Annotated in this window: 221 protein-coding genes, 5 tRNA genes and 3 pseudogenes (1 of these 229 cut by a window edge); 137 read left to right on the plus strand and 92 right to left on the minus strand. The window is 65.7% G+C overall.

The window, feature by feature from the left end:
• The 3 genes from AB0O71_RS00795 to AB0O71_RS00805 form a co-directional block, all read left to right on the plus strand.
• A protein-coding gene (locus AB0O71_RS00795; RefSeq protein ID WP_363740806.1) for a solute carrier family 23 protein crosses the window boundary here: on the plus strand, positions 1-1,241 show its 3' portion. It extends 100 nt beyond the left edge of the window; only the last 1,241 of its 1,341 coding nucleotides appear in the window; its start codon lies beyond the left edge, outside the window; it ends in the stop codon at positions 1,239-1,241.
• A gap of 198 nt (positions 1,242-1,439) precedes the next feature.
• Positions 1,440-5,153 (plus strand): AAA family ATPase, encoded by a 3,714-nt coding sequence (locus AB0O71_RS00800; RefSeq protein ID WP_363740808.1) that lies wholly within the window; start codon positions 1,440-1,442, stop codon positions 5,151-5,153.
• Between the two features lie 66 nt (positions 5,154-5,219).
• The gene (locus AB0O71_RS00805) at positions 5,220-5,567 is read left to right on the plus strand and encodes a hypothetical protein (protein WP_363742139.1); all 348 of its coding nucleotides are present in this window, start codon (positions 5,220-5,222) and stop codon (positions 5,565-5,567) included.
• Positions 5,568-5,581: 14 nt separating this feature from the next.
• Here the strand turns inward: AB0O71_RS00805 and AB0O71_RS00810 are convergent.
• Positions 5,582-5,728 (minus strand): annotated as a pseudogene (locus tag AB0O71_RS00810) (FmdB family zinc ribbon protein); the annotation flags it as partial.
• Positions 5,729-5,775: 47 nt separating this feature from the next.
• Positions 5,776-6,360 (minus strand): 5-formyltetrahydrofolate cyclo-ligase, encoded by a 585-nt coding sequence (locus AB0O71_RS00815; protein ID WP_363740811.1) that lies wholly within the window; start codon positions 6,358-6,360, stop codon positions 5,776-5,778.
• A gap of 75 nt (positions 6,361-6,435) precedes the next feature.
• Between AB0O71_RS00815 and galU the strand changes: the two genes are divergently transcribed.
• The 4 genes from galU (at position 6,436) to AB0O71_RS00835 (ending at position 9,484) form a co-directional block, all read left to right on the plus strand.
• Entirely contained in the window at positions 6,436-7,365 is a 930-nt protein-coding gene (galU, locus tag AB0O71_RS00820) for a UTP--glucose-1-phosphate uridylyltransferase GalU (protein ID WP_363740813.1), read from the plus strand.
• Between the two features lie 5 nt (positions 7,366-7,370).
• Positions 7,371-7,979 (plus strand): GNAT family protein, encoded by a 609-nt coding sequence (locus tag AB0O71_RS00825; RefSeq protein WP_363740815.1) that lies wholly within the window; start codon positions 7,371-7,373, stop codon positions 7,977-7,979.
• Between the two features lie 66 nt (positions 7,980-8,045).
• The gene (locus AB0O71_RS00830) at positions 8,046-9,095 is read left to right on the plus strand and encodes a large exoprotein (protein ID WP_363740817.1); all 1,050 of its coding nucleotides are present in this window, start codon (positions 8,046-8,048) and stop codon (positions 9,093-9,095) included.
• 29 nt (positions 9,096-9,124) lie between these two features.
• Positions 9,125-9,484: a hypothetical protein gene (locus tag AB0O71_RS00835; RefSeq protein ID WP_363740819.1), complete on the plus strand. Its 360-nt coding sequence runs from the start codon at positions 9,125-9,127 to the stop codon at positions 9,482-9,484.
• A 336-nt stretch (positions 9,485-9,820) separates the two neighbouring features.
• Here the strand turns inward: AB0O71_RS00835 and AB0O71_RS00840 are convergent, their stop codons facing one another.
• A complete protein-coding gene (locus AB0O71_RS00840) occupies positions 9,821-11,281 on the minus strand; it encodes a DUF6056 family protein (RefSeq protein WP_363740821.1) in 1,461 nt (486 codons plus the stop codon).
• 152 nt (positions 11,282-11,433) lie between these two features.
• On the opposite strand from AB0O71_RS00840, the gene AB0O71_RS00845 reads away from it, so the two are divergent.
• From AB0O71_RS00845 to AB0O71_RS00855, 3 genes are all read left to right on the plus strand, one after another.
• Complete coding sequence (locus AB0O71_RS00845; RefSeq protein WP_363740824.1) at positions 11,434-12,402, plus strand: glycosyltransferase family 2 protein; 969 nt, start codon at positions 11,434-11,436, stop codon at positions 12,400-12,402.
• Positions 12,399-12,800, plus strand: a complete 402-nt coding sequence (locus tag AB0O71_RS00850; RefSeq protein WP_363740826.1) for a GtrA family protein — start codon at positions 12,399-12,401, stop codon at positions 12,798-12,800. Before AB0O71_RS00845 ends, AB0O71_RS00850 begins: the two co-directional genes overlap by 4 nt.
• A gap of 105 nt (positions 12,801-12,905) precedes the next feature.
• A complete protein-coding gene (locus AB0O71_RS00855) occupies positions 12,906-13,193 on the plus strand; it encodes a hypothetical protein (protein WP_363740828.1) in 288 nt (95 codons plus the stop codon).
• A 23-nt stretch (positions 13,194-13,216) separates the two neighbouring features.
• Here AB0O71_RS00855 and AB0O71_RS00860 read toward each other — a convergent pair whose 3' ends face one another.
• From AB0O71_RS00860 to AB0O71_RS00985, 26 genes are all read right to left on the minus strand, one after another.
• Positions 13,217-13,774 carry a hypothetical protein gene (locus tag AB0O71_RS00860; RefSeq protein WP_363740830.1) on the minus strand — a complete coding sequence of 186 codons (558 nt, stop codon included), beginning with the start codon at positions 13,772-13,774 and terminating at the stop codon, positions 13,217-13,219.
• Positions 13,775-13,952: 178 nt separating this feature from the next.
• The gene (locus tag AB0O71_RS00865; protein ID WP_363740832.1) at positions 13,953-15,995 is read right to left on the minus strand and encodes an Ltp family lipoprotein; all 2,043 of its coding nucleotides are present in this window, start codon (positions 15,993-15,995) and stop codon (positions 13,953-13,955) included.
• A 382-nt stretch (positions 15,996-16,377) separates the two neighbouring features.
• Positions 16,378-16,683: a hypothetical protein gene (locus AB0O71_RS00870; protein ID WP_363740834.1), complete on the minus strand. Its 306-nt coding sequence runs from the start codon at positions 16,681-16,683 to the stop codon at positions 16,378-16,380.
• Entirely contained in the window at positions 16,680-17,078 is a 399-nt protein-coding gene (locus AB0O71_RS00875; RefSeq protein ID WP_363740836.1) for a hypothetical protein, read from the minus strand. The genes AB0O71_RS00870 and AB0O71_RS00875 overlap by 4 nt, the downstream gene beginning before the upstream one ends.
• Positions 17,075-17,542 (minus strand): hypothetical protein, encoded by a 468-nt coding sequence (locus AB0O71_RS00880; protein ID WP_363740838.1) that lies wholly within the window; start codon positions 17,540-17,542, stop codon positions 17,075-17,077. The genes AB0O71_RS00875 and AB0O71_RS00880 overlap by 4 nt, the downstream gene beginning before the upstream one ends.
• A gap of 5 nt (positions 17,543-17,547) precedes the next feature.
• Entirely contained in the window at positions 17,548-18,471 is a 924-nt protein-coding gene (locus AB0O71_RS00885; protein WP_363742111.1) for a M23 family metallopeptidase, read from the minus strand.
• A complete protein-coding gene (locus AB0O71_RS00890; protein WP_363740840.1) occupies positions 18,461-18,649 on the minus strand; it encodes a hypothetical protein in 189 nt (62 codons plus the stop codon). Before AB0O71_RS00890 ends, AB0O71_RS00885 begins: the two co-directional genes overlap by 11 nt.
• An 82-nt stretch (positions 18,650-18,731) precedes the next feature.
• Positions 18,732-20,867, minus strand: a complete 2,136-nt coding sequence (locus AB0O71_RS00895) for a sialate O-acetylesterase (protein ID WP_363740842.1) — start codon at positions 20,865-20,867, stop codon at positions 18,732-18,734.
• Between the two features lie 14 nt (positions 20,868-20,881).
• Positions 20,882-21,481 (minus strand): hypothetical protein, encoded by a 600-nt coding sequence (locus tag AB0O71_RS00900; protein ID WP_363740845.1) that lies wholly within the window; start codon positions 21,479-21,481, stop codon positions 20,882-20,884.
• Positions 21,475-22,599 (minus strand): hypothetical protein, encoded by a 1,125-nt coding sequence (locus AB0O71_RS00905; RefSeq protein ID WP_363740847.1) that lies wholly within the window; start codon positions 22,597-22,599, stop codon positions 21,475-21,477. Before AB0O71_RS00905 ends, AB0O71_RS00900 begins: the two co-directional genes overlap by 7 nt.
• A 12-nt stretch (positions 22,600-22,611) precedes the next feature.
• Positions 22,612-23,475: a hypothetical protein gene (locus AB0O71_RS00910; RefSeq protein WP_363740849.1), complete on the minus strand. Its 864-nt coding sequence runs from the start codon at positions 23,473-23,475 to the stop codon at positions 22,612-22,614.
• Positions 23,475-24,323 (minus strand): hypothetical protein, encoded by an 849-nt coding sequence (locus tag AB0O71_RS00915; protein WP_363740851.1) that lies wholly within the window; start codon positions 24,321-24,323, stop codon positions 23,475-23,477. The genes AB0O71_RS00910 and AB0O71_RS00915 overlap by 1 nt, the downstream gene beginning before the upstream one ends.
• Positions 24,316-27,618, minus strand: coding sequence for a tape measure protein (locus AB0O71_RS00920; protein ID WP_363740853.1), 3,303 nt, complete (start codon positions 27,616-27,618; stop codon positions 24,316-24,318). Before AB0O71_RS00920 ends, AB0O71_RS00915 begins: the two co-directional genes overlap by 8 nt.
• 59 nt (positions 27,619-27,677) lie before the next feature.
• Complete coding sequence (locus AB0O71_RS00925) at positions 27,678-27,971, minus strand: hypothetical protein (protein WP_363740855.1); 294 nt, start codon at positions 27,969-27,971, stop codon at positions 27,678-27,680.
• Between the two features lie 65 nt (positions 27,972-28,036).
• Complete coding sequence (locus AB0O71_RS00930) at positions 28,037-28,420, minus strand: hypothetical protein (RefSeq protein ID WP_363740858.1); 384 nt, start codon at positions 28,418-28,420, stop codon at positions 28,037-28,039.
• 81 nt (positions 28,421-28,501) lie between these two features.
• Positions 28,502-29,275 carry a hypothetical protein gene (locus AB0O71_RS00935; protein ID WP_363740860.1) on the minus strand — a complete coding sequence of 258 codons (774 nt, stop codon included), beginning with the start codon at positions 29,273-29,275 and terminating at the stop codon, positions 28,502-28,504.
• 66 nt (positions 29,276-29,341) lie between these two features.
• Positions 29,342-29,761 (minus strand): hypothetical protein, encoded by a 420-nt coding sequence (locus AB0O71_RS00940; RefSeq protein ID WP_363740862.1) that lies wholly within the window; start codon positions 29,759-29,761, stop codon positions 29,342-29,344.
• Positions 29,758-30,048 (minus strand): HK97 gp10 family phage protein, encoded by a 291-nt coding sequence (locus AB0O71_RS00945; protein WP_363740864.1) that lies wholly within the window; start codon positions 30,046-30,048, stop codon positions 29,758-29,760. The genes AB0O71_RS00940 and AB0O71_RS00945 overlap by 4 nt, the downstream gene beginning before the upstream one ends.
• A 16-nt stretch (positions 30,049-30,064) precedes the next feature.
• Positions 30,065-30,421 carry a hypothetical protein gene (locus AB0O71_RS00950; protein WP_363740866.1) on the minus strand — a complete coding sequence of 119 codons (357 nt, stop codon included), beginning with the start codon at positions 30,419-30,421 and terminating at the stop codon, positions 30,065-30,067.
• A gap of 3 nt (positions 30,422-30,424) precedes the next feature.
• Positions 30,425-30,790, minus strand: a complete 366-nt coding sequence (locus AB0O71_RS00955; RefSeq protein WP_363740868.1) for a hypothetical protein — start codon at positions 30,788-30,790, stop codon at positions 30,425-30,427.
• 14 nt (positions 30,791-30,804) lie between these two features.
• Positions 30,805-31,089, minus strand: coding sequence for a hypothetical protein (locus AB0O71_RS00960; RefSeq protein WP_363740870.1), 285 nt, complete (start codon positions 31,087-31,089; stop codon positions 30,805-30,807).
• Positions 31,089-32,003 (minus strand): hypothetical protein, encoded by a 915-nt coding sequence (locus AB0O71_RS00965; protein WP_363740872.1) that lies wholly within the window; start codon positions 32,001-32,003, stop codon positions 31,089-31,091. The genes AB0O71_RS00960 and AB0O71_RS00965 overlap by 1 nt, the downstream gene beginning before the upstream one ends.
• Positions 32,004-32,017: 14 nt before the next feature.
• Complete coding sequence (locus tag AB0O71_RS00970) at positions 32,018-32,368, minus strand: capsid cement protein (RefSeq protein WP_363740874.1); 351 nt, start codon at positions 32,366-32,368, stop codon at positions 32,018-32,020.
• A complete protein-coding gene (locus AB0O71_RS00975; RefSeq protein ID WP_363740876.1) occupies positions 32,365-33,654 on the minus strand; it encodes a head maturation protease, ClpP-related in 1,290 nt (429 codons plus the stop codon). The genes AB0O71_RS00970 and AB0O71_RS00975 overlap by 4 nt, the downstream gene beginning before the upstream one ends.
• Positions 33,651-35,084 (minus strand): DUF935 family protein, encoded by a 1,434-nt coding sequence (locus AB0O71_RS00980; RefSeq protein ID WP_363740878.1) that lies wholly within the window; start codon positions 35,082-35,084, stop codon positions 33,651-33,653. Before AB0O71_RS00980 ends, AB0O71_RS00975 begins: the two co-directional genes overlap by 4 nt.
• 18 nt (positions 35,085-35,102) lie before the next feature.
• Positions 35,103-36,692: a hypothetical protein gene (locus AB0O71_RS00985; RefSeq protein WP_363740880.1), complete on the minus strand. Its 1,590-nt coding sequence runs from the start codon at positions 36,690-36,692 to the stop codon at positions 35,103-35,105.
• A 498-nt stretch (positions 36,693-37,190) separates the two neighbouring features.
• Here AB0O71_RS00985 and AB0O71_RS00990 point away from each other — a divergent pair, with 498 nt between their 5' ends.
• Entirely contained in the window at positions 37,191-37,913 is a 723-nt protein-coding gene (locus AB0O71_RS00990) for a hypothetical protein (RefSeq protein ID WP_363740882.1), read from the plus strand.
• Here AB0O71_RS00990 and AB0O71_RS00995 read toward each other — a convergent pair.
• The 7 genes from AB0O71_RS00995 to AB0O71_RS01025 all read right to left on the minus strand — a co-directional run bounded on the left by AB0O71_RS00995 (position 37,910) and on the right by AB0O71_RS01025 (position 41,251).
• Positions 37,910-38,209, minus strand: coding sequence for an HNH endonuclease (locus AB0O71_RS00995; protein WP_363740885.1), 300 nt, complete (start codon positions 38,207-38,209; stop codon positions 37,910-37,912). The two genes, AB0O71_RS00990 and AB0O71_RS00995, sit on opposite strands and share 4 nt — an antisense overlap.
• A gap of 222 nt (positions 38,210-38,431) precedes the next feature.
• Positions 38,432-39,202, minus strand: coding sequence for a hypothetical protein (locus AB0O71_RS01000; RefSeq protein ID WP_363740889.1), 771 nt, complete (start codon positions 39,200-39,202; stop codon positions 38,432-38,434).
• Positions 39,195-39,398 (minus strand): hypothetical protein, encoded by a 204-nt coding sequence (locus tag AB0O71_RS01005; RefSeq protein WP_363740891.1) that lies wholly within the window; start codon positions 39,396-39,398, stop codon positions 39,195-39,197. The genes AB0O71_RS01000 and AB0O71_RS01005 overlap by 8 nt, the downstream gene beginning before the upstream one ends.
• On the minus strand, positions 39,398-40,027 hold the full coding sequence (gene orn, locus AB0O71_RS01010) for an oligoribonuclease (protein WP_363740894.1): 630 nt from the start codon (positions 40,025-40,027) through the stop codon (positions 39,398-39,400). The genes AB0O71_RS01005 and orn overlap by 1 nt, the downstream gene beginning before the upstream one ends.
• On the minus strand, positions 40,024-40,356 hold the full coding sequence (locus AB0O71_RS01015; RefSeq protein WP_363740896.1) for a hypothetical protein: 333 nt from the start codon (positions 40,354-40,356) through the stop codon (positions 40,024-40,026). Before AB0O71_RS01015 ends, orn begins: the two co-directional genes overlap by 4 nt.
• Positions 40,353-41,132 carry a hypothetical protein gene (locus AB0O71_RS01020; protein WP_363740899.1) on the minus strand — a complete coding sequence of 260 codons (780 nt, stop codon included), beginning with the start codon at positions 41,130-41,132 and terminating at the stop codon, positions 40,353-40,355. The genes AB0O71_RS01015 and AB0O71_RS01020 overlap by 4 nt, the downstream gene beginning before the upstream one ends.
• On the minus strand, positions 41,129-41,251 hold the full coding sequence (locus AB0O71_RS01025) for a hypothetical protein (RefSeq protein ID WP_363740902.1): 123 nt from the start codon (positions 41,249-41,251) through the stop codon (positions 41,129-41,131). The genes AB0O71_RS01020 and AB0O71_RS01025 overlap by 4 nt, the downstream gene beginning before the upstream one ends.
• 86 nt (positions 41,252-41,337) lie before the next feature.
• Between AB0O71_RS01025 and AB0O71_RS01030 the strand changes: the two genes are divergently transcribed.
• Positions 41,338-41,598 (plus strand): hypothetical protein, encoded by a 261-nt coding sequence (locus tag AB0O71_RS01030; RefSeq protein WP_339975542.1) that lies wholly within the window; start codon positions 41,338-41,340, stop codon positions 41,596-41,598.
• Positions 41,599-41,669: 71 nt separating this feature from the next.
• Here AB0O71_RS01030 and AB0O71_RS01035 read toward each other — a convergent pair whose 3' ends face one another.
• The 12 genes from AB0O71_RS01035 to AB0O71_RS01090 form a co-directional block, all read right to left on the minus strand.
• Positions 41,670-42,134 carry a hypothetical protein gene (locus tag AB0O71_RS01035; RefSeq protein WP_363740906.1) on the minus strand — a complete coding sequence of 155 codons (465 nt, stop codon included), beginning with the start codon at positions 42,132-42,134 and terminating at the stop codon, positions 41,670-41,672.
• Between the two features lie 191 nt (positions 42,135-42,325).
• A complete protein-coding gene (locus tag AB0O71_RS01040) occupies positions 42,326-42,640 on the minus strand; it encodes a hypothetical protein (protein ID WP_363740909.1) in 315 nt (104 codons plus the stop codon).
• A gap of 10 nt (positions 42,641-42,650) precedes the next feature.
• On the minus strand, positions 42,651-43,127 hold the full coding sequence (locus tag AB0O71_RS01045) for a hypothetical protein (RefSeq protein WP_363740912.1): 477 nt from the start codon (positions 43,125-43,127) through the stop codon (positions 42,651-42,653).
• Positions 43,109-43,324, minus strand: a complete 216-nt coding sequence (locus AB0O71_RS01050; protein ID WP_363740914.1) for a hypothetical protein — start codon at positions 43,322-43,324, stop codon at positions 43,109-43,111. The genes AB0O71_RS01045 and AB0O71_RS01050 overlap by 19 nt, the downstream gene beginning before the upstream one ends.
• Positions 43,321-43,542, minus strand: coding sequence for a hypothetical protein (locus AB0O71_RS01055; protein ID WP_363740917.1), 222 nt, complete (start codon positions 43,540-43,542; stop codon positions 43,321-43,323). The genes AB0O71_RS01050 and AB0O71_RS01055 overlap by 4 nt, the downstream gene beginning before the upstream one ends.
• Positions 43,539-43,886, minus strand: a complete 348-nt coding sequence (locus AB0O71_RS01060) for a hypothetical protein (RefSeq protein ID WP_363740920.1) — start codon at positions 43,884-43,886, stop codon at positions 43,539-43,541. Before AB0O71_RS01060 ends, AB0O71_RS01055 begins: the two co-directional genes overlap by 4 nt.
• 25 nt (positions 43,887-43,911) lie before the next feature.
• Entirely contained in the window at positions 43,912-44,715 is an 804-nt protein-coding gene (locus AB0O71_RS01065) for a hypothetical protein (RefSeq protein WP_363740922.1), read from the minus strand.
• Between the two features lie 368 nt (positions 44,716-45,083).
• On the minus strand, positions 45,084-45,305 hold the full coding sequence (locus AB0O71_RS01070) for a hypothetical protein (RefSeq protein ID WP_363740925.1): 222 nt from the start codon (positions 45,303-45,305) through the stop codon (positions 45,084-45,086).
• 6 nt (positions 45,306-45,311) lie between these two features.
• Entirely contained in the window at positions 45,312-45,557 is a 246-nt protein-coding gene (locus AB0O71_RS01075) for a hypothetical protein (protein WP_363740928.1), read from the minus strand.
• A gap of 77 nt (positions 45,558-45,634) precedes the next feature.
• Entirely contained in the window at positions 45,635-46,390 is a 756-nt protein-coding gene (locus tag AB0O71_RS01080) for a phage antirepressor KilAC domain-containing protein (RefSeq protein ID WP_363740931.1), read from the minus strand.
• Entirely contained in the window at positions 46,387-46,629 is a 243-nt protein-coding gene (locus tag AB0O71_RS01085; RefSeq protein ID WP_363740934.1) for a helix-turn-helix domain-containing protein, read from the minus strand. Before AB0O71_RS01085 ends, AB0O71_RS01080 begins: the two co-directional genes overlap by 4 nt.
• Positions 46,629-46,841: a helix-turn-helix transcriptional regulator gene (locus AB0O71_RS01090; protein WP_363740936.1), complete on the minus strand. Its 213-nt coding sequence runs from the start codon at positions 46,839-46,841 to the stop codon at positions 46,629-46,631. The genes AB0O71_RS01085 and AB0O71_RS01090 overlap by 1 nt, the downstream gene beginning before the upstream one ends.
• Positions 46,842-46,971: 130 nt before the next feature.
• Here AB0O71_RS01090 and AB0O71_RS01095 point away from each other — a divergent pair, with 130 nt between their 5' ends.
• From AB0O71_RS01095 to AB0O71_RS01105, 3 genes are all read left to right on the plus strand, one after another.
• Complete coding sequence (locus AB0O71_RS01095; RefSeq protein ID WP_363740938.1) at positions 46,972-47,433, plus strand: helix-turn-helix domain-containing protein; 462 nt, start codon at positions 46,972-46,974, stop codon at positions 47,431-47,433.
• An 11-nt stretch (positions 47,434-47,444) separates the two neighbouring features.
• Complete coding sequence (locus AB0O71_RS01100; RefSeq protein ID WP_363740940.1) at positions 47,445-47,891, plus strand: ImmA/IrrE family metallo-endopeptidase; 447 nt, start codon at positions 47,445-47,447, stop codon at positions 47,889-47,891.
• Between the two features lie 87 nt (positions 47,892-47,978).
• The gene (locus AB0O71_RS01105) at positions 47,979-49,181 is read left to right on the plus strand and encodes a tyrosine-type recombinase/integrase (protein WP_363740942.1); all 1,203 of its coding nucleotides are present in this window, start codon (positions 47,979-47,981) and stop codon (positions 49,179-49,181) included.
• A gap of 131 nt (positions 49,182-49,312) precedes the next feature.
• Here AB0O71_RS01105 and AB0O71_RS01110 read toward each other — a convergent pair.
• Positions 49,313-49,385: transfer RNA gene (locus AB0O71_RS01110), tRNA-Ala, on the minus strand.
• Between the two features lie 74 nt (positions 49,386-49,459).
• Here AB0O71_RS01110 and AB0O71_RS01115 point away from each other — a divergent pair.
• Both AB0O71_RS01115 and AB0O71_RS01120 read left to right on the plus strand, forming a co-directional pair.
• Entirely contained in the window at positions 49,460-50,086 is a 627-nt protein-coding gene (locus AB0O71_RS01115; protein WP_363740944.1) for a LysE family transporter, read from the plus strand.
• Positions 50,087-50,151: 65 nt separating this feature from the next.
• Positions 50,152-50,226: transfer RNA gene (locus AB0O71_RS01120), tRNA-Lys, on the plus strand.
• A gap of 91 nt (positions 50,227-50,317) precedes the next feature.
• Here the strand turns inward: AB0O71_RS01120 and AB0O71_RS01125 are convergent.
• Positions 50,318-50,503: a CsbD family protein gene (locus tag AB0O71_RS01125; protein ID WP_363740946.1), complete on the minus strand. Its 186-nt coding sequence runs from the start codon at positions 50,501-50,503 to the stop codon at positions 50,318-50,320.
• 245 nt (positions 50,504-50,748) lie between these two features.
• Between AB0O71_RS01125 and AB0O71_RS01130 the strand changes: the two genes are divergently transcribed.
• Positions 50,749-51,378, plus strand: a complete 630-nt coding sequence (locus AB0O71_RS01130; protein ID WP_363740948.1) for a hypothetical protein — start codon at positions 50,749-50,751, stop codon at positions 51,376-51,378.
• Positions 51,379-51,669: 291 nt separating this feature from the next.
• Positions 51,670-52,119, plus strand: coding sequence for an acyl-CoA thioesterase (locus AB0O71_RS01135; RefSeq protein ID WP_363740950.1), 450 nt, complete (start codon positions 51,670-51,672; stop codon positions 52,117-52,119).
• A gap of 92 nt (positions 52,120-52,211) precedes the next feature.
• Here the strand turns inward: AB0O71_RS01135 and pstB are convergent, their stop codons facing one another.
• The 8 genes from pstB to AB0O71_RS01175 all read right to left on the minus strand — a co-directional run bounded on the left by pstB (position 52,212) and on the right by AB0O71_RS01175 (position 61,146).
• On the minus strand, positions 52,212-52,991 hold the full coding sequence (gene pstB / locus AB0O71_RS01140) for a phosphate ABC transporter ATP-binding protein PstB (protein WP_363740952.1): 780 nt from the start codon (positions 52,989-52,991) through the stop codon (positions 52,212-52,214).
• A gap of 41 nt (positions 52,992-53,032) precedes the next feature.
• The gene (gene pstA, locus AB0O71_RS01145) at positions 53,033-54,154 is read right to left on the minus strand and encodes a phosphate ABC transporter permease PstA (protein ID WP_363740954.1); all 1,122 of its coding nucleotides are present in this window, start codon (positions 54,152-54,154) and stop codon (positions 53,033-53,035) included.
• On the minus strand, positions 54,154-55,092 hold the full coding sequence (pstC, locus tag AB0O71_RS01150) for a phosphate ABC transporter permease subunit PstC (protein WP_363740956.1): 939 nt from the start codon (positions 55,090-55,092) through the stop codon (positions 54,154-54,156). The genes pstA and pstC overlap by 1 nt, the downstream gene beginning before the upstream one ends.
• Before the next feature lie 100 nt (positions 55,093-55,192).
• Positions 55,193-56,293, minus strand: a complete 1,101-nt coding sequence (pstS, locus tag AB0O71_RS01155; protein WP_363740958.1) for a phosphate ABC transporter substrate-binding protein PstS — start codon at positions 56,291-56,293, stop codon at positions 55,193-55,195.
• 179 nt (positions 56,294-56,472) lie between these two features.
• Complete coding sequence (locus tag AB0O71_RS01160; protein ID WP_363740960.1) at positions 56,473-57,426, minus strand: NUDIX domain-containing protein; 954 nt, start codon at positions 57,424-57,426, stop codon at positions 56,473-56,475.
• Positions 57,423-59,552 carry an RNA degradosome polyphosphate kinase gene (locus tag AB0O71_RS01165; protein ID WP_363740963.1) on the minus strand — a complete coding sequence of 710 codons (2,130 nt, stop codon included), beginning with the start codon at positions 59,550-59,552 and terminating at the stop codon, positions 57,423-57,425. The genes AB0O71_RS01160 and AB0O71_RS01165 overlap by 4 nt, the downstream gene beginning before the upstream one ends.
• On the minus strand, positions 59,549-60,478 hold the full coding sequence (gene mshD / locus AB0O71_RS01170; RefSeq protein ID WP_363740965.1) for a mycothiol synthase: 930 nt from the start codon (positions 60,476-60,478) through the stop codon (positions 59,549-59,551). The genes AB0O71_RS01165 and mshD overlap by 4 nt, the downstream gene beginning before the upstream one ends.
• Complete coding sequence (locus AB0O71_RS01175; RefSeq protein WP_363740967.1) at positions 60,475-61,146, minus strand: winged-helix domain-containing protein; 672 nt, start codon at positions 61,144-61,146, stop codon at positions 60,475-60,477. Before AB0O71_RS01175 ends, mshD begins: the two co-directional genes overlap by 4 nt.
• Before the next feature lie 122 nt (positions 61,147-61,268).
• On the opposite strand from AB0O71_RS01175, the gene AB0O71_RS01180 reads away from it, so the two are divergent.
• The 3 genes from AB0O71_RS01180 to AB0O71_RS01190 all read left to right on the plus strand — a co-directional run bounded on the left by AB0O71_RS01180 (position 61,269) and on the right by AB0O71_RS01190 (position 63,677).
• Positions 61,269-61,565: a hypothetical protein gene (locus AB0O71_RS01180; protein ID WP_363740969.1), complete on the plus strand. Its 297-nt coding sequence runs from the start codon at positions 61,269-61,271 to the stop codon at positions 61,563-61,565.
• Between the two features lie 185 nt (positions 61,566-61,750).
• Positions 61,751-62,887, plus strand: coding sequence for a folate-binding protein (locus AB0O71_RS01185; RefSeq protein WP_363740971.1), 1,137 nt, complete (start codon positions 61,751-61,753; stop codon positions 62,885-62,887).
• A gap of 43 nt (positions 62,888-62,930) precedes the next feature.
• Positions 62,931-63,677, plus strand: coding sequence for a phosphoglyceromutase (locus AB0O71_RS01190; RefSeq protein WP_363740974.1), 747 nt, complete (start codon positions 62,931-62,933; stop codon positions 63,675-63,677).
• An 84-nt stretch (positions 63,678-63,761) separates the two neighbouring features.
• Here the strand turns inward: AB0O71_RS01190 and AB0O71_RS01195 are convergent, their stop codons facing one another.
• Positions 63,762-63,959, minus strand: a complete 198-nt coding sequence (locus tag AB0O71_RS01195; RefSeq protein WP_090146959.1) for a DUF3073 domain-containing protein — start codon at positions 63,957-63,959, stop codon at positions 63,762-63,764.
• A gap of 129 nt (positions 63,960-64,088) precedes the next feature.
• Between AB0O71_RS01195 and AB0O71_RS01200 the strand changes: the two genes are divergently transcribed.
• The gene (locus AB0O71_RS01200; RefSeq protein WP_363740977.1) at positions 64,089-64,718 is read left to right on the plus strand and encodes a hypothetical protein; all 630 of its coding nucleotides are present in this window, start codon (positions 64,089-64,091) and stop codon (positions 64,716-64,718) included.
• 37 nt (positions 64,719-64,755) lie between these two features.
• On the opposite strand, the gene AB0O71_RS01205 is transcribed toward AB0O71_RS01200, so the two are convergent.
• Positions 64,756-66,060 carry a DUF445 family protein gene (locus AB0O71_RS01205; RefSeq protein ID WP_363740979.1) on the minus strand — a complete coding sequence of 435 codons (1,305 nt, stop codon included), beginning with the start codon at positions 66,058-66,060 and terminating at the stop codon, positions 64,756-64,758.
• 82 nt (positions 66,061-66,142) lie between these two features.
• Between AB0O71_RS01205 and AB0O71_RS01210 the strand changes: the two genes are divergently transcribed.
• The 5 genes from AB0O71_RS01210 (at position 66,143) to AB0O71_RS01230 (ending at position 76,048) form a co-directional block, all read left to right on the plus strand.
• Positions 66,143-70,189 (plus strand): efflux RND transporter permease subunit, encoded by a 4,047-nt coding sequence (locus AB0O71_RS01210; RefSeq protein WP_363740981.1) that lies wholly within the window; start codon positions 66,143-66,145, stop codon positions 70,187-70,189.
• Positions 70,190-70,191: 2 nt separating this feature from the next.
• Positions 70,192-71,778 (plus strand): DEAD/DEAH box helicase, encoded by a 1,587-nt coding sequence (locus tag AB0O71_RS01215; protein WP_363740983.1) that lies wholly within the window; start codon positions 70,192-70,194, stop codon positions 71,776-71,778.
• A gap of 197 nt (positions 71,779-71,975) precedes the next feature.
• On the plus strand, positions 71,976-74,066 hold the full coding sequence (locus tag AB0O71_RS01220; RefSeq protein WP_363740985.1) for an acyl-CoA dehydrogenase: 2,091 nt from the start codon (positions 71,976-71,978) through the stop codon (positions 74,064-74,066).
• Between the two features lie 77 nt (positions 74,067-74,143).
• On the plus strand, positions 74,144-75,121 hold the full coding sequence (gene pip, locus AB0O71_RS01225) for a prolyl aminopeptidase (protein WP_363740987.1): 978 nt from the start codon (positions 74,144-74,146) through the stop codon (positions 75,119-75,121).
• A 9-nt stretch (positions 75,122-75,130) separates the two neighbouring features.
• Positions 75,131-76,048 (plus strand): glutaminase, encoded by a 918-nt coding sequence (locus AB0O71_RS01230; protein ID WP_363740989.1) that lies wholly within the window; start codon positions 75,131-75,133, stop codon positions 76,046-76,048.
• Here the strand turns inward: AB0O71_RS01230 and AB0O71_RS01235 are convergent.
• The 4 genes from AB0O71_RS01235 to AB0O71_RS01250 all read right to left on the minus strand — a co-directional run bounded on the left by AB0O71_RS01235 (position 76,045) and on the right by AB0O71_RS01250 (position 78,433).
• A complete protein-coding gene (locus tag AB0O71_RS01235; protein WP_363740991.1) occupies positions 76,045-76,692 on the minus strand; it encodes a hypothetical protein in 648 nt (215 codons plus the stop codon). The genes AB0O71_RS01230 and AB0O71_RS01235 overlap by 4 nt on opposite strands.
• 17 nt (positions 76,693-76,709) lie before the next feature.
• Positions 76,710-76,916 (minus strand): hypothetical protein, encoded by a 207-nt coding sequence (locus AB0O71_RS01240; protein ID WP_363740993.1) that lies wholly within the window; start codon positions 76,914-76,916, stop codon positions 76,710-76,712.
• Positions 76,917-77,192: 276 nt separating this feature from the next.
• Positions 77,193-77,681 carry a tyrosine-type recombinase/integrase gene (locus AB0O71_RS01245; RefSeq protein ID WP_363740995.1) on the minus strand — a complete coding sequence of 163 codons (489 nt, stop codon included), beginning with the start codon at positions 77,679-77,681 and terminating at the stop codon, positions 77,193-77,195.
• A gap of 116 nt (positions 77,682-77,797) precedes the next feature.
• Positions 77,798-78,433 carry a hypothetical protein gene (locus AB0O71_RS01250; protein WP_363740997.1) on the minus strand — a complete coding sequence of 212 codons (636 nt, stop codon included), beginning with the start codon at positions 78,431-78,433 and terminating at the stop codon, positions 77,798-77,800.
• A 144-nt stretch (positions 78,434-78,577) separates the two neighbouring features.
• Here AB0O71_RS01250 and AB0O71_RS01255 point away from each other — a divergent pair.
• The 6 genes and pseudogenes from AB0O71_RS01255 to AB0O71_RS01280 form a co-directional block, all read left to right on the plus strand.
• A pseudogene (locus tag AB0O71_RS01255) lies at positions 78,578-78,667 on the plus strand (DUF2510 domain-containing protein); the annotation flags it as partial.
• 39 nt (positions 78,668-78,706) lie between these two features.
• Complete coding sequence (locus tag AB0O71_RS01260; protein ID WP_363742142.1) at positions 78,707-79,459, plus strand: hypothetical protein; 753 nt, start codon at positions 78,707-78,709, stop codon at positions 79,457-79,459.
• 101 nt (positions 79,460-79,560) lie between these two features.
• Positions 79,561-79,998: a hypothetical protein gene (locus AB0O71_RS01265; RefSeq protein ID WP_363740999.1), complete on the plus strand. Its 438-nt coding sequence runs from the start codon at positions 79,561-79,563 to the stop codon at positions 79,996-79,998.
• Positions 79,999-80,113: 115 nt separating this feature from the next.
• Positions 80,114-80,362 (plus strand): hypothetical protein, encoded by a 249-nt coding sequence (locus AB0O71_RS01270; RefSeq protein WP_363741001.1) that lies wholly within the window; start codon positions 80,114-80,116, stop codon positions 80,360-80,362.
• A gap of 168 nt (positions 80,363-80,530) precedes the next feature.
• Positions 80,531-81,040 (plus strand): DUF1643 domain-containing protein, encoded by a 510-nt coding sequence (locus AB0O71_RS01275; RefSeq protein WP_363741003.1) that lies wholly within the window; start codon positions 80,531-80,533, stop codon positions 81,038-81,040.
• A gap of 271 nt (positions 81,041-81,311) precedes the next feature.
• Entirely contained in the window at positions 81,312-82,202 is an 891-nt protein-coding gene (locus tag AB0O71_RS01280; protein WP_363741005.1) for a neutral zinc metallopeptidase, read from the plus strand.
• An 11-nt stretch (positions 82,203-82,213) separates the two neighbouring features.
• Here AB0O71_RS01280 and AB0O71_RS01285 read toward each other — a convergent pair whose 3' ends face one another.
• Genes AB0O71_RS01285 through AB0O71_RS01295 form a run of 3 tightly spaced genes read right to left on the minus strand, consistent with a single transcriptional unit; the run spans position 82,214 to position 84,265 of the window.
• Positions 82,214-83,110, minus strand: coding sequence for a LysR substrate-binding domain-containing protein (locus AB0O71_RS01285; RefSeq protein WP_363741008.1), 897 nt, complete (start codon positions 83,108-83,110; stop codon positions 82,214-82,216).
• Positions 83,107-83,502: an MGMT family protein gene (locus tag AB0O71_RS01290; RefSeq protein ID WP_363741011.1), complete on the minus strand. Its 396-nt coding sequence runs from the start codon at positions 83,500-83,502 to the stop codon at positions 83,107-83,109. Before AB0O71_RS01290 ends, AB0O71_RS01285 begins: the two co-directional genes overlap by 4 nt.
• Before the next feature lie 43 nt (positions 83,503-83,545).
• On the minus strand, positions 83,546-84,265 hold the full coding sequence (locus AB0O71_RS01295; RefSeq protein WP_363741015.1) for a VIT1/CCC1 transporter family protein: 720 nt from the start codon (positions 84,263-84,265) through the stop codon (positions 83,546-83,548).
• Between the two features lie 204 nt (positions 84,266-84,469).
• Here AB0O71_RS01295 and AB0O71_RS01300 point away from each other — a divergent pair, with 204 nt between their 5' ends.
• The 4 genes and pseudogenes from AB0O71_RS01300 to AB0O71_RS01315 all read left to right on the plus strand — a co-directional run.
• The gene (locus tag AB0O71_RS01300; protein ID WP_090147460.1) at positions 84,470-84,955 is read left to right on the plus strand and encodes an SRPBCC family protein; all 486 of its coding nucleotides are present in this window, start codon (positions 84,470-84,472) and stop codon (positions 84,953-84,955) included.
• Positions 84,956-84,994: 39 nt separating this feature from the next.
• Positions 84,995-85,453, plus strand: coding sequence for an ASCH domain-containing protein (locus AB0O71_RS01305; protein WP_363741018.1), 459 nt, complete (start codon positions 84,995-84,997; stop codon positions 85,451-85,453).
• Between the two features lie 101 nt (positions 85,454-85,554).
• Positions 85,555-86,187 (plus strand): maleylpyruvate isomerase family mycothiol-dependent enzyme, encoded by a 633-nt coding sequence (locus AB0O71_RS01310; RefSeq protein ID WP_363741020.1) that lies wholly within the window; start codon positions 85,555-85,557, stop codon positions 86,185-86,187.
• Positions 86,188-86,259: 72 nt separating this feature from the next.
• Positions 86,260-86,496, plus strand: a pseudogene (locus AB0O71_RS01315) (GNAT family N-acetyltransferase); the annotation flags it as partial.
• A 24-nt stretch (positions 86,497-86,520) separates the two neighbouring features.
• Here the strand turns inward: AB0O71_RS01315 and AB0O71_RS01320 are convergent.
• The 3 genes from AB0O71_RS01320 to AB0O71_RS01330 all read right to left on the minus strand — a co-directional run bounded on the left by AB0O71_RS01320 (position 86,521) and on the right by AB0O71_RS01330 (position 88,957).
• On the minus strand, positions 86,521-86,907 hold the full coding sequence (locus tag AB0O71_RS01320) for a hypothetical protein (protein WP_363742145.1): 387 nt from the start codon (positions 86,905-86,907) through the stop codon (positions 86,521-86,523).
• A gap of 319 nt (positions 86,908-87,226) precedes the next feature.
• Complete coding sequence (locus AB0O71_RS01325; protein ID WP_363741022.1) at positions 87,227-87,808, minus strand: hypothetical protein; 582 nt, start codon at positions 87,806-87,808, stop codon at positions 87,227-87,229.
• Between the two features lie 99 nt (positions 87,809-87,907).
• Positions 87,908-88,957: an LLM class flavin-dependent oxidoreductase gene (locus tag AB0O71_RS01330; RefSeq protein WP_363741024.1), complete on the minus strand. Its 1,050-nt coding sequence runs from the start codon at positions 88,955-88,957 to the stop codon at positions 87,908-87,910.
• 198 nt (positions 88,958-89,155) lie between these two features.
• Between AB0O71_RS01330 and AB0O71_RS01335 the strand changes: the two genes are divergently transcribed.
• The 5 genes from AB0O71_RS01335 (at position 89,156) to AB0O71_RS01355 (ending at position 94,687) form a co-directional block, all read left to right on the plus strand.
• On the plus strand, positions 89,156-89,914 hold the full coding sequence (locus AB0O71_RS01335; RefSeq protein ID WP_363742113.1) for an ABC transporter ATP-binding protein: 759 nt from the start codon (positions 89,156-89,158) through the stop codon (positions 89,912-89,914).
• Positions 89,911-91,317: an ABC transporter permease gene (locus AB0O71_RS01340; protein ID WP_363741026.1), complete on the plus strand. Its 1,407-nt coding sequence runs from the start codon at positions 89,911-89,913 to the stop codon at positions 91,315-91,317. Before AB0O71_RS01335 ends, AB0O71_RS01340 begins: the two co-directional genes overlap by 4 nt.
• A 38-nt stretch (positions 91,318-91,355) precedes the next feature.
• A complete protein-coding gene (locus AB0O71_RS01345; protein WP_363741029.1) occupies positions 91,356-92,903 on the plus strand; it encodes a leucyl aminopeptidase in 1,548 nt (515 codons plus the stop codon).
• 5 nt (positions 92,904-92,908) lie between these two features.
• On the plus strand, positions 92,909-94,258 hold the full coding sequence (locus AB0O71_RS01350) for a M18 family aminopeptidase (RefSeq protein WP_363741031.1): 1,350 nt from the start codon (positions 92,909-92,911) through the stop codon (positions 94,256-94,258).
• Positions 94,259-94,399: 141 nt separating this feature from the next.
• Entirely contained in the window at positions 94,400-94,687 is a 288-nt protein-coding gene (locus AB0O71_RS01355) for a hypothetical protein (protein ID WP_090147002.1), read from the plus strand.
• 23 nt (positions 94,688-94,710) lie between these two features.
• Here AB0O71_RS01355 and AB0O71_RS01360 read toward each other — a convergent pair whose 3' ends face one another.
• Entirely contained in the window at positions 94,711-95,670 is a 960-nt protein-coding gene (locus AB0O71_RS01360; RefSeq protein WP_090147004.1) for an Lrp/AsnC family transcriptional regulator, read from the minus strand.
• A 257-nt stretch (positions 95,671-95,927) separates the two neighbouring features.
• Between AB0O71_RS01360 and AB0O71_RS01365 the strand changes: the two genes are divergently transcribed.
• The 8 genes from AB0O71_RS01365 (at position 95,928) to AB0O71_RS01400 (ending at position 103,784) form a co-directional block, all read left to right on the plus strand.
• Positions 95,928-97,289: an MFS transporter gene (locus tag AB0O71_RS01365; protein WP_363741034.1), complete on the plus strand. Its 1,362-nt coding sequence runs from the start codon at positions 95,928-95,930 to the stop codon at positions 97,287-97,289.
• A 27-nt stretch (positions 97,290-97,316) separates the two neighbouring features.
• Positions 97,317-98,993 carry an amidohydrolase gene (locus tag AB0O71_RS01370; RefSeq protein ID WP_363741036.1) on the plus strand — a complete coding sequence of 559 codons (1,677 nt, stop codon included), beginning with the start codon at positions 97,317-97,319 and terminating at the stop codon, positions 98,991-98,993.
• Positions 98,993-100,663 (plus strand): thiamine pyrophosphate-dependent enzyme, encoded by a 1,671-nt coding sequence (locus AB0O71_RS01375; RefSeq protein WP_363741038.1) that lies wholly within the window; start codon positions 98,993-98,995, stop codon positions 100,661-100,663. Before AB0O71_RS01370 ends, AB0O71_RS01375 begins: the two co-directional genes overlap by 1 nt.
• Positions 100,660-101,700: a C-terminal binding protein gene (locus AB0O71_RS01380; protein ID WP_363741040.1), complete on the plus strand. Its 1,041-nt coding sequence runs from the start codon at positions 100,660-100,662 to the stop codon at positions 101,698-101,700. Before AB0O71_RS01375 ends, AB0O71_RS01380 begins: the two co-directional genes overlap by 4 nt.
• A gap of 2 nt (positions 101,701-101,702) precedes the next feature.
• Positions 101,703-103,280: an amidohydrolase gene (locus AB0O71_RS01385; RefSeq protein ID WP_363741042.1), complete on the plus strand. Its 1,578-nt coding sequence runs from the start codon at positions 101,703-101,705 to the stop codon at positions 103,278-103,280.
• Between the two features lie 183 nt (positions 103,281-103,463).
• Positions 103,464-103,536 (plus strand) — tRNA-Glu (locus AB0O71_RS01390).
• A gap of 36 nt (positions 103,537-103,572) precedes the next feature.
• Positions 103,573-103,646: transfer RNA gene (locus AB0O71_RS01395), tRNA-Asp, on the plus strand.
• Positions 103,647-103,711: 65 nt separating this feature from the next.
• A tRNA-Phe gene (locus AB0O71_RS01400) sits at positions 103,712-103,784 on the plus strand.
• A gap of 79 nt (positions 103,785-103,863) precedes the next feature.
• On the opposite strand, the gene AB0O71_RS01405 is transcribed toward AB0O71_RS01400, so the two are convergent.
• Positions 103,864-105,735 (minus strand): glycerophosphodiester phosphodiesterase family protein, encoded by a 1,872-nt coding sequence (locus tag AB0O71_RS01405; RefSeq protein WP_339970876.1) that lies wholly within the window; start codon positions 105,733-105,735, stop codon positions 103,864-103,866.
• A 174-nt stretch (positions 105,736-105,909) separates the two neighbouring features.
• Between AB0O71_RS01405 and AB0O71_RS01410 the strand changes: the two genes are divergently transcribed.
• From AB0O71_RS01410 to AB0O71_RS01430, 5 genes are all read left to right on the plus strand, one after another.
• Positions 105,910-108,648: a putative Ig domain-containing protein gene (locus AB0O71_RS01410; RefSeq protein ID WP_336661327.1), complete on the plus strand. Its 2,739-nt coding sequence runs from the start codon at positions 105,910-105,912 to the stop codon at positions 108,646-108,648.
• Positions 108,649-108,761: 113 nt separating this feature from the next.
• Positions 108,762-109,607 (plus strand): hypothetical protein, encoded by an 846-nt coding sequence (locus tag AB0O71_RS01415; protein WP_339970880.1) that lies wholly within the window; start codon positions 108,762-108,764, stop codon positions 109,605-109,607.
• A gap of 249 nt (positions 109,608-109,856) precedes the next feature.
• Positions 109,857-111,203, plus strand: a complete 1,347-nt coding sequence (locus tag AB0O71_RS01420) for a deoxyribodipyrimidine photo-lyase (protein ID WP_363741046.1) — start codon at positions 109,857-109,859, stop codon at positions 111,201-111,203.
• 10 nt (positions 111,204-111,213) lie between these two features.
• Positions 111,214-111,630 carry a DUF1801 domain-containing protein gene (locus tag AB0O71_RS01425; protein ID WP_363741048.1) on the plus strand — a complete coding sequence of 139 codons (417 nt, stop codon included), beginning with the start codon at positions 111,214-111,216 and terminating at the stop codon, positions 111,628-111,630.
• A gap of 197 nt (positions 111,631-111,827) precedes the next feature.
• Positions 111,828-112,937 (plus strand): acyl-CoA desaturase, encoded by a 1,110-nt coding sequence (locus AB0O71_RS01430; RefSeq protein ID WP_363741050.1) that lies wholly within the window; start codon positions 111,828-111,830, stop codon positions 112,935-112,937.
• Positions 112,938-112,940: 3 nt separating this feature from the next.
• Here the strand turns inward: AB0O71_RS01430 and AB0O71_RS01435 are convergent, their stop codons facing one another.
• A complete protein-coding gene (locus tag AB0O71_RS01435; RefSeq protein ID WP_363741052.1) occupies positions 112,941-113,171 on the minus strand; it encodes a hypothetical protein in 231 nt (76 codons plus the stop codon).
• Positions 113,172-113,322: 151 nt separating this feature from the next.
• Here AB0O71_RS01435 and AB0O71_RS01440 point away from each other — a divergent pair, with 151 nt between their 5' ends.
• Positions 113,323-113,562, plus strand: a complete 240-nt coding sequence (locus AB0O71_RS01440) for a hypothetical protein (RefSeq protein ID WP_363741054.1) — start codon at positions 113,323-113,325, stop codon at positions 113,560-113,562.
• Between the two features lie 192 nt (positions 113,563-113,754).
• Positions 113,755-114,351: a class I SAM-dependent methyltransferase gene (locus tag AB0O71_RS01445; RefSeq protein ID WP_363742115.1), complete on the plus strand. Its 597-nt coding sequence runs from the start codon at positions 113,755-113,757 to the stop codon at positions 114,349-114,351.
• A gap of 25 nt (positions 114,352-114,376) precedes the next feature.
• Here the strand turns inward: AB0O71_RS01445 and AB0O71_RS01450 are convergent, their stop codons facing one another.
• Positions 114,377-114,550 (minus strand): hypothetical protein, encoded by a 174-nt coding sequence (locus AB0O71_RS01450; RefSeq protein ID WP_363741056.1) that lies wholly within the window; start codon positions 114,548-114,550, stop codon positions 114,377-114,379.
• A 56-nt stretch (positions 114,551-114,606) separates the two neighbouring features.
• A complete protein-coding gene (locus AB0O71_RS01455) occupies positions 114,607-115,548 on the minus strand; it encodes an AraC family transcriptional regulator (RefSeq protein WP_363741058.1) in 942 nt (313 codons plus the stop codon).
• A gap of 184 nt (positions 115,549-115,732) precedes the next feature.
• On the opposite strand from AB0O71_RS01455, the gene AB0O71_RS01460 reads away from it, so the two are divergent.
• The 6 genes from AB0O71_RS01460 to AB0O71_RS01485 all read left to right on the plus strand — a co-directional run bounded on the left by AB0O71_RS01460 (position 115,733) and on the right by AB0O71_RS01485 (position 122,258).
• The gene (locus AB0O71_RS01460) at positions 115,733-116,062 is read left to right on the plus strand and encodes a hypothetical protein (RefSeq protein WP_363741060.1); all 330 of its coding nucleotides are present in this window, start codon (positions 115,733-115,735) and stop codon (positions 116,060-116,062) included.
• Positions 116,063-116,174: 112 nt separating this feature from the next.
• The gene (locus AB0O71_RS01465; RefSeq protein ID WP_363741062.1) at positions 116,175-118,172 is read left to right on the plus strand and encodes a hypothetical protein; all 1,998 of its coding nucleotides are present in this window, start codon (positions 116,175-116,177) and stop codon (positions 118,170-118,172) included.
• Between the two features lie 107 nt (positions 118,173-118,279).
• A complete protein-coding gene (locus AB0O71_RS01470; RefSeq protein ID WP_363741064.1) occupies positions 118,280-119,410 on the plus strand; it encodes an MFS transporter in 1,131 nt (376 codons plus the stop codon).
• 170 nt (positions 119,411-119,580) lie between these two features.
• The gene (locus tag AB0O71_RS01475) at positions 119,581-121,185 is read left to right on the plus strand and encodes an ABC-F family ATP-binding cassette domain-containing protein (protein ID WP_363741066.1); all 1,605 of its coding nucleotides are present in this window, start codon (positions 119,581-119,583) and stop codon (positions 121,183-121,185) included.
• 98 nt (positions 121,186-121,283) lie between these two features.
• Positions 121,284-121,673 carry a DUF1304 domain-containing protein gene (locus AB0O71_RS01480; protein ID WP_363741068.1) on the plus strand — a complete coding sequence of 130 codons (390 nt, stop codon included), beginning with the start codon at positions 121,284-121,286 and terminating at the stop codon, positions 121,671-121,673.
• A gap of 111 nt (positions 121,674-121,784) precedes the next feature.
• Entirely contained in the window at positions 121,785-122,258 is a 474-nt protein-coding gene (locus AB0O71_RS01485) for a MarR family transcriptional regulator (RefSeq protein ID WP_363741070.1), read from the plus strand.
• On the opposite strand, the gene AB0O71_RS01490 is transcribed toward AB0O71_RS01485, so the two are convergent.
• Together AB0O71_RS01490 and AB0O71_RS01495 are read right to left on the minus strand one after the other, a co-directional pair.
• Positions 122,255-123,193, minus strand: coding sequence for a TIGR01777 family oxidoreductase (locus tag AB0O71_RS01490; protein ID WP_363741072.1), 939 nt, complete (start codon positions 123,191-123,193; stop codon positions 122,255-122,257). The two genes, AB0O71_RS01485 and AB0O71_RS01490, sit on opposite strands and share 4 nt — an antisense overlap.
• Entirely contained in the window at positions 123,193-125,439 is a 2,247-nt protein-coding gene (locus tag AB0O71_RS01495; protein ID WP_363741074.1) for an MMPL family transporter, read from the minus strand. Before AB0O71_RS01495 ends, AB0O71_RS01490 begins: the two co-directional genes overlap by 1 nt.
• A gap of 132 nt (positions 125,440-125,571) precedes the next feature.
• On the opposite strand from AB0O71_RS01495, the gene AB0O71_RS01500 reads away from it, so the two are divergent.
• On the plus strand, positions 125,572-127,137 hold the full coding sequence (locus tag AB0O71_RS01500) for a protein adenylyltransferase SelO family protein (protein ID WP_363741076.1): 1,566 nt from the start codon (positions 125,572-125,574) through the stop codon (positions 127,135-127,137).
• Positions 127,138-127,303: 166 nt separating this feature from the next.
• Here AB0O71_RS01500 and AB0O71_RS01505 read toward each other — a convergent pair whose 3' ends face one another.
• On the minus strand, positions 127,304-127,852 hold the full coding sequence (locus AB0O71_RS01505; protein WP_363741078.1) for a type 1 glutamine amidotransferase domain-containing protein: 549 nt from the start codon (positions 127,850-127,852) through the stop codon (positions 127,304-127,306).
• A 214-nt stretch (positions 127,853-128,066) separates the two neighbouring features.
• On the opposite strand from AB0O71_RS01505, the gene AB0O71_RS01510 reads away from it, so the two are divergent.
• The 4 genes from AB0O71_RS01510 to AB0O71_RS01525 all read left to right on the plus strand — a co-directional run bounded on the left by AB0O71_RS01510 (position 128,067) and on the right by AB0O71_RS01525 (position 133,765).
• Positions 128,067-128,717 carry an SDR family oxidoreductase gene (locus tag AB0O71_RS01510; RefSeq protein ID WP_363741080.1) on the plus strand — a complete coding sequence of 217 codons (651 nt, stop codon included), beginning with the start codon at positions 128,067-128,069 and terminating at the stop codon, positions 128,715-128,717.
• A 69-nt stretch (positions 128,718-128,786) separates the two neighbouring features.
• Entirely contained in the window at positions 128,787-129,209 is a 423-nt protein-coding gene (locus AB0O71_RS01515) for a Fur family transcriptional regulator (RefSeq protein ID WP_363741082.1), read from the plus strand.
• Positions 129,210-129,276: 67 nt separating this feature from the next.
• Positions 129,277-130,755 (plus strand): catalase, encoded by a 1,479-nt coding sequence (locus AB0O71_RS01520; protein WP_363741084.1) that lies wholly within the window; start codon positions 129,277-129,279, stop codon positions 130,753-130,755.
• Positions 130,756-131,179: 424 nt separating this feature from the next.
• The gene (locus AB0O71_RS01525) at positions 131,180-133,765 is read left to right on the plus strand and encodes a helix-turn-helix transcriptional regulator (RefSeq protein WP_363741086.1); all 2,586 of its coding nucleotides are present in this window, start codon (positions 131,180-131,182) and stop codon (positions 133,763-133,765) included.
• Between the two features lie 19 nt (positions 133,766-133,784).
• On the opposite strand, the gene AB0O71_RS01530 is transcribed toward AB0O71_RS01525, so the two are convergent.
• The gene (locus AB0O71_RS01530; RefSeq protein WP_363741088.1) at positions 133,785-134,138 is read right to left on the minus strand and encodes an ATP-dependent DNA ligase; all 354 of its coding nucleotides are present in this window, start codon (positions 134,136-134,138) and stop codon (positions 133,785-133,787) included.
• A gap of 202 nt (positions 134,139-134,340) precedes the next feature.
• Between AB0O71_RS01530 and AB0O71_RS01535 the strand changes: the two genes are divergently transcribed.
• Both AB0O71_RS01535 and AB0O71_RS01540 read left to right on the plus strand, forming a co-directional pair.
• Positions 134,341-134,826: a hypothetical protein gene (locus AB0O71_RS01535; RefSeq protein ID WP_363741090.1), complete on the plus strand. Its 486-nt coding sequence runs from the start codon at positions 134,341-134,343 to the stop codon at positions 134,824-134,826.
• Entirely contained in the window at positions 134,823-135,818 is a 996-nt protein-coding gene (locus AB0O71_RS01540) for a cation transporter (protein ID WP_363741092.1), read from the plus strand. The genes AB0O71_RS01535 and AB0O71_RS01540 overlap by 4 nt, the downstream gene beginning before the upstream one ends.
• Here AB0O71_RS01540 and AB0O71_RS01545 read toward each other — a convergent pair.
• The gene (locus AB0O71_RS01545; RefSeq protein ID WP_363741094.1) at positions 135,813-136,868 is read right to left on the minus strand and encodes an AI-2E family transporter; all 1,056 of its coding nucleotides are present in this window, start codon (positions 136,866-136,868) and stop codon (positions 135,813-135,815) included. The two genes, AB0O71_RS01540 and AB0O71_RS01545, sit on opposite strands and share 6 nt — an antisense overlap.
• Before the next feature lie 462 nt (positions 136,869-137,330).
• On the opposite strand from AB0O71_RS01545, the gene ectB reads away from it, so the two are divergent.
• From ectB to AB0O71_RS01575, 6 genes are all read left to right on the plus strand, one after another.
• A complete protein-coding gene (gene ectB, locus AB0O71_RS01550) occupies positions 137,331-138,596 on the plus strand; it encodes a diaminobutyrate--2-oxoglutarate transaminase (RefSeq protein ID WP_363741096.1) in 1,266 nt (421 codons plus the stop codon).
• Positions 138,597-138,753: 157 nt separating this feature from the next.
• Entirely contained in the window at positions 138,754-139,566 is an 813-nt protein-coding gene (locus AB0O71_RS01555) for an ATP-binding cassette domain-containing protein (RefSeq protein ID WP_363741098.1), read from the plus strand.
• Positions 139,563-140,258, plus strand: coding sequence for an ABC transporter permease subunit (locus AB0O71_RS01560; protein ID WP_363741100.1), 696 nt, complete (start codon positions 139,563-139,565; stop codon positions 140,256-140,258). The genes AB0O71_RS01555 and AB0O71_RS01560 overlap by 4 nt, the downstream gene beginning before the upstream one ends.
• On the plus strand, positions 140,255-140,932 hold the full coding sequence (locus tag AB0O71_RS01565; RefSeq protein ID WP_363741102.1) for an ABC transporter permease subunit: 678 nt from the start codon (positions 140,255-140,257) through the stop codon (positions 140,930-140,932). Before AB0O71_RS01560 ends, AB0O71_RS01565 begins: the two co-directional genes overlap by 4 nt.
• Positions 140,933-140,988: 56 nt before the next feature.
• Positions 140,989-141,936 carry an ABC transporter substrate-binding protein gene (locus AB0O71_RS01570; RefSeq protein ID WP_363741104.1) on the plus strand — a complete coding sequence of 316 codons (948 nt, stop codon included), beginning with the start codon at positions 140,989-140,991 and terminating at the stop codon, positions 141,934-141,936.
• A gap of 64 nt (positions 141,937-142,000) precedes the next feature.
• Positions 142,001-143,452 (plus strand): mycothione reductase, encoded by a 1,452-nt coding sequence (locus AB0O71_RS01575; RefSeq protein WP_363741106.1) that lies wholly within the window; start codon positions 142,001-142,003, stop codon positions 143,450-143,452.
• A gap of 25 nt (positions 143,453-143,477) precedes the next feature.
• Here AB0O71_RS01575 and AB0O71_RS01580 read toward each other — a convergent pair whose 3' ends face one another.
• Both AB0O71_RS01580 and AB0O71_RS01585 read right to left on the minus strand, forming a co-directional pair.
• Positions 143,478-143,912: an NUDIX domain-containing protein gene (locus AB0O71_RS01580; protein ID WP_363741108.1), complete on the minus strand. Its 435-nt coding sequence runs from the start codon at positions 143,910-143,912 to the stop codon at positions 143,478-143,480.
• Positions 143,909-144,727, minus strand: coding sequence for a M15 family metallopeptidase (locus AB0O71_RS01585; RefSeq protein ID WP_363741110.1), 819 nt, complete (start codon positions 144,725-144,727; stop codon positions 143,909-143,911). Before AB0O71_RS01585 ends, AB0O71_RS01580 begins: the two co-directional genes overlap by 4 nt.
• 65 nt (positions 144,728-144,792) lie before the next feature.
• Here AB0O71_RS01585 and AB0O71_RS01590 point away from each other — a divergent pair, with 65 nt between their 5' ends.
• Entirely contained in the window at positions 144,793-146,127 is a 1,335-nt protein-coding gene (locus AB0O71_RS01590; RefSeq protein WP_363741112.1) for a CapA family protein, read from the plus strand.
• A gap of 15 nt (positions 146,128-146,142) precedes the next feature.
• On the opposite strand, the gene AB0O71_RS01595 is transcribed toward AB0O71_RS01590, so the two are convergent.
• Complete coding sequence (locus AB0O71_RS01595; RefSeq protein WP_363741114.1) at positions 146,143-146,988, minus strand: nitrilase-related carbon-nitrogen hydrolase; 846 nt, start codon at positions 146,986-146,988, stop codon at positions 146,143-146,145.
• A gap of 115 nt (positions 146,989-147,103) precedes the next feature.
• Between AB0O71_RS01595 and AB0O71_RS01600 the strand changes: the two genes are divergently transcribed.
• Entirely contained in the window at positions 147,104-147,679 is a 576-nt protein-coding gene (locus AB0O71_RS01600; RefSeq protein WP_363741116.1) for an NUDIX hydrolase family protein, read from the plus strand.
• Positions 147,680-147,706: 27 nt separating this feature from the next.
• Here AB0O71_RS01600 and AB0O71_RS01605 read toward each other — a convergent pair whose 3' ends face one another.
• The 4 genes from AB0O71_RS01605 to AB0O71_RS01620 are packed head-to-tail and all read right to left on the minus strand — an operon-like array spanning position 147,707 to position 150,066.
• On the minus strand, positions 147,707-148,174 hold the full coding sequence (locus tag AB0O71_RS01605) for a SprT-like domain-containing protein (RefSeq protein WP_363741119.1): 468 nt from the start codon (positions 148,172-148,174) through the stop codon (positions 147,707-147,709).
• Between the two features lie 4 nt (positions 148,175-148,178).
• Positions 148,179-149,015: a fused MFS/spermidine synthase gene (locus tag AB0O71_RS01610; protein WP_363741121.1), complete on the minus strand. Its 837-nt coding sequence runs from the start codon at positions 149,013-149,015 to the stop codon at positions 148,179-148,181.
• Between the two features lie 17 nt (positions 149,016-149,032).
• Positions 149,033-149,320, minus strand: a complete 288-nt coding sequence (locus AB0O71_RS01615; RefSeq protein WP_363741123.1) for a glutaredoxin domain-containing protein — start codon at positions 149,318-149,320, stop codon at positions 149,033-149,035.
• A gap of 47 nt (positions 149,321-149,367) precedes the next feature.
• Positions 149,368-150,066: a phosphatase PAP2 family protein gene (locus AB0O71_RS01620; RefSeq protein ID WP_363741125.1), complete on the minus strand. Its 699-nt coding sequence runs from the start codon at positions 150,064-150,066 to the stop codon at positions 149,368-149,370.
• Positions 150,067-150,378: 312 nt separating this feature from the next.
• Between AB0O71_RS01620 and AB0O71_RS01625 the strand changes: the two genes are divergently transcribed.
• The 40 genes from AB0O71_RS01625 to rplQ all read left to right on the plus strand — a co-directional run bounded on the left by AB0O71_RS01625 (position 150,379) and on the right by rplQ (position 183,937).
• On the plus strand, positions 150,379-153,876 hold the full coding sequence (locus AB0O71_RS01625; protein ID WP_363741128.1) for a DNA-directed RNA polymerase subunit beta: 3,498 nt from the start codon (positions 150,379-150,381) through the stop codon (positions 153,874-153,876).
• Between the two features lie 45 nt (positions 153,877-153,921).
• Positions 153,922-157,815, plus strand: a complete 3,894-nt coding sequence (locus AB0O71_RS01630; protein ID WP_363741130.1) for a DNA-directed RNA polymerase subunit beta' — start codon at positions 153,922-153,924, stop codon at positions 157,813-157,815.
• 188 nt (positions 157,816-158,003) lie between these two features.
• Positions 158,004-159,044: a hypothetical protein gene (locus AB0O71_RS01635; protein ID WP_363741132.1), complete on the plus strand. Its 1,041-nt coding sequence runs from the start codon at positions 158,004-158,006 to the stop codon at positions 159,042-159,044.
• Positions 159,041-159,523, plus strand: coding sequence for a hypothetical protein (locus AB0O71_RS01640; RefSeq protein ID WP_363741134.1), 483 nt, complete (start codon positions 159,041-159,043; stop codon positions 159,521-159,523). Before AB0O71_RS01635 ends, AB0O71_RS01640 begins: the two co-directional genes overlap by 4 nt.
• A gap of 2 nt (positions 159,524-159,525) precedes the next feature.
• Complete coding sequence (locus AB0O71_RS01645) at positions 159,526-160,161, plus strand: spermidine/putrescine ABC transporter substrate-binding protein (RefSeq protein ID WP_363741136.1); 636 nt, start codon at positions 159,526-159,528, stop codon at positions 160,159-160,161.
• Between the two features lie 263 nt (positions 160,162-160,424).
• Positions 160,425-160,796, plus strand: a complete 372-nt coding sequence (gene rpsL / locus AB0O71_RS01650) for a 30S ribosomal protein S12 (protein ID WP_010156385.1) — start codon at positions 160,425-160,427, stop codon at positions 160,794-160,796.
• The gene (gene rpsG, locus AB0O71_RS01655; protein WP_010156386.1) at positions 160,796-161,266 is read left to right on the plus strand and encodes a 30S ribosomal protein S7; all 471 of its coding nucleotides are present in this window, start codon (positions 160,796-160,798) and stop codon (positions 161,264-161,266) included. The genes rpsL and rpsG overlap by 1 nt, the downstream gene beginning before the upstream one ends.
• A gap of 135 nt (positions 161,267-161,401) precedes the next feature.
• Positions 161,402-163,516: an elongation factor G gene (gene fusA, locus AB0O71_RS01660; RefSeq protein WP_363741140.1), complete on the plus strand. Its 2,115-nt coding sequence runs from the start codon at positions 161,402-161,404 to the stop codon at positions 163,514-163,516.
• A 162-nt stretch (positions 163,517-163,678) separates the two neighbouring features.
• Positions 163,679-164,872 carry an elongation factor Tu gene (gene tuf, locus AB0O71_RS01665; protein ID WP_363741142.1) on the plus strand — a complete coding sequence of 398 codons (1,194 nt, stop codon included), beginning with the start codon at positions 163,679-163,681 and terminating at the stop codon, positions 164,870-164,872.
• A 190-nt stretch (positions 164,873-165,062) separates the two neighbouring features.
• Positions 165,063-166,862, plus strand: coding sequence for a nucleoside-diphosphate sugar epimerase/dehydratase (locus AB0O71_RS01670; RefSeq protein WP_363741144.1), 1,800 nt, complete (start codon positions 165,063-165,065; stop codon positions 166,860-166,862).
• Positions 166,859-167,956, plus strand: a complete 1,098-nt coding sequence (locus AB0O71_RS01675) for a UDP-phosphate alpha-N-acetyl-D-fucosaminephosphotransferase (protein ID WP_363741146.1) — start codon at positions 166,859-166,861, stop codon at positions 167,954-167,956. Before AB0O71_RS01670 ends, AB0O71_RS01675 begins: the two co-directional genes overlap by 4 nt.
• Before the next feature lie 365 nt (positions 167,957-168,321).
• Positions 168,322-168,630 carry a 30S ribosomal protein S10 gene (gene rpsJ / locus AB0O71_RS01680; RefSeq protein WP_010156393.1) on the plus strand — a complete coding sequence of 103 codons (309 nt, stop codon included), beginning with the start codon at positions 168,322-168,324 and terminating at the stop codon, positions 168,628-168,630.
• A gap of 14 nt (positions 168,631-168,644) precedes the next feature.
• Entirely contained in the window at positions 168,645-169,298 is a 654-nt protein-coding gene (gene rplC / locus AB0O71_RS01685; protein ID WP_363741149.1) for a 50S ribosomal protein L3, read from the plus strand.
• Positions 169,299-169,301: 3 nt separating this feature from the next.
• The gene (gene rplD / locus AB0O71_RS01690; protein WP_010156395.1) at positions 169,302-169,955 is read left to right on the plus strand and encodes a 50S ribosomal protein L4; all 654 of its coding nucleotides are present in this window, start codon (positions 169,302-169,304) and stop codon (positions 169,953-169,955) included.
• Complete coding sequence (gene rplW, locus AB0O71_RS01695) at positions 169,952-170,251, plus strand: 50S ribosomal protein L23 (protein ID WP_010156396.1); 300 nt, start codon at positions 169,952-169,954, stop codon at positions 170,249-170,251. The genes rplD and rplW overlap by 4 nt, the downstream gene beginning before the upstream one ends.
• 22 nt (positions 170,252-170,273) lie before the next feature.
• Positions 170,274-171,110, plus strand: a complete 837-nt coding sequence (rplB, locus tag AB0O71_RS01700; RefSeq protein WP_090147110.1) for a 50S ribosomal protein L2 — start codon at positions 170,274-170,276, stop codon at positions 171,108-171,110.
• A 24-nt stretch (positions 171,111-171,134) separates the two neighbouring features.
• Positions 171,135-171,416, plus strand: a complete 282-nt coding sequence (rpsS, locus tag AB0O71_RS01705) for a 30S ribosomal protein S19 (RefSeq protein ID WP_010156398.1) — start codon at positions 171,135-171,137, stop codon at positions 171,414-171,416.
• Positions 171,417-171,441: 25 nt separating this feature from the next.
• Entirely contained in the window at positions 171,442-171,822 is a 381-nt protein-coding gene (rplV, locus tag AB0O71_RS01710; protein ID WP_363741155.1) for a 50S ribosomal protein L22, read from the plus strand.
• Positions 171,823-171,824: 2 nt separating this feature from the next.
• Complete coding sequence (rpsC, locus tag AB0O71_RS01715; protein WP_053352794.1) at positions 171,825-172,583, plus strand: 30S ribosomal protein S3; 759 nt, start codon at positions 171,825-171,827, stop codon at positions 172,581-172,583.
• A gap of 2 nt (positions 172,584-172,585) precedes the next feature.
• Complete coding sequence (gene rplP, locus AB0O71_RS01720) at positions 172,586-173,005, plus strand: 50S ribosomal protein L16 (protein WP_363741159.1); 420 nt, start codon at positions 172,586-172,588, stop codon at positions 173,003-173,005.
• Positions 173,005-173,310 carry a 50S ribosomal protein L29 gene (rpmC, locus tag AB0O71_RS01725; RefSeq protein WP_010156404.1) on the plus strand — a complete coding sequence of 102 codons (306 nt, stop codon included), beginning with the start codon at positions 173,005-173,007 and terminating at the stop codon, positions 173,308-173,310. The genes rplP and rpmC overlap by 1 nt, the downstream gene beginning before the upstream one ends.
• A gap of 2 nt (positions 173,311-173,312) precedes the next feature.
• On the plus strand, positions 173,313-173,585 hold the full coding sequence (gene rpsQ / locus AB0O71_RS01730) for a 30S ribosomal protein S17 (protein WP_010156405.1): 273 nt from the start codon (positions 173,313-173,315) through the stop codon (positions 173,583-173,585).
• Positions 173,586-173,617: 32 nt separating this feature from the next.
• The gene (gene rplN, locus AB0O71_RS01735; protein WP_058594067.1) at positions 173,618-173,986 is read left to right on the plus strand and encodes a 50S ribosomal protein L14; all 369 of its coding nucleotides are present in this window, start codon (positions 173,618-173,620) and stop codon (positions 173,984-173,986) included.
• A 4-nt stretch (positions 173,987-173,990) separates the two neighbouring features.
• On the plus strand, positions 173,991-174,356 hold the full coding sequence (gene rplX / locus AB0O71_RS01740; protein ID WP_363741162.1) for a 50S ribosomal protein L24: 366 nt from the start codon (positions 173,991-173,993) through the stop codon (positions 174,354-174,356).
• Positions 174,353-174,922 (plus strand): 50S ribosomal protein L5, encoded by a 570-nt coding sequence (gene rplE / locus AB0O71_RS01745; RefSeq protein ID WP_363741165.1) that lies wholly within the window; start codon positions 174,353-174,355, stop codon positions 174,920-174,922. The genes rplX and rplE overlap by 4 nt, the downstream gene beginning before the upstream one ends.
• 118 nt (positions 174,923-175,040) lie before the next feature.
• The gene (rpsH, locus tag AB0O71_RS01750) at positions 175,041-175,439 is read left to right on the plus strand and encodes a 30S ribosomal protein S8 (RefSeq protein ID WP_010156409.1); all 399 of its coding nucleotides are present in this window, start codon (positions 175,041-175,043) and stop codon (positions 175,437-175,439) included.
• Between the two features lie 6 nt (positions 175,440-175,445).
• Positions 175,446-175,982 carry a 50S ribosomal protein L6 gene (gene rplF, locus AB0O71_RS01755; RefSeq protein ID WP_363741167.1) on the plus strand — a complete coding sequence of 179 codons (537 nt, stop codon included), beginning with the start codon at positions 175,446-175,448 and terminating at the stop codon, positions 175,980-175,982.
• A 3-nt stretch (positions 175,983-175,985) separates the two neighbouring features.
• Positions 175,986-176,360 carry a 50S ribosomal protein L18 gene (gene rplR / locus AB0O71_RS01760; protein ID WP_363741170.1) on the plus strand — a complete coding sequence of 125 codons (375 nt, stop codon included), beginning with the start codon at positions 175,986-175,988 and terminating at the stop codon, positions 176,358-176,360.
• Between the two features lie 23 nt (positions 176,361-176,383).
• Entirely contained in the window at positions 176,384-177,067 is a 684-nt protein-coding gene (gene rpsE / locus AB0O71_RS01765; protein WP_363741172.1) for a 30S ribosomal protein S5, read from the plus strand.
• Complete coding sequence (rpmD, locus tag AB0O71_RS01770) at positions 177,067-177,255, plus strand: 50S ribosomal protein L30 (protein ID WP_010156415.1); 189 nt, start codon at positions 177,067-177,069, stop codon at positions 177,253-177,255. The genes rpsE and rpmD overlap by 1 nt, the downstream gene beginning before the upstream one ends.
• On the plus strand, positions 177,252-177,713 hold the full coding sequence (rplO, locus tag AB0O71_RS01775) for a 50S ribosomal protein L15 (RefSeq protein WP_363741175.1): 462 nt from the start codon (positions 177,252-177,254) through the stop codon (positions 177,711-177,713). Before rpmD ends, rplO begins: the two co-directional genes overlap by 4 nt.
• 212 nt (positions 177,714-177,925) lie before the next feature.
• Positions 177,926-179,251 carry a preprotein translocase subunit SecY gene (gene secY, locus AB0O71_RS01780; RefSeq protein WP_363741178.1) on the plus strand — a complete coding sequence of 442 codons (1,326 nt, stop codon included), beginning with the start codon at positions 177,926-177,928 and terminating at the stop codon, positions 179,249-179,251.
• Entirely contained in the window at positions 179,248-179,847 is a 600-nt protein-coding gene (locus AB0O71_RS01785; RefSeq protein WP_363741180.1) for an adenylate kinase, read from the plus strand. Before secY ends, AB0O71_RS01785 begins: the two co-directional genes overlap by 4 nt.
• 3 nt (positions 179,848-179,850) lie before the next feature.
• On the plus strand, positions 179,851-180,693 hold the full coding sequence (gene map, locus AB0O71_RS01790) for a type I methionyl aminopeptidase (RefSeq protein ID WP_363741183.1): 843 nt from the start codon (positions 179,851-179,853) through the stop codon (positions 180,691-180,693).
• Between the two features lie 181 nt (positions 180,694-180,874).
• Positions 180,875-181,096, plus strand: coding sequence for a translation initiation factor IF-1 (gene infA, locus AB0O71_RS01795; protein ID WP_010156420.1), 222 nt, complete (start codon positions 180,875-180,877; stop codon positions 181,094-181,096).
• A gap of 69 nt (positions 181,097-181,165) precedes the next feature.
• On the plus strand, positions 181,166-181,282 hold the full coding sequence (rpmJ, locus tag AB0O71_RS01800; protein WP_005050492.1) for a 50S ribosomal protein L36: 117 nt from the start codon (positions 181,166-181,168) through the stop codon (positions 181,280-181,282).
• 166 nt (positions 181,283-181,448) lie between these two features.
• Positions 181,449-181,817, plus strand: a complete 369-nt coding sequence (gene rpsM / locus AB0O71_RS01805) for a 30S ribosomal protein S13 (RefSeq protein ID WP_090147134.1) — start codon at positions 181,449-181,451, stop codon at positions 181,815-181,817.
• 47 nt (positions 181,818-181,864) lie between these two features.
• A complete protein-coding gene (rpsK, locus tag AB0O71_RS01810; RefSeq protein ID WP_010156423.1) occupies positions 181,865-182,263 on the plus strand; it encodes a 30S ribosomal protein S11 in 399 nt (132 codons plus the stop codon).
• 153 nt (positions 182,264-182,416) lie between these two features.
• Positions 182,417-183,403: a DNA-directed RNA polymerase subunit alpha gene (locus AB0O71_RS01815; RefSeq protein WP_363741187.1), complete on the plus strand. Its 987-nt coding sequence runs from the start codon at positions 182,417-182,419 to the stop codon at positions 183,401-183,403.
• A 45-nt stretch (positions 183,404-183,448) separates the two neighbouring features.
• Positions 183,449-183,937 (plus strand): 50S ribosomal protein L17, encoded by a 489-nt coding sequence (rplQ, locus tag AB0O71_RS01820; RefSeq protein ID WP_363741189.1) that lies wholly within the window; start codon positions 183,449-183,451, stop codon positions 183,935-183,937.
• Between the two features lie 148 nt (positions 183,938-184,085).
• Here rplQ and AB0O71_RS01825 read toward each other — a convergent pair whose 3' ends face one another.
• Positions 184,086-185,966 (minus strand): acyltransferase family protein, encoded by a 1,881-nt coding sequence (locus AB0O71_RS01825; protein ID WP_363741191.1) that lies wholly within the window; start codon positions 185,964-185,966, stop codon positions 184,086-184,088.
• Between the two features lie 96 nt (positions 185,967-186,062).
• Here AB0O71_RS01825 and AB0O71_RS01830 point away from each other — a divergent pair, with 96 nt between their 5' ends.
• The 4 genes from AB0O71_RS01830 to glmM all read left to right on the plus strand — a co-directional run bounded on the left by AB0O71_RS01830 (position 186,063) and on the right by glmM (position 189,432).
• Positions 186,063-186,959: a tRNA pseudouridine synthase A gene (locus AB0O71_RS01830; RefSeq protein ID WP_363741193.1), complete on the plus strand. Its 897-nt coding sequence runs from the start codon at positions 186,063-186,065 to the stop codon at positions 186,957-186,959.
• 146 nt (positions 186,960-187,105) lie between these two features.
• Entirely contained in the window at positions 187,106-187,552 is a 447-nt protein-coding gene (rplM, locus tag AB0O71_RS01835; RefSeq protein WP_010156429.1) for a 50S ribosomal protein L13, read from the plus strand.
• Positions 187,553-187,585: 33 nt separating this feature from the next.
• Positions 187,586-188,065: a 30S ribosomal protein S9 gene (rpsI, locus tag AB0O71_RS01840; protein ID WP_363741196.1), complete on the plus strand. Its 480-nt coding sequence runs from the start codon at positions 187,586-187,588 to the stop codon at positions 188,063-188,065.
• A gap of 17 nt (positions 188,066-188,082) precedes the next feature.
• Positions 188,083-189,432, plus strand: coding sequence for a phosphoglucosamine mutase (gene glmM / locus AB0O71_RS01845; RefSeq protein WP_363741198.1), 1,350 nt, complete (start codon positions 188,083-188,085; stop codon positions 189,430-189,432).
• Between the two features lie 100 nt (positions 189,433-189,532).
• Here the strand turns inward: glmM and AB0O71_RS01850 are convergent, their stop codons facing one another.
• Both AB0O71_RS01850 and coaA read right to left on the minus strand, forming a co-directional pair.
• A complete protein-coding gene (locus AB0O71_RS01850; RefSeq protein ID WP_363741201.1) occupies positions 189,533-190,816 on the minus strand; it encodes a hypothetical protein in 1,284 nt (427 codons plus the stop codon).
• Positions 190,817-190,896: 80 nt separating this feature from the next.
• Positions 190,897-191,889, minus strand: coding sequence for a type I pantothenate kinase (gene coaA, locus AB0O71_RS01855; RefSeq protein ID WP_363741204.1), 993 nt, complete (start codon positions 191,887-191,889; stop codon positions 190,897-190,899).
• 32 nt (positions 191,890-191,921) lie between these two features.
• Here coaA and glmS point away from each other — a divergent pair, with 32 nt between their 5' ends.
• The 7 genes from glmS (at position 191,922) to AB0O71_RS01890 (ending at position 197,656) form a co-directional block, all read left to right on the plus strand.
• Entirely contained in the window at positions 191,922-193,772 is a 1,851-nt protein-coding gene (gene glmS, locus AB0O71_RS01860) for a glutamine--fructose-6-phosphate transaminase (isomerizing) (RefSeq protein WP_363741207.1), read from the plus strand.
• A gap of 93 nt (positions 193,773-193,865) precedes the next feature.
• On the plus strand, positions 193,866-194,252 hold the full coding sequence (locus AB0O71_RS01865; protein WP_363741209.1) for a holo-ACP synthase: 387 nt from the start codon (positions 193,866-193,868) through the stop codon (positions 194,250-194,252).
• The gene (gene tsaE, locus AB0O71_RS01870) at positions 194,249-194,761 is read left to right on the plus strand and encodes a tRNA (adenosine(37)-N6)-threonylcarbamoyltransferase complex ATPase subunit type 1 TsaE (protein ID WP_363741211.1); all 513 of its coding nucleotides are present in this window, start codon (positions 194,249-194,251) and stop codon (positions 194,759-194,761) included. Before AB0O71_RS01865 ends, tsaE begins: the two co-directional genes overlap by 4 nt.
• Positions 194,758-195,402, plus strand: coding sequence for a tRNA (adenosine(37)-N6)-threonylcarbamoyltransferase complex dimerization subunit type 1 TsaB (gene tsaB, locus AB0O71_RS01875; protein ID WP_363741214.1), 645 nt, complete (start codon positions 194,758-194,760; stop codon positions 195,400-195,402). The genes tsaE and tsaB overlap by 4 nt, the downstream gene beginning before the upstream one ends.
• A complete protein-coding gene (gene rimI, locus AB0O71_RS01880) occupies positions 195,399-195,974 on the plus strand; it encodes a ribosomal protein S18-alanine N-acetyltransferase (RefSeq protein WP_363741217.1) in 576 nt (191 codons plus the stop codon). The genes tsaB and rimI overlap by 4 nt, the downstream gene beginning before the upstream one ends.
• On the plus strand, positions 195,971-197,053 hold the full coding sequence (gene tsaD, locus AB0O71_RS01885) for a tRNA (adenosine(37)-N6)-threonylcarbamoyltransferase complex transferase subunit TsaD (RefSeq protein ID WP_363741220.1): 1,083 nt from the start codon (positions 195,971-195,973) through the stop codon (positions 197,051-197,053). The genes rimI and tsaD overlap by 4 nt, the downstream gene beginning before the upstream one ends.
• A gap of 126 nt (positions 197,054-197,179) precedes the next feature.
• Positions 197,180-197,656, plus strand: a complete 477-nt coding sequence (locus AB0O71_RS01890; protein WP_363741223.1) for a hypothetical protein — start codon at positions 197,180-197,182, stop codon at positions 197,654-197,656.
• 68 nt (positions 197,657-197,724) lie between these two features.
• On the opposite strand, the gene AB0O71_RS01895 is transcribed toward AB0O71_RS01890, so the two are convergent.
• The gene (locus AB0O71_RS01895; RefSeq protein ID WP_363741226.1) at positions 197,725-198,966 is read right to left on the minus strand and encodes a class I SAM-dependent methyltransferase; all 1,242 of its coding nucleotides are present in this window, start codon (positions 198,964-198,966) and stop codon (positions 197,725-197,727) included.
• Positions 198,963-199,412, minus strand: coding sequence for a DUF4190 domain-containing protein (locus AB0O71_RS01900; RefSeq protein ID WP_363741228.1), 450 nt, complete (start codon positions 199,410-199,412; stop codon positions 198,963-198,965). The genes AB0O71_RS01895 and AB0O71_RS01900 overlap by 4 nt, the downstream gene beginning before the upstream one ends.
• Positions 199,413-199,648: 236 nt before the next feature.
• On the opposite strand from AB0O71_RS01900, the gene groES reads away from it, so the two are divergent.
• From groES to guaA, 7 genes are all read left to right on the plus strand, one after another.
• Positions 199,649-199,945, plus strand: coding sequence for a co-chaperone GroES (groES, locus tag AB0O71_RS01905; RefSeq protein WP_363741230.1), 297 nt, complete (start codon positions 199,649-199,651; stop codon positions 199,943-199,945).
• A gap of 87 nt (positions 199,946-200,032) precedes the next feature.
• Entirely contained in the window at positions 200,033-200,956 is a 924-nt protein-coding gene (gene rarD / locus AB0O71_RS01910) for an EamA family transporter RarD (RefSeq protein WP_363741232.1), read from the plus strand.
• A 75-nt stretch (positions 200,957-201,031) separates the two neighbouring features.
• Positions 201,032-202,534: an IMP dehydrogenase gene (gene guaB / locus AB0O71_RS01915; protein ID WP_363741236.1), complete on the plus strand. Its 1,503-nt coding sequence runs from the start codon at positions 201,032-201,034 to the stop codon at positions 202,532-202,534.
• 99 nt (positions 202,535-202,633) lie between these two features.
• A complete protein-coding gene (locus AB0O71_RS01920) occupies positions 202,634-203,755 on the plus strand; it encodes a GuaB3 family IMP dehydrogenase-related protein (protein WP_363741238.1) in 1,122 nt (373 codons plus the stop codon).
• 10 nt (positions 203,756-203,765) lie between these two features.
• Positions 203,766-204,614 (plus strand): SURF1 family cytochrome oxidase biogenesis protein, encoded by an 849-nt coding sequence (locus AB0O71_RS01925; RefSeq protein ID WP_363741240.1) that lies wholly within the window; start codon positions 203,766-203,768, stop codon positions 204,612-204,614.
• A gap of 55 nt (positions 204,615-204,669) precedes the next feature.
• Positions 204,670-205,179 carry a DUF3817 domain-containing protein gene (locus AB0O71_RS01930; RefSeq protein WP_363741242.1) on the plus strand — a complete coding sequence of 170 codons (510 nt, stop codon included), beginning with the start codon at positions 204,670-204,672 and terminating at the stop codon, positions 205,177-205,179.
• A gap of 8 nt (positions 205,180-205,187) precedes the next feature.
• Entirely contained in the window at positions 205,188-206,771 is a 1,584-nt protein-coding gene (gene guaA, locus AB0O71_RS01935; RefSeq protein WP_363742118.1) for a glutamine-hydrolyzing GMP synthase, read from the plus strand.
• The last annotated feature ends 1 nt before the right edge of the window (position 206,772 follow it).

Here is a 206,772-nt window from a genome sequence, read left to right on the forward strand (position 1 = left end):
TCGGCGCGCAGCACGTGGTCGCCATGTTCGGTGCGACGTTTCTCGTGCCGCTGCTCACCGGGTTCAGCCCCACCGCGACGCTGTTCTTCTCGGGGCTCGGCACGCTGCTCTTCCTGCTGATCACGGGCAACCGGCTGCCGAGCTATCTCGGCTCCTCCTTTGCCTTCATCGCGCCGATTCTCGCTGCGACAGCCGGCGGGGATCCCGAGAACCCCGACCTCGGCCGCGCCTCGTTCGGCATCCTGGCCATCGGCGTGCTCATGGCGATCGTCGGCCTGATCGTGCACCGCTTCGGCTCGGGGTGGATCAACGCCCTGATGCCGCCGGTCGTCATGGGCGCCATCGTCGCCCTCATCGGGTTCAATCTGGCGCCCGCTGTGAAGAACAACTGGAACGCGACCGAGCTCTCGGGGTGGGTCGCACTCATCACGATCACCGCCGTACTGCTCATCACCGTGCTGTTCCGCGGTCTGCTGGGGCGACTTTCGATCGTGCTCGGCATGGTGGTCGGCTACATCTCGGCGGCGTTCATGGGCGAGGTCGACTTCTCGAAGGTCGGCGACGCGCCGTGGCTCGGCCTGCCGTCATTCCACGCCGTGGGCAACCCGTTCGCCGACCCCACTCTGTGGGGACTCCTTCCCGCCTTCCTCCCGGTGGTGCTCGTGCTCATCGCTGAGAACGTTGGTCACGTGAAGAGCGTCGGGCTCATGGTGAAGCGAGACCTCGATCCGCTCACGGGACGCGCGCTGCTGGCCGATGGCGTCTCGACGATGCTGGCCGGATTCGGGGGAGGATCGGGCACGACCACCTACGGCGAGAACATCGGAGTCATGGCCGCCACGCGGGTCTACTCCACCGCCGCCTACTGGGTCGCCGGTCTGTTCGCCGTGCTGCTGAGCTTCTCGCCCAAGGTCGGCGAGATCATCTTCTCGGTTCCCTCGGGTGTGCTCGCCGGGGTGACCGTTGCGCTGTACGGTCTGATCGGCCTGATCGGCGTGAAGATCTGGATCGATAACGGTGTCGACTTCTCGAAGCCGATCAATCAGTTCTCGGCTGCGGTGCCGCTCATCGTGGGAATCGCGGATTTCACCGTGCAGATCGGGTCGGTGCTCTTCAACGGCATCGCGCTCGGCACGATCGCTGCCGTCGCCGTCTATCACCTGATGCGCGGACTCGCCAAGGTGCGCGGCGGTGAAGTGCAGGTGGCCGATCCGGTCGTCACCGGCGCCACGCGCGACTGAGGCGACGACGCGCCGCGAAACTCCGTCGAATCAGCGGGGATTCCCGAGAGTTCTGCGTAGGGTGGCGGTGTGTGGAGTGTAGATCGGTTACGGCGACCTGAAAAGGGGCGCGGCGCGGAAGGCGCTGAGTCCGCTTCCACGCGCGCGAATGGCGCGGACGCGGAAGCGGGGTCAGACGCCCCGAGCGTCGAACAGCCGGTGAACGAGGGGGCGCTCGCCAAAGCGCCCGCCCCGGCGCCGCGTGAGGAGCCCGACCTCGCAGCCGAACTGAGCGGGCCGGTGTCTCTCGTCGACGTGTACGCCGACGAGCACGCCGACTGGCGAAACGAACTCGCGAGCATCGGCGGCACGAACGCCCTGCTGCATTTCGACGACCGGCCGGCGAACCGCATCGAACTCTCGACAACGCACCCCGGCGGCCTGCCGCAGTTCATCACCGGCAATAAGATTCTCCTCTCCGCACTGATCCGCGACGACCTCGCTCTGCGCCACGCGCGCAAGGCCGCCGGTCGAGTCACCGATAAGGCGATCGAGATGCGCACGGTGCGCGGGCTCGAGACGGTCAACCTCGGTGTCGGCATTGCCAAGTGGGAGTTCGAGGGCGAGGAGTACTGCGCTCCGGTACTGCTGCGCCCGCTCGCGATCCGCCGCTACGGCCGCGACTTCGAACTCAAGCTGAAGCAGTTTCCCGTGGTCAACTCCGAGCTGATCCGGGCGATGCGCGAGCAGTTCGGCATCAGCGTCGACGCGCGTTCTCTCATCGAGCTCTCCCAGTCGGAGGGCGTGTTCAAGCCGCAGCCCGTCATCGATCGGTTGCGGCAGATGGCGGCCGGGGTGCCCGGCTTCGTCGTGCAACCGCGGCTGGTGGTCTCGTCGTTCCATAACGTCGCCCAGTCGATGGTGGCGGATGCGAAGGATCTCACGTCACCCGTGCTCGCCGCCGTCTGCGGCAACGAGCCGGCGAAGCGGCAACTCGCAGCGACCTACCGGCCGGTCTCGGCGACTCCGCCAGACGATCGATCGCCCGACACCGATCGCACGCTGTACGACGCCGACGCGGAGCAAGACGACGTGCTCGCCCAGATCGACGCCGGTCATTCGCTCGTGGTGCACACGCTTCCCGGCACCGGCGGCACGCAGACCGTCGTCAACGCGATCGGCAACCTCGTGCGCACCGGAAAGCGCGTGCTGGTCGTCTCCCCGCGTCGTGCCACGCTCGACGGCATCACGCACCGGCTCGCGCGCGTCGGTCTCGCCGGCCTCTCGGTGAGCCCCCGTCGCCTGCGGCGAAACCTCGTCGAGTCGATCAGCCGCAACGAGAACGCGCGCGGCGAACGACTGCGCGACGTCGATGAGGCGCTCGTGCGATTGCGCGGTGTGCTGCTCGACTACCAGACGGCGCTCTCGACCCCTGATGAGCGATACGGCGTCTCGCCGCTCGACGCGCTGCGCAAGCTCACCGCACTCTCGCTCGAAGAACGCCCGCCGAGCACCACGGTGCGTCTCGACGATCAGGCGCTCGGCCAGCTCACGCTCGATCGCACCTCGGTCGCCGAGGCGCTCACCGAGGTCGCGCGATTGGGGCAGTTCCAGTACGGCCCCGACGATTCACCGTGGTACGGGGTCAGCTTCAGCACGACCGAGGAGGCGCGCTCGGCGTACGGCACAGCCGTCGACCTCGCCGAGTCGCAGCTCCCGAGATTGATCTCGATGTCGAACGAGCTCGTGGGGCAGACGTCGATGCGCCCGTACGAGACGATCGCCGAGCTCGGCGTGTACCTCCGCCTGCTCATGGGCATTCGCGAGACGCTCGATCGATTCACGCCAGAGGTCTACGATCGATCGCTCACCGAGGTCATCGCGGCACACGCGCCACGGGGCGATGACGAGATGTCGACGGCGAACAAGCGGCGCCTGCGCAAGCTGGCGCGCGAGTACGTGCGGCCCGGCGTGCACATCTCCGACATGTACTCCCGCCTCGTGCAGATTCAGCAGCAGCGGGTGCTCTGGCAGCGGTACACCACGGTCGTGGGCGCTCGGCCCGAGGTGCCCCTCGGCATCTCCGACGTCGTGGTCGCCTTCCAGTCGGCCTATCAAGATCTCGACGCGCTCGATCGGGTGCTCGGCACGACTGCCGATGCGGACCGGTTGAAGACGCAGTCCCTCTCGCGGCTCGCGAGCCGCATCTCCGACCTCGCCCGGGAATCGGAGGTGCTGCAGAACATCCAGGAGCGCACCGCGATCGTGGAGCGCATGCGAGCGGCTCATCTCGAGCCCCTGCTCGACGACCTCTCGGCGCGTCACGTGCCGGCCGAGGACGTCGCGGCCGAGCTCGAACTCGCGTGGTGGCAGTCGGCGCTGGAGCGCATGCTGCAGAGCAACGAGGCGCTCTTGAGCGCGAACACGAGCGTGATCGAGCGACTCGAGGCAGACTTCCGTCTCGTCGACGATGCGCACGCCGGAGCGAACGGATCGTTGCTCGCGGCGTCGCTCTCTGACTCGTGGCGCATCGCCGTGCTGGATTTCAAGCAGGAGGCGCTCGCCATGCGCGAGGCGCTGCGCAGCGGCTACGTGTCTCCGCTGTCGCTCGCCCAGCGCGCGCCGAACCTGCTCGGGGTGCTCGCCCCGGTCTGGACGATGTCGCCCTACGAGGTCGCCATGCTCCCCGGTTCGATGCGCTTCGACGCGGTGCTGGTGGTCGACGCGGGTGCGACGACCCTCGCTGAGAACCTCGGTGCGATCCGTCGCGCAGATCAGGTGGTCGCGTTCGGCGACACGATGACGCAGACGCCCTCGCACTTCGATATCGCCGTTGGTGCTTCAGATGAGGATCGCGAGATCGTCGACGCCGACGCGCTGCACCGCAGCTCGGCGTTCGCGCAGCTCGGCGAAGTGCTGCCGACCTTGACGCTGACGCGCAGCTACCGTGCGGGCGGAGAAGATCTCACCAACCTGGTGAACACGCGGTTCTACGACGGCGCGATCCAGTCGCTGCCGTGGGCCGGAAGCTTCCTCAACCATTCCAGCCTCACTTACGAGTTCGTGCGCGGCGGCCAGGGTCTGCCCGATCAGCAGACAGGCGCGGTCGAGAGTACCGACGCCGAGGTCGAACGCGTCGTGCAACTCGTGCTGCAGCACGCGAGCGATCGTTCGGGCGAATCGCTCATGGTCATCACGGCGAGCGAGCGCCACGCCGTGCGGGTCTACCAGGCGGTGCTGCAGGCATTCTCGAAGTTCCCGCAGTACCGCGATTTCCTGCTCGGCGAGCGTGCAGAGCCCTTCGCCGTGCTCACGCTCGAGCAGGCCACGGCGCAGAGTCGTGACCGAGTCATCTTCTCCATCGGCTTCGGGCGCACCCCGCACGGGCGCGTGCTCTCGAACTTCGGCGGGCTCGGTCGCCCGGGCGGCGAGCGGCTGCTCGCGGTCGCGATGACCCGCGCGCGGCGCGCCATGACGATCGTCAGCTGCTTCAAGCCGGAAGACCTCGACCGCGCGCGCATCAAGCACGGCGTCATCGAGCTTGCCGAGCTGCTCGCCTTCGAGCACCCGGAGCCCGAAGCGCCGTCGCTGCCTGCCGAACGCGATCCGATGCTCGGCGAGCTCGCCGACCGTCTCGAAGCGCTCGGTCTGACGGTGGCGATGGACTATCGCGGGGCGATCCCGCTGGCCGCATCACTCGAGGATCGCGCGATCGCCATCGACCTCGACCTCGGCGTCGCCGGTGAGTATCGGGGCGACAGCCTGCGCGATACGCTGCGGCTGCGACCCGCCGTGCTTCGACGCCTGGGATGGCACTATCACCGCGTGCAGAGCTTCGATCTCTTCGCCGATCCTGATGAGGTGGCACTGCGCATCGCACGCATCGTGGGATACGACGCGGGAGAGGGCGCGACCGAACCGGGTCTCGCATGAGCCCGCAGGGCGAGGATCCGCCGCGCCGGCGTCGCTCCCGGCGCGTGAGCCGCCCGGCGCCGCCCGGTGTCGATCAGCACCCCTCGCAGCATCCGCTCGACGGACGCGCATCAGAGGACCGGCCGGAAGGCTGGGGGGAGCTGGGAGCATCGGGAGTGCGCGGGCCGGGAGCGCCGACGGCGCACGACGAATCGCTCACCCGAGATCGGCCGCCCCACTGGGGATAACCGGGTAGCTCAGCTCGAGGATGAGGAGCCAGCGGACGATGCGCTGGACGACGAGCCCGATCCCGAACCCGACTTCGACCCTGAACCCGACTGCGAACCAGAGTCAGACTTCGACCCTGACGACTTCGAAGCCGATCCGGCGCCGGATTCGGACGAGCTGCCGGAAGACCGGGAATCCGTGCGATAGAACCCGGAACCGTTGAAGGTCACGCCGAGCGAGCCGAACACCTTGCGCAGGGTGCCACCGCACTCGGGGCACTCGGTCAGCGACGCGTCGGAGAACGCCTGATAGATGTCGAAGGCGTGGCCGCATTCAGAGCAGCGGTAAGCGTACGTAGGCACAAGCACCAATGATACCCGTTCGAGCGCGGGCGAAGCACTGACGGCCTTCGCGCTCAGCGTTCGGTGAACCGGAGCGTGCGCGCCGCGGTGACCACGCCATCGACCGGCACATCGTGCGCGTCTGCGGGAAGCGAGGGGTATACGTCCTCGTCGTCGACCACGGCGTAGACTGGCGGTCGGTGCGAGAGCGAACCGAGCATCCGGTCGTAGTAGCCGAGCCCCCAGCCCAGGCGCATGCCCGTCGCATCGACCGCGCACGCCGGCACGAGCACGAGGTCCACGTCGGCTGCGGCTTCGGTTCCGAGCCTCGGCCCCTCGGGCTCCGCGATTCCGTGGCGGCCTTCGACCCGAATGCCGGTGTCGACCGCCCACTCGATGCGGTGGCCGGGGAGCGACACGGGAAGCAGTACGCGCACGCCCGATTCCCTGGCCCACTCGAGGAACCCACCGATATCGGGTTCGCTCCCGAGCGGAACATACGCGGTGACGGATTGCGCACCTGCCTCGGTGACGAGCTCGACGAGCCGTTTCGTGAGCCCCGCACGTCGTTGTTCACGATCCTCAGTCGGCACCAAAGCTCTCCGAGCCCGAACCGCCGATCTCACCGCGATCTTCTCCGAGCGCGCATCCTGAGACATAGCACCCAGCATAGGTCTGAGGCGAGCCCGCGGTCACGACTTTGCCGCCTTGGGCGCAAAGGATAGGGTGACGTTATGACTGAGACGCGTGCGACCCCAAGCCGTTCGGTGACGAAGGCCGTAGTGCCAGCCGCAGGACTCGGCACCCGCTTCCTCCCGGCCACGAAGGCCATGCCGAAAGAGATGCTTCCGATCGTCGATAAGCCGGCGATCCAATACGTGGTCGAAGAGGCCGCTTCGGCCGGCCTGGGCGACGTGCTGATCATCACGGGACGCAATAAGGACAACCTGCTCAACCACTTCGACAGTGTTCCCGAGCTCGAGTACTCGCTCGAGCGCAAGGGTGACGAGGGCAAGCTCGACAAGGTGCGGGAATCCAGCGAGGTCGCTGAGGTCCACTTCCTGCGCCAGGGGCAGCCCCTCGGCCTCGGGCACGCCGTCGGCCGGGCGCGCTGCCACGTCGGCGACGAGTCCTTCGCCGTGCTCCTCGGCGATGATCTCATCGATCCGCGCGACCCGTTGCTCGACCGCATGATCGCGGAGCACGACTCTCGCGGCGCCACCGTCATCGCACTGATGGAGGTGCCTCGCGAGTCAGTGCATCTGTATGGATGCGCCTCGGTCGAGGCCACCGACGATCCCGATGTCGTGCGCATCACCGGTCTGGTCGAGAAGCCCTCGGCCGAGGAGGCGCCGTCGAACCTGGCGATTATCGGCCGCTACGTGCTGCGCCCTGAAATCTTCGACGTCATCGACGAACTGCCGCCCGGGCGCGGCGGGGAGATCCAGCTCACCGACGCTCTGAACTACCTCGCCGAGGGCAAGGGCGATGGCCCCGTCTACGGCGTGATCTTCCGCGGTCGCCGCTACGACACGGGCGATCGCGCCGACTGGATCAAGGCGAATGTGCTGCTCGGCGTCGACCACGAAGAGCTGGGCGACGAGATCACCGATTGGGTCATCGAGTTCGCGGATCGCCTCCGCGCGCAGCGCTCCGAAAGCTGACCACGGTGCCGCTCGGCCGCGAGATCGAGGACCCGGGAGTACTCTCCTCGGGACGCGTGGCCGTGCGGATCATCCGCTGGTCCGATGCGGACGCGCTGCGGCGGTTGCTCACCGAGAACCGCTCGTGGCTCCAGCAGTGGGAGGCCACGCACCCCTCGGGTCGCAGCGTCGTCCCGGGTTCGGTCTCGATGCGGCCGATGGTGCGAACGCTGCGCAGACAGTTGCGCGCAGGAAGCGGCATGCCGTTCGTGATCCTCTACGACGGCAGCGTCGTCGGGCAGCTCAGCGTGTCGGAGATCAGCGGCGGCGCCCTGCAGTCGTCCCAGCTCGGGTACTGGGTCTCCCAGCACGTCGCCGGTCGCGGGATCACCACGACCGCGGTCGCGATCGTCATCGACCACCTGTTCGCGGCGCTCGGCCTGCATCGGGTGGAGGTCTGCATTCGGCCGGAGAACGCGGCCTCGTTGCGCGTCGTCGAGAAGCTCGGGCTGCGCCATGAGGGGCGCCGAGCGTCATACATTCACATCGATGGTGCTTGGCGGGATCACGAGGTGTTCGTCGCGCTGCGCGGCGATGCGAGCGCGGGCTACGCCGCGCGATTCGCCCGCGACTGAGCATTTGGAGCGCCAGCGCGGCGCGCCGGTGACCGGGCGTCGCGCGCACGCCGTACAGTGATCCCCATGACTGGCGGCGTACTGGGCGGAGGCGTGATCTTCGTGATCGCCGCTCTTCTCTGGGGTGCCGTTCTGGTTCCGAACTGGGCGAGGCGGCGCGAATTCCGCGCTGCCGAGAAGAACGCGCTTCGACTGCAGCGCACGCTTCGGTTGCTGGCTGAAACCTCAGAGGTGCCGCAGGAGGTGCGTCTCGAAGCCACGGCTCGAGAAGCGCTCGCGCACGAACGGATGCTGCGAACCGCGCAGAAACGTCAAGACGCAGAGCGACGAGCCGAGCTCGCAGAAGCGGAGGCAGAACAGGTGCGTGCAGAGATTCGAGCTCGACAGATGCAGCGCAAGCAGGCTGCCGCCGAACGCTCGGCCAAGCTGCGCAAACCGGTGGCGCGCCGTGTGCGCGCGACGGCCGCGCTCGGCGCGCTGCTCGGCCTCATCGGCCTCCTCGTCGGAGCGGGCTTCGCAATCGGAGGCAGCGGCGCATCACTGCTGATCGGCTCCGCTGCGCTGCTTGCCGCGTCGAGCGGAGCACTCGTGCTGCTCGCGCCCGGTCGCGCTCGAGTGCGCGCGGTTCCGGCCGAGCAGGTGACAACGGCGATCGCGACGGCGGTGGTGGAGTCGGCCCCGCAGATCGTCAACGCTCCCGCTACCGCATCCGAGGCGGCCGCTGCGGCAGCGCACGCAGAAGCCCAGCGTGCCGCGGCGGAGCGCATCGAGCTCGCCCGTGCCCGTGCGCGCGCCCGGGCAGAACGACCCGCGCCGCAGGAGAACCAGACGGACTCGATGCTCTTGCGAGAAGTGCGCAAGCAGCTGTCGCAAGCGGTCGAGACGGCCCCCGATCCTCGTGCCGCTGCGGCATCCGCCGCCGCTGAGGAGCAGGCGCGTCAGCAGGCCCAAGCCGCCGAGGACGCGCGCCTGCGGGAGCAGGCCAGGCAGCGCGAACTACGCGCTCAACAGCAGGAGGCGAGCGACCGGCTCCGCAACATGGGCGTGGTGGGCGATACCGCCACCGGCTTGCCCGACCTCGACGCCGTACTTCGCCGTCGCCGCAACGCCGGCTGAGACTGGTTCAGCGCGCTACCGTAGACGGCATGCATCTCGCGCGCTCGCTCTCGGCTCTTCTCGTCATGGCCGGCCTGATGGGTCTCGCCGGCTGCGCGCAGCCCGACGGCAGTGATCGCGATGGCGACGCGTGCGCCCACTTTTCCGCGGTCACCGATATGGCTGTCATCTTGAGCGAGAGGCCGCGCATCGGTGCGTGGAACGAACTGCGCGGTGACATCGGCGAGACCATCGGTATGTCGAGCGATGCGTTGCGCCCAGCCGTCGTTCGCGCGCAGGTGAGTTTTCCCGACACCCCGTCGTCAGCTGCGGACGAGTGGAATGCCGCAGTCCAGGGCGTTGCCGCCGTGTGCGCCCCGGTCAGCGAGGCCGCCTTCGCCGAACTCTGAGCGTTCTGGCGTGCAGTCGAAATATCTGGTGGATCTGAGGGGAATCGAACCCCTGACCTTCTCATTGCGAACGGGGTCGGGGGATTGCAACACCTTCACACACGATACGCCTGCCCCACGACACGACACTACAAATCGGTGTCGTGGGGCGGATGTCTCAATAGTTGAATGTTCGGCTGTGTCGCGCGTGGGGCAATTGCCTACGACCTCACGCGACTCATCCGTGCCCCATATTTGCCCCACGACCACGTTCCTAGGAAGGATGCTCTGCTTCCTAGTGTGATGCGACGACACGTCCTGATCTACCGAGACGTTGGGTATGGCCTCAGAAGGTGCCTACTCGAATGAAACGTTGACATCTCGCATCGGGACGCAAGCGCCATCGCGGCACTCGAGAGCCTGCAATGAATGGAGGAACTTCTTTCCACTGTTGCCGTTCTGGGCGAGCAACGGGAACGGGTATGCCTTCAGCGTGATCTCTTCCGCGCCGGACTGGTAAGCCGCCGTCGCCGTCGCTCGGTTCTGAAGATCCACGATCTTGTTCACTCCCAGAACACCTACGAGCGGAGCGGCGGCCATACACCAGCCGACCGTGACCGCGGTAATTCTTTGCGTTGTCCAACTGACGGTGTTCAGGCGCGAAGCGGAAACGATCGTAATAGCAACGATCATGAAGACCGCAGATGCATAAAAATTTCGGGCGCCGAATGGCGTGACAACTGCAAACGGGGCGATGATCGCGGCACTGGCAGCGAGCCATGGCGCGGCGGTTCGATGGACTGGGTCGTCACTTCTCAGCACCACTGTGCATGCAGAGACAATAAACGTGACGAAGAGCGCGAGGATTGCTGCGGCCACGAGCACCTCAGCCCGTCCCTCCAGCAGCCTGAATCGGACTTGCGACAGAAGGAATAGGGCCGCGGCCGATCCCCCCAATACCCCCAGCCAGAATGAGGCCCGGCTTGATCGCGCGAAGACAATAATCCCCGTAGCGACGGCCAAATAGAACACGGAAAGGTCGAGGGCCACATACTGCACTAGGCTCGGAAGGTTGTCGGCGATGCGCGAGATTAGAGAATTAACGAAGCCTTCGCCCACTGCAGGGACCTCCCTGTACGCATCGGTACCCGCTGCGATATTCCGATACGCAGGTGAAGCGAACATCAGCAATGTTCCTGCGATCGCGCCGATCGCCAACGCGATGTACGGCAGCGTGAGCATGCGTTTGGTGATCAGAACGACCAGGATCGCAAGAGACGTCAGGAGGAGACCAACTGTGACGGTCTCTACGAATAGACAAGCCGCGATTGCCAACAGGAACACGGCCAGCGAACTCCACCGTGAGCTGCTATCGCGAAGAATCACATATAGAGCCAGTACGAGAAGAACGGGCACGGTGTAGTTGTAGAAGCCGGCTGACCAGACAATCGCCTGCGACAATATTGCTACCGAGGGAACGAGCACCAGAAGGGTGAGCACCGCCAGCAGCGGCATTGCCTTGAGCTGCGCGATCCGGAAGATGCACCAGACGATTCCCACGATCACGAGGGAACGAGCAATCGCGTTGAGGACGAACGAGAACGAGGCGAGCAAATGCAACGAGTTCCCGAGTACGCGCCCGTTCGTCCCGACGTAAAAGAGATTCAGCCTCTCGATGAGTGAGGTGTGACCTGATTTGATCTGTTCGACGTAGGCAATCCGGCCCCAGTCGTCACCAGTGGGAATCGTCAGCAGGAAGAACGCGACCAAGCACAAGGTTAGTGCTCCGTATGTGAGCCATGACCGTCGATTGATCACGCATTCTCTTTTCTGTCACGGCAGCGTCGCTCGGATGATGGATGGTTGCCAAGGCGGAGGTCACAAACCACGGCTGAGCACTCTGGATATACTAGCGATATTGCAACGCGGGTCTCTTTGATGCCGCGCAAGGTTCTTGTGAGAGTCGAAGGTTGAGCACATCGTTGTCTGCGCCTCCATTGCTATCGATCGTGGTTCCGGTTTACAACGAAGCTGCGGGCGTGAATGACTTCCATTACGGGCATTTGCTTCCTGCGCTGATCGAACTCGGCGAAACCTTCGAGGTCATCTATGTGGATGATGGGAGTACGGACGCCACGCGGCTGCTTGTAGAGATGATCGCCGCAGCGGACGAACGAATCCGAGTTGCCGCGTTGGCGCGAAACTTTGGGAAAGAGATTGCTACGACTGCAGGCATTCACCAGGCGCGCGGACAAGCAACGCTCATTATGGACGGCGACGGGCAGCATCCGCCCTCGGAGGTGCACCGTTTCGTCGAGCAGTGGCGGTCTGGCGCCCAAGTAGTGGTCGGCGTGCGCACGGGGAATCAACGCGAAGGCGTAGTGAAAAAATGGGGTTCCCGGGCGTTCTATGCGTTGTTCAATGCGACATCAGGTGCTGAGATGATCCCGAGGTCCACCGATTTCCGACTCATCGACAGCGAAGTGAGAGAAGCGTTCAAGGCTTTCCCCGAGCGCCAGCGGATCACCCGCGCTCTCATCGACTGGCTGGGGTTCGACCGTGTCATTCTCGAGTTCGAATCGCCAGCGCGCATTGCGGGAGAAGCGACGTATTCGGTTCGCCAACTGGTGAAGCTTGCCGTCAACAGCTACGTATCCCTCTCGCTGAAACCTCTCTACTTCTTCGGCTGGGTCGGAGGCCTGATCACCGCTCTCTCGCTAATTGTCGGACTCGCGGTGACCGTGGAGCAGTTCCTTCTTGGGGACCCACTTCAGCTCAACTTCACTGGATCCGCGCTGCTGGGCATCTTCATTTCATTCCTGGTTGGGCTCGTCTTGATGTCGCAAGCCATGCTTGCCGTGTACGTCGCGCACGTGCATGAACAAACGCAAGGCCGACCGCTATTCGTCCTGAATCGGTCCCGCTCGGTTGGTCTGTGAAGCCCAGACTGCAGATCTTCGTCCGCTCGAGCCTGTTTCGCTACCTGTTGACTGGCGGGCTCGGGCTCCTTCTCGAACTCATCGTGATTGCCATTTGCGTAAGAGGGTGGGGGCTGAGTGCGATTGTGGGCGCCGGCATTAGTTTCTGGATTGGGATTGCTTTCTCCTTTGCTATGCAAAAGGTGTTCACTTTTCGGAATCTAGGGCGGTCGACAGGAGCGCTGACTAGACAAGGTCTCGGATACGCCGTCCTTGTCGCGGTCAACTTCGCGTTCACCGTCACTTTCGTCGGCATAATGGACCCGATCTGGCACGCTCCGGAACTCTGGCGAACGTTCGCACTCGTCATCACGACCGCCTGGAACTATCTCGCCTACAAGTTCATCATCTTTCGATGAAGCCGAGCCTCCCGCAGGACTGAAGTTTCCAGTACCCACAGGCACTCCAAAGCCGCGGGCGGAGAGTGCTCCCGAATGTCGTGAGTACCACGTACTCTGCTGCGCATGGGTAAACCTGCACCTATCCGCCTTGACGCGGACACGTGGGCGGTCATGCGCAACGCGACCGATCGCCCGACCGCGATCGTCACCCGCATCACCGACACGGGAGGCGAGGCGCGCTTCCTCGTACTGAAGTGGAATCTCGACCCGGCGAAACGACGCATGACGGGCATCTTCCCGACGCTCGAACAGGCGGACGCTTCGGTGCTGTACGACAACTCGGCGAAGATCGCAGCCGCTTCGAGGAAGACATCGGGGCCGCCGAACGGTGGCGGGCCGCTGCATATGTAGTCCCTCTGCGAAGGTGCCACCCGTCAGGGCTCGGCAAGGCCGTTCTCCGCCGCATTTTCGCGAGCGATTTTCGCCTGGATCGCGATCTGAGACGGTTCCCACTCCCCATATGCATGTTCGATCGACTTACGAGATACGAACTCCACAACAGGCCTGCACCTCAGAATGCCTTCCTTCTCCAGCATGCCCCGTGTTTCGATATCAAACTCCCAAGTTCTGCGTTGATACCGCTCGAGCGTGAAGGGAAAACTGGGCGCATTCCTTTCTTCGTCCCCTTCAAAGAGCGATTCCACTCCGCCTCCGCCTGGTCCTGCCGCGAAGCGGATCTGTAACCCGTTGCCTCGGTCGATCTCCCAATAGGCAGCCGTAACCTGAGTCGCTTGGTTGCCGCGGTTGACCACGTCGACGGTGAAGTTAGCCCGACCGCCTTTTGCGTCGTAGTAGTCGCGCGTCTTTATCATCTGTTCACCAGACACCGAGATGACAGGCCTGTCCCAGCGCCAGTTTCGCCACCCCGTCCACGCAGCAGTTAGTAGCGAAACAACGAGTGCAATCGTGGCGATCGTGTCAGGGTAGGCCATACCTCAACCTACTCGACCTCGCGCAAATCTCACGAGGGCTTCGCCTAGCTTTGTCCCGCGGCCGCACAGAACGACGAAAGCGCCCCCTCCCGGCCCGACAGGCTAGGAGGGGGCGAAATAGGGTGTTTTGGTCAAACCGCGGCGTGAGGCGACGCGTGACGTACCCGCTGAGCCAGCGTCAGTAGCCCACGGCCCTAACACCGTAAAGCGCCTGCGACCGCGTAAAGCCTTCAAAAAGTAACTGGTCAATCAGGCCTTGCCGGGAGAAGGATCCGTACCTCATGTATGACCGGGCTACCTCCGCCGCTTGCTTATTCCAGTTCGGTGAGATGTAATCCACCGCGAACGTCGCTTCAGTGGTCGAGTATCCCTCGAACTCCAACTGTCCGATCAGGCCAGTGCGCGAGAACGCCGAATATTTGAGGTAACTCTTCGCTGTGGCGACTGCGTTTTTCTGTCCCAAGGTGATCGTCACGTACCGTGGCGGCGACGTTTGACCGGTGCTCTTGTAGCCGGTTTTGGAACCGGTGACTCTTACCGACACGTTTTTTTCGGCGTCGGCAGCTCGCAACGTGTAAGTAGAGCTCTTCGCCCCGCTGATTGCTTTACCGTTCCGGTACCACTGATACGTAAATTTGGTACCAGCTGTCCATGAACCGGGCTGTACTCGTACCTTTGAACCAGCAGCCATCTTTCCGACAATCTGTGGTGTCTTTGATCGAAGTGTTGCCTTCGCTATTTTCGAGGTCGCGGACGACGTTTTCGAAGCGGAGTTGAACCCCGTTTTCGAACCCGTGACCTTCACGGAGATCCTTTTACTTACATCGGAGGGTTTCAGCTTGTAACTCGAGGACGTTGCTTTCGTGATCGGGCGCCCATTCTGAAGCCACTGGTACTTGAACTTCGTTCCGGAGGTCCACTTCCCTGTACTCGCGCGCAACTTGGCACCGTACTTCGCGGTCCCAGTAATTTTTGGGGTGGAAGTCGAAAGCGTCCAGTTTGTCTGAGTGGAAGACGTCTTTGAAGCGGAGTTGTAGCCAGCCTTCGTGCCGGTCACCTTGACTTTGATATGTCGCCCGACGTCGGCACTCTTCAACTTGTATGACGACGACTTAGCACCAGAGATCGCAGACCCATTCCGGTACCACTGGTACGAGAACGCGGTACCGGACGTCCACGTCCCCCGCGTAACCTTCAGGGTTGATCCAACTTTGACCTTGCCACTTACTTTCGGAGTGGCAGAGCTCAGCGTTGCCTTCGCCACCGTCCCGGTGTTTTCGGAAACCTCGCTAAGGTCCTCGAAGCCGTTGCGCTGCCCGGTGATGGAGACGGAAATCCGCTTACCTGCGTCTGCTGCCTGCAGCACATAGGTGGCCTGGGTGGCAGCCGGGATCGCGGACCCGTTGCGGTTCCACTGATACTTGAATGTCGTTCCGGCCGTCCACAACCCAGGTTCGGCCTTCAATTTCGCCCCGACGGTCTGCATACCGACAATGCTCGGAGCAGAGCTCTGCAACTTCGCCAGACCAACTACTACGGGCACTGAGGATCGTGAGGTGGGAGAGTAACCTGGCCGCGAACCGGTTACGGTGACGGAGATCTGTCGACCGATATCTTCCATCCGCAGCGCATACGATGAAGATGTTGCGTCCCAGATCGGAATTTGGTCTGCATACCACTGGAAAGTAAGTTCCGTTCCATCCGTCCAGGTTCCAGCGTTGACGGTCAGGGTCTGACCGAATGACGCGACGCCGAGAATTTGCGGAACCTCGCCCGCCAGTTCTCCCCGCTGGACAGGAGCTGTTGGCTGGGAAGTGCCCGACGTAGGCGCGTAGCCCTCTCTGTAGCCCGTTACTTGGAGACTCAGGGCCGTCGAGAGATCCTCATACGTCACTGTGTAAGTTGGCTCGACAGCGTCGGGAATAACGGACCCGTCACGCATCCACTGGTACGAAACGGTATCCGCTGCGGGAGTAAAGTTCTGAGCCTCAGCGCCTGAAACAGCGAGCACATCTCCGACAAGAGCAATTGACGAAATAGTCGGGGTCGGTGCTAGAGCACCTGAGAGCTCGTCTGCCGCAGACTCTTCGCTCGATGTTAAGGCGGATGCGGGAGCGGCCATTCCTCCGGACGCAACAAGGCTCGTGGCTACAAGCAGACCGATCGAACACGCCTTGGCTCGCCTCGAAAAATCGCGGGTTATTCGGGCGCTCTTCACCATTCGGTCCTCCTGCTTAACTCACCATGCGGGCCCGACGGGCATCGCGACGTAAATGACGCAGAGCTCGGAGCGCGTTCTTCTGCGGTGAAGAACAGACGAAAATCGTGCTGCGAACCGGCTCTCAGTCTGAGCTAACTATACATATACAGTGCGCTTCTGCAGCGCCGGCTCAACAGTTAAAAAGGCTGAACTCGTACTTCGCGTGAACGTTCGTTGTCTGGGGTTGTCTGAGCAAGTCCGATAGACGCGAGCAACACCCCGCTCCTAGCCGTGAGGCTCGGGAGCGGGGTGTTGAGTGTCGTCAACGATTCGTGGAAGCCTCATGCGCGCTGCCTCCGGCTTTTGGCGACCCCACTTCTCGGACGCGGGGCGGCGGCTACGCTTACCGTGACGCTTTCGCGTATCGCGGTTCGTAGTGAGGCCTCGCGGAGTTGCCCAGCATCCACTTCTCGATGCTGGGCCAGCGGTCGCCAAGCCACTGCGCGATCTTCTGATAGAGAAGGATCGCGAGCGCGGTGATCGCTGCCTGGATGAGGGCGAGCGCGCTGAGTCCGCCGTAGCCGGCTTCGGCGAACACGTCGTCAGCCCACATGATCGCGTCGGCGACCGCGGGCAGGAGCGCGATCAGGCGCACGATGAGCACGCCGACGAGGGCGGCGATGAAGGTTCGGATGGACTGGATCGTCACGGGTTATCTCCTTGGTTGTGCCGACGTTGCCGGAGCCACGTCGGGGGAATGGTGTCCTCGATGAGGGTGATGTCGGACGGATCGAGATCGGGGCCGTGATCGGTCGGCCATTGCTTCGCGATCGCGCGGAGGATGCGGGCGAACGCGGATGATTTCAGCCGATCCTTCTCCTCGAGCTCTTTCACAGACGTCTCGAGCACCTTGCCGCGCGATTCGAGCGACTCAATCCGTGACCATGCCGATTCGAGGCTCTCGCTGATCTTCTCGTCGATGCGGGCGTCGAGCGCGGTCTTCGCATCGGTCTTCGTCTTACCGCGGGTGCCGAGCACGGTCGCGATGGTTCCGAGGAACAGAAGCACGACGCCCGCGAGCCCGATGATTTCCTGGGGTGTCATGCGGGGCCTTCCTCGTTTCGCCGCTCCTTGATCTCCTCGCCGAGCAGCTGCAGCCGGAACATGGGAAGCGGGATCGCGAGCACGAGCACGAACGCGACGAACCCAGCTGCCGGGTCGGGGTTCGCCCTGAACACGGCGACCGTGAACGCGTATGCGCCGAGCAGTGACATGAGTGTCACTTTCCCCGCGATCTCCATCTTCCAAAGCCGCGGGAACGCTACACCAGCGAGACAGACGGTTGCGACGACGGCCAGCGTGACCCCCATCGCGTCGATGACTGGTTCGTCGAACAGCGAGTGCAGCAGTGGAGACCCGAAGGTCGCGGCCCACACCCCGGCACCCATAGCGACGATGTCGTACAGCGGTAGCCACACGCGTTTCAGGTTGCGGTACTTCCACTCGTCGGGCGGGATCGCGTCGGGGTGCCAGATCGACGCGCGCCAAAGGCGCTGCAGGATGGACATGGTCGTCACCGCTGCTTGAAGCCGCGGAACTTGTACAGCGTCACCGTCGCATCAGCTGTTGCCCGCACCCGAAGGTAGAGGCCCTGCCCGGCCTCGAGCTTCTCCGTGACGGGGATCAAGGCGCGCACGACACCTCGCTCGTTCGCGGGGAGCTCGACGCGGTCGATCACGGTCTCGGAGTTGTCCGAGTCGTACCGGCAGATGCTGACAGTGAGCACCGCGCCGGGTTTCGCGGTCGCCCGGATCGCGACGTTGCGGTGCGTCATCTCGCACGGGCCGGCAGCGAACTGGTTGCGCTTGCGCGTCACCTTCCCGTCCTTGCGCAGCAGTAGGTGGTGGCGGCCGTCGGCGGGGATCTTCTGCGGAAGCGCGGTGCTGGAACCGGAAACGGGGAGCATGGGAGACCTCTCAGGGATCAGTGGAACAGAATGCGCCGGGACGGGAGCAGGCGACGGGGTGCCCGCGAAGCCGACGAACGCAGCGATGGATGCCGGGTTCACGCGGCCCGCGAACCCGTTGAGAAAGTTCGGGGCCAGAGGCAGCGTTTCCGCGTGCAGGTGCGGGCCCGTGGATCCGGCACCGCTGCTGCTGGTGTCGCCGGAGAGCGCGACCTGTTGCCCTTTTCCGACCCACTGGCCGATGTTGACGACCGTGGCTGAGAGGTGCGCGTATCCGGTGTATCCCCACCAGTGTCGGAGCAGCACGCAGATGCCGGCGATGCCACCCATCCAAGGGTGGTTCTGTCCCCACCCCTCGAACACGACCTCGCCGTCGTACATCGCGTACACGGGGGTGCCCAGCCACACGCCGATGTCTTTCCCATTGTGGCCGAGCTGCCCGAACTGGGCGTAGTACCCGGGGGAGTTTCCGAACTCGCCCGTGACGACGAAGTCGCGCTCCGCGACCGGCCAGAGCGCCTCAGGCATCATCGTCACCGGTCGGTCCGGCAAGCGGATCGTCGTCGTCCTCGCCGGGCACGTAGTCCTCGGATTCGAAACCGTCGGTGTCGAAGACGTGGCCGGTCGGTTCCGCGTCGATGACGGCCTGCGGGAGGCCGAGCGGGTTCGCGGGATCCGGTTCGATGTTCTCGGGGTTGGTCGTAGCCATTGCTGAGTCCTTCCGTGACATGGGAAGGCCCCGCGAGGTGCGGGGCCAGGGCGAGCGAGTACGGAGCGTGCGGCGGTACTCGTTACGCGGGGCGGGCGTCCATCAACGCGAGGGTGATCCGGCTGAGCAGCGAGCCGGTCGCAGCGTCCGATGATTGCATCGAGACGCCGAACATCGTCCCGCCCTCGAAATCGGAAGGGATCGCGATCGGGAAGTTGCCGCCGAACGCGGTTGACCCTTGTGCGCCGTTGATCGTGTTGTCGCCGACGGAGATCGTCGTCTCTGCAGTGCTGCTCGCGATCGCGGACGTCCCGAGGTAGGTGGTGCTGCCCGCGGAGTAGCGGCCAAGCCGGAAGTTTGCACCGGTCACGTCGATGAACAGGTAGTCCTCGGGGTTCGCGAACACGAGGATGATGCGGTACGACTTCACCGATGCCGACCCCCACTGCGTCGTCACGGTGACCCGGCGGTTGTAGGTCGCATCCTGTAGGAGGAACACCCTGCCCGCGCCGGGGTTCGCTGGATCGAGGCGCGCGAATGTGCCGTCCGTGATGAACCTCCCGACGTTGCTCGAGCTGCCCTGAAACTCCCAGATGTTGCCGCGCTGATCCTTCGTGAGCGGTCCCGCCACGACGAACTGATCCCGCCCAAACTCCCCCATCGCAGGCGTCTGAAACTTCGGGCGAGGTTGCAGATTCACTCGGGCGCGCTGGTACGCGCTCCACATGGATGCGGCGAGCGCGCGTTGGCCGGTGGCGTTGTAGTGCGTGCCGTCGCCGGAGTCGTTGGCCGCGGTCCGGGGCATGTCCGCGAAGGCGACGAACTCGTCTTGGCGGGCGAGCATGACGTGGGCCTGGTTGACGAGGTATCGGGAGCCGGTGATGTTCTTCGGCTGCAGCTGCCCGATCACGACGGGCACCCGGCCACCTGCGATGGCTCGGAACCCTGCGACCAGTTCCCTGAACGCGTCTATGTACTGGGGCCAGGTGTTGTCTCCTTCGCCCTGATGCCAGAGGAGTACCTCGACTTGCACCTGGTGCTGCGGGTAGGCGCTCGTCACGGCGGTGATCGCTTGCTGGAGGTGGGTGCGCGCGTTCTGGAACAAGCTCCCGGAGATGGTCGCGTTCCATGACGGTGCGGTGGTGGTGACGAGCGGTGTTCCGCCCTGCGCAGCCGGTACCAGAACGATCACGTCGTCGTCGCCGGATCCGCCGAGCATGCGGAGTCCGAAGTCGTACAGTGGCCCGATCCCGCTCGGCTCGTCCTGGTGGTCGAGGATCGGGGAAGCTGCGCGTAGTGTGCGGGTCTTGTAGCCGAACTGCTTGAGGCGGTCGGGGACGGGCATGTAGAGGGTGTCGTTCTCAGCGATGCGTCCGCGGCCGCTCATGTTCGATTGTCCCCATCCGACGACGATGCGCGCTCGCTTCGCGGTCCGGCTCTGCGCGGCAGCGGTAGCGGCGGCGTCCGTGTACGACTTGTTGGCGATCTGCTCCGGGAGGGTCGGTGCTGCGATCTCTGCTCGGCCGAAGTCGTCGCGCTGCACGAGCGTCTGTGATGTTGGTACGGGAGTGCGCGGGATCATTACCTGCGTTCCGCTCCCGTCGACGGAGTAGACGGAGCTGACGGTCTCGTCTTTCGCGAGCATGCCGTCGATACGGGTGTTGAGCGCGGTCATGTCGATGGAGTCGGCGGCCTGCTGTGCGCGGTTCGCTTCGTTCGTTGCAGTCGCCGAAGATGCGGAGGCTGCGGCGCGTGCTGTGTTCGCTTCGGTGACGGCGGCGGTGACGCCGGCGAGCCCGCCAAGCGCGTCAGCGACGGCGGCTCCCTCAGCGATAGCCTCCACCGTCTCGTCACGCATCTGCTGAACGTTCGCGACCCAGAGCGGCGGGCCGAACACCGATGCTGGAACGTTGGGCGATTCGACGATGGGGAGGTCGCGGTACTCGACCGCGTCGGCGTCCGGCACGGAGGTCCACCACTCGAAGGTGCGACCGCCGAGTACTTCCCGGACGCGCACCGCGGTGCCTTCCGGGTTCGCGGGCAGTTCGAACGGCGTTCCCTGCAGGGTCTCCAATCGGCCTGCCCGTACCTGTGCCGTCGCGGTGGTCGACGTGACGAGCATCTCGCCGTCGTTGATTCGCTGCATCTGCGCGAACTCGATACGCCCCGATGCTTCCGCTGCGGCAGAGTCGCCGATTCTGCCTACGATCTGCACCATGGTGTGGTCCTCCTCTAGAGTCGCGGCCCGTAGGTGAGGGTCGCGACGATGTTTCGCATTTGCGCTGTCACCGTCTGCGAGACGAACGTGGTCGCGTAGAGACGGATCTGCATGTTGGCCTGGGCCGCGTTTGCGACTTTCAGCTGGATGGGTTCGTTGATCGCCGGGGACGCCCACCCGGGCGGTGCCGACGCGGGGTCGCCGACATAGAACGCGCCGGAGCGCCGCCAGGTGACGACGCCGTTCTGGACGATCTCGAGCCAGATCGTGATGTTTCCCGACGCCGAGACGCGCTCGAACTCCGCGGAGAGCCCGAGCGTCGCGATCCGGCCCCCACCGGCGGGGCCAGGGAACGCAAGATTGCGCGTTGCCGCGGGGTACTGGTTCGGGGTGTCTGTCGAGATGTCGATCGGGGCGGCCTGGAAGGTGTGCGTCTGCTGAGCCTGCAGCTCATCCACGACGGCCTGGATGCTCGAGACCTGCTCCTGGATCTTGAGCAGCGCTCGCTCTCGTTCCGTGCCGGTCGGGCGCTGGGCGTCTGCGATCGACTTCTTGATGTTGAGCAGCTCGCGTGGAAGGCGCTTGTCGGTCGGAGTGTAGAACGCTCTCACCATGACGCTTCACCCGCCACTGTCACGCCGAGCCAGTCATCGTCCGCGGACCCGGAAACGCCGATCACGCGGCGCGTGTAGGTGCCGTCCGGGATCCACCAGTGATCCTCGATGTCGATCGTGCACCAGTCACCCTTCCGTATCGCGACGGCGCGATCGGCGCGCACATCGAAGCTCCAATAGAGGATCGGAGTCTGCCCCTCGGCCAAACGTGCGTCGCGCCACCCGTTGAGCGTGGCCTGTTCGGAGACCGACGAGTGGGAGGTGTCCCATACCTCCATCAGCGGGAACCCCGCATTGATCAGCGTCGGGTCAGTGCGCTGGGAGACGAGAACGCGGTCCTCATCCTTCCCACCGGTGAACACCGCGGTAGAGGCGAGGAACTCGGACGACACCTTCTCACGTAGCCGGCGAATGTCGGGCGACTTGCCTCCCTGGGACCAGCTGTGCCAGAACGCCGACGTGATCTCCGGGGAGGCATCGGCGCCGGTTCGGAACGCCCAGCGCAGACGGTCGGACTCGTCGAGCGTGGGAACCCAGTCCCATTCGACACCGCCGAGCAGCTCGGAGAGGTCGCGCACAGCTTCCTGCACGGGCTTGCCGTCGACCGCGTACCATCCACGCTGACGAGTACCGCCGCGATCCGATTCCCACACGACGGGCAGCTCGCCACCGGGGTGGCGCATCGCCTGCTGATAGAGCCGCTTCATCATCGTCCCGTACTCGATACCCGACAGGCGGGTGTCGTAACGGGGGTCCGGGTATCCCTGCTGATCCACGAGCGAACCGTATGGATATGGCAGCACGTGGCGGCGCTCGAAGATCGCCTGCTCGGGCCCGCTGCCCGGCACCGTCACCGACGGCGAACCGTCGTCGTCTTCTCCGGCTTCGGGTATCCCGATGATGCCCGCGGCGAGGCAGCGCCCATCCTCATCGGAGACGGTCACTGTCATCTTCTTCGGCACGATCAGGCCGCGCAGCCCCTCGGCGGCACGGGTGAAGCCCGGAACCGTGACCGAGACGTCATCCGCCGCACAAACGGCGGTCGACCACGTCACAGCTGAGAACGAAAGCTCCCGGAGCGGCTCGCCGCTACGGGTCTCATGCAGAATCACTCGCACTGTGGCCTCCGCTCATTCGGGGATCGCAACCCAATCGACCAGCACGCTGGTACGGGCCACTGCTGACTGGAACTGCAGCGTGAAGCGGTTCGCTTCCACGCTCAGCACACGGACGGTCGGCTGCGGGGTCCATGCGACCGGCGCGTTCAGCGTCGGGATCACCCGAGGCGGGGACACGAACGACCCCGTGGGGAAGGAGACCGTGAGTTCTCGCGCAGAGTTGGCGGGAAGGTTGGCGAGAGTCGCGCGCCCGGATACGGGGTGTGCTGAGACCCACGCGCCGTTGCGGCGCTCGTATACGCGCTTATCTGCGAGGCAATACGCCGAAGCGCCATCGCCAGCGGACCACGCATTCATCTCGTTCCTCGTTCGAACGGTGAGCCGTCCACCCGCCGCTACAGTGAAGGGGAACGTGTTCGTGATCGTCGCACCGGCGGCCGACGCCGCCCCGGCCGGAACTCGGAACGTGGCCAACTCGACAGCACCTGCGGGAATCGACGGCTTCACTGGGGCTGTCGCTGCCGTTCCCTGCCGCACCGCGACGGCTTCAATTGGATCGCCGGCGTCGACGTTCGCGGGCAGCGAGTAGACGACATCGATGCGCGCATTCGCCGAAGGTGCGGGGGCGACTGTCACCTGCAGTGCCTCGTCTGTTCCGCCGATCAGCACCTTTCGCCCGTCCGCGCGAACCGCGACGAACGGTGCGACGTTCAGCGTCCACCCGGAGCCGGCGGTCACCAGCGTCTCGCGACAGGGCAGCACGCCGGGGCGCGGAACGCCCGCACCGTCGCGCACGATCAGTCCCGCGAGGGCCGCCCCGAGCTCCTCGTAGTGGAAATCGATGCCATTGCTCGGGAACCCTGGAAATTCGGTCATCACCAAGCTCCATTCCTGTACTCGGCCGTCATCAGCGGGTCGCCGATGCGGTCCTCCACTTCGAACCGAAATTCGTGCGTCGCACGCTTCGGAACCTCGAACCACTGGCGGATCACCAGCCAGCGGGTAACGTCTTGGCCTTCGAGTTCGACGCGCCGCCGCTCGCAGTCGAAGGCCAACTCCGAGCCCTCTGGGACGGTCCAGTCCAGGCGCAGCGTGCGATTCGCGGTGATATCGCGCACGGTCACAAGGTGCCCGCCGCCTGAGACGATGATGCGCGGGTAGATCGGGATCGTGCCGGCGTTGGGGAGCACGAGTCGGGCACCGCCCGAGGTGCGGCCGAAGTTCCATGGCATCGCCTGCGGCAGTTTCACGCCCCCTGTCGACGTTGGCAGCGTCACCGGGCCCACTGTCTGCACGGGGCCGTACCTGCATGGATCTGGCGCCAGCATGTCGACAGTGAACTTCGTCCATCGCCGGCCCCGGTCGGGCGCGATCGCGAGAGTGTCGATCTCCACCCAGCGCTCCCACACCGCACCGGAGTCGGTCGCAACGAGCATCCGGCCCGAGCCCTCGGCGAGCGCTTCCTCGAGGCGGTCCCGGATCTCATGCAGCTCGCGGTTGTTCGCTGCGTAGATGTGCCCGGTCAACGTGATCACTCGAGCCTCACGCAGCATGTGGGATCGCCGGAAGCGGCCATGACCGCCCGGGATCGATACGGACTCTCCGCGCGCGTCAGGGATGCCCCACCAGCCTTCAAGATCGGTCCAGATCAGTCCCTGGTCGGGTTCCCCGGCGCCAGCCATAGTGACGCCGAGGAGCTCTACCCAGAGTGTTTTCTCATCCAATGAACGCCTCCTCGATACTTCGGCCGGCCTGCTTCATCACGATGCGCGGGTCTCGGTCCGTCATGTTGAAGGTGTTGTTCTGCTGCACGGTCGTCGGCGCGAACGCACCACGCCCCGTAGCGGCCGAATCGGCAGCGTCTGAGGTGGCAGAGGCGCTGATGGTCGCGGTGACCGAAGTCATCGCTTCCTGCGCTCGCTGCGCGGCGTCCTGAGCCATGTCCACGAGGGAGTCTCCCAGATCGTCCGATTGCTGGTCGACGCCCTTCGCCGCGCCGCGCACGATGTCGCGGCCGGGCTGGATCATCTTTCGTGCAGGGGACTTGATTCCGAAGAACTCCTTGAACCCATCAAACGCGGCTCCGGCGAGGTCGACGATCGCGTCAACCAGCGCGCCGGCCATAGCGCCGAGGCCGTTGATGATTCCCATCACGATCTGCTTGCCGAGGTCGAGCCAGTCGACTCCGACGAGGCCGTCCCAAATTGCCGAGACGATCTGCGGCAGCATCTCGATGATCTGCGGAATTGCCCCAACGAGACCCTTGATCAGAGCAACGATCAACTCGATACCGGCCTTGATGAGCTCGGGCAACATCTTCAGCAGCCCGGTGACGAGCTGGATGATGAGGTCGATCGCTGCAGTGATGAGCTGCGGCAGAGCGTTGATGAGCCCCTGGATGAGGGACATCAGCAGTTGGATGCCCGCCTGGATCAGTTGCGGGAGGTTCTGCAGGATTGCGGTCAGTAACCCCATGACGAGGTCGAGCGCGGCCTGCAGCAACTGGGGCAGGGCGGTGATGATGCCCTGAATCAGGGCCATGAGCAGCTGGATGCCGCCCTCGATGATCATCGGAAGCGCTGCGATGATCGCCGTCAGCAGCCCGGACACGAGCTGCAGCGCTCCGTCGATGAACATCGGCAGCGCGGAGATGATTCCTTGCAGCAGGGCAGTCACCAGCTGGATCGCGCCCTGAATGATCATCGGCAGATTCGCGACGATCGCGGAGATAAGACCGCCGACCAGCGCGACCGCGCCCTCCACCAGGATGGGAAGCGCGGCGACGATGCCCTCGATGAGCGTCGTCAGTATGCTCGAAGCCGCCGACAACAGGAGCGGCAGCTGTGCGACGATCGAGCCCACGAGCTGTGGGACGACTGCCGCAATCTGCGAGACGATTCCCGGAAGCGCCGCGACGACCTGGTCGACGATGCCGGTGATTCCGGACACGAGCCCACTGAAGTCGCCACCGGAGAGCGCGAATCCCGCAAACGCGGCGGCGACAATCCCCAAGGGAGTGGCAAGCGCGGCGAGCGCGCCGCCCAGACCCGGCAGGAGCGCACCGAGCGGCCCGAGGCGCGCGAGCACCGATGCGAGCCCTCCTGCACCGAGCCCCGCGAATGCGCCGCCGACGATGCCGATTAGCCCGGACATATTCGAGAACATTGATTCGGCGTTGCTGCCGCCGGCGGCGAGGTTGTTCAGGAATTCGGTTACCCGCTGGATGCCGGGACCGAGCAACGTGTCGAGCTTCGTACCGATCCCCGCGGCGCGCTCCTCGAGTGGAGCCATGGCGGCTGTAACGGCTTGCAGCAGCGGGGCGATGCGGGCGAACAGACCGTACATCTCGCCGGTTTCCTGATTGATGCCGCCGAAGATTCCGGCCCCGGAGCGTCCGAGCGACGCGAGCATGTTCTTCCAGGCGCCCGGGACGGTCTTGCCGATCTCGACAGCGACGGTACCGGCGGCCGCTTCGGCAGCCTTCGAGAAAGTCTCGAAGTCGACCTTGCCCTCGGAGGCCATTTTGAAGACCTCGCCCGCGGTGACACCCATCTGGTCGGCGAGTGCCTGGTAGATCGGGATTCCCTTGTCCGCGAGCTGGCTGATGACGTCGTTTTGTACGCCGTTGGCCTGGGTCGCGGCCTTATTGAAGATCGAACCCATGTCCTGCATGGACATGCCCGCGGCGGATGCGTTGTTCGCGATCCGCTTCAGGTGTCCCTGCAGCGCTTCACCGGGTGCGATGCCGGCGGCGACTGCTGACGCCGCGACGGTCGCCGCCTCGCCGAGACCGAACGAGGTTCCTCGCACTGAGGCTGAGGCGTCGCCCATGATCTTCGCAACGGTCTGGCCGTCGTTGCCGAGACCGGTGAGCTTCGCGCGGGCCGTGTCGATCGATGTGAGTCGGGACAGGCCGGAGCCGAGCGCTACCGCGATTGCAGCGCCGCCAGCAGCGACGCCAGCCGTAGCGGTGTTCTGGATTCCAGCGGAGAGCGCACGCCCCGCCACCGCGCCGGCGTTCGACGCTGCCGAGACGACGGACTGCAGAGCGCCGCCAACCGACGAGCCCAATCGAGCGGCTCCGCTCGCGAACCCGGAAACCAAGCGGCTCGCGGCGGGGCCTGCGGCTTGCCCAATCTTCGAGAACAGGCCGGAGACCTGCGCCGTGACGGGGCGCAACCATGTCGAGACCTGAGATCCGAGTCGGACGAACGGCGAAGCGATAAGCGTGGCGGCAGAGGCGACATACTGCCCCATTGGCGCGAAGGCGCTGCGGACGTAGCCGCCGATCGCGGACAGCTTGGATCCGGCGGTGGTGACCGCACGGGCAAGCCCGCCGCCGATCATCGTCGCGAGTGAAGTGAACGCGCGGGAGACCGCGCTCGCCTGGCGGGAAGCCCACCGAATGAGTGTCGTGTTCCGCGCGAGGATCGTGAGTTCCTTCGTGACGCCGCCGAGGGAACCGGCGATGCCAGTGAATGCGGAGCGTCCAGCGCGCGCGTCGGCGTATCCCGCGCGGAAGTTCGCCGCCATGGCGCGCAGCCCGCCTGACGCGCGAACGGCGTTCGCGTTCACGGCTTCGGTTGCGCGCGCGACGTCCGCCTGCGCGGTGCGAAGTCGATTCGATGCCGAGGTGACCGCTTCTGATGCAGTCGCGTGAGCGCGGCGAGCGGAAGCGAGGCGCTCCTCCGCTGCGACGGCCTGCGCGGATCCGGCACCTGACTTCGCGATCGCTTCCTGCAATCGAACCTCGGCGACGCGGACGCGCCCCGCGTCGTCCTGCTGCTTCATGCGGACACGAGAGAGTGCAGCGGCAGCGGTGGACACGTTGCGGTTGAGCTTGCCGAGCTCGGCAGCGCCCAGGCTTCCCGCTGCGCTGCCGAAGGCGGACTTCATGTCGGCGCCGAGCGAGCGACCAGCGCTGCGCCCGGCACCCTTGAACCCGCCCTCGAAGGACTTCGCACCGGCGGCGCCCGCCTCCTTGGTGCCCTTCACGACGCGACCCTTGAACCCCGTCATTACGGGAAAGATACTGACGTGACCGGAGCCGACCTCAGAGGACATGGCACCCCCTCTGGTTAGGAAGCGAACACGATCCCGTCCTCGAGTTCAGCCGTGGCGGCGGCGATCTCTTCGGCGGTGGCGTCCGACTTCTTGCTGCGCGGATTGGTAAGCGCCCACGGCATGAGCCGTTTTGAAGCCTTCGGGTTGCTGATCTGCGCGACGAGGCCGATCAGTACAGGTGTAGAGGCCGGGTACGCCCAGCCTGCGAGCTCAGCACCGAGCGCCGTCGATGGATCACCGGCAGCCCTCTCGATGAGGCTCAATGCTTCTCCCCATGAGAGCGCGCCGCCCAGATCCGAGAGTCCCACGCCGCATGATTCGCGCAGTGTCCACGCGACTACGGCGCGGTGCTCTCGGATGAACCGGGCGACGCTCAGGATTCCGGGAGTGCCGCCTGAGCGATGCGCGAGAACACGGTGAAGAACTTCTCCGCCATGACGATGGTCTCGGTCATGTCGTGCTTCGTGAACTCGGCGACCTCGTCCTCGGATGCGACGGTGCGGAGCAGGTTCTTCACCTGATCGACCGGGTTGGGGGTGTTCTTTGTCATCGCGTCGATGTCGTCGAGGCTGATCGAGAGCGGCAGCTTCACGATCACCCCGTCGGGAAAGCGGCCGATGAACGTGCCCTCGACGATGATGTACTTCACGTCTGGCGCGAGCGCGACGAGCGCTTTCTTCTCGGCGGCGTCGTCCCAGCTGTCGAAGTCGTACTCGACGACCTCGGTGGGCTTTGTGGTCTTGGTGGTGGTTGCCATGGTGGCGCTCCTCTACGGGTTACGGGTTCGGGTGTGAAGCTGGCCGGGGTGACCCGATAGCACCCCGGCCAGCGGTCTGGGTTAGGCCGCCTCGCCGGTGGCCCAGTCGGTGCCGTTCCAGTGCGCGCGCTGCCCGTTGCCGTACTCGATGTACTGGCCGGTCGTCCACACGGTCGTCTGGCCGATGTCGCCGAGTGCGCGCAGAGCGGCGATCGTACCGGGCACCTGAGCGCCCGCAGGGCTGAACGTGCCCGGTGTGCCAGCGGTAACACCGGAAGGCGCGACAGGGGCGCCGGGGACCGCCGGACCCCACTGCCAGAACGGCGACCCGTCGAACAGGTCGTGCTCCTGCCACGTGAAGGTCACGTTCGCGCCCTTCACCGAGCCGCGCTCGGCCTGGTCGGGTTCCACCGCTGTGACCGACGCGACGCCGATCTGACGCTCCTGCAGGCCGCCGCGGTAGCTGATCGACGAGAACAGGATGAAGCGATTGTCGGGGAGGTTGGATGACACCTTGTATACGCCGTGCTCGTCGGGCTCGACGCCCTCGATCAGGGTGATCACCGTCGGGTTGTTCTCGGCGAGTCCGATGGTGATGCCGCGGGTGCCGTCGCCGGACTTCTTGTATCCGATCTGGAAGAACTCGATCGCGTCACCGGTTTCGCGCGTCGGCGCGGGCCCTCCGTCCTGCTTGTACAGGCCGAGCTTCTTGAACGCGGCGGGGAGGTTGAGTGGCGAGGCACCGAGGTCAGCCTCGGCGATGACGTTTGCGGCGTCGAGGGGCGCGTATGCTGCGAGTCCCGTGATCGGAACGCCGACGGCTTCGAGGTCAAATCCCTGCTCATCAGCAGCCATGAGTTACTCCTTCAGAAATGCGGAAGCCTCGCGATCTGCGGGGCTTCGAATGGGTGTGGGGGTGGCTCACCAGGAGCCGGCCACGACGTACTGCGCCGTCAGGTAACGTCGCGCCACATCGAGGGTTTCCTGGACCGCGTACGGTCCGTTGCTGCCGCCCCATTCGACTGACACGATCGGAGAGCCGTCGACAAGCGGCAACGCGTCGTCGAGTAGGAGTCCGGCGAGCCACCTCGCAAGATCTGCTGCAGGTTGCGCGTTGCGCTTCGACCCCGCCAGCACGGTCGCACCGACCGATCGACCGAAGATGGTGTGGTCGAGGCGAGAGCCGGAGTCGTCGCGGATTATAATCAGAGGCCGTTCAAGTGGGATCTCGAGTTCAGCAGGTTCGACACGGTCGACGTCGACGTCGTGCCCGGCGGCGAGCGCGGCGGTGCGCACGTATTCGGTGAGCCAGAGTTCGAGGTCGGGGGGTTCGACTCTCACTGTCCGATGCCTTTCAGGCTGCGCGCGAGGTTCCCCGTCTTGGACTCGATAAGCATGGTCTTGGGATCGGAGCCAACGACGCGCGCCGAACGACGATACCGAGACTCTCTGTGCTCGATATGGAGGCCGTCGCGATATTCACCAGTGTCGACTGGGGCGTTCGCTTTCGCTTTCGTGAGTGCGCGCGCAGCGCTCTCGTCGACGATGCGTTCGACGCCGGGCTGACGGAGCACGGATTCGAAGAACGCTGGGTTCGGGGTGAATTCGGTGTCGCCGCTGCGTGCCATTGTGGCGTCCTTTCGGTTATCCCACGGAACGTGTCAGCGGGATTTCTCGTGGTGGTGTCCACCCGGTGAATGGGTTCGTGTCGGCGGCTGGTGGGATGCCGTCGATCGAGTAGGTGGGTCCGCTTGCGCCGTCGCGGATGCGGTCGCCTTTTTGCACGTCGACGTCGCCGTCGCAGAACAGTGACTTCGACTCCAGTGCCTGCTCGCGGTTCGCATCGCTGAGAGCCGACGACGATGTCTGAGCGATGAATGCCCGGGGGATTTCTAGCTCGTCGGGGTCGTCCCAGTCAGCTGAGATCTGCTTCTTCGAGTACGGGTCGAGGATGGGCTTTGCGCGGAGCCGGAATATGGTGCGGCCGTGTGGAAACTGCATCGGTCAGTACCTTTCCGGCCACATCTTCGCGAGTGCGCGATCAGCCGGGAAGCTCGCACGCGAAGTGCCCTGTGAGCGGAGGGCAGTAGCGCAGAGCGCGCGGAGGGCGCGGCGGGGTTGGCCCGCGAACGCGGATTCTGTGGTGCCGTAATCGACCGATGCTGACCCGATACGCTGCGACTTCACGAGCCGGTTACCCCGGCCCGCGATGTCCTTGTAGACGCGGCTCAGGATCGCGATCGCGTCCTTCGCCTCTTCACTGTCGTCAGTGAAGGAGGCGATGCAGGGGGCGATGTCCTTTGCGACGATGAGTACCTCGCGCGCGAGATCCTCATCGCTGCCGATCTGGTCGTGCGTGATCATCGTCATCGCCCCCTGCTTCGTTACTCGGTTCCCGCGATCAGACCGTTTGAGATCGCGTGGTCGATGCTGGACTGCGAGAACGCAGCGCCATCGACGTTCGCGCCGCGGTACAGGTACCGCTCGAAGCCGTCGTCGGTGCGGAGCACGACGGCGGCACCCGTCACCAGGTACAGGTCGCGCTCAGGCTCGATCTCAGAGTCGGATTCCACCGACGGCGCATCGGCGCCACCGAGCTGCTCGGCAGCCGCGGCATCCGCTGCGGCCTTCTCGCCAGCCGCCTTCTGTGCTGCGGTCGGGGCGGCCATCAGATGCCCGTCCCGGTCAGCTTCACACCCGCGAGCGGCTCGAGCACGACGGGCACCGTGACGCGGCGTCCGCGGAGCTTGTAGCCCTCAGCGTCGTCGTCGCGGATGTTCTTCGACTCGACGCCGACGCCGCCGGCAGAGACGTAGCCCGGGCCGCCGATTTTCTCGTCGGCCATGCCGCCGAGTTGATCACGATCAACGAGGAGCGGGTCGCTGCCCTGGAAGTGTGGCGTGGTCGCCCAGGTCAGGCCGAGCGCGTTGACGGGCAGATTCCCGGCGATCGCGGTCTCGCCCTGTTCACGCGGGAGCGCCTTGTCATCGATGAGCATGCCGATGATCGCGGCGTACTGATCGGCGCGGAGTGCTACCGTGTCGAGCTCCAAGCCGAGACCCGCTTCCGCGCGCTCAGCCTGGATGGTGAGGATCGACTTCACCGCCTTGCCGGCCGAGTCCCACGTTCCGGTCGCGAACGAGCTGGTGACCTTGGAAGCGATCACGGCCATCGCGACGCGGTCGACGTGGCGGACGATGGTGTTCGAAACTCGCATGAGCCCCTTGTTGACGTAGATCAGACCCTGGCGGGCGATCTTCTCGTCAGAGATCATCGTGTCGAGTCCCCACTTGACGGTGCGGGCCGATGCGACCTCGCCGTCTTCGAGGGTGACGAGCGGGAACTCGCCGAGCGGTGCGATGGCCTCCGGGTCATCCGACGCGAAGACCTCCTCACCGGTCTCGTAGAAGATTCCGCCGCCGGTGGCGTCCAGGCGCCCCTGCAGCAGGTAGTCGGCGATGAACCGCATCTGTGTGAGGTCCGCGATGCGCTTCGCGACTCGCTGCTTGTTGGCGAGCAGCATGTGCAGCTGCTCCGTAGTGAGCTTCCCCTCGGGGTGCTTCACCGGGTAGGTGTAACCCATGCTCTGGTGTCCTTTCAGACCTGGACGTCGATGACGTCGTCAGCGGCGGCCGCGGCTTCGAGTGCCGTGCCGATCTTGTTGGTGCCACCTGTAGTGGCCTTGCCGCCCGCACCGGCGGTCACGGTGGCACCAGCTGCGACAGCAGCTGTGACGGTGAGGCGCTGCACACCGCCGGCGTAGACGACGACGTCGTCCCCGATCGCCGCGTCGAAGCCGGCGACGCCGACGACCTTCGCGGAGTCGGCGCCAGCATGGGCGACGGTGCGGTTGCCCGTCACCTCGACGAGGCGACCGCCCGTGATCGCGGCGGAGGCCTTGAAGGTCACGGCCTGGCCGGGCTTGAACTTGGGCAGGTAGTCGCTCATCGCGTCTCCTCCTCGATGTCGTTCCAGCCCGCCGCGTCGGCGAGCTGGTCGGCGGCCGAGGTGAGCGTGTCGGAATGTCCGACCTCAGTCACCGGAACCGCCGTGTTCTTGGGCAGGGTGGCGAGGAACGCGGTCGTGCCGGCTTCGTCGGTGTCGAGGTTCGCGCGGATCGCGTCCTTCGAAGCGGAGGCGATGCGTCCATCGCGAAGCGCCGCTTCGACAATGCCGTCGCGTCGCGAGCGCTCCTGCTCGGCGCGGGCTTCCGCACCGGCCTGCGCGTTCTTCTGCAGATCGGCGAGCACGGATTCGTCGATCGCGGTGAAGCCTGCGGGCAGCGCGGCGGTGGGGGTGGGTTCGGGCTGCTCTGCGAGTGCCTCGTCGAGGGCTGCGAGCAGCGTCTCGTCGTTGGCGGAGGCATCGGTCACGCCGAGCCGCTCGCGAAGGCCAGCCGTCAGATCGTCGTAAGCCACGACGTTCTCCTTTCGGTTGGGGTCACCCGGCTCGGTCGAGCTCGGGAGCTTGGGGGATGTCGCGCCGGTTGCGACAGCGCCGCGGCGCGCGGCGAAGCGGATCACTCGCGCGGCGGCTATGTCTTCGGGCTCGGCCTCGTCGGGCACGAGCACGACGTCGTCGCCCTCGTCGCCGACGGTTTCCGTCTCGCCCGCGTCGGGGATTGTCGCGACACGGTCGGCGAGTCCCTCGGCGACGGCGTCTGCGGCGGTCAGCCAGGTTTCCGCCTCGAGGAGCGTCGCCCAGTCCTTCTCGCCGGCCTTCGCTGCGTAGATCTCCACGAGCGAGCGGTCGAGCCCTTCGAGCACGGCAGCTTCCTTGCGCATCTCCGCGGCGTTGCCCCAGACGATCGTGGAGGTGCAGTGGATCATCATCTGCGTGCCAGGCGACATCACGGTCTCGTCGGCGCCGGCGGCGATCACGGACGCGGCCGAAGCGGCGAGGCCGTCGACCACTGCGGTGACCTTCGCTCGGTGCGCTCCGAGCAGGTTCATGATCGAGATGCCCTCGAACACGTGCCCGCCGGGTGAGTTGATGCGAAGGATGATCTGGGTCACGGATTCCGGCAGCTGGTCGAGCACGCCGCCGACGTCCTTCGCGGAGATGCCCCAGTAGCCGCCCCAGGAGTCGATCGGGCCGTACAGGCGGATCGTTGCGACTTCCGGCTCGTCACCCTGGGGCGGCGGCGCGACGACGGCGTCGAAGAACTCGCGCTTCGTCTTCGGCACATCCCGACTTCCCCAGAATCGGTTCGGCCAGGTCTCGGTGCGTGTCATGCGGCCTCCTCGGGCTCTTGGTTCGGGATTCGGCTCACGTCGGGGCCGGCGCCGGACAGGTTCGCCCCGGAGAGCCTGATCAGCTCTCGTGCCTCGTCCTGGGTGAGGGGCACCTTGTCGGTTGCGAGATACACCTTCTGCGCAGTCTCGGCGGCGGCGCGCGCACGTTCGGCGACGTCGGCGGAACTCCCGCCCTCCGACTCGGTAGCGGGTGCCTTCACTGGGGCGCCGAAGCGTTCGCGAATCCATGCTTCGAGGCCAGCGTCGGGGGTGATCGCACCGGCATCGATGAGTGCACGAATCGCTTCGGCGGTGATCTGCTGTTGCTCGCCGATTGCGGCCGGCACGAGGCGCGGAGCGGGTTCGGTTTCGCCCCAGTTCATGTCGACGAGATCCTCGATGACGTGCTGGTTCATCACGTCGGCGATGTGCTGGGCGACGGCGTTGAGCGAGTCGGTGAAGAAGTTCGCGAACGTCGAGCCGAGCGCCCAGGAGCCGGTTTCGGTCCCGAGGTTCAGGAAGTGCGCGAGCACCGCGCGCGCGATCTGCTCGTCGTAGTAACGGATCGGCTTATCGGTGTCGGGCAACTTCCCGGTCACGCCCAAGAACTGCATCTGCGAACCGTGGCTCAGCGCAGCCCCTGCCGCCTCGCCGGCGCGGGCGTCCTTCGCGATCTCGAGCAGCCGCTCGAGCTCCGCTTCCTGCCAGGCGACTGGATCGTCGATGTCTTCCGGCGCTTCGCCGGCGGTGAGAACGGGGAGGCCGAGACCGTTACGTTCTGCGGTAAGCGCCTGAATGCGCAGCACGCGGTCTTTCAGGAGCCACATCTTGTAGGCAGACCGCAGCAGCGATTCGCCAAGCCAGTTCGCGCCCTCTCGCTCGTTCACGAACGCGACGAGCCGGTCGACCGGGATCGTGACGTTTCCGCTCCCAGCGCGGCCGTGCTGCTTGATCGAGACGAGGCCACCATCGGAGGCGACCTCGATTTCGGAGATCGTGCGCGGCGGCCGCCAGGCGAGCTTCGCGAGGTGAGTGCCGCTCGCACTCTGGTCGTAGACTTGCTCGAAGAAGCTGTGCCCGTAGACCAGCTCGAGCAGCGCGAGGCGCAGGAACTCCTTGAACGAGAAGCGGCCCTTCGTCCGCGTCGGTGACGTGGCGGGCGCCCCCTTGATCGGGAGGCCGAGATCCGCGGCGACGTGAGCGACGACCTCGGGCCGACAGCCGGTGCCGTCAACCACCCATCCCGTGCGCATGATCGGGAGGGTCACAGCGCGGAGCACCGACTTCACCTGCGGATCCTCGCGGCGCATTCGATCGAACACGTCGATCGAGAACGGGTGCTGCAGATCGGGGTTCGTCTCGTGTGTCTCAGCGGTGAGCTTCCCCCAGCCGAGGAGCCCGGTGTCGGCCTGGTATCCGGTTTCACCCAAAACAGACCTCCTTCTTCGTTAGAACCTCGCCGCAGAGAGGTTGAGTTCGTCGCGCGCGACATCGTCGCGTTTGAGCACCATCGCTTTCGGCGGCGGTGCAGCCTGCTTCTTCGGGGATGCTTCGGACTTGAGTACGCCCCACACGGCCCATGTGATCGACTGGGCTTGCGTGATCGGTTTCGACGGGTCCGACGGCTCCCAGGTAAAGCCGGCGCGGCCGATAGCTCGGGTCGTTGCGAACTCGAACGACTTCGTCACCTCGGGCTGATCGCGGTGCAGCACGAGCCCGTCGTTTGAGTGCTCGATGAATATCGAGTGCGCTGCAGCGATCTCGTCGAGGCTCATTGCGAGGTACTTCACTTTGAGCCGGTCGAGGTCCGCGAGAATCACGGCCGCGTTCTTCGGGTCGACCACGACAAGCGCGTCCCCGAGTTCGGCCTTGAGGCTCTTCACCTCTTCGGCAACCCAGCGCACTTTGGCGTCGGTCATGTGGTGCTCGACGATGATGTGGTCGTCGTCCGCACGGATCGCTTTCGAGATGCTCGCGGAGCCGCCGCCGCGGCCGAGCGCGATCGCGATCACCCCGCCGTCGCCGAGCACGGGGTAGTCGCCCTTCACCCGCTGCCACACCTCGAGGTCGAGATCTGACAGCTTTTTGACCTCGGCTTCGCGGTGTGCCGGCCAGATAGAGAGGCGTTGGCGCGCGAATGCTTCGGGGCTGGTCTGCCCCATGCGATCCCAGTCGTCTTGCACGGTCTTCCATGCGAGGCGAATGCCGAGGCCGGGGTTTCCTTCGCGCCAGACCTGGTGGGATCCGAGGTCGATCTTCGCGGCGGTGTCGGGGTCGTCGGAGCCGATCGGGGTGTGTTCGATCCACCCGGTGCGCTCGAAACCGCCTTTGCGCCCGCGGTCGCGAAGCCCCTCGAAGTATTCGCCGTCCTGATCCTCTTTCGGGACCGTGCCGGTGAAGAGCACCTGCTTGTTCGGGCTCGCGTCGGTCGCGGGCAGCAGCGCCTCGAGGATACTCAGCGGGGAGTGCTGCGCCTCGTCAACGATGAGCACGTCGAACGAGATCCCGACGCCAGCGGACCCGGTGCGGGTGAAGAACACGAGGCGGCTGCCGTTTTTCAGCTCGATCGACCAGTTGCCGTTGCCGGTCGAGATGCCCGTCACGCCCTGAGCCGTCTGTTTGCCACCGCCGACGAGCTCGGCGCGCAGAACCGGAGAGGCGAGGATGATGCGTCGTGCACGGCGGAATGCTTCGCGCGCGGTCGCACCCTCGTGAGCGGTGTGCCCGATGAGCTTTGGCGCGCCGTCTTCGCGAGGCCAGAGGAACAGGTGGGCGAGCTCGTAGGGCAGCAGGATGTTGCCCTTGCCCTGCTGACGGGACACGAGCACACCGAACTCGGTCGCGGCCCATTGACCGAACTCGTCAATCGACGCGATGGCCTCGAGTGCCCCTTCCTGCCAGAGATCGCAGGTGATGTTCGCGAGGTCGCAGATGTCGAGGACGTCATCGAGGAGCGTGTCGGCGCGACTAAGCGGTAGCGCCCTGACTCTGGGCTCTTGCAGCCCGAGCTGCTCTGGCTTCCGCGAGTTGGTCGGCAAGGGTCAACTCCTTCGGCTGCTCGGCCGGCCCCTGAGTTGCTTCGACTGCAGCGCGGAACTCGCGGGCGATTGGGGCGAGCTTCGTCGGTTCCGAGGATGCGATGTTCACGAACGCCGTGCGCAGCGTGTCGATGATCAGCTGCTGATCATCCGTTTCGCCGGCACCCGCAGGCGGAGGCGGCGTTGGCGGGCTGGCGATGGGGGACGTGTGCGGCGCCGAAGGTCGCTTCGCTCGCCCGGCCACGGCGTGCGCTTCACGGCAGGCTTCGTCGACGGTTTCGCGGTTTCTCAGGTGCCGGCGATAGGCGGCGTCTGTACCGCAGGGGGCTTTCTGGCGCGCCATTTCGCCCTCCCGTTCAATTCCCCCACGTTTTCCCAATTCACCCACGGAGAGAAGCGCCAAGACCGCGCGGGAGCGAGGCAGCAGGAGGGGATCGCCATATTTTTTCGATTCCTCAAACCGTTGACGAAGGGAATCCAGGGAGGCAGGATAGCTGAGTGGATGACAGTTTCTCGACGCTCTTCGGACTACTACTCGGCGTTCTAGGTGCTTTGATCAGCGCTATTGGCCTAGCTGTCACCGTAGCGATTGCCATGGTTCAGTCCCGCCAGTCGAGGAAGCTGCAATCTACCGTCGATACAACGCAGGCAATCGCGACGCGACAAGATAAACAATCGCATCAACTTGGCAAACTGTTGCAGCAGGTCCATGAGGTTGCCGAAGAGACGCGAGAGATTGTTCGTCGTGGGGAGCGAGCGGAAGCTGTAGCCGAAGCGGCGGAAATTGAAGCAGACTCTGACCCCAGTGACGCGTATCAGGGTGACCAGCCAGACATGGCCGAGGCCTTGATCGAACTCTTGAATCGCCATGAGAAAGCTCAACTTGATCCCACGCAAGTGACTTGGGAGCGAAAAACCTCCGAGACTGGCGATCAGCGAGGTAACCGTGGGTGGTTTGTTTCACCGATAAGTGAGGATCGGAACGATCGTTGGTTCGTCCATCGGGGTGTGAAAGAAAAGGTCCGTCCCGCGGTGCCAAAAGACTTCCTTGAGGCGTGGACAACTACTACAGGCCTCAGTCCGCGGAACATTCGACTCGACTATCGAACAACGGAGAACACGAACGCGGCCTGGTACGTGGAAACGTACGACGGCCGCACTTGGAAGCTGAGCAAGGGCGGTCGCGGAGCCCGCGACACTATTCACGTGACACAGCTCTAAGTAGCTCCCCAGATCTCGACAACCGCCGCGTCGCTCTTCTGCCGGTTGCACTTGCGGTGGAATGGGTGGAGGTCCTGCTTCACGAGATCCCCGCCGTTGGTTATTGCTACGGGATGGTCTGCCGTGAACGCCATGGGGTCTTGGTAGTGCAGCGTGGTATCGATAGGCTCGCCGCATCCGAAGTCACTGCCGTAACCGCAGGAGAGGTTGTCGCGAGCGGTGCGTCGCTTCAGCGCCGCTGCCTTCCGCTTGTACGCCCGATGGCCCTTGCCGTTCCGGATCTGCTGCGAGGACATCGGCACCTCCCGGAGACTCCGAAGCCCCGGGGCCATGCGGCCTCCGGGCTTCTGAGCGGTTCGCTCAGTAGTCAGCATGCGAGCTAGATGATGCTCAGTGCGATCTGATGAAACGATCGCCTGGAAACAAGAAACCGGCCCCATCGAGATGATGAGACCGGTTCTGTGGCACACTTATGCCGAGCACCCACAGGTTAACACACAAGCACCGACATTCGGTGCCTACGGCTCGCTGGGAGAATCAGTGAGATGCGGACGAGCGGTGCTCTCACCGAGACTCGCAGCGACGAACTGGAACAGGCCCGGCCCCCACGACCCACCGCACGCGAAACAACGGATCTCGCACGAGCACCTATCAGCATCTTGCACGAACACGAACACGCGATAGGGCACGTGCTCACCGCCCGAAGTACGAGCCGCCCACTCCACCCCGCACTGAATGCACGGCGCAGCAATCTCGCGCGTGCGCGGCGGATTGAAGAACTCCATCACCTGGCGCACCCACCGGCGCAGCAGCGCAACGAGCGTGAACTCCACCGGCTTCCGCTCCACCCACCAGTGCTCGTCGCGCTCGCCGCCGTGCTCGACGCGCTGCTCCGCTACGAGCACGGTTACCAGCTCATCTTGCTTCGCGACCGCGACGACCTGCGACAGAAGGCGCTCGGGTACGTCGACGGTCGGCACCTGACCCGGGAACGCCGAGGCCCACGCTTCTGCTATCTGCTGGTCGATCGTTTCGTACAGGTCGAGTGCCCCGTCGCTGATCGGGAGCCGGGCGCCGAAGCTCGCTGATCCACCCGTGCTTTCCATTCCTCCGAACACGGCGTCGCGGAGCTCGGGGAGGAGCGCCGGCATCAGGCGGGCGACGATGTGCCCGGTCTCGCTGTCGGGCGCGTGCAGCGTCCAAGGTTTCGTGAGGCGCTCGAAGCACTCGTGCACGTCGAGCGCCATGAGCGCGTCTTCGTTCGCCTCTGGTGTCTTGGTCTCAGTCACGTTTTCCTCCGGTGTCAGGGTGGGCGAGCTTGGCGAGCGCGCGGGCGGTTTCGTCTTCGATGTGGGCGGTGAGGCTCGCACCGCGCACGAGCCGTCGGCGTTTGCGCACGGTGCTCACGCGGTCGCGCTCCTGCTTTCGCTCTTCGGCGGCCTGGCGCTGCTGTGCGAGCTGCGCTGGGTTCGGGATCTCGGCCATCAGTTCGTTTCTTCCTCGGCGGCGAGCGCGTCGGTTGATGTGGTGGGGGTGAGGAGGCCGGCGTTGGTGTAGTGGCGGAGTTCGGTGATGGATTCGCGGATGTCGGGGAGTGCGCGGTGTTCGAGTCGTTTCTGTGGTGCGGTGGAGAACACGTCGGGTGCGAAGCGGCGTGCGAGTTCCTTCACTGTGGAGACGTCGATGCTGCGGTAGTGCAGGGCGTTGCGGTTCAGGTCGCTCATCCACACGTCGAGGAAGCCGCGATCGAAGGGGATGTTGCTGCCGGCGGCGACCGCGCCGAGCGCGCCGTGTCGGGTGAGGAACTCGATGATGCGCTGCTGCACCGCCGGGCCCGATGACTCCTCCGTCGCGAGAGCAAGATCACCGAGCAGACCCGAACCCGCATGCATGTTCGCGACGTACTCGTCCATGCGATCCAGAGTGCGAGCGAGATCGACGTGCAGCACCTCCGAGAACGACGCGACCTCGTTCAAGGCGCTGTCCGTCACGACGACCGCGATCTCGAGCATCCAATCGCTCCGGGCATACAGTCCCGTCGTCTCAGCGTCGATCCACGCGATCCGGTCCGCCGGTGGCTCCGGAAGCGGGGCGATGGTGGTGTTCGTGCTCATTCGTCAGAGACCTCTCGTTCGGCGGCGAGCGCCGCGGTGTTATTCGTGTAGATGATTCGGGGGACCAGGTAGCCGCGCGAGATCCGGAGCTCGACAGGGGCGTCCTCCGCGCCCTCCCAGAGCATCCACGGGTAGAAGTCCCGGATCCCGCGATCCAGAGCGACCGAGAACTCGCACTCGAGCAGATCCGGAGCGGAGTCGATGCACTCCTGCGAATGCAAGATGTAGACCGTGCCCGTCTCCGAGTCCGCGCGGCCGACATGCTCGACCGGGTGCCGGCTCGCGCCGACGATGTTCTCGATCTCATCGGCAGGGACGATCTCGCTCATCTCCCCTCACCTCGCAATTGCTCGTCAGGCCGGCTTGGGTCGTGCAGCACGATCGCGGGCAGCATCGTCTCATTGAACGCGATGACGTATGTGGAGTTCGTGCACCGCCACACGCGACCCTTCGACCATGTGTCGAGCTGCGCCGCGACACCGTCGGAGAACAGCACAACAGTTCCGAACGCGAGGCCCGCCTCCTGCTCAGGTGTCGTAATCAGCTTCTCGCGCTCGCCTGTTCCCGTTGCCGCCGGAATCTCCTCGAACGCGAGCACGTTGCGAGCGAGACCGTCCCGTAGCTTGTCCATCCACTCCTCGGACATGTGGCCGTACTTTCGTAGGTGCTTCCATCCGAAAGTGCGATCGATCACGTCCCGGGCCTGAGCAAGGCGGGCGTCACTCGGTCCCGCCTCGCCTGTTACCGTTGCCGCATGATCCTCACCCTTGGCCTCGCGCTCCTCGGCATGGTGGTGCTCATCCGCTGGATTGGCGGGCGACGACGCTGAGAGTGCGGCAACCAAGACTCTCTTGGCTTGGCCCCTCCAGTACGTCTTCTCGCTCTCTTCTTCCCGCTCCCAGGCATCCGGTACTAGGGCAGTAGCTTCATCGTAAATAACGCGTGCTGCGGCTTCGATCTGTTCCTCGGTTGCGCCGCCCTGCTCGGGTGTCTTCTGGTTCGTCATGGTCGTGTTCTCCTTCGGGAGGTCGAGTGATGTTCGGGGCAGCCCCATGCGGGCGAGAGCGTTGATGTCGGTGTCGGTGAGAGGCGGGTGGGTGGTCATCCGGCGACCTCCGCGAAGAGGCTGTCCCACTCGTCACTCTCGGCGGGCGGGGCGAGCGGCGCGGCGAGTATCGTGACACCCCACCCAACGCCGGCGAAGGCATCGAGCGCGGTCGTCATGCTGCACCGTCTGGCGATGGAATAGACAGCCCTGTGCCGCCCGTATTACGGTGGAATTCAACGGATGTCTTCAACGAGGGGAAACAATGATGTCGATCCGCAGGAAACTCACCGCCACCGGTGCCACTGCCGCGCTCGTGCTCGGCGGTGTGCTCGCCGCGAGCCCGGCTTACGCTGCTGGCCATAGCTGGAGCCCGATTTGGGGTTCCAAGGCGACTTGCCAAATCAAGACCGCTAAGAAGGTGGCGTCGATTAAGCGGCAGAAGCCGATTTCGGTCAAGGTGCGGTACCTCTGCAAGGAGGTTGACGGATATTACGGCACCTCCATCGACTGGCGCACACGGTAGAACCGTCTGCGGCTTGCGCCTCTCTCGTCCTTTGGGGCGGGGGAGGCGCTTTTTCGCGTCTGAGTAGGTGATCACGCTGCGCCCCCGTCGAGCATCAGTCGGCCGGGCATCTGCGTCGCGATCATCTCGGCGACCTGCTCGCCGGTCTCCTCGAACACCGTGCGGCCCGACGGGAGCACCGTGTGCGCGTAGAACTCCTGCTCGAACGTCGCGATGCCAGACTCGATCGCCTCGAGCTTCGCCTTCACGACGAGCGCGAGTGCCCGCCACTTCTGCCTGGTCGCCTGCTCGTACGCGGCCTCTCGGGCTGACGCGGTGCGCACGCCGCGGGAATGGTGCGTGAACTCGCGCGCCTCCGGGTCGAGCAGCGGGATCGTGAACCGCACCTGGCGGCCGTTCGCCTGAAATGCGATGCGAGCGGCGCCGGGTTCCGTCATGTAGGCGAAGTGCGTCGCGCCGTAGCGGGCGAGGATCTTCTCGATCTCCCCGCGGGAGCGGTCGCTCGTGACGTAGGTCTTCGATGCGTACGTGCTCATATCTCGGTCCTCCAAAACCGGCGGCGAGCGCGGCGGGTGTTGGTGGTGGGGGTGTTGGTCCAGGTGGTGCCGCATCCGCATTTGTGTGGGGTGGTGTGTGCGGTGTGGTGGGTGCAGGTGTGGACCATGGCGCGGTGTCCTTGGGCGGTGCAGCGTCCGGTTTTCACGGCGGGGCATTTGTAGGCCATGGGTTATTCGCCTTTCCCGCAGTGGCAGAGTGGGCCGCAGTCGGTGCCGTGGTGGTGGTGTTTCGGGCCGTCGCAGCTGCCGTTGTCGCACTCCTCGGGGGTGTCGCCGGCAGTCAGGTTTCGGTTCAGGGTGGTGAGGTTGATGAGGCCGTCGGTGAGGAGCGTCTCGGCTGTCTCTTTGGCGATGGGCCTCGGGCAGTCGGTGCGGACGACGAGGGTGTTCGCGAGCTCGTCGCGGAGTCGGAAGACGTGCGCCGGGGTGAACGTCTCCTCGACGGTGATCTCGGGGCCGGAGGCGAAGGGGCTGTCGGTGGTCATGGTGTGGCTCCTAGAGGCGGTGGAAGTCGGCGGCTCGACGAGAGTTCAGGCGGATCGACTCGAATGCGGCGAGCGCGGCGGTGATCTCGGTGTCGGCGTAGTCGGTGGGTGGTGAACAGAGTTCGAGTTGTGCGTCGTCGGTCTGCAGGTGCCAGTCGTAGTGGAGGCCGTAGGCGTCGATGCGGTAGATCGGGATCCTGGTGGGGTCGGCCCAGGAGTGGACGATGTAGCCGAGGATTGTCGCGAGGCCGACGTGCCCGTGCACCCAGCCGTGATCGCCGTCGGTTCCGGTGCCGGTGAGGAGTACGAGGTTCGCGGGTGAGTGCTTGCCGTTGCGGGAGCGGAGCTGTCGGTGGTGGTGGGAATACTGGCCGGCTGAGCCGGAGCGCTTCGGAACATCGGACAGGGCTGAGCGGTCACGGTCGCGGCCGGCGGCGGCGGCGTATCCATCGGCTTCGGACCATTCGGTCACTTCCGGAGCGGGCATGCGCGCTCCCATCCGTTCACCGCGACGAGCAGGTCGCGAAGCGGTACGAGCACGGTGTTCGCGATCGTCGTGCCGAGTTCCTCGATGCGGACTGCGGCACCCTCCACGTCGACCACTGACCAGCGCGAGCCGTCGAGCAGGGTGAACGTGTCTCCGTGGGTGGGATCTAGCGGGGTCGACCGTCCGAGGCGGCTCATGCTGCGGAGCTCGCTTCGATCGTGCGACCGAAGCGCTCAGCGAGATCGGTCCTGCCGTTCTCGTTGAGGCGCTTTTGCACCGATGCCGGGCGAAGCTTCATCTGCCGGGCGACGAGGTGCGGGTGCGTGCCGAACGACAGCAGCCATTCCAGCTCCGCGACGAACTCGTCGAACGGCAGAGCCCCCCGCGGTGCCCGCGGATTCCGTGCGGCGCTCACAGCTTCACCCCGAGTGCCCGGAACGCGCGGATCGCTCGACCGTTCGCGATGATGTCGCCCATCGTGATCGATGCTTCGATTTGGCCCGCCAGCGCATCGGAAGCGTCTGAATGTAGCACTGCTGTATCGCGCGCCCGGTCGCGCTCACCGGTCACCCGTTCGAGCTCGGCGGCGAGCGCTGCGGCTTCGGCGAGGTCGGGCCAGGTGGGGTGCGAGTAGCGGCGGTTGATGATCTCGTTGATGAGGCGGTTCTCGCTGATGTCGCGGTCGGCGGCTTCGGTGCGGAATGCGGCGATCGTGGTCTCGTCGAGGGAGAGGGTCAGGTTGAGGGTGTTCTTGCCCATGGTGTGGCTCCTGGGGTGGTGGTGGTCAGGTGTGGTCGATGAGGCCGTCTTCGGTGATGAACTCCTCCGGCTCGTCGATGTCGGGGGCGGGCAGTAGGGCCTGGGCTGCTGCCTCTTCGAGGGCTTGGATCTTCGCGTCGAGCTGCGCGATCACCGGGCCGCGGAGTGCGAGGGGGAGCCGGTCGGCCTGCACGCGGGCGACGCGGGCTTCCTTGTGTTCTTCCTGTCGGAGCCTCGCGGTGCCGCAGTTCCTGCAGTCGAGATCCTGGGGAGGTCCGCCGGGGTGCTCGGTGCAGAACCGGGAGGGAGTGATTCGAAGCTGCGGGATCTCGGTGGTTCCGGAGGAACCCTCCCGCTCGCCCGCGCCCGCGCTCGCCCCCGCCCGCTCGCCCGCGCCCGCCCGCACACCCCCTACTACTGGTTTCCGGAACGGCTCGTCCATTGGGATCTCGACGGGCACCGGTGGCGGGCTGTCGGCGGGCGGATCCCACTTCGGGAAGCCCTGCTTCTGCGGCTTCGGCCACGGGGCGAGCACCTGATACAGCTCCGTCCCTGACCCCTTCGGATCCGGGTAGAACCGCAACCATCCCGCGTCCGCGAGTTCGAGCAGCATCGTCTCGACTGCGTCGATCGTCGGCCAGCTCGCGCCCTCCTCGCCCGCTTGCCACGTCTCGCGCCGGATGCGGTGCAGGTCGACCCGTTCCGCGCCGCCGACGTCCGCGAGCATGCGCAGCGCCACCATGAGCAGGCGATGCGAGTCCGTCAGCTGCGCCCACGCGATGTTCGTGAAGTCGTCGCCAGGCACCTGCCTCGGCTGTCTGATGTACATACGGTGTGATTCCCTCGATGAAGATGTTTTGCGCGGCTCCCACGTGCTCGGGTGTGACGGTGAAGCACTCGGTGAAGCCGCCTCCCCGTTCCCAGAGCCCGTGCGCCTTCTGCTCGGCATCCGTGCGGTAGGCGCGGGCGAAGCGGCGCCGGGTGAGTTCGAGCACTTCCTGCTCGCACTCGCGCAGCACGCCCTCCTGGACGTAGAGCACGATCGCGCCGGTCTTCAGGTACTGACGGACGCGGTCGAAGCGGTGTGCGCGGCCGACTTTCAGCACCGACTGCTCGGGCCACCAGACGAGGTAGACCATCGCGTACGGGCTGATCCGGTCGCACGCCGCGCTTCCCGCGCACGGGCACTCCCACGGCTCACGCATCAGCGGAGCCCTCGGTCGATGAGCCGGAAGAGGTCGACGAAGGCGTGTCCGATTCGAACGACGAGCAGACGAGGATGACCGTGACGAGCAACCCGGGCGCGACCGACAGGGTCAAGAAGACGGGGGAGGTCGGTAAGAGGCTGGAAACTGCCATGAGTCCCGATAGCGCGAGGAGCGCGAGCAGGGTGCGCCAGGCGACGAGCGACCAGTCCATGCGCGGTCACTTCTCCGCTCCGCCGGTCAGCACCGGGTTCTTGCAGGTGCGGCGCTGTGCGTGCTTGGGGAAGCGGGCGCCGGGTGCGGAGTGCGCGTCGCAGATGACGGGTCCGGCGTTGCGGGGGTGCTTGCAGTCGGCGGTGATCTGGTGCGGTGCGGGGACGGTGCTACGGGGGGTGTGCTCGTCGGCTTCGCAGGTGACGATCTGCGGTGCGTTGTCCGGGCGGGAGACGGTGGGGCTGTTGAACATGGGCATTCCTTCCGGGAATTGGGTATGCAGTAGCTGAGCCAGGCGGGGTGGTGCTGGCTGAGAGAAGGGGTCGGGAGCTACGCGGTGAGCGCCTCGAGCGGTTCGGCGGCGCGGATCAGGTCGCGGAGCTTTCGCACCCCGTCGACGGTGATGCGGATCTGAGGGGCGTCGACGATCGTCTCGTCGGTGCCGGGGTGACGGTGGGACTGCGCCTTGTAGGCGAGGAGACCGGCGTCGACCTTCGACTGGTACGCCTGCCAGCGGCCACCGCGACGGAAGATCCATCCGAGATCCTCGAGCTTGTCGAAGAGTCGCTTCTGTCCGGTCTCGATGCCAGCGCGAGAGAGCATCTTCGCGGCGTCGGCGACCGAGTAGTCACCGGTGCCGGATGCGAGTTCGTCCCAAGCGTCGGCCTTCGGCTTCGCGACCTCGAGCGCGGCGAGCGCAGCTGATGCAGCTTCGAGGACGAGGCGCATGCCGCCGGGGGTCGTCGGGTCGAGACGTGCCGGTCCGAAGGATCCGGTGCGGCGGATCTGGGGGAGTACGGTGCCGGTGACCCAGTGGCGGAAGCGGACGGCTTCGGGCTTGTCGGAGCGGAAGACGACCTCGTACATGCCTGCTTCGCTGACGACGGTCGCTGACTGCTGCCCGCCAGGGGTATCCACCAGGTGGACACCCTTCATCTCGTCGGGGAGTCGGGCTGCGACGTTGCCGACGTTCGAGATCTCGACGGCGCGGCAGACGTCGGCGAGCACGAACCACGGTTCGCCGTCGCGGAGCACAACGCGGAGCGCGGCGGCGGATTCGAACTGGAAGACTTCGAGCGTGTTCATGCCGTCCTCCGACCGTTGGTGCGGAACTCGCGCAAGCTCACTGGTTCCGGGAGAGCCTGGTGCTTGCAAGGCTCGTTCGCGGCCCAACGCTTCACGCAACCGGGACGCATCTTCCACGTGCCGCCTTTCGCTCGCTGCCGACCGTGCAACTCACCTGAGCGGAGAGCCCGGCGCACAGTCTCCTGGCATGTGCCCCCCAATGCTGCGGCCTGCTCGACGTTGATTGGAGCAGAAGTCATCAGTCACCTGCTTTCCGCATCATCGACGATGCGATGAAGACGACGACCTTCGCTACGTAGTCATCGGTCGGATTGAACTGGTCTCGTTCGACTTTGGAGAGGTAGGCGACCGAAGTGTCGGCGCCCTCGGCAACCTGCTGAAGAGTCAGGCTGGCCTTCGTGCGAAGATGTCGAATCGCTTCGCCGCTGGAGGTTGCTGTTTGTGTTGCCATGCCAAAGAGTGTCGCACCGTCTTTTGCATTGCGCAACCCAGAATGACAAAGATGTAGTTCTTAAACCCGGCTGAATGACAAATACAATGCAAGTTATGCGGCTGAGTCATTGGCATGCTAGGCTCGCGTCATGTCAAAAAGAAGTACCGAGAACTTGTCAATGAGCGAGCGGGCCGAGCTTTCTAGCCAAGTCAAAGGCCTTCGTCAGCGACTGGGAATGACGCAGCAAGAGCTCGCTGATGCCGCGGGCGTAACGCGCCAGTCCATCGGGAATATCGAAACGACCGGCAAGGTACCCCAGTCGAAGACTTTGATTCCAGTTCTGGAGGTTCTCGGTATCAAACCGCGTGCCGCAAGCTTCACTGCCGAGACCTCGCGGTGGGTAGCGATTGTCGGCGGAATCATGGACAGTCTCCCGGATGACCGTAAGGCTGCGGCGGGGCAAGCGGCGGTGACGGCAGTGACGAACGAACTGGTTGCGGCGTCCAATGTCGGCGGCGAGCGCGAGCATGTTGAGTCCCGCCACCAAGCGGATTACGACCTGGTGTCTCACCCGTTCACCGAGGAGACAGGTGAGTTGATGGATGAATAGGAGGAAACACGATGCGACGACTCATTGATGAGTCACGCCGGATGGGCGTCACATGGGAGTTTACGAACGACCTCGACCCGAGACATCCAGGCAAGTACGCAGAGGAGGTGCGGCACATCTGGCTCCTCGACGGCATGACCTACACGAAGACCCTGTGTACCTTCGCGCACGAACTCGGCCACGCCGCGCTCGGGCACTGCCATTCAATGTTCGACCACATCGAAGCACGCCAGGAGCGCGCCGCCGACGAGTGGGCCGCGCACTTCCTCATTGACCCGGATGAGTATCGAATAGCCGAGGCGAAGTTCGGAACTCAGATGGACTGGATCGGTCAGGAGCTCGGCGTGCTGCAGCGCATCGCCGAGGCTTATGCGGCTTCACTCAACCGTCTCGGCGACATGATCTACGTCGGATCCCGCATGGGCGACGGCCAGTGGGCCGCGCGCATCACCGCGTAGCGCGCCGCCCTTCGACCCGCATTCTCACAGCTCCCCACGGCGGGCTGAGCTGCTGCATACCCAATACACGACAGGAAGGGGCACATCATGGGATGGGCCGAGAAACTAGCATCCGGACGTTATCGTGCCGGCTACCGCATTCCGGGAGGTGAGAAGCGCTACATCGAGAGTTCGTTCACGCACAAAGCTGCCGCCGAGCGTGCGGCGAGCGCGGCCGAGCAAGATGCCCGCGCTCTCGGGTGGCGCGATCCCCGCGCCGCCGAACGCAGCTGGGGAAACTGGTGCACCGAGTGGCTTCGCGGGCACTATGTCGAGCGGTCGACGCACTCTCGGACGATGAGCATGATCGAGAGTCGGATCATGCCGAAGTGGGGCGACACCCGCCTGATCGACATCAACCGGCACGAGATCCGCGCATGGGCGATCGAACTGCAGCAGGCTGGCCTCACCGCGACGAGCGCGAAACGGATCATCGCCGCATTCTCTCCATCACTCTCGGCTGCCGTCGACGTCGGGATCCTGAAGTCGAATCCCGCGATCGGCCTCCGTCTCAACATTCCGACGAACCTCTCGGAGCGCGTGCTCTCCGTGAAAGAACAGCGGCACCTGTTCGCGGGCTTCGCAGTCGAGGGTGCCAAGCCGAGCGCCGAAGCGGTGGCGCTCGCTGCCCGCGACCAAGCACTCGTCGCCGTACTCCTCGGTGCCGGGCCCCGGTGGGGAGAAGCCGTCGCGCTCATGCCCGAGCACGTGAACAGGAAGCAGCACACGATCCGATGGCGCCAGGCATGGGACGCGCACAATCGGATCCTCGCGCCCTACACGAAGGGGAAGAAACGGCGCACGACGCCGATCGCTCCGTGGCTGATGGAGATCATCGAACCCCTACTCGATGCCACCGAGCGCGGCCACTTCATCTTCACCGACGTCGGCGGAGCACCCCTCGACGCGTCGAACTGGCGCAAGCGGAACTGGGATCCCGCGGTGAAGCGATCACGGATCAACGACGGCGCAGGTGAGCGGGCCACCATCCACACCTTGCGGCACACCTACGCGACCGAGCAGCTCGAGGCCGGCCTCTCGCTCGCGGAGATAGCCGACCTGCTCGGGCACGCGTCGATCACCACGACCGAGCGCTACGCGCACCGGCGCTCTCGGGTTCGAGCCGAAGCTGCGACCGCCGTGAAAGACCCTCGGCTGAAGCCGTCGAAGCCGAAGAAGAAGCGCAAGAAGGATGCCGCCGAAGAGCCCGAGTTGCCCGCCAACGTGATCCAGTTCCCGAGCGCCGGTTGAGCTGGCTGCCCCAGATCTGCCCCACGTGACCCTCTCATTACCAACGATCGGTCGAACTTTCGTCGACCCCAAAAACGCAAAAAGCGGGGCCGACCGGCCATTTCTGACCAATCAACCCCGCCTTATTTCGGTGGATCTGAGGGGAATCGAACCCCTGACCTTCTCATTGCGAACGAGACGCGCTACCAACTGCGCCACAGACCCTGACAGCGATTGATTCTAGCAGGGGAGCGGGGCCTGGTGAAAATCGGCGGCTCGGGCGCCGCTACACTATGCTCGTGTCTCTTGCGATCTGGCTCTCACTGCTCGCAGCGACGGTAGTCATCTGCATCACCCCGGGAGCCGGAGCCATCAATACGATGTCGAACTCGCTCGCGGTCGGGTGGCGCCGGTCGATCTGGGGAGTGCTCGGCCAGGAGCTCGCGCTGCTCGTGCATATCGTCATCGTCGCTGCGGGCGTCGGCGTGCTCGTCGCCAACACGCCAGCGCTGTTCAACGCGATCCGCTACGCGGGTGCCGCGTATCTGATCTACCTCGGCCTGCGGCTCATCTTCACGAAGCCGCAGGCGCCCGCCGCAGACTCCGAGGGGGCTCAGCAGGCGAATACCCGCACGGCGATGCTGCGCCGCGGATTCTGGGTGAACCTGCTCAACCCGAAGGCGATCGTGTTCTTCCTGGCCTTCATCCCGCAGTTCATCAACGCCGACGCCGCGATCATGCCGCAGTACCTGATCCTCGTCGCGACGGCCGTGGGAGTCGATGTGATCGTGATGTGGGGATTCTTCGCCGTCGCGGCCAGGCCCTTCCGCCGGTACACGGCGACGGCCCGCGGGCAACGCGTGCTGAATACGGTGTTCGGCGCCTTGTTCGTCGGGGTCGCAGGGCTGCTGGTGTTCATTCACTGATGAGCTCCGCGCGTCTCGGGCTGGGATGATCCCGGCCCCTCCCATCCGCTAAGCTATTCGGGTTGGCCCCTATAGCTCAGCGGTAGAGCTACGGACTTTTAATCCGCAGGTCGTAGGTTCGATCCCTACTGGGGGCACCATTCAGGCGCACATCTCGTACCGCTTGCGCCGAGCGGACGCGAAGCGGCCCCGCACTCCCGAAGGTGTGCGGGGCCGCTTCGTCGATTTCGACTAGTTGTCGAAGACGTTCTTCGCAGAATCCTTGGCGTTCTCGCCGGCCTGCTTCAGATCGCCCTTGGCCTGATCGAGCTTGCCCTCGGCGACCATTTCGTCGTTGTCGGTCACACGGCCTGTGGCCTCCTTGGCGTTGCCCTTCAGCTTGTCTCCTGCTGCAGAAAGCTTGTCCGATGCACTCATGCAATCCTCCTTTGATGTTGGGGCGCATTCCCTACGATCGGGAACAGTACCTACGCTGCCAGCTGCGTCTCGTAGTGCCCAGGGGGTTGCGTTCTCGCCGCAAAGTATGAATCATCGTCAGGCTCAAGCGTACGCTTCGGCGCTGAGTAGCCGATGCGCCCAGACACGTGCGAGACGGCGTAGACTCGCGAGGTCCGCGATCCTCACGAGGGATTCCGACCACGAACGCACTGCGAAAGAGGCCGATGTCACGCGATCACCAGCGCCCCGTACTGCAGCCGGGTTTCACCTTCGACTGGATCATCGGATCCGACGAACCCGAGGCCGCCCGAAGGCTCGCCCAGGAGACATCCTGGGCGCTGCTCGATCGTGTGCGCAGCGTCGCCGACCCCGCCGTCGTCGAACGCGTCGTGGGTCTCGCTTCGGGGATCGGGCTCGATGACATCGCCGAGCTCTGGGCGGGGGAGAGTGCGCATTCGCTCGCGGGCGTGCTGTGGCGGCTGTACCTGCTGCGCCGCGTCGTCGACGCTGATCCCGAAGGATCAGCCGATCTGTTCCGCCGCGGCGCCGCGGCTACGGTGACGATCGACCCCATCGTCGCAGGAGCGGCGGAGCCCGTGACGCCCGACTCGATCGCGCACCTCTGCGACACGATTTTGCGCGGCGTTTTCGCCAGCGACCTGGGCGGTGCGCTCGAGCGTGCTGCGAGCTACTGCCGCATCATGTCGCTCGGTGCCGCCGACCTGGCCGATGCACGTGATGTGCACGACGACGCGCACGCGTCTGAGCTCACGACGCGGTCGCTGCGATACTCGACGTTCGCGAGCGACCTCCACGCCGGGGCGCGGCGCTGGCGCGACGGCACGCTCTCGTAACGGTAACGGTAACGGTAACGGTAACGGTAACGGTAACGGTGTCGGTGTCGGTGACGGAGGCGAGCAGCAGCGCGTTCGCCGAGCGCTGACGCCACGCCGTAGCGCCCGGCGCACGCTGCGCTAAACTTGTTCGTGCCGGGCCGCAGTAACCCCGGGCTCCAATTTTCGCCGCTTCGAGCGGCCTTCCGCCGAGAGGCGTTTCTGCGGCTCGGTCTTTTCATGCCCGGGCGAGGGCGGTCTGAAACACATGTGTTCTCCGGCGCGAAACACACGCGTTCTAAGCTCGGACGCATGAGATCTCAGTACGCGCACGCAGACGGCATCAACTTCTCCACGCGCAAGTGGGTGCGACCGGAAGACATGAACGCGAACGGGTCGCTCTTCGGCGGCAGCCTGCTGCGCTGGATCGACGAAGAGGCGGCGATCTACGCCATCATCCAGCTCGGCAACCCGCACGTCGTGACGAAGCTGATCTCGGAGATCAACTTCGAGGCATCGGCGCGCGAGGGCGACCTCATCGAGATGGGACTCGTCGCGACCGAATTCGGCAGGACCTCGCTCACCATGCGGGCCGTGGTGCGCAATATGATCACGCGCAAGACGATCCTGTCGATCGAACGCATCGTATTCGTCAACATCGGGCCCGACGGTGTGCCGGTGCCCCACGGGTATACGGAGATCACCTACGATCGCGACCGCATGCCCCACGCCGATGAGATGCCGAACCGCGACGAGGAATGACCGCGACGAGAACTGCCCCCGAGCGACAACGCAACAGCCCCGGTGCGCGCCGAACACTGGCGCGCACCGGGGCTGTTGCACCCGCGGCAGCTTTACCCGAAGCGGCCCGAGACGTAATCCTCGGTCGCCTGCACAGACGGCGTCGAGAAGATCGTCGAGGTGTCGTCGTACTCGATGAGCTTGCCGGGCTTGCCCGTGCCCGCGATGTTGAAGAACGCGGTGCGGTCGGAGACGCGCGAGGCCTGCTGCATGTTGTGGGTCACGATGACGATCGTGTACTCCTGCTTGAGCTGATCGATCAGATCCTCGATGGCGAGGGTCGAGATCGGGTCGAGCGCCGAGCAGGGCTCGTCCATGAGGAGCACCTCGGGTTCGACGGCGATGGCGCGTGCGATGCAGAGTCGCTGCTGCTGCCCGCCCGAGAGCCCTGAGCCCGGCTTGTCGAGGCGATCCTTCACCTCGTTCCAGAGGTTCGCGCCGACCAGCGACTTCTCGACGAGCGCGTCGGAGTCGCTCTTCGACATGCGGCGGTCGTTGAGGCGCACGCCGGCGAGCACGTTGTCGCGGATCGACATCGTGGGGAAGGGGTTGGGGCGCTGGAACACCATGCCCACCTGGCGACGCACGAGCACGGGATCGACGCCGGTGCCGTAGAGGTCTTCGCCGTCGAGCAGCACCTCGCCCTCGACGCGCGCTCCGGGGATGACCTCGTGCATGCGGTTCAAGGTGCGCAAGAAGGTCGACTTGCCGCAGCCCGACGGGCCGATGAACGCGGTGACGCTGCGGGGTTCGACATTGATCGAGACATCCTCGACTGCCAGGAACTTCGAGTAGTAGACGTTGAGGTCTTTGACCTCGATGCGCTTCGACATTGGGATTCTTTCGTTCGGGAGTCTGCGGGGAGAGGAGCGGCTCAGCGGCCGGTCTTGGGAGCGAACCAGCGGGCGATGAGACGGCCGAGCAGGTTGAGCGCCATGACGATGAGGATCAGCGCGAGCGCAGCCGCCCAGGCGCGATCGACGAATGCCTCGGCCGGGTTGCCCTGGTTCATGAACTGCGTGTAGACGTACACCGGCAGCGACTGCATGCGATCGGAGAAGAGATCGTAGTTCATCGATGCGGTGAAGCCGGCCGTGATGAGCAGCGGAGCCGTCTCGCCGATGACGCGGGCGATCGACAGCATGATGCCCGTGGTGATACCCGCGATGGAGGTGGGAAGCACGACCTTGGTGATGGTGCGCCACTTCGGCACGCCGAGGGCGTACGAGGCCTCGCGCAGCTCGTTGGGCACGAGGCGGAGCATCTCCTCGCTCGAGCGGACGACCACGGGGATCATCAGCACCGAGAGCGCTACGGCGCCGACGATACCCATGCGCACGCCCGGGCCGAGGAAGAGCGCGAAGACCGCGTAGGCGAAGAGGCCGGCGACGATGGAGGGGATACCGGTCATCACGTCGACGAGGAAGGTGATGGTCTTGGCGACGCGACCGCGACCGTACTCGACGAGGTAGATCGACGTCATGAGTCCGAGCGGAACGGAGATGATCGACGCCGCGAGCGTGATGAGCAGGGTGCCGATCATCGCGTGGAGGGCGCCGCCGCCCTCGCCGGTGACGTTGCGCATCGAGGAGTTGAAGAACTCGGCGTCGAAGCGCGCGATTCCGTTCGAGACGACCGTGATGGCGACGGAGATGAGCGGCACCATCGCGAGCAGGAACGCGCCGGTGACGATCGCCGTGATGAAGCGATCCATCGCTTGGCGCGTGCCCTCGACGGCGGCCGACATGATCGTGATGACGAGCAGGTAGGCGATGGCGCCGATGAGCACTGCGCCGACGAGTGAGAACTCACTGCCCGAAGACGCGGCCAGCAGGCCGAAGAGAGCGAACGCTGCTGCGAGACAGCCGACGAGCACGAACCACGGGGTCGAGCGCGACAGCCGGTTGCCGGCGAGCGAAGAACCCGCGCGGACGGGGCGGACGGTGATGGCCACGGAGGTGGTCCCCTCTTGTTTCGGTTCGGTCTGCTGGAGCATCAGTTCGCCGCCGAGAACTCGGCGCGACGGCTCACGATCCAGCGAGCGAGCGCGTTCACCAGGAAGGTGACGATGAACAGGATGAGGCCGGTGGCGATGAGCACGTTGATGTTCTCCCCGTAGGCCTCAGGGAAGGAGAGCGCGATGTTCGCTGCGATCGTCGAAGGATTCTCGGAGGTGAGCAACCTGAACGACACGAGGCCGGTCGCCGAGAGCACCATCGCGACGGCCATCGTCTCGCCGAGCGCGCGCCCGAGCCCGAGCATGGCGGCCGAGATGATGCCGGGTCGACCGAAGGGCAGCACGGCCATGCGGATCATCTCCCAGCGGGTCGCACCGAGCGCGAGGGCGGCTTCCTCGTGCAGCACGGGGGCCTGGAGGAAGATCTCACGGCAAATCGCCGTCATGATCGGCAGGATCATCACGGCGAGCACGAGGGCGGCGGTCAAGATGGTGCGGCCGGTGCCGCTGACGGTTCCGCTGAAGAGCGGGATCCAACTGAGATACGTGTTCAGCCACTCGAAGATGGGACGGGCGGCGGGCGCGAGCACCCCGATGCCCCAGAGGCCGAAGACCACGCTCGGCACGGCGGCGAGCAGGTCGACGACGTAGCCGAGCACCTGCGCGAGCTGGCGCGGCGCGTAGTGCGAGATGAAGAGGGCGATGCCGATCGCCAGCGGGAGTGCGATGAGCAGCGCGAGCGCTGCAGCCCAGACAGTGCCGAAGACGAGCGGGCCCACGTACGACCAGAAGTTGCTGGTGAGCAGCGACGCGCTCTCGTTCGTGGCGACGAATGCCGGGATGCTCTGCACGATGAGGAAGATCGCGACGGCAGCGAGTGTGACGAGGATCATGCTGCCCGCGAAGACCGCGGAGCGCGAGAAGACGCGGTCGCCGATGCTGAGCACCGGCTTGGCGGGGGCGGAAGTGACGGTCACTGAGTCTCCGAGGTCTGGGAGGGACGTACAGGGGAGATCGCCTGGAGGCAATCAGAGGTGGGTGGGACGCGGTGCAACCGCGCCCCACCCACCTCGGCGATCAGCTGATCGAGTCGATTGCGGTCTGCACCTGGCCGCGGAGATCCTCGGAGATCGGCGCGTTGCCAGCCGACTCCTGAGCGGCCGCCTGGCCCTCTTCGCTGACGATGTAGCTGAAGTACGACTTCACGAGCTCTGCGTTCGCCGCATCCTCGTACTCCGCGCAGCCGATGAGGTAGCTCACGAGCACGATGGGGTAGACGCCGTCTTCGGTCGAGGTGCGATCGAGGCTGATGGCGAGGTCGCCATCGGTGCGGCCCTCTTCGAGCGACGAAGCGTCGACGATAGCGGCAGCGGCCTCCGGGGAGTAGGGAACGTACTCCTCGCCGACCTTGATGTCGACGGTGCCCAGGTCGCCGGCCTGCGAAGCATCTGCATAACCGATCGTGCCGGTTCCGTTGGAGACTGCGCTGACGACGCCCGAGGTGCCCTGTGCGCCCTCGCCGCCGAACTCGGTCGGCCAGGTCTCGATCGAACCGACGGTCCAGTCGTCCGCTGCGGCCGCTGCGAGGTACTCGGTGAAGTTGCCCGTGGTGCCCGAATCGTCGGAGCGGTGCACGGCGGTGATATTGCCCTCGGGGAGCTCGACATCGGGGTTCTGGTCGGCGATCGCCGGGTCGTTCCAGGTCGTGATCGCGCCCGAGAAGATCTTCGCGACGGTCGGAGCGTCCAGCTTCAGGGAATCGACGCCTTCGACGTTGAAGATGATGGCGATCGGGGAGATGTACGCGGGAAACTCGACGATGTCGCTCGTGGCGCAGCCGTCGAAGGGGCCTGCTGCAATCTCTTCGGCCTTGAACGCGCGGTCGGAGCCGGCGAACGCGCTCGCGCCCTGCTGGAAGGTCTCGCGGCCAGCGCCCGAGCCGGAGGGCTCGTAGTTTACGGTGACATCGGGGTTCGCGGTCTGGAAGCCGGCAACCCAGACCTCCTGGGCGGAGCCCTGCGACGAAGCGCCGGCGCCGACGAGTTCGCCGGAGAGGCTCGAGCTGGCCGCGTCATCGCTTCCGGAGGCGCTGCCCCCTTCGTTTGCGGCGCAGGAGGTCAGCGTGAGTGCAGCAATACCACCGATAGCGGCGATCTTGGCGAATGCGGAAAGCTTCACTTGAGATTGATCCAATCTGGAAACGGATGTGAGGTGATGGCCTCTCGAACGACCACGACACCACGCTAAGCATTCTTCGTGACGCGAGGTCTGCCAGAGGGTGAACAACAGGTGAACTCACGCCGTCGGCAAACGCCGAAATCAGTGGCTTCGCCGTCTACGGCTCGTGATCGGAGTGGTCAATGCTTCAGCGGATACGTTTCGACGGAGAGGATTCCGGCGTCTGGATGCCGCCGCGACAGGTGGAAGACCGAAAAGCCCGCAGTCGGGAGCGTCGTCGCTTCGTCAAGATAGGCGCCGACGCGACTTCCCGTGGCCACCGCGAGTTCGCGCGCGAGATCGGGGAGCACGGGCCGATGACTGCAGAGCAGCGCATCTTTGCCGCGGGCGACGATGGCGGTCATGAGCGCTCGAAGGTTCCCGAGGTCTCCCGAGTCCCACGCGTCTTGACTGATCGCATCGGTGTGCCGCACCTGCTTGCGCCGCCGTGCTGCGTACGGGGCAACGGTCGCCTCGCAGCGCACCGCCGTTGAGGCGTAGATGTGGCGCGGCCCGAAGGCGTCGAGTATCGGCACGAGCGCCGAAGCCTGGGCCTCCCCGAACTCCGTCAGCGGGCGGAGGTGGTCCGGCTCGTCGCTCTGCGCCCGCGGGAGCGCTTTTCCGTGACGGAGCAGGGTGACCGAGAAACTGTCGAGCAGATCGCGCCCGGCCAGCTCCAAGAACACATCGTAGAGTTCGCGATCGGCAGCGTAGGTGAGCTGATCTCGCACCTCGTGGAGCGGAACCCACTCGATCGCGTCGACCTCGCCGTTCGGCAGAAAGGACGCTTCGAGCGCCCGACGGCGCGGCACTTGAGCTGCCCAATACTGCACCGTCTTGCGGCGGTTTCCGCTGAGGTCGTAGTGAATCGTGCCGAGATGCTGGTCGAGACGCACTCTGAGGCCGGTTTCCTCGCGGGTCTCTCGCACCGCGGCCTGTGGCAGGCTTTCACCGTCTTCGAGCTTGCCCTTCGGGAACGAGATGTCGCGACGCTTCGGTCGATGGATGACGAGCACGAGCACCTGCTCGCCTCCGTCGGGCCGCTCCTCGCGCGTCCAGCACACGGTTCCCGCAGCGAAAATCTCCTCAGTCACCGAGATCTCCGCGCACGGCGGGCCTCGGTGCGATCCTCCATCACGAGATCCTGCAGGTCGGGGAGCACATCGCCGGCCTCATTCACCACGCTCCGGTGCCAACTGCCGTCCGGCAGCATGCGCCACGATGAGACGTCGTCGCTGAAGGCGAAGTCGAAGAACCGCGAGATGCGTTCGAGGTGCTCGCGTTCATCGAGGCGCACGAGCACCTCGATGCGTCGATCGAGGTTGCGGTGCATGAGGTCGGCGCTTCCGATGAACACCTCGCGGTCGCCGCCGTTCTCGAAGGAGTAGATGCGCGAGTGCTCGAGGTAGCGTCCCAGTACCGATCGCACGCGAATGGTCTCGGAGAGGCCGGGCACCTCGGCGCGGATCGAGCAGATGCCGCGCATCCACACATCGATGGGCACACCGGCCTGGCTCGCCCGGTAGAGCGCGTCGATGATGGTCTCGTCGACCATGGAATTGCCCTTGAGCCTGATACCACTCGGTCGACCGGCGCGCGCATGCTCCGCTTCGCGTTCGATGCGTTCGAGGAGGCCGCTCCGCAACTGGAGCGGGGCGACGAGGAGCCGGTCGTAGTCGGTCTCGATGGCGTACCCCGACAGCACATTGAAGAGCTTGGTCACATCGCGCCCGACCTCGGGGGACGACGTGAACAGGCCGAAGTCTTCGTAGATGCGGCTGGTTTTCGGATTGTAGTTGCCGGTGCCGATGTGGCAGTAGTGCGCGAGCCGGCCGCCCTCCTCCCGGATCACGTGCACGAGCTTGCAGTGGGTCTTGAGCCCCACGAGCCCGTAGACGACGTGCACTCCGGCCTGTTCGAGCTTGCGCGCCCAGGTGATGTTGGCCTCTTCGTCGAACCGCGCCTTCACCTCGACGAGCGCGAGCACCTGCTTGCCCGCCTCTGCCGCTTTGATGAGGGACGCCACGATCGGGCTGTCGCCAGAAGTGCGATACAGCGTCTGCTTGATGGCGAGGACGTCGGGATCGGTCGCCGCCTGCTCGACGAACGCCTGCACGCTCGTCGCGAAGGACTCGTACGGGTGGTGCACGAGCACCTCCCGCCGCGCGATGGCGGCGAACGTATCGAGTTTGTCGCTCGGTGCCCCGACGCGGAACTGTGGGTGAGTCACCGGGATGTGCGGCTTGAACTTGAGGTCGGGGCGGGCCACGCGGGTAAGCGCGAACAGGCCGCTGAGGTCGAGCGGCGCGGGCAGCGTGTATACCTGCTGCTCATCGATGTCGAACTCCCGCACGAGCAGTTCGAGCGTCGCCTCATCCATGTCATCTGAGATCTCGAGTCGAATCGGCGGCCCGAATCGGCGTCGCAGCAGCTCCTTCTCGAGTGCCTGGATCAAGTTCTCGGTCTCGTCCTCCTCGATCTCCACATCCTCGTTGCGCGTGACGCGGAAGACGTGGTGGTCGATGACCTCCATACCGGGGAACAGCCCGCCGAGCTGATTCGCGATGAGCTCCTCGAGCGGAATGAACCGCACGTCGTCCACGCTCTCGCGGCCGTCGACGCGCACGTAGCGCGGGATCATCTGCGGCACCTTGAGGCGCGCGAACTCGATCTTGTCGGTGTTCGGGTTGCGTACGCGAATCGACACGTTCAGCGCCCGGCCCGAGATATACGGGAAGGGATGCGCCGGGTCGACGGCGAGCGGCATGAGCACCGGGTAGATGCGCTGCTCGTAGTAGTCGGTGAGGATCTCGCGATCCGCATCGTCGAGTTCATCCCACTCGACGATCTTGATGCCGGCTTCTGCGAGGGCGGGCTGCACCTGACCGCGGAAGCACTCGGCGTGCCGCAGCTGCAGCTCGTACGCCCGGCGGTTGATGTTCGCGAGCACGTCGGTCGGTGCGCGACCGACGTTGGTCGGCACGGCGAGCCCCGTGATGATGCGTCGTCGCAGTCCGGCGACCCGCACCATGAAGAACTCGTCGAGGTTCGCGGCGAAGATCGCGAGGAAACTGGCCCGCTCCAGCAACGGCGTCGACGGATCCTCCGCGAGTTCGAGCACCCGCTGGTTGAAGGCGAGCCAACTCAGCTCGCGGTCGATGTACCGGTCGGCTGGAAGTTCGACCTGCTCAGAGGAGAGGTCGCTCGGTTCGTCGTTCATGCGTCCATTGTGGCACCAGGTGACGCTGCCGGGGCCTTCCGCCACTGGCGGCTGCGTGAATCAACGGTGAACCCCGCGCGCTCGTACATGCGCACGGCACGCTCGTTGTCGCCGTCGACGTAGAGCGAGACCCGAGCCGGTTCATGCTGAGCCATGCGCGCAAGAGTCGCTTCGAGGAGCAGGGCTCCGAGGCCCCGCCCCGCGTACTCGGGCCGCACGCCGACGGCGTACAGCTCTGTCTCGACCTCCGGCTCGCGCAGCGTCTTCACCCACGTCGATCCCGCGACCTCGCCGGCCTGATCGATGAGCAGCAGGAGGTCGTCGGGGTCGAACCATTCCTCAGCGCGCATGAGCGCGAAGTCGGATTCGGTGAGCCGGCCCTGCTCGGGGTGGGTGGCGAATGCGGCTGCGTTCGCCCGCACCCACCGTTCCGCGTCATCGGTCCGTTCGGGATCGAAGGCGCGCAGTGCGAAGCCCGGGGGAGTATCGAGCGCGGAGGGTTCGATCTTGTGCTGCGGCAGCAGTGCAGGATCAAGGGTCATACGGAGGAGCGACCGCACCGGTGCGAAGCCGGCTCGGGTGAGCAGCGCTTCGGCCGCGGGGTTCGCGCCGTGAGCCCACGCCAGCGCTGCGCCGTCGACGCGTTCGAGCAACGCCGGGAGGACGGACGTGGCGATCCCCTCACCCCGGGCGTTCGGGAGCACGACGAGATCGACCTCTCCTTGGCCCGCGACACCGATCGCCACGGGATCCGGCTCTCCTTCGCGCCGGAAGAGCAGGAGCGTGCGCTCGCCCTGGGTCGCCGCGAGAAGCGCCTGATCGGAGACTGGCGAGGCGCCATCGTGCACCTCGGCCACGGCGATGACGTGACGGGCGAGCTCGAAGTCGGACGATCGGGTTGCGGCGTTCGACTCCAGATGCATCATTCCGTCTCTTCCTCCTCGATGCGGGCCCGCGCGAAGCCGTAGCCCACACCGCGCACGGTGCTGATCAGGCCCTCGTGTTCGCCCAGCTTGGCACGGAGACGCCTCACGTGCACGTCGACCGTGCGTGTTCCGCCGAAGTAGTCAGTGCCCCAAACCTCACTCAGCAGCTGCTCCCGCGTGAAGACGCGACCGGGGTTCCCGGCGAGGAAGTGGAGCAGCTCGAACTCCTTGTATGTGAGATCGAGCGGGCGCCCGAAGAGGCGGGCGGTGAAGTTGGACTCGTCGATGATCACGCCCGCGGCGTGCACGGCCGAGGGCTGCGCTGCAGCCTGCGGGCGTTCGAGCAACCGCAGTCGAAGCTCGATCTCGACGGGGCTCGCCGTCGGGAGCAGAAGCTCCTGCACGCCCCATTCCGGGGTCAGCGCCGTGAGCGCCACCTCGGGAAGAATGACGACGCGGGGCGTCTCGCTGCCTTCGACCATGCCGAGGCACGCGGCCCGAGCGCGGCGAGCATCGAGTGTTCCATCGATGAGCACCGCGTCGAAGCGATCGGCCATGGTTTCGGGAACGCGGAGCGAGAGTGGCGAGGTGCGAACGTCGTGGGGAAGCAGATCGAGCCCCGGGAGTGAGTCAGCCGGATCGCGGTCTGAGAGGCAGAGGAGTTGCATCGTCCCAATCCCTTCATCGTCTCGTGGCCTGCACCAAATAGTACTGTGCGGCCTGTTTCGCGGCCGTTTCGCGGGTGTTTCGAGCCAACTGGGAAATGCCCCGGGTGTGGGAGAATGGCGCAATGACCGAGACGCCCCCCGAAACCGCGGAGATGCCCGACGCGCACTCCTGGCACGTGCCGCGGCTGGTGCTCGCGTGGGTGGCCGCCGCGGCGATGGGAACGCTCGTCACGTTGCTCACCTCGCCGACGGATCGTTTCTCCTGGCTCGTGCTCGCAGTCGGGGTCGCCACGCTGATCACGTTCGCACTGCAGCTGGGAACAGCGCAGCGGGAGGGGTTCATCTCCCGTGTCTCGTTCAGCGTCGCGGGCTCGGTCGTCATCATCGCGATCATCGATGTCATCGGCCTGCTGCTGTAACGAGACGCGATACGAACGGCGATGTAGACTGTCGTCATGCTTCTTGCGCTCGAACTCTTCTACCTCGGACTCCTCGGTCTGGCCTCCCTCGCGATCGCGTGGGTCTCAGGCACTGTCATCTACAAGCTCTTCAAGGGTCAGCGCTGAGCGTTCTCGAGAACGCCGATGGCGAGCTCGGAATCGACATGAATCCCTTCTCCGAGTTGCCCGGCATCGTCCTGTCTGACGACGGCGTTGCGACGCACTACGGCGAGCCCCTGCTGGAGCAGCGCTCCCTTGAAGCGGGGGCGGCGATCGTCGACCTGTCGCATCACGGAGTGGTCGTGATCACTGGGCCGGATCGACTGAGCTGGTTGCACTCGATGACGAGTCAGCACCTGCTCGCGTTGCAGCCGGGTGAGAGCACGGAGACGCTGCTTCTCGACCCGAACGGGCGCATCGAACGCGCGGTGCGCGTCGCCGACGATGGAGAGCGCACCTGGTTGCTGGTCGACGCAGGCTCCGCGGCTCCACTCACTGCCTTCTTGACGCGGATGCGCTTCGCGCTGCGCGTCGAAGTCGAGGATCGCAGCGACAGCTACGCCGCAGTGCTCGCTTTCAGCGGTGTCGCCGGCGACGCCCTGCGAGCGCTCGATCCCGCAGTCGAATGGCGCGATCCCTGGTCTGCGGTGGCGCACGGCGGCGTGCAGTACGCCCGCACGGACACGGAGCACGCCGGCGCGCAGTGGTCGGCCACCCACTTCGTCTTCGCGCGCGAACGGATCTCCGCCGTGGTCGATCTCGTGCGCGCCGGGACCGTACGCGCAGCCGGAGTGCTCGCGCTCGACGCGCTCGAAGTACGCGCCTGGCGACCCTCGCAGGCCGGGGACGTCGACGAGCGCGCGATCCCGCACGAACTCGACTGGTTGCGCACCGCGGTCCACCTCGCCAAGGGGTGCTATCGCGGGCAGGAGACGGTTGCGAAGGTGCACAACCTCGGCCATCCGCCCCGTCGTCTCGCGCTGCTGCACCTCGACGGCACCGGCGGAGAACTTCCCGTCGCCGGTGCGCTGGTCTTCTCGGGAGCGGGGTCCGCAAGTGAACCAGGAGCCCGACCGGTCGGCCGCATCACTCGCGCGGCTCTGCACCACGAGTGGGGCGGGATCGCGCTCGCGCTGCTCAAGCGCTCCGTCGCTGAAGACGCCGAGCTCGAAGTGCGCGGCGGTGCCGAGGGCGACGACGCGCAGGCCGCACCGGGCGAGATCATCGCCGCCTCGCAAGAGGTGATCGTGCCGTCGAGCGCCGGGGCGGCTCGCGCGGTTCCGCGACTGAAGCGACTCTGAGCCGAGCAACGGGCTCGGCGGGACTCCCCATAGACTGGGAAGCATGACGAATACGTTGATCCTGCTCCGTCACGGGCAGAGCGAGTGGAACCAGAAGAACCTGTTCACCGGCTGGGTCGATGTGCGGCTCACCGATCAGGGACGCAGTGAAGCGACGCGCGGCGGCGAGCTGCTCGCCGAGGCCGGCCTGCTTCCCGATGTGCTCCACACCTCTGTGTTGAGCCGTGCGATCCAGACCGCGCACCTCGCGCTCGACAGCGCGGATCGGCTGTGGATCCCGGTGCGTCGTTCGTGGCGTCTCAACGAGCGTCACTATGGCGCCTTGCAGGGTCTCGACAAGGCGGAGACGCTCGAGAAGTACGGCGAGGAGCAGTTCATGGAGTGGCGGCGCTCCTTCGACACCCCGCCGCCCGTGCTCGACGACGCGAGCGAGTGGTCGCAGGCCGGCGATCCGCGGTACGCCGGCATCGATGGAGAGCAACCGCGCACCGAGTGCCTCGCCGATGTGATCGATCGCATGCTGCCCTACTGGGAGGGGAGCATTCTGCCCGACCTGAATGCGGGAAAGACCGTGCTCGTCACGGCGCACGGCAATTCGCTGCGCGCACTCGTGAAGCACCTGGACGGCATCTCGGATACGGACATCGCCGGGCTCAACATCCCGACTGGCATGCCGCTCGTCTATGAGATCGCCGCAGACGGAACTCCGACGGGCCCGGGTCGCTACCTCGATCCCGAGGCCGCGGCGGCGGGAGCTGCCGCCGTCGCCTCACAGGGCAAGGGCGCCTGACCGGCACCGAAGTGACGAGTAAGGGCCCCTCCAGCTGGAGGGGCCCTTACTCGTCACGCGGAAGCGCGCTGCGCGATCCGAGGATCAATCCTCGTCGTCGTCGTCCGCGTTGTACTTACTGGCATATTCCGCCCACGGGTCTTCCTCTCGCACTCGAGACGCCTCCGCGGCCTCGGCCGCTGAGAGTTCCTGTTGCAGCGCAGAGTAGTTCGTGTCGGGACTGAAATACTTCAGCTCCCTGGCGACCTTGGTGTGCTTTGCCTTCTGACGGCCGCGCCCCATGCGTGACCCCCTTACACAGTCGGGCCCCGCGAGATGTGATCCCCGAGGCAGATACCAGTTTATAGACGTATGGTGCAGATTCTAGCATGATGAACCTGCGCAACGAACGCAGGGCGTTAGCATGTGGACATGCCTTCGACGCGCGCACGCCCTTCCCGATTCGTGCTCGTCGCACTCCTCATCGTCGCTGCTCTGGTGCTCGTTGCCGCCGCGGCCGTGACGGTCCCGATCGTGCTGCACCGCAGCGCTGGCGGGTCGGGCCAAGAGATTCCGACGAGCATCGTGTCCGAGACCTCGGCGCTCGGCGCTGACGGTCGCACCAGAACCCTGCGAGCCGTCGACGCCGACGGGCCGGCGAAGCTCGATGCGATCAAGCCCGGAGACTCCCTTCGCATCGAGGGTTCCGGATTCGATGTCGGCATCGGCATATATGTTGCGGTGTGCGCGGTTCCGGCCTCTTCCGAGGTGAAGCCCGGCCCGTGCCTCGGCGGAATTCCCGAGGGCGCCGAGTCAGGCGCGGTCGACGACGCGCAGCTGACGAGCGCCTGGGTGACGAATGATTGGGCCTGGCGCAGTTTCGCGACGCACCAGTACTCGGATGCGTCGGAGGGGAGATTCGCGGTGACCCTCACCGTTCCCGAGCCGTCGAGTGACGGCCTCGACTGCCGGGAGGTGCAGTGCGCCGTCGCAACGCGAGCGGATCACACAGCCGGCGCCGACCGCGTGCAAGACATGCTCTTGCCCGTCGCCTACGGCTGACGACGCCGATCGCGCCGGTTGCGCCGATTGTGCCGGTTCAATGTGGGAGCCCGGCCACGGGCGCGATCACGAGCGTCGCGATGGCGTAGATCGCCAGACCCGCGAGCGAGCCGACCACGGTGCCGTTGATGCGGATGAACTGCAGATCCTTGCCCACCTGGAGCTCGATCTTCTCGGCCGCCTCCCGGGCGTCCCATCGTTGCACGGTCTCGGAGATGACGTTCGCGAGATCATGGCGATACGTGCGCACGAGGCGCTCGACCACCTCCATGACCCAGACGTCGATCTTGTACTGCAGCGTCGCGTCCTCCTGCAGTTTTCCGCCGAAGTCCTGCGCCGCCCGCACCATGCGGGTGCGCAGATCGCTCTCGGGGTTCTCGAGCATGTCGATGATCGCCGCTCGGGCCGCCTGCCAGGTGCTCTGCGCGAGCGCCCGGATGCGCGGGCTGTCGAAGACTCCGTGCTTGAACGCTTCGAGCTGCTCCTGCAGGCGCTCCTGCGTTTGCAGATCACCGGCGAGGTCGGAGAGCAGTTTGCCCATGGCGACGCGGAAGGGGTGATCGGGCTCGGCCGCGACGCTCTGCACGAAACGAACCGCCTCGGCATGCAAGCGGTGGTCGACGAACCGATCGACGATTCCCGGCATCCAGGAGGGGAGCCGCGACGATACGACGCGATCGAACGCGTCGGGGTGATCCACCAACCACCCCTCCAGGCGTTCGGCGGCGATGTCGAGCAACGCCTCATGGTGGCCGCCCGCGACGAACGATTCGGCGGCACGTCCCAGGAGCGGGCTCCAGTGCGGCTCGATCACGTGTCGTCGAACGAGCACTTCGACGAGCTCCTGAACATCGTCGTCGTCGAGTACGGCGAGCGTGCCGAGGCTCGCGCTTGCCGCCATGGCGCCGACCCGCTCCGCGTTGCGGCGATCCGAAAGCCATTCACCGGCCCGCCGTGCGCCGCTGATCTCGGAGAGCTTGTCGTGCACCACATCGTCCGCGAGAAAGTTCTCCTCCACGAAGGATCCCAGGCCTTCGCCGATGTCGTCCTTCTTCTGCGAGATGAGGTTGGTGTGGGGAATCTTGATGCCGAGCGGATGCCTGAACAGCGCGGTCACCGCGAACCAGTCGGCGAGAGCGCCGACCATGCCTCCCTCGCTCGCAGCGCGCACGAACCCCCATCCGGGGTAGCGCGACTGCAAGATGAAGGAGACGACGAAGAGCACGGCCATGGCGATGAGCAGGCCGATGGCGATCGCCTGCATGCGTCTGAGTTCGGAGAGTCGTTGGAAGTCGACGGGGGATACGGCACCGAGCGTTCGGCGGGTGCGGGGCTGCGGCATTCCAGTATTATCTCCCCTGCGGCGCGCGCGAGACCACAGGGGGCGGGCAAATCCGATCCTCCTGCATGGGATAATCGAGCCCATGCACCTCCTTACGGCGCTGAGCCTGAAGAACCGCGCGCTGATCGCGCTCGTCACGATCGTCGCGGCCGTGTTCGGGGTGATCGGAGTCGGCTCGCTGAAACAGGAGCTGATGCCGTCGGTGCAGTTCCCGACCATCGCGGTCGTGACGAGCTATCCCGGAGCATCGCCCGAGGTGGTGAACAACGACGTCTCGATGCCCATCGAGACCGCGCTCCGCGGGGTGCCGCAGCTCGAGACCTCATCGGCGACGTCGAGCACGGGCACATCGACCGTGCTCGCCGAATTCACGTACGGAGTCGATCTCGCCTCGACGGAGCAGAAGGTCGAGCGGGCGATCAGCCGCATCTCCCAGCTGCTGCCCGAAGCCGCGGACACGCAAGTGCTGTCGGGCACGATCGACGACTTCCCGGTGATTCAGATCGCGGTGACTCCGGCCGAGGGCGAAACGCTCGAATCGACCGCCGCTCTCGTCGATCGGGTCGCGATCCCCGATCTCTCAGACGTTGACGGGGTGCGCGATGCCCAGCTGAGCGGAGCACGGCCCGACCAGATCACGATCCAGCCGAACTTCGAGGCCCTCGCCGCGCAGGGGCTGAGTGCGCAGTCCATCACCGACACCCTGCAGCAGAGCGGGGTGCTGATCGCCGCGGGTTCGGTCACCGAAGGGGACCGCACCCTCGCCGTCCAGGCGGGAACCGAACTGCAATCCGCCGAGGAGATCGCAGCGCTCCCCATCCCCGTGAGCGCGGAGCAGCTCGCCGCGCAGCAGCAGGCACCTGACCTCCCCGGGCAGAACGAGTTCGAGGAGCCCTCTGCGGCTGCCCCGGTGACCATGGGCGCGGTCGCCGACGTTCGACTGGAGCCGGGCCCGGAGCAGAGCATTTCGCGCGTGGACGGTGCTCCGGCATTGACGATCGCCGTCACGAAGACGTCGGCGGCGAACACGGTCGACGTCTCGCACGCAGTGCAGGAGAAGCTCGACGAGCTCCAGGAACAGCTCGGTGGAGCGGAGCTGACCGTCATCTTCGACCAGGCCCCGTACGTCGAGGAGTCGATCGAGACGCTCACGACCGAGGGGCTTCTCGGGCTCGTATTCGCGGTGCTCGTGATCCTCGTCTTCCTGATGTCCATTCGTGCGACGCTCGTCACCGCGATCTCGATCCCGACCTCTGTGCTGCTCACGTTCGTCGGCTTGAACTTCGCGGACTATACGCTCAACCTGCTCACACTCGGCGCGCTGACGATCTCGATCGGCCGTGTCGTCGATGATTCGATCGTCGTGATCGAGAACATCAAGAGACACCTCACCGACAGCGGAGATCGTGCGGCCGTCATCATCCGGGCGGTACGAGAGGTCGCGGGCGCGATCACGGCATCCACGATCACGACCGTTGCCGTCTTCCTCCCGATGGCGTTCGTCGCGGGAATGGTGGGAGAGCTCTTCCGCCCGTTCGCATTCACGGTGACCATCGCTCTGGTCGCATCGCTCCTCGTATCGCTCACGATCGTGCCCGTGCTCGCGTACTGGTTCTTGCGCACGGGCCCATCCCGTCGACGACGCGGGTTCGTCACTGCCGGAAGCGGCGCCGAAGCAGCGCCTGAAAACTCGTCGAATCGCGATTCCGGCGAAGAGATCGACGCGCATCCGACCGCGCTGCAGCGCCGATACCGCCCCATCGTCGAGTGGACGCTGCGCCGTCCCGCGATCACGCTGCTCATCGCGGTCGTGGTCTTCGGCGGCACCATCGCAGCGAGCCCCTTCATGAAGACGAGCTTCCTCGGATCCGACGAGCAGAATTCGGTCGGACTCGTGCAGAATCTCGCAGCCGGTACCAGCCTCGACGCGCAGCTGACGCAGGCCGAGAGCGTGGAAGCCGCGCTGAACGATGTCGCTGCGATCGACAGCGTGCAGGTGACGATCGGCGGTTCCGGGGGCGCGGGAGCGCTCTTCGGGGGCGGCGGCGGCGACGGCACGGTGAACTACGCGATCACCACCGATCCCGATGCTGATCAGGCGCAGGTGCAAGACGACATTCGGGCCGCCGTCGATGAGCTCGACGATGCCGGCGAGTTCTCGCTCGGGCAGTCGGGCGGCGGAGTCACGTCGTCGAGCGCCATCGAGGTGAACGTGACGGCACCGGATCAGGGCACGCTCGCCCAGGCCAGCGAGGCCGTGGTGGCCGCCCTGCAAGAGGAGCCCAGCCTGCAGCAGGTGGAGAGCGATCTCGGGGAGTCGCGTGAATTCCTCCGCATCGCGGTGGATCGCACGCTCGCCGCCCAGGCCGGCCTTACCGAGGCGGGAGTCGCCGGCCAGGTGACTCAGCAGATGCAGCCCGCTCAGATCGGGCAGATCAGCATGGAGGCCGACACCGTCTCGGTCTACCTGCTCAATGCTGTGGCCCCAACCGACCAGGCCGGTGTCGCGGCCCTGACGATCCAGACCGCCGCCGGCCCGCAGCCGCTGAGCAGCCTGGCCGCGGTGGAGGTCGCCGACGGCCCGGTCACCGTGCGCACCGAGGATGGCGTGCGCTCGGTAACGGTGTCTGCATTGCCGAAGGGAGACGACCTCGGCACCGCGAGCACCGAGGTCACCGCCGCACTCGAGACGCTCGAGCTGCCCGCGGGAGCGAGCGCGAGCATCGGAGGCGTGCTGTCGCAGCAGGCCGACGCGTTCCAGCAGCTCGGGCTCGCACTGCTCGCGGCGATTCTCATCGTGTATGTGGTGATGGTGGCGACGTTCCGCAGCCTGCTGCAACCGCTCTTGCTGTTGATCTCGGTGCCGTTTGCGGCGACCGGAGCCATTCTGCTGCTCATCGTCACCGGCATCCCCTTGGGTGTGGCCTCGCTGATCGGCGTGCTCATGCTCATCGGCATCGTGGTGACCAACGCCATCGTGCTCATCGACCTGGTGAATCAGTATCGGATCCGTGGTGACGCGTTGCGCGACGCCGTGCTGCACGGATCGTTGCAGAGACTCCGTCCGATCGTGATGACCGCGCTGGCCACGATCCTCGCGCTGACGCCCATGGCGCTCGGTATCACCGGCAAGGGTGGCTTTATCTCGCAGCCGCTCGCGGTCGTGGTGATCGGTGGACTGCTGTCTTCGACGGTACTCACGCTCGTCGTGCTTCCCACGCTGTACTACCTGGTGGAGCGCCGCCGCGAGAGCGGACCGAAGCGCGGCGGCGCGCCGAGACGGCGTCGGAGCCCGAAGCTCAGTCCCGCGTCGGGAGCGGCCCTCGCTGGAGCTGGGGCTGGAATCGGCGCCGGCACCGGGGCGGCAATCGGAGCCGGGGCGACGGTCGCGGGAGGCGATGCAGAGCACGCCTCGCACGCTGCGCTCGGGGAATCCGACATTGCGCAGACCGAAGACGGTTCGGGTGATGTCCACGCACAGCATGCCGACCCCGTTTCCGTAGTGACGGCCCCGGTGCCCGCGGTGCGCGCCGCGCCGGAAGAGCTCGCGCAACCGGAGGAGCCCGCTGCGCCGGTTCGCTCCCCGATCGGGGAGCCCGTCGACGTCGCAGAGTCAGCGACTCCCGTGACGCTCGAGCCAGCGACGGTGAACGAGCCTATGGGTCCGTCGACGCAGCAGATGTCACTCGACCTCGATCATCTCGGCTTCACGGGCAATGACAACCCGCTGACCGACCTCGGTGAGACCGCATCGGCTGCGCACACTGCGGACGACGAGCGGGCCGATCCGGGTCCTTCCGTGAGCCCGCTGTTCGCCACGAGTGTGAGCGATGGCGCCACCAACGACGAGCCAGTGACAGCGTCCACGCAGATGTTCGAGCAACCCCAGGCGTTCGACACGCTCGAAGCATCAGAAGCGCCCGTTTCGCTCGAACCCCCGGTTGTCGACGATTCAGAGGCCGAGCCGAGTGAGCCGGCTCCGCCGATCACCGGCGAACTCGATTGGGAGCAGCTCATGTGGCAGGCCACTCAAGAGGTTGACGAGGCTGACGAGGCACTGGCCACGACACCCGACGAGAGCGACCGAACCGATACCCCGCCCAGGGGCGAATCAGGGGAGACCCGCTAGTCATGGCGCAGCGAAGACGCGGCGGCTTCAAGCCACCGGCCAATTACGACCCGAATCGCAAACCGAAGGGGGCCGGCGGCGCTCACGGGCGGCGCCGCGGTCAGGACGCCGCTCCGGAAGCGCGGGCGAAGCGCTCCGAGCAGAGCTCTGCAGATGGAGCGCGCTTGTACGCGTTCGGGCCCGACGGCGCTGAGACGACCGAGCCTCGAGCAGCCCGGAAGCAGCGGCCGTCTGAGCGTCGCCGCGATCCGCGTGACGCGCAACAGTCGTCGGCGCGGCGCACGCCTCCCGCTGCTGCTCCGTCGACGGGGGCCGCTTCATCGACACGGGCAACTCCTTCGCCGCAACGGCTCGAGGCGCGACGCACCACATCGGCTGACGTGGCTGGGCTTGCATTTGGGGACCTCGGGCTCGGAGGCAACCTCGTGCGGGTGCTGGGCGAATTGGGCGCTGACCGTCCGTTCCCGATTCAGGCTGCGACGATTCCCGACGCGATCGAGGGTCGCGACGTGCTCGGACGTGCGCGCACCGGCTCGGGCAAGACCATCGCGTTCGGCGCGGCCCTGGTTGAGCGCCTGCTGCGGCTGAAGGCCCAGGGCGCCTTCGCATCAGATCCGAAACCGGCGAAATCGCGGCAGCAGCGCGGAGTGCGCGACACGCGGAAATCGGCGCGAAAGCCGAAGGCGCTCATCCTCGCCCCGACGCGCGAGCTCGCGCTGCAGATCGATCGCACCGTGCAGCCGCTCGCCAGGTCGGTCGGCTTTTACACCGCCCAGTTCGTCGGCGGCGTGCCGGTCGATCCTCAGATCCACGCGCTGGAGCGGGGGGTCGATATCGTCATCGGAACACCGGGGCGCGTGCAAGATCTGGTCACGCGCCGGCGCCTCGACCTTCGCGAAGTGCTCGTGTCGGTGATCGATGAGGCCGACCACATGTGCGACCTCGGGTTCTTGGAGCCCGTGCAACAGGTGCTGCGGCACACCGCTCGTGGCGGCCAGCGCCTGCTGTTCTCGGCGACCCTCGATGCCTCGGTGTCTGCGCTGGTCGCAGAGTTTCTCGAGAAGCCTGCCGTGCACGAAGCGGAAGAAGCAGAGGCGATGCCCGTGGAGCACCGCGTGTTCGTGGTGAGGCGCGCGCAGAAAGACGAGGTGCTGACCGAACTGGCCTCAGCCCCCGGCCGCACCATGGTCTTCTGCCGCACGCGCGCGTATGCCGAGCAGACCGCGGAGATGCTCGCCGCGGCCGGCATCAGGGTGACCGCGCTTCACGGCAACCTGAGTCAGGCTCGACGCGAGCTCAATCTCGCGAAGTTCACGTCGGGAAAAGCGTCGGTGCTCGTCGCTACGGATGTCGCCGCGCGCGGCCTGCACATCGACGATGTCGACCTCGTGGTGCAGGCTGACCCGCCCGACGAATTCAAAACCTATTTGCATCGGGCGGGCCGAACGGGGCGCGCAGGCAAGGGCGGTCGGGTCGTGCTTATCGTCCCGCCGACGCGGCAGACGCGCACGCGCGAGATGCTCGATGAAGCGGATATTCGCGTGTCCTTCTTCGGAGAAATGGAGCCGGGGTCGGGGCGGCGTATCTGACGCGCGGTTGACGATATCGCCAGCTTGGATCGGCCGACTTTGGAGGTTGCGCACAAGAGGCACCTGCTCGGCCGCAGGATGAGTTTGTGGGTGCTCCGCGCATCGCTTGGCAGTGTCGGTGGTCGACTTTAGGCTGACAGCATCACCGGGGTGAGGCCGACAGGGCCGCCCCAGCCTGTCATTTTGAAGGAGTTCCGATGGCCGAACGCAGCTCGTCCTCCCAGCCCCGAATCGACACTGCGGTCGTGAGCGACGCGCTGCTCGGCAAATGGAAAGCCGAGCGTTTGGAGTCGCGCAGGCTCGCATCCGATCCGCGGCTCCACACGATCCCCGGGCAGTCCATGGACGACCACCGCCAGCGCGCGCTCGAACAGTTGAGCATCCTCGTTGAGGCGGGAGCGATCCAGCGCGCGTTTCCATCCTCCGTCGGGGGCAGCGACAACCACGGTGGCAATATCGCGGCGTTCCAAGAACTGGTGCTCGCCGACCCTTCCTTGCAGATCAAGAGCGGCGTGCAGTGGGGCCTCTTCGGTGCGGCGATTCTCCATCTCGGCACGGCGAAGCATCACGAGCAGTGGCTGCCCGATGTGATCAACCTGCAGACGCCGGGCGCTTTCGCAATGACCGAGATCGGGCACGGCTCCGATGTCGCGTCGATCGGCACCTCAGCGACCTACGATCCAGCAACCGAAGAGTTCGAGATCCACACCCCGTTCGCCGGGGCGTGGAAAGATTACCTCGGCAACGCCGCGCTGCACGGCCGAGCCGCAGTGGTCTTCGCGCAGCTCATCACTCGCGGGGTGAACCACGGAGTGCACGCATTCTATGTGCCGATCCGCACCGCTGACGGGGAGATGCTGCCCGGCGTCGGCAGCGAAGACGACGGGGTCAAGGGCGGCCTGAATGGCATCGACAACGGTCGTCTGCATTTCACTCATGTGCGCGTACCGCGTGAAAACCTGCTCAACCGTTACGGCGATGTCGCGCCCGATGGCACGTACTCATCGGAGATCGAGAGCCCGGGGCGTCGCTTTTTCACGATGATCGGCACGCTCGTGCAGGGCCGCGTCTCGCTCGACGGGTCGGCCGTGCGCGCCATGCAGGCGGCACTCGGCATCGCGATTCGCTACGGCAGCGAGCGCCGCCAGTTCCCGGGCGCTTCCGGCCGCGAGACCGTGCTGCTCGACTACGGTCTGCACCAGCGCCGCCTGATTCCACGCCTCGCCCAGACCTACGCCATGCAGTTCGCCGACGAACGCCTGTTGACCGTCTTCGACGAGGTTTTCTCGGGCGCGAAAGACACCGACGAGAACCGGGAAGATCTCGAGACCCTGGCCGCTGCCTTCAAACCGCTGTCTACCTGGGCCGCGCTCGACACGCTGCAAGAAGCTCGAGAGGCATGCGGCGGCGCCGGCTTCATCGCGAAGAACCGCATCGTCGGCCTGCGAGCCGACCTCGACATCTATGTCACGTTCGAGGGCGACAACAACGTGCTGCTGCAGCTCGTCGGCAAACGTCTGCTCACCGACTACGCCGCGCAGTTCAAGAATGCGGATCGAGCGACGCTCGCGCGCGCTGCTGCAAGTCAGATCGGGGATCGCGTCAGCCGGTTCGGGCTGAGGCGCGTCGGGCAGAGTATCGCCGATTTCGGTCAGGTCGCTCGCTCGGTCGAGAGCATGCGCGCGCCCGACGCGCAGCGAGAACTGCTCGCGGACCGCGTGCAGACGATGGTCGGGGAGATCGCGCTCGCACTGCGCGAAGCGACGAAGGGGATTCCGAAAGAAGAGACGCGAGCGCGTGCGATCGCCAACGAAAACGCGTTCAACGCGCAGCAGTACAAGCTCATCGAGGCCGCCCGCGCACATGGTGAGCTCCTGCAGTGGGAAGCATTCACCGATGCACTCGAGAAGATCTCAGACCAGGGGTCGCGGCAGGTGCTGACCTGGTTGAGAGACCTGTTCGGCCTCGGCATCATCGAGCGCAACGCGGCGTGGTACCTCACGGCTGGGCGCATGTCGCCGCATCGTGCGGAAGCGGTCACGGCATATGTTGACCGTCTGATCAATCGGCTTCGCCCCCACGCGCTCGATCTGATCGAACCATTCGGACTCACCCCGGAGCTGCTGCGCGCAGAGATCGCGACGGGAATCGAAGCGGAGCGGCAACAGGAAGCGCACGACTATGTGGAGGCGCAGCGGGCCGCAGGCACGTGGCCGGTCCATGAGAAGGAACTGCGTAGACAGCAGCAGGCGGCTGAACGTCAGAGTCGCCAGGCGAAGGCCAGCTGACCGCGGCGTCGCGGCCACGCAGTGCTACACAACCGGAAGCGAGTTCACGCACATCCGTTGCTCGTTAGTGTGGAGACATGACCGAAGCGACGCGTGACCTGTACCCGACCATCGAACCGTACGCTCACGGGATGCTCGACGTCGGCGACGGGCATTCGATCTACTGGGAGACGTGCGGCAACCCGGATGGCAAGCCTGTCGTATTTCTGCACGGCGGACCGGGAGGGGGATGCGCCCCGGATCACCGCCGATTCTTCGACCCCGAGCGCTACCGCATCGTGCTGTTCGACCAGCGCGGGTGCGGCCGGAGTGTGCCGCACGCGAGCGCGCCCGACGCCGACTTGTCGGCGAACACCACCTGGCATCTCGTCGCCGATATCGAGCGGCTTCGGGAGTCGCTCGGCGTTGATCGCTGGCAGGTCTTCGGCGGCTCATGGGGGTCGACGCTTGCGCTCGCGTATGCCCAGACGCACTCCGATCGCGTGACCGAGCTCGTGCTGCGCGGCATCTTCACGCTGCGCGCGAGCGAGATTCGTTGGTTTTACCAGGAGGGCGCCTCGCACCTCTTCCCCGACGTGTGGGAGGAGTACCTGTCGGTGATCCCCGAGGATGAGCGCAATGATCTCGTCGCGGCATACCATCGGCGATTGTTCGACGAGGATCCGGCGGTGCACGTGCCCGCCGGTGTCGCATGGACGGTGTGGGAGAACTCGACCATCCGGTTGATCCCCGATGTCGCGAGCATTGAGGAGGTACGCGCAGATCCCGCCAGCGCGGTCGCGTTCGCGCGGATCGAGAACCACTACTTCTCGAATGCGGGATGGTTGGACGAGGGCCAGCTGATCCGCGATGCCGCAGCGAAGCTCGCTCATATTCCGGGCGTGATCGTGCAGGGCCGCTATGACGCCTGCACGCCCCCCGAGACTGCGTGGGATCTGCATCGGGCATGGCCGGAGGCACATTTCGAGATGATTCCCGATGCGGGTCACGCCGCGAGCGAGCCGGGAATCGTCGACGCGCTCGTGCGGGCGACCGACCGTTATGCGAGCGCCTGAGTGTCGCTGATGGCCATCAATCTCCAGGAACTCGTCGATGATGTGCACGAGGCCGTTCGGCCGCTGATCGGCTCGGGGAGCGTCGCGGATTACATTCCGCGCCTCGCTGCTGTCAATCCCGATCACTTCGGCATCTCGGTAATGATGACCGACGGCACCCAGGTCTCATCGGGCGACGCCGATGTCGAGTTCTCTATCCAGAGCATCTCGAAGGTCTTCTCGCTTGCGCTGGTGATGGCGGGCGACGGCGACGAGATCTGGCAGCGCGTGGACCGCGAGCCCTCGGGGGCGGCGTTCAACTCTCTGGCGCAACTCGAGTACAAGCGCGGAATTCCGCGCAATCCGTTCATGAACGCCGGCGCCCTGGTCGTCGCCGATCATCTGCTCTCACTGACGCCGGAAGCTGGGGATCCCGTGTTGGATTTCGTGCGCACGGAATCGGGCAACTCTGAGATCTCTATCGATGCGCTCACGACGGCATCAGAACTCGCCCACGCCGATCGCAACTCCTCGATCTCCCACCTGCTGCGCAGCTTCGGCAATCTCATCAATGACGTGGATGCGGTGCTCGATCGGTACGTGCGCCAATGCTCGATCTCGATGAGCTGCATCGACCTCGCGGCGGCCGGAGCGTTTCTCGCTCGACGCGGTGAGAGCGCCGACGGCCGACACCTGCTCAGCGGCAATCAGACGAAGCGGGTGAACGCCGTCATGCTCACATCAGGCTTCTACGATGCGGCCGGCGAGTTCGCCTATCGCGTCGGCCTGCCGGGGAAGTCGGGCGTCGGTGGCGGCATCCTCGCCATCGTTCCCGACGTGTGCTCGATCTGCGTGTGGGGCCCCGGCCTCGACTCGTCGGGCAACTCGCTGATCGGCATGGCTGCGCTCGACGAGCTCACCTCCCGCACCGGCTGGTCGATCTTCTAAGTTGCGGCCTGAAGCGACCTGAGCGCGGGCGCTCCAACGCCGCCGTCACTGCTCTGGGCGATTGAAACGACTAGCAGGTCATCGGTGAAGCCGTACCAGAGGAATCTCTGAGTGAGACCTGGATTGTCTTCCCACACGAACGTGGGTGATCCCGAGACTTCGGTCTCTGCGAACTCAGAAGCGCGGAGTTCAGCAAGGAACGCATCTCGCGCATCAGCCGGCAGCTCAGCGACCATCACCGGATTCACGCCGTCCGACTGCGGGATGCCCCACAGGCAGAACGATGTCTGTTCGGCCTGTGCGAGTGCTTCCCGGGCCGATGGGCCCACTGAGGTGAGTAAGGTGTCGCGGAACGAAGGGGCATCTGGCATGAAGACGTAGCTCGACCCCAGAGTCTCATGCGCCACGTCGAGGGGGACCAGCTGCTCGCACGCCGGAATCTCTACGGGAGTCGGCTCGGGCTCCGGTTGCAAGTCTTCCGTGGGCTCGGGCTCCGTGCTCGGCTCGTGAGACGGTTCCGGCTCACGAGATGACGAGGGCGACGGAGTGCGCTCGTCTGACGCGCCGGTCTCAGGCGCGCAAGCCGCGAGACCCAGCATCAGCATCGTCGCGGCTGCGAGACTCATCGCCGGTGACACTCTCATGCTCTTCTCCCGTCGAACTACTCGCCGGTGAGGGCTCGGCGAAGTTCGCCGACGGTGACGATATCGTTCTCCAGCGCTCGCACGTCCGCTTCCGACACCGACGGGTCGTGCTTCGCGCGGTCGATGCGCCGAAAGCTCTCCTCGATTTCAGCGTCGAGCCCGGCGGTCACCGATTGCTGTATCGCCCGCGGGAGGCGTCGGAAGTGTGCATTGTCGTTGGACATGATTTCAAGGGTAGGGGGAGCATGCGTGCAAGTGCTCCCGATTGCTTCGTCGCGTTCGTTCGGGTAAGTGGAGGAAGCAGTGCGGGGCTCGCGGGTGGCTCGCGCGGCGCTCCCCCCCCCCTCGCAGGGGAGGGACGCAACCGCCCGATTCGTTACTAGGATCGGCTACATACGACGATCGGTACTTTTGCGCGATTCGCGTTCGGTAACAGTCCCTCGCATCTCCAGGAGCAGCCTTGACGTTCAACGACAACGTCGAGAATAGGCCGCGATCCCTTACGCTGAGGTGATCTCCAAGTCCGCGGTCCGCAAGGAGTCCGCAGCAGCAGCGAGAGCGGTCCGTGCGATTGCCCCGACGGCAGCGCGGGTCTTGTCTTCGGCTGTCGGCCAGAGGTGGCTGTACGTGTTCAGGGTCGTCGTCGCCTTCGCATGCCCGAGCGCTTGCTGCACGGTCACGACGTCGCAGCCGTTCGCAATGAGACCCGAGGCGTAGAAGTGTCGGAGGTCGTGCAGCCGCACGCCGTCGACACTGGCCGCGGTGCGTGTCTTGGCCCACCAGTAGCCGACCTGTCCGCGGGTGGGCGGCTCGTTGGGTTTGCCGGGGAAGAGGTATCCAGGTTCTCCGAACGTGCCGATTTCGCCGAGATGAGTATTCATCAGCTCTAGGAGCTCGTCGGCGGCGTACACAATTCGCTCCGAGCCGTACTTTGGTGCCGCGACCTCGTAGCTGCCTTTCACAGTGCCCGGGCGCATCTGTCGTGACACGTGATCTGTCGCCGCAAGAAGTCGATGACGAGTGCCCCTCTCTAGCTTGATCACGAACGTCGCCTTTAGACGTTTGTGAAACAGCCGGGGAGGGGCACTATTCGTGTTTCGGGAGGCTACTCTTCCTTCTGCGCGGCGAGCTGCTCGTTTCGCTCCAGCATCTCCGCATGGATCTCGTCGAGGGCAGCTTCATAACCGACGCAAGAGCCTGTCGTGTCGGCGTCCAGTCCTAACTGGTAGCGAATTTCCTGTGCCGCAGTCTCCTGTTCGGCAGTAGGTACTGGATAGTTCACGTAGTACGCCTCTTCGAAGGTAGCTGCATTCATAACGGACTGATCGGCCGCGACTTCAGCCATAGATGAAGAGCGGATATGAATCAGCTGTTCACTCACCGGATCAGGCCAGCGGAAGTAGGGATCATCGATAATTTCGATCTGCATTCGTTTAAGGCGCACGGACTCGGCGCCCGCGGCTTTGAGAGCGTCGGCTGAGGGCGCTCCGCCTGCAAGAAATTCATCCTCTCCCGCCTGCACCGCTGCTCTGAAGTTCCCGATATTGACGTTCCCTTGACAAACGAGTTGCAGGTAACGCTCGGCAGCTTCTCCTTTCGTGAGCTCAATAGGGCCGGGATCGATAGAGGGGACGGCTTCTGCTGGCGCTTCTGCTGTGTTTTGCACAGGTTCTTGGGGTTCGGCGGTGCAACCGGTGAGCGCAAGGAGGAGCACCGCAGCGCTGACGACAAGTTTCTTCACAAGAGAATCATCGCAGCACTTGAGAGAGCTAGACAGGTGATTCCAAGGGTGATAAACGAGGTGGATTGGTCGAGCCGTGAAAACCGTATGACAGTCTTATTTGGTTTGGTGCAGCTCCGCACTGTTCGTGAGATCGGGATTCAGATGTCAAACGCTCCTGCAGGTTGGTACGACGATGGGTCTGGTCGTCAGCGATGGTGGGACGGAACTGCTTGGACGGATGCTTACGCGGCACCGCAGGCGGCTCTTGGCGCTCCGGCCGCTCCGAGGACCGTGCCGGTCGCCAACTCTTTGAAGGGTCTTGGCATTGCCGCACTAGTTGCCGGAATAGTTGCATTCCTGCTGGGCCTGGTTCCAGTGTTGGGGATTCTGCTCGGACTCGGTGCCGCGGCTGTTGCCGGGTTTGCCCTACTGAAGCGTGCGCAAAAGGGATTAGCCGTGACTGGCCTTGTGCTTGCCGGGTTGGCGACAATCGCTTCAATCAGCACGACTTCTTCGCTCTTTACAGGCGTCAGGCCCGTCGCTTCGGAATCGGTGTCCGTCCCGGATAAGCCGGTGGAGACGCCTGCCGCGAAGCCGACGACTACACCTGAACCCAAGGAATCGCCGAGAGTTTCTGAGGAGCCAGAGGAAGCGGAGAAGCCCGAAAAAACTCAGACGCCGGAGCCCACGAAGGAGGCAGAGATCCAGCCTGGGCTTACCGACGACGAGAAGTCAGCAATGCTCGATGAAGACTTGAAATTCGCGCTGTTCGTGGAGAGCAGTTATCAGGAACTCTTGGCTGTCGATTCGTCACTGTGGGGCGGCTATCTCGTCGGCGTCCGCGTAGAAGGCTCCGATGCGTACTTCACGCTGCAAGTTGACCGGAGTACCCCTGAAGGTAAGGATCTGGGGCAACGAGCTGCGCAGGCGCTCTCGACACTCCTCACGCAGGAAACGGTCGACGAACTTGGTATCTCATGGGTAATCGTCGAGGACGGTGCTGGGGTCGTGATTGACCAGAAGATGTCGTCGCCACTGATATAAGTTTCGCCCCCTGTGGTGTCCTTCGGGATGCTGCAGGGGGTTTTCGGCATTGTCGAACCGGGAAACGTTAGACGACCTATGGCGTGTGCCAGACTTTCCAAATGAGCGATCTCATTACACTTCTTACGGTTGCTGTCACCGGGGTTGTCGGAATCGTCGTTGCGCTAATACGCGATCGGGCAAACAGGGACGCTAGGGCAAAGATCGCTGTGGATCTAGAGATACTCGACAAGCTGGAAGTGCAGAGTGAAAGTCGAGAAGAGCTTAAGAAGTCGATCGATCGTCGCGTGTTGGAACTCGCCGGTGCCGGTGGAAAGACGCGCGACTTCTTCGGGATTTCTCTCGCCACCCTGTTCATAGGTTTGGGGGTCGCGATGCTCTATCTCGTCCAGTCTCTCGGGAACGGATACTGGATTTTCCTTCACTTACTTACGGCACTCTTTTTCCTCTTTGGAGTTGTGGGCCTTGGGGAATCAGTGAAGAAGACGCATCGTGACGAACGGGGAAGGAAAGTCACATTGCCGCCTCGTGGCGCCTGACGTTGAATCCTGCCAACGGAATAACCACCGGGTTATCGCAGAACGGGCTCGCCGGCGCATCAAGTGGATCAGAGCATCATCGATCGTGCATGTGCCTGCTAGGTAGCCTACCCCTATGGGTTTCCTTCTTTCGCGCTACTTTCGGCCCCGAAAAACTGCCGTGTGGCTTGCGTTCCAAGACGACAACGAGGTCGAGGAACTCATCGGTGTGTTCCGCACCCAGGAGGAGGCGTCTAAGTTCGCGGACAAGGTCGAACACGAGTACGAGAACGGTGTGCTCTATCGTTCGTACCGTTTCGGGTGGACCGGAGCGACCTCTGGGCAGTCGCGCTACTGGACGTTCTCGAAACCCGACGAAGCCTGAGGGGTCGGAGCCGGAATAGCGTTACATACTCCGTTTCTGACCCAACTCAATTCAGCAGGGTTTGGCGAACCTCAAAGACCTCGTGAACCGCGGCCCGTTCGTAAACATTCACTTTCGTTCCGGACGCGTGCGAGGTGCAACAATAGGGTCGTACGAAAGAGGAGCTTTATGGATCAGGGTTGGTTCTGGGAGCGCTCCGCTGACGGTGCAGCTCGGTTCGTTCTCGGTACCGTCGGTCAAAGACCGCTCGTGTGTTTTGGAGTCAACCCGAGCACCGCTATCCCTGGTGCGCCGGACCGGACCGTCAGCAGGGTTCAGGGGTTCGCTTTTGACAACGGCTATGACAGCTGGATCATGCTGAATGTGTACCCCCAGATCGCTACTGACCCCAATGACATGCACGCTGAGCAAGATGTCGAACTCTCTGCTGAGAATGAACGCCACATTATGGCAGTCCTGCGCGTCCAGCCCCCGACGCTGCTTGCGGCATGGGGAGGTCTGATCACGAAACGGCCGTACCTCCGAGCTGCGTTGCGCGACATCCTGAAGATCGCTGATAGTGCAGGAGGCTCCTGGTTATCAATCGGGAAAAGAGAAGCTGGCCAGCACCCGTTGCACCCGTTGTACCAGAGAGCTGTCACGCCGCTCGAGCCGTACGACCCGGCGATGTACAGTTAACGCCTTCGCCTGGTCGGCGCACCAGGCGAAGCACGGAGTCCACCGGTAGGAGGCGCATCCTTGCTACTCCACGCGGTGGTTGGCAGGACGGTATGCGAGACATGTCGCGTTTGAAACGCGGGATGAAAGGGGGCATTTGAAACGCGACCCCCAGTCCGCAAGGAGTCCGCAAAAGTTCCAATTCCTCACTATCATCAGCTACTAAGCGCTACCGGAACTTCCGCGTATTATCAACGCTCACTATCAATCCCGAACATGCACAGGAGCAGCCTTGACGTTCAACGACAACGTGCGCATCGACAACAGCAAGGCGAGAAAGCGCAGCGGTGCGCGCACCGGCGGAATGGTTGCCGGTGGCGGCATCGGCATCGCGCTCCTGCTCGCCCTCGGTTCGCAGTTGCTCGGGTTCGATCTCACGCCGTTCGCCCCAGCGGTGCAGCAGGCGGTCGGCGCGGGCACGACGTCTGAGCAGTCGGAAGCTGTGCTCGACGCGTGCAAGAACGGCGCCGACGCGAACACCGATGACGAGTGCCGCATGAACGCGACGGCCGATTCCCTCGATCGGTACTGGGCGGGCGAGGTGGGCAACTACCGATCACCCGGGCCGCTCGTGCTCTTCGACGGGCAGACCCAATCCGACTGCGGCGCCGCCTCTGCCGCGACGGGACCCTTCTACTGCCCGGCCGACGAAACCATCTACATCGATGTCGCCTTTTTCGACACCCTCTCGACCGAGTACGGTGCCTCCGACGGGTCGCTCGCACAGATGTACGTGCTGGCGCATGAGTGGGGGCATCACATCTCGAACCTCATCGGTTCGCTGCAGGGCGCCGGGCGCGAGAGCGGACCGACGTCGGGTTCCGTGCGCCTCGAACTGCAGGCCGATTGCTTTGCGGGTGCTTGGGTGCAGAGTGCTTCGACGATCACCGATGACCAGGGCGTCACGTTTCTGAAGCCCGTGACCCAGCGGCAGATCGATGATGCGCTGAGCGCCGCCGCCGCGGTCGGAGACGACCACATCATGGAGTCAGCAGGGGTCGACGTGAACCCGGAGCGCTTCACCCACGGCACGTCGGAGCAACGGCAACGCTGGTTCATGACGGGGTACGAAGAGGGACCTACGGCCTGCGGCACATTCGATGTGAACGCCTCCGAGCTGTAACGAACTCCGGATCAGCGGCGCTTGCGGCGCTTGGCCTGCCGCGCTTCCGCCTTCTTGCGCTCCGCCTTATCCTTCGCGGCCTGCAATTGCGCGCCTCGAGAGTTCGGCTTGAGCTTGGGCGCCTGCTTCTTCGGCTGGGTGTGCACCCGGGGGGCTCGGGCCGTGCTCTTCGCCTCCTCTTGGGCGGATTCCCGAGAACTGTTGGCGGTGCGCCCGCGCAAGATGCCGGCGAGGTGCTGCACCGTCGCGTCATCCCGGTCCACGTTCCACACCGCCCAGACGACCGGGCCGTCGAGCGGGCTCTCCCCGGGCTCCGGGCGAATGGGCAGCACGGTGTGCTCGCGCTTATTGATGAGATGCCGTGCGAGCGGCACAGGCAGGAGTATCGCGCCAGCGCCGGTCGCAACGAGCGAGAGCGCAGCGCGGGGGCCCTTGGGCATCCACTCCGGATCCTCCCACGGCTGCGGCGCCGGCCACGCCGGGAAATGGTCGGGGTGATCGAGCAGCGTGACGAACGCGATCTCAGCAAGGCTCACCGACTCCTGCTGCGCGAGCTCGTGGTCCACCGGCACCACCAAAGCCATCGACTCGGCATAGAGTCTGATTGCGCGACGCGGGCTGTCAACGCCCTCGGAGTTCGCCGGCCTTCCGTTGGGCGCCGTCCGTTCGATGAGCACGTCGCAGTTGGCAGCGGCGGCGACCGTCTCGCCGTTGCGCGCTTCGAGCGGAGAACCGAACGCGACCTCCAAGGGCACGAGCTCCAGCTTGCGCCCGGGTGTCGCAGCCTTCCAACGCCGCGCCCACTTACTCGGGGCGATGCCACGGGCAAACCCGAGACGGATCGGGGCGGGTGCAGCGTCGCGCTCTGCAGGCAAAGCCGATTCAGGTGCGGTCGTCGTGTCGCTCACAGCGCCACCTCTCCGTAGATGTCATGCGTATAAGGGAGGCGAGCCGCAGACAATGCGATCCGGTATCCCGCTGCAAGGGCCGCACGGCGAGTGACCTCCGCGCTCGCCGCCGCTGCCGTTCCGGCCCGCGGAGCGCCGGTCACCCGTATGGGCGTGCCCTCGTCGACGTAATGGGGCAGCGCGAGCGTCGCGTGGCCCTGCGGTGGGTTGCCGCTGGCGGGCACGACCCGCCACCATGGCGATCCGTGACCGTAGAGTGCCATGACTCGGCCGACGGCGCGAGGCGCCTCAGAACCAATCGCGATCCCGACATCGCCGTAGGTCATAACGCGACCGGAGGGAATGCGCGCGACGACGTCGAGCACCGCTTCGACGAATTCGGCGCTGGGCATGCGATAAGCCTACGCGCTCGGTCTCGCGCGTAGTGTCGCCGCACTACGCGACCGAGACGCCGAGCAAAGATCCGATGGTGTAGGTGGCTGCGACGGCGATACCCCCGAACAGCAGCTGGCGAGCGGCGCCCATGAGCCAATTGCGCTTCGTGATCCGTGCAGCCAAACCGCCGGCGATGAGCAATCCGACGCCGCCGAAGGCGAGTCCGAACCCGAGGGTGCCGAAGCCGAAGATGAACGGGAGGATCGGGATCAACGCGCCGACTCCGAACGCTGCCAATGATGAGAACGCCGCGACCCACGGAGACGGTTGCTCCTCCGGGCTGACGCCGAGTTCTGAGAGCAGGTGGACCCGCACGGCCTGGTCGGCGTTCGCGTGGACTTGCTCGGCAGCGGTCTCCGCGATCCTCGGCTCGACCCCGAGGTTCTCGAGCAGCGCCGTGAGCTCCGCCATCTCGCCTTCGGGGTTGCGCAGGTGCGCTTCTCGTTCGATGCGCACTTCGGCATCGAGCTGCTCGTTGGCGGTGCGCACGGACGTGTACTCGCCGAGCGCCATTGAGATCGCCCCGGCGATGAGCCCCGAGATGCCGGTGATCGCGACGATTCCCGGAGCAGCGCCTGCTGCGGCAATACCCGCGATGAGTCCCAGATTCGACACCAGACCGTCCATGGCGCCGAAGACGCTCGCGCGCAGCCAGCCCGAGGTGATGTCGGCGTGGCGGTGGTCGTAATCGTGCGGGTTCGCGATGTTGTAACCGCTCATGTGTGCTCCCCAGTCGTGCGGTGCGCGTTGGCGCACGAGCAGCAACCGTAGCAAGTTTCGCGTGATCGGGAGAAGCCCGGATCAGACCTCGAAACGGGGTGTGTCGGGAGTTCGGCGGGGCGAACTTTCTCGGCGGGTGCCGCCGCGGCTTAGGCTGTGCATGCGGGATGCTCGATTTCGCGCACGATGAGCCTGGAGGCCGACATGACCGAAGCAAGCGGACGCGTCGTCGCAACCGAACGCGGACGAGACCTGATCCTGGTGCGTTCGCTGTCGCTCAGCGACACCGAGGCTTGGGCCCACCTCACCGAATCCGAGCTGACGGAGACCTGGTTCGGCCCGTGGGAGGGTGACCGGCGGGTCGGCGGCACGGTGCGCGTGCGCATGCGGTTCGAAGATCACGAGCCCGAGATCACGATGAAGGTGCTCGCGTGCGAGGCTCCGCGCTTTCTCGCGCTCCTGTCCGATGAGGAGGTCGGCGCGTGGCGGCTCGAGCTGCACCTCGAGGCCGACGGAGACGACTGCCTGCTGACTTTCGTGCACCACCTCACCCCCGACGACGAGGTCGGCGAGATCGGGCCCGGGTGGGAGTACTACCTCGACCTGCTCGTCGCGTCCACCGAGGGCACCGAGCGCCCGGGATTCGACCAGTACTACCCCGAACTACGGGAGGCCTACCTGGCGATGTGATTCGCGCGGGACCAGACAGATCGAGATAGATTGCACAGCATGAGTGTGGATGCTGCAGTCGTTCGGTTCTGGGAGGAATGCCGCGCCGAGGACCCCGCATTGCCGGAGGCGCTCCCTGAGGTCTGGGCGTTCGGCGCGACGCCGGTGCACGCCGATGCGCTTCTCGAGCTCGTGCTCGCCGGCACGAAGACGGGCACCGCGTCCTCGCTCTGGGACTATGAAGCGAGCGGCGATCCGGTGCCAGCGGTCGGCGACTTCAGCATCATTCTCGACGAGGCCGGTGCGCCGCGAGCGGTGCTCGAGACGACGCGGATCGAGATCGTGCCGTTCTGCGAAGTGACGGCCGAGCATGCCCACTCCGAAGGGGAGGGTGACCGTACGCTGGCGGACTGGCGCGACACCCACGAGCGTTACTGGCGCCGATACTCGGAGAACGAGCGCGGTTTCGCGCGCGATATGCCGGTGATCTGCGAGCGCTTCAGGCTCGTTTTTCCGTAGTGAGGTGGCGGAGGCGGTGCAGTGCGTTGCGCGCTGCGCCGTGCCAGAATATGCTGCGGCGATCCTTCGGGGCGCGGCCGAAGAACCTCTGAAAGGTGCACATGCAACGCGAAGCGTATGAGAACCTCGTGCGGGCCGAGCGGGCCGGGCTGGAGCAGGCGCTCTGCGGGCTCGCGGATGCCCAGTGGCAGGCGACTTCGCTCTGCGACGGGTGGACGGTCGAGGAGGTCGTCGCGCACCTCACCGCGGCAGCGAGCACGGGAACCGCAGCGTGGCTGCTGAGCATCGTGCGCGCCGGGTTCGACCCGGCGAAGCACAACGACCGCATGATCGAGCGCTACCGCGGGTCGGATGCGATGGGAACGCTCGCCCGTTTTCGTGCGGCCGTACCGAGCCGGATCACCCCGTCTCGCGACTACGCAGCGTTTCTGGGTGAGGTCGTCGTGCACGGCCAAGACATCGCGCAGCCGCTCGGGCTGGCGCTCGATCCCGATCCGCGCAGCGTGCTGGAGATCGCCCGCTTCTTCTCGACGCGGGATTTTGCGGTGAACAGCAAGAAGATGGTGCGCGGCCTGACGCTCGAAGCGAGCGACGCCGACTTCCGCTCGGGGGAGGGGCCGTCCGTGCACGGGCCGATCCTCTCGCTCGTCATGGTGATGGCGGGGCGGCGCGCGTTCCTTCCGCATCTGTCGGGTGACGGGGCCGGTGAGCTCGCGGGCCGCCTGAGTGTCTGAGGGCTTCCGCGCCTGAGCGATTTCGTGTAACACGGAGATGCTTTCGCGGTCGACGAACTGCGAGGTCCGGGTGTGCGCCTGTGGGTTGCGCTGTCGGGCCGGAGCATCATCGGCACGGTCGCGCTCGCCGCAGCGGCTCCTGGCGTCGAGGAGCTGAAGAGCATGCGCACTGATCCTGCTCGTAGGGGCGAGGGGATCGGCGCTCGACTGCTGGAGTTCGCACTACGTGAGGCGCGTTCTCGCGGCACAGGACGAGTGATGCTGGAGACCGGCAGCTCTGACTACTTCGCCGCGGCGCGGTCGCTCTACCGCTCCGCCGGTGGGAAAAGTCAGTTATTCGGGTACTACTTGGAAAAATTGGGCTTCGGTGAAGGTTACGGTAGCACGGTCTCCGACCATGTCGTCGCCAATGCGCGACTTATTAAACGTCGATTCCTTTACGCCGGCGACGCCGAGGATGCACTCCATGTCATCGAATGAGATACCGACAGTTCCCTCGGCAGACCGTTCCTTGCCGCTGATCATGAACTGTGCTGAATCTCCGTCGTCCAGCTCGATCAGTTTGTCTTCTGGCAGGTCGCACTCCTGAAGAATCGACTCGAGCACCGAAGGTGGAGTGGTTGGCTCGGGAACCGTGCTCTCATCCTCGCCTGCTGAAGCACACCCGACCAGAAGTAGTGGGGCAATCGTCAATAGTGAGAACGTAGCGAATTTCCTCATGGCAGGAGCATAGCCGTTTTAGTGACCGACTCCTCGAAGTCTCATCGCCCGAACTCGTCGAGCCGTGCTCATTTGACCGCCCTCCTACCGACGCCATGGTTGCGCACCGTCGGATTCCATAGCATTGCATGGTCGTGTCTTGAACGCTTCTGTGTCGTGGCTCCGCGGACCTACGGTCTGAACGGTTCGATACGGTCGTTTGGTCACTGGGTCTACATTCCGCCGGTAGGCAACTTTTTCCATACGCTAAGTGATTCTTGTAGTTCATCCATCGTGACGCTATGGCGCAGTGGGCAATGTCGAATTAGGGGAATGGGAATTACCTCTGAGGAAAGGTGTCGAGAGCCTGCTGTACCGCGTATCTAACCTGTCTAGTTGGACTGGGCAGCCCGACAAGTTGCGCCTCGAGCGCTGGTTCGAAATTGATGGCTTGATCTAGCCAATCCGAGATCTCCGCAAACTGCCCCTGAGTCATAGTGCGCATCATAGAAGGCGCATTCGCATCAATAAGTGTGAGGTTCGCGAGATTGAACTTAAACACGCACCGCCAGGCAAATAAGAGATTGTAGACGAAATCAAAGCTCTCGTCTCTCGCGGCGTGAGTGGAGTGGTATGTCTGCTCCTTAATGAGCCTCTCTTCCGCCTCGGACCAGCCCCAAAATGCCATGCCGCAGACGTGATTCGGCAGATGACCCTGTTTGTCGATTTGACGGCTATCTAACAGTCGAAGCGCGTTGTTGTTTGCATCGCGATACTGCTCAGCTTTCTCCGTGGTGAACGGCGTGGAGAAGGGTGGAGCGCTCTGCGAAGCTCGGGTGAGGGCGGTATTGAAACCTTCGTTCCAAGGAATTGGAAACGTTCGCCAGGAGGAGTCCTGGATCAAGAATGCTGGAGTCGTCATGCGTGAATGTTATATGAGCAGCTACGATTCGCTAGTTGGCAAACTTTTGGGCAGCGCAACGACATTGGCATACGAGCACTCGTTACGCGATCCCGCGACCTACAGGTCGTGGCCTCTTACGGCACCTTCCGCGTTCGACTTCCATCCCAGTGAAGGCGCGACGTATTTCGCAAATGATTCAAGTATTGATGTACAATAAGCAACCCCCAATTGGTTCGGAATCGTGAGCATGAGCGTGTCTGCCGACATGACGGCCTCGTCCGCCTTGAGCTGCTCGATGAGCCGGTCGGGGGCGTCGGCGTAGGTCTTGCCGAACGTCGAGCGGAACCCGTCGATGATGCCGACCTGGTCCATGTTCTCGCGGGAGCGCAGCCCGAAGTACGCTTCGTCCTCGGCCGACACGATCGGGAAGACGCTGCGACTGACCGAGACGCGCGGGCTGCCGGTGTGACCCGCTTCGCGGTACGCCTCCCGGTAGCGGTCGATCTGCTCCCGCTGCAAGACGTGGAACGGCTGACCGGTCGCTTCGGTGAGCAGGGTGGAGCTCATGAGGTTCACGCCCTGTCGGCCGACCTGCTCGGCGGAATCGCGCGATCCTGCGCCCCACCAGATGCGGTCGCGCAACCCGGGCGACCGGGGCTCGATGGCGAGCCGACCCGGGGGAGCCATCTGCGGATCGCTGTCGACGACGGGCTCGCCGTCGATCGCGCGCATGAACGTGTCGAACTTCTTGCGAGCGAGGTCGGCGCCGCGCGGGTCGTCGGATCCGCCGTACCCGAAGGCTTCGTAGCCGCGCAGGGCGGTCTCGGGGGATCCTCGGCTGATGCCGATTGCGATGCGCTGATCGGCGAGCAGGTCGAGCGCGGCGAGTTCTTCGGCCAGGTAGAGGGGGTTCTCGTAGCGCATGTCGATGACGCCGGTTCCGACCTCGATGCGCTTCGTGCGGGCCGCCATTGCGGTGAGGAGTGGGACGGGTGAGGCCGCTTGCCGCGCGAAGTGGTGCACGCGAACGTACGCGCCGTTCACACCGATTTCATCAGCGCCCTCGGCGAGTTCGACGGTCTGACGCAGCATGTCGCCCGCCGTGCGGACGCGTGAGCCGGGAACGGGGCCGTAATGCCCGAACGAGAGGAATCCGAATGCTTTCATGCTCGGTACAACCCCGGGCTCCCAACTATATTCCCACGCATGCAATTCTCGCTCGTGCGAGGCCTCGCTCTCGAATGCCCGCTGGCACCGACGGTGAACGGCACCGTAGACCCATCGATGTCGTACTTCGGCACGATCCGCACGACCGCGCCCCGCTCGTACCGTCGGAGTATGCAGACAAGACCTGGCGGAAGAGAGATGGTCGCGCTCGTCGCCGACCTGGGCAAGTACTACGGCGATGGCGAGCAGCGGGTGCACGCTCTTGACGACATCTCGATCGGCCTCGCCCGCGGGCAGTTTACGGCGATCATGGGCCCGTCGGGGTCGGGCAAGTCGACGCTCATGCACGTGATGGCAGGCCTCGACACCCCGACGAGCGGCCGGGTGTGGCTCGGCAGCGACGAGATCACGGGGCTGGGCGATGCCGCACTGACCCGGCTGCGACGGCGCAGGATCGGCTTCGTGTTCCAGTCCTTCAACCTCGTGCCCACCCTCGACGTTCGCGGCAACATCGTCCTGCCGTTCCAACTCGACGGAGTGAAGCCCGGGCGGGAAGAACTCGCCCGCATCGACGCGCTGCTCCACAGCCTCGGTCTTGCCGACCGCGTCACCCATCGACCGCACGAGCTCTCGGGCGGTCAGCAGCAGCGCGTCGCGATCGCTCGAGCCCTCGCCACGCAGCCCGACATCATCTTCGCCGATGAACCGACGGGCGCTCTCGACACGCGCACCGGGCGGGAAGTGCTCGGTCTGCTGCGATCGGCTGTCGAGCAGTCCGGGCAGAGCATCGCAATGGTGACGCACGATCCGATCGCGGCGAGCCACGCCGACCGCATTCTCTTCCTCGCCGACGGCCGCATCGTCGCCGACCGCGGGGCCATGTCGCCCGAGCAGATCTCCGAGACGATGCTGGGACTCGAACGGGGGGCCGCAGCCGGCCTCGGTGAACGCGCATGAGCACGGTCGGGGCTTCGACGGGACAGCTGCGCGAGCACGTCGCGACGATCGTGGTGGCGGCACTCAGCACGCTCTTCGCCGTCACCCTGATCCTCGGCACCGGCATCCTCACCGCGGCGCTCGACCCGGCACTGATCGCAGAATCGGGCACCTTCCGGCTCGTGCTGCTGATGGTGAGCGTCATCTTCATCATCATCGCGCTCTACGTGGGCGCCATCGTGACCGCGAACACCTTCGCCACGGTGATCGCGGGTCGCACGCGCATCATCGCGCTCCTCCGGCTCGTCGGCGCCACGGCTCGCTCGGTTCGCTCGCGCGTCGCAGCCGAAGGCCTCATCATGGGAGCTCTCGGGGCCGTCGTCGGCTGGGGGCTCGCGGAGGCGCTCGCATTCGGCGTCACGCGGCTCGGACCGGCGTGGGGGTGGCTGCCCGAGGGGCGTGAGTATCCGCTCTTCGATCCGCTCTCGTTCATCGCCGTCGCGGTCGTGGCGCTCACGACGTGGGCGGCGGCATGGGTCGGATCGCGTCGGGTCGCATCTGTCTCCCCGATCGCCGCGACGGGCGCGGTCGTGGAGCCCCGGCCCGAGGCGGCGCGTGGTCGCTCGGGGCGGTCGGTCTGGGCGGTCATCCTGATCGTCTCGGGCTGCACATTGCTCGCCCTCGGCCTGGTGCTCGGGTTCCTCACCCCGCTCGGACTCTTCGTGGCCTTCCTCGGCGGCCTGGCCTCGTTCACGGGGATCGCGCTCGGCGCACACCTGATCATGCCTCCTGTGCTGCGTCTGGCCGGTCGCATCGTGGGGCGGGGGCCGACCGGCGCGCTGGCCGCCGCGAATGCGGTGCGCTACCCCGAACGGAGCGCGCGCTCCACGATCGGGCTCGTGATCGGCGTCACGCTGGTCACGCTCTTCGCCGTGGCGCTCGACAGCTACCGCTCGATGACGCTGCTCGCGTTCGAGTCCGATCCCGCCATGGCCCGCGCACTGGATCAGACGCTCAGCATCACGACGGGCATCTTCACGGGTCTTGTCGGCTTCTCGGCCGTCATCGCAGCGGTCGGCCTCGTGAATACGCTCTCGTTGGGTGTGCTGCAGCGCACGCGGGAGCTCGGACTCCTGCGCACACTCGGATTCACGGGAGCGCAGGTACGGCGCATGATCATCGCGGAGAGCGCGCAGATGACGATCGCGGCGCTCGGGTTGGGCGTCGCGCTCGGCATCGGATACGGCTGGGTGGCCGCTCAATCCCTTCTCGGGTCACAGGTCGGGCTCGCCCCTCCCACTGTTCCGTGGCCGGTGCTGATCGGCGTCGTCGTCTTCGGCGCAGTGCTCGCGGTGGGCGCGGCCGCGCTGCCCGCGCGACGCGCGATCCGACTCTCGCCCGTCGCTGCGCTCGCAGCGGATTGACCGCAGCGATGTCTGCGGTCAGGACTAGTCTGGACACCATGAGCGTTGTGATTGACCCTGCATTCGATCCCGTCCCCACACTCGCCGCCCAGGCGTCGGTACGCGTCGTGGCAGGGGGTGAAGGAGACACGGCTGCCGCGGTCGCCCGCTTCGTCACGAGCGAGGGCGATCTGCCCGCCGACCTCTCCGATGTAAGCCGCGAAGGTCTCGCGGCCGCCGGGTTCACCGGCGCGAAGAACCAGACGCTCGTGCTTCCCGGCTCTCAGCTGAGGGTGCTCGTCGGCACCGGCGACGGCATTGCGAACGCCGCGCATCTGCGTGATGCCATTGCTGCTTTCACTCGCGCAGCGCGGGAAGTCGGCGACCTCGCTGTCGACCTCACCGAAGTGCTCGCCGGTGCGGCAGAACTCGCAGCCGCAGACGCGGCACTCGCCGTTACCGAGGGCGCGATTCTGGCCCGCTACCGCTACGACGCGCTCAAGGGCGAACCGAACACGGTCGCGCTCGCGTCGCTGACGATTGCCGTGGCCGAAGCCGACGCAGATGCCGCCCGCACGGGCGTTGATCGTGGCTTGATTCTCGCACGGTCGGCGAGCGTCGCCAGGGACCTCGCGAACACCCCGCCGCGTCACCTCAGCGCGGAGAAGTTCGCCGAGGTCATCGAGCGTCTCGCGCCCGAGTTCGGGCTCGAAACCGAGATCTTCGATCGCGCGCAGCTCATCGAGCTCGGCGCGGGCGGGCTGCTCGGCGTCAATGCCGGCAGCGTGGAAGAGCCCCGCATGATCAAGGTCTCCTATCGGCCGGTCGATCCGGAGGGCCACCTCGCGCTCATCGGCAAGGGCATCATGTACGACTCGGGCGGCATCAGCCTGAAGCCGTCGAATGCGATGCACGCCGCGATGAAGTTCGACATGATGGGTGCCGGATCGGTGTTCTCGTCGATGATCGCGTTGCGCGATCTCGGCGCGAAGACCGCGGTCACCGGCTGGCTCATGTGCACCGACAACATGCCGTCGGGCAGCGCGACGAAGCTCGGAGACGTACTCACGATTCGCGGTGGCAAGACGGTCGAGGTCAAGAACACCGACGCCGAAGGGCGACTGGTGATGGCCGACGGCCTGGTGCTCGCGACGGAGGATCGCACGATCGACGAGCGCCGCCCCGACGCGATCGTCGACATCGCCACGCTGACCGGGGCCGCCATGGCCGCGCTCGGCACGCGCACCGCGGCGATGCTGGCGAACGACGACGACGTGGCGGCGCAGCTGCAGGCCGCCGCCGACGCGACCGATGAGAACATCTGGCGTTTCCCGCTGGATCACCGGTACCGCGAGCAGCTCAAGTCGAATGTCGCCGACCTGTCGAACATCGGCGGGCAGTACGCCGGCGTCATTCTCGCAGGCCTCTTCTTGAACGAGTTCGTCGACGGCACGCCGTGGGGTCACCTCGACATTGCCGGAACGATGCAGTCCGAGAGCGACGACCTGTGGCGCTCCGTCGGGTCGACGGGCTTTGGGGCACGTCTGCTCGCCGAGTACGCCACCAACTTTGTGCCGTCGGCAGCAACTGAAGCAGAAGGAGACTGACCGTCGTGCCCCGTTCTCTGTTGCAGGATCGCGACGCGTATATCAGCGCGTTCGGTGATTTCGTATCGGCGTCGCCGAGCTCGTACCACGCTGCAGGCGCGCTCGGAGAGACGCTCTCGAAGGTGGGCTTCACAGAGCTCGACGAGACCGCCGCGTGGGCTCCGCTTGAGGCCGCCGGGCGCGGCTACGTGCGCAGGGATGGGGCCGTGATCGCCTGGCGTGCCGGAGCCGACGTCGACGCGACCAGCCCGATGCGGGTGCTCGGCGCCCACACCGACTCGCCGGGATTCGTCGTGAAGCCGCGGCCCGACTTCGAATCGGATGGGTGGGCGCAGGTCGGCGTCGAAATCTACGGCGGGCCGCTGCTCACCTCGTGGCTCGATCGAGATCTCGGGTTCGCCGGCCGCGTCGTCACGCGCGACGGGGCCGAGCATCTGGTCCGCACGGGAGCGGTGGCGCGCATTCCGCAACTCGCGATCCACCTCGACCGCGACGCCAATAAGAATCTGACGCTTGATCGGCAGCGGCACACGCAGCCCATCATCGGCTTGGCCGGTGAAGAGGTGTCGATACTCGCGCTGCTCGTGCGGGAGCTCGGCGGCGGGCGCACGGGATCGGGCCGCGGTCGCGCTGCAGCCCGATCGGCCGCGCGTGCCGCGCTGACGCCCGATGACCTCGCGGGCGTCGACGTTCGCCTGTACGACACGCACGGCCCCCAGCGCATCGGCGCGAATGCCGAACTGTTCGCATCGCCGAGACTCGACAACCTGAGCTCGACGTATGCGGGTCTGGCGGCGCTGCTCGAGACCGAGCCGCAACCCGGCACCATCTCCATGATCGCAGCCTTCGACCACGAGGAGCTGGGGTCGAACACGCGCTCAGGTGCTGCTGGTCCCTTCCTCTCCGATGTGCTTGATCGACTGCGCGGCGGATTGGGCGCGACTGGCGAGGATGCTGCGCGCGCCCTCGCTGGCTCATGGTGCCTGTCGGCGGACGCCGGCCACTCGGTCCACCCGAACTATCCCGAGAAGCATGACGCTCGGGTGCGGCCACTCGCGGGGCGGGGACCGATGCTCAAGATCAACGCCAACCAGCGCTACGCGAGCGACGCGCACGGCGCCGCGCTGTGGAGCCGGCTCGGAACGGCAGCGGAAGTGGAGACCCAGGAGTTCGTCTCGAACAACACCGTGCCCTGCGGCTCGACCATCGGCCCGATCACCGCCACCCGCCTCGGCATCCGCACCGTCGACGTCGGCGTGCCCCTGCTCTCGATGCACTCGGCACGTGAGCTCGCGCACGTCGACGACCTGCACGGGCTCGCGAAGATCACGGGCGCGTTCTTCGCGCACGCGTAGCCGAGCAGATGCAGCGCCGGGATCGGCCGCCCAGCGGCTCTGCGGGCGGCCGATCCCCCCGACGCACGAATCGGTCAACACATCCGCGCCTCATCGGCCGTTTCGGTGCCCGAGACACGCCTGATTCGCTAGGATCGTGCTATGAGTGAGATGGAGCAGGCGGATACCGGCAGCGTCGCCCTGTCGAAGAATAAGCTGATGCCCGTTGTGCAGCGCATCGGGTCGCGCAATATCGAAATCACCTACCTCGGCAAGAACTCCGAGGGGCTTCCCACCTGGATCATGTGGAACGCAGCCGAACCGCACCTGATCGGACTGCTCCGTCAGGGCCGGATGGGCTACCACTTCGAGCAGCGCACGAGCTCCGGAGTCATGCTGCACGAGAACATCTCGCTCAGCCGCGTGCAGCGCGCGCTCGGCGGCTACTGAGCCACGTCTGCCCGGTTCCGCGCTCACTCCCTGACGAGCACTCGGCCGAGCGTTCGCGCGTAGTCCTCTTTGACGATGTCGTAGTGCGTCCACGAGTCGAGCGCACTGACGCCCGGAAGTCCACGCATCGCGTCCATGGCGGGAAGCAGTTGCGAGGAAGACGCTGACACGAGCGTCGCGATGAAGTCGTAGCTTCCGTGGCAACGCACAGCGAAATCGATGTACGGCGATTCCATGACGAACTCCCTGATGGGGTCTGGAGGGCCGTCAATGGTGATGCCGACGCCTATTGCGAGACGGTTGCGCGAGAAGCTCCCGGACTTGATCGCGGCGATGCGGATGACGCCGGCGTCGATGAGCCGCTGCACGCGTGCCCGCGTCGACGAGGGGGAGAGGTGCACGGTGTCGGCGAGCGCTCGGTAGCTGGTGCGCCCGTCCTGCTGCAGCACGGCGATCAGCTCGTAGTCGATCCGATCGAGCACGATGTCGGTCTGCCCGTGCGAGACGAAGAATCCCTTGAGCACTTCGACGTACGTGGAGACCAGCACGCGCCGCACCGTGGGCAGGCGCCGCACATGATCGAGCACGTCGAGCAACTCGTGGCCGTCGCCGTGCCGGGACTCGAAAACGAGCGGCAGCGGGCCGCTCGTCATGGAGACGAAGACCGCGTCAGGGAGCTGGATGACTTCTTCCGCGATCGGGGCGATCGGGCCGTCGACCTCGACCTTGGCGTGCACGAGCACGTGGTGCCCCACGAACCCGGGGTCGAGTGCCGCGACGACGCGCAGGCCCCCGCCGTGCGTGAGCAAGTGCATGCGCTGGGCGACGAAGTCGCGGCTCGCGCCGAGCTGGATCGCAAGATCGTGAATGCTGGCGCGCCCGTCGGCCTGGAGGGCGCGGATGAGGGCGGCGTCGAACTCGTCGAGATCAGCCGCGCCTTGCGGCGTGCGCGGCGCGTTCGTGCGACGGGTGATCGGCTGCACGGCAACGTCTCCTCTGGGTGTGAGCGGGCGTCACTTCAGGGCTTCTCGAAATACGCGGATCTGAGTCGAGCGGCCCGCAAGAACGCGGCGATATTTGGTCTTCTGCAAGCGTAATCGGAATATCGAGGTTTCGCGGCTGCAAATCGGCGGTGAAACACCCGGCATCGACGAACGCTTTCCGTGCACGAGCGCGTCGGCTGGCCTACAGTCGTTCCAGTTGCGCGCATCGCGCTGTCCTCAAGCAAGGGAGCTTCCGTATGTCTACCGCCACCGCCCCGGTGAACACTCACCGTCGAGCGCTCAAGTCAGGATTCGCCGCAGCCGTCGGCACCACGATCGAATGGTACGACTTCTACGTCTACGCCACGGCTGCCGCGATCGTCTTCCCCGTCGTGTTCTTCCCGGAGCTCGATCGGGGTCTCGGCACGCTCGCCTCGTTCGGCACGTACGCGGTCGCGTACTTCGCCCGCCCGCTCGGCGGCATCATATTCGGCCACATCGGCGACAAGCTGGGCCGCAAACCGGCGCTGACCATCACGCTGCTGCTCATGGGCATCGCGACGACACTTGTCGGCGTGCTGCCCACGTACGACACGATCGGCATCTGGGGGCCGATCCTCCTCATCATCCTCCGCGTCGCTCAGGGCCTTGCGGTCGGCGGCGAATGGGGCGGTGCGAGCCTCATGGCGGTCGAGAGCGCACCCCCGAAGTTCAAGACCTTCTACGGCGGCTTCACGCAGATCGGCAACCCGCTCGGCGCGCTCATGTCGACCGGCGCATTCTGGATCCTCGCCCTCATGGGCGACGACGTGCTCCTCACCTGGGGCTGGCGCATCCCGTTCCTGTTCAGCATCGTGCTCATCGGCGTCGGCTTCTGGGTGCGCTACCGCGTCGAGGAGACGCCGGTCTTCGAGGCGAAGATCGAGGGTCACGAGCAGTCGACGCCGATTCTCTTCGCACTGAAGAACAACTGGTGGCCCATGCTGCTCGGCTTCGGCATCATCGCGATGGCTTCGGGCGGATACGTGCTGGCGACCACATTCGTGCAGAGCTACGCCACGAGCCCCGAGATCGGCCTGGACGCCGACATCATCCTCGGAGCGATGACCGTTGCCGCGTTCGTCGAGACGCTCGTCACGCTGCCGCTCGCCCTGCTCGGTGACAAGATCGGTGCGAAGACGATCATGATCCTCGGCTCCGGACTGTCGCTCGTCACGGTGATTCCGCTCGTGCTCTTCATCGACGCGCACAACGTCGCGATGATCTACCTCTTCGTCTCGGTGCTGCGACTCACGCTCAGCGGTGCGTGGGCGCCGCTCTCGACGTTGATGGCGCAGATGTTCCGGCCGCAGGCCCGCTACACGTCGATGTCGCTCTCCTACGGCATCGGCGCCGCAGTCTGGGGCGGTCTGTCGCCCGCGATCGCCACCGGCCTGCTCGTAGCGACTGGCAACTTCTGGTCGGTCATCGCGTTCTTCGGACTGCTTGCACTGCTCGCGATTCTCGGCACGGTGTTCGCGCCGCAGCACTCCGACACGGCTCCGGCGACGGGCTCGCTCAAGGCGCGCCTCGATACCACCGCCGTTTCCACTTCCGGCCGCTCAGCAGCCCGGAAATAACCACCACCTCACTCAAGGAGCAGCACCGTGCGACAGCTCGCCACCTACGACGCCCGCGACTCGATCCCCACGATCGTGACCGCGAAGCGCATCCTCACCGTCGACGCCGAAACCCCGGAGGCCGAGGCGTTCCTCAGCGCCGGCGGGCGAATTCTCGCCGTGGGGAGCGCAGCCGACGTCGAGGCGGCGGCTGTCGCCGCAGGGGTGACGCCCGAGCGGGCGGAGTACCCCGAGGCCACGATCGTTCCCGGATTCATCGATCCGCATGCGCACCCGCTCATGTACGGCCAGATGCTCACCTGGATCGACATCTCGCCGGCTCAGGCCGGATCGATCCCTGAGATCGTCGCCCGCATGCGCGAGGGCGCCGAGAAGCTGCCTGCCGGAACGCCCATCCGCGGCTACGGGTACGAGCAGCGCAATCTCGCGGAGCTCCGGCACCCGACTCGGCAGGAGCTCGACGAGATCGCGACGGATCGCGAGGTGTACATCATGAACGCCTCCGGTCACGGCGGCGTCGTGAACACGTTCACCTTCGAGAAGTTCGGCATCACACGCGATACTCCGAACCCCGAGGGCGGCGAGTTCTTCCGAGATGCCGATGGCGAGCTCACGGGCGAGCTGTCGGATGCCGCGTGCAACGTGCTGACCGGGCTGCACGGCGTGAAGATCGGGCATCACGGGCCGAACTTCCACCTGGGCGACGAGCCAGCGGAGCACCAGCGCCAGCTCGACCTGGTGCAGCGCGAGTTCTTGCGCGGGGGAGTGACGGCGATCGGCGATGCGCAGGTGTCGAAGCGCGAGTTCGCGGCGTACCTCGAAGCCGCGGATCGTGGTGCGCTCGACATGCGCGTCTCGATGTACTTCCTCTCGCACCTGCTCGATCAGGTGCTCGACCTCGGGGTCACCGGCCCGTTCGGCAACCCGTTCCTCTCGGCGACGGGCATCAAGCTCTACGCCGACGGAACCCTGGGCGGGTGGACGGCGTACTTCCCGGAAGGATACGTCGGTGATCCCTGCCGCACCGGTCAGCTCTACCACGAGCCGCGCGAGTACACGGAGCTCGTGAGCAAGGCGCACGCCGCCGGTCTGCAGACTGCGACGCACGCCCAGTCGCCCACCGCGATCAAGCTCGTCGTCGACGCGATCGAGCAAGCGCTCGGCGAGCGCCCCGACGCCGACGCGAGGCACCGCATCGAGCACTGCGGCCTGCCGACGCCGGAGGAGATCACCCGCATGGCCGAGCTCGGCATCCGCCCCGTCAACCAGACCCAGCACTACTACAACTGGGGCGAGGGCGTGGAACAGGCCATCGGCACGCCCGGCGAGCGCTTCAACCCGCTCGGCGAGTTCGTCGCCGCCGGTGTGCCCGTCACCATCTCTTCGGATGCGCCCGTCGCCGAGCCGCGTCCGCTCGAGGCGATCCAAGCCGCAGTGACGCGCATCACGCGTCGTGGCGCGCAGCTCGGACCGGATTCCCTGCGGATCAGCCCGGAGGCCGCCCTCCGCGGCCACACCCTCGAGGGGGCGATCACGCTCGGCCGCGAGAGTGAGCTCGGCTCGATCACCGTCGGCAAGCGCGCTGACTTCGTCGTACTCGGAGCCGATCCGCTCGAGGTCGCGGGGAGCGACATCGCGGCGATCCCGGTGCACGAGACCTGGGTCGACGGCAGCCGCCGCTTCGCGGCAGACGAGGCGCGCTGATGAGCGGCGTCACCACGACCGAGGCCCGCCGCACCACCGGCTGGGTGGTCATCGAAACTCTCCGCGGTTACGGCGTCGACACCGTCTTCGGCATTCCCGGCACGCACAACCTCGAGCTCTACCGGCCGCTCAGCGCGCTCGGGATCCGCCCGGTCACGACCCGCCATGAGCAGGGCGCGGGTTACGCGGCTGACGGCTGGTCGTTGCAGACCGGGTTGCCGGGTGTCGTCATCACGACGAGCGGCCCCGGGCTGCTCAACGCCCTCTCGGCCGCTGGCACCGCCTACTGCGAGTCGCGTCCGATGATCATCGTGTCGCCAGGGCCCGCGCGCGGCGCCGAGTTCGCCGATGTCGGCACGCTCCACGAGACGAAGGATCAGCTCTCCGCCGCCTCCGCCATCGTCGAGTGGGGCCGCCGCGTGCAGTCCGCGGATGAAGCCGTCGCGGCGGTGCACGACGCGTTCGAGCTCTTCGCCACGAAGCGACCTCGGCCGGTGTACATCGAGATCCCGCTCGACCTGCTCGAAGAGGTCGCCGATATCCCAGACGCAGCCCTCGCGCCGCGCACCTTCGCGCCCATGAACGCTCCCGATGCGGAGCGCGTCGCCGCTGCCGCGCGGCTGCTCGCCGAGGCAGGTGAGCCGGTGATTCTCTCGGGTGGCGGCTCCCGAGGGGCCTCCGAAGAGCTGCGCGCCCTCGCCGAGCGGCTGTCGGCGCCGGTCGTCACGACGTTGAACGCCAAGGGAGTGCTCGACGAGCACCATCCGCTCGCGATCGGGTCGAGTCTGCGGCTCGCTGCGGCCCGTTCGCGCGCGCAGCAGGCTGACGTGCTGCTCGTCGTCGGTTCGAAGCTCGGCGAGGCCGAGCTCTGGGTGGACCGCCTCGAAGCGCAGGGCGCCGTGATCCGCATCGACGTGCTGGATTCTCAGATCGAGAAGAACCAGAGCGCCGACGTCGGCATCGTCGCGGACGCATCGCAGGCGCTCGCCGCGATCCTCACCGCGCTCGAAGCCCATCCAGCCGATGCGGCTGCCGCGATCGCCCGCCGCGAGCGGGCCGAGGCGTCGGTCGCGGAAACGCGCGAGCTCGTGCGCGCCGAATCCGCCGACCTCTCGGCCGAGAACACGGGGCTTGCGGAGAGCATCGCCGAGGCACTGCCCGAGCGGGCGATCGTGGCCACCGACTCGTCGCAGATCGCCTACTGGGGGCTGCTGAACACGCTGCGCGTCTCCGAGCCGAACTCGACGCCGTACATGGCGACCTACGCGACGCTCGGGTACGGCCTGCCGGCCGCGCTCGGCGCGCGCATCGCTGCGCCGGAACGGCCGGCATTCGTGGTGACCGGTGATGGTGCGCTCATGTTCTCAATGCAGGAGTTCATCACCGTGATCGAGCAGCGCCTCGATGTCACGGTCATCGTCGTCGACAACGGCGGGTACGCGGAGATCAAGCAGAACGAAGCGGACGCTGGCATCGCCCCGGTCGGCGTCGATCTCGTCCAGCCCGACTGGGTGGCGGTGGCTGCGGCCTTCGGCGGCGCCGGGCGCCGTGCGACGAACGCCGCGGAGCTCGCGACGGCCGTCGACGCTGCGGTCGCGGGCGGCGGTCTGCAACTGATCCACATCGATCAGGCGACCTTCGCACTCGATGCGGAAAGGGTGCAGCGATGACGACGAACGCACGGAGCGCGCGACCCGTCGCCGTCTACACCGACGCCGACGACTCCGACATCACGCCGGGGGTGAAGCTGCTCGAAGCCGCGGGCTACACCGTCCGAGTGCTCGGCACCCGCGATGCCGCGGAGATCATCGCGGGGGCTCGCGACGCCGAGGTGCTCCTGCCCGGGTACGCGAGCGTCACGCGCGAGATCATCGAAGCGCTGCCGAACCTGCGGGTGATCGCACTCATGTCGATGGGCTTCGACTACGTCGACATCGACGCCGCGACGGAGCGAGGCGTGTGGGTGACGAACGTTCCCGGCGCCGCGACCGAGGAGGTGGCGACGCACGCGCTGGCGATCCTGCTCCACGCCGTCCGCCAACTGCCCTTCTACCTCGACTCCGCCACTCCGCGCGACTGGAACTCTCGCGCCGCGGTCGCGCCGGCACGTCTCAGCGAGACGACGCTGGGGCTCGTGGGGCTCGGAAAGATCGGCCGCGAACTCGCGAGGTTCGCGGGCCCGCTGTTCGGGCGCGTGCTGGGGTACGACCCGTTGCTCCCGGACACCGCCGAGGTGCGTGCCGATCTGGAGCGTCTCGGGGTCACGCGCACCGACCTCGACGAGGTGCGACGATCCTCGCACGTGCTCTCACTGCACCTGCCGCTCACACCTGAGACGGAGCGCATGGTCGACGCCGAGTTCATCGGCGAGATGCCGCAGGGCGCTGTACTGGTGAACGTGTCGCGAGGCGCACTCATCGACGAACCCGCGCTCGCCGCAGCGCTCGACGCCGGTCAGCTCTCGGCAGCGGCGCTCGACGTGCTCTCGGAAGAGCCGCCGAGCGATGGGCACCCGCTCGTCGGGCGCCGCGACGTCGTGCTCACGCCGCACATCGCCTACTTCTCGGCCCGCACTGAGATCGAGTATGTGCGCATCCAAGCGCAGAACGGGGCGTCGTTCGCCGAGAACGGCGTACCCGACTCACCCGTCAACCGGCCGGCTGAGCACGCAGTGCGCGCGCTCGCCGCAGCAGAAAGGACACCGTGATCGTGACCGAACTCACCGCAGCGGCCAAGCGCACCGCCCAGGCCTGGATCGATGAGCACCTGCAGCAGCTCACCGAGTGGCACACCCATATCTGGGAGCTCGCGGAGCCCGCATGGCGCGAGTACCGCTCGCAGCAGTGGTACGTCGAACGGCTCCGCGCCGAGGGCTTCGCCGTGGAAGACGGTTCGGCAGGCATGCCCACCGCATTCAGCGCCCGCTGGTCGAACGGAGACGGCCCGACGCTCCTCACCTACGCCGAGTACGACGCCGTGCCGGGCAACAGCCAGGCCGCTGCGACGACGGAGGCGCCGCGAGACGGCCTCTCGCGGTTCGCGCCAGGGCACACCGACCCGCACTCCGTTCTCGGCATCTCGACACTCGCCGGGGTGCTCGCCGCGCAGCACGCGATGCGTCAGCACGATATCGCCGGCACCCTGCACTACACGGGTGAGCCCGCGGAGAAGATGCACGGGTCGAAGGTCGTGCACGGATTGCGCGGGTACTACGACGACGCCGACGCGATCGTCTCATTCCACCCCTTCTACATGCTGCCGCTGTGCAACACGGCTCGCTGGGACACCCAGTGCGGCGCGTACTACAGCAAGGTGTACAGCTTCATCTGCGACCACCCCGAGCAGTGGCAGCTGTCGAGCGCCGATCCGAACTCGCCCATCCCGGCGTCGCACTCGGCCGCACGCGCCCCCGGCGCGAACCTGTCGCTCATGCAGATGTACTCTGCATCGCGGAGCATGCTCGACGCGATGCTGCCCGCGACGGGTGGATGGAGCTTCTCCGATGCGATCCTGACCGATGGCCAGGCCACCGCCGACAACCTGCCCCAGCGCGTCGCTCGCGTGCAGTTCTCGTGGCGCACGCCCGACATCGAGATGGCCGAGCACATTCTGCAGGTGCTCGACCGCAACGCTGCGGCAGCGGCCTCGATGGGGCACTGCGAACTCGAAGAGCGCTGGATCGCGCGCAGCCGCCCCGGCCGCACGAATCACGCGATGGCAACGGTGCTCTTCGACAACCTGTCAGAGGTGGGGGCGCCGAGCTACGGACCGGAAGCGGTCGCTGTGGCGCAGGAGGTGCAGCGTTCGCTCGGGCTGGAGCCGAGCGAACGGCCCTTCCTCGCCGAGACCGAGCAGCTCATCACGCCCCAGGAGGCGGAACGCGGGCTGCGCGAGCACATGCCAGCTTGGCAGCGCAACTGGACGAGCGACGACTACGTCGAGATGAGTCACTACGCGCCGCTCGTGCGCTTCTACGTGTCGCGCCCCGCGCTGCAACCCGTTCCGGGCGCCGGACCGTACCCTTCGTGGGTGATGAACGCACTCGGGGGGATCCCGGAGACGATCGCCCCCACGATCGTGACCGCCGGGAAGACCGTCGCCGGCACCTTCCTCGACTTGCTCACGAAGCCGGAGGTGCTCGCCGAGGCGCGACGGGAATTCGCGGAGCGCACGGCCGCCGATCCGGTGCCGCCGCTCCTGCCTGCGGACTTCGAGCCGCCGATCGACCTGCCCTGGCCCGACTACCGCACCGACCTGGCGGGGTCGCACGAGCACCGGCACTGGTAGGGGCGGTACGGGCGAGCGGTCAGTGAGGTGCATTATTCGCGCCTGAAGTGCACCTTACTGACCGCTCACGCGTTCTAGCTCCCGCCGCGACACGCCAGAGATACCGCGATCGCGGGCTCGATTTGCGCCGCAGTGGAGAACCCCCGTAAGATTTCATCTCGGTAGCAAGCGAGAAATCGCTTCGGCCCCATCGTTTAGCGGCCTAGGACACCGCCCTTTCACGGCGGCAGCACGGGTTCGAATCCCGTTGGGGTCACTCTTACCGAAATACAATTGAATAGCAACACATTATGGCCCTGTAGCGCAGTTGGTTAGCGCGCCGCCCTGTCACGGCGGAGGTCGCGGGTTCAAGTCCCGTCAGGGTCGCTGGATGAAGAGCCCTTCCTCGGAAGGGCTTCTTCGTCTCCGGCGGTCGCCTAAGGTGAGTGCCTGGCTCTGTAGCTCAGTTGGTAGAGCGTTCGACTGAAAATCGAGAGGTCACGGGATCGACGCCCGTCGGAGCCACTGAACCCTCGCGTGGCTTCTACACGCGGGGGTTCTTATTTTTCCGGCTGCGCGAAGAGCGTCGTCGACGCGCGCCGCTCTACACGATCGTCACGAAACGGCTGACCGCGTCGACCAGCATGCCGGCGAGACCGGCCTCCTGCTGCATTCCGGTGCGTAGGTCCATCACCCTGTCGGGGTGGTCGCTGATGATCCCGTCCACGCCGCGTCGCAGCAGTTCGCGCATGCCCGGCTCGTCGTTCACAGTCCACACCATGAAGGCGAGGCCGGCCTGGTCGGCAGAGTGCTGCAACTGCTCAGTGGCGCTCCATTCCTCGGGGACGATGAAGTCGGCAGGAGTTTCGGGCGCCGCGACGGCCGCGAAGGCCATCGTGTAGCCGACCGCGAGGTCGGGGCGCAGCCGCTTCAACCGGTCGACGCTCACCGGGTCGAGTGAGTGATAGATATTGCTCTCGAGTGCGTCGAGCTGCTCGAGCTCGTCGACGAGGCGCTCCACGTGATCGGGTGTTTCCGCTCCTCCGAGCTTGATCTCGATGAGGAGAGGCATGCCGAGCTGCTTCGCTAGGGTGACGTAGTCGGCGAAGGCCGGAATACGGTCTTCATGCCCGTGCGCGTCATGCACCGTGATGGCTGTGAGCTCGTCGAACGTGAGGTCTTTCACGGCGTCGGGCCGCCCGGCGAGGCGCCCGAGCGTTGCGTCGTGCATGGCGACGAATCGACCGTCCTTCGTCTGCATGACGTCCATCTCCACGAGGTCGGCGCCAGCGGCGTGCGCAGCCTCGAGGCCGCTGATCGTGTTCTCGACGCCGCCGTCTGAGAAGCCCCGGTGCGCCAGTGCGAGGGTGGCGGGGGCGTTCGAGAGCCGCTGCAGCGTATCGACCGCCGAGGTTCCGAACCCGATCGTCGCGAGGATCGCGAGTGCGATGACGGCGAGGGCGGGGCGACGCGATGTGCGGGGCGCGCCGTCCGGACGAAGCGGGGTGCTCGCTGCCGCCGCGGTCGGCAGTGCGAGGGCGTGCACGAGCGGAGGGAACTCCGGGGTGCTGGCCGCGACGGATCGCACCTTCGCGATGAGGATCCCGCCGACCGCTGCCGTCACCACGCCGTTGAGGAGGATGCCGAGCACCTGTGCGGCGCCCAGCGAGTAGGCCGCGATCACGTGCGAGGCGGCGGGAGCGATCGCATCCGAGAGGAGGATCGGCAGTACCGAGATGAGGGTGAGCGCGGTCGCACCGAAGCCTCCCAGCACGAGCACCGCGGTGATCGCGAGCACGAGCGGCAACCACGTGCGGAACCCTCGGGTCAGACGCCAGCTCCAGCGCGCGGCGCGGCGCCCCTGCGTCATCACGAAGATCGGCACGGTGAGAGCGAGACGAAGGTTGAGCCATGCGAGTACGAGAAGAAACACGGCGAGTGCGATGGCGCTCGATGTGCTCTTGAGCAGCTCGCCCGAGATGAACGACGGTATGGCGATGCCACGCGTGAGTGCGGAGGTGAACCCGAATCCGCTCAGCGGCAGCAGCAGGAAGAGATAGAGCACCAGCGAGAGCGAACCGGGGCGCAGCAGCTTGCGGGCGACACGACCCAGTTCACGGGCGAGATCGCGCAGGCCGATGCTCGGTCGTTGCAGCATCACCAGCAGCGCGGTGAACTGCAGCGAGATCAGCCAGAACGCGAGGGTGACGATCACGAGGATGAGTGCGAGCGTCAGCGTGAAGCCGCGCTGGGGGCCGAGCGCCCCGAGGTCGAGGCCGGTCATACCGCCCGCGCGCAGCGCCTCCCGGAAGAGCCATCCGAGCACGGGAAGGGCGACGCCCAGGATGATGAGCTGCGAGGCGAGAATCAGGCCGAGAAGTCGGGAGTTCCCCGCACGAACGAGCGCCCACGCCTCGCGAAGGAGGGCGGTGGTCGTTCGCCATACGCCCAATTTCGACGGAGTCTGAATCTGCATGTTGCCAGTGTAAGGAGGCATGGGCGGGTGGGATCGTACTTCAGAGGCCGGCGACTGGCGAGTCTTCGCCAGTCGCCGAGAACGGGCCCGACTGCTCTCTACGATCGTGAAGTTGGAACTCATGCCGAGAGTAGGAGAACTGTGAAAACGGTGCAGGGACGATTCAGCAGGAGCATGGCGCGTTGGATGGCCATTGCGGTGTGCGGGGTGCTCGTCGTATCGGCCGCCGCGACGGGGAGTGCAGATCCCGCGCAGGCGGCCGACGGGACGGGCGACGGGAAGAACGTCATGATCGCTGTCGCGCATGACGGGTTCTCGACGCACGGGGCGAGCGCGGTGCATATCGAGACCAGCACGAAGTACCCGGGTACCGTCCGCTTCGTCCGCGCCAGCGATGGGCTGTGTCTCGCCACGAAGGGCGGCACCGATAAGCACAAGTCGACCAAGGTGCAGTGGACGGGGTGCAACGGTCATTCGAGCAAGAACTGGGTGGTCGAGCCGATGCATGCGAGCACCAACGACGTTGCGCTGCACGATGCCGACGATGACACCGTCGCTGCGGTGAACATCGCGAAGGCCAGTGAGCAGCCTAGATTCATCGTTCGCAGCTACCGATACCCCTCACATTGTCTGTACAGCTCGAAAGCGGGGTTGAACGGGGGCGCCAGCGGCACCACTCCCGATTGCGACGCGACGAGCACGGCGCTCGGCTCGATGTCGGGCCTTCACCCCGCGTCGACCATGCACTTCGCGATCGTGAACGACAACAGCGCGAAAGACGAGTGGGAGTTTCTGCGCAGGAAGATGCATGTCGGAGCAATCGCCATGTACGAACGCGGAGCCCAGGGAATGTTCCGCGGCGAGAACCTCTGGGTCAAACCGATGAGCACCGATGGAGAGTATGTCGGACTCGAGCGCAAGGCCGCAGCGGGTGGTTTCTTTGCCCCGGGCGCCGTTGAGATCGATCCCGTGAAGGAGGGCGCAGTAGTCTCTCGAACCTCCTCCGTCGACGGCTGCTACGAGGGGAGCTGGTGGTGGGGAATCGACAATACGCGCGGGTTGACTCCGCTCGACCAGCAGGTGACGTCGGGACAGCAGAAGACCGACGAATTCGGCTGGTCCGCCGGCCTCGAGGTCGGCCATGAGGCTGAAGGATCGATCCTCTTCCTCAAGGGGAAGTTCTCCGTGAAAGTGAGTGGCAGCATCAATAAGAGCTGGAGCACCGCTCGGACCAACTCCCAAAGCATCAATATGTCAGTGCCGCCGGGCATGTGGGGTATGGCCGTCGCGACCACCCCCTCGGTGAGCACGCTGGGCAACTGGATGACCGGCACGGAGTTGGATCGGCCGTGGAAGTTCAACGGAATGTCGACCGTCGCCCTGAAGAACAACCGGGGCGAACCGAGTGGAACCGTGCTCGCGCACATCGACTCGCACGAACGGAAATCGTGTCGCGCGAGCGCAGAAACGTCGATGCCCGCCGGTGTGACCCCGACGATCGACCTGCCGGAGGGACGTCTCGCCCCGCACGTCGGAGACACCCTGACCGCCGTGGCGCCGTTCATCGATCCGCAGAGCGGCATTCCGCTCGACATCAAGTACCAGTGGTACGCCGACGACCGGCCGATCTCTGGTCAGACGCTCAGCACGCTGCAGGTGACAAGCGGCATGGTCGGGAAGAAGTTGCAGTTCCGCACCTACGAGAGCGGCGGAAGCATGCGCCTCGAGAGCCAGACGCTGGAATCGGAGCAGAGCGCGCCGGTCTTGACCGACGACCTCGCAGCTGCCGGCGAGACGCTCGAGCTCCCCGAAGCGATTCACGGCAGGAGTTACGAAGTCTCGCTTGCGAATGCCCTGGGCGTGAGCGGGCGCGTCGAGGTGAACCCGGCGTCGCTGCCCCGTGGTCTCACGTTTGATCCGGACACTGGAATCCTTGCGGGAGTGGCTGCGGAACCCGGCATCTTCACCTTCCCGCTCTCTGACGAGCACGGAGCCGCAGTTGGTCTGACGCTGCACGTCGACCCTGCGCCAACGCGCTTTTCGATGGACTTCGGTGCTACGGTCGAAACCGGAACTCCGCTCGAGATCCCCCTGGTCGATGAGCGAGGATCGGACGCCAGCTACCGTGTCGAGACGTTCGGAGCGGACGGCTCTGGAGTGGCTCTGCCCGATGGCGTTCGTATCGGACTCGATGGTTCGGGCGCTCCTCTCCTCACCGGTACGCCCGCGTCCGCGACCGTCGTCGTCGTTCGCATCACCGAGGTGAGCCCGCACCACGCTGCTGGCGACGCTCGAGTCACCTCGCATGACTTTAGGCTCCAGGTGGTTCCCGCGAGTTCATCTGGTCAGGGTGAGCCGGTCGCGCCCTCGACCGCGCCCGGCATCGTCATCGAGCGCATCCTGGAGAGTGATGAAGCGACCGAGATCCGCCCGGGCAGCCGCGTCTCGTGGCAGGCGACCGCCACCGACGCCGACGAGCTGAGCGCGAGCGTGCACCGAGTGGGGGATCCCACTGCGCTCCCGTGGGCCGACGCTGTCCGAACGCTCAGCTCGGAGATCGAGATCGATGCGGTGCCCGTCGAACCCGGGCACTACGTGCTGAACGTCGCAGCCGCGAATTCGGTGGGCAGTTCGACTGAGGAGGTGCGCTTTTCCGTGCTGGATGAGCCTGCTGATGGTTCGGGAGGCAGCGCCGATAGCGGCGCGGAGGACGCGCCGAGCGGTACGGGCGGAGTGGACTCCTCTCCAGCCGCTTCCCACGCGAATGATTCGAGCACGACGACACCGGAGTTGTCGCACACCGGCGGCGGCGGGGGAGGGATCCTCTTCGGTCTCGGTGGAGTGCTCGCCGCGGCAGGGATCCTCCTCCTTCACCGCAACCGCAGAGCAGCACGGGCGGTCGACGCGGAGTGAATGGAATATGGATGGGCGGGGCCAGCGCCTCGCCCATCCATGTTCGGCCTCTGTGCTATCTTCTGAACGTGGACTCTCTTGATGCGGAACGCATAGAACTCCACAAAGACTACGTGAGGGTATGCGAGGCGGGGTTGCGGCGTCGGCCCACCGATCCCGTTCTGCTCAGCAGCGTCGAGCGTCTCGTCGAAGCGCAACTCGCCTTCTACGAGGGTGATTACCTGACGTTGCAGCGGCCGGCTTACGGTGCCGAAGCGTTCCCCCCTGAGGAACTCAGCCTGCTCGAGAACTCTTACGTCGAATGGCTGCACGCTGAGCAGTTGAGTACCGGCGAACAGGTGCTCTACGGGCACAGCGGGTTCTGGCAGCACTGGTGGAACCTGCTGCACGAGCAGACTGAACACCCGCTCTGCATGGACGTCGTACTGCCCGACGTTCCAGAAGTGCACCGACGAAACTGGACTCTCGATGTTCGAGCGGACCTACTGCGCGGCGTCACGGAGGCAGGTGCATTGCGGCTTCGCGTGCTAATTCCGCCCGGCGAACCGGAAGGCGGGCTCGCCGAGCTTGCCGCGCTCATCGAACGAAGCGGTTTCGAAGTTCGGGTGCGATCCTCTCCGTTCCTCTTCGCCGTGTACCGGGGTACAGCCGCGGTGATCTCCGAACGCGAGAATCAGCACGATGAGGCTTACTTCTTGACGCGACGCCCGTCGATCGTGGCGCCACTCCAACAGGTGTTCGATGATCACTGGCGCTCGGCTATCCCGTGGACGTCGTACACGAGGGGCGCTTCCGACGTGCTTGAGCTCATGTCGCTCGGCTGGACGGATCTGAGAATCGCGGAGTCTCTCGGGCTCTCCATGCGCACTGTGAGCAGGCGAATCGCCGACGCGATGGCCGCGGCCGGAGTGTCGTCGCGCTTCGAACTCGGCGTCAGATACGCGCAGTCGCGCGGCTGAGGAGACTCGTGCGCGCCGGGGTGAATTGCGGTTCGGCGAACGCGGAAGTGTCGCCCCTCCCTGCACAATCAGAGGGAGGGACGACGTGTCGGTGACTCGCAAGTGCATGGGGTACACGGTTCAGCGGGAACGACAGACATGAGTGTGCACGCACTCCAGAAATACTGGAACCCCCTTGATTTTTCGGTGAAGCAGAAGCTTCAATGCAAGCGCGGGCGTGTGGTCGACGTGGAACCCTACGATGGGCACATGACCGCACTGATCTGGTTCCGCGATGATCTGCGACTTGCCGACCACGCAGCGTTGTCGGCGGGCGCCGCCGATCCGGACGGTGCGGTCGCGCTCTACGTCCTCGATGAGGAATCAGTGGAGACACGGGCCCTCGGCGGTGCCGCGAAGTGGTGGTTGCACGAGTCGCTCTCCCGACTCGCCGAGGCTCTGCAGGGGCACGGAGTGCCGCTCGTGCTGCGGCGCGGGGCTGCGGAGCAGGTGGTGCTCGACGTCGCGGCTGAAACGGGCGCCGATCACGTGTATTGGAATCGGCGCTACGGCGCCGAGCGGCACATTGATGCGCGCATCAAGGAGCAGCTGCGTGACAGCGGCATCGATGCGCATTCGTTCATCGGCGGGCTCCTGTTCGAGCCGTGGACGATCGAGACCCAGTCGGGCGGCCACTATCGCGTCTACTCGCCATTCTGGCGGGCATGCCTCGCGATGCCGGAGCCGGCGAAGCCCGTGCCGATCCCCGAAGAATTGCGTGGCGCTGGGATCACAGCGGCGAGTGACCGGCTCGACGACTGGCAGTTGCAGCCGACTCACCCAGATTGGGCGAAGGGGATCGCCGAGCGTTGGCAACCGGGTGAGCAGCAGGCGCTGCAGCAGCTCGATCGTTTCCTCTCCGGCCCGACGAACGAGTATGCGAAGCGACGCGACTTCCCGGCGGAGGACGTCTGCTCGGGGCTGTCCCCGTACCTGCGCTGGGGAGAGATCAGCCCGCGCACCGTCTGGCACCGCGCGCTCGCCTCGGGTGCCGACGTCGGTACGTTCCTCTCGGAGCTCGGGTGGCGGGAATTCGCCTGGCACACGACGTTCCACAACCCGCCGCTGCACCTGCACGAGCTCAACCCTCAGTTCGCCCACTTCCCGTGGAAGGAACCCGACGAAGAGCAGTTGAACGCGTGGCAGCAGGGCAAGACCGGTTACGGACTCGTCGACGCCGGAATGCGTGAACTCTGGCGCACCGGGTACATGCACAACCGGGTGCGCATGGTCACCGCGTCGTTCTTGACCAAGAATCTGCTCACGGACTGGAGGATCGGCGAGGCGTGGTTCTGGGACACGCTGGTCGATGCCGATACAGCGAGCAACCCGTTCAACTGGCAGTGGGTGGCCGGGTGCGGGGCCGACGCCGCACCCTATTTCCGCATCTTCAACCCGGCGACCCAGCAGAAGAAGTTCGATCCCGACGGACACTATGTCAACCTGTGGGCGAACGACAGTGTGCTGTTCCCCGAGATCGTCGACCTCCGTGCGACCCGAGCGCGTGCCCTCGCCGCATACGACCAAGCTCGTCACAGCGACGTGCAAGCCGACTGAAGGAGCTCCGATGGCCACTCGAACTCCCGCGATGTCTCCGTCCGAAGTGCCGGTCGGTTCGGTACTCGATCGCGTGACTGGCCCGCGCCGCGACGAGGCCGATCAACTGCTCGCCCTGCACCAGGAGGTGAGCGGTGAGTCGCCTGTTGTTTGGGCGAACCGCATCATCGGGTTCGGCGAGCAGCGTTACGAGTACGAGAGCGGGCACGCCGGCACGATGCCCGTGCTCGCGTTCGCATCGGGATCGACGAAACACACGCTGTATCTCGTGAGCGACTTCGCAGAGCGGTGGCCGGAAACCCTCGAGGCTCTCGGGCCCCATCGAGCGAGTAAGGCCTGCTTGTACGTCACGAGGCTGTCGAAGGTGAATCACGCGGCACTACGCGAGTTGCTCGAGTTGAGTCGTCGCGCGACGCTTGGCTCATAGTGCTCGGCGATTATCTTCGCAGCGATGCCGGATCGCAAGATGCTTCTGAGGGGCACCTGGGCGTGCGCTGTGCAGCTCGGGCGTATGCAGCGGATTGCATGCTCAACCCGCTAGCGTGAAGTCAGCGATCGGCAAAACGGCCTGTGGCAAAACAAGGGCCAGCATCTGAATGGCTCGGAACGGAACCGGTGCCGACGATGACGACAGCGAATACCCGTACCCTCGAAGGAATGGGTCGACTGCAGCCGACGCGGGCTCGCGCGACCGACTTCCCTCCGATCGCCAAGGCGTACACGCGGGTATCGCAGGTCGTTCGCGAATCGGGGCTGCTGCGCCGCGCGCACTGGTTCTACGCCTCCGTCGCGCTGGCCATCACCGTCGCCCTCGGCGGCGCGGTCACCGGGTTCATCCTGCTGGGCGACAGCTGGTTCCAGCTGCTCATCGCGGGCGCTCTCGGCATCATCTTCACGCAGATCGCGTTCCTCGCACACGAGGCTGCTCACCGCCAGATCCTGGCGTCGGGCCCCGCGAACGATCGGCTCGCACGTTGGCTCGCGGGAGCGATCGGCATGAGCTACTCCTGGTGGGACTCCAAGCACAGCAGGCACCACGCGAACCCGAACAAGGTGGGCAAGGATCCCGACATCGAGGTCGACACGATCTCGTTCATCGAAGAGGACGCGGTGCAGGCTCGCGGGTTCGTGCGGGCGATCACGAAGCGCCAAGGCTGGTTCTTCTTCCCGCTGTTGACGCTCGAGGGCCTCAACCTGCACTTCCACAGCTTCAAGTACCTGTTCAGCAAGGAGCCCGTCAACGGGCGCTGGACTGAGCTCGCGATCATCCTCGCTCGATTCGCCGTCGTGCTCGTTCCCGTATTCCTGCTGCTTCCGGTTGGCATGGCTTTCGCGTTCCTCGGAGTGCAGCTCGCGGTCTTCGGGGTGTACATGGGCGCATCGTTCGCTCCCAATCACAAGGGCATGCCCGTCATTGCGCACGATGCAAAGCTCGACTTCTTCTCCAAGCAGGTGCGCACCTCGCGCAACATCCGAGGCGGATGGTGGGCGACGTGGCTCATGGGTGGACTGAACTACCAGGTCGAGCATCACCTGTTCCCGAGCATGGCACGGCCACACCTCTCGAAGGCGCGCGCGATCGTGCGCGAGCACTGCCGAACCCTCAACGTGCCGTACACCGAGACGTCGCTGCTGCGCTCGTATGCGATCGTGGTCGATTACTTGAACCGCGTCGGCCTCGCCGCGCGCGACCCCTTCGACTGCCCCATCACGGCGCAGTACCGCAAGGCGTAGCGTCTAGCGGCCCTTCTGCTCCGAGTCGTAGTCGGTGTCACGCCGGCGACGGTGCGGAGTCGTCGTTGATTTGACGAACAACCTCACGAGTGCCCGCTTCTTCTCGAAGTAGGCGTGTCGGCTCAGCTCGCCCGCCTCGAACTGCGCCTCGAGCTCCTGAAGCGTCTCCTCGGCCGAAGTCGCGTCGAAGCGCGAGTACCCATTCGCGAGCGTGTGCTCTTCCCTGATTCCCATGCTGCCCCCTCTGCTGAGATGGATGCTACGGGACCTCTCCGACATTTTTGCCGGGAGCGGTACTACCACGAACCGCGCGAGCGGTGCACTGGGGTAGCCGCGGATGCTCGAACATGGCTAACGTGAGAACTACTTCGGGAAGGAGTAACTCATGAACGCATCTCACAACGAACCACATCCGTCGAACGAGCATGAGGCGTCGAACGGCGCAGGAACGGTCAACACTCCGCTCGACGGAGAGACCCTCGATCGTCCCGTGCTCGATGGCTCCACGGAAGACTACGGCCAGGAAGGCCGGGAGAAGAACCCGCGCTACGGTCAGGAAAACCCTGAGCTCATCCGTCGCCCGTCGACCGGCGAGGAGACCCCGACGCCCGACGAGGGAGCGTAGCCAAGCAGTTCGGCGGGCGCCGCGCAGTTGCTGGCGCCCGCCGTACGCAAGGCGACCGGCGTACTACGCAAAATTTCGGTCATGACTGGTAAACCGATCAGTACGGCGTCGACCGGTTGCGGTGCACCGGCAGACTCAACATTGCACAGGTGAACCGAAACCGTTGCCTGCGTGATGATCGGAGTCGTCTCGATGGTTGGATCCGTGAGTATACGAGGCGCTGAATTCTCTGAGCGCCGAGAAGCAACCATTTCGCGGGCATTCGGAAACGTTCTCGAGATCGGAGCGGGTAGGGGAGCGAACTTCGATCTTCTGCCAGCAATGGTCGATTGGCGCGGAACTGAGCCGGACCAACGCAACATTCGCCGACTCGAGCATCGTGCGCGGCGTGCGGGCCACTTTGCCCCAATACTGAACGCTCGCGCCGAGAACTTGCCCGTTCCCGATGCCAGTGTTGACACCGTGCTCGGCACGTTCGTTTTCTGCTCGGTCGACGACGTAGCTGCGGTACTGCACGAGGTGCAGAGAGTTCTGGCTCCGGGTGGCCGACTGCTGCTCATTGACTACGTTGGCGCACAGCCAGGGACGCGCGCGCGTACCGTGCAGCGCGCCCTCACGCCCTGGTCGGTGAAATTCATGAGGGGCTGTCGACTCGACCGAGACATTCGTGATGACCTCGCCTCTTCTGACTTCCCGCTCGTCTCGACGAACGAGTTGCAGGTGAGGTCCTGGCCGTTACCCGATATGCCAGTGCTGTTCTTCGAGGGTCACAAAACGACGCCCTCGTGAATCGCGCCTTCGACGGCGAGCGCGGTCAGAGCACTCGCTTGATGCTGTCTGCGGTGTAGTAGCGCACAGCTCCGGTCGTGTCTACGACGCCGTAGACGGTGGCGCCGTTCGTCATCTGACGCACATCGCACACCGTGCCGCGCGCGCCGGTGAGTGCAATGACGCTTTCATCGATCTGGAACTCTTCGTTGTCTGCCATGGTTCGACCATAGCCGGGCCGGGCCGACGCGCACAGGCCTTGCGCGGCGCCGAGCATTAGCGCCCACGCCGTTGACCCGGGTGCGAGCCGTACGTCGCTCGATACGTAGTCGAGAACCGCGACACGTTCGTGAATCCCCACTGGCGCGCAATACGAGCGACGTTCGCATCATCGCCGGCGGCGTTGAGATCGTGATGCGCCCCGGCCAACCGGGCGCGCCGCAGATACTCACTCGGCGTGAAGTCGAGCGACCGGCGGAACGCGTACTGCAGGCCTCGGGTTGAGATGTGTGTCGCAGCGGCGACGTCATCGACGGTGATGGGTTCGTGGGCATGCGCGTCAATGTATGCGAGAGCGCGCCGCACGGTGTTGGGTGCCGCAGAACGCTGCGGTGAGAGGTCCCGCGCATCGGAGAAACTCGTCGAGAAGGTGGTGAGCAGCGTCCAGAGCGCATGGCGCAGCAGGCCGGCTCCCACGACGCTGTCGGGATCGAGCGATGCATCCCCGGCGAGTACTGATGAGGCCAAGTAGGTGAACGTGCGTTCCCACTGTGCGGCTTCGCGTGGCCCGATCGCCTCAGGGGCGCGCAGCTGAATCGTGAGGGCATCGTCGCCCGAGATCTGGCGCGCGACCTGCTGAGCATACGTGCGGTCGAACACCATGGCGCGCACGACAGCCGTTTCCTCCCAGTGCGCGGTGACCGGAGTACCATGGGTCGCCCATGGGCTTCCCGCTGGCAAGGATCGGCGCCCCGCCGTGGTGCCCCCGCGGGGCGACTGCACGCTGCACGCGAAGAGCTGCGACTCGGGGGCGATCGACGACTCGATGTTCGCGGCGAGTTCGTATCGAATCAACGAGAAGCCCTCGACGGCAGCAGAGAACCACTCCAGCTTGCAATTCTCCTCATCCACGCTCAGCAAACGCGATGAGGGCGCGAACTCCTGCCAGGTTTTCGCAACCTGCTCCGAGTCCGTCGATCGAAATCGCCGCATCTCCATTGCTAATACCGTAGTCCACTTCCTCAAGCTGATTCGTCAGCCGACAAGGCGTCGGCGACCTACACGCTCGGCGCAGGGCGAGCGGCATTGTTCGACACGAAAACTCGTTTCGCGAAATGTATTCCTCAGCGTGGCGGAGGCCCGAGAACGAGAGCTGCCTGGAACCGACTGGCAGCATGATGGCATGGGGTTCATGATGCATGGTGGGAACGAGTACGAGTTCGAGGATCGCCTGCTGGCGCACTTGAAGACGGTGATCGGTCAGAAGCTGAAGAAGCAAGAGAGCTTCTTCTTGAGCTGGACGAAAACCCCCGAAGAAGGAAGCGGGCGGGTATCGGTGTGGGTGTCTCCGTACACCACGGTCGGTTTTCGGTTCTCGGGCAGTCGGCCGCCTGAATTGAACGTAGCCTGGGTCAAAGCCCTCTCGGCGCTGTCGCACACGCCCCGAGGGCTCGTGGTGATCTCCGAGGACGATGCGCTCACGTACGCGAAGAAGAATCCGGATCTCGTCTAGTTCGTCGAGGATCGCGTGCCGTACGAATCGTTCTCGAACGCTCGTTCAACGAGACGTGAACAGCTTGTGAGACAGCCGTTCTTCCCGGTCAGGCGTCAATACACTCGGTTCGGTGAGACGCTGTACGCCCACTGCTGAGTCCAACGCTCGATATGCCACGAGCGCGTTTGCAGCGCCTGGTCGAGCCCGAATCGACAGCGGGATCCCGCTCGACAACGAGATCCCGCGCGGCGACCGCAGCGGCTCGTATCGATTCTTCGAGATGCTGCCGGCGCTGCTGAGTTTCGGTGTTCCACTTCTCGCGATCCTCCTCTCGTTCATCGATCTGCGCATCGGGATGTTGTTCGTCGTCGCGTTCGTGGGCATGACACTCATTCGTGCGGTGCGCGGCGGGATCGATGCGTTTCGGGGCTACCGGCGCATGCGAAGTGCTGAGCGCATCGACTGGGCCGCGCTCGTCGCCGAAACCGATGCGGCGGTGCGCACGGCGCGAGCGTGCCCGGGTACCCCAGTCGAACTCTTGCACGGTCCGGCGACGCGTGACCTGCCCGAGCCGTTCGCCGCCGCTCATGCCGCGTTGCTCCTGAAGCTCTCCGTCGATGCCGCTGACGTGCCGCTCCCATCCCGACTCGTGCATGCGGTTATCGTCGCGGCCTACAACGAGCCCTTCGAAGTGATCGAACCGAGCATCCGCTCGCTCGCGGAGTCATCGGGAGCCGAGCGTCTCGTCGTCGTGTTCGCCTATGAAGAGCGGGGCGGTGCAGGGATCGAGGCGAGCGCAGACCGCCTGCGTGACCGATACGCCTCGAGATTCGCCGCCTTTCTCGCGGTTGAGCACCCGAGCGGTCTGGCCGATGAGATCGCAGGTAAAGGGGCGAACATCACCTTCGCCGCACGCAAGCTCCGAGACTGGCTGCGCGCCCGGCAGATTCCGGCCACCGATGTGATGGTGACGACGCTCGACTGCGACAACCGCGTGCCCCCCGACTATTTCGCCAACGTCACCTACGCGTTCGTGTCAGATGTCGACCGGGCGCAACGCTCGTACCAGCCGATCTCCACCTTCGTGAACAACCTGTGGCACGCTCCGGCTCCCACTCGCGTCGTCGCGGCGGGCAATACGCTCTGGAACCTGATCTCGACGGTGCGACCGCATTCGCTCCGCAACTTCGCCTCCCACTCGCAACCGATGAGCGCGTTGATCGCCATGGACTACTGGAGCAGGCGCACCATCGTCGAAGACGGGCATCAGTACTGGCGCAGCTACTTCCACTTCGATGGACGGTACGCGGTGACGCCGATCCATCTCCCCATCTCGCAGGATGCGGTGCTCGGCGAATCGTTCGGTCGGACCCTGCATGCGCAGTTCAAGCAGCTCTGCCGGTGGGCGTACGGAGCCTCTGATATCGCGTTCGTGGGTACTCGGCTCTTCTCGAAGGATCGCCGGGCGCCGCTCGCCGCGACGCTCTCACGCTTCGTCACGCTGCTCGACTCGCACGTCACCTTGGCGAGTGTCGCGCCGATGGTGGCATTCGGAGCATGGATCCCGATCCTGGTCGGAAGCCTGTCGGGCGGCGCGGGAACGCCCCTCGCAATACTGCTGCGCGAAGCGGGGAGCGCGAGCGCGAGCGCTGCAGAGTGGGCAACGCGTGCGCTGGGAATTCCCTTCGCTTCTGGCGCGGAAGCACTGCGGGCATCTGCGTTCTCCGATCCGAACATGCTGGGGCATCTCATCGCCACTCCGCCGTTCTCCATAGCTCAGCTCGCAGCAGAGCTTCCCGGAATGATCGGCAGTGTGCAGCGTGTTGCTCTCGTCGGCGTCGCTGTCACCATCGTGCTGACGCTGCTGCTCACGCCTGAACGCCCAGAAGGTGTCTCGCGGATGCGCAGCGTCGGCATGCTGGCGCAATGGATATTGCTGCCCGTCACCCTGCTCTGCTACAACACGATGAGTGCGATCGTGTCGCAGTACCGCCTGCTCATCGGAGCGTACCGAGAAGACTTCGATGTAACCGAGAAGCGCGCTCCGAACGACGCGGTTGCGTCCGGCGCGGGTGCATCCGATCACGGCGGGGGCGCTCGGCGCAAAGCGCACGCCGAAAGCCACTAGGCTCGTTCAGTTCGGAGAACTTCGGACTGAACGGGGGATGCGTGGGAGCGCAAGTTGCTGGTGCCGGTGAAACGATGCGCCGTCGATGGGGCTTTGCGCTCTCGATCGTGAGCATCACCGCGATGATGGCCGGAGCGAGCGCGCCGTCGCCGTTCTACCCCGTGCTCGCCGAAGTGATCGGCTTCTCGCCGCTGGTAACGACCCTGATCTTCACGGTGTATGCGCTCGCACTGCTGCTCACTCTGCTCACTGCAGGTTCGCTTTCCGATCATGTCGGTCGGCGCCCGGTCGCGAGTGCCGCACTGCTGATGCTCGCGCTGAGCGTCTTCGTGTTCTGGCATGCGGAAACGGTGCTGCTCCTGGTCATCGCGCGCGTGCTGCAGGGCATCGCGAGCGGTCTGCTGCTCTCGGCGATCTCCGCCGCGATCACCGATCTCGAAGCACCGTCTCGCCCGGGATCCGCTGCAGTGTGGAACGCAGTCGCGCCGATGATCGGTCTCGGCGTCGGCGCCCTGGCGGCGGGCATCGCGCTCGACACCACCGCGAACGCGATGACCGATGTCTTCGCCCCGCTCGCCGTGCTGTACGTCGTGCTGGCGATCCTGTTCTGGTTCGTTCCAGAAACGGCACCCCGTGCCCCGGGAGCGCTTCGTTCGCTCAGATTCCAGCTGACGCTGCCGGTCGAGATGCGCGCCGAGTTTCTGCGGGGCGCGCCGGCAATCTTCGCAGGCTGGGCGACGGGTGGGCTCTTCCTCTCGCTCGGCGCGAGCATCGTGCATCTCGAGCTCGGGGGCGAAGCGCACGTGTGGCAGGGGCTGTCGGTGGGGGTGCTTGCGGGGTCGGGCGCGATTGCGGCATTCGTGCTGCGCAGCCGATCACCCCGAGTCGTCGCGGTGTATGGAACGGCCGCCCTCTCGATCGGCACCGCATGCTCGCTGGGAGCGCTCGCCGCAGGCTCGCTTCCCGCCTACCTCGTCGCCGTCGCAGTGACGGGTTCCGGGTTCGGCACGGCCTTCTTCGGGGTGGTCAGCTCGCTCGCGCCGCATATCCCCGCGACGCAGCGGGCCGACGTCTTCGCGGTGATTTTTCTCGTGTCGTACCTCGCCTTCGGGGTGCCGACCGTCGTAGCCGGTTTGCTCGTGCAACTCATCGGTCTGACCCAGGTCACCTTCGGATACGGCGCTGTGGTGATCGTGTTCGCGGCGGCCGCGTGTGTGATGCGGCTGCGAAAGGGCTAGCCCGTTCGACGGGTTCGGGTACTCTGGGAAGCATGGATATCGAGGTCGACAGAACTTCATCCGCCGCCGCGCGACACTGCTGAGTGTCGTTCGGGTCAGGCGAGATCTCTCTGTTGCTTGCTCGTGCCTTCGGTGATTCGGGGCGCTGAGCCGACCCGAATCGAGTTCGCATGTCCGTTTCATCAGCGATTTCGCTGCACCATCTCTCGTACCATTGGCCCGATGGTACGCCCGCGCTCGCCGACTTCAACGCGACGTTTCCGGCCGGGCGCACGGGTCTCATCGGACGCAACGGCGCCGGCAAATCGACGCTCCTGCGGTTGATCGACGGCACACTCGAGCCGTCTGCTGGCCGCATCTCTGCCGTCGGAGACGTGGCCACCCTGCCGCAACTGCTGACGCTGCACAGCGCTACGACGGTCGCCGCTCTGCTCGGCATCGACCGCGCGCTCGCGGGCCTCCGCGCCATCGAAGCGGGCGATGTCGACGTGCGTCATTTCGATGCGGTGGGTGACGACTGGGACATCGAGTCACGAGCAGCAGAGGCGCTGGATCGCATCGGCTTCTCGGCGCACGACCTCGACCGCAGCGTGGCCACAGTGTCGGGCGGCGAGGCGATGCTCATCGCGATCACGGGTCTGCGTCTGCGCCGTGCGTCGATCACGCTGCTCGACGAACCGACGAACAACCTCGATCGCCCGACGAGAGCGCGGTTGAGCGACTTCGTGGACGACTGGCCCGGCACCGTGATCGTCGTCAGTCATGACACCGAGCTGCTCGAGCGCATGGAGCACACGGCAGAACTCCACGATGGAGGTGTGAGCCTGTTCGGCGGCCCGTACAGCGCCTGGGTCGAGCATCGAGAGCTGGAGCAGGCGGCGGCTGAGCAAGCCGCTCGTGCTGCACAGCAGGCGTTGAAAATCGAGAAGCGTCAGCGGGTCGAGGCCGAGACGAAACTCGCGCGTCGCGAACGCGCGGGGCGTAAGACGCAACTCGACGGCGGCATCCCCAAGATTCTCGCCGGACGCCGCGCGAGCAGCGCGCAGGTCGCTGCCGGCGCCATGCGCACCACGCTCGACGATCAGGTGCGCGCTGCGCAGGCCGCCGTCGACGATGCCGATGCGCGCGTGCGCCGCGACGCGCGCATCTCGGTCGACCTGCCCGACCCCGATGTGCCCCGCGGGCGACGTCTGGTCGAGTTCGACGGCATCGACCATCCGATCATCGTGCAGGGGCCAGAACGCGTCGCGCTGGTCGGGGCGAACGGCACGGGCAAGACCACGCTGCTCGAGCGGCTGGTGCGGGGGAGTGGGGGAGCGGAGGGCCCCACGGGTCGCCTGCTGACTGAGCGCTTCGGGTACCTTCCGCAGCGCTTGGATGGTCTCGATGAGGCCGCGAGCGCACTCGACAATGTGCAGGCGGTTGCTCCGCGCACACCTGCTGGTGATATTCGCAATGGCCTCGCGCGGCTCCTCTTGCGCGGTGCGAGCGCCGACCGACCGGTCCGTGCGCTCTCGGGCGGCGAGCGGTTCAGGGTGTCGCTCGCGCGACTTCTGCTCGCAGACCCGCCGGCACAGCTGCTGATACTCGACGAGCCGACGAACAACCTCGACCTCGCGAGTGTTGCCCAGCTCACCGACGCACTCAACGCGTATCGCGGGGCGATCCTCATCGTGAGTCACGACACTGCGTTTCTGGAGGGGATACGCATCGACACGATCATCGAGATCGGTGCCGACGGAGTGCTGCGGGAGCGCCGCGAGCTACCCGAGTGAGCGAAGCGAATCCGGCGCCGACTGGTGGTGGGGAGCGAAGACGCCGATAGTGTGACATGCGACGCACATGGTCTCGACACCCGGCGACAGGAGCCAGCATGATCGCAATCGGTTTGGTGCTCGCGGCCCTCGCCGCGCTGCTGCACGTCTACATCTTCTGGATGGAATCCATCACCTGGACGAGTGCGAAGACCCGGGCTACGTTCGGCCTGAGCCGAGAGCAGGCCGAGGCGACTCGGGAGATGGCGTTCAATCAAGGGTTCTACAATCTGTTCCTGGCGCTGGTCACCCTCATCGGCCTCGCGATCGCATTCCTGGCAAACGGCCCCATCGGATATGCGCTCGTGCTCGCGGGCGTTGGATCGATGCTCGCGGCGGCGGTCGTGCTTCTGGTGTCGTCGCCCGACAAACGCGGGGCAGCCGTGAAGCAGGGTACGCTCCCGCTGCTCGCGATCCTCGTGCTGGTCGCCGGCCTGATCGTCGGGTGAACACGCCGAATCGCGCCTGACCGGCACTTCTGCGCAGGTCAGGCGGTATCATTCCTCTGCGGCGGTGTCGTCGCACCCGGGCGACGGGACGATCAGGAGTGACGGCGAACGATGCATGGCGGCAGTGAGCTCGACGGCGAGCGCGACGCACACATGCTCGCGCTGATGCGCGCAGTACGCGGATTCGGCGATGCGCACGATCGCATGTCGGCCGGCATGAAGCAGGGCATGGAGATGAATGCCAGCGATCTCGCCGCGCTGCGTCTGCTCATTATTCGCGAGGAGGAAGGTCGCCCCGTGAGCCCGCGCGATCTTTCCGCGCACCTGCGCATATCCACAGCCTCGACGACGAAACTCCTGGATCGTCTGAGCGCTTCGGGGCATGTGCGACGCGCCCCGCATCCGAGCGACCGTCGGGCGCGGGTCATTGAACTCACCGACGCCGCTCGACAGGAGTTCTTCAAGCGCTTCGGGGCGCAGCTGTTCGCGATGCGCGACGAGATGGCGCAGTTCTCCACCGAGGAGCTCGCGGTCGCCGAGCGCGCATTCCGCGCGATGGGATCCGCGATCGATCTCGACGATTAGCGGTCGGTTGCGAGTGCCGCGTCGACGGCCTCCTCCACCGTGCGATGCGCAAACCGGAATCCGGAGCCGAGCAGCGCTTCTGGCGCGACCTCGGCGTCGGAGAGCAGAAGCGCGTCGGCGGCATCCCGACCGAGAGCGAGGCGCAGCGCCCAAGCGGGCGCCGGCAGGAGGAACGGGCGCCGCAGCGTTCGGGCGATCGCCCGCCCCGTGTCGTTGGCCGACGCAGGGGCGGGACCCGCGAGATTCACGGGGCCTGACACGTCGCTGTCGATCAGGTGCCGGATCGCGCGAACCTCATCGGCGAGCGAGATCCACGGCCAGCGCTGCGAGCCGCCGCCGAGGGGTCCGCTCAGGCCGAGACGCGTCAGCAGGAGCAGCGGCTTGAGCACTCCACCACGATCGATGAGCGGCGCCGTGCGCAGCAGCACGATGCGCGCATCGGCTCCCGCTTCGAGCGCGGCTTGCTCCCAAGCGACGCAGAGCTCGGCGAGAAAGGTGCTGCCGGGTCCGCTGTGCTCCGTGAGTCGCTCGCCGGGGCGATCGCCGTAGAACCCGACGGCCGAAGCGTTGAGCAGTGCGGGCGCGTCCGCGCCGAGTTCCCGAACCGCCGCCGCGATCGTGCGCGTCGGGGCGATGCGGGAATCGCGGAGCGTCTCGCGGTACGAGCGCGTCCACGGCAGCCTGCCGATGCTCGCCCCGTTGAGGCAGACGACGGCTCGTGCGCCCGCGATGACCGCGGGGTCGAGCGGTGCCTCGCCCGGGCGCCACTCGATCTCGTTGCTGCTGCGAGGCGCGCCCCGCACGAGACGGATGACATCGACGCCGTCTGCGCTCAATGAGCGGGCGAGTGCGTCTCCGATGAGCCCGGAGGCGCCACCGATCACCACGCGTCGCTGCGCGCCTGCGGTTTCCGGTGCGGTGTCAGAGGTCATCATCACTCACCATTCTCCATGCGCGACAGCTTCGACGGCCACCAAATGGCTTTTCCGATATCGGTGGAGAGCGCGGGAACGAGGAGCGACCGCACGATGAACGTGTCGAGCAGCACGCCGAAGGCGACGATGAAAGCGATTTGCACGAGGAACAGGATCGGGATCACCGAGAGCGCTGCGAACGTCGCGGCCAGCACCAGCCCGGCCGACGTGATCACCCCTCCCGTGATGGTGAGGCCTCGAAGGATTCCCTCCCGCGTTCCATGCCGACGGGACTCTTCGCGCACGCGCGTCATCAAGAAGATGTTGTAGTCGATGCCCAGTGCGACGAGGAAGACGAATCCGTAGAGCGGCACCGCGGGGTCGGCTCCGGGGAATCCGAGCACGTGGTTGAAGACGAGCGCCGCCACACCGAGGGCGGTGCCGAACGAGAGCACGGTCGTGAGGATGAGCAGCACCGGGGCGAGAATCGATCGGAGCAGCAGCATGAGGATCACGAGGATCACCACGAGCACCAGCGGGATGATGAGGTTGCGATCGTGGATCGACGCCTGATTCGTGTCGACGGCCGTCGCGGTCACGCCGCCGATGAGCGCCGACGTTGCTTCGAGCTCGGATCGCAGGCTGGTGATCGTCTCTGCCGCGGCTTCGGAATCGGCCGCGTCTGCGAGGGTCGCCTGCAGCAGCACTTTTCCTTCGCTCACCGTTGCTTCGGGTGCAGGCGTTCCGGGAGGGCCGAGCGCCTGAATACCGTCTTCGGTGACCGGCGTGGTGCCGCTCGGGGAGTCCGCTGCCGTCACTGCGACGCTGTCGACGCCGTTCTGCGCGAGCAGGGTGTCTGCGGTCTCCTGCAGGCGATCCTCGTCGACGAGCACGTAAGCCGGGCTGCCGGAGCCGCCGGGGAAGTGCTCGCCGAGGACGGCCTGGCCGTCGCGAGCCTCGGACTGCCCGACGACGAGGTCGGACTGCGGTATGCCGGTCGCCTGCAGCTGCGTTACTCCGACTGCGCCCAGTGCGAGCACCACCGTGGTGACGATCCAGATGGGGCGCGGGTGGCGACGGATCCACTCGGCGAGACGCCGCCACACTCCGTGCGCGGGCATGCCGTTCTCCGCCGCGACGACCTCCGGCTCGAACTTCGGGCGCCGCGGCCAGTACGCGGCCCGACCGAAGGCGAAGAGCAGCGCGGGGAGCAGCGTGAGCGCTGCGAGCATGGCGAACACGATGCCGATCGCGGCCACGGGCCCGAGCGTGCTGTTGGACTTCAGGTCGCTGAGCAGCAGGCACAGCAGCCCGACGATGACCGTTCCTCCCGACGCGAGGATCGGCTCGAACGAGCCCTTGATGGCCGCGAGGACGGCGGCTCCACGATCCTGCGCCACACGCAGCTCCTCGCGGAAGCGCGCGACGAGCAGCAACGAGTAGTCGGTTGCGGCGCCGATCACGAGGATGAACAGAATGCCCTGGGTCTGGCCGCTGAGCAGCAGCACCCCGGCATCGGCCAGATGCCAGATGACGAAGAGTGCGACGCAGAGCGCGAACAGGCTGGTGCTGAGCACGACGAGTGGGAGGAGGAGAGAGCGGTAGACGATCACGAGAATGACGAGCACGGCGAGGAGCGCCACGAGCAGGAGGATGCCGTCGATGCCGGCGAAGCCCGCTGCGAGATCTGCGGTGAAGCCGGCCGGGCCGGTGACATGCACGTCAACACCCGCAGGTGCGTGATCGCGGAGTGTCTCGCCGAGCTCGGCGACGACCTCCTTCACTTCGGCGTCCGCGTCGATTGGCACGAACAGCTGTACGGCCCGACCGTCTTCCGATGGAATCGCCGGTGAACTCTCATCGCCAATGCCGCTGAGCGACGCCGCTTCTCCGGCGGCTGTATCGATGGCGCTGAGCTGGTCGTCGGTGAGCTCGGTACCATCGCTCGAGGAGAAGACGACGATCGCCGGAATGGCGTCGTCGCCGAGGAAGTCTCCCTGCACGTCGCGTACCGCGGTGGCATCGGCGGAGGACGGGAGGTAGGTCGTCTGATCGTTCGAGGACACCTCGTCGACTTTGCCGAAGAGCGGCCCGCCGGCGCCGGCGCCGGCGAACCAGAGCACGATGAGCACGGCGGGCAGAAGGATTCGGAGCCACCGCCGTCTGGGGCGCGTCGAAACCGGCTGCGCTGCGTGACTCGGCGACGGGTGGGCGTGCGACGCGTGACTGGGCGACGCGTGACTGGGCGAGGCGCGGTGATCAGACATATTTCTACAATCTCCCAAAGAAAGTATCTAGATAAGCTAGTTAAACCCTAGCGGATCTGATGAGCGAGTGCCACGAGTCGACGCGCGTGTCCAGCCCGTTTGCTGCCCGCGCCCGATCCGTAGACTCGCCACATGCCAGAATCGACTCGAATCCCGGCCCCTCTCGCTTCCAGCAAGTCGACAGCTGCCGACCCCGTTCGCGACGCCGAAACGTCGTTCGAACTCCTGCCAGATGACGTCGGCTTCGTCCTCGAGCACGACTTCGCCTCGCGGCTCCCCGAACTTTCCACGCCCTGGCAGGCGTTCCGGCCCGAGTCGCCTCGCATCGTGGTGTGGAACGACGCGCTCGCAGAAGAGCTCGGCATCGACCCGCACCGCTTCACCGCGGCTTCTCGCGTCCGCTTTCTTCTCGGCAACGCGCTGCCCGAGGGAAGCGAGCCGGTCGCTCAGGCATACGCGGGGCATCAGTTCGGCGGATACTCGCCGAGATTGGGAGACGGCAGGGCGCTGCTGCTCGGTGAGGTTCGCGGTCCGTCCGGTCGGCTGCGCGATCTGCACCTGAAGGGGTCGGGGCGCACTCCGTTCGCTCGGGCCGACGGATTCGCCGCGCTGGGGCCGATGCTGCGTGAATACCTCATGGGTGAAGCGATGGCGGCGCTCGGAGTGCCGACCACCCGCGCGCTCGGCGTGGTCGCCACGGGAAGGAGCGTACCGCGCGACGGCGAGTTGCTCGCAGGAGCCGTGCTGACGCGTGTGGCGAGCAGTCACCTCAGAGTGGGTAGCTTCCAGTTCGCGCGAGCGCAGGGCGATCCGGAGCTGTTGGCCCGACTCGCCGATTTCGCGATCGATCGGCATGCTCCGGCGCTCGCCGGGACGCCGGATCGATACGTCGGCTTGTTGGATGCGGTGATCGCTCGGCAAGCCGAGCTCGTCTCGCACTGGGTGCTCGTCGGCTTCGTGCACGGGGTTATGAACACCGACAACATGACCATCTCGGGTGAAACGATCGACTACGGCCCTTGCGCCTTTATCGACGCCTTCGACCCGGCCGCCTCGTTCAGCTCCATCGATTACCAGCGCCGCTACGCCTACGGCAATCAGCCGTCGATCGCGCTCTGGAATCTCACGCGGTTTGCCGAGACGCTCCTTCCGCTCCTCCACACGGACGCAGAGGAGGCCAAAGCGGTCGCGGTCGCTTCACTCGATCGCTTCGGCGATCTGTACAACAGTGCCTGGATGGCGGGCATGCGCGCCAAGTTGGGGCTCGCGAGCGATGCCGGTCGTGCGGTCGTCGACGACGGCGCACTCGCCGAGTTGACCGCCGAGATGCTCACCGATCTGCAGCGGCACCAGATCGACTACACGAGCTTCTTCCGTGCACTCGCGAGAGCGGCGGACGGCGACACGGCCACGCTCGACGCGGTGCTGCCGCGAGGCGAAGGGTCGGGGGCCTGGGTGACCCCCTGGCTCGCTGCATCACCCGATGCGGACGCGATGGATCAGGTCAACCCGATCTACATTCCCCGCAATCATCTCGTCGAGGACGCGCTCGCATCTGCGGCTGCGGGCGACCTCGCGTCGTTCTCAACGCTGCTCGCGGTTCTGACCCACCCCTTCGAAGCGAAACGGGGGTTCGAGCGGTTCGAGCGCCCCGCACCCCAGGGCGGGCCGGCGCACGTGACATTCTGCGGCACCTGATCCAGGCAGTGCGGGAGCGCAGGCACGCAGGCACGCAGGCACGCAGAGAGCGGAGAGCAGAGAGCAGCGAGTAGCGAGCAGAGAGCAGCGGCGATGCCGCCCGCTACCGGCCCTCGATGAGGGTGAGGTCGCGGGCGGCATCGCCGATCAGTGCAGAGGCTGCGACTTACGCCGTCTGACCGGGATGCTTGCCCTCGCCGATCTCCTCGACGAGTTTCGCGTTGAACGCGGGCAGGTCGTCGGGGGTTCGACTCGTGACGAGTCCCTGATCCACCACGACCTCCTCATCGACCCACGTGGCGCCGGCGTTCTGCAGATCCGTGCGCAGGCTCGCGTACGAGGTGACCGTGCGGCCCTTGAGCACATCGGCGTCGGCGAGAATCCATCCCCCGTGGCAGATCGCGCCTACGGGCTTGTGCTGCGCGAAGAAGTCCTTGGTGAAGGCCACGGCGTCGGAATCAAGTCTGATCTGATCGCCGTTCACCACGCCGCCCGGCAGCACAAGCGCGTCGAAGTCACCGGCGCTCGCCTCTGCCGAGGTGAGGGTGACCTCTTGCTCGTGCCCGTTCTTGCCGGTGATCGTGCCGGTCTTCGTGGAGACGATCGTCGCCTCCGCGCCGTGCTCGGTTACCGCTGAGAGTGGCTCCGTGAGCTCTGAATCCTCGAAGCCGTTCGTGGCGAGAATTGCTACGCGCTTGCCGGTGAGATGTGACATGAATGTACCTCCTGGGTTCGGGAGTTCGTCGTCCGTCGAGACCCGGTTTCCGGGCCGACATCACGAGCCTGACGTATCGCCGCCCCGGCCGGCACCCCGTTGCACGCGGCGGAACTGGACGCTAGACGCGCGGAAAAGAGGCTGCTCACGGATGCCGTTCCGCCCGTTTCCGCTCCTGGAGAAACGGGGTGCGAGCGAGCGTAGTGTGGTGGACATGGCACGCATCATTATTTTCGGTGGACACGGCAAGATCGCTCTCCTCACGGAGCCGCTGCTCGCGGAGCGCGGAGACTCGGTGACGGCGGTGATTCGGAATCCCGACCAATCGCAAGACGTGCGCGAGGCAGGCGCTGAACCGCGGGTGGTAGATATCGAACAGCTCGACGTCGACGGGCTCGCCGCAGTGATCGAAGGTCACGATGCGGTCGTGTGGTCGGCCGGCGCCGGCGGAGGCGACGCCGAGCGGACGCTCGCTGTCGATCGTGATGCGGCGATCCGCACCATGGACGCAGCAGTTCGCGCCGGGGTGCAGCGCTATGTGATGGTGTCGTACTTCGGCTCCTCGCGCGATCATGGGGTTGATCCCGAGAACTCATTCTTCACGTACGCGGAAGCGAAGTCGCAGGCCGACGAGCACCTGCGGAAATCGGGGCTCGAGTGGACGGTGCTCGGTCCCAGCGGGCTCACCCTCGACGCGCCGACGGGGGCGATCGATGTCGACGCTGACGAGGGTGCGACGGTGTCGCGCGCAGACGTCGCCGCAACGATCGCCGCAGTACTCGCTGACGACAGCACTATTCGCCGTACCATCCAGTTCAATACGGGAGATACGCCCATCGCCGAGGCGGTGCGAGGCGACGCCTGACGGGGCGAGATGCTGTGACACGCCCTCCCATATTTGAATTACTCAAAATAACTCGGTAGGGTGCACAGTATGGAGACGGACACCGAGCAAGCACTGCGCGACGTCGGCCTGCGGGCAACCGCGGGCCGCGTCGCGGTGCTCGATGCACTCGCCTCCATGCCGCACTCGAACGCAGACCATGTGTTTCGAGTGGTTTCAAGCGCGCTGCCCACGACATCGATTCAGTCGGTGCACAACATTCTTGCCGATCTGACGATGGCGGGCCTGAGCCGCCGCGTCGAGCCGGCGGGGTCCGCATCGCTCTATGAGCGGCGAGTGAACGATAACCATCACCACGTCGTCTGCTCCCAGTGCGGGGCGATCGCCGATGTCGATTGTGTTGTCGGGCATACGCCGTGCCTCTCCCCGTCGGCAACGGGGGGCTTTACCGTCCAGACCGCCGAGGTCACCTTTTGGGGCGTGTGCCCCGATTGCACCAGCTCGGCCGCATAGTCGACCACGCACCGAGGCCGCGAGGCCGAGGCGGCATTCGCCGTGCGCACAACTCCCGAGGAGCAACATGAGTACACCTGATACCACCACACAGACCGGCACCCCCGTCGCCAGCGACGAGCACTCGCTCGCCGCGGGCCGCGACGGCGCGATCGCGTTGCACGATCGCTACCTCGTCGAGAAGCTCGCCCAGTTCAATCGCGAGCGCATCCCGGAGCGCATTGTGCACGCGAAGGGCGGCGGAGCCTTCGGCGAGTTCGTCGTCACGGGCGACGTCTCGGCGTACACGCGTGCCGCACTCTTCCAGCCCGGTGCCCGCACCGAGACGGTCCAGCGGTTCTCCTCGGTCGCCGGCGAGCAGGGGTCGCCCGACACCTGGCGCGATGTGCGCGGCTTCTCGGTGAAGTTCTACACCTCCGAGGGCAACTACGACATCGTGGGCAACAACACCCCGGTGTTCTTCATTCGCGATGGCATCAAGTTTCCCGATTTCATCCACTCGCAGAAGCGTCTCCCCGGCTCGGGTCTTCGCGATGCGGACATGCAGTGGGACTTCTGGACGCTCTCGCCCGAGTCGGCGCATCAGGTGACGTATCTCATGGGCGACCGCGGGTTGCCGCGCTCGTGGCGGCACATGCCGGGATTCGGCTCGCACACCTACCAGTGGATCAACGAGGCCGGCGAGCGTTTCTGGGTGAAATACCACTTCGACGCGCTGCAGGGCAACGTCGAGATGTCGAGCGAGGAGGCCGAGGCGATCGCGGGAGCAGACGCGGACTACTACCGCCGCGATCTCTTCGACGCCATCGAGCGCGGCGAGTACCCGGCATGGAAGGTGTCGGTTCAGGTGATGCCGTACGAGGATGCGAAGACGTACCGCTTCAATCCGTTCGATCTTACGAAGGTGTGGCCGCATGCTGACTACCCGTTGATCGAGGTCGGCGTGCACACGCTGAATCGCAATCCCGAGAACTTCTTCGCGCAGATCGAACAGGCGGCGTTCTCGCCGGCCAACACCGTGCCGGGCATCGACATCAGCCCCGACCGCATGCTTCAGGCCCGCGTCTTCTCGTACCCCGACGCCCAGCGATACCGCGTCGGCACGAACTACAACCAGATCCCGGTGAACGCTCCGGTCGCTCCGGTTTCCAACTACTCGCAGGACGGAGCTCAGCGCCACGGCTTCAATGCACCGAGTACGCCGGTGTACGCTCCGAACTCGAAGGGCGGCCCCGTTGCCGACCCGGCAGCGGCGGGCGCAGGATCCTGGGAATCGGACGGCGAGCTGGTGCGCACCGCAGCAACGTTGCACGCCGAGGATGACGACTTCGGTCAGGCGGGCACCCTCTACCGCAACGTCTTCGATGCCGCGGCCCGGGCGCGCTTCCTCACGACCATCACCGGAGCGGTGGGTGGCGTGCAGAGCGCCGAGATTCGCGAACGCGCGGTCTGGTACTGGACGCAGGTCGACGCCGAACTCGGCGCGGCGCTCCGTCGCAACTTGGAGGCCGGCGTCGAGGCTGTCGCAGCGACGGTCGACGCGTAACTGAGATCGAAAGGACTGGCGAGAAGAGTGTTCTCGCCAGTCCTTTCGCCTGTGCTCGTTCAGTGCTGAGTCTCTGCTCGGGCCGTTCGAGCACGGTTCGATACTGCATCTCAGCGCAACGCATACCTATCCCGGTACGCCACCTGCGTGAAAGGTGACGCACGACGCTTCAACGCCCGCGCATTCCGTGCTGGGTAGCGAACAGCCTCATAGGCTTCAACTTCGTCTCGGGAACCGGAGGGGGAGTCATGCGTGCCGTCAATGCGAAACCGTTCGCGCACTTCGTGGAGCCGACCAACTCGCTCGCTCATCGTGGAAGCGCTCACTCGAGCGCGCCGTGCTGCAGTTTGCCTTACGCGCCGACCAGCACGCGTGTTACCGTGAGCCTCGGACGGTGTGGTCGATGAGGAGAGGAGATCTCCCCGTGAAGGGTCGGGATCGCAGCCTTGCGAAGGCGCAAAGCCTCGTCGAGAGCGGCTTGAGCGTTGACGTCGTTGGAAGCCGCGGTAGCGGACGCACCGCCTTCATGCAGGCTCTCGCAGAGCGACTCGAAGAGAATAGCTGGACCGTGCGTCGGGTGCGCGGTGTCGCCTCGCTGAAGCAGAATCCGTTCGCCGCAATTGCTCTGTCGGGCATCGCGGAACTGACGCCGACCCGCCGCATCGACGCCGTCATCGAAGACGTCGGGCGCCAGCTGACGGAGCAGGTGACGAACGCGCGCTGCGCCTACTTCCTTGATGACTGGGACGACCTCGATGAAGTCTCCTGGGGCGTGATCGAATACGTTCGTCGCACGACCGGCGTGCCCATTGTGATCTCGCGCCTGCAGGGCCTCCGCGCCCGCCATACGCCGAGCGGCCTTCCATCGTCGACGCTTTCTCCCACCTACGTGATCGACATGCTTCCGCTGAGATTTGAAGATCTCGATGCGGTGATGAGCGAATACCTGGGCGCGAGCCTCGAGTCGGGCACCTCTCGACGCCTGTATACGAAGACCGGCGGCAACGTCGGTCTCGCGCTGTCGTTGATCGACGCGACCGTGCGTGAAGGGCGACTCGTGCAGATCGACGGGAACCTCTGGACCGCGACCGGCGAGTTGTGGAGCCCAGCACTTCGCGCGGTCATGGAGATGCACTTGGAAAGCTTGGACCCCGCATCTCGTGACGCTCTGGAGACCATTGCGATGGTGGGGCTCGTCGACGTGGAGACGGTGCGCACGCTCGTCGACTGGCCGACTCTCGAACTCCTCGAGGAGCGCGCCATGATCGCGTTCGCGCAGGGAACTCGCAGCAACTACGTCTCCGTCGTGCCGCCGCTATTCACCAGCTATTTCCGCCACGATCCCCTCTCCGCACGTCGCATCCGCTTGACGGAGAAGATCCTCTCCACGCTCGGGAGCGCTTCGTCGAATCTGGAGCTCGACCACATCTGGAACGACGCGAACTCGGGCGGTGAGAAGCAGGACGCACTCTTCGCTGGAATGCTGCGCGAATCTTTGAAGACCCGCCAGCTCGTTGCGGCCTACGAATGGGAGAAGAACCCGAATGTTCACACGGCGAACGCCTACGTCGACATACTGACGCAGGCCGGCGTCGCGGCCTCTGGCCCGAGCATCGAGCGGGTGTTTTCAGAAACCGATGGGAGAAGCGGCGACATCGCTTCGCGCGCGGAGTACTACGCGAAGCGGGCGGATTGGCTCGCCTACGGTCTCGGCCAGGTTGACGAGGCGGTGACGTTCCTGGAGAGCCATGCTCGCGAGCTGTCGAGTCACGGAAGAATGCTCGACGCCAGGCGCATCAGCATTCTCGCCGATTTCCGATCAGTTCCCGCAGGCTTCGAGATCGTGCTCGAAGTGACCGATGATTTGCCGGTTCCCGTGCAGACCGCGCTCCTCGAAGCGCAACTGCGCGTCCTGATCATCGCCGGGCGGCTCGTCGACGGAAATCGAGTGTACGAGGAGCTCCGGCGCCTCGATCCGCAGGGCGAACGCGCCTCAGCCCGGTCGGTGCAAGGAATCAGTCTGCTGGCCCAGGGCGCCTTCGAAGCGGGAAGCCGAGACCTCAACAACGGTCTTGACGAAGCGCGGGGAAATCTCGACATTCACGCATTCCGCGCCTTCGCCGGGGGCATGGCCTACGCGCACCTGCACAGCGGGGATATGCGGGCGCACGGTGAGCTTCTCGACGTCGCCCTGTCGACAGGCGAACTGGCGCCGGTGCCGCCCGGAAGTCGCACGTCCATACTCGTTTCCGCGTGCATCCTCGCTGCGGCGCGAGGGCAGGTGGCGCTGTGCAACAAGTACGCCGCGCTCCTCCGATCCGAGAACACCGCGGACCTCGCGCTGCCCGGTCAGAGTGCCGCTTGGGCTGAAGCGCAGGTCGAGATCCTCGAGGGCGAATCTGGCAACGCCGCGGATACCATCTGGGATGCGTCGGCAGAGCTGCGCGAGCGAGGCGCGGTGTTCGCCGCGCAGCTCGGCATGCTCGCCTCGCTGGAAATGAAGATGGATGAAGCCCGGCTCACGGAGACACTGGCACTGCTCGAGCAGCATCCGGATACCGTGGTGCTCGGCGCGCAGGGCAGATACCTTTCTGCTGCGGCTCGCGGAGACGCGAACGAGATGCTCGCAGCAGCCGACGTGCTCGCGAAGCATCATCGGATCGGCATGGCGGCCTCGGCCTACGGCCGTGCCGCCGACCTGTTCGCGGAGGATCAGAAGCTCGATCTACGCGACGAGGCGCTGCTCAGCGAACGCAAGCTGCGTACGCAGTACCCGGGACGCACCTTCAACACCACGCGTTTCGGCGGATTGGGAACCGCGCTGTCAAAGCGCGAGAAGGAAGTCGCGTCCCTCGCGGTGAACGGGCTCAGCAACCACGAAATCGCGACACGCCTCGTGGTCAGTGTGCGCACCGTCGACAGTCATATGTACCGGATCATGCGCAAACTCGGCGTGCCGAGCCGCGACGCTCTCGGAGCGAAACTCGGATCCGGCGACCTGCTCAACTGATCAACTGCCGCCCGAACGACTATCGGCGCGCGCGCAGATTTCCCGGGTACTGGTTTCCAGTGGCCTCGGCTTCTGCGAGCGAACCGTCTTCTTTGGTGACGATGAGCCCCGTCGTCGCGTTCGCGGATTCGCCCAGCTGCAGCAGCCAGTCCGTATTGATCTCGGGAACGCGACTGCCCAAGAACTTGAAGGTGATGGACGTCTCTGGGGCGATCCAGATGGCGCTGCGGCCATCGCCGGAGTTCGCGCTGTCCTTCCAAGACATCAGAAAGGACTCTTGACGCATGAGCTTCTGCACGATGGTGATCTGCAAGTGCGAGAGGAGTCGATCCTCGAAATGCGTGGTGAGCCCGTCGTAGCGTATCGATCCCATGTCAGCTCCTGATAACCCTCAGGTAGCCGGAGGGAGATCCCCTGACGAGAAACGCCTAAGTGATGAGAGTCAAGTCTACGGGCGCTCATCGCGGTACCCCTTGACACGTCGTCGTATCGCGCGCGGTGGGTATGCCTTTGCGCATGTCAGCCTCTCCGCGCAAGGATCTTCCCTCCGTCGGTCACTGTGCGATGATGCCGATATGCACGTGAAGATGGTGGATCGCGCCAGGCTGCTGAGAGCGGGGATAGTTGCAGCCCTGGTACTCGCGCTCACAGGCTGCGGCATCTCGATTCCGTCGGACCCTCAGGGCACTCTGGATCGCGCAACCGGGGAAGAGCTGCGGATCGGGCTCGCCATCGAGCCTGGGCTGAGCGAAGGCGGAGCACCGCCAACCGGACCACTTGTCGACCTCGCGAACGAGTATGCGACGTCGATCGATGCACGGCCGGAATGGGAGATCGGCGGCGAGGAGACCCTGATCGAGATGCTTGAACAGGAGCAGATCGACATCGCCTTCGGCAACTTTTCCGAAGATTCGCCGTGGTCGGATCGTGCGGCGCTCTCTCGGCCCTTCACCGCCGACGGCGGCGGCGCGGGCATGATCGTCGCGCTCATGCCGCTCGGTGAGAACGCACTGGTGTCGAGCTTCGAGCGGTTCGTCGACGATACCGGGAGGGCCCAGTGAGCGGAGCGAGAAACGGACTGGCGCGCGGGCTCCCCGACGAACAGGCGGGAGCGCTGCGAAAAGCGGTCAGATGGCAGATTTTCACGGTGTGCTACACCGCGATCACCATTACCGCTGTCGCGTTCGTGCTCGGGAATTCGCAAGCGATGAAGACTGCCTGGATCGAAGACATGCTCTCGCTCCTGCCGCAGCTGTCGTTCTTCGTCGCGTTGATCTTCATACACCGCCGCCCCACTCCGAAGTTGCCGTACGGTCAGCACCGTGCCATGAGCGTCGGGCACCTGGTCGCCGGAGTCGCACTTCTCGCCGTCGGTGGAAGCCTGGCCGCCGAAGCGATCATCGGATTGGTCAAAACCGAGCATCCCACCATCGGTACTGTGAACCTGTTCGGAAACACCATCTGGCTAGGGTGGTTGATGGTGCTCGTCATGGCGATCATCGTGATCGGGCCCGTGTTCCTCTACGGCCCGGCGAAGGCGAAACTCGCGCCGGTGCTGCACAACAAGCTGCTCTACGCGGATGCGGATATGGCAAAGGCGGATTGGCAGACGAATGTCGCGTCCATCGTCGGTGTGCTCGGTGTCGGGATCGGATGGTGGTGGCTCGACGGTGCTGCTGCCGTGTTCATCTCGCTGGGCATCATGAGGGACGGCTTTCGCAATACGCGAGCTGCGGTCTCAGATCTCATGGATCAGCGCGCGCGGACCTTCGACAATTCGAAGCGCCATCCGCTGGCTGACGATATCCACCGGTACCTCGCGGGCTTGACGTGGGTCAAGGAGGCCGGCATACGCATGCGGGATGAGGGGCAGGTGTTCCACATCGAGGTGTTCATCGTGCCTCGCGCAGACTCACTCACGGCGGAGCGGGCCGACGAGATCACCCGGGCGCTGCACGACCTGGATTGGAAGGTTCAAGATGTCGTCGTCGCTGTGACCACGGCACTTCCCGACCACTTGGATCTGCCGCACAGCCTCGGCGCGAGTTCATAACTGGGGCGACCTTCGCAGAACGGCCAGGCTTCGTCGGGCGAGTGACACGAGCGGTGGCCCGAGCACCATTCCGAGGATGCCCGCGATGGCGCCCCCGATGAGCGTTGAGAGCAGCACGGAGACGGGGTGCAGCTTGAGGGAATTCCCCAGCGCCCACGAGCTCACCACGCTCTGTATGGTGCCGTTGGAGACCATCAGGCTCGCGCCGACGATGAGCGCTGGAATGGCCCCGCCGGATCCGAAAGCGATCAGTACCGCGAACGCCCCGGTGATCCACGCTCCAACGTAAGGCACGAAGGAAAGCGTGAAATACAGGATCAGCATGGGCACGAGCAGTGGTACGCGAAGCAGGAGCAACGGCACGACGAAGATGGGTGCCGTAATGAGAGCTGTCACGGCGATGCCCGTGAAGTAGCCCCGCAGCGACTGCCGCGCCAGTCCGTCGATCTCCATGATGCGAGATTCGTCCCAAGACCCCGCTCGCGCGAGCCAAACGGGAAACAGCCGACCGTCACGCAGTGCGAAGTAGAGGAAGAACAGCGCGAGGAACGCGCTGAAGATGAAGGACGCAACTCCCCATACCGCGCTCGTGACGGCTCCGAGCAACCCGAAACCGAGCTGAGGTACGGCGTCGTTCGCGGCAGAGCGCAGGGGTTCCACCCATGACACATCAATGCCAGATGCGAGCAACGACTCCTTCAGGCGTCTCCAGCTCTCCCACAGCTGCTCCGATATCTGCGAGAGCTGTTGTGCGAACCCGATGACGATTACGGCGCACAGGCCCGCGGTGATCACAACGGCGATCACCAGTGCGATCGCGGCGGCGAGAGAGGCGGGCACATGGAATCGGCGGAGGGCCGTCACCAGGGGTTCGAGGACTGTGCTCAAGATCACTGCGATGAGGAGGGGGATCAGTATTCCACTCAGCGCGCTCGCACCGCTCGCAACGACCACGCCGAGAAGGATCGTTCCGAGAGCGGCCCAGCTGATCGCCCCCATGCGACGCACTCGAGCGGAGAGCGTGACCTCCGAAGAGTTGAACGAGTCCATTCTGCATAGTAACCCGGCCGTGGATACTTGCGCAGCAACCCTACGTAGGTGCTGTCGATCGGCATGCTCGATGCGGGTTTGACTCCGCCGGGTACTGCAAACCTGCGCGATCATTCGGGTTCTGCCGGGAGAACCATCTCGCGCGCCCGTCCGTCGGTGAGTATTGCAGGGCAGCACATGCCCGCAGGACCACCCACCCCCCCTAGCGACTGGGGGCATGCGGTTGCAGAGGTGCCCAGCACCTCGCTGGAGGATTGGCCGCTCGTGAATTTCGGTTCTCGCGCGTAGGCGAACGAGCGGCCGATCCTCCGCTCAACTCTCTGCTCGAGCCGCCCGTTTGGCACGTGCGTGGACGGAAACCGCTTATCCTCGGTAGGAGGAGATCGGCGCACCACCCCGCGTCGGATCGACGATCAGCGCGGCACCCCGCGCATCGCTAAGGCAGAAGAGAGAGCTGGATTCATGAGCGACCTTGCAGTGTTCGACCAGTACGAGTCCGAGGTGCGGGGGTACATTCGCTCGTTCCCCATCGTCTTCGAACGCGCGCAGGGCTCGGTGCTCACCGCCGAAGACGGTCGCGAGTACCTCGACTTCTTCAGCGGTGCAGGAGTCGTCAATTACGGCCACAACAACCCGGCATTCACGAAGGCACTCATCAGCTATCTGGAGAGCGGCGGCATCATCCACGGTCTCGACATGGCGACGGCTGCCAAGCGCGACTTCATCGAGACGTTCCAGCGTCTCGTGCTCGCGCCGCGCGGACTCCACTACAAGATCCAGTTCACCGGGCCCACCGGTGCGAATGCCGTGGAGTCGGCGCTGAAGCTCGCCCGCCAGGCCACGGGACGCCAGAACGTGGTCGCGTTCACGAATGGCTTTCACGGGCTGAGCCTGGGAGCGCTCGCCGCAACCGGCAATGAGAAGTACCGCGCAGCCGGTGGCGTGCCGCTCTCCGATGTCACACGTCTGCCCTATGACGGGTACCTCGGCGACGGAGTCGACACCCTCGACCTGTTCGAGCGCATGCTCGATGATCCTGGCTCGGGGCTCGACCTGCCCGCAGCGGTGATCGTCGAGACGATCCAGGGGGAGGGCGGCATCAACGTTGCGAGCCCCGAGTGGTTGCAGCGGCTGCGCGCGATGACAGAGGCACGAGGCATCCTCCTCATCGTCGACGATATCCAGTCGGGAGTGGGGCGCAGCGGCGCGTTCTTCAGCTTCGAGCAGTCTGGCATCGTTCCCGATCTCGTGACTGTCTCGAAATCGATTTCTGCCTCGGGTCTGCCGATGGCCATTCTGCTGATGCGACCTGAAATCGACGTTTGGCAGCCCGGAGCGCACACGGGCACCTTTCGCGGCAACAACCTCGCGTTCGTCTCGGCACGCGTCGCCCTCGAGACCTACTGGGCCGATGCCTCATTCACCACGATCATCGCCGAGCGCGAGGCGCAGGTGCGCACGGCGCTCGAGAGCATCGCGGAGGATTATCCCGAGGCCGGGTTCACGGTGCGCGGGCGAGGGCTGATGTACGGCCTCGCCTCCGCCTCGCGACCGACACTCGCCGGAGCCACTTCTCAGGAAGCCTTCACACGGGGCGTGGTCATTGAGACCTCAGGCGCACGGGACGAGGTGCTGAAGTTCTTGCCGGCGCTCACCATTTCGGCCGAAGAACTCGACCGCGGTGTCGCCATCGTGCGCGAGGCGCTCAGGGCGGCGCTTGCGGCCTAGCGGGGAGAACGGCGTCTCCCGGGTGCATCGCGCGCGACAGAGCTGAAGTGCCCGCATACCGAAGAGCACGATTCGGTTACAAGGGCTTGTCACGTAGAGACCCGGGAGGGCTAGGGTTGTTGTGCGCCGCCTTCGGCGCGACCACCGAGGGGGCGACGTGATCGAGTTCGAACGAGTTTCGAAGGTCTTCCCCGGTGGTGCAACGGCGGTGCACGAGTTTTCGGTCACGATCCCTTCGCATCGGGCCGTAGTGCTGGTCGGCTCATCCGGATCCGGCAAGACGACGCTCATGCGCATGGTCAACCGAATGGTCGAGCCGAGCTCGGGTCGGGTGCTCATCGATGGCGAGGACGTGCGCGACCGCGACGCCGTAGACCTGCGTCGCTCGATCGGATACGTGCTGCAGCAGGGCGGTTTATTGCCCCATCGCACCGTCGCCGACAATGTTGCGACGGTTCCGGTGCTCACCGGAACTTCGCGTCGTGAAGCGCGTCGGGCGGCGGGCGAACTCCTCGAACGCGTGGGTCTCGACCCCGAGCTGGGCGCACGGTACCCAGCCCAGCTGTCGGGTGGTCAGCAGCAGCGCGTGGGCGTCGCGCGTGCGCTGGCATCGGATCCGAACATCCTGCTCATGGACGAGCCGTTCGGAGCCGTCGACCCGATCGTGCGGCGCGAGCTGCAGCAGGAATTGCTGCGTCTGCAGGCCGAGCTCGGCAAGACCATCCTCTTCGTCACTCACGATGTCGATGAGGCCTTCCTGCTCGGTGACGAGGTGGTCGTGCTCGAAGCCGGCGGCAGGATCGCCCAGCGTGGCACTCCCACCGAAATTCTCGGCAGCCCCGCGAACGATTTCGTGCGCGACTTCGTAGGTGCCGACCGCGGTGAGCGACGTCTGCATGTCGTGGAAACCGACGGGCAGCGCCTCGCCGTCGATGCTGCCGGTCGTCCAGTCGGAGTGCTCGAGTCGTGAACTGGCCGATTGCGAACTGGGAGTTCGTGCTCGAACTCGCCGTCAAGCACCTGCTGCTCAGCGTTCCCGCGATCCTCATCAGCGTGATCGTTGCGGTGCCGATCGGACGACTCGCCTTTCGTCGACCTCGCATCGGGGGGCCGCTGCTGTCGGTGGCGTCTCTCGCGTACGCCATCCCGGCGCTTCCGCTGCTCATCATTCTCCCCGCGCTCATCGGCACCTCATTGCGGTCGTGGCAGACGATGGTCGCGGCGCTGAGCGTGTACGGGGTCGCGCTGCTCGTGCGCACCGCGTGCGACGCGTTCGCATCCGTCGACGGCCAGTTGCGCGACGCCGCTCTGGCGATCGGCTTCGCGCCGCGCGGGCTCTTCTGGCGAGTCGATCTGCCCCTCGCAGTGCCGGTGCTGATCTCCGGGATCCGCGTGGTGTCGGTCTCGACGATCAGCCTCGTGACGCTCGGCGCGCTCATCGGGGTGCCGAGCCTCGGTACGCTGCTGACCGACGGATTCCAACGAGGAATCTTTGCCGAGATCTGGACCGGCGTCATCGCGACCGTGCTGCTGGCTCTCGTGCTCGATGTCGCGGTGCTCGGGATCGGTCGGGCTCTGACTCCGTGGTCGCGCCGGGTGTCCCAGCGATCAACGCTGCGACATCGGACGTCGGCTCCCGCGGAAGCGGAGGAGCGCGCATGAATCTGTTCGCCGACGCCGTCGCCTGGCTCACCGACCCGGCCAACTGGAGCGTAAGCGGCGGAATTCCGACGCGCCTGTTGCAACATCTGGCCCTCGCGATCGGCTCGCTGCTGCTCGCCGGGATCATCGCACTTCCACTCGGCGCGATCATCGGACACACTCGCCGCGGTGCGGGAGCGGTCGGCGCGCTCGCGGGTGCAGCGCGCGCGCTGCCCACGCTCGGCGTGCTCACCCTGTTCGGTCTCGCACTCGGCATCGGCATCACGGCCCCCGTGCTCGCGCTGATCGTGCTCGCGATCCCATCGCTGCTGGCCGGTGCGTATGCGGGAGTCAGCGCTATCGAGCCGTCCATCCCGTCCGCGGCCAAGGCCGTGGGCTTCAGCCCGGCGCAGGTGCTGCTGCGCGTCGAGCTCCCGCTCGCGCTGCCCGTCATGATCGGCGGGGTGCGCGCTGCGACACTCCAGGTGGTGTCGACGGCGACCCTTGCCGCCTACACCTCCGACGTCGGACTCGGCCGCTACTTGTTCTCGGGCTTGAAATCGCGCGACTACGGGCTGATGCTCGCCGGTGCGCTGCTCGTCATCGCGCTGACGCTCGTACTCGAGATCCTGCTCGCACTGTTCCAGCGCACAGCGGCCCGTCGCATCGCCCGCATACCGGCCCGCGCCGGCTGACACGTTCGCAGCATCCACGTCATTGCACACACTCCCGACCGAGAGGAACTCCGATCATGCATCGTCGACCCGCACTTCGCTCCGCCCGCTGGGGCGCAGCATTCGCCGCAGGAGCCATCGCGCTCACCGCCGCACTCACCGGCTGCTCGAGCAGCGACCCGCTCGCCGAGGGTGGCGGCGACGGCGAAACGTCTGCCGCTGAGGGCGGCCCCATCGTCGTCGGCTCGCAGGACTACTACTCCAACGAGATCATCTCCGAGATCTACGCTCAGGCGCTCGAAGCCGATGGCTTCGAGGTCGACCGCCAGTTCCGCATCGGCCAGCGCGAGGTCTACCTGCCCGAGATCGAGAGTGGCAAGATCGACCTCTTCCCCGAGTACAGCGGCAACCTGCTGCAGTACTTCGATGCAGAGGCGCCCGAGCGCGTGTCTGAGGAGGTCTACGACGCACTGGTCGAAGCGATGCCCGAAGGACTGCGCGTGCTCGAGCAGTCGCCCGCGACCGACCAGGATACGTATGTCGTAACGCGCGACTTCGCCGATCAGTGGGATCTCGAGACCGTCGACGATCTGAAGAATGTTACCGATCCGCTCACCTTCGGCTCGAACTCCGAAGCTGAGACACGGCCCTATGGTCCCGCCGGTCTCGCCGAGACCTACGGCATCGAGGGCGTGCAGTTCACCCCGATCGAAGACAGCGGCGGGCCCCTTACGGTGAAGGCGCTCAAGGATGGCGCGATCCAGTTCGCGAACATCTACTCGGCCGACCCGTCGCTCGCCGCGAACGACCTCGTGACTCTCGAGGACACGAAGGGCATCTTCCTCGCGTCGCACGTCGTGCCGATCGCGAGCGAGAAGATCGACGATCAGGCCGAGAGCGTGATCAACGAGGTCAACGCGGCGCTCAGCCCGGACGATCTGGTCGAGCTCAACGGCCAGAGCGTCAACGATGAGCGGGCTGCGGCGGATATCGCGACGGAATGGCTCGACGGGCAGTCCTTCTAAGCCGGACAGCCGGACAGCCGGACACCCGGTCGGCAGGTGAGCCGGTCAGCCGTAGGATCTCCCTATGGAGAATCCTGCGGTTGACCTGGCGATCATCGGATCCGGATCGGGCAACTCGCTCGTCACCCCCTTCTGGGACGACCGCCGAGTCGTCATCGCCGAGGCCGGTGTATTCGGCGGCACCTGCCTGAACGTCGGCTGCATCCCGACGAAGATGTACGTGCGGCCAGCGGCGTTCGCTCGAGGGCCTGAAGAGGCGGCGCGCTTGGGCGTGATGCAGCGCACCGAGTCGGTCGACTGGCCGGGTATGCGCGATCGTATTTTCGGGCGGATCGATGCCATCTCGGCCGCGGGGGAGCGCTACCGGCGCGACGAGCTCGACAACGTCGAGCTGATCTCTCAGCGGGTGCGACTCACCGGCACCCACGGGTTCGCAGCAGCCGACGGAACGCGAGTCGAGGCGCGACAGCTCGTGATCGCTGCGGGATCGCGAGCCGTGATCCCCGATATCCCAGGCATCGATCTGCCGCAGGTGCACACATCCGACACGATCATGCGTCTTCCCGAGCTGCCGAAGCGCGTGCTCATCATCGGCGGCGGCTATATCGCGGCTGAATTCGCCAACATCTTCTCGGCCTTCGGTTCCTCGGTCGTGCAGGTGCATCGCGGTGCGCAGCTGCTGAAGCGCGCGGATGCCGAGATCGCTGCGCGCTTCACCGCGCAAGCGGCCCGGCAGTGGGATCTCAGACTCGAACGGAACGTCATCGCGATCCGCCCGGCCGACGACGGAGGTGTCGTCGCCGACATCGCGCCCGGCACCGCGGCTCGCGGCGACGGAATGACCAGCGCCGTCGAGCAGATCGCTGCCGACGTCGTGCTCGTGGCGACGGGCCGAACACCGAACTCCGATCGTGTCGGCGCGGCTGAAGCGGGCATCGACCTGCACGATGACGGCCGGATCGCCGTCGATGCGTATCAACGAGTGCTCTCGGGCGGCGCGCCGGTGCCGGGACTCTACGCACTGGGCGACATCAGTTCGGCGTCGCAGCTCAAGCACGTTGCGAATCATGAGGCCCGCGTCGTGGCACACAATCTCGAGCATCCCCACGACCTGCGCGAGGCGCATCACCAGGCGATTCCCGCTGCCGTCTTCACCGACCCCGAGGTGGCCCAAGTCGGTCTCACGGAAGCGGAAGCCGTCGCGGCATTCGGTGCGGAGCAGATCACCGCGAAACTGCAGGCCTATGGGGACACGGCGTACGGGTGGGCGCTTGAGGATCAATCCGGCGTGTTCAAAGTCGTCGCTGATCGACGCGATGGGCGCATTCTTGGTGCACACGTCATGGGATACCAGGCCTCCAACTTGATACAGGTCGTCATCTCGGCGATGAGCTTCGGCATCGACGCCCACTCCGCGGCCCGCGGGCAGTATTGGATTCACCCCGCACTCATGGAGGTCGCCGAGAATGCGCTGCTCGGGCTCGACGTGCCTGTGGGCGAACGCCCGGTGCTGTAGGCGAGACGCGCGGGCTGCTGTTCCGCTAACGCGCCTCGGTCGCCGGTTCGGCGAGCAATGCCGGGAAGATGTAGTCGGTGTTCAGGGGTGCCAGATCGGCGCGCGAATCGTGGGGATCCACCCATTCGAGCGCCGCGATTTCCGCCCTCGGTCGAGCGGTGGCTGCTTCGGGCACCCACGGGTGCTCGAAGACGGTCGCCTCCACGATGTGCCCGGGCTCGTTCGCGGCCGCGGCTCGGAACACGCCGAGCTGCCGCAGCCTGCCGCGCTCGAGCGAGATGCCGAGCTCCTCGCCGAACTCTCGCACGGCGGTATCGATGGGAGCTTCTCCGGGCTCATGCTTGCCGCCGGGCAGCATGAGCGCAGAGGTGCCGCGTTTGCGCACGTTCAGCACCCGCCCTGCGGCATCGCGCATCACCACCGCGCTCACGCGAATCGTGCGCGCATCGAAGCCGCTCACGATGCGTACCCCGGCGCGCTCGGAAGGCCGAAGAACTCCTCGAGCGTCGTGACACCGGTCTCGCGCATCTGCTCGGCGAGTTCGGGGCCGACGTACCGAAAATGCCACGGCTCTGGCATGAACCCCGTCACCTCCTGCTTGCCTTCGGGGTAGCGCACGATGAACCCGTGCTCGGCCGCGTGCTCGGCCAGCCAGATACCAGCGGGCGTATCACCGAAGCATGCGGAGAGATAGCAGTCCCCGTGGTCGTCGAAGTCGACGACGAGCCCGGTTTGGTGCTCGGAGTGCCCGGGTCGCGCGGAGTACGTGTCCGCCGCCGCTTGCCCGTCGCGCATCACGTACCCGTCGTACAGTGCGACCTGCGTGGCATAATCCCGGTACGCGCTGATGATGCGCACGTTCAGACCATCGGCTGCAGCCGCGGCGACGAAGGCCTCAACGGCGCGCGCGGCGGGGTGTCGCAACGGCTGGGCGAACTCGTTCTCCACTCCTGCGGGCATGACGAGGTCGTCCGGGGCGAAATCGTTGGGCTGCAGCCGCCGCAGCTTGTTCGTGACGACCCAGAGCGATGCGGGATCGTCGAGGGAATGAGCCGTCGCGTCGAAGTCGGAGTCGGCGGGTGTCTGCTCCGCGGGCTCCGCCTCGTGGGTCGCCTCGGCGCTCGATTCGGGTGACGCGGTCTCCGAATGCGAATCCGCCGTCGAATCCGCGCTGCCTGTCGTCGCGGCCGGCTCAGGAGCGCACCCCGTGAGCGCGATCGGGGCTGCTCCGATGCAGAGCAGCGCGAGAGCCGCGCTGAATCGTCTCGGTGCCATGAGATCATGCTATCGGGGCCGCGGTGCGGCGCGGAGGCGGCCTCGCGGGCGGCTACGCTGGTGCTATGCAGGACGGTAGCGAGACTCGGTCGGAGACCCCGGCGGGGTACACCCCCATCGCGGTGACGGGAAAGCGTCGTCTCTCCCGCCGCGCGCGTCTCGCCATCGTCTTCACCGCCTCGGCGGTCGCGGTGCTCGGGTTCGGCGGAGCGGCTGCCGCATGGGTGTGGGGCCCCGAACGTGAGGCTGATCCACCGGCTGCGGTCGAGGATCCCTCGCCGACGCCCGACCCCTCGCCGCCCGCCGAATCCGAGTCGAGCGCCGATCCGGATCCCGAGGTCGCCGCGGAGCCCGAAGACGGCCACGCGCGCGTCATTGCGATGGGCGACATGCTTCCCCATGATTCTGTGAACGGAAACGCGCTGCAGCCCGATGGAACCTACGAGTACGGTCAGTTCTTCGCCGGCATCGCTCCGCAGCTCGCCGCCGCCGACGTCACCTTCTGCAATCAAGAGGTGCCGAGCGCCGGTGTCGATTTCGGTATCAGCGGGTATCCGACCTTCAATGCTCCTGCGGAGTTCGCGGGGGGCCTGCACGCCGTTGCGGGGTGCGACCTCGTGAACCTCGCGACGAACCACAGCGCAGACCTCGGTCCCGCCGGCATCGCTGCCACTCGCAGCGTGTGGGACGGCCTGACCCCCTCCGCCGTCGACGGGGCGAACCGCACTGCCGAGGAGCAGCGCGCGGTTCCGGTCTTCGAGCAGAACGGGATGACGTTCGCGCTGGTCTCATTCGCCGAGTACTCGAACGCGCCCATCGATGGGGTATCGCTGAACATGATGAGCGATGACGCGCTCGTGACGGATCTGATGGCACAGGCGAGCGAGCTCGCGGATGTGGTGGTCGTATCTGCCCACTGGGGCACCGAGGATTCGCACGAGGTCAACGATCAGCAACGAGCATTCGCGCAGCGCGTCGCCGACCTCGGCGCCGACGTCATCGTCGGCACAGGCCCGCATGTGCTGCAACCGATGGCCTGGCTCGATCGAGTAGACGGCGGGCGCACCCTCGTGTGGTACTCCATCGGCAACATGCTGAACACTCAGCTCGAGCTGGACCAGCGCACTGGGGTGATCGCCGGGTTCGACGCCGTGCGCGATTCGGCCTCTGGAGCCGTGAAGGTCGAGAACCCGACGGCGGTACTCACCTACATGCACTACGACTGGACGGCGGAGCAGGAGGCCGCCGGCGATCTGCTGGCGCGAACGAACCTGTCGATCACTCCGCTCGCACAGGCCGACGAGCTGCTGGCGACCACGCGTTTCGGAGTGACGGCCGAGCAGCAGATTGCAGCGTCGGCGGCAATACTCGGACCGGATGTCGCCATTCTGCCCGAGTAGCAGCGCTCGGGCTGGTCAGAGGTTCCCGTCGGCGAGGGCCCGGTAGTCCTGCGGACTCAAACGGTCTCCGATGACGGGGAACTCCTCTCGTACGCTGTCGACCTGGGTCGGATCGATATCGACGATGAGCGTCTCTTCGCCGTCGCCGCACTCCGCGACGATGCGCCCCGACGGGTCCACGACCCGGCTGAACCCGCCGAGCTGCACGTCGGACTGACTGCCGCACGCGTTCGTTGCAATGATCCAGAGCTGATGCTCGACGGCGCGTGCCTGGGTGAGGAGGCGCCAGTGCTCCCGCCGTGCCGCCGGCCAGGCCGCCGGGACGATCGCGGCTTCTGCACCGCGCGCGCTGAGCTCTTGCCAGAGGCCGGGAAAGCGCAGGTCGTAGCAGGTCGTGCTCGCGGTGGCGCCCAGGGCTGCTGCCGTAACGCTCAACGACTGTCCCGGCGTGAGCAGTTGCGACTCCAGCGACTGGTAGCCGAATACGTGTATCTTGCGGTACGTCTGTGAGATTCGGCCCGATGCATCGACGAGCACGGCGGTGTTGTGCAGCTTGCCGTGCTCGCCCCGCTCGACGATGCTGCCGAGGTGCACCTCACTGCCCAGATCGCGGGCCACACGCTGCGCCATCTGCACGGTGGGTCCGTCGAGTGTCTCCGCGCGCTCCTCGTAGCGATCGAAGGCGAAGTACCCGGCGCTCCACAGTTCTGGGAGCGTGATGAGGTCGATGTTCTCGAGTTGGCGCAGCTGCGCTTCCACGCGTTCGATGCGCGTCGCCGGTGACTCGTCGTCCGGGCTCGCGATCTGGGCTACGGCAACGCGCCGGGGGCCGGAGATTTCGGGGTGCGGGTGCGTGTGCATGTTTCACAGCCTAGGCGAGGCGCGCCACGCACGACATGATCACCGGGCGTGGCAGGATGGGACTGCCCGGTCGTGCCGCGATCCGGGTCGCGACGACGACGGGACTGGTGAGGGTATGACGATCGATACGGCCGAACTCCCCGATCCCGATGGTCCGGAAGATCGCCCGACGCCTCCCGGGAACCCCGGTTGGCTGAGCGAAGACGAGCTGAGCTTCGTACGCGGGCGGATGCCGATCATGTATGTCGAGGCGGTGCCCGTGCGACTCGACGGACTCGGGCAGGTCGTCGAGGTCGGGCTGCTGCTGCGCAGCACCCCCGAGGGGGTGATGCGGCGCTCGCTCGTTTCGGGGCGCGTGCGCTACGGCGAGACGCTGCGCGAAGCGCTCTTCCGCCACCTCGAGAACGATCTCGGGCCGATGGCGTTCCCGCAGATGCCCGCGGCGCTCGTGCCAGCGCAGGTGGCCGAGTACTTCCCGATGCCGGGCATCTCGCCGTACGTCGACGATCGACAGCACGCCGTATCGCTGGTGTACGTCGTGCCGGTCACCGGCACCTGCAATCCCCGTCAAGATGCGCTCGAGGTGACGTGGATGGCGCCTGAGGAGGCGATCGCCCCCGCGACGCTTGACGAGTTCTCGAACGGTCGCGGAGCACTGCTGCGCCAGGCGCTTTCGTCGATCAGCTGCTGACCCGAGTGCGCCCCGCGCCCTGATTGCTCAGCGCCTGCGCCAGGCGATCAGGTGACCTGCCGAGAACGTTCGCGCGCACTTGCCGCAGGAATGCACCCGAGTCGGCTTGCGAAACCTGAAGTGCTCGTGGCCTGCTGAGCACGTTCCGACCCAGGGCGCGCGCTCGTGCGCGATCTCCCCGCGATGCGTCACGCCGCCGACATATCCGAGGTCGCGCGCGATCGCTCTCCATCCGGGCCCGTGGGCCGCCTCGGGCCCGGCGAGCGCGTGCGCGACCTCGTGCAGGAGTACCTGATGGATGTCGTCGTCGTCGAACTTCTCGGCGAGATATCGCGAGACGGTGATTCGTCGTTCGGTGTAATTGCAGAGCCCGGCACGGCGCTTGGCGTTGTCGAAGGCGAACGTCCACGGCTGTTCGGTGCGTTTCGGGGGTGCTGACAGGTGCATGGCGATGAGCGCCTCAGCCCAGACGCGCACGCGTGCGAGGTCGGCCACAGCTTCAGTCTCGACCGAAGAGCGTGCGCGCTGGCTCGGGGGAGTCGACAGCCGTCGCGTCGGTGATCGGGGAGGCGCTGCGCGCGAGCTCGTCGAATTCGCGCCCGACGAGCATGCGGGCGGGGTGCGGACCGCCCGCGAGCAGCCTGGGAAGCCAGTCGAGCGACTCGAGATCGGTATCGGAGGCGATGAACACGACATTGCCGAATCGGCGGCCCTTGAGCACCTGCGGCTCGGCGACCGCCGCCGTCGATGCGAACAGGCCCGTCAGCGTCGCCGCCTGGCCGCGCACGAACGGGAGCCCGGCCCCATCGGCCGCGTTCACCACGATGAGGCCGGTCGGGGCGAGGAACGGACGCAGGGATTCGTAGAACTCCGTGCTCGAGACGTGGGCGGGAGTGCGCGCGCCGGCGAAAATGTCGACCACGATGAGATCCATCGCGCCCAGCATCCCTTCTGGCAGTTTCCCCACGACCTCTCGCGCATCGCCGCGACGCACGCGGATACTCGCCCGCTTCGGTAGGGGTGCGGCCTCTCGCACGAGATCGACGAGGGCTCCTTCGAGCTCGATGACCTGCTGACGGCTTCCCGGTCGGGTCGCTTCGATGTATCGGGGAAGCGTGAAGGCGCCCCCGCCGAGATGCAGAGCGGAGATCGCCTGGCCGTTCGGTCGAAAGAGATCGATCACGTGCCCGATGCGGCGGATGTACTCGAAGAACAGCTCCGACGGGTCGCGAAGGTTCACATGCGACTGCGGGGTGCCGTCGACGAGCAGCTGCACCGCTCCCGGAACCCAGCGATCCTCCTCGATCTCCGCTCGAAGCCCGGACGTGAGAGTCACAGGTGCCGGAAGGGGGGTCACGAGCGGCCGAGTCCGAGCTCCGCGATCTTCCGCAGCATGTCGGCGTTCGAGGGCTCCACCTGATGGCTGCTATCGGGGTACAGGATCACGGGGATGCTGGTGCGGCCGCTGATATCGCGCGCCACCTCGGCGGCCGAGGCGTCCTCCACGAGATCGACATAGCGGTACGGTGCCGACGAGCGGTCGAAGATGAGCTTGGCGCGTCGGCAGTCTCCGCACCAGTCGGCGCCGAAGATGATGGTCTCGGCGGCGGATCGCGGGTGGTCGGTAGGCAGATCGCTCATGCCGATCAGCCTACGCCTCGCCGCCGACATCGGCCGCGTCGCAGAGTTCAGCGCCGTTGCGCCGGTGCCGCGGCCGGGTCGAACCAGAGGCGCCGGGCGAGGATCGCGATCGCCGTTCCCAGCAGTGCCCCGGCTACCGTGTCGGTGAGCCAATGGACGTGAAGCGCGGTGCGGCTCCACATCATCGCGATGATCCACAGCGCTGCTGCGGCGACGATCCAGGCGGTGAGCTGCGATCCGAGGCGCTCGGAGCCGATCGCGACGAGCATGATCGAGACGGCGATGGCGGCGGCGCCCATGGAGTGGCCGGAGGGGTAGGAGGCCCCGTGGCTCTCGAAGAGCTGCCCGGTCGGTCGGGTGCGCAGCACGAGCGCCTTGCAGATCTCAGACGCGGCTACGCCGAGCAGCGCGGCGGTGATGATGGCGGCGGCGTCTCGCGGGCGCCTGAGCGCGAAGCAGAGCGCGGCGAGGATCGCGGTGCACGCTGCTGCGCCCACGCCGTCGCCCGCCTGTGCGAGAAACACGGCGACCGCGTAGGCCGCCGACCCGCGTTCAACAGAGACCGCGTCGGCCCACCACGCATCGATGCCGAGCGCGCCCGTGTGGGTGAGGCGCAGGTACGCCCCGAATGCCGCGATCGCGAGCAGTGCGATGACCGAAGCGGTGACGGCCGCCCGCGGGGGAGTGCGCCTGAGCCCCGCGTCGGCCGGTGCGCGTCGGGGGTGTGGTCGTTCGGTCGGGGCCATTCCGTTACGCTACTCGAACGTTCCTGTGTCGACCGTCGGGAGCGCACCGTCTGCGTCGCTGCGGTGATCCCGGATTCGCGCCGAATCCGCGCCATCTGCCGATGCTCCGAACGTTCGGCATCTCCGTACTGGACACGGGGTAACGATGCTGTTACAGTTGACAGTTGCACTACGGACACCAGTGTGCCTGCATATATCGGTAGGCCCCGGGAGCTGGCGCGAAAGCGCAGATGAGCCTCGATGGCGTGATCCTGAAGCAATTCTCGCAAGACCAGGTCAACCGGCCCGACGGGGCCCACGGAGGTAGTTTCCTTGGCTGCTGCGCGCAACGCATCGTCCACCCAGAACCCGAAGAACGGCCGCGATCACCAGCGGCTCTCCTTCGCTAAGATTTCCGACACGCTGTCGGTGCCGAACCTGCTGGCACTGCAGCTCGAGAGCTTCGACTGGCTCGTCGGTAACGACACGTGGAAGTCGCGTGTCGTCGAGGCGCAAGCTCAGGGGCGCGATGACATCGCGCTGAAGAGCGGCCTCGAAGAGATCTTCGATGAGATCTCGCCGATCGAAGACAACGCCGGAACGATGCAGCTCTCGTTCGAGAACCCGATTCTCGATGAGCAGAAGTTCACCATCGAGGAGTGCAAGGAGCGCGGCAAGACTTACGCCGCGCCGCTGTACGTCGAGGCGGCGTTCTACAACACCGAGACTCAGGTGCTGAAGAGCCAGACGGTCTACATGGGCGATTTCCCCATCATGACCGGCAAGGGCACCTTCATCATCAACGGCACCGAGCGCGTCATCGTCTCGCAGCTCGTGCGCAGCCCCGGTGTCTACTTCGAGCGCGCCCAGGAGAAGACCAGCGATAAGGACGTCTTCACCGCACGCGTGATTCCGAGTCGTGGAGCATGGCTCGAGTTCGAGGTCGACAAGCGCGACCAGGTCGGCGTGCGCATCGACCGCAAGCGCAAGCAGTCGGTCACCGTCTTCTTGAAGGCGCTCGGTATGACCAGCGAGGAGATCCTCGAGGAGTTCGCCGGCTACGAGTCGATCGCGCTCACCCTGGAGAAGGACGCGATCGTCACCCAGGAAGAAGCGCTCAAGGACATCTACCGCAAGCAGCGTCCGGGCGAGCAGGTGGCCATCGAGGCAGCACGCGCCCTGCTCGACAACAGCTACTTCAACTCGAAGCGCTACGACCTCGCGAAGGTCGGTCGCTACAAGATCAACCGCAAGCTCGGCGTCGACGCTCCCATCACCGATTCGGTGCTGTCGCTCGAAGACATCGTCGCCACGATCAAGTACCTGGTGGGCCTGCACGCCGGCACCGAGAAGCTCCCCGGCACCCGCGAGGGCAAGCCGGTCGACCTGCGTCTCGAGACCGACGACATCGATCACTTCGGCAACCGCCGCATCCGCGCCGTCGGCGAGCTGATCCAGAACCAGGTGCGCACCGGTCTCAGCCGCATGGAGCGCGTCGTGCGCGAGCGCATGACGACGCAGGACATCGAGGCGATCACGCCGAACACCCTGATCAACACCCGGCCCGTGCTGGCCGCGATCAAGGAGTTCTTCGGAACGTCGCAGCTGTCGCAGTTCATGGATCAGAACAACCCGCTCGCTGGCCTGACGAACAAGCGCCGTCTCTCCGCGCTCGGCCCCGGCGGTCTCTCCCGCGACCGCGCCGGCGTCGAGGTGCGAGACGTGCACCCGTCGCACTACGGCCGCATGTGCCCGATCGAGACGCCGGAAGGCCCGAACATCGGCCTGATCGGCGCGCTCGCAACCTTCGCGCGCATTAACGCCTTTGGCTTCATCGAGACCCCCTACCGTCGCGTCGTCGACGGCAAGGTCACCGACCAGGTCGATTACCTCACCGCGCACGAAGAGGACGAGTACCTCATCGCGCAGGCCGGCGCTCCGCTCACGCAGGACGGCACGTTCGCCGAGAAGCAGGTGCTCGCGCGCCCCCGCGGCTCAGAGGTCATCATGGTCGACGCCGAGCGCGTCGGCTACATGGACGTCTCGCCCCGCCAGATGGTGTCGGTCGCCACGTCGCTGATCCCGTTCCTCGAGCACGACGATGCGAACCGCGCCCTGATGGGTGCGAACATGCAGCGTCAGGCCGTTCCGCTGGTGCGCAGCGAATCGCCCGTGGTCGGTACCGGTATGGAGGGCTACGCAGCCATCGACGCGGGTGACGTCATCACCGCGGCGAAGTCGGGCGTCGTCGACGAGGTCTCTGCGGACTTCGTCACCATCCAAGAGGATGAGGGCGGCACGAAGAGCTACTTCATGCGCAAGTTCGACCGCTCGAACCAGGGCACGAACTACAACCACCGCGTCATCGTCAAGGCCGGCGAGCGCATCGAGGCCGGCGAGGTCATCGCCGACGGCCCCGCGACGGAGAACGGCGAGCTCGCGCTCGGCAAGAACCTGCTCGTGGCGTTCATGTCGTGGGAGGGTCACAACTTCGAGGACGCGATCATCCTCAGCCAGAACCTGGTGAAGGACGACACGCTCTCCTCGATCCACATCGAGGAGTACGACGTCGATGCCCGCGACACCAAGCTCGGCAAGGAGGAGATCACCCGTGACCTCCCCAACGCCAGCATGGAGGCGCTGAAGGACCTCGACGAGCGCGGCATCATCCGCATCGGCGCCGAGGTCACGCCCGGCGACATCCTCGTCGGCAAGGTCACACCGAAGGGCGAGACCGAGCTCTCGGCCGAGGAGCGCCTGCTCCGTGCGATCTTCAACGAGAAGAGCCGTGAGGTGCGCGACACGTCGCTCAAGGTGCCGCACGGCGTCTCGGGCACCGTCACGTCGGTCAAGGTCTTCGATGCCGAGAACGACAACGACGACGAGCTCGGCTCGGGCGTCAACCAGCGCGTGGTCGTCTACATCGCGCAGAAGCGCAAGATCACCGAGGGCGACAAGCTCGCGGGCCGTCACGGCAACAAGGGCGTCATCTCGAAGATCCTCCCGATCGAAGACATGCCGTTCCTCGAGGACGGCACGCCGGTCGACGTGATCCTGAACCCCCTGGGCATCCCTGGCCGAATGAACTTCGGACAGGTGCTCGAAGTGCACCTCGGCTGGATCGCCAAGCAGGGCTGGAAGGTCGAAGGCACGCCCGAGTGGGCCGCCAAGCTCTCCCAGCAGGCGCTCGAGGCCGCACCGAACACCAAGGTCGCAACCCCGGTGTTCGACGGCGCATCCGAGGCCGAGATCGCCGGGCTGCTCGACTCAACGCTCGTCACTCGCGACGGGGATCGCCTCATCGATTCCTCGGGCAAGACGCGCCTGTTCGACGGTCGCTCCGGAGAACCGTACCCGTACCCGATCTCGGTCGGCTACATGTACATCCTGAAGCTGCACCACCTCGTGGACGACAAGATCCACGCGCGCTCGACCGGCCCCTACTCCATGATCACCCAGCAGCCCCTGGGCGGTAAGGCGCAGTTCGGCGGACAGCGCTTCGGTGAGATGGAAGTGTGGGCGCTCGAGGCCTACGGCGCCGCATACGCGCTGCAGGAGCTGCTCACGGTGAAGTCTGACGACATCCTGGGTCGCGTGAAGGTGTACGAGGCGATCGTGCGCGGGGAGAACATTCCCGAGCCCGGCGTACCCGAGTCCTTCCGAGTGCTCATGAAGGAGATGCAGTCGCTCTGCCTGAACGTCGAGGTGCTCAACGCTGAAGGCAATGCCGTCAACCTGCGCGACAACGACGACGAGGCGCACCGCACTGCGGAAGAGCTCGGCATCAATCTCTCCACCCGCTTCGAATCTTCGTCGATCGACGAGATCTAAGCCGGCGTAACCTTCACTTTTACTGAAATCCCCAAGGAGAACATTTTGCTCGAGGGTACGAGTTTCAACGAGCTGCAGATCCGTCTCGCCACGGCTGAAGACATCCGCAGCTGGTCGTTCGGCGAGGTCAAGAAGCCGGAGACCATCAACTACCGCACGCTGAAGCCCGAGAAGGATGGTCTGTTCGGCGAGCAGATCTTCGGGCCGAGCCGCGACTGGGAGTGCGCGTGCGGCAAGTACAAGCGCGTCCGCTACAAGGGCATCGTCTGCGAGCGCTGCGGCGTCGAGGTGACGAAGTCCAGCGTTCGTCGCGAGCGCATGGGCCACATCGAGCTCGCCGCGCCCGTGACGCACATCTGGTACTTCAAGGGTGTGCCGTCGCGTCTCGGCTACCTGCTCGACATGGCGCCGAAAGACCTCGAGAAGGTCATCTACTTCGCGGCGTACATGATCATCGACATCGATGAAGAGGGCCGTCACGAGGACCTGGGCGAACTGGAAGCCGAGCTGCGTCTCGAGCTGAAGGCGCTCGAGGATCAGCGCGACATCTCGATCGCGCAGCGCCAGCAGCAGGCGGAATCCGACCTCGCCGCGCTCGAAGCCGAAGGGGCGAAGGCCGATCAGCGCCGTCGCGCCGAGGCCTCGGCCGAGAAGGAAATGACTGCCATCCGCAAGGGCTTCGACGACGACATCGCTCGTCTGCAGCGCGTGTGGGAGGACTTCCGCAACCTCAAGGTCGGCGACCTCAAGCCCGAGGATGCGGTCTTCGCGGACCTGCAGGATCGCTACGGCGATTACTTCGAGGCCTACATGGGCGCCGAGGCGATCAAGAAGCGTCTCGAATCCTTCGACCTGGCCGCCGAATCGGAGACCCTGCACCTGCAGATCGCCGAGGGCAAGGGCCAGAAGAAAATCCGTGCGATCAAGCGCCTCAAGGTGGTGAGCTCCTTCCTGCAGACGGGTGCAAGCCCTGCCGCGATGGTGCTCGATGTCGTTCCCGTGATCCCGCCCGAGCTTCGCCCGATGGTGCAGCTCGACGGCGGCCGCTTCGCGACCTCCGACCTCAACGACCTCTACCGTCGCGTGATCAACCGCAACAACCGCCTGCGTCGCCTGCTCGATCTCGGCGCACCCGAGATCATCGTGAACAACGAGAAGCGCATGCTGCAGGAGGCCGTCGACGCACTGTTCGACAACGGCCGCCGCGGTCGCCCCGTCACGGGCACCGGCAACCGCGCCCTCAAGTCGTTGAGCGACATGCTCAAGGGCAAGCAGGGTCGCTTCCGTCAGAACCTGCTCGGCAAGCGCGTCGACTACTCGGGCCGTTCGGTCATCGTCGTCGGCCCGCAGCTCAAGCTGCACCAGTGCGGTCTGCCCAAGCAGATGGCACTCGAGCTGTTCAAGCCGTTCGTCATCAAGCGCCTCATGGATCTGTCGCACGCGCAGAACGTGAAGGCCGCGAAGCGCATGGTCGAGCGCGCGCGTTCCGAGGTCTGGGATGTGCTCGAGGAGATCATCCGCGAGCGCCCCGTGCTGCTCAACCGCGCGCCGACGCTCCACCGCCTGGGCATTCAGGCGTTCGAGCCGCAGCTCGTCGAGGGCAAGGCGATCCAGCTGCACCCGCTCGTGTGCGCCGCGTTCAACGCGGACTTCGACGGTGATCAGATGGCCGTGCACCTGCCGCTCTCGGTCGAGGCTCAGGCCGAGGCGCGCGTGCTCATGCTCGCGTCCAACAACATCCTGAAGCCGTCCGACGGCCGCCCGGTGACCCTGCCATCACAGGACATGATCATCGGCCTGCACCACCTGACGACGATCAAGCGCGATTCCATCGGAACGGGCCGTGCGTTCGGCTCGATCGCCGAGGCGATCCTGGCCATGGACGAGGGCACCCTCGACCTTGGCGCGCTCGTCAAGATCCGTCTCATCGGGTACACCGACGAGAACGGCGTGACGTCGGAGAAGCCGGTGCTCGTGGAGACCTCGCTCGGACGAGCGATCTTCAACGAAGCACTTCCGGTCGACTACGCGTACTTCGAGCGCGTCGCCGACAAGGGCACGCTCTCGAGCCTGGTCAACGATCTCGCCGAGCGCTACCCCAAGGTGGAGGTCGCGGCGACGCTCGACCGCATCAAGGACGCGGGCTTCCACTGGGCTTCGCGCTCCGGTGTGACCGTCTCGCTCTCCGACGTGGTGACGCCCTCCAACAAGGGTGAGATCATCGCCGAGCACGAGAAGCGCGCGGCGAAGGTCGAGCGCGACTATGAGCGCGGCATGATCCAGGACAGCGAGCGAAAGAAGGCGCTGACCGAGATCTGGACCGAGGCGACGGACGAGGTCGCTGCGGCGATGCGCGAGCAGTTCCCCGAGGACAACACCATCTACCGCATGGTGTCGTCGGGTGCTCGTGGCAACTGGCTGCAGATCCGCAACATCGCCGGCATGCGCGGTCTGGTGTCGAACCCGAAGGGTGAGATCATCCCGCGCCCGATCATCAACTCGTACCGCGAGGGCCTGTCGGTGGCGGAGTACTTCATCGCAACCCACGGTGCGCGCAAGGGTCTCGCCGATACGGCGCTCCGCACCGCCGACTCGGGATACCTGACCCGTCGTCTGGTGGATGTGTCTCAGGACGTCATCATTCGCGAAGAGGACTGCGGCACTCGTCGTGGACTCGACCTGCCGATCGCCGCCCCCGACGCCAACGGCGTACTCGTGGGCGACGAGAACGTCGAGAACTCGGTCTACGCTCGCACGCTCGCCGCTGACGCAGTGAACGGCGAGGGCGCAGTCGTGGCTCAGGCGGGCGAGGACGTGGGCGACGTGCTCATCGAGAAGCTCGTCGCGGGCGGCGTGACCGAGATCAAGGTGCGCTCCGTGCTCACCTGCGAGTCGGCAGTCGGCGTGTGCGCGACCTGCTACGGACGGTCGCTCGCGACCGGCCAGCGCGTCGACATCGGCGAGGCCGTCGGCATCATCGCGGCCCAGTCGATCGGCGAGCCCGGCACGCAGTTGACCATGCGTACCTTCCACACCGGTGGTTCGGCCTCGGCAGACGACATCACGCAGGGTCTGCCCCGCGTGCAGGAGCTCTTCGAGGCGCGTACCCCCAAGGGTGCGTCGCCGATCGCGGAGGCCGCGGGTCGCGTCGTCATCGACGACTCCGAGAAGAGCCGTCGCATCCTGCTCACGCCGGATGACGGCACCGAGGAGAAGGCGTACCCCGTGCTGAAGCGCGCCACGCTGCTGGTGGAAGACGGCGACCACGTCGAACTCGGCCAGCCCTTCCTCGCCGGAACGCTCGACCCGAAGGATATTCTGCAGGTCGGCTCCACTGAGGGCGGCAAGCACATCCCGGGCGAGCGCGCGGTGCAGAAGTACCTCGTCGAGGGCGTTCAGGGCGTGTACCGCTCGCAGGGCGTGCCGATCCACGATAAGCACATCGAGGTCATCGTGCGTCAGATGCTGCGCAAGGTCACCGTCGTCGATCACGGCGAGACCGAGCTGCTTCCGGGCGAGCTCGTCGACCGCGCGCGGTACCAGCGGATCAACCGCGAGGCACTGCTCGACACGAAGCGCGCTGCGACCGCCCGCCCCGAGGTCATGGGTATCACCAAGGCATCGCTGGCGACCGAGTCGTGGCTGTCGGCCGCCTCCTTCCAGGAGACGACCCGCGTGCTGACCCAGGCGGCGATGGAGGGATCGCGCGATCCGCTCATCGGCCTCAAGGAGAACGTGATCATCGGCAAGCTCATCCCGGCTGGTACGGGACTGGGTGTGTACCGCGACGTCGATGTGGCTGCGACCGAGGAGGCGAAGGCGGAGCGTTACCCGAACCGCCTCTTCGCGACCGAGGGCACCTTCGACGAGAACGACCTCTCGTTCGTCGACTTCGACAGCTTCACGGCTGACGAATTCAACCCGGGCAACTACAGCTAGTCTGCTGAGCCGGCGCAACGGGCGCTCGCACCTTCGGGTGCGGGCGCCCGTTTTTGTCTTCCCCGTCTTCTCGCATCACGGCGCGGGAAGCGTGCGTTCGCGGCCTGAGCTTGTACTGTTGCCGCACATGATCGTGTCCGGTGCGAATTCTGCGCCGGGCATTTCGATCCGCTACGAGAGGTGAAGCGATGAGCGACGAGCGCGAGGGATCCGCGTCGAGAGCGGCGGAAGCACCCGAGACCGCCGCCAACCCGGGGGCTCCGGTCGAGGAGACCGAGGCGAGCCGCACGGAGGTGCTCCGTGCCGTGCAGCGGTCGCGCGCCTCGGGCGTCGACGACGATGCGGTGACCGAGCTCGGGTCTCGGGACGCTGCGCGTGCCGGCGTGGCCAGCGACGATCCCGAGCTTCTGTCCACGACACCGGAAGACGCCGAGCGCGTTCGCCGCGAGGAGGCGTCGCTCGTCGATACCCAGTTGGATATGGAGCCGCCGACGGGGCGTACCCCTGCGCCCGCCACGCTGACGCGGGAGGAGACCGCGGCGCTGCCGGCGCTCGACGATCTGCCGACTGCGGCGGGCGAGACTTCGACCCCGGAGCGAGACGGAGAGATCCGCATCAGCTCAGATCACCCGATGGCGGGCCTCTACGTGCAGACGCCGATGCCGCCCGACATCAAGGGCAATCGCGGTGCCGGCGTACTCATCGCGATCGTGGCGACGATCGGATTCGCGGCGGTGCTCACCGGCGTGCTCGCGCTCTGGCTCTCGCCGATGTTCCCGCCGTCCACCTTCTTGACCGAGGGGCTCGTTCCCTGGTTGACCTCGTGGCCGATCATCGCTGCAGCCGTCGCGTTCTTCGTCGGCCTCGTCATTGTAGTGCTCATCGTCGGGCGCGCTGGCTGGTGGGCGTACGTGCTCGGCGGGTTCTTCGTCGCCGCGCTCGTGTGGATCTCCGTCACGCTCGGGCTCGCGTACTTCGGCACGCCGTTCGAGAGCCCGCGGGAGATGCTCGGGGGATCGCGGGGCTGGTCGGGCGACCTGCAGACGCTGGTCACGCGATTCGGGCTCACGGTTCCCGCGCTCGGAGCAGCGCTCGTCGCCCGCGAGGCGACCGTGTGGTTCGGAGCGTGGATCGGTGGCCGCGGTCGTCGCGTGAAGCTGCGCAATGCGCGCGAACTCGCGGAATACGAAGCCTCGCTCGCAGAGTCGAAGGCCGCCGCTCGGGCATGATTTCGGAGCCGCGTCGCGGAGTGACCCGCGGCTATGTCGCGAGTCTCATCGGAGCGGCGATCATCACGGCGGTCGCGTTGCTCGTCGCCGTGTGGGGCGGGCTCGCGCTGCTGCTCGATCGCGACCCGGTGGCCACCGAGGGCGTTGCATCCTGGATCGCACCACTGGTGGTCTTCGGCGGGCTCGCGCTGCTCGCCATGATGCTCTGGCGGCAGGCGATCACGCTGCTGCAGGGCAGGCGCGAACCGGCATGGTCATCGCTCGTCGCCGTGGCCGCCGGGATCTACTTATGGTGGGGGGCGTTGGGGATGCTCGCCGGAATGCCGGTCGAAGAGACCTGGCTCAGCCCCTTCGCTGCCGCGCTCTCAGTCATCTGGGTTGCCGCAGCGTTGGTGTTCTGGGCCGTGCTGGCGCGGCGGGTCTACACCGATCGCCCGACACCGCGGTGGCCATGGGAGCGCGACGAGGAGAGCGACTGATCGTGGCGGGCAGCATGGAGGATCGGGTCGACGCCGCGGTCGACTCCTGGTTGAGATGGGTGCCGCGGTGGACGCCGGGTACGCATCGGGGCCGCTCACGGGTGTGCCGTCGATGCACCGGATCGCCGATCCTGGCGGCAGCAGGCCTCTCGGCCGACGTGCCGCACCAGGTGGTGCACGCTCTCGTGTCGCGGCTGCAGCGCATCATCGACAAGCGGGTCGACGAGTTCACTGAGACGCGGCTACCGACGCTGCACGCCGAGCTGCAGGGGGCCGAACTCTGGGAAGCGGGCGGATACGATCCGGCGAGCGGGCTCGAGCCCGAGTTCGATGGCATCGACCCCGATCCCGAGCCCGGGGATGATGAGCAGCCGTTTCTCTTCACGCTTGCCGGGCTCGCCGAGGAGTCGCGGCCAGCGCCTCCGCTGCCGAGGCCGCCGCTCAGCGCAGAGGAGAAGCTCCGATTGCGGCGGGAGATCGAGCTCGCCGATGCTCAAGCCGAATCGGCCGGGCGCGAGGTGTGCTTCGCGCTCCTTGCACATCGCTCACGCATCGAAAGCGCCGTTCATCGTTTCGTCGAACCGCAGGTCCAGAGCATGCTCGACGATCTGAGTCGAAACCTCGAGCCGCCGCGCTGACGCGAGTCGCTCCGTCATTGCCAAAGCCGGTTTGTGCGCGTATAGTTATGTGCTGGTGTGTTCCACCGATTCAGTCGTGCCTGCACGGTGAAATCGGGGGACTGCGCCGCAGGGTCGGACGCTTCGAGAGAAGTGGGCCCCCACGGCATACCTGCACTCGGTTCCGCTCAGGCGGAACAGCAGGTCAGCGCTCGCGCAAGCGGTCGCACATGCTCATCCATTGAAGCATTCCTGTCACCGTGCAGGACAAATGAGGAGAACTATTGCCTACCATTCAGCAGTTGGTTCGCAAGGGCCGGTCGCCGAAGGTCACTAAGACCAAAGCGCCCGCTCTGAAGGCGAACCCGCAGCAGGCTGGCGTATGCACTCGTGTGTACACCACCACTCCGAAGAAGCCCAACTCGGCAATGCGCAAGGTTGCCCGTGTGAAGCTCCGCAACGGCACCGAGGTGACCGCCTACATTCCCGGCGAGGGCCACAACCTGCAGGAGCACTCGTTGGTGCTCGTGCGCGGCGGCCGCGTCAAGGATCTCCCCGGTGTTCGTTACAAGATCGTGCGCGGCGCGCTCGACACGCAGGCGGTCAAGGATCGCCAGCAGGCTCGTAGCCGCTACGGTGCAAAGAAGGTGAAGTAATGCCCCGTAAAGGTCCCGCTCCCAAGCGCCCTGTCGTCGCTGATCCCGTCTACGGCTCGCCCGTAGTCAGCCAGCTCGTCAACAAGATCCTCCTCGACGGCAAGAAGGGTCTCGCCGAGCGCATCGTCTACGGTGCACTCGAGACCGTTGCCGAGAAGTCCGGTCAAGACGCAGTGACGGTTCTCAAGAAGGCGCTCGACAACGTGCGCCCCACGCTCGAGGTCCGTTCGCGTCGTGTTGGCGGCAGCACCTACCAGGTGCCCGTCGAGGTCAAGCCTCACCGTGCGAACACGCTCGCACTCCGCTGGCTCACCAGCTACGCGAAGGCTCGTCGTGAGAACTCGATGACCGACCGCCTCACGAACGAGATTCTCGACGCTTCCAACGGCCTCGGCGCCGCGGTGAAGCGTCGTGAGGACACGCACAAGATGGCCGAGTCGAACCGCGCGTTCGCTCACTACCGCTGGTAGAACCCTGGCGGCGGGCCGGCGCGCATGCGCATCGGCCCGCCGCACTCGGGGCCTCGCCCCGCGACTTGGACGGCGCAGTTCGGCAGCCGAGTCGACATCTCCCGATACCTCACCCCCACCCCGGAGGAGAACCCTGTGGCACAAGACGTGCTCACCGACCTGAGTAAGGTCCGCAACATCGGCATCATGGCTCACATCGATGCCGGCAAGACCACCACCACCGAGCGCATCCTGTTCTACACGGGTGTGAACCACAAGCTGGGTGAGACGCACGACGGTGCTTCGACGACCGACTGGATGGAGCAGGAGAAGGAGCGCGGTATCACCATTACCAGCGCCGCCGTCACGTGCTTCTGGAACAAGAACCAGATCAACATCATCGATACGCCGGGCCACGTCGACTTCACCGTCGAGGTGGAGCGCTCGCTCCGCGTGCTCGACGGCGCCGTCGCAGTATTCGACGGCAAGGAGGGCGTTGAGCCCCAGTCCGAGACCGTCTGGCGCCAGGCGGACAAGTACGGCGTTCCCCGCATCTGCTTCGTCAACAAGATGGACAAGATGGGAGCCGACTTCTACTTCACCGTCGACACCATCGTCAGCCGCCTCGGTGCGAAGCCGCTCGTCATGCAGCTGCCCATCGGCGCCGAGTCCGACTTCATCGGCGTCGTCGATCTGCTCTCAATGAAGGCATTCGTCTGGGAGGGCGATTCGAAGGGCGACGTCTCGCTGGGCGCCGCCTACGAGACTCAGGAGATCCCCGCGGATCTGCAGGCCAAGGCCGTGGAATACCGCGCTCAGCTCGTCGAGGCAGTCGCAGAGGCCGACGACGCCCTGCTCGAGAAGTACTTCGCGGGCGAAGAGCTCAGCATCGACGAGATCAAGTCGGGTATCCGCAAGCTCGTCGTGAACAACGAGATCTACCCCGTGTACTGCGGCTCGGCGTTCAAGAACCGCGGCATCCAGCCGATGCTCGACGCGGTCGTCGACTTCCTTCCGAACCCGCTCGACGTGGGTGCGATCGAAGCGCACGATCCCCGCGACGAGTCGATTGTCATCGAGCGCAGGCCGTCCTCGGACGAGCCCTTCTCCGCGCTCGCCTTCAAGATCGCCGTGCACCCGTTCTTCGGTCGTCTGACCTACGTGCGCGTGTACTCGGGAAGCATCCCCTCCGGCACCCAGGTCGTCAACTCGACCAAGGGCAAGAAGGAGCGCATCGGCAAGATCTTCCAGATGCACGCCAACAAGGAGATCCCGGTTACCGATCTCAATGCCGGCAACATCTACGCTGTGATCGGTCTGAAGGACACGACCACGGGCGATACGCTGTCGGATTCGTCGAACCAGGTCGTCCTCGAGTCGATGACGTTCCCCGAGCCCGTCATCGAGGTTGCTATCGAGCCGAAGACGAAGAGCGACCAGGAGAAGCTCGGCGTCGCGATCCAGAAGCTCGCCGAAGAGGACCCCACGTTCCGCGTGAGCCTCAACGCCGAGACCGGCCAGACCGTGATCGCCGGCATGGGCGAGCTTCACCTCGACATCCTCGTGGATCGCATGAAGCGCGAGTTCAACGTCGAGGCGAACGTGGGCAAGCCCCAGGTCGCGTACCGCGAGACAATTCGTCGCGAGGTGCCGAAGTACGACTACACTCACAAGAAGCAGACCGGTGGTTCGGGTCAGTTCGCCAAGGTGCAGATCTCGCTCGCTCCGCTCGAGAACGAAGAAGACAAGGTGTACCTCTTCGAGGACAAGGTCACCGGTGGCCGTGTGCCGCGCGAGTACATCCCGTCCGTCGACGCGGGCATCCAGGATGCCATGCAGTACGGCATCCTTGCCGGATTCCCCGTCGTCAACGTTCGCGCGCAGCTGCTCGATGGCCAGTACCACGACGTCGACTCCTCGGAGATGGCGTTCAAGATCGCCGGTTCGATGGCGTTCAAGGAGGCCGCGCGTCTGGCTCAGCCCGTACTGCTGGAGCCGCTCATGGCGGTCGAGGTGCGTACTCCCGAGGAGTACATGGGCGACGTCATCGGCGACCTGAACTCGCGTCGTGGTCAGATCCAGTCGATGGAGGATGCGAGCGGCGTGAAGGTCGTTCGTGCCCTGGTTCCGCTTTCCGAGATGTTCGGGTACATCGGCGACCTCCGGTCCAAGACCAGTGGCCGCGCCGTGTTCTCGATGACCTTCGACTCGTACGCCGAGGTTCCGAAGGCCGTTTCTGAGGAGATCATCCAGAAGGCCAAGGGCGAGTAACTCCGCCCGCCGGTCGGCGGTGGTGCTGCGCATCTCCGCCGACCGAACCGCTCAGGTCGCGATCACAGCGCTGAGCTTGTAACATAGTGACACCAACCCCGTATTCGTGTCCTCCGAAACCGTCGGAGGAAAACGGTACTCGACGTCCTGAGGAGGACCATAGTGGCGAAGGCCAAGTTCGAGCGGACCAAGCCGCACGTAAACATCGGAACGATCGGTCACGTCGACCACGGTAAGACGACTCTTACCGCGGCGATCTCGAAGACCCTCGCCGACAAGTTCCCGTCAGACGTGAACGTGCAGCGCGACTTCGACACGATCGACTCGGCTCCCGAGGAGCGCCAGCGCGGCATCACCATCAACATCTCGCACGTTGAGTACGAGACCGACAAGCGTCACTACGCTCACGTCGATGCCCCCGGTCACGCTGACTACATCAAGAACATGATCACCGGCGCGGCGCAGATGGACGGCGCAATCCTCGTGGTTGCAGCGACCGACGGCATGATGGCGCAGACCAAGGAGCACATCCTGCTCGCCAAGCAGGTCGGCGTTCCTTACCTGATGGTCGCCCTCAACAAGAGCGACATGGTCGACGACGAGGAGATCCTCGAGCTCGTCGAGATGGAGGTCCGCGAGGAGCTCTCCAAGCAGGGTTACCCGGGAGACGACGTCCCCGTCGTCCGCGTGTCGGGCTACGAGGCGCTCCAGGGCACCGAGAAGTGGGTCGACGCGATCGTCGAGCTCATGGAAGCCGTAGATGCGAGCATCCCCGATCCCGTGCGTGACAAGGACAAGCCGTTCCTGATGCCCGTCGAGGACGTCTTCACGATCACCGGTCGTGGAACCGTCGTTACGGGTCGCGCCGAGCGCGGCACGCTGAAGATCAACTCCGAGGTCGAGATCGTGGGTCTGCGTCCGACGCAGAAGACCACCGTCACCGGCATCGAGATGTTCCACAAGCAGCTCGACGAGGCATGGGCCGGCGAGAACTGTGGCCTGCTGCTCCGCGGCACCAAGCGTGAGGACGTCGAGCGCGGCCAGGTCGTCGTGGCCCCGGGCTCGATCACCCCGCACACCAAGTTCGACGGCACCGCTTACATCCTGAAGAAGGATGAGGGCGGCCGCCACAACCCGTTCGAGACGAACTACCGTCCGCAGTTCTACTTCCGTACGACTGACGTGACCGGTGTCATCACCCTTCCCGAGGACAAGCCGATGGTTATGCCCGGCGACACCACGGACATGTCGGTCGAGCTGATCCAGCCGATCGCTATGGAAGAGGGCCTCGGCTTCGCAATCCGTGAGGGTGGCCGCACCGTCGGCGCCGGCACGGTGACCAAGGTCGTCGAGTAAGTCTCGTAGCACCACCCGTACTCATGGCCTGACGGCCGAGTACCAGAACCCCCGGGGATCCGTCCCCGGGGGTTCTGCCGTTTCCCGAGTGTCTGCGCGCGGCCTCCGCTTTCACGCAGACACGTCGCGGTATTCTCGAAGCTGATCCACGCCCGACGTCAACCGACTCGGCCGAACGAAGGGAGCCCACGTGCCGCAGTCCGCCGCGGGCCGCATCGCCCACTTCGCTCGGCAGTACGGCGTGCTCTTCTTCGCCGATGCAGCGGCTTGGGGCGTCGGAATCCTCGCAGCGCTGGTGCTGCGCTTCGACTTCAACCTGATGCGGATTCACTGGGGGTGGACCCTCGTCGTCATCGGTATCACAGCCGTGCTGCAGCTGATCGCCGGCTGGCTGTTCTCTCTCTACCGCAACCGCTACCAGGTCGGCAGCTTCGACGAGGTGCGGGTGCTGGTGCTCGACATCACCGCGGTGATGGTCGTCGCGTGGATGTTCGCGTACCTCGTCGGATACGGAAACGGCATCCCGCGCAGCACGCTGTTCATCGCGGCACCGATTACGTTCAGCCTCATGGGCGTTGCCCGATATGTGGTGCGCCTGTACCACGAGCGTCAGATGATGCCCGGGTCCGAGGCGGAGCGCACGCTGCTCTACGGGGCGGGGTATCTGGGCGTGCAGACCGCCAAGCGCCTGTTGACCGACGCGAAAGGGTCGGCACTTCCGGTGGGATTCATCGATGACGACCCCAAGAAGCGACGCCAGGAGGTGCGCGGTGTGCGGGTCCTGGGGGGCTTCGATGATCTGGGCGAAGTCGCTCGAATGACCCGAGCCACGAAACTGATTGTGTGCATCGGCGACGCCGACGCCGCCCTGATGCGCCAAGTGGACGAAGCAGCGAATCGGGCAGGCATGACCGCGATGGTGCTGCCGCCTCTCGACCAGATCCTGCGCAACAACTCCGTGATCTCTGATGTTCGTCAGCTCTCGATCGAGGATCTGATCGGTCGTCACCCGGTGCGACTCGAAACCGAATCGATCGCCTCGTACCTTCAGGATCGCCGAGTACTCGTCACCGGAGCGGGTGGGTCGATCGGATCTGAGCTCTGCCGGCAGCTCGCGCGATTCGCGCCGCGCGAACTCATCATGCTCGACCGCGACGAGACAGCGTTGCAGGAGACGCAGCTTTCGATCAGCGGTCACGGGTTGCTCGATACCAACGACGTTGTGCTCGCCGACATCCGCGACGCGGGAGCCCTCGAGCGTCTCTTCCGCGAGCGCCGACCCGAAGTGGTGTTTCACGCCGCGGCGCTGAAGCATCTGCCCATGCTCGAGCAGTATCCCGATGAGGCGTGGAAGACCAACGTGCTGGGAACGCTCAACGTGCTGCGCGCCGCTCAGGCGGCAGAAGTGGGAACCTTCGTCAACATCTCGACGGATAAGGCGGCGAACCCTACCAGCGTGCTCGGGCATTCGAAGCGCGTAGCCGAGAAGCTCACGGCGTGGATGGCCGAGCACACGGGCCAGCGCTATCTCTCGGTGCGATTCGGCAACGTGATCGGCAGCCGAGGATCGATGCTCCCGACCTTCCGCAAGCTCATCGATGCGGGTGGCCCCGTCACAGTCACACACCCGAACGTGACGCGTTTCTTCATGACCATTCCCGAGGCATGCCAGTTGGTGGTGCAGGCGGGCGGCATCGGGCGCCCTGGCGAAGTGCTGATCCTCGACATGGGTGAACCCGTGAGCATTCTCGACGTGGCGAAGCGCATGATCGCGCAGTCCGGCCGCGACGTCGACATCGTCTTCACCGGACTCCGGCACGGCGAGAAGCTGCACGAGGAGCTCGTCGGCGAGGGCGAAGGAGATGAGCGTCCCTACCATCCGAAGATCTCCCACGCTCGCGTCGATGCGATTTCGCCTGCGGTGCTCGATCACGAGGGATGGGTTGCGCGAATGGATCTCACAGCCGCTGCCGAGGAGCGAGTGCGGTGAGCGCGATCGCGATCGGCTGGCTCACAGGCGGCATCGCGCTCGTCGGGAGCGTTCTGCTTCCGTTCGCGGTGCGTCCGCTCCTGATTCGCCTGGGCATCATGGATGTGCCCAATGAGCGCTCGTCGCACGAGCGCCCCGTGCTGCGAGGTCTGGGACTGGCCGTGCTCATCGCGATGCTGTTGGCCGGGGGTATCGCGGTCGTCGCGCTCGCGGGTGGTTCGGAAGCGCCGCCGGGATGGCTGATGCTGCTCATCGTGGTGATCGGTTCGCTCTGCGCCGGCTTACTCGGGCTCGCGGAGGATCTCAAAGGGCTCAGCGTTGCGGTGCGGAGCGCGCTCCTGTTGGCGATTGCGCTCGGAGCTGCGGTGACATTGCTGCTGTCGGCACAGCCCGGTGTCTCGCTGGCGCCGGCGATCGGCGGGGGCAGCGCCTCGTTCGCGTTCATCGGGGGGAGCGCAGCGTTTCCGCTCTGGATCGCCGTGCCACTGGCGATCTACGCAGTGCTGTTCATCTCGAGTTACATCAACGTCGCCAACTTCATGGACGGGCTGAACGGCATCAGTGGGTTCCACGGCGTGATCGCCGGAGGTGCTTTCGCGGCCGCGGGCTGGTTCGTCGGACTGCCTTGGCTGCTGGTGGCCGGGCTCGTGCTCGCTGCGGGCTTTGCGGGCTTCCTGCCGTGGAACCTGACAAAGCCGGGCGCCTTTCTCGGCGATGTCGGAAGCTATCTGCTCGGCGGTGCAACCGCGATCACGAGCTTTGCCGCTCTGGTAGCGGGAGTGCCGCTGCTGGCCACGATCGGGCCGATGGTGATTTACTTCGGCGACGTCGCGGTGACGCTCGTGAAGCGCGTGAGGGCCGGGCGTCGCTGGGACGAACCGCACAAGGAGCACACGTACCAGCGCATCCAGCAACTCGGGTACACCCACGTGCAGGCGTCGGCGATCACCGCCGGCGCGACGCTCGCAACCTCGATCCTCGGCCTCGTGTCAATCTTCACTAGTACCGCGGGCGCCATCGCGCTCTTCGCCGCGGGCCTCGTCGTGCTGGTGCTCTATCTGCTGCTGCCCAGACTCCTTCCGTGCCGCGCCTGAGTATCGCGACACGCCCGGGTTGCACGGTGTCGATCCTCGTGCGAGAATAGACAGGTTCAGTACTCCGCGCTTCGGTGCGGATCACTGCCAGGCAGTGCATAACCGCCCCGCTCGCTCGGGGTTCTGGTTAGGCCGCGGGTAGCGAACGAGACCTGCACGCCATTGGGCGGCCAGACATGAGTCCGGCCGCTTTCGTGCGCGCGGGGCCGCCTCGCCCGTCCATACGGGCCGGTCGGTTTTGACAGGTGAACAGAGACCCAGCACGAAGCGCGTAAGCGCTGCAGCCAGGGCGCTGGTACGTAAGACGTCCAATGCCGCGATCCTTCGGGGGAGCGGTACGACGCAAGTAGAAAGTAGAGAGTCACATGGCGGGACAGAAGATCCGCATCCGACTGAAGTCGTATGACCACGAGGTTATCGACAGCTCCGCACGCAAGATTGTCGACACGGTGACCCGCGCGGGTGCGACCGTGATCGGCCCCGTGCCGCTCCCGACGGAGAAGAACGTGATCGCAGTGATCCGTTCGCCCCACAAGTACAAGGACAGCCGCGAGCACTTCGAGAAGCGCACGCACAAGCGTCTGATCGACATCGTCGATCCCACCCCGAAGGCTGTCGATTCGCTCATGCGTCTCGACCTGCCTGCCGACGTCAACATCGAGATCAAGCTCTAAGGGGGGATCCGGACATGTCAGTAGTACGTAACGTGAAGGGTCTTCTGGGCACCAAGCTCGGTATGACGCAGGTATGGGACGAGAACGGCAACGTCGTTCCCGTCACCGTCATCGAGGTGGCACCGAACGTCGTCACCCAGATCCGCACCGCAGAGGTCGACGGCTACAGCGCCGTGCAGATCGCCGCCGGTCAGATCGACCCCCGCAAGGTGAACAAGCCGACCGCAGGTCACTTCGAGAAGGCCGGCGTCACGCCGCGCCGTCACCTCACCGAGGTTCGCACCTCCGATGCGTCGGAGTACGCACTCGGCCAGGAGCTCACCGTTGATGGCACCTTCGAGGCCGGTCAGATGATCGACGTCGTCGGCACTTCCAAGGGCAAGGGCTTCGCCGGCGCCATGAAGCGTCACAACTTCAAGGGCGTTGGCGCGTCGCACGGCGCGCACCGCAACCACCGCAAGCCCGGCTCGATCGGTGGCGCAGCCACTCCCGGCCGCGTCTTCAAGGGTCAGCGGATGCCGGGTCGCATGGGTGGCGAGCGCGTCACTGTGCAGAACCTCACCGTTCAGGCGGTCGACGCCGAGAAGGGCCTCATCCTGGTCAAGGGTGCAGTTCCCGGAGCGCGCGGTCGTCTCGTATTCGTTCGCAACGCAGTGAAGGGGGCGTAGTTCATGGCTACCGCTACCAAGCTCGAGGTGTTCGACGCTCAGGGCAAGAAGGCCGGGTCGGTTGACCTTCCCGAGACCATCTTCGGTGTCGACCCCAACATCCCGCTGATCCACCAGGTGGTCACCGCTCAGCTCGCAGCTGCGCGTCAGGGTACGCACAAGACCAAGAACCGCGGCGAGGTCTCCGGTTCGGGTGTGAAGCCGTTCAAGCAGAAGGGCACCGGCCGCGCTCGTCAGGGTTCGGTTCGTGCTCCTGAGCACCGCGGCGGCGGCGTCGTGCACGGTCCCGTGCCGCGCGACTACGCTCAGCGCACTCCCAAGAAGATGATCGCTGCTGCGCTTCGCGGCCTGCTGTCGGATCGCGCCCGCGCGAACCGTCTGCACGTCGTCGAGACGTTCGGCATCGCCGACAAGCCCAGCACGAAGGCTGCTCGCGAGTTTCTCGCGTCGGTCGCGCCGGGTAAGCGCGTGCTCGTGGTCATCACCCGTGAAGATGAGTTGACGGCGCTCAGCGTTCGCAACCTGGCGCACGTTCACGTGCTGTTCCAGGATCAGCTCAACGCCTACGACGTGGTCGTCAGCGACGATCTCGTCTTCACCAAGGCCGCCTTCGACGCGTTCGTCGATGGCCGTGCCGCTCAGGAGGACACGAAGTGAGCTTGAACAAGTCCGCACACGACGTCATCATCCGCCCGATCGTCTCGGAGAAGAGCTACGGTCTCATCGACGCCAATGGCCAGTACACCTTCGAGGTGCAGCCGGAGTCGAACAAGACCGAGATCAAGCTCGCCGTCGAGGAGGTCTTCAATGTGAAGGTCGCCAAGGTCCGCACGCTGACCCGTAAGGGCAAGTCCCGCCGCACGAAGTTCGGTCTGGGCAAGCGCAAGGACACGAAGCGCGCCATTGTCACGCTGAAGTCGGGCTCCATCGACATCTTCACGGCTGCGCTGTAGAAGGGGCGAAGAGGAACACATCATGGCAATTCGCAAGTACAAGCCGACGACCCCGGGTCGTCGCGGCTCGAGCGTTGCTGATTTCGCTGAAATCACCCGCTCGACGCCTGAGAAGTCGCTGCTCCGTCCGCTCCCCAAGACCGGCGGTCGCAACAACCAGGGCCGGATCACCACCCGTCACATCGGTGGTGGCCACAAGCGCCAGTACCGCGTCATCGACTTCCGTCGTCATGACAAGGACGGCGTGGACGCCAAGGTCGCGCACATCGAGTACGACCCGAACCGCACCGCGCGCATTGCGCTGCTGCATTTCGTGGACGGCACGAAGCGCTACATCATCGCTCCGAACAAGCTGAAGCAGGGCGACGTCGTCGAGTCGGGTTCGGGTGCTGATATCAAGCCCGGCAACAACCTGCCGCTGCGCAACATCCCGACCGGTACGGTCATCCACGCGATCGAGCTGAAGCCTGGCGGGGGAGCGAAGCTCGCTCGTTCCGCAGGCGCTTCCGTTCGCCTTGTGGCGAAGGATGGCCCCTACGCTCAGCTGCGTCTGCCCTCGGGCGAGATCCGCAACGTCGACGCGCGCTGCCGCGCGACCGTCGGCGAGGTGGGCAACGCCGAGCAGTCGAACATCAACTGGGGCAAGGCCGGCCGTATGCGCTGGAAGGGCGTTCGCCCGACCGTGCGTGGTGTCGTCATGAACCCGGTGGATCACCCCCACGGTGGTGGCGAAGGCCGCACCTCGGGCGGTCGTCACCCGGTCAGCCCCTGGGGCCAGAAGGAAGGCCGTACGCGCCATCCGAACAAGGAAAGCGACAAGCTCATCGTGCGTCGCCGTAACGCTGGCAAGAAGCGTTAGTCGACAGGTAGGAGAGAGTAGAAGATGCCTCGTAGTCTCAAGAAGGGCCCCTTCGTCGACAACCACCTGTTGAACAAGGTGATTGTCCAGAACGAAGCTGGCTCCAAGAACGTGATCAAGACCTGGTCGCGCCGCTCGATGATCATCCCGGCGATGCTGGGACACACCATCGCGGTGCATGACGGTCGGAAGCACATCCCCGTGTTCGTAACGGAGACCATGGTCGGTCACAAGCTGGGCGAATTCGCGCCCACGCGTACCTTCCGCGGTCACGTGAAAGACGACAAGAAGGGCCGTCGCCGCTAAGCGGTGACGTGAAGGAGGAAGAGAAATGGTGGAGTCGACCGCACGTCTGCGTCACATCCGCATCACCCCCCAGAAGGCCCGTCGTGTCATTGACCTGGTCCGTGGGAAGAACGCTCAGGAGGCACTCGCCATCCTGAAGTTCGCCCCGCAGGCCGCAGCGGAGCCGATTTTCAAGCTCGTCGCCTCGGCGATCGCGAATGCGCGCGTCAAGGCCGACAAGGAAAACCTGCGTCTCAACGAAGACGAGCTCGTCGTAGCTCGTGCATTCGTGGACGAGGGCGCGACGCTCAAGCGTTTCCGTCCCCGTGCTCAGGGCCGCGCATTCCGTATCAACAAGCGCACCAGCCACATCACCATCGTGCTGCAGACGGCTGATGAGCTCGCCGCCGTGAAGAAGGGAGCCTAGGTATGGGCCAGAAGATTCATCCCTATGGCTTCCGCCTCGGGATCACCACCGATCACGTATCGCGCTGGTTCTCGGACTCGACCAAGGCCGGTCAGCGCTACGCTGACTACCTTGCCGAGGACATCAAGATCCGTCAGCACCTGACGAAGCAGCTCGATCGCGCGGGCGTGTCCCGCGTCGAGATCGAGCGCACCCGTGATCGTGTTCGCGTGGACATCCACTCGGCACGTCCCGGCATCGTCATCGGTCGCCGCGGCGCCGAGGCCGAGCGCATCCGCGCCGACCTCGAAAAGCTCACCGGCAAGCAGATTCAGCTGAACATCCTCGAGGTGAAGAACCCCGAGGCTGACGCTCAGCTCGTCGCGCAGGGCATCGCCGAGCAGCTCGCTGCTCGCGTGGCGTTCCGCCGTGCAATGCGCAAGGGTCTGCAGGGCGCTCAGCGCGCTGGCGCCAAGGGCATCCGCATCCAGGTCTCCGGCCGTCTCGGCGGCGCTGAGATGAGCCGTTCGGAGTTCTACCGCGAAGGCCGTGTGCCGCTGCACACGCTCCGCGCGAACATCGACTACGGCTTCTACGAGGCGAAGACCACCTTCGGTCGTATCGGCGTGAAGGTCTGGATCTACAAGGGTGACCTGACCAACAAGGAACTCGCTCGTGAGCAGGCGGCCCAGAAGCCGTCGCGCGACCGCGGCGACCGCCGCCGTGCGCCCCGTGGCGCACAGGCCGAGGCTGCACCCGCTGCAGCAGGAGCGGAGAAGTAAGCATGCTGATTCCCCGTCGAGTCAAGTACCGCAAGCAGCACCACCCGAGCCGCACCGGCCAGTCCAAGGGCGGTAACGAGATTGCCTTCGGCGACTTCGGTATCCAGGCACTGACCCCCGCATACGTGACGAACCGTCAGATCGAGTCCGCTCGTATCGCCATGACGCGTCACATCAAGCGTGGCGGCAAGGTGTGGATCAACATCTACCCCGATCGTCCCCTCACCAAGAAGCCTGCGGAAACCCGCATGGGTTCGGGTAAGGGCTCGCCCGAGTGGTGGGTTGCCAATGTCAAGCCGGGCCGCGTCCTCTTCGAGGTCGCCGGTGTCGATGAGGAGCTCGCACGCGAGGCGCTCACCCGCGCCATCCATAAGCTGCCCCTCAAGGCCCGCATTATCAAGCGCGAGGAGGGCGACGCGTAATGGCGATCGGTACCAAAGAACTGGCCATCACCGAGCTCGATAGCTTCGAGAACGAGCGGTTGGCCGAAGAGCTCAAGAAGGCGAAGGGCGAACTCTTCAACCTTCGTTTCCAGTCGGCCACCGGTCAGCTGGAAAGCCACGGCCGCGTTCGCCAGGTGAAGCGCGACATCGCTCGCATTTACACCGTGCTGCGCGAGCGTGAGCTCGGCATTCGTGCCACCCCTGCTGCTGCGCCCGCAAAGGCGAAGAAGAGCAGCAAGAAGACCGAGCAGGCGGATGCCGCCGCTGAGACGAAGGAGGCCTGAACATGGCTGAGGTCGAGAAGGAACAGCGCGGCTACCGTAAGGCTCGCCGCGGCTATGTCGTCAGCGACAAGATGGAGAAGACCATCGTTGTCGAGGTCGAGGATCGCGTGAAGCACCCGCTGTACGGCAAGGTGCTGCGTCGCTCGTCGAAGGTCAAGGCCCACGACGAGCAGAACACGGCCGGCATCGGCGATCTCGTGCTCATCCACGAGACCCGGCCGCTGAGCGCTTCGAAGCGCTGGCGTCTGGTCGAGGTCCTCGAGAAGGCGAAGTAAGCCCTCGGGCTTACTCAGTGAAGGAGTAACAAGTGATTCAGCAGGAATCCCGACTCAAGGTTGCCGACAACAGCGGCGCCAAGGAGTTGCTCACGATCCGTGTCCTCGGTGGCTCGAAGCGTCGTTACGCCGGTCTCGGCGACACGATCGTCGCGACCGTCAAGGACGCGATCCCCGGTGGCAACGTCAAGAAGGGCGATGTGGTCAAGGCCGTCATCGTCCGGACGCGCAAGTCGACTCGTCGTGGTGACGGCTCGTACATCGCGTTCGACGAGAACGCCGCCGTTATCCTCAAGGCCGACGGGGAGCCCCGCGGCACTCGCATCTTCGGGCCGGTCGGACGTGAACTCCGCGACAAGCGGTTCATGAAGATCGTCTCGCTCGCACCGGAGGTGATCTAGTCCTATGGGCGCAAAGATCAAGAAGGGTGACCTCGTCGAGGTCATCTCTGGCCCGTCGCAGGAACGCGGCGGATACAAGGGCAAGCAGGGTCGCGTCATCGAGATTCTCTCCGACAGCGATCGCATCGTGGTAGAGGGCGTCAACTACGTCACCAAGCACGTGCGCGTCGGCCAGTCGGATCGTGGCACCCGCGAGGGTGGCATCGAGACCGTCGAGGCCCCGATCCATGTGTCCAACGTCGCGGTCGTCGACCCCGAGACGAAGAAGCCGACCCGCGTCGGCTTCCGCGTCGAGGAAGTCGAGAAGGACGGCAAGAAGAAGACTGTTCGCGTGCGTTTCGCGAAGAAGTCCGGGAAGGATCTCGCATGACCGAGACTGCAGCGACCAACGCTCAGCCCCGCCTGAAGCAGAAGTACCGCTCCGAGATCGTTCCGCAGCTGCGCGAAGAGTTCGGCTACGCCAACATCATGCAGGTTCCCGGCGTCGTCAAGGTCGTCGTGAACACGGGTGTCGGCGAGGCTGCTCGCGACAGCAAGGTGATCGAGGGCGCGATCGCGGACCTCGTGAAGATCACCGGCCAGAAGCCGATGGTCACCAAGGCTCGCAAGTCCATCGCGCAGTTCAAACTGCGTGAGGGCCAGGCCATCGGTGCTCACGTCACGCTTCGTGGCGATCGCTCGTGGGAATTCCTCGACCGTCTCGTGAACCTGGCGCTGCCCCGTATCCGCGACTTCCGTGGCCTTTCGCCCCGTCAGTTCGATGGAAACGGCAACTACACCTTCGGTTTGACCGAGCAGAGTGTGTTCCACGAGATCGATCAGGATAAGATTGATCGCGTGCGTGGGTTCGACATCACCGTCGTGACCACCGCGAAGACCGATGATGAAGGCCGTGCGCTGCTTCGCGCGCTCGGATTCCCCTTCAAGTCGGAATAACTGAATAGTCCAAACGGCGAGGGTGCTCGGGATTTCCCGGGCACCCAATCCGTGTGTCACCCAGGTCGTGCGTCGGTGTACCGGCGTATGAAACCAGGCGAGAAAGAAAGAGTCACTCATGACGATGACTGATCCGGTAGCAGATATGCTGACCCGGCTGCGCAACGCAAACTCTGCGCATCATGACGACGTTTCGCTCCCCGGCTCGAAGCTGAAGGAGCGGATCGCTGAGATCCTCAAGCGCGAGGGCTACATTCAGGACTGGAAGGTCGAGGCGGCACGCGTCGGCACGACCATCACCATGTCGCTGAAGTACGGCCCGAACCGCGAGCGTTCGATCGAGGGCATCAAGCGGGTCTCCAAGCCCGGCCTTCGCGTGTACGCGGGCTCGACCGAGATCCCGAGCGTGCTCGGCGGACTCGGCATCGCGATCCTGTCCACCTCCTCGGGTCTGTTGACCGACCGCGAGGCCGAGCAGAAGGGCGTTGGCGGGGAAGTCCTCGCTTACGTGTGGTAACGCGTCATGTCACGTATTGGTAAGCTTCCCATCGCCGTTCCCGGCGGTGTAGATGTCAAGATCGATGGCCAGAAGGTCACGGTCAAGGGCGCGAAGGGCGAGCTGTCGCTCGTCATCGCAGATCCCATCCGCGTCGCTCTCGAGGACGGCCAGGTGCTCGTCACCCGCCCGAACGACGAGCGCGACTCCCGAGCGCTGCACGGCCTCAGCCGTACGCTCATCAACAACAACATCATCGGCGTCACCGAGGGCTACACCAAGCAGCTCGAGGTCGTCGGCACGGGCTACCGCGTGCAGCAGAAGGGCACCGGCCTCGAGCTCGCGCTCGGCTTCTCGCACCCGGTCAACGTGGACGCCCCCGAAGGCATCACGCTCGCGGTCGAGGGCAACACCAAGATCACCGTCAGCGGGATCTCGAAGCAGGCTGTCGGCGAGGCCGCAGCCAACATCCGCAAGCTGAAGAAGCCGGAGCCCTACAAGGGCAAGGGCATTCGCTACGCGGGCGAGGTTGTCCGTCGCAAGGCAGGAAAGGCTGGTAAGTAACCCATGGCCGCTTCAGTATCCCGGGCTAAGGGTCGGACGGCTGCGCGAGTTCGCCGCCACACCCGCCTGCGTAAGAAGATCGTCGGCACGGAGGTTCGCCCCCGTCTCGTCGTCAACCGTTCGGCGCGCCACGTCTTCGTGCAGGTCGTCGACGATTCGAAGGGTCTCACCCTCGCGTCGGCTTCGACCATGGAAGCAGATCTGCGTTCCTTCGACGGTGACAAAACCGCCAAGGCTCGCAAGGTCGGCGAACTCGTCGCCGAGCGCGCGAAGGGCGCCGGCATCGACGCGGTCGTATTCGACCGTGGCGGCAGCAAGTACGCCGGTCGCGTCGCAGCGATCGCCGATGGCGCTCGCGAAGGGGGGCTGACCCTGTGAGCAACGAAACGAAGGAGCAGCAAGTGTCTGCAGAGGCCCAGTCTGAGACGACGGCCGCGCAGGCCGCTCCGGCTCAGGATCACCGCAACGAGCCGCGTGAGCAGCGTCGTGGAAGCCGCGATCGCGGCACCCGCAACGAGCGCAGCGGCCGCGACCGCAACGAGAGCCAGTTCCTCGAGCGCGTCGTCACCATCAACCGCGTCTCGAAGGTCGTCAAGGGCGGCCGTCGCTTCAGCTTCACCGCGCTCGTCGTGGTGGGCGATGGCAACGGCACGGTCGGCGTCGGCTACGGCAAGGCGAAGGAGGTGCCTCTCGCCATTGCAAAGGGTGTCGAGGAGGCCAAGAAGAACTTCTTCCGCGTTCCCCGCGTCGGCAGCACCATCCCGCACCCTGTACAGGGTGAGGCCGCAGCCGGTGTCGTGCTTCTGCGTCCGGCCGCAGCAGGTACCGGTGTTATCGCCGGTGGCCCGGTGCGTGCCGTACTCGAGTGCGCCGGCATCCACGACGTGCTGAGCAAGTCGCTCGGTTCGTCGAACACCCTGAACATCGTGCATGCGACCGTTGAGGCTCTGCAGCAGCTCGAGGAGCCCCGCTCCGTCGCAGCCCGCCGCGGCCTCGACTTCGACCGCGTCGCTCCGGCTCGCATCGTGCGCGCTGAGGCGAAGGCCGCGGCCGACGCTGCCGCGAAGGCAAAGGCAGGTGCGTAATGGCGAAGAGCCTGAAGGTTACGCAGACGAAGTCCGTCATCAGTGAGAAGCAGAACCAGCGCGATACGCTGCGGAGCTTGGGCCTCAAGAAGATCGGTCAGTCGGTCGTTCGTGAGGACACCCAGGCCAATCGCGGCTACATTCGCGCGGTCGCTCACCTGGTAGTGGTTGAGGAGATCGACGCATGAGCGAGAACAACGAGGAGCGTGAGTCGGTGCTGAAGGCGCACCACCTCCGTCCGGCTCCCGGTGCCAAGAAGGCCAAGACCCGCGTGGGTCGTGGCGAGGCATCGAAGGGCAAGACCGCTGGCCGCGGCACCAAGGGCACCAAAGCCCGGTACCAGGTCAAGGTCGGCTTCGAGGGTGGGCAGATGCCGCTGCACATGCGCACCCCGAAGCTCCGCGGGTTCAAGAACCCGTTCCGCACCGAGTACCAGGTGGTGAACGTCGCAAAGCTCGCCGAGCTCTACCCGCAGGGTGGCGACGTCACCGTCGAGGATCTCGTGGCCAAGGGTGCCGTCCGCAAGAACCAGCCCGTCAAGGTGCTGGGCAACGGCGACCTGCAGGTCAAGCTCACCGTGCAGGTCGACAAGGTCTCCAGCTCAGCCGAGCAGAAGATCGTCGACGCAGGCGGAGCAGTGAAGTAACGATCCACGTGGATCGGTTGTACCCTCGGGTGTATCCCGAGTAGCGGGGGACCGGCGGGGCGACATTCATGTCGCTCCCGCCTACCCCCGCTGTTTTTGTTTCACCCGCCGTTCTCGGCGATGGCTCGGTCTAGCGGCACACGCCGTGTAGGCTGGAGCAATTGGTTCTCGTCGGTAGGCGAAGCCCCTTACGACGTTCCAGGAGGCAGATTTTGTTCAGCGCCATCGGACGGATCTTCCGGACACCCGATTTGCGGCGGAAGATTGTCTTCACGCTCGCGATCGTGTCGTTGTTCCGGCTCGGGTCATTCATTCCCGCACCGTTCGTAGATTTCAATAACGTTCAAGCGTGCCTGGTGGCGAACCAGAACCAGGGCAGCTCGGGCCTCTACGACATGATCAACCTGTTCAGCGGCGGTGCTCTGCTGCAGCTGTCGATCTTCGCTCTCGGCATCATGCCCTACATCACGGCGTCGATCATCACTCAGCTGCTCCGCGTCGTGATCCCGCACTTCGAGGCGCTCCATAAGGAAGGCCAGGCCGGCCAGGCGAAGCTGACGCAGTACACCCGCTACCTGACGATCGCCCTCGCAATCCTGCAGTCGACCACGCTTATCACGGTCGCGCGATCGGGCCAGCTTTTCGGCGCCGCAGCGAACCAGGCGTGCCAGAACCTCGTCTCGCAGGAATGGTGGGCAGTGCTCATCATGATCATCACCATGACCGCGGGCACGGGCCTCATCATGTGGTTCGGCGAGCTCATCACCGAGCGCGGCATCGGCAACGGCATGTCGCTCCTCATCTTCACCTCGATCGCAGCGACCTTCCCCGGCGCAATGTGGATCATCAAGGAGTCGCGAGGCTGGGAAGTCTTCTTCATAGTGCTCGGGGTCGGGCTCTTGGTGGTCGCGGCCGTCGTGTTCGTCGAACAATCGCAGCGACGCATTCCGGTGCAGTACGCGAAGCGCGTCGTCGGTCGTCGCACGTACGGCGGCAGCAGCACGTACATTCCGATCAAGGTGAACATGGCGGGCGTGATCCCGGTGATCTTCGCGTCTGCGATTCTCTACCTGCCGATGCTCATCACGCAGTTCAATCAGCCGCAGATCGGCGAGGATCCGAAACCGTGGGTGGTTTGGATCCAGAACAACCTCGTCTACGGCGATCAGCCGTTCTACATGCTCGTCTTCTTCCTGCTCGTCATCGGCTTTACCTTCTTCTACGTGCAGATCACGTTCAACCCCGAAGAAGTGTCCGACAACATGAAGCAGTACGGCGGGTTCATCCCGGGCATCCGCGCCGGTCGCCCGACCGCGGAGTACCTCAACTACGTGCTCACCCGCATCACCAGCGCAGGATCGCTCTACCTCGGGGTCATCGCACTGCTTCCGCTCGTCGCGCTCTCGTTCTTCGGGGCGAACCAGAACTTCCCGTTCGGCGGTGCGTCGATCCTCATCATCGTGGGTGTCGGGCTCGAGACCGTGAAGCAGATCGACGCGCAGCTGCAGCAGCGCCACTACGAAGGGCTCCTCAAGTGACCGCAGAGACGACCGCGCGCCTGCTCATCATCGGCCCTCCCGGCGCGGGCAAAGGTACTCAGGCCGGCCGCATCGTCGAACGGTACGGCGTTCCCGCCATCTCGACCGGTGACATCTTCCGGGCCAATATTCAGGGCGGTACGGAGCTCGGCAAGCAGGTGCAGGCGATCATCGAACAGGGTGAGCTGGTTCCCGACGAGCTGACGAACCAGATCGTCGCCGACCGACTGTCCCAGGACGACGCTGCCGCGGGCTTCCTGCTCGACGGGTACCCGCGCACGGTCGACCAGGTGCAGGCGCTCGACGGGATGCTCAGTGGCTCGTCGCTCGACGCGGTCGTGCTCCTCGAGGCCGACCCCGACGAGGTCGTTGCGCGGCTCCTCAAGCGTGCAGCGCTCGAGGGGCGCGCGGACGACACCGAGGCGGTCATTCGGCACCGTCAGGACGTCTACGCGGAGCAGACTGCACCACTCATCGAATTGTTCTCCCAGCGCGGCATCCTGGTCTCAGTGGATGGTCTCGGCTCGGTCGATGAAGTGTCGGAGCGCATCGCTGCCGGCCTGTCGGCTCAGCTGAGCGCTCGAGTCGGGCAGTAGCTCGTGGGGCGTCGAGGCCTGCTGCGACGTTCGATCTACAAGACGCCGGCGCAGCTGCGCCAGATGATCGAGCCGGGGCTCGCGACTGGTGCAGCGCTCGACGCCATGCGTACCGCCGTGACGGCCGGAATCACGCCGCTCGAACTCGACGCGATTGCGGAGCGCACGATCCGCGCGATGGGTGGCGCTCCGAACTTCATGTTGGAGCCCGGGTACCGGCACACAATCTGCGCGAACGTGAATGAGCACGTGGTCCACGCGATCCCGACTCACCGTCCGCTCGAACCCGGCGACATCGTCTCGCTCGATGCAGGCGCAGTGATCGACGGATGGCACGGCGACTCGGCCTTCACCGCAGTGCTGCCCGATCACGCCGACCCGGATCGCACGGCCGCCAATCAGCATCTCAGTGACGTGACCGAGCAGGCCATGTGGCGTGGAATCGCGCGCCTGGCATCGGCCTCGCATCTCAATGAGGTGGGGGAAGCCGTCGAGGCTTACGTTCGCGCTCACAGTGATTTCGGCGTGCTCGAGGATTACATCGGTCACGGCATCGGTCGAAGCATGCACGAGGATCCGCCGGTCTTCAACGTGCCGGTTCGCCGGCGCGGGCCCGAGGTGAAGCCGGGTCTGGTCGTCGCCATCGAGCCGATCGTCTCGGCGGGTGGCATCGACACGGTGGTCGAGGACGACGATTGGACGGTGACCATGGCGGACGGATCGATGAGCGCGCAATGGGAGCACACCGTCGCGGTGCACGACCGAGGCATCTGGGTGCTGACCGCTTCGGACGGGGGAGCCAGTGGTCTCGAGCCGCTCGGCGTTCGCCCGGTTCCGATCCCGTAGCGGCTTCTCCGCCGCCACGACACTCGACGAGCTTTACAAAAGACGACACGCCGAGTACTCTTGATCTTTGGTGCTTTGCGCCTGCTTTTGCGTTCGCGCCGACACCAGTCGGAGTGCGGCCGGAGACGCAGAAGCTGAGCATTCGCATGACCAGTACACCTACGCAAGCGATAGTGAGGCTATGGCGAAGAAAGACGGCGTCATCGAGATCGAGGGACACATTGTCGAGGCTCTGCCCAACGCGATGTTCCGCGTCGAGTTGACCAATGGACACAAAGTGCTCGCTCATATCTCAGGCAAAATGCGTCAGCACTACATCCGCATCCTCCCCGAGGATCGCGTGATCGTGGAGCTGACGCCCTACGATCTGACCCGCGGCCGCATCGTCTACCGCTACAAGTAGGTCGCTGGGAAGTAACGACTCGCGGCACTCCGCGGGTACGAGGACAGCGATACACACGAAGGAACCATCATGAAGGTCAATCCCAGCGTCAAGCCGATCTGCGATCACTGCAAGGTCATCCGTCGCCACGGGCGCGTCATGGTGATCTGCAAGAGCAACCCGCGTCACAAGCAGCGCCAGGGCTAAGGCCCAGCCGCTGACCGCCGCGGCAGGCTCAGCAGAACACGCAACTGAATATCTGATCCAGCGCATCGAAGAACCCGCTCAGCAGCATTCCGCGGGGGACACCTCGGGCCGGAGGCCCGAACCCCCGATGCGCACCACACCTCCACGATCCGCAAGGAGAGCCAACATGGCACGTCTCGCAGGAGTCGACATCCCACGCGATAAGCGCGTTGAGATTGCACTCACTTACATCTATGGCGTCGGGCGCACCAGCGCACTCAAGACCCTCGCCGACACCAGCATCGATGGCAACATCCGCGTCAAGGATCTGTCGGATGAGCAGCTCGTCGCGCTTCGCGACTACATCGAAGGCAACTTCAAGGTTGAGGGCGATCTCCGCCGCGAGGTCGCAGCCGACATCCGCCGCAAGGTGGAGACCGGCAGCTACCAGGGGCTTCGCCACCGTAAGGGCCTGCCTGTGCACGGTCAGCGCACCAAGACGAACGCTCGTACCCGCAAGGGCCCGAAGCGCACCGTCGCCGGCAAGAAGAAGTAACGCCGGTCCGTTAGACCCACACACAGAGCTTTTCAGGAGAATACTCAATGGCTGCACCAAAGACCGCGGCTCGCAAGCCGCGTCGCAAGGACAAGAAGAACGTCGCCGTGGGCCAGGCCCACATCAAGTCGACCTTCAACAACACGATCGTCTCGATCACCGACACCACCGGTGCTGTGATCAGCTGGGCCTCTTCAGGCGGCGTCGGCTTCAAGGGCTCGCGCAAGTCGACCCCGTTCGCCGCTCAGCTCGCCGCTGAGTCTGCTGCGCGCAAGGCGCAGGAGCACGGCATGAAGAAGGTCGACATCTTCGTCAAGGGACCGGGCTCGGGCCGCGAGACCGCGATCCGCTCGCTTCAGGCCGCAGGCCTCGAGGTGGGCTCGATCAACGACGTGACGCCGCAGACGCACAACGGCTGCCGTCCGCCGAAGCGCCGCCGCGTCTGATCGGAGAGTCGCGTCGGCGCGAGCCGGCGCGACTGCCGCCCGTGGGGCGGCGATCCGTCATTCCCAGCACCGGCTCCGACCGGTGCTTCAGCCCACTTCAATCCCGATACCGCATGAGTCATATAGCGGACTCCAGCGAAAGGATCACACACCGTGCTGATTGCACAGCGACCCACTCTGACTGAAGAATCGATCTCCGAGTTCCGTTCGCGTTTTGCCATCGAGCCGCTTGAGCCCGGCTTCGGCTACACGCTCGGCAACTCGCTGCGTCGTACCCTGCTGTCGTCCATACCCGGCGCCGCGGTTACCAGCGTGCGTTTCGAGGGCGTCGCCCACGAGTTCACGACCATTCAGGGCGTGACCGAGGACGTAACCGAGATCATCCTCAACATCAAGGATCTCGTCGTCTCGAGCGAGCATGACGAGCCGATCACCGCCTACCTGCGCAAGACGGGCGCTGGCGAGGTCACTGCAGCCGACATCTCCGCTCCGGCGGGCGTCGAGGTGCACAACCCCGAGCTCGTCATCGCAACGCTCGGCGACTCGGCCCAGTTCGAGCTCGAGCTCACGATCGAGCGCGGGCGCGGCTACGTCTCGGCCGCTCAGAACCGGAACGAAGATGCAGAGGTCGGCCGTATTCCGGTCGACTCGATCTACTCACCGGTGCTGAAGGTCACCTACCGCGTCGAAGCGACGCGTGCAGGGGAGCGCACCGACTTCGATCGTCTGGTCGTCGATGTCGAGTCGAAGCCGGCGATCTCGCCCCGCGACGCAATTGCGTCTGCAGGGTCGACGCTCGTCGAGCTCTTCGGTCTCGCACGCGAGCTGAACACCGCCGCCGAGGGCGTCGAGATCGGCCCCGCGCCGGTCGAGGTCGTCGCCGAGGGCGAGCTCTCGATCCCGATCGAGGATCTGGATCTCTCGGTGCGCAGCTACAACTGCCTCAAGCGCGAGGGCATTAACACGGTGAGCGAGCTGGTAGCGCTCTCCGAGGCGCAGCTAATGAACATTCGCAACTTCGGTCAGAAGTCCGTTTTCGAGGTGCGCGACAAGCTCACCGAGATGGGCCTCTCGCTCAAGGACGCGGTGCCCGGGTTCGACGGTGCGCAGTTCTACAGCTACGAAGACGACAACAACTAACGGTTCGGCACTGTCCGCCCGACCGCACACTTACTGGAGTAAATAATGCCCAAGCCCAACAAGGGCCCCCGCCTCGGAGGCGGCCCCGCACACGAGCGTCTGATGCTGAACCAGCTGGCCTCGCAGCTCTTCGAGCACAAGCGCATTCAGACGACGGAGACCAAGGCAAAGCGCCTGCAGCCCGTCGCCGAGCGCCTGGTCACCTTCGCGAAGCGGGGCGACCTGCACTCGCGTCGTCGCGTGATGCGTCAGATCCTCGACAAGTCCGTGGTGCACGAGCTCTTCACCGAGATCGCTCCGCTCGTCGAGAACCGCGATGGCGGCTACACGCGCATCGTCAAGACCGGTTTCCGCAAGGGCGACCGTGCGCCGCTCGCCGTGATCGAGCTCGTGCTCGAGCCCGTGTCGCCGAAGCCCAAGGCTGAGAAGCCCGCGGCACCGGCTGCGGCAGCAGCTGAGGAGCCGGCTGAGGAGACCGCAGCCGCTCCTGCCGAGGAGACCACCGAGGCACCCGCTGAGGAGAAGGCCGAGTAAGTACTCGTTCGATTCGCCGAGAGCCCCCGCTGCGCGCTGCGCAGCGGGGGCTCTCGGTTTCTCCGGTACAGTCGCCTGGTCTGGCGCGGTGCGGCTTCCGGGCACGCCTCGCAGCAGTGCCTCGTGCGATCAGCCCAGCCGCTATCGCTTACCGGCGGGGCACTGAAAAGCCGACTCCCTCGCCCGGCTGCTGCAGCTCATCGAGCGCTGCTTGCACGCACTCGGCGTAGAGCTCGCCACCACTTGGATTCGGATGGATGCCATCTCCCGCGAGTGCCGTATTCGGGGCGGCGGAGATGGTCCCCTCCCAGTCCGCGAGCACGACTCCGCGATGGGCGTCGGCGTAGGCTGCGAGCGTCTCGTTCACGCTGGGAACCCAGTCGCGATCGGCGTGCGCGTTGACGAGCACGAGCTGCCGATCCCCGGCAGAGGCGCGGAGCGCATCGAGTTCTTCGGCGCCGACGGGGCCATTGGTGCCGAGGCCGACGAGGAGCACCGGGCGCACACTGCCCCCGCCCGCCTGTTCCGAGGCGAGTTCCACCCCCACGCCCATCCCCCGGGAGACCGCGGCATCGATGGTGATGCCAGGAAATCGTTCTTCGAGCTCCGGCAGGCTCGCCAGCATCACCGAGTCGCCGATCGCGCTCATGTCGGGGCCCTCTGGGGAGAGGGAACCGGGCGCTCCGGCTTCACCGTCGGCGTGCTCCTCCACCCCGGCGTCAGGGTCAGCAGCAGTCTTGGATTCAGCAGCAGCGTCGAGCGCCGCCTTGCCCCGTTCAACCGCATCGGCCGCGGTGGTTTGCGTCGGTGCGGTTGCGACAGCGAAGACGGTGGCAGGGGCGGAGACTACCAGCACCGCCGCCATCACTGCGACGACTGCCCGACGCTGCGGCGTGGCTTTGGCCGGGCGCAGCAACATGGCGAGCGATCGCCTGAGGCCGAAGCGGCGCACGGGCTCCTCGACGTAGCGATACGAAACGGCAGCGATGCCGATCGTCGTCACCAGCGTGATGGCGCCCACTCCCTGCGGCAGCGCGGTGGCGAACAGGGCGGACGCGATGAGCAGCAGCGGCCAGTGCCAGAGGTAGATGCCGTACGAACGTTCGCCGATCCAGCGCAGTGGTCGCGCATCGAGTACCGCCCCGATCCAGGCTCCAGGTCGGGTGACCGACCACACGGTCACGAGGGCGGCGAGTGACGCGAGCTGAAAGCCCCAGGCAAAACTCTGCGGGCTGCCCTCCGGCAGCGTCGCGGCGAGCCATCCCAGCGTGCCGAGACCGGCCAGGGTGGTTGCACTGAGAGCGAGCTGCGCCATCGCACCCGGTCGTTCGTGCACCTGGGCCCGCGCACCCGGCCCCACGAGCAGGGCCAGTGCTGCGCCGAACGCGAGCCCGAACGTGTGCGTGTCGGAGCCGAAGTAGACGCGCGTCGGGTCAGTCCCGGCGGCGGCGAGCACCATCATGAGCAGTGCCGAAGCGGCGCCGAGCACCATGAACGGAAGCGCGCGGACCGCACGCCCGCGGATTCGGACCACCAGGAGCAAGATGAGGGGGAGCACGATGTAGTACTGCTCCTCGATGGCGAGCGACCAGGTGTTTCTGAAGAGCTCGGGCGCGTCCCGGGCGAAGTAGTCGGCACCGCCGACGATCGACGTCCAGTTGCTCACGAAGAGTGCGGCACCTGAGATCTGACGGCCGATTCCGACGAGCAGGTCGCGGTCGATGAGCAGTGCGAGCGCCGTCGAGACGACGAGCACGAGGCCGAGTGCCGGCAGTAGTCGACGGGCGCGCCGTCGCCAGAAATGCCCCAGACGAATTCGGCCCGTGCCTGCGTGCTCGCGCAGCAGCAGCGTCGTGATGAGAAAACCGCTGATGACGAAGAAGACGTCGACGCCGAGGAATCCCCCGGGAAGCGCGCCTGGGAAGAGGTGATAGCAGAGCACCAGGCCGACCGCGATCGCGCGAAGTCCATCGAGTCCCCCGAGCCGGTCGGCGCGAGGGTGGAGGCGGGTCGGTGATGTCTGTGTCATGGCGGCAAGTGCGGCACCGTCTTGCGGCGACGCCTCGGACATCCAGTGTACGTTGCGTGATCGGAAGCGAACCGAGCCGTCTGGCAGGATCGAAGCATGCACTCTGCTCCCGTACGCCTGCGGTTCGACCTCTCATACGACGGAACCGACTTCTCGGGCTGGGCAGCGCAGCCGGGGCTGCGCACCGTGCAGGGCAGCTTGGAAGCGGGAATTGCAACGCTGCTCAGGATCGCCGAGCCGGAATCGACCCGTCTCACGGTCGGCGGCCGCACTGACGCGGGGGTGCACGCCAGGGGCCAGGTCGCCCACCTCGATGTCGCCGAGGCTCGACTCGATCAGTGGGCGGGGCGACGTCGGCCCGATCAGCCGGTTCCGGGGGAAGCCGAACTCGCTCGGGTGCGGGCTCGCAAGCTGAACGGCGTCGTCGCCCGAGAAGCGCCGGACATCGTCGTTCATTCGGTGCGCAGAGTGCCGTCGACTTTCGACGCGCGCTTCTCGGCGCTGAGGCGTCGGTACGAGTACCGGCTCATCGGCGCCGGCATGCGCAAGGATCCTCTGGTGGCCAGGTACACGGCCGAGGTGCCGCGCCCGCTCGACTTCGACGCCATGCAGTCGGCGGCCGACGAACTGCTCGGCCTGAACGACTTCACCACGTTCTGCAAAGCACGCGACGGCGCCACCGCGGTGCGCGACCTATTGCGCTTCGAGTGGAGACGCACGGAGGACGGCGCCTACGCCGCCCGTATCGAAGCGGACGCCTTCTGTCATTCGATGGTGCGGGCGCTGATCGGGGCGGTCGTGGCCGTGGGCAGCGGGCGCATCGACCGCGACGAGCTCGTCGCGCTGCGCGATGCGCGCATGCGAACGAGCCGCTTCACCGTGATGCCGGCGCACGGACTCTCTCTGGAGGAGATCGCCTACCCTGACGACGACGAGCTCGACTCCCGCGCCGCGGCGACCCGTGCACGCCGGGCCCCGGTCGGCCGAAGCTGACGCAAGGGCGACAGTGTGCTAGTGTTGGTCCTTGGTGCGTAAGCACCCGATTTGTTGAGCCCTCCACCCGCGCGCGCACCCCTCGGGGACCACGCACCGGAGCGGGATCCACGAACTCCTCCAATTCGACAGAAAGCAGCACTCTAGTGACTCGCACGTATTCACCGAAGGCCGCCGAGCAGAAGCACGATTGGGTCGTCATCGACGCAGCCGACGTGGTGCTCGGCCGCCTCGCATCGCACGCGGCAGCCCTGCTCCGCGGCAAGCACAAGACCACCTTCGCTCCCCACATGGACATGGGCGACTACGTGGTGATCATCAACGCGGACAAGGTCGTTCTGACCGGAAACAAGGCGAAGAACAAGCGCGCCTACCGTCACTCGGGATACCCGGGCGGTCTCCGTTCGGTCAGCTACACCGAGCTGCTCGAGAAGAACCCCGAGCGCGCGGTCGAGAAGGCCATCCGCGGCATGCTCCCGAAGAACTCGCTCGGTGCAGATCTGTTCCGCAAGCTGAAGGTGTACGCAGGTGCCGAGCACCCGCACGCGGCTCAGCAGCCCACCCCCTACACCTTCGGCCAGGTCGCGCAGTAATCGCGCCCCGAGACCTCAGAGAGAGAATTCACAGTGACTGAAGAGCAGACCGTGGCCACCGAGAGCTACACCACCGAGACGCCGGCCGGCCAGGCCGACGTCGCGACCCCGCGTCCCGCACTCACCGTTCCCGGTGCAGCTGTAGGTCGCCGCAAGCAGGCCATCGCCCGCGTGCGCCTCATCCCCGGTTCGGGCACCTTCACGGTGAACGGACGCGAGTTCGCGGAGTACTTCCCGAACAAGCTGCACCAGCAGCTCATCACCGATCCGTTCACGGCGCTCGAGCTCAACGGCTCGTACGACATCATCGCTCGCATCGGCGGCGGCGGCCCCTCGGGTCAGGCCGGAGCGCTGCGCCTCGCGATCGCTCGTGCACTGAACGAGATCGACGAAGAGCACAACCGCGCCACGCTGAAGAAGGCCGGCTTCCTGAGCCGCGATGCGCGTATCAAGGAGCGCAAGAAAGCCGGTCTCAAGAAGGCCCGCAAGGCGCCGCAGTACTCGAAGCGCTAAATCGAGGCTTCCAACACATGGGACGCCTATTTGGCACCGATGGGGTTCGAGGGCTGGCTGGCGTCGATGTGACCGCCGAGCTGGCCCTCAGCCTTGCTCGCGCTGCGGCTCTCGTTCTCGGGCGTTCTGCCCGGGGCGAGAGCCGTCGTGCTGTTGCCGTCGTAGCGCGCGATCCGCGCGTCTCCGGCGAGTTCATCTCGGCGGCGGTCTCCGCCGGGCTCGCTTCCGCCGGCGTCGACGTTCTCGACGCCGGAGTGATTCCGACACCTGCAGCGGCGTACCTGGTGGCCGACACGGGCGCCGACTTCGGTGTCATGGTGTCGGCCTCGCACAATCCTGCCGCCGATAACGGCATCAAGTTCTTCGCCGAAGGCGGGCGCAAGCTCGCCGACGATGTCGAAGACGAGATCGAAGCGGCGATGGAGGGTCCGGTCGTGGCCGTCACCGGCCGCGAGGTCGGACGCATTCGTCGGTTCGCAGACGCCGAGGACCGCTATCTCGTGCACCTGCTCGGCACGCTCGAGGGCACACGCCTCGACGGTGTGCACGTGGTGCTCGACTGCGCGCACGGAGCCGCGGCGGGCATCTCACCGGATGTCTTCACTGACGCGGGTGCCCGGGTCACCGTGATCGGCAATGATCCCGACGGCTTCAACATCAATGAGGGCGTCGGGTCGACTCACCTCGAGCCCCTGGCCGCTGCCGTTATCGAGCACGGCGCGGACCTCGGGATCGCGCACGATGGGGACGCGGATCGCTGCCTCGCAGTGGACGCTGCCGGTAACGTCGTCGACGGCGACAAGATCATGGCGATCCTCGCGCTGTCGATGGCGCGTCGCGGAAAGCTCGTGCGCAACACGCTGGTCGCCACGGTGATGTCGAACCTCGGTCTGAAGCTCGCGATGGCAGACAACGGCATCGACGTGGTCGAGACGGGGGTCGGTGACCGGTACGTGCTCGAGGCGATCAACGCCGAGGGATATTCTCTCGGCGGGGAGCAGTCGGGTCACGTGATCATGAGCGATCACGCGACGACAGGTGACGGAATTCTCACCGGTCTGCATATCGCCGCTGAGATCGTGCGCAGCGGGCAGACGCTGACCGAGCTCGCCACGTGCATGACGGTCTATCCGCAGGTGCTCGTGAACGTGCGGGGCGTCGATCGGACCGGCGTCGACGGCGACGAGGTGCTGCAACAGGCGGTGCGTCAGGCCGAGATCGCCCTCGCGGGCAATGGACGAGTGCTGTTGCGTCCGTCGGGTACGGAGCCGGTCGTCCGAGTGATGGTCGAGGCGAAGCACGTTGACGATGCTCAGCGCCTCGCCGACGACCTCGCGGGCATCGTGCTCGAACGCCTCGCGGTGTAAGGCCAGTCGATACGCCGATGCCCGGTCCTTTCGGGGACTGGGCATCGGCGTTTCTGCTCAGCGCTGGCCTCGAGAGCCGGGAGCAGCGCGAATAACGGGCTCAGTACCAGTGCGGATCTCGCGCCTGCCAGGCGACCCAGGCTGCGCACGGGCTCCCGTAGGCCGCTTGAATGTATGAAAGACCCCAGTCCACCTGCGTGTTGCCGTTCGTCCGCCAATCGGGGCCTGCAGCGGCCATCTTCTCGGCAGGCAGTGACTGGGGGATGCCGTACGCGCCGCTGTAGGGGTTGAGTGCATCGGCACGCCAACCCGATTCCCCGTTCCAGAGCGAGACGAGGCAGGAGAACTGGTCGTCGCCCCAACCATGGGCGCCGAGGGACGAACGAGCGTAGGCTTTCGCACCAGCCGGGTCGATGCTGACGCCGCCGCCCGGGTCCCCGCCGCCGGGATTCTCGCCGCCGGAGTTGCCTCCACCTGGGTTCCCGCCCCCCGTGCCGGGATCAGCGCCCCCCGGTGTCTCCGACCCGCCCGCGGGGGTGTCCGCGGGGGAGCTCGCGTTGCGGTCACGCTCTTCCTGCTGCCGCGCCGCCTCCTCGCGCTGCCGCTCTTGCTCCGCGGCCTGTTCGGCCACCTGCAAGCCGATCTGATACTGGCGCTCTGCATCAGCGGTCGTTCCGCGCAGTGCAGCCAACTGGGCATACATCGTCTCGCTTCGCTCGCCCGCGCGTGCAACGGCGGCGTCCGAGTCGCGCTGCGCCCGCTCAGCGGCCGCAGCGGCCGCATCAGCATCGTCTGCGAGACGTTCCCGCTCTCGCTTCGCGTCTGCAGCCTGGTCGTGGAGCGAGCTCGCCGAATTGACCTCTGTCTTCGCGCGTTCGGCGATGCCGTTCCAGGTTCCCGACACCTGGGATGACATGCTGAACTTCGCCATGAACTCCTCTGGGTCGGACGCCGTTGCGAGCGCGCTTGCGCTCGCAAGTCCCGTCCCGTTGGTGTACATCCAGGAGACCATGCGCCCGAGGGCCTCATCATTGTCGCCGAACGACTGCTCGGCCTGCGCGATGCGAGATCGGAGCGCCTCTTCACGGGCGACCGCTGCCTCGAGCGCCTCCCGTGCCTCCCGCGCACGACTGTGGGCGGCCGCTGCGGCCGTCGTTGCAGTCGTCGCCTCATCACTCGATTGCTGCAATGCGCTCTGCAGGCGTTCGTATTCGGCTTGCGTCGCCGCTTCGGAATCCTGCGCCGCCCGCACTTCAGACCACGTGGGATAGCCGCCCTCGCTGCTCCCGCCATCGACGGCGATCGCCGGTATCGTTCCGGCGAGCACGAGCGAGGCGGCGAGCCCCGCAATCAGGGTGCTCCGAATACAACGATGGGGGCGCATAGCCTCCAGCGTAAGCGATGCTGCAGACACCGGAGCAGGAAGGTGCCCGGAGCCGGCGGGGCGGCCCGAAGCCGGCACCGCTACAACTTGCGCAGCAGCACCTTCTGCACGCGGTGGTCCGATTCCTTGCGCAGCACGAGGCTCGCCCGCGCGCGCGTCGGTCTGATGTTCTCCACGAGATTGGGCTCGTTGATGTTGTTCCAGAACTCATCGGCGATGGCGAGCGCCGCGTCGTCGTCGATCGTCGCGAAGCGACGGAAGTGCGAGGTCGGATCCGCGAACGCGCTCTCGCGCAATTGCAAGAACCGGTGCCGGTACCAGCGCTGAATGTCGGAAGACCGAGCATCCACGTACACCGAGAAGTCGAAGAGGTCGCTGACGGCGAGCGGATGATCCATCGAGGCGGGCTGCAGCACGTTCAGCCCCTCGACGATCAGGATGTCGGGACGACGGACGACGGTGTACTCGCCAGGCACGATGTCGTAAACGATGTGACTGTAGTGAGGAGCCCGCACCTCGTCGACGCCGGCCTTCACCTGGGAGACGAATCGGAGCAGGGCCCGACGATCGTAGGATTCGGGGAAGCCCTTGCGATGCGCGATGCCGCGGCGCTCGAGTTCGGCGGCTGGGTACAGAAATCCGTCGGTCGTGATGAGCTCGACCTGCGGCGTCTCCGGCCATCGCGCGAGCAGATCGCGCAGGATCCTCGCCACGGTCGACTTGCCCACCGCGACCGATCCGGCGATGCCGATGACGAACGGGCTCTGCCGCTCGCTGCCGCGCTGCAGGAAGCCGCGAGTGCGTTGGTGCATCTCTCGTGCGGCGATGGCGTATTGGTTGATGAGGCGGCTGAGTGGCCGGTAGACCTGGGACACCTCGGCGAGATCGAGCGGTTCGCCCAGACCGCGGAAGGCCGCGATCTCGCCCTCGGTGAGCGGCATCGGGGTCTCCCCGGCGAGCCGGGCCCACTCGTCGCGGCCGATCTCGGTGAACGGCGAAGTGAACTCGGGGCGGATGAGCGGGTGCGTGTCGGTGGAGACCGCGGCGCCGGCCGGGGAGGTGTTCTGGGTCATCGTGCATCAATGGTGCCACTAAACTAAGCACCATGTGTGGAATCGTTGGATATGTCGGCCCGAACGACACGGTCGAGGTACTGCTGAACGGACTTCGACGGTTGGAATACCGGGGGTATGACTCTGCGGGCGTCGCGGTGGTCGACGCGACGGGGGCGCTCTCGGTACGCAAGCGCTCGGGCAAGCTCTCCCGGCTCGAGGACCTGCTCGAAGCGAGTCCGCTGGATGCCGCGGGCACCGGTATCGGACATACGCGCTGGGCGACGCACGGCGGCCCGACCGACGTGAACGCGCACCCGCACCTCGGGGATGACGGCAAGCTGGCCGTCATTCACAACGGCATCGTCGAGAACTTCGCCGCGCTCCGTGCTGAGGTCGAAGCGGAGGGCATCGAACTGCTGAGTGAGACCGACACCGAGGTCGTCGCCGCGCTGCTCGGGATCGAGGTTGCGCGACAGGGAGATCTGGAGGCCGCATTCCGCACGGTGGTCGCGCGGTTGCACGGCACCTACACTCTGCTCGCGATGCATCGCGACGAGCCGGGCAAGGTCGTGGCGGCTCGCCACCACTCCCCGCTCGTGATCGGTCTCGGCGACGGCGAGAACTTCCTCGGGTCCGATGTCGCCGCCTTTGTCTCGTTCACGAAGCGCGCCGTCGCCGTGGAAGAGGACAGCATCGCGATCATCACGCCCGCTGAAGTACGGGTCACCGACTTCACGGGCAACACGGTCGAGTTCGAGGAGTTCGAGGTCGAGTGGGACGCGGACGCATCCGACAAGGGCGGCTGGTCGTCGTTCATGGCCAAGGAGATCAATGAGCAGGCTGACGCGGTCGGGAACACGCTGCGCGGGCGAGTCTCGGGGGCCGGCGTCGAGATTCCTGAGCTCACCGCGCTCGGCGATGATCGCCTGCGCGAGATCGATCGCATCATCATCATCGCTTGCGGCACCGCCTCCTACGCGGGACTCGTCGGCTCCTACGCCATCGAGCAGTGGGCGCGGGTTCCCGTCGAGGTGCAACTGAGTCACGAGTTCCGCTACCGCGATCCTGTGCTCTCCGACCGCACGCTGGTAATCTCGGTCAGCCAGTCGGGCGAGACGATGGATACGCTCATGGCCGTCAAGTACGCCATCGAGCGCGGCGTGACGACGATCTCGGTCTGCAACACCCAGAGCGCGACCATTCCGCGGGAGTCGGACGCCGCCGTCTACACGCACGCCGGCCCCGAGGTCGCGGTCGCGTCGACGAAGGCGTTCATCGCGCAGATCACCGCGATCTACCTGGTCGGCCTCCACCTCGCACGCGTACGAGGCACCTTCTCCGCAGAGGAGCAGGCGCGTGCGGTCGAGCAGTTCGAGGCGCTCCCGGCGAAGGTGGCGGAGGCGATTGAGACTCGCGACCAGATTGCGCAGCTCGCGCACTGGATGGCCGATACTCGCTCGGTGCTGTTCCTCGGACGCCACGTCGGATACCCGATCGCGCTCGAGGGTGCGCTGAAGCTCAAAGAGATCGCGTACATCCACGCCGAGGGCTTCGCCGCAGGCGAGCTCAAGCACGGACCGATCGCCCTGATCGACCACGGTCAGCCGGTGTTCGTGCTCGTGCCGAGCCCGCGCACCTCGCCGATCATGCATTCGAAGGTCGTCTCAAACATCCAGGAGATCCGAGCTCGCGGCGCCCGCGTCATCGCGGTGGTGGAGAAGGGCGACACTGCGGTGCTGCCCTACGCCGACGACGTCGTGCGCCTGCCGCTCGCCGACACGCTCTTCGAGCCGCTGCTGCAGGTGATTCCGCTGCAGTGGTTCGCCCTCGAGCTGTCGACCGCGAAGGGTCTCGATGTCGATCAGCCGCGCAACCTCGCGAAGTCGGTTACGGTCGAGTAAGGATGCGGTCGCGTAAGAACTCGATCGAGTAAGAACACGGTCGAGTAAGCAGGGTGCGTCGGGGCAGCAGCGCTGCGGCGCGTGAGGAGCGTGATGATTCTCGGAATCGGCGTCGACACGGTCGATATCGCTCGCTTCGAGCGCACCCTCGCCCGCACACCGCGCTTGCGCGAGCGACTCTTCACGGAGGCGGAGCGCTACCTGCCGGTGCATTCGGTCGCGGCGCGTTTCGCCGCGAAGGAGGCTCTGATCAAGGCGCTGGGCGGTTCTGACGGGCTGAACTGGCACGATATGGAAATCGTGCGCGACACTGACAGGCCCCCGGCCTTCGTGCGAACGGACCGGCTGCTCGCCGCGCTCGCTCTGGCGGGTGCGGCGATGCCGCACGTGTCGATGACGCACGATGGCGGCTTCGCCACGGCGTTCGTCGTGGTGGAGGCGAGGGCGCCAGAGGCCGAGGCCGCGGAGGGGGTGCGATGACCGCGCAGCGCGTCGTCGAAGAGGTGCATCACGTTGCCGATCCCGAGGCCATGGGTGCCCTTGGATCGCGACTGGGGCGTGTGCTCCGCGCGGGCGATCTCGTGATCCTCACCGGCCCGCTCGGAGCAGGGAAGACCACGCTGACCCGAGGCATCGGCGAGGGGCTCGGAGTGCGCGGCCCCGTGCAGAGCCCTACGTTCGTGCTCGCCAGGACGCATCCGTCGCTGGTCGGTGGAGCGCCGCTCGTGCACGTCGATGCGTATCGACTGGCGGGCCCCGATGAGCTCGACGACCTGGACCTCGACTTCGAGGGTTCCGTCGTGGTGGCTGAGTGGGGCGCCGGCATCGTCGATACACGTTCGAGCTGGATCGAGCTCGTGATCGAGCGGCCGATGGGGACCGAAGACGCAGACACCGAAGCGGCCGATTGGTCGGAGGCGCTCATCGAACCGCGACGGATCACCATCACCGGTTACGGCCCGCGCTGGGCGGGGGGAGTACTGCCATGAGTACCACGGCACCAGAGGTGGGGGAGCACGTACTGCTCGCCATCGACACCGCCATCGGCACGACTGTCGCGCTGGGATCGAGGCAGGGCATTCAGATCGCGGCGAGCGATGACGCCAGAGGGCATGCGGAAGCCATCGGAAGGCTCCTCGACGAGGTGTTTCGCGCGGCCGACCTGTCGCCGACGCAAGTGACGGGGGTCGTCGCCGGAATCGGCCCGGGGCCCTTCACGGGGTTGCGAGTCGGAATCGCGGCGGCCCACGCGTTCGCGCTCGGGCGTGGCGTGCCGGTGCTCGCCGTGCAGGGCCACGCAGCGGTCGCTCTCGATGCGTTCGAGCGGGGAGAAACGGGCCAGTTGCGCGTCGTGCAAGACGCGCGGCGCCGCGAGCTGTTCGTGACGCAGTTCGACGGTCTGGACGCGGCGGGCATCCCCGTCGTCGCAGAGGGCCCGACGCTGATGGCGCGCACCGACTACGCGGAGCGAGCGGGCGATCTCTGGCCCGAGCGCATTCCTGCCGCGTCGCTCGTGCTGCTCGCGGCTCGCCGTCTGGCAGCCGGGCGCCCGTTCGACGACGACCGTACGCTCTACCTCCGCGCACCCGATGTCGCGCAACCCTCAGCGCCGAAGCGAGTTTCGACATGAGCGACGGCACCGTTTCCGAATCAGCTCATGCGGTTCCGACGGGCTCCGCAGCTCCCGCAGCTCCCGCAGCTCCCGCAGACCACGCGGCTCCTTCGGCGCGCAGGGCGACGCTCGACGATCTCGATGCCGTGTGGGCGCTCGAAGCCTCGGTCTTCGGCGCCGAGGCGTGGAGTCTGTCGATGATGCGCGAGGAGCTGGTGGGTGATCATCGCGACTACTTCGTGCTCGCCGGTTCGAACGGTGATGTGCTCGGGTACGGCGGCCTGCTCGCAGTCGGTACCGATGCCGATATCCAAACGATCGCCGTGCATCCGTCGCTCAGAGGCATGGGACAGGGACGCCGCCTCATGACTCTCTTGCTCGACAGCGCGGAGGCGCGAGGGGTGCGCGAGGTCTTTCTCGAGGTGCGCGCGGATAACGCCGTGGCGCACCGGCTGTACACGACCCTCGGGTTCGCTGAGATCGGTGTGCGGCCCCGGTACTACCAGCCGGAAGGCGTCGACGCGATCGTGATGCGGCTCGAGGTGCGCGCCCGTAATTCGGCCGCCACGGCACTGGAGGATCAGGCATGACCACGACCGAGCCACTCGTTCTCGGCATCGAGACGAGCTGCGACGAGACCGGCGTCGGCATCGTGCGGGGGCGTACGCTGCTCGCCAATGCCATCGCATCGTCGATGGACGAGCATGCCCGCTACGGCGGCGTCGTTCCCGAGGTCGCCGCACGTGCGCACCTCGAGGCGATGACCCCGACGATCGAACGGGCCCTCGCAGATGCCGGTGTCGCGCTCGCAGATATCGACGCCATCGCCGTGACCTCCGGGCCGGGACTGGCCGGCGCACTCATGGTGGGTGTCTCCGCTGCGAAGGCGCTCGCAGTGGCGCTTGATCGGCCGCTGTACGCGGTCAATCATCTGGTGGGCCACGTGGGTGCTGACCTGCTGCACGGCGATGGGCTGCGCGAGGCCGTCGGCGCCGTCGGCGAGCTCGAGCTCCCGACCGTTGCGCTGCTCGTCTCGGGCGGGCACACGTCACTGCTGCTCGTGCGCGACCTCGTGTCCGATGTCGAACTGCTCGGCGAGACCATCGACGATGCGGCGGGCGAGGCGTTCGACAAGGTCGCGCGGCTGCTCGGGTTGCCGTATCCCGGTGGTCCCGAAATCGATCGGGTCGCGGCTGCGGGGGATCCGCACGCGATCCGCTTCCCGCGCGGCCTCACGCTCCCGAAGGACTTGGAACGGCACCGCTACGATTTCTCGTTCTCGGGACTGAAGACCTCGGTCGCTCGGTGGGTCGAGAAGCGAGTGGCCGCGGGAGGGCCGGTTCCGGTCGCGGATGTCGCCGCGAGCTTCCGGGAAGCGGTCGCCGACGTGCTGCTCACGAAGGCGCTCGCCGCGTGCCGTGACCTCGATGTGCCGCGTCTGCTGCTCGGCGGAGGCGTGGTGGCCAACGCTCGCGTCCGTGAACTCGCCGCGGAGCGAGCCGCGTCGGCCGGCATCGAGCTCCGTGTGCCGCCGCTGTCGCTCTGCACCGACAACGGAGCGATGATCGCCTCGCTCGGGGCGCAGCTCGTCGCCGCCGGGCACGAGCCGTCCGGGCTCGTTTTCGGGGCCGACTCGACGCTCCCGGTGCAGCAGGTGCAGATGCGCTGATGCTCGGGCCGAGCGTCAAGGCCGCGTCGTTCGCGAGAGAAAAGTCGCCATTCGTCGAAGCTGAACGTTATCTTTGAAGTAGGAATGGGGGAATGCGCCTCATCGACGTTCGATCGAAGGAGAATCATGTCCGACAATCTGCCTGGCAACGACCGCAACTCGAACCCGGTTCCGCCGCCTCCCGCCTCGTCCGACGCCGCGCACGCTCCTGTAGCGCCGAGCGCGCCCGCGTACGATCCCGCAGCGACCAACCATGGCGCGCCGGCTTACAACGCCGGGCCGGTGAAGCCGAAAGGGCTGGCGCTCACCGCGCTGATTCTCGGCGTGCTCAGCTTGATCTTCTGCTGGGTCCCGGTTGCGGGCGCGGTTGGCGGCCTGATTGCTCTGATCCTCGGCATCATCGCGCTCCGCAAGGGTCAGTCGAAGGGGCTTTCCATCACTGGCATCATCACCGGCGCGATCGCGCTCGTGATCGGTGCGATTGTGACGATCGGTTTCTTCCTCGCGCTCAGCCTGGGCCTCAGCGCGGTGGAGGAGTGCTCCAATGGCGCCGAGATGGTTGAAGTCGCGGGTCAGATGGTGTCTTGCGCCGGTGTGAACTGATCTGAACCACTTGCGTGGGCGGCGGGCTCGGGAATTTCGATTCCGGAGTCCGCCGTTCGTGTGCCGGCTCAGCAGCGTTCGGCGAGCAGCGCGCAGTGTCTTCCGTCGGCATCGCGCGTGAGCACGAGCGTCGCGTGCTCGCGTCCGCGCAATCTGAGTCGCGCGCGCAGCGCGGCGGGGTCCACGTCGGCGCCGCGCTTCTTGATCTCGAGTGATCCGATGCCGCGGGCCGCGAGAGCCTTTCGCAAATCCTTCTCCTTGACGGGCAGTCGCTCGAGCACCCGGAAGACCTGGGCAAACGGCGTTGAAATGCTCGCATCTGCGGTGAGATAGGCGATGCCCGGGCTCATCATGCCGGCGCCGAGCGTCTCCGCCAGTGCTCCGATGAGGCGGGCGCGAATGACGGCGCCGTCTGGCTCATAGAGGTATTCGCCCATCGGCCGGACGTCGACGTCGGAAGCGTCTGCGGCGGCCGTCATCTCGTGAGTCTCATCCCCCCGATGCACCAGTGCGGCGCGAGAGACCCCGGGCCGCGCGACTGCACCGAACCAGAGTGCCGTCTCGACGACGTGACCATCGACGGACACCCATTGCGCCTCCGCGTCTTCGGGAATGAGGTCGCGATCGAGCCCCGGACCGAGCTTGACGCCGGTCGGCAGCCGTTCCGCGATACCGTACGCGAAATCGAGGGAGGGGGAATAGTCGTCGGGCGATGCGATGCGACGCGTATTGTGATGGCCCGTCGTACGACGTGCGGGATCGAGAAAGGCGCCGTCGACCGCTGAAAGATCGAAGGCCGCTGCATCGCCTGAGGCGACGACAGGCGACGGCACACCGTTGCGCGCGGCGACCCGTGCGAGATTGTGCGCGGCGATGCGGGCGGTGAACGCATCGAGTTCCACGGCGACGGGCGCGAGGCCGTACGTGAGGAGAGCGATCGATTCCGTACCGAGTCCGCACCCGAGGTCGGCTACCCGATCGCAGCCGGCGTCGCGGAAACGGGCCGCGTGGCCGTGCGCGATCGCGATCCTCGTGGCCTGTTCGAGCGCCGCAGGTGTGAAGAGCAGTTCGCGTGCGAGACTCCCGAATTTCGCACGAGCCTTCTCTCGAAGTCGGGCCTGCGTCAACAGGGCGGCAACTTCATCCGGCGCGCGCCCGGACGAACGGAGACCGCGGCCAACGGCGTCACTGGTCGAACCGGATTCGAGCGCCGCGCAGACGTCGCTCAACGCGACGATGCCGTTATCGCTGAGCAGGAACTCCCATCCCGGGAGCGGTTCCGTCGACGCGTGCTCGCGCCGGGTGATCAATACGACGAGTAGGAATCGAACCCCGACATTGTGCTGCCGACCGCCGCAAAAATGGTGAAGAGGAAGCCGATGTAGATCACGATGAACAGCGCGAGGAATACGAAGTACGCATACCCGATAATGAGCCCGGTGAGCGCGATGCCGCGACCCGCGTCCCCGGTGCGCTTGATCTGGCTGAGCCCCATGTGGCCGAAGACGATGCCGGCGATGGGGCTGAGGAACGCGAAGATGATCGCGAGGAACGCGAACGTGTTGGTCTTGTCGAGCGTCGTTCCGCTCGGCGCAGTCGTGAACTGCTGCGAGTCGTACCCCTGCTGCGGCTGATACGCGGGGGGCTGGGGAGCATTCGACTGCTGCGGAGCCTGATGCTGCTGGCCGTAGGGCGCGTTCTGATCCAGGTGCGGCAGGGGAGTGGTGGGCTGCTCGGGGTACTGTGGCGTGGACATTGCTCCTCCATCGGTGTGCGTCGAATCATCTGACTGCGAGCGACGGACCCGTTGGCGGTGCCAGTTCAGGGCGTCGATCCATTCTAGGCACGGCGCGCTGTTCGCTGTCGGCGATTCCCCGCTGCGACGCTGGCACTCCCCTTGCACGAGTGCCAACGAGAGCCATAGACTCTGGGGTAGACGCGCTCGCATGGGGCGGGCGTGTACACACTTCAGACATTGGAAAGAGGTCAACCGTGTCGGTCGCCATCAAGCCGCTCGAGGATCGTATCGTTATCAAGCAGGTCGAGGCAGAGCAGACCACCGCTTCCGGTCTCGTGATCCCCGATAGCGCCAAGGAAAAGCCCCAGGAGGGCGAAGTTGTCGCGGTGGGTCCGGGTCGTATTTCTGACTCCGGCACCCGTATTCCGCTCGACGTCGCCACCGGCGACATCGTGATCTACTCGAAGTTCGGCGGCACCGAGGTCAAGGTCGGCGGCGACGACTACCTCGTCCTGTCGGCTCGCGACATTCTCGCAGTCGTCACCCGCTAGCAGCGGCGCTCCAGCGGCCCCGGCGATCCTCACGGATCATCGGGGCCGCTGTCGTGTGCGGGCGCGCGACGGGAGTAGACTGCTCCGATGCGGCGGACACGTGCGGGACTCGGTTTCGGTCTCGGCGCGTACCTCTGGTGGGGCGCATTCCCGTTCTACTTCGGCCTCATCGCAATGGTCGGCCCCCTCGAGGTTGTGCCATGGCGAGTGGCTACGACGCTCGTCTTCTGCCTGCTGCTCGTGACTGTCACGAAGCGCTGGCACCGGGTCCGCGTGATCCTGCGCAATCCACGACTGCTCGGGTGGTTCGCGCTCTCTGCGCTGTTCCTCTATGCGAACTGGCAGATCTTCGTCATCGGCGTGATGACCGGGCACGTGCTCGAGACGGCGCTCGGATACTTCATCAACCCGCTCTTCACCATCCTCATCGGTGTGGTGTTTCGCAAGGAGCTTCTCAGTCGGTTGCAGTGGGTCGCGGTCGCGATCGCGGGCATCAGTGTGCTCATCGCAGCCATCGCCTACGGGTCGTTTCCATGGATCGCGCTGGGCATCGCGCTCTCGTTCGGGCTGTACGGAGCCGTGCACAAGCACGCGGGCGAAGCGGTCGACGGCATCACCGGGCTCACGATCGAAACCTTTGCCACGCTTCCCGTCGCCGCAGTGCAGCTCGGCCTGATCGCGGCGACCTCCGGGTTGACGGCCTTCACGTTCGGTACCGGCATCACGACGCTCGTGCTGTTCAGCGGCATCGTGACCGCGATCCCGCTGATCCTCTTCGGCGAAGCCACTCGGCGCCTTCCGCTCGCCCACATCGGGTTCCTGCAGTTCTTGACGCCGATCCTCGGATTCTTCTACGGCGCGTTCGTGACGCAGGAGGAGATCACGACGGGGCGTTGGATCGGCTTCATCGGCGTCTGGATCGCCCTCGTCATCCTGATCATCGACACGGTGCGGCAACTCCGACGTTCGCCGACGGCGCAGGTCAACACGGCCCCGATTCCCCTAGACTGAGAGACGGTACGGGCGCCGCATCCCGGTCGCCCGCGAATCTCTGAGAGCCCCACCCACTACACAGATAGAGGTTCCATGGAACAGCGTGACCCCTTCGCGTTCACCGGTCTGACCTACGACGATGTGCTCCTGCTGCCAGCGCACACCGACGTCATCCCCAGCGAGGCGGACACCGCGACCCAGCTGACCCGGCGCATCCGCCTGCAGATCCCCCTGATCTCGGCGGCGATGGACACGGTGACGGAAACGCGTATGGCGGTCGCCATGGCGCGCAACGGCGGTCTCGGCATCCTGCACCGCAACCTCTCGATCCAGGATCAGGCCGAGATGGTCGACCGGGTGAAGCGCAGCGAAGCAGGAATGATCACCAATCCCGTCACGACCTCGATCGACGCATCGGTCGCCGAGGTGGACGCGATCTGCGGCGAGTACCGGGTCTCGGGTCTGCCCGTCGTCGATTCGAACGACGTGCTGCTCGGCATCATCACGAATCGGGATATGCGATTCATCGACCCGAAGGATCGCTCGCAGGTGCGGGTCGAGGACGCGATGACGCGCATGCCGCTCATCACCGGACCCCGTGGAATCTCCCGTGACGACGCTGCCGCCATCTTCCGCAAGCACAAGATCGAGAAGCTTCCGCTCGTCGACGGCGAAGGCCGCCTCACCGGGCTCATCACGGTGAAGGACTTCGACAAGGAGGAGCAGTACCCGCTCGCCACGAAGGACGATGCGGGACGACTGCGTGTCGGCGCCGCCGTGGGATTCTTCGGCGACGCATGGAAGCGCGCGAGCGCTCTCGTCGAAGCTGGCGTCGACGTGCTCGTGGTCGACACTGCGAACGGGGATAGCAAGGGTGTGCTCGACATCATCGCGAAGATCAAAGCAGACCCGGCGTTTGCGGGTGTCGACGTCATCGGCGGCAACGTAGCGACGTACGCGGGCGCCAAAGCCATCGTCGATGCCGGTGCTGATGCGGTGAAGGTCGGCGTCGGGCCGGGGTCGATCTGCACCACGCGCGTCATCGCCGGTGTGGGCGTTCCCCAGGTCACCGCCGTGTACGAGGCCGCGAAGGCCGCGACCCCGGCCGGCGTGCCGGTGATCGCGGATGGCGGCCTGCAGTACTCGGGCGACATCGCGAAGGCGCTCGTCGCCGGTGCATCATCCGTGATGATGGGGTCGCTGCTCGCCGGCACCGATGAGAGCCCGGGAGACCTGGTGTTCGTCGGCGGCAAGCAGTTCAAGAACTACCGCGGCATGGGATCCCTCGGCGCCTTGCAGACGCGCGGCGAGCGCACGTCGTACTCGAAGGATCGCTACTTCCAGGCCGACGTGCCGAGCGATGAGAAGCTCATCCCGGAGGGTATCGAGGGGCAGGTGCCCTACCGTGGGCCGGTCGGCGCCGTGAGCCACCAGATGATCGGTGGCCTCCGTCAATCGATGTTCTACGTCGGAGCCCGCACGATCGTGGACCTCAAGGAGCGCGGCAACTTCGTGCGCATCACCTCGGCCGGATTGAAGGAATCGCACCCGCACGACGTGCAGATGGTCGTCGAAGCGCCGAACTACAAGCGCTGACACTGCGAGTGTGCGAGGGGGCCCGGATCGATCGCGGTCCGGGCCCCCTCTCGTGCGCCCGGCGCGGCACGCCCAGCCGCCGCCAGATAGACTGGTCGGGTGAGTAACGAGATCGAGATCGGCCGCGGTAAGCGTGCACGTCGCGTGTACACCTTCGACGAAATCGGCATTGTGCCGACGCGTCGTACTCGAGACCCCGAGCTCGTCTCGACGTCGTGGTCGATCGACGCCTTCCAGTTCGACATCCCGGTGCTCGGCGCGCCGATGGACTCGGTCATGTCGCCGGCCGCCGCGATCGCGCTCGGTCAGCTCGGCGGTCTCGGCGTGCTGAACCTCGAGGGACTCTGGACCCGACACGAGAACCCCGAGCCCCTGCTTGCGGAGCTGGCGGGCATCGACGACGAGATCGCCGCCGTGGCGCGGATGCGCGAACTGTACGCCGCGCCGATCCAGGCCGAGCTCATCACCGCCCGTCTGGGCGAGATTCGCGATGCGGGAGTCACCGTAGCCGGGGCGCTGTCACCTCACCGCACCGCGCAGTTCACCGAGACCGTGGTGAACGCCGGAGTCGATCTCTTCGTGATTCGGGGCAACACCGTCTCCGCTGAGCACGTCTCGCAGGAGGGGCGGGAGCCCCTCAATCTGAAGCAGTTCATCTACGAGCTCGACGTTCCCGTCATCGTGGGGGGCGCCGCCACCTATCAGTCTGCGCTGCACCTCATGCGCACCGGCGCTGCCGGCGTGCTCGTCGGCTTCGGCGGCGGAGCCTCGTCGACCACGCGCGCCACGCTCGGCATTCGCGCACCCATGGCCAGTGCGATCGCAGACGTTGCAGGCGCGCGCTCCGACTACCTCGACGAGTCGGGTGGCCGCTACGTGCATGTGATCGCCGATGGCGGCCTCGGTACCTCGGGCGACCTGATCAAGGCGATCGCCTGCGGCGCAGATGCAGTGATGCTCGGTACCGCACTCGCGAAGGCATCAGACGCGCCGGGTCGCGGATGGCACTGGGGCCAGGAGGCACACCACGAGGATCTGCCGCGCGGCAAGCGCGTGCAGGTCGGATCCGTGGCACCGCTCGCGGAGATCGTGAACGGCCCCGCGAACGTCGCCGACGGCAGCGCGAACTTGATCGGTGCGCTGCGCCGCGCCATGGCGACTACGGGCTACTCGGAGCTCAAGGAGTTCCAGCGCGTGGGCGTTGTCTACGCCGAGCGCTGAGTAGCGACAGGTGGCCTCGCGCAAGCTGGAGTACCTGGGTGAGCCGACGCTCGCCCAGGTGATGCGGCGACCGAGCTGGATTCTCGCGCTGCTGCTGGCACTCGGCATTGCCGTCGCATTCGCCGCGCTCGCGCAGTGGCAGGCGGGCATCGCCGTGCAGTCGCAGCAGCAGGAGCAGGTCGACACGGAGTCGGAACGGCCGCTGGCGAGTGTGACCTCCTTCGATCGGGGAGTCACCGATGCCGGAGCCGGCGTGGTCGTGCGGCTCGGCGGCGCGTTCGTGGCCGAAGATTTCGACGTCGTGTCGCCGAGGGACAACGGCGGCACCAGCGGGGCGTGGGTAGTCGGGCACCTGATCACCGATGGGCCAGACGCAGAGCCGGGCGCTCACCTCGCGGTCGCGGTCGGCTGGGCGCCGTCCGTTGCGGAAGCCGAGCGGTCGGCCGACGCGCTCGCTGCAGCATCGGCGGCGTCGGGGGAGCGCGAGCTCACGGGACGCTACATGCCGCCCGAGGGTCCGCAGGTGCCCGATGCCGATGAGGATCCCCTGACGATGCGCGCAATGGTGCCGGCTGCGCTCGCCAACCTCTGGAGCACGGTGGACGGGCCGGTCTACTCGGGCTACCTCGTGCTCCATGATGATTCGGGATCCGCTGATGCGTTGGGTGCGGCATCGCTCGACCCGATCGACTCAGTCGCGCCCCTCGCCGCCGACGCCGTGAACTGGTTGAACGTCTTCTACGCACTCGAGTGGCTCGTGTTCGGCGGCTTTGCCATCTTCTTCTGGTACCGGCTCGCACGAGACGCGTGGGAGAAGGAGCACGAGTTGCTCCTGCTCGAAGCCGAAACCACCCCCTGATCCTCCCCTGGCACCCCGGTCATCGGTGCCGTTCGCCCGCCGTAGAATGGAAGCCATGCAACTGCAGCCCAAGCCCGCCGACTACCCCCGCATTCGGAAAGCCCTGAGTTTCTACAAGGTGACCTCGGTGATCACGGGCGTCATGCTGCTGATGCTCTGCGCCGTCATGGTGATGAAGTACGCCTTCAACGTGCAGCTGTACCTCTTCACCGAAGACGGTTTCGCGCACTTCTACGACCTCGCACCCGAGGGGATTGAATCGGACTTCCAGGCGAGCGGGTTCGACCTGTTCAAGGCGATCCTCATCGCCCACGGATGGTTCTACGTCGTCTACCTGATCTCCGACTTCCTGCTGTGGAGCCCGATGCGGTGGGGCTTCCTGAAGTTCCTCCTCATCGCGCTGGGCGGAGTCATCCCGTTCATGTCCTTCTTCCTCGAAGCCCGCATCGTTCGCGAGGTCAACGGCTTCCTTGATTCCCGCGAAGGCGCCCTCGCGCCAGACGCTTCGACCCCAACCGCTGCGGCACCGTCCGCCACCACTTCGAAAGGCTCACTGGAGCGATAATGGCGACACTGTCAGAACAGCCGGAAACGGATCACCGACCGGTTCTCGTAGTCGATTTCGGTGCGCAGTACGCGCAGCTCATCGCACGCCGCGTGCGCGAGGCCGGCGTCTACTCCGAGCTCGTTCCCCACACCATCACGGCCGCGGAGGTGCAGGCGCGCAACCCGCTCGGCATCGTGCTGTCGGGCGGGCCGTCTTCGGTCTATGAGGAGGGCGCGCCGTCGTTCGACTCGAGCGTCTTCGACCTCGGTATTCCGGTGCTGGGCATCTGCTACGGCTTCCAGGTCATGGCACGCGCACTCGGGGGCACGGTCGGCAATACCGGCGACCGCGAGTACGGTGCGACTGATGCGAATCTCGTCGGTGACGGCGGTGCGATCCTCGGAGGTCAGCCCGCTGCGCAGAACGTGTGGATGAGTCATGGCGACGCGGTGCAAGCGGCCCCCGAGGGGTTCGAGGTGCTCGCCAAAACGGCCGTGACACCTGTCGCCGCCTTCGGCTCGGCCGAACGCAAGCTCTACGGCGTGCAGTGGCACCCAGAGGTCAAGCACTCGGATCACGGGCAGCAGATCCTCGAGAACTTCCTGCACCACGTGGCAGGCATCACGCCCGACTGGAACGCAGGCAACGTCATCGCCGAGCAGGTTGCCCGCATCCGCGAGCAGGTCGGCAACGCCCGAGTGATCTCAGCGCTCTCGGGCGGCGTCGACTCTGCAGTGTCGACCGCGCTCGTGCACGAGGCCATCGGTGACCAGCTCACCGCCGTATTCGTCGATCACGGGCTCCTCCGCAAGGGTGAGCGCGAGCAGGTCGAGAAGGACTACGTCGAATCGACGGGTGTGCGACTCATCACCGTCGAGGCCGCTGATATCTTCCTCGGGCATCTCGCAGGCGTGACCGACCCGGAGCAGAAGCGCAAGATCATCGGCCGCGAGTTCATTCGCGCATTCGAGCAGGTGCAGCTCGACCTTGTCGCTGAGGCCAAAGCGGAGGGCGAGCCCATCAAGTTCCTCGTGCAGGGAACGCTCTACCCCGACGTAGTCGAGTCGGGGGGCGGATCGGGTACCGCGAACATCAAGTCGCACCACAACGTCGGCGGCCTGCCTGAGGACCTCGACTTCGAACTGATCGAGCCGCTTCGCGCGCTCTTCAAGGATGAGGTTCGGGCGATCGGGCGCGAGCTCGGCATTCCCGAGGCGATCGTCGGGCGCCAGCCGTTCCCGGGCCCCGGTCTCGGCATCCGCATCGTGGGCGAAGTCACCCGCGAGCGCCTCGAGGTGCTGCGCGAGGCCGATGCGATCGCGCGCGAGGAGCTCACTGTGGCGGGCCTCGACAACACCATCTGGCAGTGCCCGGTCGTGCTGCTCGCCGACGTGCGCTCGGTCGGTGTGCAGGGCGATGGCCGCACGTACGGTCATCCGATCGTGCTGCGCCCGGTTTCGTCAGAGGACGCCATGACCGCGGACTGGACGCGCGTGCCCTACGACGTGCTGGCCCGCATTTCTAATCGCATCACCAATCAGGTGCCCGAGGTCAACCGAGTGGTGCTCGACGTCACGTCGAAGCCGCCCGGAACGATCGAGTGGGAGTAGC

The sequence above is a fragment of the Leucobacter sp. NPDC077196 genome (genome assembly GCF_040687075.1).
Classification (GTDB): domain Bacteria; phylum Actinomycetota; class Actinomycetes; order Actinomycetales; family Microbacteriaceae; genus Leucobacter.

Coding starts and splice junctions, on each gene's coding strand:
- AB0O71_RS00815 (WP_363740811.1), bottom strand. CDS start 6,360: ATGTCTCAGGATGCGCGCTCGGAGAAGATCGCGGTGAGATCGGCGGTT.
- galU (WP_363740813.1), top strand. CDS start 6,436: ATGACTGAGACGCGTGCGACCCCAAGCCGTTCGGTGACGAAGGCCGTA.
- AB0O71_RS00830 (WP_363740817.1), top strand. CDS start 8,046: ATGACTGGCGGCGTACTGGGCGGAGGCGTGATCTTCGTGATCGCCGCT.
- AB0O71_RS00835 (WP_363740819.1), top strand. CDS start 9,125: ATGCATCTCGCGCGCTCGCTCTCGGCTCTTCTCGTCATGGCCGGCCTG.
- AB0O71_RS00855 (WP_363740828.1), top strand. CDS start 12,906: ATGGGTAAACCTGCACCTATCCGCCTTGACGCGGACACGTGGGCGGTC.
- AB0O71_RS00860 (WP_363740830.1), bottom strand. CDS start 13,774: ATGGCCTACCCTGACACGATCGCCACGATTGCACTCGTTGTTTCGCTA.
- AB0O71_RS00865 (WP_363740832.1), bottom strand. CDS start 15,995: ATGGTGAAGAGCGCCCGAATAACCCGCGATTTTTCGAGGCGAGCCAAG.
- AB0O71_RS00875 (WP_363740836.1), bottom strand. CDS start 17,078: ATGACACCCCAGGAAATCATCGGGCTCGCGGGCGTCGTGCTTCTGTTC.
- AB0O71_RS00880 (WP_363740838.1), bottom strand. CDS start 17,542: ATGTCCATCCTGCAGCGCCTTTGGCGCGCGTCGATCTGGCACCCCGAC.
- AB0O71_RS00885 (WP_363742111.1), bottom strand. CDS start 18,471: ATGATGCCTGAGGCGCTCTGGCCGGTCGCGGAGCGCGACTTCGTCGTC.
- AB0O71_RS00890 (WP_363740840.1), bottom strand. CDS start 18,649: ATGGCTACGACCAACCCCGAGAACATCGAACCGGATCCCGCGAACCCG.
- AB0O71_RS00895 (WP_363740842.1), bottom strand. CDS start 20,867: ATGGTGCAGATCGTAGGCAGAATCGGCGACTCTGCCGCAGCGGAAGCA.
- AB0O71_RS00900 (WP_363740845.1), bottom strand. CDS start 21,481: ATGGTGAGAGCGTTCTACACTCCGACCGACAAGCGCCTTCCACGCGAG.
- AB0O71_RS00910 (WP_363740849.1), bottom strand. CDS start 23,475: ATGACCGAATTTCCAGGGTTCCCGAGCAATGGCATCGATTTCCACTAC.
- AB0O71_RS00920 (WP_363740853.1), bottom strand. CDS start 27,618: ATGACGGGGTTCAAGGGTCGCGTCGTGAAGGGCACCAAGGAGGCGGGC.
- AB0O71_RS00930 (WP_363740858.1), bottom strand. CDS start 28,420: ATGGCAACCACCACCAAGACCACAAAGCCCACCGAGGTCGTCGAGTAC.
- AB0O71_RS00935 (WP_363740860.1), bottom strand. CDS start 29,275: ATGGCTGCTGATGAGCAGGGATTTGACCTCGAAGCCGTCGGCGTTCCG.
- AB0O71_RS00945 (WP_363740864.1), bottom strand. CDS start 30,048: ATGGCACGCAGCGGCGACACCGAATTCACCCCGAACCCAGCGTTCTTC.
- AB0O71_RS00950 (WP_363740866.1), bottom strand. CDS start 30,421: ATGCAGTTTCCACACGGCCGCACCATATTCCGGCTCCGCGCAAAGCCC.
- AB0O71_RS00955 (WP_363740868.1), bottom strand. CDS start 30,790: ATGACGATGATCACGCACGACCAGATCGGCAGCGATGAGGATCTCGCG.
- AB0O71_RS00960 (WP_363740870.1), bottom strand. CDS start 31,089: ATGGCCGCCCCGACCGCAGCACAGAAGGCGGCTGGCGAGAAGGCCGCA.
- AB0O71_RS00965 (WP_363740872.1), bottom strand. CDS start 32,003: ATGGGTTACACCTACCCGGTGAAGCACCCCGAGGGGAAGCTCACTACG.
- AB0O71_RS00970 (WP_363740874.1), bottom strand. CDS start 32,368: ATGAGCGACTACCTGCCCAAGTTCAAGCCCGGCCAGGCCGTGACCTTC.
- AB0O71_RS00975 (WP_363740876.1), bottom strand. CDS start 33,654: ATGACACGCACCGAGACCTGGCCGAACCGATTCTGGGGAAGTCGGGAT.
- AB0O71_RS00995 (WP_363740885.1), bottom strand. CDS start 38,209: ATGTCCTCGCAGCAGATCCGGAACGGCAAGGGCCATCGGGCGTACAAG.
- AB0O71_RS01005 (WP_363740891.1), bottom strand. CDS start 39,398: ATGGCCGAGATCCCGAACCCAGCGCAGCTCGCACAGCAGCGCCAGGCC.
- orn (WP_363740894.1), bottom strand. CDS start 40,027: ATGAGCACGAACACCACCATCGCCCCGCTTCCGGAGCCACCGGCGGAC.
- AB0O71_RS01015 (WP_363740896.1), bottom strand. CDS start 40,356: ATGAGCGAGATCGTCCCTGCCGATGAGATCGAGAACATCGTCGGCGCG.
- AB0O71_RS01020 (WP_363740899.1), bottom strand. CDS start 41,132: ATGACCACCCACCCGCCTCTCACCGACACCGACATCAACGCTCTCGCC.
- AB0O71_RS01025 (WP_363740902.1), bottom strand. CDS start 41,251: ATGACGACCGCGCTCGATGCCTTCGCCGGCGTTGGGTGGGGTGTCACG.
- AB0O71_RS01030 (WP_339975542.1), top strand. CDS start 41,338: ATGATGTCGATCCGCAGGAAACTCACCGCCACCGGTGCCACTGCCGCG.
- AB0O71_RS01035 (WP_363740906.1), bottom strand. CDS start 42,134: ATGAGCACGTACGCATCGAAGACCTACGTCACGAGCGACCGCTCCCGC.
- AB0O71_RS01040 (WP_363740909.1), bottom strand. CDS start 42,640: ATGACCACCGACAGCCCCTTCGCCTCCGGCCCCGAGATCACCGTCGAG.
- AB0O71_RS01045 (WP_363740912.1), bottom strand. CDS start 43,127: ATGCCCGCTCCGGAAGTGACCGAATGGTCCGAAGCCGATGGATACGCC.
- AB0O71_RS01050 (WP_363740914.1), bottom strand. CDS start 43,324: ATGAGCCGCCTCGGACGGTCGACCCCGCTAGATCCCACCCACGGAGAC.
- AB0O71_RS01060 (WP_363740920.1), bottom strand. CDS start 43,886: ATGGGCAAGAACACCCTCAACCTGACCCTCTCCCTCGACGAGACCACG.
- AB0O71_RS01065 (WP_363740922.1), bottom strand. CDS start 44,715: ATGTACATCAGACAGCCGAGGCAGGTGCCTGGCGACGACTTCACGAAC.
- AB0O71_RS01070 (WP_363740925.1), bottom strand. CDS start 45,305: ATGGACTGGTCGCTCGTCGCCTGGCGCACCCTGCTCGCGCTCCTCGCG.
- AB0O71_RS01075 (WP_363740928.1), bottom strand. CDS start 45,557: ATGTTCAACAGCCCCACCGTCTCCCGCCCGGACAACGCACCGCAGATC.
- AB0O71_RS01080 (WP_363740931.1), bottom strand. CDS start 46,390: ATGAACACGCTCGAAGTCTTCCAGTTCGAATCCGCCGCCGCGCTCCGC.
- AB0O71_RS01085 (WP_363740934.1), bottom strand. CDS start 46,629: ATGACTTCTGCTCCAATCAACGTCGAGCAGGCCGCAGCATTGGGGGGC.
- AB0O71_RS01090 (WP_363740936.1), bottom strand. CDS start 46,841: ATGGCAACACAAACAGCAACCTCCAGCGGCGAAGCGATTCGACATCTT.
- AB0O71_RS01095 (WP_363740938.1), top strand. CDS start 46,972: ATGTCAAAAAGAAGTACCGAGAACTTGTCAATGAGCGAGCGGGCCGAG.
- AB0O71_RS01100 (WP_363740940.1), top strand. CDS start 47,445: ATGCGACGACTCATTGATGAGTCACGCCGGATGGGCGTCACATGGGAG.
- AB0O71_RS01105 (WP_363740942.1), top strand. CDS start 47,979: ATGGGATGGGCCGAGAAACTAGCATCCGGACGTTATCGTGCCGGCTAC.
- AB0O71_RS01125 (WP_363740946.1), bottom strand. CDS start 50,503: ATGAGTGCATCGGACAAGCTTTCTGCAGCAGGAGACAAGCTGAAGGGC.
- AB0O71_RS01130 (WP_363740948.1), top strand. CDS start 50,749: ATGTCACGCGATCACCAGCGCCCCGTACTGCAGCCGGGTTTCACCTTC.
- AB0O71_RS01135 (WP_363740950.1), top strand. CDS start 51,670: ATGAGATCTCAGTACGCGCACGCAGACGGCATCAACTTCTCCACGCGC.
- pstB (WP_363740952.1), bottom strand. CDS start 52,991: ATGTCGAAGCGCATCGAGGTCAAAGACCTCAACGTCTACTACTCGAAG.
- pstA (WP_363740954.1), bottom strand. CDS start 54,154: ATGCTCCAGCAGACCGAACCGAAACAAGAGGGGACCACCTCCGTGGCC.
- AB0O71_RS01165 (WP_363740963.1), bottom strand. CDS start 59,552: ATGAACGACGAACCGAGCGACCTCTCCTCTGAGCAGGTCGAACTTCCA.
- mshD (WP_363740965.1), bottom strand. CDS start 60,478: ATGATGCATCTGGAGTCGAACGCCGCAACCCGATCGTCCGACTTCGAG.
- AB0O71_RS01175 (WP_363740967.1), bottom strand. CDS start 61,146: ATGCAACTCCTCTGCCTCTCAGACCGCGATCCGGCTGACTCACTCCCG.
- AB0O71_RS01180 (WP_363740969.1), top strand. CDS start 61,269: ATGACCGAGACGCCCCCCGAAACCGCGGAGATGCCCGACGCGCACTCC.
- AB0O71_RS01185 (WP_363740971.1), top strand. CDS start 61,751: ATGAATCCCTTCTCCGAGTTGCCCGGCATCGTCCTGTCTGACGACGGC.
- AB0O71_RS01190 (WP_363740974.1), top strand. CDS start 62,931: ATGACGAATACGTTGATCCTGCTCCGTCACGGGCAGAGCGAGTGGAAC.
- AB0O71_RS01195 (WP_090146959.1), bottom strand. CDS start 63,959: ATGGGGCGCGGCCGTCAGAAGGCAAAGCACACCAAGGTCGCCAGGGAG.
- AB0O71_RS01200 (WP_363740977.1), top strand. CDS start 64,089: ATGCCTTCGACGCGCGCACGCCCTTCCCGATTCGTGCTCGTCGCACTC.
- AB0O71_RS01205 (WP_363740979.1), bottom strand. CDS start 66,060: ATGCCGCAGCCCCGCACCCGCCGAACGCTCGGTGCCGTATCCCCCGTC.
- AB0O71_RS01210 (WP_363740981.1), top strand. CDS start 66,143: ATGCACCTCCTTACGGCGCTGAGCCTGAAGAACCGCGCGCTGATCGCG.
- AB0O71_RS01215 (WP_363740983.1), top strand. CDS start 70,192: ATGGCGCAGCGAAGACGCGGCGGCTTCAAGCCACCGGCCAATTACGAC.
- AB0O71_RS01220 (WP_363740985.1), top strand. CDS start 71,976: ATGGCCGAACGCAGCTCGTCCTCCCAGCCCCGAATCGACACTGCGGTC.
- pip (WP_363740987.1), top strand. CDS start 74,144: ATGACCGAAGCGACGCGTGACCTGTACCCGACCATCGAACCGTACGCT.
- AB0O71_RS01230 (WP_363740989.1), top strand. CDS start 75,131: ATGGCCATCAATCTCCAGGAACTCGTCGATGATGTGCACGAGGCCGTT.
- AB0O71_RS01235 (WP_363740991.1), bottom strand. CDS start 76,692: ATGAGAGTGTCACCGGCGATGAGTCTCGCAGCCGCGACGATGCTGATG.
- AB0O71_RS01240 (WP_363740993.1), bottom strand. CDS start 76,916: ATGTCCAACGACAATGCACACTTCCGACGCCTCCCGCGGGCGATACAG.
- AB0O71_RS01265 (WP_363740999.1), top strand. CDS start 79,561: ATGAGCGATCTCATTACACTTCTTACGGTTGCTGTCACCGGGGTTGTC.
- AB0O71_RS01270 (WP_363741001.1), top strand. CDS start 80,114: ATGGGTTTCCTTCTTTCGCGCTACTTTCGGCCCCGAAAAACTGCCGTG.
- AB0O71_RS01275 (WP_363741003.1), top strand. CDS start 80,531: ATGGATCAGGGTTGGTTCTGGGAGCGCTCCGCTGACGGTGCAGCTCGG.
- AB0O71_RS01290 (WP_363741011.1), bottom strand. CDS start 83,502: ATGCCCAGCGCCGAATTCGTCGAAGCGGTGCTCGACGTCGTCGCGCGC.
- AB0O71_RS01295 (WP_363741015.1), bottom strand. CDS start 84,265: ATGAGCGGTTACAACATCGCGAACCCGCACGATTACGACCACCGCCAC.
- AB0O71_RS01300 (WP_090147460.1), top strand. CDS start 84,470: ATGACCGAAGCAAGCGGACGCGTCGTCGCAACCGAACGCGGACGAGAC.
- AB0O71_RS01305 (WP_363741018.1), top strand. CDS start 84,995: ATGAGTGTGGATGCTGCAGTCGTTCGGTTCTGGGAGGAATGCCGCGCC.
- AB0O71_RS01310 (WP_363741020.1), top strand. CDS start 85,555: ATGCAACGCGAAGCGTATGAGAACCTCGTGCGGGCCGAGCGGGCCGGG.
- AB0O71_RS01320 (WP_363742145.1), bottom strand. CDS start 86,907: ATGAGGAAATTCGCTACGTTCTCACTATTGACGATTGCCCCACTACTT.
- AB0O71_RS01325 (WP_363741022.1), bottom strand. CDS start 87,808: ATGACGACTCCAGCATTCTTGATCCAGGACTCCTCCTGGCGAACGTTT.
- AB0O71_RS01330 (WP_363741024.1), bottom strand. CDS start 88,957: ATGAAAGCATTCGGATTCCTCTCGTTCGGGCATTACGGCCCCGTTCCC.
- AB0O71_RS01335 (WP_363742113.1), top strand. CDS start 89,156: ATGGTCGCGCTCGTCGCCGACCTGGGCAAGTACTACGGCGATGGCGAG.
- AB0O71_RS01340 (WP_363741026.1), top strand. CDS start 89,911: ATGAGCACGGTCGGGGCTTCGACGGGACAGCTGCGCGAGCACGTCGCG.
- AB0O71_RS01345 (WP_363741029.1), top strand. CDS start 91,356: ATGAGCGTTGTGATTGACCCTGCATTCGATCCCGTCCCCACACTCGCC.
- AB0O71_RS01355 (WP_090147002.1), top strand. CDS start 94,400: ATGAGTGAGATGGAGCAGGCGGATACCGGCAGCGTCGCCCTGTCGAAG.
- AB0O71_RS01365 (WP_363741034.1), top strand. CDS start 95,928: ATGTCTACCGCCACCGCCCCGGTGAACACTCACCGTCGAGCGCTCAAG.
- AB0O71_RS01375 (WP_363741038.1), top strand. CDS start 98,993: ATGAGCGGCGTCACCACGACCGAGGCCCGCCGCACCACCGGCTGGGTG.
- AB0O71_RS01380 (WP_363741040.1), top strand. CDS start 100,660: ATGACGACGAACGCACGGAGCGCGCGACCCGTCGCCGTCTACACCGAC.
- AB0O71_RS01405 (WP_339970876.1), bottom strand. CDS start 105,735: ATGCAGATTCAGACTCCGTCGAAATTGGGCGTATGGCGAACGACCACC.
- AB0O71_RS01410 (WP_336661327.1), top strand. CDS start 105,910: ATGGCGCGTTGGATGGCCATTGCGGTGTGCGGGGTGCTCGTCGTATCG.
- AB0O71_RS01420 (WP_363741046.1), top strand. CDS start 109,857: ATGACCGCACTGATCTGGTTCCGCGATGATCTGCGACTTGCCGACCAC.
- AB0O71_RS01425 (WP_363741048.1), top strand. CDS start 111,214: ATGGCCACTCGAACTCCCGCGATGTCTCCGTCCGAAGTGCCGGTCGGT.
- AB0O71_RS01430 (WP_363741050.1), top strand. CDS start 111,828: ATGACGACAGCGAATACCCGTACCCTCGAAGGAATGGGTCGACTGCAG.
- AB0O71_RS01435 (WP_363741052.1), bottom strand. CDS start 113,171: ATGGGAATCAGGGAAGAGCACACGCTCGCGAATGGGTACTCGCGCTTC.
- AB0O71_RS01440 (WP_363741054.1), top strand. CDS start 113,323: ATGAACGCATCTCACAACGAACCACATCCGTCGAACGAGCATGAGGCG.
- AB0O71_RS01445 (WP_363742115.1), top strand. CDS start 113,755: ATGGTTGGATCCGTGAGTATACGAGGCGCTGAATTCTCTGAGCGCCGA.
- AB0O71_RS01450 (WP_363741056.1), bottom strand. CDS start 114,550: ATGGCAGACAACGAAGAGTTCCAGATCGATGAAAGCGTCATTGCACTC.
- AB0O71_RS01455 (WP_363741058.1), bottom strand. CDS start 115,548: ATGGAGATGCGGCGATTTCGATCGACGGACTCGGAGCAGGTTGCGAAA.
- AB0O71_RS01460 (WP_363741060.1), top strand. CDS start 115,733: ATGGGGTTCATGATGCATGGTGGGAACGAGTACGAGTTCGAGGATCGC.
- AB0O71_RS01475 (WP_363741066.1), top strand. CDS start 119,581: ATGTCCGTTTCATCAGCGATTTCGCTGCACCATCTCTCGTACCATTGG.
- AB0O71_RS01480 (WP_363741068.1), top strand. CDS start 121,284: ATGATCGCAATCGGTTTGGTGCTCGCGGCCCTCGCCGCGCTGCTGCAC.
- AB0O71_RS01485 (WP_363741070.1), top strand. CDS start 121,785: ATGCATGGCGGCAGTGAGCTCGACGGCGAGCGCGACGCACACATGCTC.
- AB0O71_RS01490 (WP_363741072.1), bottom strand. CDS start 123,193: ATGATGACCTCTGACACCGCACCGGAAACCGCAGGCGCGCAGCGACGC.
- AB0O71_RS01495 (WP_363741074.1), bottom strand. CDS start 125,439: ATGTCTGATCACCGCGCCTCGCCCAGTCACGCGTCGCCCAGTCACGCG.
- AB0O71_RS01500 (WP_363741076.1), top strand. CDS start 125,572: ATGCCAGAATCGACTCGAATCCCGGCCCCTCTCGCTTCCAGCAAGTCG.
- AB0O71_RS01505 (WP_363741078.1), bottom strand. CDS start 127,852: ATGTCACATCTCACCGGCAAGCGCGTAGCAATTCTCGCCACGAACGGC.
- AB0O71_RS01510 (WP_363741080.1), top strand. CDS start 128,067: ATGGCACGCATCATTATTTTCGGTGGACACGGCAAGATCGCTCTCCTC.
- AB0O71_RS01515 (WP_363741082.1), top strand. CDS start 128,787: ATGGAGACGGACACCGAGCAAGCACTGCGCGACGTCGGCCTGCGGGCA.
- AB0O71_RS01520 (WP_363741084.1), top strand. CDS start 129,277: ATGAGTACACCTGATACCACCACACAGACCGGCACCCCCGTCGCCAGC.
- AB0O71_RS01530 (WP_363741088.1), bottom strand. CDS start 134,138: ATGGGATCGATACGCTACGACGGGCTCACCACGCATTTCGAGGATCGA.
- AB0O71_RS01535 (WP_363741090.1), top strand. CDS start 134,341: ATGCACGTGAAGATGGTGGATCGCGCCAGGCTGCTGAGAGCGGGGATA.
- AB0O71_RS01545 (WP_363741094.1), bottom strand. CDS start 136,868: ATGGACTCGTTCAACTCTTCGGAGGTCACGCTCTCCGCTCGAGTGCGT.
- ectB (WP_363741096.1), top strand. CDS start 137,331: ATGAGCGACCTTGCAGTGTTCGACCAGTACGAGTCCGAGGTGCGGGGG.
- AB0O71_RS01565 (WP_363741102.1), top strand. CDS start 140,255: ATGAATCTGTTCGCCGACGCCGTCGCCTGGCTCACCGACCCGGCCAAC.
- AB0O71_RS01570 (WP_363741104.1), top strand. CDS start 140,989: ATGCATCGTCGACCCGCACTTCGCTCCGCCCGCTGGGGCGCAGCATTC.
- AB0O71_RS01575 (WP_363741106.1), top strand. CDS start 142,001: ATGGAGAATCCTGCGGTTGACCTGGCGATCATCGGATCCGGATCGGGC.
- AB0O71_RS01585 (WP_363741110.1), bottom strand. CDS start 144,727: ATGGCACCGAGACGATTCAGCGCGGCTCTCGCGCTGCTCTGCATCGGA.
- AB0O71_RS01590 (WP_363741112.1), top strand. CDS start 144,793: ATGCAGGACGGTAGCGAGACTCGGTCGGAGACCCCGGCGGGGTACACC.
- AB0O71_RS01595 (WP_363741114.1), bottom strand. CDS start 146,988: ATGCACACGCACCCGCACCCCGAAATCTCCGGCCCCCGGCGCGTTGCC.
- AB0O71_RS01600 (WP_363741116.1), top strand. CDS start 147,104: ATGACGATCGATACGGCCGAACTCCCCGATCCCGATGGTCCGGAAGAT.
- AB0O71_RS01615 (WP_363741123.1), bottom strand. CDS start 149,320: ATGAGCGATCTGCCTACCGACCACCCGCGATCCGCCGCCGAGACCATC.
- AB0O71_RS01620 (WP_363741125.1), bottom strand. CDS start 150,066: ATGGCCCCGACCGAACGACCACACCCCCGACGCGCACCGGCCGACGCG.
- AB0O71_RS01635 (WP_363741132.1), top strand. CDS start 158,004: ATGAGCGACGAGCGCGAGGGATCCGCGTCGAGAGCGGCGGAAGCACCC.
- AB0O71_RS01640 (WP_363741134.1), top strand. CDS start 159,041: ATGATTTCGGAGCCGCGTCGCGGAGTGACCCGCGGCTATGTCGCGAGT.
- rpsG (WP_010156386.1), top strand. CDS start 160,796: ATGCCCCGTAAAGGTCCCGCTCCCAAGCGCCCTGTCGTCGCTGATCCC.
- rpsJ (WP_010156393.1), top strand. CDS start 168,322: ATGGCGGGACAGAAGATCCGCATCCGACTGAAGTCGTATGACCACGAG.
- rplC (WP_363741149.1), top strand. CDS start 168,645: ATGTCAGTAGTACGTAACGTGAAGGGTCTTCTGGGCACCAAGCTCGGT.
- rplD (WP_010156395.1), top strand. CDS start 169,302: ATGGCTACCGCTACCAAGCTCGAGGTGTTCGACGCTCAGGGCAAGAAG.
- rplB (WP_090147110.1), top strand. CDS start 170,274: ATGGCAATTCGCAAGTACAAGCCGACGACCCCGGGTCGTCGCGGCTCG.
- rpsS (WP_010156398.1), top strand. CDS start 171,135: ATGCCTCGTAGTCTCAAGAAGGGCCCCTTCGTCGACAACCACCTGTTG.
- rplV (WP_363741155.1), top strand. CDS start 171,442: ATGGTGGAGTCGACCGCACGTCTGCGTCACATCCGCATCACCCCCCAG.
- rpsC (WP_053352794.1), top strand. CDS start 171,825: ATGGGCCAGAAGATTCATCCCTATGGCTTCCGCCTCGGGATCACCACC.
- rplP (WP_363741159.1), top strand. CDS start 172,586: ATGCTGATTCCCCGTCGAGTCAAGTACCGCAAGCAGCACCACCCGAGC.
- rpmC (WP_010156404.1), top strand. CDS start 173,005: ATGGCGATCGGTACCAAAGAACTGGCCATCACCGAGCTCGATAGCTTC.
- rpsQ (WP_010156405.1), top strand. CDS start 173,313: ATGGCTGAGGTCGAGAAGGAACAGCGCGGCTACCGTAAGGCTCGCCGC.
- rplX (WP_363741162.1), top strand. CDS start 173,991: ATGGGCGCAAAGATCAAGAAGGGTGACCTCGTCGAGGTCATCTCTGGC.
- rplE (WP_363741165.1), top strand. CDS start 174,353: ATGACCGAGACTGCAGCGACCAACGCTCAGCCCCGCCTGAAGCAGAAG.
- rpsH (WP_010156409.1), top strand. CDS start 175,041: ATGACGATGACTGATCCGGTAGCAGATATGCTGACCCGGCTGCGCAAC.
- rplF (WP_363741167.1), top strand. CDS start 175,446: ATGTCACGTATTGGTAAGCTTCCCATCGCCGTTCCCGGCGGTGTAGAT.
- rplR (WP_363741170.1), top strand. CDS start 175,986: ATGGCCGCTTCAGTATCCCGGGCTAAGGGTCGGACGGCTGCGCGAGTT.
- rpmD (WP_010156415.1), top strand. CDS start 177,067: ATGGCGAAGAGCCTGAAGGTTACGCAGACGAAGTCCGTCATCAGTGAG.
- rplO (WP_363741175.1), top strand. CDS start 177,252: ATGAGCGAGAACAACGAGGAGCGTGAGTCGGTGCTGAAGGCGCACCAC.
- infA (WP_010156420.1), top strand. CDS start 180,875: ATGGCGAAGAAAGACGGCGTCATCGAGATCGAGGGACACATTGTCGAG.
- rpmJ (WP_005050492.1), top strand. CDS start 181,166: ATGAAGGTCAATCCCAGCGTCAAGCCGATCTGCGATCACTGCAAGGTC.
- rpsM (WP_090147134.1), top strand. CDS start 181,449: ATGGCACGTCTCGCAGGAGTCGACATCCCACGCGATAAGCGCGTTGAG.
- rpsK (WP_010156423.1), top strand. CDS start 181,865: ATGGCTGCACCAAAGACCGCGGCTCGCAAGCCGCGTCGCAAGGACAAG.
- rplQ (WP_363741189.1), top strand. CDS start 183,449: ATGCCCAAGCCCAACAAGGGCCCCCGCCTCGGAGGCGGCCCCGCACAC.
- AB0O71_RS01825 (WP_363741191.1), bottom strand. CDS start 185,966: ATGACACAGACATCACCGACCCGCCTCCACCCTCGCGCCGACCGGCTC.
- AB0O71_RS01830 (WP_363741193.1), top strand. CDS start 186,063: ATGCACTCTGCTCCCGTACGCCTGCGGTTCGACCTCTCATACGACGGA.
- glmM (WP_363741198.1), top strand. CDS start 188,083: ATGGGACGCCTATTTGGCACCGATGGGGTTCGAGGGCTGGCTGGCGTC.
- AB0O71_RS01850 (WP_363741201.1), bottom strand. CDS start 190,816: ATGCGCCCCCATCGTTGTATTCGGAGCACCCTGATTGCGGGGCTCGCC.
- coaA (WP_363741204.1), bottom strand. CDS start 191,889: ATGACCCAGAACACCTCCCCGGCCGGCGCCGCGGTCTCCACCGACACG.
- glmS (WP_363741207.1), top strand. CDS start 191,922: ATGTGTGGAATCGTTGGATATGTCGGCCCGAACGACACGGTCGAGGTA.
- AB0O71_RS01865 (WP_363741209.1), top strand. CDS start 193,866: ATGATTCTCGGAATCGGCGTCGACACGGTCGATATCGCTCGCTTCGAG.
- tsaE (WP_363741211.1), top strand. CDS start 194,249: ATGACCGCGCAGCGCGTCGTCGAAGAGGTGCATCACGTTGCCGATCCC.
- tsaB (WP_363741214.1), top strand. CDS start 194,758: ATGAGTACCACGGCACCAGAGGTGGGGGAGCACGTACTGCTCGCCATC.
- rimI (WP_363741217.1), top strand. CDS start 195,399: ATGAGCGACGGCACCGTTTCCGAATCAGCTCATGCGGTTCCGACGGGC.
- tsaD (WP_363741220.1), top strand. CDS start 195,971: ATGACCACGACCGAGCCACTCGTTCTCGGCATCGAGACGAGCTGCGAC.
- AB0O71_RS01890 (WP_363741223.1), top strand. CDS start 197,180: ATGTCCGACAATCTGCCTGGCAACGACCGCAACTCGAACCCGGTTCCG.
- AB0O71_RS01900 (WP_363741228.1), bottom strand. CDS start 199,412: ATGTCCACGCCACAGTACCCCGAGCAGCCCACCACTCCCCTGCCGCAC.
- rarD (WP_363741232.1), top strand. CDS start 200,033: ATGCGGCGGACACGTGCGGGACTCGGTTTCGGTCTCGGCGCGTACCTC.
- guaB (WP_363741236.1), top strand. CDS start 201,032: ATGGAACAGCGTGACCCCTTCGCGTTCACCGGTCTGACCTACGACGAT.
- AB0O71_RS01930 (WP_363741242.1), top strand. CDS start 204,670: ATGCAACTGCAGCCCAAGCCCGCCGACTACCCCCGCATTCGGAAAGCC.